Below are 230686 nucleotides of genomic sequence, written 5' to 3' on the forward strand. Positions count from 1 at the left end.
AACCGCGACCCGCGCGGCAAGGCGCTTGGGCGGCGTGGCGCAGCATAGACCAAGGCGCCGCGCCGCCCAAGCGCCTTGCCGTGTGGGGTCGCGGCTGAGCGAAGGGTTAGGCCGCACGCCGGACGCTGCGAAGGTGGCGACCCGTGACCTTTGCTGAACCCTCAGCGCGGCGCAACTGCGAAGCCTGAGGGCTTCTTCGCCGCCGCTGACGGAGTTCGTGGGCTGCACAGCTCCGTTCCCGGCGGCGAGACGACGGACTGGCTGACGCGAGAACGAGGCCAGGAGATGGCGGATCCCGCACAGCGCTGACATGAACGGTGGACTTCTTGGGCGCTCGCCGCGGAGCGCCTAGCTACGTTGGCGTGCGCAGGTTTTGTGCGCTGACCTCTGACCGGAGCACGCTTAACCCGGCGCTTGGATTTGAACGCGGCGGGCATCTCGGAACGTCGAGGTGGTTCGACCGCCGATGCCCGCTGTGTGCGGCCTAACGTTCGAGCTAACCCCGACCGCGGAGGCAGGTGTTGTAAGCCCGGTGCGTGACGATGCTACCGCTGGCACGGACCGGGCTTACAACGCCTGCCGTAGCGGGTCGGGGGCTGAGCGAGGGGTTAGGCGTCACTTCGACGGCTTCCGGGGCGAACTTTTCTGAGTGCTCGTGCTTGGCCCTGGAACTCCGCGACGAAGGCCGGGACTTCAGCCAGTGTTCTCGGGTACGGGACAGCTACCTTACCGCCTGATTCTGTGGCTCGGTAGACGGAGTCAAAGGTAAAGCCATGCTCGACCAAGACTTGAACCTTTTTCCATTGCGCTCGGTCCGCTGACTTTGGAGTATGGAACTTCCGACCAAGTATGGTCATAGGCGTTGCGCACTCAGGGCAGACTCGGCCCGTTTCGCTGTACGGTTTGCGAAAGACTTTGCGGCAACCGAAGCAGGCGTGTGGAAACAGATAGCGCTGCAGCTGCTTCGCATTCGTATGTGCGGTCCGGTTCTTGGGCATGCTGGAGCCGAGCAAAGAGTGGTTTGTGACGCCTAACGTTCGAGCTAACCCCGACCGCGGAGGCAGGCGTTGTAAGCCCGGTTCGCGATGATGCTACCGCTGGCGCGGACCGGGCTTACAACGCCTGCCGTAGCGGGTCGGGGGCTGAGCGAGGGGTTAGGCTTCACTGGAGACGCCACACGTATTCGGCATCGAAAGTAGAGGGAATACGGTCTCCAGTCGGTGAGGTTGCAGACCGAAACTGGCACTGACTGAGCATGTACAGGGCTGTAGCATCAAGTCGACCGAAACCACTGGAAGATCTAATCTCGGCGCGGGAGATTGTGTCATCCGCTGTTAGGTAGAACCTGATGAGGGTGGTTCCTTGCTCGCCATTCTTGGCTGATGCCTCTGGGTAGTGCTGGGCCGTAGGCGCGCAGTTCGCTACGTTCAACATCGCGGGGCGACGGTTCGGTTCACGCGCAGAGTTGGTTCGAATTGGGATGGCGACGAGACCCTGAAGGTTTGACTTAGGGTCTGAGTTGGCGCGCCCGAGGAATCGGCAGGCCTTGAGGCGAGCTTCCACCTCTGCATCAAACTTCGGATCGCCAGAAGAAACTACAACCTGTGTTGACTGAAGTCCGCTCTCAGCCGACGCTACGTAGGACAAGAGAAGGAGGCCGGGCGACGGCGCGACGTTAAGCGCTCGTTCGCTGTTTAGCTGGCAGGATTGATGCTCGATGGATATGTTTGGCGGGCGCAGATTCACCTGCGATAAGGCGGGTGCGACAGTCATTGACGCTATTGAGGCAACCAGTGCCCGGAGCAAGGTATCTGAAGACTTCGATGCCATAAGGTTCCTGTTGGTGAAGCCTAACGTTCGAGCTAACCCCGACCGCGGAGGCAGGACGGCTTGCCCGTGCGGTGCAGCATAAACCAGCGCGCCGCACGGGCAAGCTGGCCTGCCGTAGCGGGTCGGGGGCTGAGCGAGGGGTTAGGCCGCGCGCGTACTTGCAGCAACAAAGTGGTTCCTCGCGAGAGCCGGCTCATAGCCTTGCAGAGAGAAGCCGCACTTCTGCAGCACTCGCGCTGAGGCCGTGTTCTCCGGCTTTGCAAAGGCGTGGACTTCGTGGACACCGAGGTTCCCGAATGCAAAGCCCAGCGATGCGTGAACGAGCTCGGTCGCATACCCGAGACCCCACGAGCTCGGTGCAAAGGCGTAGATGACCTCCAGGCCCCACTCTGGTTCCAGCGGATCGATGCTGAGACCGCCCCAACCGATGACCTGACCGTCTTGCGCCGTGCGGACCACCCATGGTGCGAAGCCAAGCATGTCGCGTGTTGCTTCATACGATTGCAGACGTCCAAGGCAGTGCTGGTAGGACGGCGCGACATAGGTGTGTTGCATAGCTGCTGCGTCAGCCATGAAGCCGAAGAGATGCATTGCGTCCGTACGCTCAAACGGCTCCAGCACTAAGCGCTTGGTCTTCACTGAAGCGGCGAGTGCTGACATGTTTGCTTGCGCGGCCTAACGTTCGAGCTAACCCCGACCGCGGAGGCAGGTGGCGTAAGCCCGGTGACCGATGATGCTAAGAGCGGCGGGCGCCGGGCTTACGACGCATGCCGTAGCGGGTCGGGGGCTGAGCGAGGGGTTAGGCGTCACTTCGACAGCTTCCGGGGCGAACTTGTCTGACTGCTCGTGCTTGGCCCTGGAACTCCGCGACGAAGGCCGGGACTTCAGCCAGTGTTCTCGGGTACGGGACAGCTACCTTACCGCCTGATTCTGTGGCTCGGTAGACGGAGTCAAAGGTAAAGCCATGCTCGACCAAGACTTGAACCTTTTTCCATTGCGCTCGGTCCGCTGACTTTGGAGTATGGAACTTCCGACCAAGTATGGTCATAGGCGTTGCGCACTCAGGGCAGACTCGGCCCGTTTCGCTGTACGGTTTGCGAAAGACTTTGCGGCAACCGAAGCAGGCGTGTGGAAACAGATAGCGCTGCAGCTGCTTCGCATTCGTATGTGCGGTCCGGTTCTTGGGCATGCTGGAGCCGAGCAAAGAGTGGTTTGTGACGCCTAACGTGTTTTCTACCGCAGGGGTGGCTACCGGTAGCTACCGATTGTCGTCGTGACGCCGGTCGACGGCGACAAAGACTCAGGGAAAGCGATAAGGTGCCTCAAGTGCTGCAAACCGGCTGTTTGGGCGAGGGAGCGCATAGGTAGTTTTGGTGAGGCCTAACGTGTTTTCTGCCGCAGGGGTGGCTACCGGTAGCTACCGATTGTCGTCGGGACGCCGGTCGCCGACGACAAAGACTCAGGGTAAGCGATAGGGTGCCTCATGTGCTGCGAATCCGCTGTTTTGACGGGGGCGCATAGGTAGTCTTGTTGAGATCTACGGAAAGTCTGCAAAACCGCGGGCCGGTCCGTCTGGATTGAGGCCCCCGGTGGGTTGACGAGGACAATCATGAAGCAGCTCGGACTCGGCCCGAACCTGTCGACTGTGAGGACGCGCAAGCGCGAGTCCCTTGATGAGATGAAGCGCGTGGTGCCGTGGACGGCACTCATGTGGGTGGTGGAGCCGGTCTACTACAGGGCCAAGCCGAGACAACTGCCGTTCGGCATCGAGACAATGCTGCGCATCCACTGCCTGCAGCAGTGGTTCGCGCTGTCGTAGCCAGCGATGGATGCGATGGCATCTACCCAAAGCGCTAGCTGAATCCTCAGCATGGCCGCGCTTCTTGGTCGGGAACTTCGGATGACCGCGGAGTGATGGCGACGTCCAGGCGGGACACCCGACGGCCAGCGACTTCCATGCAGGGACGTGTCCGGCATCGCCGGCGGTCCAATCTCTGTAAGCTTCCACATCATGATTACGCACATAATCATGATGCGTCGAAAAATCCAGCTTCTGGGCGATTCTGGACTGACAGGGTTTCCAGGTGGCAGTTTTTGTCCGGCTGTCGGGATCGAGGAGGGGGCTCCATGAACTCAGCTGTAAAAGGCCGGGCTGCCTACATCGCAGGCCCAGCTGTATGCGGGTCGACACCGGCTGCATCGACGGCAATCCGTGTCCGGTGGGAGAACCGCCATAGACGCCGCTACTACGAGGCCGTCGTCCAACGCGACCTGTTCGGTGGCTGGGAGCTCTGGAAGGTCTGGGGTGCTTTGGAAAGCGCCCGTGGCGGCCAGCAAGTTCTGCCTGCGCGAGACAAGCAATCTGGGCTTGCCGCTCTGGCCCAGCTGTGCCGCCACCGCGAACGCCGCGGCTATATGCAGGTTGCTGGCGTGGGCGCGATCTCAAACGGCGCAGCGGCCAGATGACCATCCACCCCATCAGAGTGCCTGTTGCCAGCACCCCTCGGGGCGCACCCGCTCGTGCGAGGCACCTCAGCCGAGACCACTTCGCATTCTTCCGAGGCCTGATCGAAGGCCTTGACGCCGAGCCCCTCTGGGACAGGTACATGACGGTCGAAGGCCAGCGCTCGGACCTTCGCCTGGTGCCCGCCACCGTCGCGTGGATCCGCGCCGAGCTCGCCGCCGCGGCCAAGCGGGAAGAGCGCCCTGGAACCGCCAGGCTGCTGCGCCTGGATGTCCAGCGTCTGGTGCAATCAACCCCCAGTCTGCCCAGCCTGGCACAGTTCGCCGAAGAAGCAGGGCTGGAGGACGAGCGTGAGTCTGATCAGGTGGCGGCCTTCGAGGGCCGTTATGGCCGAGCCTCTGCACGACTGAGGCGAAAGGCCAAACTGCTTCAGCGGCAGCTGGCTGCCCTGCGATGGCTGGAAGAGGTGGCGGCCCGAGAGCCGGCGCCCGGCGACGCGATCGCGTCTTGGCTACGGCCGGAGCTGGCCAGTTTCCTGAACGCCGTGGATCTCTTTACGCTGGCCCAGCTCGCCGAGCGCATCAATGGAATCGGCAAGAACTGGGCACGAAGCATCCGCGGCATCGGTCCACTGAAGTCCCAGAGGATCGCGGCTTGGGTTGCCGCCCATGCAAACACCATCGGCGTCAGCTTCGGCGTTCACGCCATCGCCGCCCGCCGCGACGTTGCCTCAGCAGCGCTGGCCTGCGTTGTCTCACCCGCCACCGACATCCGCCCGCTGGAAAAGCTCATCGTCCCCGCTGAGCTTGATGGACAGCAGGGCAGGTTCCGCCGGCCGCGCGACCACTGTCTCATGCAGGCCGACACCGATCTCGATGCCGTGCTGGTGTGGCTGCAGGCCAAGGGTAGATCGGCGTCAGCACCCCAAGGTCAGCGCCAGGGCGGTCAGGGCGGCCCGGTCATGTCTTCCGCGCTCTCCCACACTCAACGCGCCTACCGCAAGGAGGCAGAGCGCTTCTTGCTTTGGGCAATCGTGCAGCGCGCCAAGCCCTTGTCGTCGATGACGTCGGAAGACTGCATCGAATACGCAGCGTTCCTGGTTGACCCTCAGCCGCGTGCGCGCTGGTGCGGCCCTAGGGCGCGGGAGAGGTGGTCGCCGCTGTGGCGCCCGTTTGAGGGGGCGCTCTCGGCTGCGGCGCAGCGCCAGGCTATCTCGATCCTGAAGAATCTGTACGGCTTCCTTGTTGATCAGAACTACCTGATGGGCAACCCGTGGTCTGCGGTGCCCGTTCCTCGTGCCGCGCGGCCTGGCCTTGACGCGTCACGCAGCCTCACTGCCGCCCAGTGGGCCTTCGTGCGCGAGCGGGCTGCGCAGGCAGGGCCGCACTCGGCCGCGATCCGGCTGCGTCTCGCTCTGGACCTGCTGTACTTCACCGGCCTTCGGACGGCCGAGCTCGTCAGTGCGCGTGTCGGTGACTTGCAGCAGGTTGAATACTTCGACGCCGATGCGCAGCAGCACGTGCGGGGCTGGATGCTCACCGTGTTGGGCAAGGGGCAGCGCCTGCGCGAGGTGCCGGTGCCAGACGGATTGGTGAATCAGATTCAGGCCTACCTGCAGCACCGCGGCCTGTCAGGTGATATGTCTCTGCCGGCGGTGCGCGGCGCCTACCTCTTGGCCGGTGCGGTCGACATCGCTGAACGCGCACCGGCGCTGGCTCAGAGCAACGCCTCGGGAGTTGATGGCGGCATCGGCGAGTCAACGCTCTACAAGCAGCTCAAGGCGCATTTCGCGGCCTGCGCGTCGGCGAAAAAGGCCGCCGGCGAGCATGCTGCCGCAGAGCGATTGGCCCGTGCCAGCACCCACTGGTTACGACACACGCACGCCAGCCATGCACTTGCCAGTGGGGTCAGCGTACAGGAGGCCCAGCAAAACCTCGGTCACGCATCGCTGGCTACCACCACGGTCTATGTCACCACCGAGGCCGCGCGCCGCTTGAAGAGCATGCAGCGCTTCTGGGACGTCCGAGCTTCGTAGCTCTGGGGCAGGGGAGTTTTTCCGTTGGTCGGCGTTGGTCGTGGCCGACCGCCACTTCGGTGAGACTCTGCCAGTCCGCAGCCCAGCCCCGCCGCCAAATGCCCGCTCAGTTCCGAAACATCGATGCCGACACTTGCAGCTTCAGCTTCCCCGACGAACTCTTCGACGGCCTCGTGGCCGAACTGGACGGCCTGCTCGACCCAAAAGAGCAGGGCGCGCTGACCTCGGCCGGCTATACCAAGTCGCTGCAGAAGCTTATCGCCGAAGAACCCGACTTCACAGACGCGCACGCCCACCTGGCCTACGCCTGGATTGAGCAGGGCAAGCCCAAGAAGGCGCTCGACGCCAGCTTGGCTGGCCTCGCGGCCGCCAACAGGCTGATTCCAGAGGGCTTCGCCGGCCAGTTGCCCTGGGGCCTCCTTGAAAACAGACCCTACCTGCGTACCCTGCACGGCGCGCTGCTGGCTTCGGTGCGGCTGGGGCGCCACAAAGATGCCGCGGCGTTCGCCGAGCGCATGCTGAGCTTGAACCCCGCCGACAACCAAGGCGTGCGCTACCTGTATGGCTCAGAGCTTCTGCGGGCCGGCCGGATAGAAGCCGCGCAAGTCGCCATGGAGCCTGAGGCGGCCAACTACCCGCCTTATCAGTACGAGCTGGGTCTGCTCCATCTCATGAACCGGCAATGGGTAAGCGCTGCCACCGCCCTGCGGCGGGCCTTCTTGGCCAACCCGTACATCGCCGAGGCACTGTGCGGCACCATCGAACCGCAACCCCTGGCCATCTGGCACAGCAGCAACTTTGAGGAACCAGCCACCGCCCATAGCTACGTGAACGCCTACGGCGCTCTGTGGGAACAGCGAATCAGTTTCCTGGCGTTTCTGCGCTGGCTGTTCAACAGTTCGCAGGTACTGCAGGAGCGCGCTGCCGTGCTGGCCTGCAGAGAGGCCCTGCAGTGGGAACGCGAGTTTCGTGAGCGCAGTATCTTGGTTGACCGGATGCACGCGCTGGAAGCTGCCGTCGACGACACGATCTCCACCGCGCTGGTGGTGCGCAAGCTCGATCGCCAGGGCCGCGAGGTCTGGCCCTGGATGCCTGAGCAGCCGGATATCGGCTGACGTCTATAGTTTTCTATAATCGTCTATAAGTAGCCAAAGCCTGGAGGCCGGCATGGAGGTGTTTCACCGAGAGGCGCTCGCTGCAGACCTCGCGAGCAAGGTGCTTTTCCTGGCGCCCACCTCGGCCTCGGGTTCGGGTCTCTTTCTGGCGGCGCCCCGGCGCACGGGCAAGTCGACCTTCCTGCGCGAAGACCTTCGCCCCCAGCTCGAAAAGCGCGGTGCGCTCGTGGTCTACGTCGACCTCTGGGAAGACCGCAGGGCCGACCCTGGCGATGTCATCGTGAACTCGGTACGAGCCGAGCTCTCGCGCCACGACGGCGTGCTCAAGCGCCTGGCACGGTCTGCCGGCATGGAGAAGGTGTCGGTAGGCGACATGGCCTTCTCACTGGACAAGGTGGGTCTGGGCGACGGCATCTCGCTGTCGGCCGCCCTAGCCGCGCTGTCTGATGAAACCGGGCAAGTCATCGTGCTGATCGTCGACGAAGCTCAGCACGCCATCACCAGCGAGCGCGGCAACGACGCGCTCTTTGCCCTGAAGGCGGCCCGAGACGAGCTCAACAGCAGCCGACACAAAGGCCTGCGCGTTGTAGCGACGGGCTCCAACCGCGACAAGCTGGCCATGCTGCGCAACAGCCGAGACCAGGCCTTCTACGGCGCGCCGCTGGTGAGTTTTCCGCCCCTCGGGCGCGACTACGTGGCCTGGTTTTGCGAGCGCGTTGCCTTGGCGGCGTCCCTTGACGTTGACAGCGTCGCGGCCTTGTTCGATCGCGCCGCGCACCGACCAGAGCTGTTGGGCTCCGCAGCCGATGCTCTGCGTTTCGAGTTCGGCCTGGCGCCGGCAGAAGTGCCTGAGCGCTTCGCCGGCGCAGTTGAAGTGCAAATCAAGGCCAGCAACGACGAACTTTTGCGCGTGGTCCACAGCCTCACTCCGCTTCAGTCGGCGGTCTTGAAGGTCCTGGCCAAGCGGGGCGGGGACTACGCGCCCTTTGAGGCGGCCACCCTCCGCGACTACCAAGCTGTGTTGCAAGCAGCCAGCCCAGAGGGCGAGGGCAGGGCAGACGTGCCCGCCGTGCAGCAGGCCTTGATTGCTCTGCAAGACAAAGCGCTGGTGTGGCGAGCCGCCCGGGGGGTGTACGCCTTGGAAGAGGCATCACTCGCCGAATTGATGCGGCAGCACGGCTTGCTGGATACCGTGCCCTGACGGGGTATGGCTTCCGCGTCGGCCTAGGTAGATACCCTGGCCACTGTTGAAGCAAACCCAGGTGGTAAGGCGTCCATGAAGTCGCCAACCTGAGACCAACGAACGTCAAGCCTGCTTCGCCGGCTCCACGACACGACCCGCCCGCATGAACCAACAAGCACTCTCCTCCCTCATCTGGTCCGTCGCCGACCTCCTGCGCGGCGACTTCAAGCAAAGCGAGTACGGCCGAGTGATCCTGCCGTTCACCGTGCTCCGCCGCCTGGACTGCGTGCTTGCGCCCACCAAGGCTGAGGTGCTCAAGGAGTACGCCGCAAAGCAGGCCGCGGGCATCGCCTTCGAGCCCTTCGTCAAGCGCAAGGCGGGCCTGGACTTCTACAACGTCTCGTCGCTGGACATGGGCAAGCTCATGGGCGACCAGGACAACGTCCGCGCCAACCTGGACAGCTACATCCAGGGTTTCGCGCCCGACGTGCGTTCGATCTTCGAGCACTTCGACTTCGCGGCAACGGTCGAGCGGCTGCACAAGGCCAAGCTGCTGTACCTGGTGACCGAGAAGTTCGCCGGCTTCAACCTGCACCCCAGCTCAGTGGACAACATGCAGATGGGCCTGGTCTTCGAGGAGCTGATCCGCAAGTTCGCCGAGATCTCCAACGAGACCGCCGGCGAACACTTCACCCCGCGCGAGGTGATCCGCCTGATGGTGAACCTGCTGTTCATCGAGGACAGCGACGCCCTGACCAAGCCGGGCGTGGTGCGCACGATGTACGACCCGACTGCCGGCACCGGCGGCATGTTGTCGGTGGCGGGCGAGTACCTGGCCGAGCTGAACCCAAAGGCCCGGCTGACGCTCTTCGGCCAGGAGCTGAACCCCGAGTCGCACGCGATCTGCAAGGCCGACATGCTGATCCGCGGCCAGGACATCAGCAACATCATCCTCGGCAACACGCTCAGTGACGATGGCCTGCTGGGCAAGCTGTTCGACTACATGCTGTCCAACCCTCCCTTCGGCGTGGAGTGGAAAAAGATCGAGAAGGCCATCCGCGACGAGTACGAGAAGCAGGGCTACACCGGCCGCTTCGGGCCCGGCCTGCCCCGCGTGTCGGACGGCTCGCTGCTGTTCCTGCTGCACCTTCTCAGCAAGATGCGCCCGGCCGTGCAAGGCGGCAGCCGTGTCGGCATCGTGCTCAACGGCTCACCGCTGTTTACCGGCGGAGCCGGTTCGGGCGAGTCCGAGATCAGGCGCTACGTCCTGGAAAACGACCTGGTCGAGGCCATCGTCGCGCTGCCCACGGACATGTTCTACAACACCGGCATCAGCACCTACATCTGGATCCTGAGCAACCGCAAGCCCGAGGACCGCAAGGGCTACGTGCAGCTCATCGACGCCTCAAGCTTCTGGCAGAAGATGCGCAAGACCCTGGGCTCGAAGCGCAAGGAGATGAGTGACGAGCACATCGCCCAGGTGACCAAGATGTTCGGCGACTTCGTCGAAGCCAGCCTGGTGACGGTGGTGGGCGCAGACGGCAAGGAAGTCGGCCGCCAGGTGCTGATGGACGGCGAGACGCTGCCCGGCGCACCCGCCGGCGGCAAGGTGAGGGGGGTGCCGGTCTCGCGCATCTTCCGCAACGAGGACTTCGGCTACCGGACGATCACGGTGGAGCGGCCCCTGCGCGACGAAGCCGGCAAGCTCATCCTGGGTGAGAAAGGCAAGCTCAAGGGCAAGCCTCAGCCTGACAGCAGCCTGCGCGACGCCGAGAACGTGCCGCTGTCAGAAGACGTAGATAGGTTTTTCAAGCGCGAGGTGCTCCCTCATGCACCGGACGCCTGGATCGACCACGAGAAGACCAAGGTCGGTTACGAAATTCCGTTCAACCGGCACTTCTACGTCTTTGAGCCGCCGCGCGAGCTGGCCGAGATCGACACCGACCTGAAGAAGGTCACCGACCGCATCAAGGCCATGATCGAGGGGCTGTCGGCATGAGCTTTCCTCCATATCCGGCCTACAAGCATTCGCGCATCGAGCAACTGGGCGATGTCCCGGAACACTGGGAGATCGTCCCCGTGAAGCGCTGCTTGAAATCGGTCATTCAAGGCTGGAGCCCGCAGTGCGAGAACTATCCGGCCGATGCCGGACAGTGGGGTGTCCTCAAGGTGGGTTGCGTGAATGGCGGATCGTTCGATCCGTCTGAGAACAAGGCACTCCCATCGACTCTCGAACCGCTACCCGATCTTTCGATTCGCCGAGGGGACGTGCTTGTATCGAGAGCCAACACCCGGGAGTTGGTCGGCAGCGTGGCCGTGGCCGAACGCGACTATGAATGGCTCATGCTCTGCGACAAGCTCTATCGGCTCAGGGTCGATGAGCAGAGGTGTGATGCAGCGTTCCTTGCCAGTTCCCTGTCGACACCTGCAGCACGAGGGGTGATAGAAGCGACGGCTTCCGGAGCAAGCAGCTCCATGTTGAACATTGGCCAAGCAGCGATCACTGGCATGTTCATCGCGGTCCCTCCGCTCAAAGAGCAGCAGGCCCTAGTCGCCTTCGTTCAGAACGAAGCGGCCAAGATCGATGCTTTGGTCGAAGAGCAGCAGCGCCTGATCAACCTGCTGAAAGAGAAGCGCCATGCGGTGATCTCGCAGGCCATCACCAAGGGGCTGAATGCGGACGTGCCAATGCGGGATTCAGGGGTGGCGTGGTTGGGGAAGGTGCCGGCGCATTGGCGTGTTCTGCGCCTCAAGCTCATTACAGACAGCATCAAGGCAGGCCCGTTTGGTTCAGCGCTTACTAAGGATCAGTACGTCGACTCCGGGTATCGCGTGTACGGACAGGAGCAAGTTATTCCCGGCGACTTCTCAGTTGGCGACTACTACATCACTGCTGACAAGTTCGCGGAGCTAAGGCAGTACGAGACACGCCCTGGCGACATCTTGATCAGTTGCGTTGGTACCTTTGGAAAGATTGCACTGGTTCCGTCGGGCATCGAGGCTGGAATCATCAATCCGCGCCTGCTAAGGAGAGTCTGCAAAACCCCGCGCAGAACGCGCGGTGGGGTTGGCTTTGTGGCTGGCATGCCGTGATGCGGAATCTGTCGAGGTGCTGAGCGCGAGGCGCTTCGCGCAGCTCGTGATTTCGAGCCCTTCGGCTGCCTTGCGCTGGATCGCAGACGCACTCATCCCCGCGCTCCGAGGACTTGCCGCCGAGCCATCCACAGATTGCTCAGCGCGAACAGCATCGTCAGCCGCGCGGTGTTCTTGGCCAGGCCGCGGTAGCGCACCTTGGTATGGCCGAACTGCTGCTTGACGACGCGGAACGGGTGCTCGACCTTGGCCCTCACGCTGGCCTTGATCTGTTCAGCTTTCTCCAGCAACCGCGCCCACTTCTTGGTCGTGTCCAACGCCTTGCGCTTGCCCGGCTGCATGGCCACGAACCAGGTCGGCCCCTGGGCCTCCGGTCGCTTGTCCACTCCACGGTAGCCGGCGTCACCAAACGCTGCAGTCTCTTGCCCGTGCAAGAGCGCGCCGGCCTGCGTCACGTCGTTGACGTTGGCCGCAGTGCCAATGACCGTGTGCACCAGCCTCGACTCGGCATCCACCCCGATGTGCGCCTTCATGCCGAAGTGCCATTGCTTGCCCTTCTTGGTCTGGTGCATCTCGGGATCGCGCTCGCCGCTCTTGTTCTTGGTCGAACTCGGCGCGGCGATGATGGTGGCGTCTACCACGGTGCCGGTCTTGAGCATCAGGCCATGCTTGGCCAAGCCCGCGTTGATGGTGCCCAGCACCTGAGGCGCGAGTTCGTGCTTCTCCAGCAGGTGCCGGAACCGCAGGATGGTGGTCTCGTCGGGCATACGCGCGGCGCCTTCGAGGCCGGCGAAACGGCGGTACAGCGGTCGCTCGTGCAACTCCTCTTCCATTGCCGGATCGCTGAGGTTCCACCAGAGCTGCAAGCAGTGGATGCGCAGCATGGTCTCGATGGGGAACGGAGGTCGACCGCCCAGCGCCTGGTGCGCACCTCGGGCATGGGACCGGATCAGCTCAACCAACGCGGCCCAGGGCACGACCTGGTTCATCTCGTCGAGGAAGACCTCCTTGCGGGTCTTCTTGGGCAGTGGGTCCAGTCCAAACGTCATCTGATCCATGCCTTGCATCGTCCAACGCCGTCAAGCCGTGCGCCAGTCGGAATGACGAGAGGTTTTGCAGACTGTCCCTAAGGCTCCGCGTCGGCCCACTAGCAAGCCCTGAATATCTCTGCACGGTGCTTCGTAGCAATGTCACGTTCGAGCAATTCGCGCTCGCGAGCAGGGGCGGCACGATGGATGTCATCAATATTGGAACGCTTGCAGACATCCATATCGCCGTTCCTCCCCTCGATGAGCAACTCCGGATCGTCGCTGAAGTGGCGGACAAATCCAACAGGTTCGAGTTGCTAGCGAAAGAAGCGGAGACGGCCATAGCCCTTCTCCAGGAACGCCGCGCCGCCCTGATATCCGCCGCTGTTACCGGCAAGATCGACGTCTGTAGCCTGTCGCTGCACGCAGAGGAAGTAGCCGCATGAGCATCCACAAGGAAATCCACCTCGAAGATGAGATCTGCGCCGACCTGAAGGCGGCGGGCTGGCTCTACGACGCCGCCGATGCTGGCCGCTACGACCGCCCGCAGGCGCTGTTCGTTGATGACGCCGTGGCCTGGATCCAGGCCAGCCAGCCCAAAGCCTGGGAAGCGATACATAAGAGCCACGGTGCCGCCGCAGCCAAGGTGGTCGCCGAGCGCCTGCGCAAGGCGCTGGATAGCCAGGGCGCGCTGGCGGTGCTGCGCCAGGGCTTCGAGATGATCGGCCTCAAACACGCGGTGGCCATGTGCCAGTTCAAGCCCGCTCTTGCCATGAACGCCGACCTGCAGGCCAGGTACGCCGCCAACCGGCTGCGCGTGGTGCGTCAGGTGCACTACTCCGTCCACCATGAAAACAGCATCGACCTGGTGCTGTTCGTCAACGGCATCCCGGTGGCCACGGCCGAGCTGAAGAGCCACTACACGCAGGGCGTGCAGGACGCGGTCTACCAGTACAAGACCGACCGTGAACCGTTCTTCAAGCCCAAGAACGTGGCCGAGCCGCTGCTGGCCTTCCCTGGCGGGGCGCTAGTGCACTTCGCCGTGAGCAACGCGGCGGCCGAGATGACGACCCGGCTGGCCGGCCTGGACACCACCTTCCTGCCGTTCAATCAGGGCAACGCCGGCGGGGCGGGCAACCCGCCGAACCCGGCCGGCATCGCCACCGACTACCTGTGGAAGGAGATCTGGCAGCGCGACAGCTTCCTGCAGATCCTTGGGCGCTACCTAGTTCCGGTGAAGAACGCCAAGAAGCAGCTGGTGGGCTGGATCTTCCCGCGGTACCACCAGCTCACTGTCACGCGCAAGCTGGTGGCGGCTGTGACCGCAGAAGGCCCGGGGGGCAAGTACCTAATCCAGCATTCAGCCGGCTCAGGCAAGACGAACTCGATCGCCTGGACCGCCCACTGTCTGGCTGACCTGCACGACGCTGCAGACCAGAAGGTCTTCGACACGGTCATCGTGGTGTCGGACCGCACGGTGCTGGACGACCAACTCAGCGAAGCCATCATGTCCTTCGAGCGTACGGCGGGCGTGGTGGCGGTGATCAAGGGCGAGGGTGCCAGCAAGAGCAAAGAACTGGCCGAGGCGCTTTCGGGCGGCAAGAAGATCGTGGTGTGCACGCTGCAGACCTTCCCCTTCGCGCTGGAGGAGGTGCGCAAGCTGGCCGCCACCAAGAAGAAGCGCTTCGCGGTCATCGCCGACGAGGCGCATTCGTCGCAGTCGAACGAAACCGCCGCGAAGCTGAAGCTGGTGCTCAGCGCAGCCGAGATGGCCGAGCTGATCGACGGCGGCACCGTCAGCGCCGAAGAGGTGCTGGCTGCGCAGATGGCGGCCAAGGCTGGCGACGACGAGAACGCGGGCATCACCTTCGTGGCGTTCACGGCCACGCCCAAAGACAAGACGCTGCAGCTGTTCGGCACACGGCCTGACCCCAGTCGCAAGCCGGCACCCGACAACATCCCGGCACCCTTCCACGTTTACTCGATGCGGCAGGCCATCGAGGAGAAGTTCATCTTGGACGTGCTGGAGACCTACACCTCCTACAAGATTGCCTTCTCACTGGCCCACAACGGCAAGCTGATCGAGTCTGCCGAGGTGGACAAGTCGGAAGCCATGAAGGGCATCATGGGTTGGGTGCGGCTGCACGAGTACAACATCGCGCAGCGCGTGCAGGTGGTGGTCGAGCACTTCCGCAAGCATGTGGCCGGCCTCCTGGGTGGCAAAGCCAAGGCCATGGTGGTGACCGGCAGCCGCAAGGAGGCCGTGCGCTGGCAAAGGGCCACGCGCAAGTACATCGCCGACCACGGCTACAAGATCGACACGCTGGTTGCCTTCTCGGGCGAGGTCATCGACCCGGAGAGTGGGCATGACCCCTTCACCGAGAACAGCCACGAGCTGAACCCCAGGCTGAACGGCCAGGACATCCGCAACGCCTTCAAGGGCGAGGACTACCAGTTGCTGCTGGTGGCCAACAAGTTCCAGACCGGCTTCGACCAGCCCCTGCTGTGCGCCATGTACGTGGACAAGAAGCTGGGCGGCATCCAGGCCGTGCAGACCCTGTCGCGGCTGAATCGCTGCTACCCGGGCAAGGACCAGACCTACGTCGTCGACTTCGTCAACGACGCGGCCGACATCCTGGCCGCGTTCAAGCCGTACTACGAGACGGCGGAACTGTCAGGCGTGACCGACCCCGACAACGTGCTGACCTTGAAGGCGAAGCTAGACGGCCAGGCGCTGTATGAACCTTTCGAGGTGGACCGCGTTGTCAACGTGGCGCTGAAGGGCAAGAAGGCCAAGCAGTCTGAGCTGGACGCCGCCACTACACCGGTGGCTAGCCGGCTGCTGCTGTCCTACGCTGAAGCAAAGAAGGCCTTCGAGGCGGCCACGCCAGGCAATCAGCAGGCCCAGGCCGCCAAAGACAAGATGGATTCGTTGATCCTGTTCAAGAGCGACATCGCCGCCTACGTACGCATGTACGGCTTCCTGTCGCAGATCTTTGACTACGGCAACACCGACGTGGAGAAGCGGTCGATCTTTTTCCGCCTCCTGCACCCGCTCCTGACCTTCGGCCGCGAGCGTGAGGGGGTGGACCTTTCTGCGTTGAAGCTGGCGGCGTACACCATCAAGAACATCGGCGACCCGAACCTGAGCCTGGCGACAGGAGACGCAGTCAAGATCGACCCGACGAGTGAGATCGGATCAGGGGCGGTGCAAGACAAGACCAAGATCGCACTGGCCGAACTCATCGCCAAGGTGAACGATCTGTTCGAGGGCGACCTGACACCCGGCGACAAGCTGGTCTACGTCAACGACGTGATCAAGGGCAAGCTGATGGAGTCGGAAAAGCTGGCCGAGCAGGCCGTGAACAACACCAAAGAGCGTTTCGACGGCTCGCCTGACATCGACCGCGAGCTCGAAAATGCCATCGTTGAAGCAATGGACGCACACAGCTTGATGAGCAGGCAAGCGCTGGAGTCACCGTCGGTCAGGGCGGAACTGAAGGCAACGCTGCTCGGCGCGGCCGGGCTGTGGCAGGCGTTGAGGCAGCGGAGAGGGGATGCGGCATCGCCGTTGAGCTGACGGTTTGCGGCCGTCGGCGTTGCAGCGGTTGCGGCCGGTCGCCGCCAGCCCTCGAACTCACGGTCTCGGACACCTTGCAGTCGTTCGAGCTCGCACCGGGTGGCGCCTCCTCCGGCCGCTTACAGGGGTACTGCTGACATTGCCGGCGACCGCGGTGGCGGCCGGAGGCGCAGACCCTTCAACCCACGTCAAACCTCGTCACGGCCAGGTCGAACGACTGCTCCTACTAGGCTCGACGGGTCACTGCCGACCCTGAACAGCCATTCGTTGTCTGGATCGCGCCGCCCTGAAGCTGCCGGTCGGATAACCCCTCAGTTACTGGTGTAGTGTCCCGAAGCGAAGTGCACACGCCGCCGGGCGTAAACCTCAGGCCCCACCACCTTCGGCGCGTCACTCGGCGGCGCTTACCCGAGCGTTGAACTCTTCGACGTCGAAGGCACGGGTGTAACAGGGCTGACCGGTTCCAGACCGTCAGAGGAGCCTGACCCCGGATGACTGGGATTGCCCAGCACTTTCATGAACTCCGGACACCCATCATCGCCACCCAAACCATAAGGCGGGCAAGCGTTCTCGCCCTCGATGCACCGGGCGACTTCCAGCGAAGCTTCAAGCCAGACGATCTCGTCGATCTCGACGGTTTGCCACCAGCTGTCGACGACGCTGTAGAGACGTTGGCACGGGTTACCCCGCGCTGGCGGCGCGCCTCTACCACCACGCCGGCTCTCGATTGCTTGATTGCCGCGGTGGGGCCGACCCCTGCGCGAGGGGATCTTGCCAGACGCGACATGGCTGGGCTCCTTCGGACCCTTGCCGGCGCGGTTGTGCTCTGACCGTAGCTGCCGCGATCGCCATCCGTCAGCGCGCCGCTGTCCCCTCAGTGGTTGTCACACGGATCCAGTCAAACGTGCCCGGCGAGTAGGCCTGCGAAGCCGTGCCGATGCTCAGAAAGAAGCTGCGTCCTGCGACGCTTCGCCCCAGCGTCGCGCTGACCGACTGTGTGATGTTCTGCAAGGTTGGCCCGCGCTCGGCGGTGAAGCGATCGCCGTCGATGGTCCAGCGGTACTCCATAAATGCGGGTGTCGAGCCGCCAGTGTGTGGAACAGGAATGTCCGCGCCGCAGGTACCGTTCGGTCCCGACATGCGATAGACGCCGCGCGACTGGATGTACATGCCCCAGCCGCAGTAGTTGGTGTCCCCCGACATGATGAGGTTGTCGATGTTTCCGGGCTCCGCGAGGATGAACGACGTGTCGCGGCCGCCACCGGTGCCCGCCATGCGCGCCTCGATCACGATCTTCCTGCCGGAGAACACCACCTTCCCGAACGTGCTGATGCGGCCCCAGGCACCGAACTGCGCCAGCCCATCGGTGTCGATCACGACAGGCCCAACGATGTTGGCGCCGAACGGAATCTGCCCATCGATCGTCCAGCGTTGCAGGTTCAGCGGCGGTGCGAACTCCTCGATGAAGCCTGTCGGAGCTGGCGCCGCGCCTACACGGACGGCGAATGCCGCCAGCGCGGAGGTGAACGGCGAGCCGTTGGACCCCACCGGTCCGATGCCGCCCGCCTTGTCGCCGGCCGTGACGCTGCCGGCGAAAGTGCATCGGAAGCGGCGATCGAAGGCGCTGCCCGCGTTGGTGACTTCGACGACGCCAGTGCAGTCGTCCAACATGAACGACAAGCCCGCAGGCAGCCTCGCGCCGACCACCGAGAACTCGACGGTCTGCCCCGCCACCGCTTCGGCAGGCGTCACTGCGTTCACGGTTGGACCTTGCCCGACCTGCACCTCGAAGTCCTGTCTTCCGAGCGTCTGGCCGGCAGCGCCGCGGAACTCCGCGCCGACGCTGACCCAACCGGTCTCCCGCAGCACGAGCTGCACCGACTGCGACACGCCATTCACCACCTGTGCGACGAACGTGCCTATCGCTTGCGCCACATGCCACACGACCTGAGTGGCTTGCTCGAGCAGCGCGCCGATCGACCAACTGGTCAACTCGCCGGCCCGCAGCGGCTCGGGTCCAATGCTGGCGATCGACAGTTCGATCGGCGTGTCGCCGTGCAGGCTGACGCCGGTGGCGTCGTTCGTGTTCAGGTAGGCGCGTACCGACAGCGCAAGCCTCCCAGCCTGCACCGCTGCGGCCGACGGCTGGCATCGGATGGTGGCTCGCTCTGCGGGAAACTGGCTGTCCCGCACGATGATCGGCGGGTCAACGCAGTTGCCAGTGACCTTCAATGTGCCGAAGTCCAAGCCAGTGCCGCGCACGATGATGTCGTTGACTTGCCCGGCGCGCAGCGGCACTGGCACCACTTCGATCGTCGGTGTGCGCACCACCAGTGGGTTGCAGGCGCCGCCCGGTCCGAGGCACTCATTGAACGCAGTCCTGTCGAGCGCTGGGCGACCGCCCGCACCGGGCTCGAGCCAATCGGCGATGGGGTAGCGCACGAACGGGAATACGCGGCTGTTGACATTGACTGCGCCGTCGATCAACAACCCGCTGAAAACCAGCGCCTGATGCGCGCTGGAGAGGTCCAGCGGTTGCACTTGCGACCGGCGGTACCGTCCGGGAAGCGAACTGCCGGCCGGTTCCGTCGCGTTAATCGGCCCGAGCACGTCAAGAAAGTAGTAGCCGCGCGCTGGCTTCATGGCATGCGAGCCGTGCGCGACGTAGGCGATTGGCGCCTCACCCCAGCGCGACGCGCGGTCCCACGGCACCGCAAGGCGCCCGCCATTCCACAGAACTGACTGGCTGCCTTCGGCATTGCACGCCAGCGGCTCGTCGCAACCCTTGAACGTAGTCGGCTGGTCGGGCAAGTGGCCGGCGTAGATCACGAAGCGGGGCTGCCACTGACCGGCCTGCTTGTGAAACTCAACAGTGACCGACTCACGGTCGACGGTGTGATTGCCACCGGCTCCCGTCGGTCCGCTATAAAGCTTCTCGTCGTACGCAAACAGATAGAAGTAGGTGATCCACGCCCGATGGTCGGCCTCGTTGGCCGCGGTGTCTCGGATCTGTGAGAGCCAATAGGCCGGAACCGTCGTCCCAAGCGGCGCGTTTGTCGACGCAACCGCATCCGGCCGCAGATAGAACCGCAAGTCGTGGTAGCCATTGGCCGCCATGAACTGCGCGGCAGTGCCCGCCGTGCCGATCGTGATGCTACCCCCCAGGTTCTGCACGTCGGCCGGGCCGACTGCCCAACCGGTGAAGTTAGTCACCGGCTGCGCGAACAACCGCTCCACCGTGATCGGAAAGTACCCCTCTGCCACGTGGAAGGACAGCACCGGCGCATGCCGGTTGGCCAACGTCGCCAACTCAGCATGCGCCATCGTTGGAGGAGCCAGGTACTGCAGCCATAACACCTCGAACGCGGCCGGCTTCCAGGCCATTGGCGCGCCGACGAACTCGACTCGGTGAAGACCGAAGAGACGCGGCAGCCTCAGCCGGCCGTCGGCCGGAACGGCCGGCATCGATCCGGCTACCGGCGTGCACTCATCGGTCTCGCTACACGACAACAGCCGGATCTGGGTGACCTCGGTACGCCAGTTGGCCTGAGAGAAGTCGACGATGGTCTCGCTGCCTTCGTAGGCAATCCGCACGTTGATCGACATCGTTTGCGACCAGGCCGCGGCACCCGTCAACGCCAACAGCGCCGCGAAGGCCCAGCGAAGCAGGAACGGCACCATCTCCATGCCGGCCCTCATGGCTTCTGCACGGCGTACAGCCGGTCCGCATTGATTGGGAATGCGATGTCCTGGGCGTTCAGCCGGTAGGCGGCGTGAACCCTTCGACACTCGGTGAGTTCGAGATCGCACTCATGCACCCGCTGCGCTGCGCTCGGGCTGCGGAACACGCCCACCGCCTGGGTCGTGCTGATGTTGTGGAACCGAACGACGGCCGCGCCGACCAGCTTCTCTGCGGCGACCTCCGGCGGTGTCGTGACTTCGATCGACAGCGTCTGGGGACTGCCCGCTGCCGACTCCAATCCGATGATCGTCGCGCCTGCGGACTGCACCGCCACGCCGCTGCGGTCCGGGATTCCGGTGTTGTCTGGCGTCACCGGCACTTGCGCCACAGGCGCGCCGCTGAAGGTCCACCGCAGCACTGCGGGGTTGAAGGGGACGGCTCGTTCGTTGCGGACACTCAGCGTCTGCACGGTCTCGACGGTCGATTGCAGCGGCAGGAAAGGTACCTCGACCCGATCACCGGCCGGGCGCGTGCTTCGGGCGGCGCTCTGGACGGTCAGCGCACCGTTGGCCCACGGCGCGCTGCTGGCGTTCCTGACCTTGACCCGCAAAACGATCTCTTCATGCGTGGTGCTGATTGGCGTCTGCGAGACGATGATGAGCCCGGTGACGGTGACTTCGGCAGCATTCGCATTGGCCGTCGCTCGGCTGCCGACCGCCAAAGCCCTGGCCACGCCGTCGGCGTCAACGGCAGCGGCAGCGGCCTGTGCACGACTGTCACCGCCCCGCTGCCCACCACCACATGCGGTGAGACACGCCAGTAGCGCCACACCAACGACCGCGCGCGCCGCGGTTCGATGTCTGCTCTGGAATTTGTTCCATCTCGGCTGGGGCATGGTGAAGTCGCTCCTCGTGTAGCGTGCCCCGGACTCACGGCGCGAGTCCGATACCGCTACCTTGGGATGCTACCGGGCGAACTGTGCATTTCGTTGGACGATGCCTGCGCCGCACGGCCGTCCTCCTCTGTCCGTGGGGTAGGTCGTCTATGGTTAACCCCGAGGGGGGCTCTCATGTTGGCAGCGACAGCACGGACTGCCGCACCGGCACATGGGGGATCACATGGTCCAGCGAGTGCGGCGCGGTCTGCGACATCCGCCGCGCCCCGCGCCGCGGGTAGCGGCCGCGCCGCTTGCAACGGAAGGCCACCGCGAAGTGGCTGCCGCTGTCGCCACAGCGCAGTTGCGGGAAGCCATGTGCCGGGATGTCGAACTGGAGGAAGGCGTCGACCTCGTCCTTGGTGTGTTGCGGCATACCGGCGCGGGCAACGTCATAGGGCTGGGCCAAGAATGTCGCGGCGTGCTGCTGCACCCGACGGTACAGCGCGGTTTGCTCAGGGCAGTGGCGCTCGCAGTGAACATGTGCGCCATCCAGCGCCCACTTGGGCGACCGGCCGATGGCTTGCGCGCGAAGCTACCGAATCGGCGAGCCCTTACGGTGTCAAGCCGTGCCCCGCGCCTCAATCGATCAAAGTGCAGCCTGCATTTGGGTCCGTACTTGCGCGGAGCCGCGTTCTGATGACCAGCTTGCGATTGCTCCGGCGCAGCCATGAAGAGACGAGCTGCCAGCAAGCTGACCTTCGCCAGCGTCAGCTGATGGCCGGTCTGGGCCAATCGCGGCCCATCCAGTAAGCGGTCGCAGGGATTCGAGGCGTCAGGACGTCAAAGACCGCTGTGGAGCGCAAGCGCAGCCGACTCAGTTCGGCCACAACCTGACGGTCACGACTGGCCGGTCTCGGGTACTGCGGGGCCAGCCGATATCGGCTCAATAGGCGCTGCCCTGAACCGATAGTTCGCAGGAGGGCACTTAGCGGTTGAGACTGTTGCAGCACGAGGCGACCGGCAGGATCTGGCCGGCGGCGCGACTGACGCTCCGTCTGACGTCGCTTGATTGCGGCCTGCGCTCAAGCGGCCGGGCTGCGGGCCGAAAAACCTCCATCGAACCCAGGCGCCAGGAGCCACCCGTGTCGCATCCAACCCCAGCCGGCCTCGCTCTGACGGCTGCACGACAGTCATTCGATGAGCCGATGATCCTGTTTAAGGGTCATGGCCTGATGTCACCGGGCATCCGGCTCTTCAGGCGCATCGGCTTTCCGGCGAAATCGGCATGGGTCTCGCTGGCGTTCTTGCTACCCATCCTCTTGCTGGCCGCCTCGCTGTGGATCACGGCCTCGCAGGCCATCGACTTCTCGGCCAAGGAGCGGCTGGGTGTGCAGTACGCGCGTGTGCTGATGCCATTGCTGGATGCCGCCCAGAACCGACGTCGGGCTGCCGTGGCCAACGCGCCAGACTTGGCCGACGCTCAGCAGCGCGTGGCGCAGACGCTAGAGGCGGTTGCCAAGGTGGAGCAGAGGCTCGGTGCCGATCTCGGCACGAGTGAGTTCTGGGACAAGCTGCGCGCCATGGAGGCAGAACTGTCTGCGCAGCCCGTGCGAGGCGACATCAGCGCCACGTTTGGGGCGCACACGGCCTTCGTAGACCAGGCGCTGGTCCTGCTGAACGAGGTGGCCGACCGGTCGAACCTGACGCTGGATCCCGACGTCAACACCTACTACCTGATGGACGCGGCGATCTTCAAGAAGCCGCTGCTGATCGAACAAGTGGGCAGGCTGCGCGGCCTGGGGAACGCGGTGTTGCGCAGCGGCCAGAAGACGCCGGACCAGCACGATGCACTGACGGAGGCCAACGCCTTCGCGATGGCGCACACGGCGGGGGCAGAGCAGGCCTTGAAGCGCGCCATCGGCGCCGACGAGACGATCGGTGATGAGCTCGACGAAGCGGCCAGTACGGCAAGCAGTGCCGCCTTCCTGCAGATGGTCAAGCAGCAAGTGCTGGTCGCCGCTCCTCAGGGTGACGCTGCAGCCTACGTCTCGGCGGCGAATCAGGCCATCGCGCTGCAGTACGAGAGTGTCAACAAGGCCTTCGATGCGCTGGACAAGCGCCTGGCAGCGCGCGTGGACAAGCTGCAGCATGCGCTGTGGCTGCAGGTCGGCCTGTCTCTGCTAGGCGTCGCGGCTGCCGTCTATCTACTGGTGGCCTTCTACCGCGTCACCCAGGGTGGCATCAGCGAAGTGGCACGTCAGCTGGAGCAGATCGCCAACGGCAACCTGACACTGCGCCCCAAACCCTGGGGTCGCGACGAGGTGGCGCAGTTGATGAACACCCTTGCGGCCACGCTGGATGCATTGCGGCGCATCGTCGCCGAAGTTCGCTCGGGCGCTGGCGAGATCGAAACGGCCAGCCAGGAAGTGGCCTCTGCATCCGTCGACCTGTCCCGGCGCACCGAGGAGACGGCGGCCCATCTGCAACGCACGTCGGCGGCCATGGCGCAGATCGGAAGCACCGTGCAGCACACCACCCAAACCGCTGCCGGCGCGGCCACCCTGGTGGCAGGCAACGCAGACGTGGCGACTCAGGGCGGACAGGAAGTGGGTCGCGTCGTGGACACCATGGGCGAGATCCGTCAGTCGTCGGCTCGCATTGCGGAGATCATCGGCACCATCGACGGCATCGCATTCCAGACCAACATCCTGGCGCTGAACGCCGCTGTCGAGGCCGCACGGGCAGGTGAAGCCGGTCGGGGATTCGCAGTGGTGGCCAGCGAAGTCCGGGCCCTGGCGCAGCGCTCCGCTGGTGCTGCCAAGGAGATCAAATCGCTCATCGGCACGAGCGTCGAGCAGGTGGAGAGTGGCTCCCGCGTGGTCGGGCAGGCGGGCTCGACCATGCAGCAGATCGTGGACAACGCCTCGCGGGTGAAGTCGCTCATTGGCGAAATCAGCCACGCAACCCAGGAGCAGATGGCAGGCATCGGCGAGGTGTCTCAGTCGGTGGAGCAGTTAGACGCGATGACCCAGCAAAACGCCGCCCTGGTGGAGCAGACCGCAGCGGCGGCGTCCTCGCTCGAAGACAGCGCACGCCGGCTGAACACGGCGATGGCGTACTTCAAGGTCGCCTGAGGCGCCTGAGGCGCCTGAGACTTGAGCCCTTCTGTGCTCCCTGTCAATATGTGCTCTCGCGCCCGGGCGCACACCGGATGCGATTCCGATGCTTCCAACCGAGGCCTCTGCACGGAATACGCGGGAAGCGTTCTGTTGCCCTCGTCCTGAATCTTCCACGGACGGTTCTTGCCGCCCCAGCCAGGGACCTTAGAAATGAACAGTTCCGCCTTTACCCCGTCGGAAACTACGACCCTGCAGGTCCTTGACATCCCGCTCGAGCGCGACGTCTTCCTGCGTAACCTGGTGCGTGAACTGGCTGGCACGTTGCAGGATGTGGTGGGTTTGGAGGAAGCCTCGGGCTTCATCAGTGTTGTAGGCCAGCGCATTGGCGAGCAGATCAATGACGACTACAAGGCCGCACTGGGTGTATCTGAGCTCAGTCCAGCGCAGGTGGCCGAGGTACTGGTCGACCTGAAACGCCGCATCCAGGGCCGCTTCAGCATCGTCGAGGCCACCGACGAACGCATCGTCTTTACCAACGGTGCCTGCCCTTTTGGCGACAAGGTCGCGGGGCGGCCCTCGATGTGCATGATGACCAGCAACGTCTTCGGCGTCATCACGGCCGAGAACCTGGGCCGGGCCAAGGTGGTGCTGGAGCAGACCATCGCGCGCGGCGACGCCGCGTGCCGTGTAGTCGTTTACCTGAAGCCCAGCGCGCAGGCTCTCGCTGCCGACGGCCGCGAATACTTCAGATCCTGAATCGCACGCCCGGCGCATGGACCAGCCTGATGTCCTGGAACAGTATGAAGGGGGCCGCCCTGCTTCTTGACGTCTTGCCCGAGGCAATGCTGCTGCTGGATGACGGTGGCATGGTGACTTACGCCAATCGCGCGGCGGCCGCGCTGCTGGGGGCTGAACCGGAAGATCTGCGCGGTCAGCCGCTGCAGGCACTGTGTGCAGACAGCCCGGACCACCTGACATCGCTGTTGCGCCAGGGCCGGCGTAGCAGCCGCTTCACGCCCGGCAGTCTGATGCTGCAGGGCCGCGGTGCGGGCGCCGAACCTCAAAGATTACGCTGCGAACTGGCCGCCGTGGCCGACGTGCAGGGCCCCGGAACGGGCGCCGCACTGCTGCTTCGTTTGGTGCCGCAGGCTAAAGCCACCAGCCACTTCACCGCGCTGAACGAACGCATTGAGGCGCTATCGCGCGAAATGGAGCGCCGGCGCGAGGCTGAGACGCTGCTGTGGCAAAAGAGCGAGTGGCTGGAGGTGGTACTGCGCAGCATAGGCGACGCTGTCATCGCCACCGACACCGACGGCCGCGTGGTCTTCATGAACCCCACAGCCGAAACGCTGACCGGTTGGCCGGCGGTGGATGCCACCAAGCGGGCCCTGACCGAGGTTTTCCGCACCGTCGATGCCGAGTCGCGGGCGCTGGCCGAGGACCCTGTCCAGCGCGTTATGACGACCGGCGCCATCGTTGGTTTGGCCAACCACACCGCGCTGCTGGCCCGCGACGGTCCGGAGTACCAGATTGCGGAGAGCGCAGCGCCGATCCGGGATAGCGGCGGCTTGATCGTAGGCGTCGTGATCGTCTTCAGGGACGTCACAGAAACCTACCGCGCGCGCAAGGCAATGGCCGCCATGACGGAGATGCACGAGCGCACCAGCGCCATGGCCAAGGTCGGAGGCTGGGAGCTCGACGTCAAGACCATGCGACCCTATTGGTCCCCCGAGACTTGTCGGATCCATGAAGTTGATCCCCCGGTCACCCCGCCGCTGGACAGGGCGATCGACTTCTACGCGCCCGAGAGCTTGCCCACCATCCAAGCGGCCATACGAGCCGCCATCGACCACGGCACGCCATTCGACCTGGAGTTACCCCTCATCACAGCCAAAGGCCGGCGGATCTGGGTCCGCACCCAGGGCTCTTGTGTGACCGAGGGCGGCAAGGTGGTCCGTCTGCTTGGCGCCTTCCACGACATCACCGAGCGCAAGCAGGCAGAGGCAGCGCTGAGTGGCAGCGAACAGCGCTATCGCGAGTTGTTTGACAGCAACCCGCAACCGATGTGGGTGTTCGACGTCGAGACATATGCCTTCCTGGCGGTCAATCTTGCTGCGATCCGACAATATGGTTATAGCCGCGACGAGTTTCTCGCGATGACCATCCTCGACATCCGACCGCCCGAGGAGGCCGTACGCCTGCGCCGGTATCTGGCCGGGGAGGGTAGCAGCCGGCAGGACGAGATGCGCTGGGTCCACAGACGCAAGGGTGGCAGTCTGATGCAGGTCGAGATCAAGTCCAGCAGTTTGGACTACGGCAACCGGCCTTCTCGTCTGGTGCTGGCCACGGACGTGACGGCGCGGGAACTGGCGAAGGCGGAGAGGATCCGCCTGAACGCCGAACTCGAACGCCATCGGCACCATCTGGAAGAACTGGTCGTCAGCCGCACCGCAGAACTGACCGCAGCACGGCAGCAGGCCGAGGAAGCCAACCGGGCAAAGAGCGCCTTCCTGGCCAACATGAGCCACGAGATCCGCACGCCTCTGAATGCGATCGTTGGCCTGAACCATCTGATTCGGCGCGAATCCCTCACGCCGACGCAGGCCGCTCGCTTAGAAAAGATCGACGCCGCGGGCCAACACCTGCTGTCGATCATCAACGATGTACTGGACCTGTCGAAGATCGAAGCCGGGCGGGTGCAGATCGAGAGCACCAATTTCCACCTGTCGGCCGTGCTCGACAATGTGCAGTCCCTTATCGCCGACGCCGCGCGTGCCAAGGGCCTGAGCGTCGAGGTCGACGGCAATGCCGTACCGATCTGGCTGCGGGGCGACCCGACGCGGCTGCGACAGGCCCTGTTGAACTTGGCGAGCAATGCGGTGAAGTTCACCGAGCAGGGCTCAATCGCTCTGAGGGCGAAGCTGCTGCAGACAGACGGCGATGAACTGCTGGTCCGTTTCGAGATCGAGGACACCGGCATCGGTATCGCGCCGGAACAACTGTCCCGACTCTTCCAGGCCTTCGAGCAGGCCGATGTATCCATCACACGCAAGTTCGGCGGCACCGGGCTGGGCCTGGCAATCAGCCAGCGGCTGGCAAGACTGATGGGTGGCGATTGCGGGGTCGAGAGCGAGCCGGGCGTGGGCAGCAAATTCTGGTTCACCGTCCGACTGCTGCGTGGCCATGGCGTACTTCCGGCCGAGCCATTGGTCGACCTGGCGGACGCCGAAATGCGACTGCGCCACCGCCACCGCGGGGCGCGCATCCTCCTGGTCGAGGACAACGAAGTCAATCTCGAGGTCACACTGGCGATGCTGCATGGCGTCGGCATGGATGTGGCGACTGCGATGGATGGCCGCGAGGCTGTGCGTCTGGCCGCCGCCGGCGTCTACGACCTCGTCTTGATGGACATGCAGATGCCCGAGATGGGCGGCCTCGAGGCGACGCGCGCGATTCGGGGCCTGAAGGGTTGGCAAACGCCACCCATCCTGGCGCTGACGGCCAATGCGTTCGATGAGGATCGGCAGGCCTGCGCCGCGGCTGGCATGGACGATTTCATCACCAAGCCCATGGAGGTCGGCCGGCTCTATGAAGCCTTGCTTCGCTGGCTGGACACCAGAAAGAGCGGCTTTGCTGATGCATCCGGGGTGGGAGCCCGGACCGGTTCGCAGGATCGACAGTGAGTAAAGGTCAAGTTTCTCGGGCGGATTGGTTCTTTGCCGCACGTTGGGCCGCGGGAAGTATTGAGTCGAACTCCGACCTTGATTGCCGCCTTCATAGCTAGTGACCTCGCCAGCAGATCGCGAACATGAGCCCCCGTTTCGGCCGACCTCGCACTGCTTTTTTAAGGCTCGTGGGATGCCTGCCGTTCGGTCATGGCTGTGCAATGCTCGGTAGTGGGCGCCGGCCAGTTATCCCACAAGCCTTAACAGACGCGTCGTTTTGCTTCGCGTAGGAAGACGGCTGTCTGGGCAACATGCTGCCATCGGCTCGCGCAGCAGGTTCGCAGAGTTGAGAACAAATTCCGGGCCTTTTCTTGATGCTCTCGAGGTCCCAGCCCCAGAGAATCTGGCACAAACGTGAAACTCTGGGCAGCACCTGTCTGGTGCATCGTTTGGCCGAGAGGGAGACTGATAACCGTGCTGGCACCTGCAGGCCGAGGCAACCTGGGACGTTTCGTACCCCTGGCCGTCGCGTTGCTTGGCAGCTGTCTGGCCGCCGCTGCGAGCCTGTGGTTGCAGCACCAGAACGACGCGCAGATCCATGCCGACTTCGAGCGCAGCGCCACACGCGTGGCCCAGATCATCGAGGTGCGGATGCAGCAACCGATTTTCGGACTGCGCGGTGCGGGCGGGGTCTACGCGGCGAGCAAACAGGTGCGCCGGAGCGAGTTCCGGGCCTACGTCGAGTCACGCGATCTGGCGCAGGAGTTCCCGGGCGTCCGCGGCTTCGGGTTCATCCAACGCCTAGAGCGCAGCGCCTTGCCTGCTTTCGTGGCCGCCGAGCAGGCCGACGAAGCGCCGCAATTCGCGGTGCGTGAACTGTGGGCGCTGGGCGAGGAAGACCTCTACGTCATCAAGTACATCGAGCCCGCCGTTTCAAACGCGGCGGCTCTGGGTCTGGACATCGGCTCCGAACCCATCCGGCGCGAGGCCGCCGAACGTGCTGTGGCCACGGGCCTGCCCACGCTCACAGCTGCCATCACGCTCGTGCAGGACACGAGGCGCAGCGCCGGTTTCCTCCTCTTTGTGCCGGTCTTCCGTAATGGCACCGACCCCACCACCCCGGCGCAGCGCCGTCAGGCCCTCGTCGGGCTGCTGTTTGCCCCGATGGTGGTCGGCGAGATACTCGCTGCCGTTCCGGATGTTGCGGCGGGGCTGGCCCACTTCCAACTCATTGACGCGACTATCGGCAACACCGTCTTCGACAGCGGCGATGACACGAGCAGCGGCTTGAGGGGTACCGATGTGGCGCCCCGGCTGGGCCGATTCCAGGAAGATCGCAAGCTATCGCTGCCTGGCCGCGACATGCTGCTGCGCGTGCGTAGCACGCCGCAGTTCGATGCCGCGCACAGCAATGCCGCGCCCTGGCTGCTGCTCGCAGGCGGCCTACTGACCAGCGTGCTGCTGGCCGGCCTGCTGCGCCAACAGATCAACGGGCGCGGTCGCGCCGAGGCACTGGCGCGGGCCATGACGGTCGACCTGCAACGGCTGGCTGCGGTCGCTCGTCGCACCAGCAACGCAGTCGTTATCACCGACGCCAGGCGCCGCATCACCTGGGTCAACGAAGGCTTCGAACGCATCAGTGGCTACAGCGCCGCCGAGGCGCTCGGCCAATCGCCAGGAGCCCTGCTGCAGGACGCCGGGACCGACGCCGCCACCGTAGCGGCGCTGCGCACGGCGCTGAATGCCTGCGAGTCTTTCCAGGGCGAGATCCTGAACCGCGCCAAGGATGGCCGCCGTTACTGGCTGGCGCTGGACATCCAGCCGCTGTACGACGACGACGGCTCGCACCAGGGTTTCATGGCGGTTGAATCCGACATCACCGAACGCAGGGCCGCGGATGCTGCGCTGCGCGCCAGCCAGGCGCTGTTGGACAAGACCGGGCGCATCGCGGGTGTCGGCGGCTGGGCTGTCGAACTCGAGTCGCAGGTCATCCGCTGGAGCGACCAGACCTGCCGCATCCACGACCGCGAACCCGGCCACCAGCCGGGCATGGAAGAAGCCATCAACTACTACGCGCCCGAGGCGCGTGCCGAGGTTGCGCAGGCGGTGCAGCGCTGCATAGAACGTGGCGAAAGCTTTGACATCGAGTTGCCGATGGTCACCGCCCAGGGCCGATCGATCTGGGTGCGTTCGGTGGGCGAACTGGAATCCGCCGACGGTCGGCCTCTGCGCTTGGTGGGCACCTTCCAGGACGTGACGGAACGCCATCAGCTCGAGGACGAGGTGCGGCGCAAGAGCGAACTGCTCACCAGCGTGATCGAGAACCTGCCCTGCGGGCTGAGCGTGTTCGACGGTGAGTTGCAGCTGGTGGCATCGAACACTGAGTTCCGACGCCTGCTGGACTTTCCCGACGCGCTGTTTGCTGGCGCCAGCACGCATTTCGAGGAGGTCATTCGCTTCAACGCCGGGCGCGGCGAGTACGGCCCAGGTGATGTCGAAGCCACGGTGCAGGCCATCGTCGCCCGCGCCAGACAGAGCACCGAGCCGCACCAGTTCGAGCGCGTCCGCCCCGACGGCACGCAGCTTGAGATCCGCGGCGGCCCGATGCCGGGCGGCGGCTTTGTCACGACCTACACCGACATCAGCGCACGCAAGCGCGCCGAGGCCGAGGTGCAGCGCGCCAGCGCCCTGCTGCGTGGCTCCATCGACGCCCTGGAAGATGCCTACGCGCTGTTTGATGCGGACGGGATCCTGGTGCTGTGCAACCAGCCCTACCGCGACCTGTACCCGCTGTGCGCGGAGCTGATGGTGCCGGGTGCGCGCTTCGAAGACATAGTCCGCGCCGGGGCCGAACGCGGCCAGTACGCCGACGCCATCGGCCGCGTTGATGCCTGGGTGGCCGAGCGCGTGGCCACCCATCGCCAGCCGTCGTCGAAGGTGACGCGGCGTCTGGGCGACGGCCGCATCCTGCGGATCGGCGAGCGCCGCATGGCCGACGGTCACATCGTGGGCTTCCACGTCGACATTACCGAGTTCGTACGCGCCACCGAGGCCGCGCAAGAGGCATCACGCTCGAAGAGCCAGTTCCTGGCCAACATGAGCCACGAAATCCGCACGCCCATGAACGCCATCCTGGGCATGCTGGCGCTGCTGAAAAAGACCGAACTCACCGCGCGCCAGGCCGACTACACCGGCAAGACCGAGGGCGCTGCACGTTCGCTGCTGGGACTGCTGAACGACATCCTCGACTTCAGCAAGGTCGAGGCCGGCAAGATGACACTTGACCTGCACCCTTTCCGGCCCGACCAGTTATTGCGCGACCTGGCCGTGATCCTGGCGTCCAACACTGCGGGCAAGCAAATCGAGGTGCTGTTCGACATCGACCCGCAGCTGCCTCCAGTGCTGGTGGGCGACGCGATGCGCCTGCAGCAGGTGCTGATCAACCTGGGTGGGAACGCGATCAAGTTCACCGCTCACGGCGAGGTGGTAGTTTCGGTGGCGGTGGTGGCGCGCGGCAGCGACTCGGTAACGCTGGAGGTGGCGGTGCGCGACTCCGGCATCGGCATTGCGCCCGAAAACCAGCAGCACATCTTCAGCGGCTTCTCGCAGGCCGAGGCCTCGACCACGCGCCGTTTCGGCGGCACCGGTCTGGGCCTGGCGATCTGCCAGCGCCTGGTAGGCCTGATGGGGGGTGAACTGCAACTGGATAGCGCGGTGGGCCGCGGCAGCCGCTTCTACTTCCGCGCTGAACTGGCCGTCGGCTCCGACGCGGCCGGTGCCGAGCTTGCGCCGCTGCGCCTGCGCCAGCCCGTCGCGCTGCGCGTGCTGGTGGTCGACGACAACCCGCTGGCCCGTGAACTGATGGGGCGCTTGGCTGAATCGCTGGGCTGGCAGGTGACGCTGGCCGACAGCGGAGAGGCGGCGCTGGCCTGCCTGGAAGACGCCGCCGCCGCCTTCGATGCCGCCTTCATCGACTGGCAGATGCCGGGACTGGACGGCTGGCAGACCTGCCAACAGATCCGCGGCCGCTGTAAGGCGGGTGCGAAACCGCTGCTCATCATGGTCACGGCCCACGGCCGCGACATGCTGTCGCAGCGCAGCCAAGAAGAGCAGGCGCTGGTGCACGGCTTCCTGGTCAAGCCTGTCACGGCCTCGATGTTGTACGACGCCGTCGTCGATGCGCGTTCAGATCCCGAAGCGCTGCAGGCCTCCCGCAGCGCATCATCGCCTGCGGTGCAGCGCTTGCCCGGCCTGCGCCTGCTGGTGGTGGAAGACAACGCCAACAACCAGCAGGTGGCGCGCGAACTGCTCGAGGACGAGGGCGCCCTGGTGCAGATTGCCGACAACGGCCTGCTCGCGGTCGAGGCGGTGGCAGCGGCGGACCCTCCGTTCGACGTCGTGCTGATGGACCTGCAGATGCCGGTGATGGACGGCTACACCGCCACCACCCGCATTCGCCAGGACTTACAAAAACTGACGCTGCCCATCGTCGCCATGACCGCCAACGCCATGGCCACCGACCGCGAGGCCTGCCTGGCGGCGGGCATGAACGACCACGTCGGCAAACCTTTCGACCTGGACCACCTGGTGGCCGTTCTGCTGCGGCTGGCAGGTCGTGCTGCAGTCGCCATCGCTGCACGACCTGACCAGGCCGCGGTCCCAACGCTGCCGGCCGAGGTGCTGGACGCGGCGGGCTCCGCCGGGGTTGACATCGAACGGGCACTGGCCCGGCTGGGCGGCAAGCTCAAGGTTTTCGGCCGCACCCTGCGCAGCTTCACGGCCGATCTGCAAGGCCTGCCCGAAAAACTAGACCGTCTTTCGCAGTGCGGCGAGCGCGACGAGGTGCGCCGCGAACTGCACACGCTCAAGGGTGTGGCCGCCACCGTCGGCGTCACGGCGCTGGCCAAGCTGGCCGGCGAGGCTGAGGCCCAATTCACCAGCCTGTCACTGCCAGCCGAGGATGCTGCCTGCATATCGCGTGTCGGCGTAGCCATCCAAACGGCCGAGTCGTCGTTGGCATTGCTGTACGTAACGCTGGACGGCATCCCGCAGACAGCAAAGGACGTTAGCTCGTCCGCTCCAGCTGCCGCGCTGACTCCCTCAGACACGGCCCTGCTAGCCGAGCTGCTGAAGACCGTGCAGAGCTTGCTGCAGGCGTCGGACCTCGACGCGGCCAACGCCTTGCAGACCCTGCGCATCCGCTTGCCTGCGGTGGCCGGGGTACGGTTCGACGCCCTGGAAGCCGCCGTCGAATCGCTCGAATTCGAATCCGCCCTGTCGCTTTGCGGCGAGTGGATGCTGGAGTGTGAAAAATGAACTCTGCTGAACCCGGCGTCGCCAGCCTGCTGTCACAGAGCGCTGTACAGACCGCGGCAGCCGCTGACGAGCGGCCGCGGCTGCTGGTCGTCGACGATCAGCGCGCCAACATCCAGGCCCTGTTCCAGGTGTTCCAGGCCGACTACAAGGTGTCGATGGCCACCAGCGGCGAGCAGGCGCTGGCGTTGTGCCGCAGCCAACCTCCCGACCTGGTCCTTCTGGACGTGGTGATGCCGGGCATGGACGGCTTCGAGGTCTGCCGGCAGTTGAAGGCCGACGACGCCACCAAGGACATCCCGGTGATCTTTGTCACCGGGCACAACGACGAGGAGGCCGAGACACGCGGGCTGGACGTCGGCGGCGCCGACTTCATCTCGAAGCCCATCAACCCGCGCATCGTGCGCGCCCGCGTCAAGACCCAGTTGACGATGAAGCGCCAGTCGGACCTGCTGCGACAGTGGGTCTACATCGACGGCTTGACGCGGGTCTGCAACCGCCGCTGCTTCGACGAGCACCTGGCCAGCGAATGGGACCGCGCCGCCCGCCTGGGAGCGCCGCTGAGCGTGGGGCTGGTCGACGTCGACCTCTTCAAGCGCTACAACGACCACTACGGCCACCCGGCTGGCGATGAGTGTCTGCGGCGCGTGGCGGCGGTGATGACAGCGAGCCTGAAACGTCCGACCGACATGGTCGCCCGCTACGGCGGCGAAGAGTTTGGCCTGCTGTTGCCGGACACCGACGCCGCCGGTGCGCTGCACTTGGCAGGCCAGATTCGCGAAGGCCTGCGGCTGGCGCAGATCGACCACGTCGAGTCAAGCGTCGGGCCATTGCTCACCATCAGCGTCGGCCTGTGCACTTGGACGCCCAGTGTCGCTGGAAGCGCCGAGGCGCTGCTGGCGGCTGCAGACGCGCAGCTGTACCTGGCTAAGTCACGTGGCCGCGATCAGGCCTGTGGAGCGCTGCTAGCCGGGAGCAGCTGACACTGGGCCATCGACGAAGCTGAAAACAGGTTCGGCGGCATCGCGACCTTCATCGGACCAGACCGCAAGTGGTCACTCAGCAGGTAGCGATCACTGATGGCATGACGCAGTAGGCCAATTGGGCAACAAGGCGGCCACCCGCCGTGCCAAACTGTCGGTTACATCTGCGTTTGCCCCAAACTCGGAGCGTTCATTGCGTTTTCGTCCCGCCTGGACCGTACCCCGCCTGCTGTATCTGCTCGCCGCCGGCGTGATTGCGCCGATGGCGCTGCTAGTCAGCTACAACGTCTGGCAGCAATACCAGAGCGGCAAGGCGCTGGCCCAGGCCGAGGCGCTGCGCCTGGCGCAGCTCACGGCAGACACGGCAGAGACCTTCATCAAGGACGCCCGCGGCGTGCTCACCACGCTGGCGCAGCGGCGGCAGATGCTGGCCAAGATCACAGATCCGGGGCAGCCCTGCGACGAGATCTTCCCCACCTTCAAAGAGTTCTACCCCCAGCTGTCGAACATGAGCTTGTCGACGCCAGCGGGCTTCCTGGTTTGCTCGTCGTTGCCCCAGCCTGACAACCAGCCCTTGCCGGTGGCCCACATGGCCTGGTTTCAGCAGGTCTACCAGCGCAAGGACTTCGTGGTCGGGCCCATCGTCTACGGCCCTATTAACAAGAACTGGATCACGGTGCTGGCCGAACCGGTGCGTGATGGCAGCGGCAAGATGGTTGGCGCCTTGCAGACCCCGATCGACCTGCTGAAGTTCAGGCTGGTGCCAGCAGCCGAGCGGCTGCCTTCGAAAATCTTTATCGCCATTGTCGACATTCGCGGCAACGTTGTCGCCCGTTCACGCGAAGCCGAGCGTTTTGTCGGCAGCAACCTGCTCGACAAGTCGGAGATCCTGCGCATTGCCGTCAAGCAGCGTCAGGGGACGGCGGAGTCCGTCGGTGCCGAGCGCATCCCGCGCTTCTATGGTTTCACGCCCGTGGCAGGCACCGACTGGATTGCCATGGCGGGCATCGATGCCGACTACGCACTGGCCAGCGTCACGCGCAGCGCGCAGGCCAGTGCAATGGCGGCGGCGGGCATCGTCGTACTGGTGATGCTGCTGGCGGTGCTGCTCAGTCGCCGTATTGCCCGGCCCATTCACGCACTCAGCGTGGCGGCACGGCGTGCCGGTGGTGGCGGCCTAGACGTGCGCGTGCCCACGGACGGCCCGATCGAACTGGCCGAAGTAGGGCGCGAGTTCAACCTCATGCTCGACGCCATCGGCGACACGCAGGCACGGCTGCAGCACAGCCAAGCCCGGCTCAAGCTGGCGCTCGAAGGCTCGCGCATGGCGATCTGGGATCTGGAGATTCACAGCGGGTCGGTGTACCTGTCAGAGACCTGGTCCGAATTGCTGGGTGGGCCTCACGTGACCACCCAGTTGTCGCTACGTGGGCTGTTGCGCCTGATCCCAGATGCCGACAGGACGCTGGTGACGGCCGCTTTCAGAAAAGTGCTGCGGCAGGGCGAGGACGACTTGCTGGCAGAGCACCGCTTCAAAACCCGCACCGGCCAGACGCTCTGGGTGGCCACCCAGGGCCGCGTCTCCGAGCGCGACGCGGAACGCCGTGCCAGCCGGATGCTGGGGGTCATCGTCGACATTTCAGAACGCCGCCATCGCGATGATGAAATCCACCGCCTTGCCTTCTTCGACACGCTGACATCGCTGCCCAACCGGCGTATGTTGACCCAGGAGGTGACGAAGGCGCTGGCCCGGGCGCGTCGGGCGCGTCTGTTCGGCGCACTGATGTTTATCGACCTCGACCGTTTCAAGAGCATCAACGACGCCCGTGGCCACGCCACCGGCGACGCCTTGCTCAAGACCGTGGCCGCGCGTCTTCAGGCGCTGACGCGCGAGGGCGACACCGTCGCCCGCATGGGCGGCGACGAGTTCGTCGTGCTGGCCACCGGCCTGGCCGACAACGCCGCCGACGCCGCGCGCTCGGCCCACCTCCTGGCGGAAAAGATGCGTGCGGCGCTCGAAGTACCCTACGAGATCGATCAGCAGTTCTTTACCTCCAGTGCCAGCATCGGCGTGGCCCTGCTGGTGATGGACGACCAGACTGTCGACAACCTGCTGCGCGAGGCCGACATCGCCATGTACCGCGCGAAGAGCGCCGGGCGCAACCAGATTGCGTTCTTCCAGGCCAGCATGCAGGCCGAAGTCGAACAGCGCCTGACCGTTGAAAATGATCTTGCGCAAGCCATCGAGCGCCAGCAGATGAGCCTGCACGCCCAATCGCAGATGGATGCCAAGGGCCGGCTGATTGGTGCCGAGTTGCTGCTGCGTTGGCGTCACCCCGAGCAGGGCATGATCCCGCCGCTGCATTTCATCGAGGTGGCCGAAGAGACCGGCTTGATCGTGCGCATCGGCGATTGGGTCTTGAACCAGGCCTGCCTGCTGGTAAAGGAGCTGCGCGCGACCGGACACGACATCCCCCTGTCGGTGAACATCAGCCCGCGGCAGTTCCGCTTCCCCGGCTTCACCGAGCGCGTTCAGGAAGTGCTGCAGGCCCACGACGTGCCGGGCAGCAGCCTGATCTTCGAAGTTACCGAAAGCCTGTTGGTCGGCCCAGTGGACGCCACCATCCTCCGCATGAACGAGCTGCGCGCGGTGGGCATCCGTTTCTCGATCGACGATTTCGGCACCGGCTATTCCAGCCTGGCCTACCTGAAGCGCCTGCCGCTGTACGAGCTGAAGATCGACAAGAGTTTTGTCGACGGCATACCGGACGACCACAACGACACCGAGATCGTGCAGATGGTCATCTCACTGGCCAAATTGCTAAAGCTGCGCGTGGTGGCCGAAGGCGTCGAGACGCTCGAGCAAGCGAACTTCCTGACGAACCGAGGCTGCGAGTCGATGCAGGGCTACTTCTTCAGGCGGCCCGTGCCCACCAGCGAGTGGCTCGTCGATCTTCGTTCGGGCAGCCTGGTCAGGCTGCCTGCACCTTGAGCCCGCCGTATTGCACGACCCTATCGAACCTGCCTTTGGATTCGGGCCGAAGTCTGTAGACACCGCAAATGTCGGCTTTACCGACGCCATTTCAAACCTTCCACTGGCAGTTGTGGGTCGAACTGAGCCAGTCGCTGCAGGCAAGAGCGGTCGGTCGCGTCATGCCTCAACCGTGGCAGCGGATGGGCGACCTCAATCGGGAGTGAAGCAGTCAGTCGAGGCCGCCGAGCGTCAGTGACCGGTGCTGGAGCAAGCGGTCATTCAGGGCCCTGGCTGCGCCTGACTCAGATCAGTCTGGAGCCGTCCTTCAAGGTGTGGAGGTCTTCTCGGCGGCGGTTGCTGCCGGTGGCCTCGCTCAACCTCGCGAGTGCGTTGCCTTCGTCGGGGCGGTCAAGCCGACGCGATAGAGAAGGGGCCAACCCGCCCGTCAATATGGGGCGGCCAGACGCTCACGTGCGATGGACCCGGCACAGGTGTCCAAACTTTGCTACTGACAGTGCTGAACCAGAAGCTGACACTTCTCTGCATGCGCAGGAATTGGCCAGCGCAGATAACCTAATCGAACAGGAGTTTGGAATGAGCAAGTCCGGTGTTGGTGGAAATTCGGGTGGTCAGCGCCAGGGGGGCGGTACGCCGGCTAACGGCCCGAGCAAGACGGGCAACCCATCTGGTGGCGGTCGAGGTAACAATCCGCCAAAGCGTTGATCACGGTCACCAGGTTCGGTGTCGCGTGAAGTTAGGTTCCGCTCGCGACCTCGTCCCTCTCCTGCCAGTGCGCTATCCATAACGGGTAGCGCCGACGACACCACGTCTCCGGTGTGGTGTCGTTCATCAGCTGCATCCAGCGAATCCGCTCATCCGCCGAGCGATCGATTGCATGCAAACGCCTCGCAATTTGCAATACCTTATGCAACCGCCGAGCTGCCCAGTAGTGCGCACCGATCACAGTAAGCTCCGCTTGAACCACACCCCCAACGTCATACCGCGACTTCAGGACGGATAGGACAAGCTGGCCCAATTTTGTACCCGATGGAAAGACGGCGTCGCTGCTCCACCGCTTCAATGTGGACTCGTCAATGACGGCTGGAGCTTGGCCCTTCGCGTTCAGCGCAAGCAGACCTTCTAGTGTGACCACACCGAATCGAGTTTGAATCCAGCGTATGAGATTGCCCCCAGGCGTGCATCGTTTCCCATCATCCGTGCCGACAAGATAGGAAAAGCTCTGGCTCCCCTTCTCTCCTCTACGTAGCTGCATTGCTACATCGACGCGTGCCACTTGAGACAGAAGAAACTCACAGAGGCAAGCCACTCGAGCAGGCAGCGCCGTAACTTCAGATGTCGCGCTGGTCAGGCAACCTAGGGCCGTGTCGGTCGCGTAAGGCCGCAGTCGTTGGTCGAAGGCGATTGCTGCTGCTACGCGGTCAAATGATTTGTCACGCAAATCGGCCAAGATTGCAAGGCAAGCCTGCTCGACTTCGATTGCATGATCCATAGCTATGCGCTGATGGAACGGGACGCGCTCTCCGAGCCCCGCCTTCCAGCACTGCCAGAGACCCACGCTCTCTGCTTCAGAGATTGCGACCGGATCGCCATAGATTGCGCGTCGGATCAGATCAAGCAGCGGGGGAACTTCGCGGCCTTTTGGATAAAGTGCGTCGAGCTGAACAATCAGCTGCCGCTGCGACTGTCCTGGCTGGCAACGCATAACGCGTTCAAAGATCTTGAACAGGTACTCTCGTCCATCAGCCTTGAGGGCTGCTCGTAGTGAGATGCCATCTAGTTTCGCGTCAGCTTCTGGCGTCAGGAGAAAGACACTGCACAGGGCAAGTGGCTTTGGCCGGCCTGAAGAAGGCCGCCGGACTGGTCGTGAGGCTGGTTGGGTCGGCACGATGAGCTGTCAGCGAAGAGAAAGAGTATCAGCGCTTCTTACACGTCTCGGCGCCACGACCGCCTCGTTTGCAGGGTACAGCTTTGCAGCGGTTGCGGTCGGTGGTCGACGCGACCTCAATGCACGGTCACGGCCACGCAGCAGTCATCGGCCCGGCGCTGATCGCGCATGCTCTATGACCGCTGATGGAAGTGCAGCCGACATCCCAAGCGCCGAGGCCCACCGGGGTCGCTTGAACGACCGCTGTCCCCGTAGGCGAACTGGAACTCCCGACCCAAAGCCGCCCGTCAGTCTTTCCGGAAGCCGTCGGACGCTCGGACCGGCCTCCTACGGATTGGGCGGCCACAAAGCCGCTGGTCGTGGCCATCGGGACCCGGCCACAAGCGGTCGTAGCCGGCGGGCTCGCAATTCCTGGCGCGACCTACCGGCGAAGGGCCGCTTTTCGGCGCCCTACCTGGACGGCACTACTTCCCAACCCGGCCATGAGCCGTCTTTGGGGAAAGGCGGCTTCCGGGCTCCCGCGCCAGCGGACGGCCGGCTCTCCAGCGTGAGATCGGCGTACCCTTCACGCAAGCCGGACGCCGCACCTGTTGTCGGCCTCGCTTTTCAATCGGCCCCGGAGCAAACCGATCACGTCCTCCCCCAGCCGAAAAATGTTCGCGGCACCGATCTCCTTCAACTGGCCGCTCCGCTGCAGCATGTCCAGCGCATCCTGTTTCGGATTGAAGAGATAGAGACCTCCTCCGATCGCCCGCCGCCTTTGCGCCTCCCGTGCCAGGAGGTTGGCACCGGCGAGGTCGATGAAGTTGATACCTGAGGCCACCAGCAGAACGTGCCGGTGCTCCGGGTTGCGCTCGTCGATGGCCTGAAGCAACTCCTCCAGGTGACTGACCGCGCCAAAGTACAGGGACCCGTTCAGCCGCACGATCTTGAGCCCGGGATCGACAGGCCCGTTGGATGCCTGCGGCGCGAACACTGGCGGAAGCATCCCGGGCACCGGGAACACCTCCTCCAGTCTCGGCTGCGAGGTGCGTCGAAGGTAGAGCATCAACGACAGCAGCACCCCCAGGTAGACCGCGTACTCGAGGTGCAGCGTCAGGGTGGCGGCAAAGGTCACGGCGAGAACGGCTGTCTCCTGCCGACTGGCACGCACGATCTCCCTGATGTGAGCGAAGTCGATAAGCCCCCAGGCCACGACGAACAGGATGCCCGCCATGACCGGCGCCGTGAGGTAGCGCGCGAACGGCGCCAGGAAGATCAGCATGGCCAGCAGAAAGAAGGCCGAGAACACCGCCGAAAGCGGCGTGCGGGCGCCGGCAGCGTAGTTCAGCCCCGAGCGGTTGAACGACCCACTCGATGCATACCCCGAAAAGAAGGCGCCCGCCACATTCGCGAGGCCCTGTCCGATGACCTCCTGATTGCCGTCGATCCGCTGCCCGCTCTTCAGTGCAATGGCCCGCGCAATGGCCACGGCTTCGGTGAGGGAGAGCATCGCGACCGTGATGGCAATAGGCAACAACTGCTCGATCGTGGCGAGTGACAGATCCGGCATCGACACTGGCGGCCATCCCACCTGCAGCGCGCCGATGCTCTCGATGCCGGTGCGTCTCGCACCGAGTGTGGCATCGAGTGCAACGCCCAGCAGACTGCCAGCCAGCATGGCCACGATGAGGTGCGGGACCTGCTGCAGCCAGCGACGGGCCGCGACACTGGCAATCACCGTGCCGGCTGCGACCGCCGTAACGAACGGATTGATCTGGGACAACCGGGTCAGCAGTTCCCTTGCCACGTCGAAGGGGCTACTGCCACGAGGAATATCCACCCCGAAGAAGTGTCCGGCCTGGCTCGCCACGATCAGGACTGCTGCACCGGCCGTGAATCCGACGACCACGGTGTGCGACACGAAGTTCACCAGCGTGCCCAGGCGCAGCAACCCCAGCAGCAGCTGGAACATACCCACGATGAGGGTGAGCGCGAGCACGAGCCGAACGTACTCATCCGTGCCAGCCGGTGCCAGCGGGCTGATCGTGGCGAAGATGACGAGCGAGATCGCGGTGGTCGGCCCCGACACCAGGTGCCATGACGAGCCCCAGAGTGCAGCGACGATGGCTGGGACCATCGCGGTGTAAAGGCCGTATTCGGGCGGCATGCCCGCCACGGTGGCGAAGGCCACGCCCTGGGGCACAAGGATGATGCCCCCGGTCAACCCGGCCACGGCGTCGAACCTCAACGTGTGGCGATCGACGCGTCGCCACCAGCGCAGGAACGGGAACCACTGGTGCCAGCCCATCAGCGGCGTCCCGGCCGGCGTGTCGTGCGACGGTGTGTTCGCCCGGGCCTCAGTCCAACTGCAGGTCGGCGGTCTTCACCACCTTTGTCCACTTCGTGGACTCGGCGTTGACGAAGGCCGCGAAGTCCTTCGGGGTGCTGTAGGACACCTCGTCACCCTGCGCCTCGAGAGCAGTGCGGACGGCGGGGTCCTTGAGGGCTGCGGCCAGGGCCTCGTTGAGCGCCTGCACGATCTCGGGCGACGTTCCCGCGGGCGCGAACAGCCCCCACCAGGCGTTGGCCTCGAAACCTTTCATGCCGGCCTCGTCAAGCGTCGGCAGGTTGGGAAATGCCACAGACCGCTTGCGGCCTGTCGTGGCGAGCGCGCGCAGCTTCCCGGACTTGACCATGCCCTGCACTACCGGGATGTGGTTGATCGAGTACGCGATGTCGCCCGCGATGAGGGCCGTGAGCGCACCGGGGCCACCGCTGTAGGGGATGTGCGCAGACGGCAGCTGGTTCGCCTGCTTGAACAGCTCGGCGGCCAGTTGCGGGAAGGTGCCGTTGCCATTGCTGCCGTAGAAGGCGCGGACCCCTTGCGCCTTCAGGTACTGCGTCAGCTGCGGAACATCCGTGGCCGGCACTTTCGACCCAGTGACCAGCACCAGCGGGCCCGAGCTGATCTGGCCGACGGGCGTGAAGTCCTTCTTCGCGTCGTATTGCAGCTTCTTGTAAAGGGCCGGGCCGAACACCTGGGTCGCCGATCCTCCGAGCAGCAGCGTGTAGCCGTCCGGCTTGGCCTTCGACACAAAGGCGGCGCCGATGGTCCCGCCGGCGCCGGCCTTGTTCTCGACGACGACCGGAGCGCCCAGGGCAGCGGCCATCTTCGGGCCGACGGTGCGCGCCACCAGGTCGACCACACCGCCGGCCGGGAACGGGACCACGATGCTCACGGGGCGGTTGGGGTATTTGTCCTGCGCTGTGGCGGGCACGGCACCGGTCGCAGCGGCGATGGCCAGGAGAATGTCGCGGCGGTTCATGTTCATGGGGGGCGTCCTGGAGTGGTTCAAATCAGCATCGGCTGCTGGGGCTTCGGGGTGACCTGCTGGCGACTGGCGATCGCGCCACGGAGCTGCCACACCAGCACTTCGTGCACGAGCGAGTCCCGCAAATCGCGGTGGTCCGGCGATGTCCAGAGATTGCGCAGCTCGCCCGGGTCCGACTCCAGGTCGTAGAGCTCGCCCTGGTCTTCGCCGAGGTAGTAGACGACTTTCCACTTCGTGTCGCGGCGCATCACCATGTACTCAGCGCCGGTCTGGATGTGGTCGCGGGCGAGCTCCGACCACACTTCCTGCCGGATGTCGGTCACATCCCCGTTGAGGATCGGCCACAGCGACTTCGCCTCGAACGCCTTCGGTGGTGTCAGGCCTGCGGCCTCCAGGATCGTCGGCGCGACGTCCATCAACTGCACCAGCGCCGGGCTGCTGCGCGGCACCACACCGTTCTTCGACCAGAGGATGAGCGGCACCTTCACCGAGCTGTCGTACATCGTCCACTTCTGGATGTGGCCGTGGTCGCCCAGCGCGTCGCCATGGTCGGACGTGAAGATGACCAGGGCGTTGTCGAGGTAGCCCTTTTCGTCCAGCGTCTTCAGGATCTCGCCGACCTTGTCGTCGATCATCGTCACGTTGGCTGCGTAGTGGCGGCGGATGCGCAGCAGGTCTTCGCGGCTCGGCTGGTCCGTCCAGGAGACCGAGTCGTAGTTGTTGCGGATCATGTTGTTGCGCAGCTGTCCCTGGGATCGCGGTTGCGCGGCGAGTTCCTCCGCGGTGACCTCCGGCACCGGGATGTCGACGTCCTGGTACATCTCCAGATAGCGCGGCAGCGGGTCGTAGGGCGGGTGCGGCCCCGGGAATCCGATCTGCAGGAACAGCGGGGCCTCGGACCTGCGCTCCTTGAGCCACCACACCGCGTGGTCGCCGATGAACATGTCCGAGTGCATGTCTTCGTCGAGGTGCCATGGGAAGGCACCGAGGGCTCGCTGGTAGCCCTCGGGGTCGGCCGCGTGACGCGTGTAGCGGCTCGGCTTCTCGAGCTTGCGCGCATGCAACGCCTTGTCCCACTCGTCATACAGCGCCCGAGGGTGCTCGTCCAGGAACAGTGGCCGGTCCTTGTTTTCGACGAAGAAGCGCTGGTGGAAACCGCCCTTCGCGTCGTAGGGGTTGATGTGCATCTTGCCGATGTTCACGCAGTGGTAACCGGCATCGGCCAGCGACTTCACCCAGGTCGGCTCCCAAGGATGGAAGTTCGTGAACACGCCCGTGGCGTGCGGGTACTGGCCCATGAACAGGCTGGCACGCGAGCCCACGCACACGGGCGACGTCACGTAGCAGTTGGTGAAGGCGGCGCCCTCGCGCGCCAGCTTGTCGAGCACGGGCGTCTTCATCCAAGGTGCGCCCAGCGCATTGATGGTGTCGACGCGCTGTTGGTCGGTGATGATGAGGATGATGTTGGGCTTGCCAGTCACTTCGATGGACCTCCTGAGATCGGCTTGCTGTCCACGATGCGCTCCAGGGTGAGGTAAGGCGCGACGGCCGACAAGTCGGGCGTCGCGCCGAGCCCTGCAAGTTCGGGCAGCGTCACCGCGCCGCCGCGAACGGGTGGCAGTCCGCCGACCAGCAGCTCACGCAGCGGATTGGGGTTGGCATCGACTTCGGCAAACCCTTCGCCGCCGAGGGCGGCCTTCAGGTGCAGCGTCGCGAGCAGACCGATGCCGCCGCCCAGCCAGTGCGGGCACAGCCATGCCGAGGCCCTTGACGCCCCTTCGCCAAGAGGCAGGCAACCGGTGAATCCGCCCCACTTGGCCACGTCGGGCTGCAGCACCTTGAGGCATCGGGCGTCGAGGAAGCGCGCGAAGTCGCAGGCACGCAGGTTCTCGCCGGCTGCCAGTGGGATGGGCGAGCGCTGCGCGAGCCGCTGCCACTGTTCAATGGACGCATCTGCCGCGATCGGCTCTTCCAGCCACAGCGGCGCGAATGCGGCAAGGCGCTCGGCCATCTGCTGAGCCTCTTCGACACCCCAAGCCTGGTTGGCATCCACCATGAGCCGGGCCGAATCCCCCAGTGCCGACCGCAGAGTCGACAGGTTGGCGACATCGCGCTCGGCGCCGAAGCCCACCTTCAGCTTGAAGGCCGTGAACCCCTCGGCGGCCTTGGCGGCGGCCAGACGCTCGGGCTGTGTCGGGTTCAAGCCCGACGCGTAGACCTTCACGACACCGCTGCGGCCACCGAGCATCCGCCACAGCGGCACTGCCTCGCGGCGCGCCGCAAGGTCCCACAACGCGATGTCGACACCGGCGATCACCTGCGCCAGCGGGCCGGGCTCGCCAGACTGGATCGCAAGGATGTGCGTCGCCGCCGTCAGCGCTTTGAAACACTCCGAGGGGGACGACCACGCGCGCGCCAGGGCCAGCGGGGCGACCGTTTCGGCAAGCAGCTTGGCGCGATGCTCCGCGCCCACGGTGGGGAAGTTGCACCAGATCTCGCCCCAGCCTTCGCAGCCGTCTTCGTCGATGGCGCGCACGACGACTGCCGCGCGGTCGCGCAGCACGCCAAACGATGTCTGGACCGGCGTCTCGACAGGCACCCGGTAGACCGAGGCGCGGATGGACCGCAACCGGATCGACGCCATCACGTGCCCAGGTAGACCGAGTGTTCCGTCGTGTAGAACGCCGCTGCGCTCGGCCCGACGGAATAGGCACCAACCCCTGAAGCCTTGATGCCGCCGAAAGGCATGTGGCTGTCCGGCACCGTGCCGTGGTTGACGTGCAGCATGCCGGTCTGGCACTCGTCGACGAAGCGCGCGATCGCCTTCGCATCGTTGGAGAAGAAGGCCGCGGTCAGGCCATAGTCGACGCTGTTGAGGATGTCGATGGCCTCGTCCAGCGTGTCGTATTCGATGAGGCTGATGACGGGGCCGAAGATCTCTTCCCTGGCGGCGGCGCTGTCTGCGCGCACGCGGTCGAGCACCGTCGGCGCGTAGAAGTAGCCGCCCTCGCAGCCGTCGATGGCGACTTCGGTGCCGCCGGCCAAGACCTCTGCACCATCCTCACGGGCCTGTCGCACGGCCGCCTTGACCTGTTCCAGCTGCGCGCGATGGGTCATCGGGCCGAGTTGCGTCGCAGCCTCCGCGCCTCCGCCCAGCCGTATCACCGATGCGCGTCGTGCAAGCCCCGCGGCGACATCGGCGTGCAAGCCTCGCTGAACCAGCACGCGGCTGACCGCGGTGCATCGCTGCCCCGAACACATGAGTGCGGCGTTGCTCACCTGGTCCAGGCACGCGTCGAGGTCGGGCGCGTCGTGGATCACTGCGGCGTTCTTGCCACCCAGTTCGAGCGAGACCGCCGCTAGGTTGGCCGCGGTCGCGGCCACGATGCGCCGGCCCGTCGCGACGGAGCCTGTGAACGTCACGCCGTGCACACCGCCATGCGAGACCAACGCGCTGCCCACATCGGCACCGCCGTGGATGACCTGCAGCAGGCCATCGGCCAGCAAGCCCGACGCCAGTTCACCGAGCAGGCAGACCGCTGCTGGCGTGAACTCCGAAGCCTTCACGATCACCGCGTTGCCGAAGCCCAGGGCGGGCGCGATCTTGCGCATCGGTGTCATCACCGGGAAGTTCCACGGCGTGATCGCGACGATCACCCCGCGCGGCCTGCGCATCACCAGGTTGCGCACGCCTGCGCGCAGCGACGGCACATGGCGCGAGCCATCGCCTGCCATGACGTGCTGGAGCATGAAGCGGGACTCCGCGCAGGCCTTGGTCACCTCGCCGCGGCTTTCCACAAGGGTCTTGCCCTGCTCGGCGGTGATCGCCCGCGCCAGGTCCTCCTTGTGCGCTTCGATGCGGTCGATGTAGCGCGCCAGCACCTCGCAACGCTGCGCCGCGGGCAACCGAGCCCAGGGCTGCTGCACCTGCTTGGCCGCCGCGACCGCTTCAGCGACCAGCGACGCGTCGGCCAGCGAGTAGCGCCCGACGACTTGCGCCGGTCGCGCCGGGTTGAACGTGTCGAACCGAGAGGGTGTGTCGCGCCACGCGCCGCCGATGAGGTTGCCGTAGGTGTAGGTCATGCGAGTGCCTCGGACCGAGCCGCTCGAGCAACGGATCGCTCGTTGATGACGAGAGCGGAGCCCTTTTCGCCGATCATGATGGTCGGTGCATTGATGTTGGCCGATGTCATCCGCGGCATGACGGATGCGTCGATGACCCGCAGCCGCGAAACGCCATTGACCTTCAGTTCGGGATTCACCACGGCGCGGTCGTCGCTGCCCATTCGGCAGGTGCCGCTGGGATGGAAGACCGTGCTGCCCTGGTCGCATGCGAACTGAAGGAGGGCATGCTCGGACCAATCACTCGCCTGCGGCAGCACATGCGCGTCGATCAAGTCGCTGAACGCAGGCTGCCTGTAGATGTCGCGCAGCATGCGGATGCCGTCGGCGAGTGTCTTGCGATCGATGTCAGTGGTCAAATAGTTCGCCTGGATGCGGGGCGCCTGGAACGGGTCCGTCGACAAGATGGTGACCGTACCGCGCGACTCGGGCCGGCACTGGCATGCTGTGGCCGTGAAGCCGGCGAAGCGGTGCAGGGGTTCACCCGGTTTGTCCACGGACAGGGGCATGACCGCGAACTGCACGTCAGCGCGCTCGTCGCGCGCGTGGCGTGTGCGGGCGAAGCCGCCCACCTGCCCCGCGCCGACGGTGAGCGGCCCCCTGTTGAACAGCAGCCACTCCAGTCCCATGGCCGCGAGCTTGAGCGGATTGCGAACATCGTTGTTCATCGAGTGCGGCTTGCGCAGCTTCACGATCGTCCGGGCCTGGTAATGGTCCTGCAGGTTCGAACCGACTTCGGGCGCGTCGACGACGACGGGTACACCCGCCCGTTTCAGGACTGGGGCGGGACCGACGCCCGAGAGCTGGAGCAACTGGGGCGACTGGATGGCGCCGGCGGAGACAATCACTTCCGCATCGGCGTATGCGGACTCGGCCTTGCCGTTGCGCACCCACTCGACACCCACCGCACGCGTGCCTTCGAAGCACACGCGCGAGACCTGCGCGCCCGTCACGACGGTGAGGTTCGCGCGCTGCAGCGCCGGCCGCAGGAAGGCCACTGAAGCGCTGGAGCGCCATCCGCCGGCGATGGTGAGCTGGAACCGGCCGACGCCGTAATCCGTCTCGCCGTTGAAGTCGTCGTTGGCCGGCAGGCCGAACTGCTGCGCGGCGCCGAGCCAGTGACCGCAGTAAGGATGGTCGTTGCGCAACTCGGACACGCCGAGTTCACCGGATGTCCCGTGGTAACTCGACTCGGGGCCGCTGAAGGCCTCGGACCTCTTGAAGAAGGGCAGAACGGACCCGTAGTCCCAGCCGGTCGCACCCTCGGCGGCCCAGTGGTCGAAGTCCTGGCGCTGCCCGCGAAGGTAAAGAAGCCCGTTGATCGAGCTGGAACCGCCCAGGATGCGACCGCGTGGCCACGCAATGGAGCGCCCCCCGACCCCGCCACCGCCTTCAGCCTGGAAGACGCGCGAAAACTTCTCGTTGTAGATGGTCTTGAAGTAGCCGACCGGCAGGCGCAGCCAAAAGTGGCGATCGGCACCGCCAGCTTCGAGCAGCAACACCCGCGCCGTCGGGTCTGCGGACAATCGGTTAGCCAGCACGCAGCCAGCCGATCCCGCGCCTACGATGATGAAGTCGTATCCGGTTCGACCGGACCGACCGTCGGTGAGCTGCCCCGTGAGCATCTGAAGGACTTAACATCTAAAAGAATGGTTAATAGTACGTTTAAGACTCGGGACGCGTCAAGCCCGTTGGCCAGCAGCCCGATTCCCCTTTACCTGCAGATCGCCGACATCCTGCGCGGCCGCATCAACAGGCGAGAGTGGCTGGCCGGCGCCCTGATCCCCACTCTGGAAGCGCTGGCCAGTGAGTTCAAGGTGGCACGCGTGACGGCACGCCAAGCGGTGCAGTTGCTCGCGAGCGAGGGCCTGCTGGCGTCGCGGCGGGGTTACGGCACGGTCGTGACCAAGGCCGATGACGCGCCCAACATCGTCGTCATGAAGACCTCCCTCGAGTCGCTGGCCGCGATGTACGAGACGACGAGCGCCAAGATCCTCACGTTCGACGAGTCTCATGCGATGCCGAGCGTCGCTGCCGATGCCGGGAAGCTCGGCAGCAACTACGTGCACATGCGGCGCCTGCACTTCACCAAGGGCAAGCCCTATGCCGTCATTTCGCTCTACCTCTTGCAGGAGGTGTTTCAGCGTTCACCGGAAGAGTTCCGATTGCGCGCCGTGATTCCGCTGCTCCTGCGCATGAAGCGGGCCGTCCGGATCGAGCGAGCGCATCAGACGATGTCGATCGGTGCCGCCGATCCCGAAACAGCGCGTCTGCTCGAGATCAGCGTCGGCACACCCGTGGCCCATGTCACGCGAGTGTTCCTCGACCGCCAGGACCGGATCCTGTACTACGCCGAAGTGCTCTACAGGGGTGACTGGGTTAAGTGGGAGATCGAACTGCAGACGTGACCTTCCGATAGTAGGCACAGTTGCCTCTCTAGCCTGGGTAACGATCGGACCGGCCGCTTCGGGGCGCCCAGTTCAGGGCCGCGGATGTCGGCTTGGGGTCGATTGCACTCGGTGGCTACCGGCCGCTTTCGGCAATCGGTGCGTGAAGGTCAGCTTCTCGGGGACGAACCTCTGACGGCGGCGGGCGTGTCCCGATTTACAGCGGTCACCCAAGCCCAAACCACCTCTAACTGGCTTACAGCGTGTCAGGGTCGTCGCTGTCGCCCGCCGGCGGGCTCTCAGAAGCCAGTGCTGCCGTCCGAGTACAGCAGAAGAGCGCGCCAGGCAGTGCTGTGTGCCGGCGTAGGCACGCCCAGCTGCTGGCCCAACGCATGAACCCGGCCCGACAGCCACTGCAGTTCCAGCGCCTTGCCGCGGGCCAAGTCTTCCGACATGGATGAGCGAAAACTTGCTGGCATATTGGCCAGCTTCGCCATCACTTCGTCAACCAGGCCAGCGCGCTGGGGCACGCCGGCTGCCCCGGCCACGGCCACAGCTTCCTCGATCAGCTGGCGCTGCAGCGCGCGGGTCTCGGGGTGGCCAAGGATGGCGCCCATAGGCGCACGCAACAGCGAGGTGGTGGCCGAGAGCGAGCTCAGCGCGATGAACTTCTCCCACAACACCGAGCGGATGTCGTCCGTCGGCTTGGCCTGCAGCGCCGTTGCACGGCCACAGGCAGCGAAGAAGACCGCCATCGTGGGGTCGCCGCCGGCAGCGTCGGCCACGATGACGTGCAAGCCGCCTGGGCTGCGTATCACGCCCGGCCGGTCGATCACGGCCGAGACGTAAATGACGCCACCGCGCACCGCCGTCGTGCCGACATGGGCCTGGATCAGCTCGACGCTGTCGATGCCGTTCTGCAGCGTCAGGATGCGCGTCTGCGGGCCGAGCACCGGGCCGAGCGCGCTCGCTGCGGACTCGGTGTCGCCGAGCTTGACGGCGAAGACGACCAGATCGGCCGGGCCGCGGCGGGCCAGCTCAGCCGCATCGGCGCTCACCTGCACCTGGGGCAGGTGCAGTGGGTGCTGCGGGTGCTCTAGGCGCAGGCCCTCGGTCTGCAGGGCCTTCAGGTGGGCGCCGCGGGCGATGAAGGCCACGTCTTCGCCGGTCGCCTGAAGCCGCGCGCCCACGTAGGCGCCCACGCCGCCGCTGCCCATGATCACGATACGCATGAGATGTCTCCGTAGTCCAGTGCACCCTGCCACGGGCCGCCCCGCCCCGCCGGGCCAGACCAGTGGCGACTATGGCAGGGATTCATGCGTGTGCCGGTGAGGCTGACGCGAGCTTCCCGGAGGTTGCCGACCCAGGGATGTCTGGTCCTGGGCGGTTATCTAAGGCCGAAAACGACCGCTGTGGGGATGCACAACGTGATCCGACCGGGCTCAGCAGTCGGGCAGCTTCAGAGCGAGCCATCGGACCGCTATGGGTCGGGCTGCGACGGCCGCCCCTTGGACTCATCGCCGGAAAGCTGACGTCAGAGGTTCGATGCCCGGAAGCTGCCGCTCGCCGACGCGTCGTTTCGACCCATGGCAGCCGGCGGTCCAGCAGAAGACCGGTCATTCCGCTGGCCAAAAGCGAGCCCAGCGGCTCCGGCGTCCTTGAGACCCGGGCGCATGCGCGCCTGCTGACGCGAAGCCGTCGGCAGCAGCGAACTACGGCCTCTCGGTGGTGACGCTAGGAGTGGCATTGCCCACGGCGCAAAGGGCCAACCTTTGCAGGGTCTTCACCATGGATGCCAATGGCGCCGTGCCCAGCCCAAACACTGTGCCTACGCCCGGCACGGGCAGCAGGCAGGGTCGGCAACAGCAGCAGCCTGCCGTGTGCCTCGGACCCGTGGGCCTGCGCGATGGCCCGCATCGACACCCGCTCGTCGCGCAGCCGCTGCACGATCGGGGGCGTCACGCGGCCTCGCCGTTTGCGGCCTGCCGGCGCGTCTTCCACAGCGACACCAGCACACCGCCGGCGATCAGCCCAAAGGTCACGCTGAGCGAGATGACGGCCGGGATCTTGCCGATGATGCCCACGAGGAAGATCTTGCTGCCGATGAACACCAGCACCAGGGCCAGGGCGTACTTCAGGTACTTGAAGCGGTGGATCATCGCGGCAAGCGCGAAGTACAGCGCCCGCAGGCCCAGGATGGCAAAGATGTTGCTCGTGTAGACGATGAAGGGGTCGGTGGTGATCGCGAAGATCGCGGGCACCGAGTCGACCGCGAAGATCAGGTCGACGAACTCCACCAGCACCAGAGCCAGAAACAGCGGGGTCGCGAAGCGCTCCAGCTTCCCGGTTTTGGGGTCGGGTTCACGCACCCAGAAGGCGTTGCCGCGCAGGCCCTCGGTCACGCGCATGTGCCGCTTCAGGAACTTCAGCAGCGGGTTGTTCGCAATATCGGGCATGTGGTCGGCGATGACCCACATCTTGATGCCGGTGAAGATCAGGAACGCGCCGAACACGTAGAGCACCCAGCTGAACTGGCTGACCAGCGTGGCGCCGAGCGCGATCATGATGGCGCGCAGCACGATCACGCCCAGGATGCCCCAGAACAGCACCCGGTGCTGGTACTGCCGCGGAATGGCGAAGAAGCTGAAGATCAGCGCGATGACGAAGACGTTGTCCATCGACAGCGACTTCTCGATCATGAAGCCGGTGTAGTAGTCCATGCCGCTCTGCGCGCCCAGGTACCACCAGACCCAGGCGCCAAAGAGCAGCGCCACGCTGATGTAGCCGGCCGACAGCAGCAGGCTCTCGCGCACGCCGATCTCCTTGTCGTCCTTGTGCAGGACGCCCAGATCGAAGGCCAGCAGTGCCACGACGATACCGACGAAGGTCAGCCAGACCCACGCCGGCTTGCCCATGAAGTCGGAGGTGAGGAAGGGAAGCAGGAAGTCCATGTCTTGTTCTTCAGAGGATGGCAGTGACCGCACTGCCCACGCCGCACAGCCCGCTGAACACGCCCAGCAGCGCGACATCGCGCTTCTCGTTGCCCAGACGCCAGGCGTGGAAGGCGACGCCGGCCAGGGTGATGGCGAGGATCGTTAACAGCAAGGTGCTGGTGTCCATGGTGATTCTGTGGATCGGTTCGAGTTGATGTTGGATAGGTGATCGTGGTGCCTGCGCGATCAGCGCGTCGCCAGCGAAGGACCGGCGCTTGAACCGGAGCCACCGCCGCCGCGGCGACGCCACAGCGCGATCAGCAGGTGCAGCGCAGCACCCAGCACCAAGAGGAGTACGCCGCCGATGGCCCAGACCACCCACGCCACGACCGTCAACCCGCCGGCCAGGAAGGGAACAGCCTGCAGCAGGCTGTCGACCAGCGGCCCGAGCCCCGCCGCCATCTGGGTCACGCCCTGCACCAGTTCGGTCGGCACCCAAGGTGCCAGCCAATCCGGCAAGGCGATGCTGCCGACGCCCTCGGCAGCGCCAGAGAGCGCCCCCACGTTGGAGACAGACCAGACCGCAACGGCATGCAAGGCCCAGGTGGCCAGGGACCACAGTGCAAGCAACGAAGCGATGGCAAACCAGCTGAGAACGTAGAACATGGTGCGAGGAGGGTGATGTGATCGGATGGTCAGAGTGTGGGGACGGAGAGCCATCGGACAAACCAGAGTGAAGCGCACCTATAGTTCGGTTTTACCGAATCGGAGCGCACATGCTGAACTATCGCCATCTGCACTACTTCTGGGTCGTCACCAAGGAAGGTGGCTTTGCCCGGGCCGCCGAGCGGCTGGACATGGCCGTGCAGACGATCAGCGCGCAGGTGCGCGAACTGGAGAAAGCGCTCGGCCATCAGCTGCTAAAACCTTCGGGACGCGGCGTGGCGCTCACCGAGGCGGGCCAGGCTGCCTTCGCACGAGCCGAGGAGATCTTCCAGCTCGGCCAGGGCATCCCCGACGAGGTGCGCGAAGCGGCGAGCGGCAAGGTGGCCCGCCTCGCGGTCGGGTTCTCCGATGGCATCTCCAAGCTGGCGGCGCATGCGCTGCTGGAGCCGGTGCTGAGCACTCCGCATCTGCGTCTGGTGTGCCATGAAGGCGAGTTCGAGCAGCTGCTGGGCGAGCTGGCTCTGCATCACCTGGACCTGGTTCTTGCAGGACAGGCTGCGCCACGCAATCCGAACCTGCGCCTCACCAGCGAGCGGCTCGTCGACTCGCCGGTCGAGTGGTACGGACCGGCACGGATGGTTGGCAAGACCGAGCGCGACCGGTTTCCGCAGAGCCTGAACGAACTTCCCGTTCTGCTGCCCACCGGACACTCCGCGCTCCGCGCGACTCTGGACCGATGGTTCGAGGTCCAGGGGCTGCGGCCTCGCGTCGTCGGCGAGTTCGAGGACAGCGCGCTTCTGGCTGTCTTCGCTGCCCGCGGCCTGGGGGTGTTCCCGGTCAGCCGGCTGGGAGCAGACGACGTCGGCCTGATGCGGGGGCTGCGCCTGCTAGGCAGCAGCGACGGCGTGAAGGAGGAGATCCACGCCATCCGCTCGCGCCGCGGACAACACCACCCCTTGGTGATGCGGGTGGTGGCCGCGGCGATGCCGTGATGGCGGTGGTGGCGCTGGTCAGGCGTCGAGACGGGGGCCGGCCTTCTTGGTGTTCAACGGCTCCTCGCCATCGACCAATTGCCAGTGGCGCCGCGCGGCGTCCACGACCAGGGTTTCGCCATCGGCCAGGTGCCCGTCGGCCCGCGCCGCGGCCAGCGACAGACGCAACACCTTCCTCCGCAGCACCGGATCCGAGATTTCGGCCATCAGGGACGCCAGGGTGCTGTCGTCGACGTTGCTCATGAGAGACCCCGTCTCGTACCCGCTGGCCATCAGTTCTTCGCAAAGCGTGTGAACGACATGCGGCAGCAGCTGCGGCTCCAGGCCGAGTTCACGCTCGGCGCCCAGCCGCTTGAGGATGTCGAACTCCGAGCTGCAGACATGCCCGTCGGAGATGAGCACGAGCGAGACGATTCGTGCCGCGGCTTCAGGGCTGTTCAGGGGATAGCTGCGCATGGTGGACTTGCCTTTTCACTGGGTTGATGACCGTGTTGGACTGCACTCGGACTATTGCTGGAGAGGCGGCGACGTTGCCGTGCCGCTTGAGCTGCCTGCCAAACCGACTGGATGCATCGGCCTTCGCGCGGCTCAGTAGCGGCGACGGGATGGCCGATCGGTCACATCGCTCGTGCGACGGTCGACTCGGATCGGGATCGGCACCAGCCGCGGCGGGCGCATCGATGCACTGAGCAACGCGTGCACCGGCCGCAAGGCCCGGTCGAGGCGCGCGACCGCCAGGGTGGAAAGGCTTGCGATGAGCTTCATGGCGGGTCGGTCGAGGAGTAGTGAAGAGCTTGAATGTGCACCCGTCTGGACTTCGAAGGAAGCGCAGCATCTAGAACTCCAGTTCAGGAAAAACCGAACTGCCTCGGTCCTATAGTCCGACTGGTGAAGATCCCGTCCGTCCGCCTTGCTTCCGTCGAGTCCGCTTCCTCGCGGTCCGACCTGCGCACGCCTGCGGGCGCTCCAGCGGGAACTCGCACCGCCGTGCAGGCGATGCTCGTCACACTGCTGGCCTGGACAGCACTGCTCTGCGCCGGACTCGGCGGCACGGTCGGCGTGGTCTCGCAGACGCTGGCTGGGAAGCTGGCTGCCAGCGTGCAGCACCTGCAGCGTCATGGCGGACCGTCGCTGTCCTCCCGCGCGATGCGCCGCGAGTTGCCGGGCGTCGCGGCCGAGCTGAAGGTTGCCGATGCCTCAGCCGCCGTCGTCGAGGTGCACACCGACGGCGCAGTTCCGCCGGGCCGCATCGCGCTGCCGACGGTCGAGTGGCGATCGGCTGCACAAGCGCCTGCAGCGACCGAGCCGCGTCCGGCAGCGCGGCATCGCATGCCCCCGAGCCGGGCACCTCCTCTCCTGGCCTGACGCTTCGCGCGTACCTGCTGCGCGCATCTCGCTTTCCCGAAGCCCGCGTGCGCACGCCTGATGGTTGCGTACGCCTGTCAAGGTCATTCCATGAAGAGCTCACCTTACCTGGTGGCCATGTACCTGGCCATCATCGTCGCGGGTCTGCTGTTCGCGTTGCCGAACGTGCTCCCCGCCTCCGTTCTCGAGCGCTGGCCCAGCGCATTGCCCGACAAACCCGTCGCCCTTGGCCTCGATCTGCGCGGAGGATCGCACCTCGTGCTGGAAGTCGACGGCAGCGAGCTGCGCCGCGAGCGCGTGCGCACCCTGGCGGAGGACGCCCGGCGCCTGCTGCGCGAAGACGACATCCCTTGGCGCAGCGTCGAGACCGGCGAGCGCGGCCTCACGATCACCCTGCGCTCGGCCGAGCAGCAGGACGTTGCGATCGACCAGCTCAGGACCTTGTCCAACCCAGTTGGCACAGCCCGGCAGGACCTGGCGGTCACACGTAGAGGCACTGACGGCATCGAACTTTCACTCACCGAGGATGGCCAGCTCCAGTCCATGGGCCGCGCCGTCGAACAGAGCCTGGAGGTGATCCGCCAGCGCGTGGACCAGGTGGGCGTGTCCGAGCCGACGATCCAGCGCGTCGGGGCGGACCGCATCCTGGTGCAACTGCCCGGCCTTCAGGATCCGGCGCAGCTGCGCGCCTTGCTGGGCTCGACCGCCAAGATGAGCTTCCACCTACTGGGCGATTCGTCCAGCCCTGATGGCATCCGCACGCTGCAGGACAGCCAGGGCGACAGCTACCCGGTGCGCAACAGCGTGGCCTTGAGCGGCGACCGCTTGTCGGACGCCAGCGCCGGATTCGACCCGCAGACGCGCGAGCCGGTTGTCAACTTCCGCTTCGACCGCACGGGAGCCCGTGAGTTCGCCGCCATCACCGAGGCCAACGTCGGCCGGCCGTTTGCCATCGTGCTCGACGGCAAGGTGCTGAGTGCGCCAGTGATCCGCGAACCGATCACCGGTGGCTCCGGCCAGATATCAGGCAGCTTCACGGTGCAGGAGGCCGGCACCCTGTCGGCGCTGCTGCGGGCTGGGGCGCTGCCCGCCAAGCTGACCGTCATCGAGGAGCGCAGTGTCGGTGCCGACCTGGGCAGCGATGTGATCCAGAAGGGTGTCTACGCCGGCATCGCGGCCTTCGTGCTGGTGTTTCTCTTCATGTTCGTGCTCTACGGCGGCTGGGGCCTGGTGGCCAACGTCGCCCTCGCACTCAATGTGATCCTCACCATCGCGGGCATGAGCATGCTGGGGGCCACCCTCACGCTGCCGGGTATCGCCGGCATCGTGCTGGGGATCGGGCTGGCGGTAGATGCGAACGTGCTGATCAACGAGCGCATTCGTGAGGAGGCGCTCAAGGGCAAATCCGCGCTGCTGGCCATCGAGGCTGGCTTCCGGCGCGCTTACGCTACCGTGATGGACAGCAACCTTACCGCGCTGATCGCCACGTTGCTGCTGTTCTGGTTCGGCTCGGGGCCGGTGCGCGGCTTCGCCATCACCATGGCACTCGGCATCGTGATCTCGATGTTCACCGCAGTGTCGGTGGTCAAGGTCATGATGCTGTCGATCGCGCGGCGCCGCAGGCTCAAGACCATCCAGATCAAGCCCCTTTTCGGCTTCAGGCCCGTGCCCGACGGCACGCAGTTCAAGTTCATGAGGGCGCGCCTGGCCGGGCTGGGTCTGACGGCGCTGCTGGTGATCGGCAGCGTGGCACTGCTGTTCAAGCCGGGCCTGAACTTCGGCATCGACTTCCGCGGCGGCATCCAGATGGAGGTGGCCACGAGCGCGCCCGAGGACCTGTCGCACCTGCCCCGGTATCGGGCGCAGCTCGACGGACTGGGCCTCGGAGAGGTGTCCCTGCAGACCATGGGCGACGAAGGTCGCCTGCTCGTGCGGGTGGAGCGGCAGCCGGGCGGCGAGGTGCAGCAGACGGCCGCCGTCGAGAAGCTCAAGGCGGCCATGCTGGCCGTCGATCCGAAGGCCAGCTTCGAGCGCACGGAGGTGGTCGGCCCGAAGGTGAGTGGCGAGCTGGCCCAGGCGGGGGTGATCGCAGTCATCCTGGCGACGCTCGCGATGTTGGTCTACATCTGGGTGCGTTTCGAATGGCCGTTCGCGGTGGGCGCCATCCTGACGCTGGCGCTCGATGTTGTGCTCACACTGGGCGTCTTCGCGGTCACCGGCCTGGACTTCAGCCTGACGGCCATCGCCGCGCTGCTGACGCTGGTGGGCTACTCGGTGAACGACAAGGTGGTGGTCTACGACCGCATGCGCGAGAACTTGCGCAGCCTGCGCAAGCGGCCGCTGCGCGAAGTGATCGACCTGTCAATCAACCAGACGCTGACGCGCAGCCTCTACACGTCGGTCACGGCCTTCCTGGCAGTGCTGCCGTTGGCGGTGTGGGGCGGCCCGGCGTTGGCCAGCTTCGCGGTGCCGATGGCCTTTGGCATCGCCATCGCGGCGGCTTCGTCGGTCTTCATTGCGGCGCCCATCCTGCTGTTCCTTGGCGACTGGCGGGGGAGACGCGGCCACGCGATGTTCGCTCCGGATCCTGCGGAGGCCGCGGATCCGGCCGTGGCGCGGCCGGTTGGCGAAGGACGTGGATCGGTCAGCCCATAGCGATACAGCGGGGGCATCTCGGTCGGGGCGCGCGGGTTTGGTCACATCACAGCCAGCCTGCGCGCCTGAACCGCCAGAAGAGCACGCCGGCAGCACCCGCAATGGCAGCCAGAGCCATCACGTAGCCGTACTTCCACTTCAACTCGGGCATGTTCTCGAAGTTCATGCCCCAGATCCCCGCCAGTGCCGTCGACACCGCGAAGATGGCGGCATAGGCCGCCAGCCTCTTCGTGGTCTCGGACTCCTCGATCGTCACCATCGACAGGTTGACCTGGATCGCGGTGGCAATCGTGTCCCGGATGCCGTCAATGGCGCCGTTGATGCGCGCCAGGTGGTCGTGCACGTCTCGGAAGTATTCTTGGCTGCGCGAGCACACTGCCGGCACACGCCCGCCGTGCAGCTTGCCGGCCACCTCCAGCAGGGGCGCGACCACGTGGCGCAGCACGGTGGCCCGGCGCTTCAGGTCGTACAGCCGCTGGATGTTCCACTTGGCCGCGCCGCGATCGAAGATCTGGCTCTCGATCTTCTCAAGGTCGGTTTCCAGCGAGTCCAGGATCGGGAAGTAGCGGTCGACCACGGCGTCCATCAGGGCGTAGAGCACGAAGCCGGCGCCTTGCTTCAGGTGGTCGGGCTCGCGCTCGCAGCGCTCGCGTACGCCCAGGAAGCCCTGCTGGCTGTTGTTGCGCACCGAGAGTACGAAGTTCTGGCCGACGAAGATGGCCACCTCACCGCTGTCCAACTCGCCGTCGCGCATCTCCGGCAGCTTCATCACGACAAACAGCGTGTCCCCGTACTCCTCGATCTTGGGCCGCTGGTGACCATGGCGGGCGTCCTCGACCGCCAGTTCGTGCAGATCGAACTCCTGCTGCATCTGGCGCAGTTCGTCGTCGGTCGCATCGCGCAAGGCCACCCAGACGAAGCAGTTCGGCTTGCGCAGCCATCCGTCGATGTCCTCGACAGGAATGTCGGCGAGCTTGCGGCCGTCCTGGTAGGCCACGCAGTTGATCAGCATCGGAACGTCCTCCTCGTGTTCATCGAAGAATCTTCCCATGCCGCCGCGGATGCCAACGCCCGCCAACACTGGCGCACGACGACGCAGGCGATGTGCATGCCATCTTCAACCCGCACGCGGGATGCCCCAACAGCGCCAGGCTTCGAGTTCCGAGTACGCTGCGGGCGCTCAGCCTTGGATGCCTACCCTTGCGGGCCTAACCTCGCTCACCGTGTTGCGGACGAATGATCCGGCGCCGGCGGCAAAGTCCCATTGCTCGATCTGGCAGAGGCCGAGTGTCGAGTCCTGTCCCCAGCGCAGCAGGTTCACCGAGTTGGGAACGCCTGGGCGGACGCGGGTCGAGACGGCCGTGCCGGCCTGCACCGCCCACATCGGCCGCGCCAGGTCCTTCAGTCCCAAGACGTACGGCAGGTGGATATGGCCGCCCATGACCAGGTCGGCGCCGGCCCCGGCCCAGCGATGCAGCGCAGCGTCATGGCCGTGCAGACGGTTGGGCAGGTCGTCATCGCGCGTCACGGCAATCGGCTGGTGAACCACCACGACGCGAAGCTGAGTCGCCGTGGCGCCTTCGAGAAGCGCGGCCACGCGCTCGATCTGCGGCGGGGAGATCTCTCCATCCTTGTGGCGCCGGGCACGCGTGGTGTTCACGCCCACCACCAGCAGGTCCTGAGAACGGCGCACCGGTTCGAGGTCGGTGCCGAAGGCGGCCGCATAGCGGGCGTAGGGGCTGCGCAGGCGCGTCCACAGATCGAAGAGCGGGATGTCGTGATTGCCTGGCACCGCCAGCACGGGCACGCCCAGTCGGTCGGTGAAGGCACGGGCGGCGCGGAACTGCGCGGGTCGGGCCCGCTGCGTGATGTCGCCGGACAGCACGACCAGATCGGGCCGCTGCTGACGTGCCAATTCCGCCAGCGCGTGGACGACGGTCGGCCGCTCGGTGCCGAAGTGCGGGTCGGAGACTTGCAGCAGGACGGTCATCCCCCGGTCTCCCCGCGCCGCGGCGCCAGCAGATACAGCGGCTGGGCGAGCACGCGGAAGTCCAGCGGTGCGCGCAGCGTCGCCACCTCGCCGTCAAAGGCCACCTTCACCCCGCGGCGCCCTTGCGTCAGCGTCGGGTTGACCACCATGTGCTGGAACTCGAAGCGTTCCACCCCGGCCGCCTCGCCGAGACGGCCCATCGCCCCGTGCAGCATCAGCCCGATCATCGGCAGCGTGCCGATGGGCCGCAGCATCAGGGCAGCCATGCTGCCGTCGCCAGGCGTGCCGGCCACCGTGTCCTCCGGCTCGGCACCGAGCTGCTGCAGTTGCAGCCGGTTGTTGCCGACGAAGAGCGTCAAGGTTTGCACGTCGCGCACCGTGCCACCCATCTCGATGTGGACGCGCAACTTGCGTTGCGAGCGCAACAGCGTCGCGCAGGCGGCCACGAACGCCACCCAGCGGCTGCGCCCGAAGCGGGCCTTGTAGGCCTCGCGGTCTTCCAGCAGATCCGGGTACAGCCCGAGGCTGGCGTTGACGAGGAACAGGTGGTCATTGATGCCGGCCACCTGCACCGGAACGGGCGTCGAGCGAAGCAGCTGGCTGACCGCCTCGGTCGGGTCGACCGGAATGCCGTGGGTGCGGGCAAAGTAGTTGAAGGTGCCCTGGGGCACCACGCCCATGGCGCAGCCCGTAGCGTGTGCGGCCTGTGCCACTGTGTTCAGCGTACCGTCACCGCCGACCGCCACCACGGCGGTGTGGGCGGACAAGGCCCGTTGCGCCTTCTCGTGTGCCACCCGCGCCAGCTCTTGCGGCGCGCAGAAGTGCAGGTCGCCGCGGCGACCCTCGGCCTGCAGCGCCGCCTCGATGCTTTCGCGCTTCGTGTCCGCATCGCTGCTGCCGGAGGCCGCGTTGATGACGAACTGCAGCGGTGCCGAAGGATCGATGCTGTGAGCACCCCACATGGCAGGGACAGACAATTCGCGAAGACGGCGGTCAGTCGCGGCGCAGCAGGTCACCGAACACGGCGTGTTCGCCGTCCCGGCGCTCGGGACCCGGTGCGTCATACAGGACTAGCCAGCTCGTCTTGCCGCCCGACAGCGCCGGCGGCAACTGGCAGATGGCCTCGGCCCGGTTGACGCCGCGACCATGCGGCAGGGGCACCGACTCGGTCAAGGCCTCCTCGAAGCGCACCGGTTCGCGGTTGGCGGCGAGCGCTGGCCGGGCCCCATGCCACTTGAAGACGCGGATGTCACCGTTCAGCACCATCGTCGGGCCGGCCAGGATGAACAGGTCGTCGCCAGAGAAGTGCAGATCCCGGATGCCCAGGCCGTCGAGCTGTAGGAAGTGCTTGCGGATCAGCGTGCCGCTGTCGTCCAGCGGCACCAGGCGCAAGTCGTCGGCGCGGGCCTCAATCTGGATCTCGAGCAGCGCCGACCAGCCCCGCAGCACCGGGCCGCGAAGGCCCAGCAGCAGCCGGCGGCCGTCCACGGCCAGTCCCTCGATGTCGAAGCCGTTGTCCTTGCCAGGAATGGCCATGTAGGGGCCGAAGTGGGGGTCGTCGGCCAGGGCGCGGGTGAGCAGGTTGGACTGGGCGTCCCCCTTCAGGCGCAGCGCCTTGCGGCCGTCCTGGGCACGGCGCACCAGGCAAGGGGCGCCCTGGGCGTCAGGCTCGATCGGCAGGCAGGCCAGCAGGCGCCGGTTGCCGTCCAGCGCCACCTTGGCCAGCCGCCTGGCGTTGTCGGCGTGGCTGCGCTCGGGCTTGGCGTTCTTGCGCTTCAGGCCATGCGATCCCACCACCCAGAGAAAGCCGTCGGCAACGGCCATGCCTTCCAGATCGGCCTCTTCGTCGGCCGCGCCTGGCAGATCCAGCAGGTCGGCGAGCGGAAAGTCACGCACCTCACCGAAGCGCAAAACCTCGCGTCCCACGGGGTCGAGACGGCGCAGGCGGTCCAGACCGCAGGCTTCGTCGCCGGCAACCCAGAGCCACTCGCCGCTGAAGGCAGCTCCCGAGAGGTTGGACCGGACCAGCGATTCGGCGGCGAACTCCAGGCGGACGGCGTTCGCGGTTCGTGCATTGGGCATGGCGTTTCTCCGCATGAGACATGGCAGGACGGGGTGCGCGTTGCGACGCGCTGCGCGCCACGGTCGCCAAACCCAGCAGTCTGGGGCAGAACCGATGCGCTGCGTTCAGGCTTTTCCGATGTTGATGTTCTCCCAGTTCTGCTTTTACAGAACCGACCCCAGCCCCAGATTCGATGTGTCCAGCAACCGATGGAGATCCGTGATGCAAGTGCTCTTCAAGTCCCGACACCCCCAGGCCACCGAACTGCGTGACCTGACCGAGCGCCGCGTTCGCTTCGCGCTGCGGCGACTGGGTTGGCTGGTGCCGCGCGCCGAAGTGCAGATGACTGACGTGAACGGCCCGCGTGGTGGCATCGACAAGCGTTGCCAAGTGGAACTCCGGACGGACGGATCCGGATCGGTGGTCGTCGCCTCCGTGGCCGGTGACTGGCGGACCGCGCTGGACAACGCGCTGGCCCGCGCAGCACGGTTCCTCATGCGTCTGTGGCGGCGCGGGAGCGACTCGCGTCGCATGCGCCAGCGCCTCATCGGCGTCGAGCGCTGAAGAGCAGGGACAGCAGGCCTGGTCACCGTCCGTCTGCATGTCTCTGTCCTCAAACCGTTCACCGGCGTGACCAGCCTGTTCGGCTTCTGCCGTTCCGAAGATTGACACTCACCAGGAATTCACCATGAAGTGCCCGACCTGCACCGACACCGCGCTCGTGATGAGCGACCGCCAGGGCGTCGAGATCGACTACTGCCCGCAATGCCGCGGCGTGTGGCTGGACCGGGGCGAACTCGACAAGCTGATCGAGCGCTCGGCAACGATGGCCCCGGCCACGACTTCGGCGGACAGCGCGGCCACCCGCTCTCAGCCCGGGTTCGTGGACTCAGACTACGAGCATGGTCGAGGTGCGCACGGCCACCGCAAGAAGTCCTGGCTGGGCAACTTCTTTGACTGAACCCGGAACGAGCCACTCACGGAGCACCCATCATGCGCAGCTATCCCACCAACAGCCCGCAGGCAGCCGCCCGCATCCTCGCATTGACCGTGGTCGCCGATGGCGACATCGGTGACGCCGAGCTGCAGTGGCTCGACCGGCTGGCCGTACACGAGCGGTTGGGCCTGGCTCGGCATGAGCTGCTTGCCCTGCTGGACACCTTCTGCGAAGACCTCTTGTCGAGCGGCCAGTTGAAGTGGGCCGACGCCTGCCCGGTCGACGAGCGCACGCTGGCAGACCTGATGGGCGAGATCCAGGACCCCGCGCTGCGGCTGAAGTTGCTGCGGCTGTGTGTCGAACTCGCCGAAGTCGATACCCGAGTCGACGACGGCGAATCATTCGTGCTCGTTGCTGCGGTCGAGCACTGGGGACTTCACCATGAGATGCTTCGGTCGAGCCACCAAGACTGATCAACTCTCATTGCAGAGGCACTCCATGGCGCGGATAGGTCTGGGCGTCTTCTGTACCAAGCAGATCTGATTGCCCCGGGACTAGTCTGGACCAGAGGGCAAGAGTGCATTGAACATCCGCTGTGGGGACATGATTGCCATGTTCGCTCTTGGCCGAGTCGGGCCGGCGAGCGGTCCAGCCTCATCGCCGCAAAGCAGTCATCTGAGGCCTTGTCTCGTCCGAAACTGAGAGCGCTGGGCGACCGGCCGCTTGTGGCCGACTGCGTGAGTCTGGCTGCACACCAGATAGCAGCCACTCGCAGCTGGCCACGTCCGCGTTGCGCGGGTGGCCAGCGGTCTGCTGGATCAGATCTCTGTTTGCTCAGAGATCTCGAGCGCGTCATCAACCTCGATCCCGAGGTATCGGACTGTCGACTCCAGCTTGGAATGGCCCAGCAGCAGCTGCACGGCGCGCAGGTTCTTGGTGCGTCGGTAGATCAGCGTCGCCTTCGTCCTGCGCATCGAGTGCGTCCCGTAGTCGGCGCGGTCCAGGCCCAGTTCGTCGACCCAGTGCCCGAGGATCCGGGCGTACTGGCGTGTGCCGAGGTGCGGTGAGTCGTGGAGCCGGCTGGGGAAGATGAAGTCATCCGACTTCAAGCCAGCCTGCTTGATCCACTCTTGTAAGGCATCCCGGGTGGCCGGCGTGATCTCGAACTGGACCGGGCGCTGGGTCTTGTGCTGCAGGACGATGGCGCGCGTGGCAACCTGATCCCCATGACAAACATCTCGGACCTTCAAGGCGACAAGATCACACCCACGCAGCTTGCTGTCGATGCCCAGGTTGAACAGCGCGAGCTCCCGCACCCGGTGCTCCATCTGAAAGCGAACGCGCAGCGCCCAGATGTCTTTGAGCTTGAACGGGGCCTTCTGCCCGATGATCTTGCCCTTGTTCCACGGCTCGCGAATAGCGTTGATGCCTGTGTTGCCCATGATGGTCTCCCATCGAGTTGAGGGCCACACAAGATGCGCCGACTCTCCATCGGGTCCCTTGCCCTGGGTCAACCCTAACCCCATCGTGGACCGGGCCGATGGACCGCTTACTGGCTCAGGCAGCTACTCACACTCCCGGCCACGAGCCGACTATCGGGTTGCCGCTCGATAGCAGCCCGTCGGTTGGCATCGGCCTGCCGGCTGGCAGCCGCAGTCAGGCTCTGGCCAAGCCAGACCAGGCTGAAACGAGCGCTGCCACGGCGCGGTCGATGTCATCGACCCGGGTCGTGCGTCCCACCGACAAGCGCACCGCACCGAGGGCGCGCGCGGTGTCGATGCCCATGGCGGCCAGCACGCCGCTGACCGCGTCATGCTCGGAGTGGCAAGCCGAGCCGACCGATGCCGCCAACGTGGCTGCGGCATCGGCCAGCAGGGCGCGGCCGCTGACGCCGGGGAAGGAGACGTGCAAGGTGTTCGGCAGCCGGTGCTGTGGATGGCCATTGAGCTGCAGGCCGGGTACGCCGGCACCGAGCCTCGCATGCAACCGGTCACGCAGGGCGAGCAACTTCGGGGTCAGATCGGGCAGCGACGCCGAGGCGAGCGCAGCAGCAGCGCCCAGCGCGACGATCAAGGCCACGTTTTCGGTGCCCGGTCGCAGGCCATGCTCCTGGTCGGCCCCGTGCATGACGGCGCGGATCGGCGTGCCGGCGCGCGCGTACAAGGCGCCGACGCCCTTGGGGGCGTTGAACTTGTGCCCGGCCAGGGTGAGCAGATCGACGCCAAGTTCATCGACGTCGACGCGCAGCTTGCCGGCCGACTGTGCGGCGTCGGTGTGCAACAGGATGCCGCGCGGGCGTGTCAGCGCCGCAATCGCGGCCACAGGCTGGAGCGTGCCCACCTCGTTGTTCGCGTGCATCACCGACACCAGGGCCGTGTCGGGCCTCAGCGCGCGGCCGACGTCATCGACCGACACGCGTCCGAAGGCGTCGACAGGCAGCACGGTGACGTCCCACCCTAGGCTGCGAAGGTGCATGGCCGGCGCCATGACCGCCGGGTGTTCGACCGCGCTGACCACCAGGTGGCGCTTCTCGACACCGAGTGCGCGTGCCACGCCCAGCAGCGCCAGGTTGTTGGCCTCGGTGGCGCAGCCGGTGAAGACGATTTCCTGCGCGGCTGCGCCTATGAGTCCGGCCACCTGGCCCCGAGCCGCGGCCATTGCTTGCGCGGCGCGCTGGCCGTAGGGGTGGGCGCTGGACGGATTGCCGTACTCACCACGCAACCACGGCAGCATCGCATCGAGCACTTCCGGCGCCACCGGCGTGGTGGCGTTGTGGTCGAGGTAGATCGGATCACTCATGGTTGGGGCTTGTTGGCCGTCGCGCGTGCCTGCAGCGAAGCCATGTAGTCGCGGATGCGCTTGGCGTTCACACCCCGGTCGATGCGACCGAGCCGTGACCGGGAACGCACGTCCACCAGCGCACCCCCGTCTGCGGTCTTCACCCTCACGATCACCTCGTCGATGAAACCATATAGCAGGCTGCTGCTGGTCGCTTCGATGCGGCCCTCGGCTGGCACGCTGGCGACGACGGTCCAGCCCTTCTCCTGGGCGACCGACAAGGCCTGCGCAAAGGCCTGCTCTGGCGTCAGACCGAGCTTCAACGGGACCACGTCGGGATAGGCTGCACGCTGTAAAGCGGCCGACTTCCCGCCAGGGTAGTCGGTCGGGTTGGGCATGTCCCAGAACACCGGAGCATCCGCCGTGTCGGTGCTGATGTCGTTGATGGGCGGCGTGGTGCGGCTGGCATATTCCCACTGCAGCGCCATTCCCAGCGGCAACAGCGCCACCAGCAGCCCGAGGACGGCAATGGCCCGTCCGCGCCGTACCGCACGCGGACGGGCCTGGATCAGGCCGATCCCGGACAGGACGAGCGCGACGCCGGCACCATAGGTCGCCCACTCGGAGACCTGCAGGCCGCGCGTGAAGGGCCACCAGCCGAGCCGATAGCCGATGCCGGATGCCACGATGGTGGTGATCGCTGCGAGGCCGAGGATCAAGCCCCACGATGCGGGCCTGGACAAGGGTTTGGTCGATTTCGGCATCGCTTCGGCTTTCATCGCACTGTGCATTTCAGGCGTTCACGACGGCCCATCCATGGGCGCGCCAGGCAGTCATCCCGCCCCGGATGACCTGGGCGTCGCTGAAGCCGGCTTCGGCGAGCAAACGCGCTGCCTGTGCCGAACGCCGATCGGTGCGGCAGATCAAGCGGACAGGTCGTTGCTTTCGGCTCTCGAACTCCACTAAGCACTCGGGCAGTTCCTCCAGCGTCAAGTTGCGGGCTTGCGCGATATGCCCCAAGTCGCCCGTGAACTCGGCTACTGTGCGCACGTCCAGGAGGAGCACACCCTCACCCGCCTCGAGTTCGCACTTCAAGTCGAGCACGTCCAGCATCGGCTTTGCCCGGAGCTGGCGCACCAGCCTCGGCAACAAGGCCACGGCAGCCAGCAGTGATACGGCGATGGTGACGTTGCGCACCAAACCATCGCCACCCGACAGCGCCTCACGCCCGGCATGACCGAGCCAGGTGTAGGCGAACGCGCCGGGCAGCATGAAGACCCAGGTGGACAGCAGGTACGTGACGAACGAAATGCGGGTCAGACCCAGCGCGTAGTTCAGCAGGTTGAAGGGAAACAGGGGTACCAAGCGCACGAAGGCGACGAAGCGCCAGCCTTCGGATGCCACACCCTCGTTCAGCCGTTGCAGGCGCGGGCCGGCGCGACGCGCCACCCAGTCCGCGCCGAGGTGGCGAGCGATGAGGAAGGCCAATGCGGCGCCCAAGGTCGCCCCGGTCAGGTTCCACAGCGTTCCCCAGAGCGGCCCGAACAAGGTACCGCCGGCCAGCGTGAGGACGGCTCCCGGGAGGAACAGCACCGTGGCCACGGCGTAGAGGCCGATGAACACGACCGGCCCCGCCGCCCCGGCACCTTCGACCCAGGCCTGCAGCGCTGCCGCATCGAAGCGATCACGCCAGGCCAGCGCGAAGGCGATGGCCAGCACCAGTGCCAGGCCCAGCACCCAGCGCATGACCGACTTGTTCGTCACGAGGCGCCTTCGCCCGACGTTTCGTCCGACCAATGGCGACGGTTGATGGCGTAGCCGTCGACCTTGCCCTTGAACGGCATCAGCAGCATGCCGTCCAGGCGCGCCACTTCGCGCGGGTCGGTGTGGCCATGGATGCCGATGACGATGGCGTCATGCCCGGCGCGCGGTTGGGCGCGGTAGGTGCCGAACAGCCGGTCCCACCACGGCAGGTTGAATCCGAAGTTCGAGTTGGTCTCGTCGTCCTCGACCGAGTGGTGCACGCGGTGCATGTCCGGCGTGACGACGAACCACCTCAGCACGCGGTCCACCCCGGCCGGCAGGCGGATATTGCCGTGGTTGAACATCGCCGTGGCGTTGAGCAGCACCTCGAAGATCACCACGGCCAGCACCGGCGGGCCGAGCACGGTGACGGTGGCGAACTTGATCAGCATCGACAGTGCGATCTCGATCGGGTGGAAGCGTGCACCGGTGGTCAGGTCATAGTCCAGGTCGGCGTGGTGCACCTGGTGCAGCCGCCACAGCGCCGGCACGGCGTGCACCATCACATGCTGGAGCCAGATGACGAAGTCCATCGCAATCACCGCCAGCGGCACGGCCAGCCAGAAAGGCACCTCGAAGTGGTTGAGCAGGCCCCAGCCGTTGGCTAGGCCGAACGCGGCCACGCCAACCGCCGCCAGCGGGAATATGAGCCGCAGCAGCACGGTGTTGAGCACCACCAAGCCGAGATTGCTGCCCCAGCGCAAGGCCTTGGACACCGTCAGCGCGCGGCGCGGTGCGGCCAACTCCCACAGCGCCACGATCGCGAAGACACCCACGAAGAAGCCCAGCCGGATGGCTGGTTCATGGGCAAGGACGAATTGTTCGAGATCCATGGCTGTCTCCAGGAGGCCGGGGCTGAAGTGGCAGACAGGCTTTACCTTTCATACCAACGACCGTTAGAATGTACATTATGAACAACCGAACGCTCAAGGACCTTCTGTACGAACAGGTCGCCCGCGTGGGCAAGGCTCTGGCCAGCCCGAAGCGGCTGGAGATGCTGGAGATGCTGGCCCAGGGCGAGAAGGCGGTGGAGTCCGTGGCCGCTGAGGTCGGCATCGACGTCAAGCTCGCCAGTGCGCACCTGAAGGCGCTGAAGGAAGCCCGGCTCGTGCAAAGCCGGCGCGAGGGCAAGCGCATGGTCTACCGGCTGAGCGGCAAGGACGTGGCGCACCTCGGCGTGACGCTGCGCCAGGTGGCCGAAGAGCACCTGCTGGAACTGCGCCTGGCGCTGCAGCAGATGATGGCCGAGCCCGATCGGCTGGCCAGCGTCGGTCGCAAGGAGCTGCTGGCACAGGCCAAGCGCGGCGAGGTGCTCGTGCTCGACGTGCGGCCGCAGGAGGAATTCGACACGGCGCACCTGCCCTACGCGCGATCGATGCCGCTGCCTGAGTTGGCGCAGCGTCTGGCCGAACTGCCGCGTGACGTCGAGATCGTCGCCTATTGCCGCGGCCCGTTCTGCCTGATGTCCGACGAAGCGGTGAAGCTGCTGCAGGCACGCGGCTACCGCGCCCGCAAGACCTTCGATGGCGTCAGCGAATGGCAGGCGGCGGGCCTGCCGGTCCAAGGCGCCTGACGCAAACCTCTGAACAACCAGGGAACCACCATGGCCTCCACCCTGTTCATCCTCAATGACGCGCCCTATGGGAGCGAGCGGGCCTACAACGCCCTGCGCCTGGCAGCCGCAGTGGCAGGCAAGGACGACCAGCAGGTCAGGCTGTTCCTGATGGCCGACGCCGTGGCCTGCGCCAAGGGTGGCCAGAAGGTGCCCGAGGGCTACTACAACGTGCAGCTCATGCTCGGCAAGGTGCTGCGCAAAGGCGAAGTGGCGCTGTGCGGCACCTGCATGGATGCGCGCGGCCTGCGCGAGGACGAGGTCATCGAAGGCGCCCGGCGCAGCACCCTGGCGCAGCTGGCCGACTGGACCATCGAAGCCGACAAGGTGCTGGTCTTCTAGACCATGAAGGCCGGGCACATGCTTCCAGAGCTGGGTGTCATCGAGGGCTACTTCGGCAGGCCGTGGGCCCACGAAGATCGCAAGCGCGTGCTGACACAGCTGCGCGAACTGGGCTACGCATGGTTCCACCACGCGCCGAAGGCGGATGCCTTCCTGCGCCGACGCTGGCGCGAACCGCATCCGCCGGCCGCCTTCGCGCAGCAGGCCGACCTCTCGGCGCATTGCCGCAGCCTGGGCATGCGCTTCGGCATCGGGCTCAGCCCTTACGAGCTGTACCGCGACTACACCGGTGCCGCGAAGGCGGACTTCGCCGCCAAGCTCCGGGCACTCGATGAGATCGGCATCGATGATCTCGCGATCCTCTTCGACGACACACGGGGCGACGTGCCTGACCTGGCCGCGCGCGAAGCCGAGATCGTGCACGCCGCGATGGCCACCACCCGCGCCAGCCGGGTCCTGATGTGCCCGACCTACTACAGCGACGACAGGATGCTGGATGTCGTCTTCGGCGAGCGCCCTGCGGGTTATCTGGATGAGCTCGGGCGCCGGCTCGATCCGCGCGTCGGCGTCTACTGGACGGGCGAAGAGATCTGCGCCCGCGAATTCGGCGCCGGCCACCTGACACGCGTGGCCGAATCGCTGCGGCGCAAGCCGACGCTGTGGGACAACTACCCGGTCAACGACGGACCGCAGATGTCGCGCTTCCTGCACCTGCGCGGTTTCACGGGGCGCTCGAGTGCGATCAGGTCGCACATCGCGGCGCATGCCATCAACCCGGCGCTGCAGCCGCATCTGAGCCTGATTCCCGCTGCCACGCTGGCGGCCAGCTACCGTGACGGTCCGGCCTACGCCTACATGCACGCCTTCCGCGACGCCGCGCGCACCCTGGCAGGCGCCGACCTCGCGGCCATGCTCGAGGAAGACCTGCATGCCCTGCAGGACCGGGGCATCGACAAGTTGGGCGACGACCGCCTGCGACTGCGCCAGCGCTATCTCGCCTTGAGCCATCCCGTGGCGGCCGAGGTGGTGCGCTGGCTCGATCGGGCCGACACGGTGGACGGCTGGGTCGAGGAGGCCTGACCGCCAGCCGTCACCGTCACAGACCAAAGAGCTGCAAACCCTGGAAACCCCCATGTCCCGACTTCGAATCGCACTGACCCTGGCGCTGGCTTGTGCCGCCTGCCTGCCCATGGCAGCCCAGGCCCAGGCCGACAAGGCCACCCTCAACTCGCTGGAGGGCTACTTCGACTTCGTGGACGCCAACGCCGGCACCATCCTGCCCGAGCAGATCCCGGCCGAGGACTACAAGAAGTTCTACGTGCTCGACGTGCGCGATGCGGCCCAGTTCACGAAGGAGCACGTGCCTGGCGCCGCGAACATCGAATGGTGGCAGGTCTTTGCGCAGCGCACCAAGCTGCCCAAGGACAAGACGATCCTCGTCTACTGCAACACCAGTTCGTTCGCGGCCCAGGTGGCGATGGCGCTGCGCATGGACGGATTCGAGAACGTCCGCCTGCTGTACGGCGGCTTCAACGAATGGAAGGCACGCGGCGGCGTGGAAGCTTATTCGCGTGCGGGCAAGAAGAGCTGACGGGTGGGCCTTCTTCTGCAGCCCTCGCGTTTTCTGGCTCCCGGGTTGGCCCAGATCGCACTGCACCGGCACGATCCCCAGTAGGGCCAGGAGCGACCTTGGCCCTGCGCACTCCTGCCGTGCCCTACGCCGGCGTCAGGTCCGTCGTCGGCCTGACCACTTCGCTGGCCCTACACGCGGTGGTTTTCATGCTGGCCTCCACGCACCTTGGTGCGCTCAAGGACAGGCCTGACCTGCCGCCACGCGAGCGGACGATCACGTTGCTGGTCCTCCAGCCGCCCGAGCCCGAGAAGTCAGCGCCGGAACCCGACCATACGACCGTCGTGGCAGATGCGCCCGCCTTTCCACCTGCCCCCATCCCGGTGCCAGAAGTCGGCTCGCCAGTAGGGCCCGCCGCACCCAGCGAACCTGCATCCATGGCTGCGCCGCCAGCGCCGACGGCAGAAGAATGGGCCTTCGCCTCCACGTACAAGCTGAAGAACAGCAAGGGCTACCGCTACGCCTGGGGGCAGCAGGTCCGCAGCATGATGGGTACGGTGGTCGAGGGGCCCGACCAAGGCATGGTCAGGTTCCGGGTGGAAATCGCGCCCGATGGCAGCCTGGCCAGGCTCGACACGCTGTGGTCGACATCGGCTGCCGCCGAGCGACTCGCCCGCCAGGCGGTCGGCAGCATGCCGCGATGGCCCCCCACACCGACCGGCCGGCCCTTGATCTTCGAGAAGACCATCTCGTTCTCGCCGTTTGCCTCGGACGGCCCGCCGCTCTACAAGGACGACTGTCTGCCCGACCCGCCGGTGTTCACCAATCCGTTCGCCTGGGATGGCAAATCAGCACGCGTGCAGGTCCAGGCCGATCCGCCCGAGAAGCCCGATCCCCAGACGCTGGAGGATTGCCTCAAGCAACTGCCGCGCGATTCGATCGAGGCGGAAAGCGCACGTGACCAGCGCCTGATGGACCAATGGGGCTGGGGCTCCAGCAAACTTGGGCGATGAGCGTTCGACGTGACTTCACGCCGTGGCCGTCTAGCCTGACGGGTCCATGACCGCAGCCTGACCGCATCACCGTGCGCGAAGGGTCAGCGCCGATGTCGATGAAGAAGCACCCCTACTGAATGCGATAAGCCGCGTGACAGGCCACGCAGGTCTGCGTCACCCTGGCCAGCGCGGCGAGGCTGCCCTTGAGATCTCCGGTCACCGACGCATCCTTGGCCACGATGGCGAACTGGCTGGCGCTGCGGTGCATGGCCGTACCGGCAGCCTGCATGCCCTGCGGCATGAACTTCGCCACGTCGTGCGCGCCGTGCAGACTGAGCGACGACATGCCCAGTCGCTGTTCGGCGATGTCGCTCGCCTTGTCAAAGGCGCCGCGAGCCAGGTGGTCCTGGATCTCGGCCAACGCCAGCAGGTGGTCACGCATGTTGGCCAGGGTATGCGTGCGCATCATCTCGGGGAACCGGACCATGACACGCGGATCGTCAGACGGTGCAACTGCTGCGTGGTCTGCAACGGCCGGGCCCGGCTGGTGGACGTGTGCCGCCGGGTCGCCCGAAGGCGCGGCACAGCCGGCCAGGATGGCCGCCATGGCGGCAGCGAAGAACTTCATGCGCGTCAAAGGCGCGGGATGCTGACGATTCATGGCTGCATGTTGCCGGGGTGGCACCCACGCTGCATATGATTCAAGTCATACGACGGGAATCACCGTCCTTCGCCAGGCGCAGCCACGAGCCGTCACGGTCGATGACCCCGTCTTTCTGCATCCGGGCCAGGGTCCGGTACAGCGATTCGTGCGTCAGGCCCAGCCTGCGCGCCAGGTCCTTGAGCGAGCCCATGATCTCCAGCTCGCACTGCGCTCCGCGGCCCTCGGAGAGCAGCAGGTGCCGGATGCGTTCCTCGGCGCTGCGCAGCGAGAGCCGCTCAATGCGGGCTCTCGCCGTGCGAAGTTGCGCGGCCAGCAACGCCATCCAGAGGTGCGCGAAGTCCGCGTCGTCCACCAGCAGCCGCTGGAAGTCGGCCTTCGCGGCGCGCAGGACCACACTGGGCTGCGACGCGACCGCGTCGCAGTGGTAGCGCGCGCTGTCGAGCGAGGCTTCGGCCAGGAACTCGCCGGGGCGGGCGTCGTGCAGCACCACCTCCTCGCCCTGGCGGCCGTGCCGGACCAGGCGTACGGCGCCTTCCTCGACGAAGTGGATGTACCGCGGCGGCGTGCCTGCCCGGAAGACGGGCTGCGCCGGCTGCAGGTCGAGACGAGAAACGCAAGGCAGCAGGGCACTCGGAAAGCTGGGGTGTCGGGACGCGGTCATGCCGTCGAGCCCGTGCGGTTTCTCGCTGCCACGGTCGGTGCCCGCCAGCGCGGGCGTAACGATGACGATGTTCTTGCGCTTCACGAGCCGAGGTTAGCTCGCCGGCAGCTTCAGTGGCTGTGCCGATGGTGCGCGTCAGGAAAGTGCTCGTGCGTGTGGGTCAAGGGCTCGTGGCGATGCGGGTGCGAATGGCGGCCAGCCACGGGGCCTTCTGCATGCTCATGTTGGTGGTGCACATCGTGTTCGTGCTCATGGTCGTGCTCCTCGGCCTGGTGGGCGTGCGCGTGGGCATGCCGCTCGGTCAGATGAAGCCACACGCCTGCGGCCATCAAAGCGCCCGCCACCAGCAGAGCCGGCGTGACCGGCTCGCCGAGCCAGGCCACCGCGAGCGCTGCGCCGAAGAAGGGCGCCACCGAGAAGTACGCTCCCGTGCGCGCTGTGCCGAGGTGCCGCAGCGCCACGACGAACAAGGTCAGGCTGACGCCATAGGCCCCGAGTCCGAGGAGCAATGCGCCGGCCAGCCAGGGGGCTGGCGGCAGGGATGCTCCGATGGCCAGTCCCAGTGCCAGGTTCACGCTGCCCGCGACCAGCCCTTTGATCGACGCAACCCACGTCGCGTCGGCGAGCGCCACCTTGCGGGTCAGGTTGTTGTCGACCGCCCAGGCCGCACAGGCCCCCAGCACGGCCAGTGCGGGCCAGGCCTCACCGATGCGCGCCTCGCCGGGCCAGCTCAACACCAGCGCGCCGGCGACGATGGCCACCATGCCGAGTGCAATGCGCCGGTCGAAGTTCTCCTTGAAGACAAACCACGCCAGCAAGGCCGTGAACACGCCCTCCGCATTCAGCAGCAGGGATGCCCCCGACGCTGGCATGCGGGACAAGCCAAACATCAGCAGCAGCGGGCCCAGGACCCCGCCCGCGAACACCGCGCCGGCGAGCCAGACCCGTTGATCGGCCGGCAACTTCACAGGTTCAGCGCGGGTGAGAAGGCGCCACAGCGCCAGGCCGATGCCGGAGCCCAGGTACAACAGTCCCGCGAGCAGCCAGGGATCCACGGTGCCCAGCAGCTGCTTGGCCATCGGCGTGCCGGCGCCAAACAGGGCCGCCGCCGCCAGCGCGGCGGCGACCCCGGGATGGACCAAGGAGCTTCGGATCGTCGGGGTCACGTTGGCGTCAGGTGTCGGGATGCGATTCGCGTTATCGCCGAAGGTCGAGATCGGCCACGAGCTTCGAGGCTTGCGCTCGTGATTTGACCTCATCGGCCTGAACGGCCTCCCAACTGAAGCTCGTTCCCCAGGCCCAACCGGAACCCACGAGTTCGACGACGCGCAGGTCACCGGCTCGTCCCTGGACATTGATGTCCACGGTCCGAGCCTCCCACTGTGCCGACAGGCGGTGTTCGCCCGGCTTCAGGCGCAGGCGCGCCAAAGACTCTGGAATGGTTGCCATGCTGCCCGCGCCGTCCACCGTCACGGGCACGACCATGCTGGCATCCGCCCAGCGGCGGCGCAGCACGTACACGGTCAGTGACGCCGGGTCGGCCTCGAAGCGTTTGACAGCGGCTTCGACGGCATCGGTCGGAACCGCCGTCGGTGTGCAGGTCAGTTTGGGGCGGTAGCTCTTGCCGATGCGATAGCAGTAGGTGCCGTCAGCGTTGACCGGGCGAAGGGGCTTCGTCATGCAGCCGGCCAAGGGCACGAGGCCGACGGCGGCCAAGCCGATCAGCAGGGTCCTGCGCTGGGGGAGTTGAGCTTTGCTCATGGTCGAGCTCGCCCTACTTCAGCGCAAACCGCACGGTTCCGGACGGCTTGCCGGCGATCGTGACGATGGCGACCGCCTTGGTGCCAGGGCCCACCTTGAAGGTGCCCTTGGCCTCCAGCTTGTCACCGGCTGGCTTGAGTTCGACCTCCTGCTTCTCGGTTCCGCTGAGCAACGTCAGCTTGGCGCTGGCCTTGGACACGTCGGCCGACTTGCCATGGTCGCGCAGGTGCAGCTGGATGACGGTTGGCTTGGCGACCAATTCGTAGTCCATGTCCTTGGACTCGGTGACCACGCCGCCATGCTTGGGGCTGTGGTCGTGCGCGCCTCCGGCGTGGGCAGTGCTGGCCAGGACAAGGGCGATCGCGGCGGCAGCGTAGAACTTGGCTTTCATGGGTTTCCTTTCAGTGGAGTGGGAACGGGGAATGATTGAGATCGCGCTCACAACGCCTCGATGTCCTTGGCATCCATGAGCTTGCCTGCCGGCTTGCGGCCGAACAGCCAGAACATGGCGGGCGTGAGGAAGGTGTCGAGCAGGGTCGAGCTGATGAGCCCGGAGAAGATCACCACGGCCACCGGGTGCAGCACCTCGGTGCCGGGACGTTCGGCCTCGAACAGCAGCGGTGCCAGCGCAAAGGCCGTGACCAGCGCCGTCATCAGCACCGGGCTCAGCCGCTCCAGCGAGCCGCGCATGATCATCTTCTGGTCGAAGTTCTCGCCCTCGAAGCGCATCAGGTTGATGTAGTGGCTGACCTTCAGGATGCCGTTGCGCACTGAGATGCCGGCCAGCGTGACGAAGCCGACCATGGCCGCGACGCTGAGCGGCTGGCCCGACAACCACAGCCCGATCACCGCGCCCACCAGGGCCAACGGGATGTTCACCATGATCAGCGCCGACAGCACGGCGCTCTGGTAGCGCGTGTAGAGCACCACGAACATCAGCGTCAGCGACACGATGGACAGCAGCCCGATCAGGCGCGAGGCTTCTTCCTGCGCCTGGAACTGGCCGCCCAGCGTGATGAACATGCCCTCGGGCAGCTTGGTCTCGGCGGCCACCTTGCGGATGTCGGCCACGATCTCCGACAGCGGCCGGCCTGACGCGTTGGCCGACAGCACGATGCGCCGCTTGCCATCGTCGCGGCTGATCTGGTTGGGGCCGTCACTGTCCTCGATGCTGGCCACCTTCGACAGCGGGATCCGCCCGCTGGGGGTCTCGATGAGGATCTGGCTCAAACCCTCGATCGAACGCGCCGACTCCGGCAGCCGCACCACCAGCGCAAAGCGGCGGTTGCCCTCGATGATCTGCGCCACGCGCTCACCTTCCACCAGGCCCTGCAGCGTGGCCAGGATCTGCGGCGCCGGCACGCCGTACTGTGCCGCCGCCGCATAGTCCACGCGCACCTTGATCTGCGGCGCGAGCACCTGCTTCTCGATCTGCAGGTCAGCGATCCCCGGAATGGTGGCCAGCTTCGCACGCAGTGCATCGGCCTGGCCGCGCAGGGCGTCCAGGTCTTCGCCGTAGATCTTGATCGCGATCTGCGAGCGCACACCCGAGAGCATGTGGTCGATGCGGTGCGAGATCGGTTGGCCGACCTCGATGGCCGCGGGCAGGTTGACCAGCCGACTGCGGATGTCGGCCCGTACCTCGTCCATGGTGCGCGCCAGCTGCTCGGCTGGAACGATGCCGACATCGAGCTCGCTGACGTGTACGCCCTCGGCGTGTTCGTCGAGTTCGGCCCGGCCGCTGCGCCGGCCGACGTGTGTGACCTCCGGTACCTGCGAGATCAGCACCTCGGCCTGCCGCGCCAATGCCGAACTCTCGGTGAGCGTGACCCCAGGATTCAGGCGAATGCCCACCAGCAAAGTGCCTTCGTTGAAGGGCGGCAGGAAGGTGGTGGGGAAGAAGGGCACGGCAGCGCCCGCCGCCAGCACCGCCAGGCCAGCGGCTGCCAGGGCAGCCTTGGGGCGGTTCAGCACCGCCTGCAGGCCGCCACGGTAGTGCCGCTTCAGCCAGGCCAGGGCTCGTGTGTCGCCGTGGTCCAGCGTCTTCAGGCGGGGCAGCAGGTAGTAGCTGAGCACCGGCGTCACCGTCACCGACACCAGCAGCGAAGCCAGCGTCGAGGCGATGAAGGCCACGCCCAGCGGCACGAACAGCCGCCCCTCGATGCCCGGTAGCGCAAACAGCGGCAGGAACACCAGGACGATGATCACCGTGGCGTACAGGATGCCCGAACGCACCTCCATCGAGGCCTTGGCCACCAGCTGAAGGGGGTGCAGGCGGTGCTGTGGGTGGCGCGCCCGGTCCTCTTTCAGCCGGCGCAGGATGTTCTCCACATCCACCACGGCGTCGTCCACCAGGCCGCCGATGGCGATTGCCAGGCCACCCAGCGTCATCGTGTTGATCGACAGGCCGAAGTAGCGGAAGACCAGCGCGGTGATGAAGATCGACACCGGGATCGCCGTCAGCGCGATCACGGTGGGCCGGACCGTGCCGAGGAAGAAGAACAGGATCACCGCGACGAAGATCGACGCGCCAATCAGCTTGCCTTGCAGCGTGGTGATCGAGGCCTCGATGAAGCTGGCCTGCCGGAACGTCACCCGCGGTGCTTCCATGCCCGCGGGCAGTGAGGCCTTCAGCCCCGTGAGCGCGTCTTCGATGGTGCGCGTGAGCGCGATGGTGTCGGCGGTGGGCTGCTTCTGGATGCCCAGGATGACCGCCGGCTTGCCTTCGAAGCCGCCCTCGCCGCGCTTGATGGCCGCGGCGAATGTCACCTCGGCGATCTGCCGCAGCAGGATGGGTTGCCCACGGTTGCTGCCCACGGCCAGGTTGCTAAGGTCCTCCAGCCGCGAGGTGCGGCCCAGGTGGCGGATGAGGTACTCGCGCCCGTTGAGCTCAAGAAAGCCGCCGGAGGTGTTGGCCGAGAAGCCGCGCAGCGCCGCCTCCAGCTGGTCGTGCGTGATGCCGAGTTCGGCCATGCGGGCCGTGTTCGGCTGCACCTGGAACTGCCGCACCTCACCACCGATCGGGATGACCTGCGCGACGCCGGGCACCGCCAGCAGCCGGGGCCGCAGCACCCAGTCGGCGTACTCGCGCACGGCCATCGGGCTGATCTTCTTCTCGTCGACGGGAATCGCGATCTGCATGATCTCGCCCATGATCGAGCTAATGGGTCCCATCCGTGGCACCAAGCCTTCGGGCAGACCTTCTTCCATGGCCGACAAGCGCTCGGCAACAAGCTGCCGCGCCCGATAAATGTCCACGCTCCAGTCGAAGGTGACGTACAGGAACGACAGGCCGGCCGACGAGGTGGAGCGCACGCTCTCCACGCCCGGCAGGCCGTTCATCGTCGTCTCCAGCGGGAAGGTGATCAGCTGCTCCACCTCTTCGGCGGCCATGCCGCCCGCCTCGGTCATGATCGTGACCGTGGGCTTGTTGAGATCGGGGAACACGTCCACCGGCGTGCGCGTCAGCGTGAACGCGCCATAGACCATCAGCACGACGGCCGCGATCAGTACCAGCAGCCTGTTGGCCAGGCTGCTTTCGAGTAGCCACTTGAACATGTCAGCGCACCTGGTTGATCAAGGTGGCGCCTTGTGTCGCGACGCGGTCACCGGGTTCGAGCCCGGAGGTGACTGCGGCGTTGACACCGTCCAGCGGCTCGGTGGTGACGGTTCGGGGTTCGAAGCGTTCCGGCGCCGTCTTCACCCAGACCACCGTCTGGTTGGCTGGGTTTTTCATCAGCGAGGCTACTGGCACCGGGATGCCCTTGACCTTGTCTTTCGTCTGCACGAACACGCGCACCGGCTGGCCCACGGCCAGCTGATTGAGTGCGGCACCCTGGGCGCGGAAGGCCAGCGGCAGCGCCTGCTCACGCAGGCTGCGCGAGGCGCCGATGAAGGTCAGCGGCACTCGCTGATTGCCCAGGGCCATCGTCGCGGTACCTATGCTGGAAGCGATGGCGGCATCGAAGGCCAATGCCTCGATGCGCAGGCGTGAGGGGTCGACGATCTCGAAGATGAGTTCGCGTGCATCCACCACCTGGCCGGCCACGACGTTGGCCGAGGCGATCACGCCCGACACGGGCGCCACAAGCGCCTCGCGCGTGGACAGACCACCACCTACCGCGGCGATACGCGCCGACAGGCTGGCGGCTTCGCTCTCGGCTGCTTCGATCTCTTTGCGCGGCACGGTGTCGGCCAGTTCCTGCAGGCGCGAAATGCGCTTGTCGGCCAGGGCCTTGGCGGCGCGCAGCTCCGCGAGCTGGGCCGCCTGGTTGGAGCGCTCGATGGGCGCCGCCGAAGGCACGACGTAGGCCAGCACCTCGCCCTTGCGCACCATCTGCCCGGGGTTGGGCAGGCCACGCGGCCCGGGTTCGATGCGGCCTGCGTTCAGCGGCTGCACCTTGCCACCGGCATTCGGGTCCATCTGCACCTTGGCGTTCAGTTCCACGGTGCGGGGCAGTTCTGCCGCTTCGGTGACGACAGTGCGCACACTCAGCTGCCGCTGTGCGGGCTTGGGCAGGAAGACGCTGCCATCGGGCTGTCGCTGCGGTCCGTTGGCGCTGGGCGCGGCAGGGGCGTCACCATGGTCGTGGCCCGGGCCGGCGTAGGCAGGGCGCAGTCCTGTCAGGGCGATCAGCAGCCCCAGGCTGGAGGCGATCAGGGTGCGCTTCATGCTGCAGCTCCCGTACGAACGCTGCGCGCATGGATCACACGGCGTCCGCCCCAACCGAGAAGACCTAGTGCGGCGATGCCGGCTACCGCCCACCCCGCGTACTCTGTCCAGGAATGCGTGTGCGCGGCCTCGTCGACGTGAGATTCCTCGTGGATGTCGAGTTCACCGGCCAGCAGGTCGGCTTCATTGCCGGCGGTCACCGTAGCGGTCACCGGCAAAACGCCGACCTTGGGTGCCTCGGGCAGCACGACCTCGTATTCATCGACGCCAAGCTTCTCAGCCTTGAACTTGGCCCCGCCGATCTCGAGCTCGATCTGCGCGCCGCGCACGGGGCTGTTGTCGGCGAAGCGATCCAGGTACAGCGTGATCTGCTTGCCGCTGAGCACGCCGACGAGTTCGAAGGTCTCGGACACGGCCGAGAAGCGCGGCAGCGCCTGGCCGACGGCTGCGGGCGCCGCGTCACCGTGGTCGTGGCCTGGGCCGGCCCAGGCGGGGGATGCAACAAGGATGGCCGCAGCAAACAGCGCGGCCGGGAGAATCGGAAAGTTCATGGGGGATGTCCTGGAAGATTCGTGGAGTGGCGTCACGGGCGTGTCACTGGGGCAGAAGTCCCAGGGCCTGGCGCCATGCAGAGATCGCTGCAGCGAGCTCGATGCGGGTGCGTGCGGCCTGGCGTTCGGCCTCGGCCGCTTCGGCCTCAATGCGCAGGCGTGTCGGCAGATCGGTTTCACCCAGCCGGAAAGACTTGTCGAAGAAGCCTCGCGACTCGCGGGCCAGCTGCGCGCGCCTTTCGACAGCGACCAGCTGCGTGCGCGAGGCTTCGACCCGCATGCGCGCCGCTTCCCGTTCTGCAGTGAGGCGCTCACGTTCCAGAGCCAGCTGGGCCTGGATCTCCATGGCTTCAGCGCGTGCGTTGGCGCTGCGGGCGTCGGATCGCGGGCCGGCGCCGAAGGGGATGCGAATGCCCAGCGTGATGGTTTGCTGGGACGCCTCGCCGCGCGCCCCGCGGTCGCGCGTGGTGGCCAGCATCAGCTCAGGGTTGGCGCGGGACTGGGTGGCAATGAGTTCGACGGAACGCTGCGCCACGGCGGCACGGTCCTTAAGCTCTTGAAGCGCAGCATGCGCTTCGATCTCGGTGGCTGAGGCGCCGGGATCCGGCTCTGCCAGGCTGTCGTCAGCGCCGGACAAGGCGGGTGCGGCGCCGGCCAGTGCACGCAGATGCTGTCGAGCCAGCGCGAGGCCGGCCTCAGCCTGCGCAACAGCGGCTTCCCCGCCGGCTACCGCGCCGTCGGCCTGATGCTGATCGGCGCGGGCCAGATCGCCAGCCTTCGCACGCCGCGCAACGTCGGCGGCGATGAGGCGGGTGCTTGCGAGCTGCTCGCGGGCGGTCACCAACTCGATGCGCGCACGCTGCCACTGCCACCACGCATCGCGAACAGCGGCAGCGACGCGCAGTTGCGCTGCGTTGGCCCGGCTTTCGATGGCCGCGCCCTCGGCGTCGGCCATGGCTGCACTGCGACCACGCTCACCGGGCAGCCAGAGCGGCACAGCGATGCCAACTTCGACTTCACGCGCGCCCTGGTTGTTGCCCAGGCGGTCGGTCCTGTTCGAGACTTCCAGTGCTGCCGGCTGAGGCGTCCAGGCCTTGGCGGCACTCTGCTGAGCACGTGCGGCGTCGCGCCGCGCCTGCAGCGCCAGGGCTTCAGGCTGGCGGGACCAGGCAGCGTCGAAGACCTGTCGCAGATTCAACGGGCTTGCAGCGGCTTCCGTGCTGCCTGCTGCGGGCGCCACTGCGGCATTTGCAGCATCCGCGGCTGTCTGCGCCGCCACGGCCGCGCCGCACAGGGTCGCAGCGCCCGCCACACTCGCGCGCAACAGCCAGACCTTCGTTCGAGTTCGATATCTCATCCAATGCTCCAGTGTTGAAAACAACCCACGGGAGATCGGCAAGCGGCGACCAACAGGTCGCGTCGTGCCCGACGGCGCCGCACGCTGCGGCGCGCACTCAGGCGCGAACGGGCTTCAGAAGGGGAAGAGACCCGCCTCGCCGATCAGGCAAGGGGCAGCCACTGAGGGCGTTCGGGTCGGGTCGGTGCGTGTGCACCACCCGTTTCGTCGAGGGTGGCGCTGGGCAGCGCGGTCGAGAGCGCACCAGGCAGGCCTATCGGCAATGTCAGCATCGCGCTGCAGGTGCCGTGGCAATGACCGCAGTCCAGGTCCATGGCGCCAGGCAACTTGTCGCCCCTGACGCCACCAGCCTCGTCTGGAGACGAAGTCAGATCTGCACCCGCATCTGCAGCAGGCCCGGCATCGCTGCCGGCGTGGACGTGGTGCTCATGGTCATGGTGACCAAAATGTCCGGTACTAGCCTGAGCCTCATGCGCGCAATAAGACGCGACCACTGCCCAGCTGAACTGGAGCGGAAGCATGGCGAGCAGAAAAATGGCGAGGATCCGACGCACGATCGAGAGTCTAGCTGCTACAGGGTTTGTTCAGGCGCATGCAGGGCGAGCAAGTCGTGGGGTTTCACCACTTCGAGGCGCGGACGCGCGCAACGTTGCGATTCATCCCGTGGCGGATGACGCGCTCATACAGCCAGCGCCTGATGCCTGACAGGTTGGAGCCGTGGCGCGTGTAGAACGCGTCTGGGCTGTCGAAGACACCGAAATCGTCGGCGATGCCTTCCTTCTGGATGTAGGTGTCCTCGCCAAGCCACTCGACCCCGGGCGCCGACAGGTCGAGCGTGGCGGCGCCATAGCCGCAGAAGCGCCGTGCCTGCGGGAAGCGCCGCTGCAGGCTGGCCAGGTACGGTGCGTCGAGGATGAAGCCTTCCAGCGCGATCCAGCGGCCTTCCAAACTCACTTCGACCCAGCTGTGGATGATGCGCTGCGGCGCCAGCCAGTAGGCCAGGCCGGTGATTGCGCCTTTCTGTAGCGGCTTGTCGATCGTGAAGCCGTGGAAGCGGCAGGGAACGCCCACCGCGCGCAGCAAGGCCATCAGCAGCGTGCTCTTGGTGTTGCATTGGCCGATGCCGTCGGCCAGCACACTGGATGCCGGCAGCTCGTCGCCCTCGTTGTAGCCAAAGGCGATTTCGTTGCGGACGAAGTCGTACACGGCGCCAATTCGGTCGTAGGGGGGCAGGGTTCGCCATTCACGGCGAGCCACCAGCGCTTCGATGTCGGGGTGGTTGACATCCAGCAGCGGGGTCGCGGCAAGTAGGGTGTGCATTGCGTCGGACATGGTGTGGCTCCTGTCAGGCGTGCGCCGGCAACGGGCGAAGCTCAGCCCGTGCCTGCTGAATGACCGAGCGCGCGGCGGTCAGCGCCAGCACGCCCATGACTGAGGCGACCGCGAGGTCCGGCCAGCCGCTTCCGGTACCGAAGACGCCCAGCGCGGCAGCCATCACCGCCACGTTGCCGATCGCGTCGTTGCGGCTGCACAGCCACACCGAGCGCATGTTGGCGTCGCCCTCGCGCCAGGCGTAGAGCATCGCGGCGACCGACACGTTGGCCAGTAGCGCCAGGGCGCCGATGGCGCCCATCGTCATCGGTTCGGGCACGGTGCCGGAAGCGGCCGACCAGGCGGCGCGTCCGAGGACGAAGATGCCGAAGGCGCCCATGCTCAGGCCCTTGAAGAGGGCAGCCCGCGCGCGCCACGTCAGCGCCATGCCCAGCACGAGCAGCGAGATGCCGTAGTTGGCCGCATCGCCGAAGAAGTCCACGGCGTCGGCCAACAGCGACACCGATCCCGAGCTCAGGCCGCCGGCCAGTTCGACCCCGAACATGGCCAGGTTGATGATCAGCGCCGCCCACAGCACGCGCCGGTAGCGCGGGCTCTGGCTGGCCGCAGGAGTGGCGCAGCCGTGGCTGCCGCAGGAGTCGCTCATGAGTGGCTTTCGGGTGTCGATGCCGGCATTTGAAACCCTGTAGCGGCTCCAGAGTCAAGCGACTATGCTGCAGAGTGTTAGGCGCCCCTTCATGCACGCCGAGAGCCTCGATCCATGTTCGACTTCCTTCGCGTCACAGGACTGTTCTTCGTCACCGCTGTTGCCGAGATCGTCGGGTGCTACCTGCCGTGGCTCGTGCTCACGCAAGGTCGGCCGGTCTGGTGGCTGCTGCCGGCGGCCGTATCGCTGGCGGCGTTCGCTTGGTTGTTGACTCTGCATCCCAGCGCGGCAGGTCGTACCTACGCGGCCTACGGCGGTGTGTATGTCGTCGTCGCCCTGATCTGGCTGTGGCGCGTCGACGGTGTGGTCCCGACGCGATGGGACCTTTTCGGTGGAGGCATCTGCCTTGTCGGCATGGCGATCATTGCCCTGCAGCCCAGGGCGGCAAGTTGAGGAAGGGACTCGGGCATGAAGATCGGTGAACTGGCGCTGGCGGCGCAGACCCAGGTCGAGACCATCCGCTACTACGAACGTGAGGGCCTGTTGCCACTGGCGCCTCGCAGCGAGGGCAACTACCGCATCTATGGGCCTGAGCATGTCGAGCGGCTGGCCTTCGTGCGCCACTGCCGGTCGCTGGACATGACGCTGGACGAGATCCGTGTGCTGCTGCGTTTCAAGGACGAGCCGCAAGCCGAATGCGGCGAGGTCAACGCGCTGCTGGATGAGCATATCGGCCACGTCGCTACGCGCATTCGGGAGTTGCGCCAGTTGGAGAAGCAACTCAAGGCGCTACGCCAGCAATGCGCCGGTGTCCGCGATGCAGAGCACTGCGGCATCCTGAACAAGCTGGTCCAGGCGTCGTCAGCGACGAGCATCAGGTCGGCAAGCCCGCATGTGTCAGGGGCCCATGGCAACCGCGGGCGTCGCGCTAACAACTCGACGACTGAATGACCGCTCTCCTACAGCACCAACGACTCCTGAGGGTCGAGAGGACCAGTTCGCGGCCAGCGGGACCGGTCATTGACCGTACATTGCCGCCGCGTGGCTAACGCTGCTGCGAGCTCCGCGGCCACCGAAGGCCCGGTTTCGAAGTTGACCTGACAGCCGCCCGGAAGGCCGGGCAAGGTCAGGTATCGGTGTCCGCCGACATTCGCCGGCCGAATCCGAACGGCTGCACCCAGTCTGAACCAGTCTTGTCCAGTCCAGGGGACCGAAAAGTGCGGGCCGAGCAGCAAAGCTGCTGGCCCACCCAAACCGGCTTCTGCCAGAGCCCTTCTACCCAACCGCCATCAACCCCGTGGCGGGTTGCTTTGGGACACTTCGCACCCCGTCTCCAGGCCAACCAGAGGCCTTCAGAGCCTGAGCGATCCGCCTCCCGATCGCCTTGACCGGTCTCACGTCCACCGACTGGCCACACACCTGGTGCGCCGTCGTCTCCGGCACGCCGTCCACCAGTTCGGGGCTGATCCCCTTGATCCTGGCGTGCTCCGCGGCCGTAAGCAGCCTCGACCTCTCAGGGTCGGTGGGATGCAGTAGCCGCGGGTCGGTGGACCCGCCCTTGTGATACCCCTTGCGCAACACTGGCACCAGCGTGGATGCCGGCGTCAGTAGCTGCATGCTGAAGTGCTTGCCGTTTTCGGCATCGCGCTCCTGCTTGTCCTTCAGGTAGTCCACGCGGCGGTACCGCTCGTCGTCGGGGTCCATCGGTTCCAGAAGATCGCCCAGGCAATGCCTGGCGGTGTCCTCTGGCTCCATGTCCTTCAAGTCCAGCTGCAGCTCTGGTGGGTAAGCCACCAGGAACCAACGAACCCTGGCCTCCAGGCTTCCGAAGTCCATGGCGTTGAGCACCGTCTCGGCGACCGCGTACCCCGCGTCACGCAGCCAAGCCCGAAGGATGGAAGCGCTGGCAGTGTTGCGGTACGTCTCGACGTTCTCCACCACGAGGATGGCCGGCTGCAGCGCAGCGATCACCTGCAGGGCGGCCCCGATCAGATGGCCCACGTGCGGATGGTCTTCCATCCGCGTGAGCCCCCGTTTGGCTGCCCCCGCGCGGGATGCACCCGAGCAGGGGATTCCTGCCTCAAGGATTTCCACTGTTTGGGTGCGCTTGAGCAGCCACTCGTCTTGCGCGAGCTCCTGCATCGGCATGGCGGCCGTCGTGGTGGTTGTGGCCACCACCGGGTTCGACTGCCTGCCGATGTCCAGGTACTCCTCGCAGATCTCGTTGGCCAAGGCCAACTCGGATGACACGCCGCCGGCGGCTAGGCCTGCGTGGATTGCTCCCGAAGCGATGCCGGCACCAAAGGCGATGCCGGCCGTTCGCAAGGGCTGGCCAAGTGCGAGCTTTGCTGCCAGCCTGGCGGACCTGGCCAGCGCCTTGCGCACGCTGGCGGGCATCAGGACATGAACGGCGCCGGGCTCGATCACCACCCGCACCAGGCCGGCTGCCGCGAACGGCTGCAGATCCTGCTGGCTGTTGATGTCGATCACGGGCACCTCCTGCCTGCCGCGCTGCTTGCGAGAAACCTTGCGCTTTCCGGCGTTGGCCACGCGGATAGTGAGTCGGGCCTCGTCGGCGGCGCCGGAGCTGATGTCTATGGACACGCCAGGCGTGAAGCCGGCCGTAGCCAGGGCGGTGGTGTCGAGGTACAGGCGCGGTGCGCCGCGGTGTTCGCCAAGATGGCGGAGTAGGACGTGCATTGCAGGGGACTCCTTGCTGATGCCCCCCGTCGGGGCCTCCCCCAAGCGGGGCGGCCCGCTCGGGGGAGGTTGTGGATGAAGAAGCTCAGGCGCTCTTGAAGGGGAGCGGATCGATCAAGACGCTCACGTCCAGTCCGATGACGTGGACGAACTTGTGCTCTGTCAGGGTGAGAGCGAAGTGCTCCAGGTCGACGTGGTGGCCTTCTTCGACCCACGCACGTGCCTTTTCCAAGGCCGCCTCATGCGCGTCGTCCAGGTCCAGGTAAGCGCCAACGGTCCACGGGCCTGTAGGTCCGTCGCCGTGCAGCAGCCAGCCGTCCACGCTGTCGTCGATCTCAACTGCGTCGGCATCGTCAGTGCGTTCGCGCAGAGCCTTGACGCAAAGGTCCAGCTCGCGCACGGCCGCGGCCAGATCGCCGCGCTCCCACCGTTCAACAACGGTCTCGGCCGCATCGAGCAGCTCGTCGGTGCGCTGTACCAGGTCGGCCAGGGCTGCGGCCGCGGCCTCGCCTTGGCTGTCGCAGGGTTGCAGCTTCGGCTCGTATTCGCCAAGCTCCCAGGTCCAGCCATCGGACGGATCGCCGAAGACCCTGTAGCCCAGCGTTGCGAGATGTTCTTCCACGGCCTGGCAGAGCTCGTGGCCGGTCATGAATGACATGTTGGTTCCTTCGTCAAAAGAGGCGGGCCCCACATGGGGGCCCGCAAGGTGGTGAAGACAAGCCGGTCAGCGCCGGCATGGATGGCTTAAGAGGGCGGCAGACCCCAGACCTGACCGAGGCGGCCCGGCTGGATGCTTCCGTCGAAGAGGAACGGGTCCACAGCACGGAAGAACGCACCCCAATCAGGCTCAGCCTGGATCGGCGGGTAGACGTGAACCAGCTCCTCGCCGAAGCGCTTCTCTGGAACAGTGGTCATGCCGAAGTGCGCGGCACGGCTGATCAGAGGGTGAGCACGAGCACACCACCGGGGTGCAGGAGGCTGAAGGTGCGACGGCAGAAGACCTTCTCGTGCCGCTCGCGGCCTTGCTTGCGATCGCCGGTGTCGGCCTTGTCGCCGACCAGGTCGCCATAGGGTGGGTTCAGGAACAGCAGGCCCATACTGCGGTCGGTGATGCGCACGTCGTGCACATCGGCGTGGGCCACGGTGCCGAGCACGGTCTTGGCGTGCCAGGCGCGCTCTTCGTCGACGTCGACGCCGAAGCTGCTGACCTCTGCGCCGCACGACTGCAGGTGCTCGCACACGTGCAGCAGCGCTGCGCCTTCGCCGCAGCAGGGGTCCGCTACGCGTACCGCGCTGCCGCCGATGTCGAGTGCCGAGCAGATGCGATCCAGCGTGGGCACGTCGGTGGGGAAGTAACCGTTCTTGATGAAGTTCTGCGCGATGCGCGGAAAGATCAGGGCCATGGGGATGGACTCCAGGAAGGCTTCGCGTTGAAGCCCGAGGTGATGAGAGGGGAGAGGGGCCCACCAGAACGGTGGGCCTCAGGTTGCAATGACGCGCCGGCAGCGCAGTCAGGCTGCGCGTTGCAGCGTGCGCGGCAGAGGCTGCCAGCCGGCGGCGTACAGCTCGGCGAGCAGGCTGCCAGGCAGGTGACTGGCCGTGGCCGGGTCGTGGATGGCGTCGCTGATGGCGACCACCAAGGGGCGCACGTGGTGCGCGTGCTGGGCGAGCACTCGGTCGAGCTGCTCGGCCTCATCGTCGGTGGCGGTGCTCAGCCAGTCGAGGTAGGCCTTCCAGAAGACCTTGCGGTCACTGCTCGGCTTCAGGACGGCTGCAGGCGGAACCTGTAGCGCTGCGATGGCGACCGTAGGGACGATGCTCGCGGCAACCAGGCTCAGGTGATGTGGCTTCATGCGTGGACTCCTTGAGAGAAGGGCACAGCGAAGCCACGGCCGCAGCGGCTTGTGGTTCCGCTGCGGGGTTGAGAAGAGGGGCGATCAGATGGGGGGGGGGCTGAGCCTGGGATGCACGAGGCATCCCAGGGGATCGGCAGGACCGGTGCTTACCGGCTGGACCAGCGTGAGCCGGCGTCAGCGGAAGTACCAGAGCAGCCCGAAGGCCACTGCGATGAGCACGGTGGGCTCGGACTTGGCGGTGCTGTACACGGCGCCGATGAAGGCCTTGGCGGACTTCAGGGCGCTGCGGGCACTGCGCGATTGCTCGCGTGCTTTTTCCATGGCCGCCTGCGCTTGCGCGTAGGCGATGGCCTGGCGCTTGAGCGTGAGCTTGGCGCGCACGTACAAGCCGTGGAAGTCGTTCTCTTGACTTTCCAGCATGCGGGGGTTCGCGTCGAAGTGATCGACGATGGTCTTCGCGGTGGCGAAGTCGTCGATGTTCAGCGCGAAGTACTCCCAGACTTCGACGGTCTCGCCCGAGTTGCCGATGGCAACGGACTGACCAGAGGCTTCGATGTCGGCAGCCTGACCAGCAGGAATGACGTTGGCGTTCATGGGATGTGTCCTCGTTGAGAAAACGGGGACGCACCATCCCCAGCGGGGATGTGTGACATCCCCATAGGGTTGATGAAGGAAAGAACTCCAGTGGGTCCGGATCAAGCGATCCAGCCCCACCACCGCTGTTGCAGGAGCCTGGCGGTGTTGGGCGTGCCGTGCGTGGCACATACGGACCGAAGCTGTCGGTCGGGCAGTAGGAACGGCGGTTCGCTCAGTCGCAGCTCAGAAGCTGCGGGCGCTGCAACTGGTGTGTCGCGGCGCAGGCTTGGGGCGAGTTCTGCAAGCGCTCGGGCACCGGGGCCGGTGCGAAGCGCTTGGAGAACCCGTCAGGACCTGGCGTGGCCAGGTCCTGCACAGGGCGGGGCTTGCATGGCCGGGCGGTCACCCGCCGGCCTGCGCGATCTGCAGGCGCACCTGCATGATTCGTTCGATGTCCCAGTCGGAGGCGCGACTCAGGCGCCGACCGACGAGGTGATACCAGCGCGCAAGTGCGAAGGGCACGCCTGCGGCGGCCATGCGCTCGGGAGAGGCATCGTCTTGGGTATGGGGGGGGTGCTGCGTGGCAGCCATGGCTTGCTCCTGACTGGACGGGCGATATTGCCCCCACAGCGCGCGCAACGATCAACGCGCTCTGGGGGCAATGCCACTCGGACCAGGAGAACCACACTCCACAGCGCCGGACCGGAAGTCCGTGCTGCACCGATTCACAGGAGCCTGTCGGTGTCAGGGCGTGCCGTGCGTGGCACTGACGGGCCGAAGCTGACGGCCGGGCAGAAAACGACTCAATTCTGAGCTGCGCCGTTCACACGCGCAAGGGGTCGACCACGCCGGCATGAAGCATGCAAGGGGTTCCCTGCGCGGGCGGCACGGACGGGGCCGGGCGCCAGCCGCGGTGAGCCACTATGCAAGTTGCCAGTGGCATGGGGGCAGCGCCTTTGCTCGAATACGCCCATCGATCAACAACTTGCTCAGGTGTCCACATGCTTGAATTTCTGCTGAGTGTTTTCGGAAGAATCCCCAACGGCGGCGGTTGGAGCTCAGCCGGTTGATTCCACTGCCTCAGTGAATCCTCACTGAGAACCCGCCCAGTCAGGTTGTCAAGAAACTAGCCTCAACAGCGAGTATTTCGCTGTTGAGGCTAATTGCACTTACCAATCGATATTTGGCGTAGGTGATTCAGCAGAGGGTTTGACAGACGGGCAGTCGCTTCAAAGCAGACCAAGTTGGATTGCCTTGGCCACTGCCGCGTGTTTGCCTGACACGCCCAACTTCTTCGACGCGGATTGAAGATGGAAATTGATGGTGCCTCGGTTCAGGCCAAGGATGTTGCCGATCACCTCTGCCGACTTGCCCCCTGAGGTCCACCTCAGGATTTCCAACTCGCGAGCCGTGAGGACCGGAAGCTCGACCTCCGGCGCAGCCAGCGGCGTCAGCAGGCGAACCGCCGTCTCTTGCGCAAAGGCGCCCAGAAGCTGCAGGTCTGCCATGAGGCCGATCAGCTCACGATCGTCATCGGGGAGCGCCTCGTCTCGGTCGAAGCCGAGCAGAAAGTGGCGTCCGTTGCTCATGTGCATGGCCATGGCCACGCCGGTCTTGTAGCCGTACTGCGCCTGGTGCTCCCACAGGTGGCCTGCGCCGTCCTTGACGTACAGCGACTGGTCGTAGGTGAAGGGGTGCGCCAGGTGCTTCAGGCGCGTCAGCACAGGTGATTTGCGCGACAGCTCTGGGTCGTTGTAGCTCGCCTTGTAGGCATCGGGCACATTGCCGATGCTGATGAACTGAGCAGGAGCAGCGGGCCGGTCGAGCACCAGGATCGCCGAAACAAGCGGGAAACCCTTGCGAGCTGCGAAGTCCACCAGACGCTTCTCGAAGGTCAACTTGTCGCTCGATGTGACGACATCCAGGTAGGCCTGCTGACTGTTCACCTGCCTCGCCTCCTCGCTTGGCTTTGCACAGCGCTATTCAACTTGCAAGTTGCCCTTAAGGGGCTGCGGTGCAATCGTGAGGCCCTGTCTTTCCAACAAGGGAGTAACGCTATGAGCTTGCAGCCGTGGAGTGCTGTCGATGAGCGGGCCATTGAGTGGTGCGTGCCGCAGGACGAATCTGGAATGCCGGACTTGGGCCACTTCAGCACCACCGTCGTTCGGTTGGGCAACGCAGGTTGCGCCAGCGGAATCGCGTACTGGGCCAACGTGTTCAAGGGCCAAACCTTATACATCGCATTTGACTGGGTCGAGGTTCGCCAGGGCGTCCCGATTCTGACAGACCCCAATGCAATCGTGACGAACCTGAAGCTGGTTGATGAGGCTGGAGTCGAGATTTCGGAACTGGCACACGTCGCCCAAATCACTCGGATGGTTCACGACCTGAACTGGCAGCAATATGCTGCCGAAGCGGCCAAGCAGTATCGGCTTGATACCGTGGCCTGCAGGCTGACGTTGACGCGGCAAGCTGCCCCCCCGTACGGGCATGAGCGGGAACGCCAGGCCCGGGAATTGCGAAAGGCTGCCTGAGCCTGCGTAGCACTGAGATGACAAGAAGAAAAGCGCCATGACGGCCTGTCTCTCGGACGGGGCGTCATGGCGTTGTGGCTCCTTGTGGCCATCGGCGCGTAGGCGCCTGGCGAAGGTCAGCCTGACGCTGCGAGCGTTCGCCGCAAGCGTTCGGCCGCGCGAGGGTGTGCCTTGAGCGCTGCGCGCAATTGCTCATCGTCGTAGCCTTCGATCTGCGACAAGGCGGCCGATGCGTTCATGAGGTCGAGCAGCTCGTAGCTCTTGAACATCCGCTCCAAGCGGTCGCCGCCGCCCTCGAAGTAGTGGTGGATCTCCAACTCGGGAGCGTGGTCCATGGCCAGGACGTTGAGCGCGTCCTGGTGGAACTGGCCACCGAGCAGGCGCAGCTCGGTGAGGTCCATCCGGAATCGCCCCCCGTTGTAGATCGAAGCCAGGAAGGCTGCGATCACGCGGCTGCTGCCGGTGCGGTTCTTCTCGGCGAAGTCGAACAGTCGCTTGAGGGATGCCACGCCTTGCTCCTGCTTTGAAGCGCGAGCGCGCTGCGCATCCGCTGCGGCCGCGTCCCAGCGCGTGTCGCCGGCCTTGAACTCTTCGATCATGGCGTTGAAGGCGTTGAGCCTGTCACCAGGGAACTCCACCGTCGCTGAGACAGTGGTTGCGGTCTTGATGGGAAGTCGGTCCATGGGAGTAACTCCTTAAGTGTGTGGCGCACGCCGTGCGGCGGGCGCTGCATATGAGAAGGGGAAGACCGGCCGGCAGCCGCCGGCACGGTCCTCAGCTCGTCAAGTCATCAGGGCGCCAGCGCGCTGAGCCAGTCCTTGAGGGCCAGAGCCCTGTCCGACTGCCTCGATCGCTGACCCAGGGTCTGCACTCGTTCAGCGAAGCGCTCGGGATCAGTGGCCACGGCTTTAGCCAGGCGCTTGGCCGCAGCCGTGGTGAGCTGACGCGGATCACGCAGCAGGGCAACGGCTTCTTTGGGCAGTTGGGCCAGGCCGCAGGCGTTGGCCACGTCAAACAGGTCTCGACCCAGGCGTTCCGCCAGGCGGCGCCGCGATGGGTACAGGCCAGCCTGCAGCGCGGCCTCGTACAGGCAGCCTCGCTCGTACAGGGATGCCCGCTCAATGCCGTTGGAGGCATCGAGCTCCTCCAACGCGCGAAGCGCGTCCACAGGCTCGATGGCTGTGAGCACGGGCAAGCCAAGCTCCAGACAGGCCTGCAGGCGCAAGGAGCCAAACACGAGCTCAAAGCGCCCTGGCAGGCCGGGCCGAACCTTGATCGGCTGCACGTTCCCGCCCGTTGTGGTGATGGAGGCCTTCAGCGCAGCGAAGGCCTGGTCAGTGGTGGACTGTGGCGCGCGGAAGCGCAACCATGCCGGCGTGTGAATCACCAGCGGGTCCAGCCTGGCCAGCGAGGCCGCGGAGGCTGCGAAGTCTGCTGCCTTGGCCATCGAGGCGAGGTGCGCCTTGGCCATGCGCGCACCCGTCGACGAACCATCTTCGACTGCGGCCAGCAGTATCGGCAGCACTTCCTGCCAGCTCTCGGGGCCAGTGGGAACTGTCAGCACGTCAGGTGCAGCCACCGACGTGCTCTGTGGTGTGGATTCCATGAGGTGTCTTTCAGATGGAACGAAGGCGGGCGCCGCCTCGGTAGAGGGGCGCCCGCCGACGAATGGTGTGGACTGCGCAGCCAGGTCTCGACCCGGCTGCAGGTGCTTTCTCAGGGCTCGGAGCGCTGGGTCCACATGCCAGCGGCCAGGGCCAGGTCGGCAGCCTCCTGGCGGGGCCAGTACTGCACGGACTCGCGGCTGCAGGGACCGTCTTCGCTCGCAGTGCCGATGTAGAACCCGCGTGCCGACTGCAGGACAGTCAGTGGCAGGTGCTTGTTGCAGTAAGCCTTGGCCAGCAGCCCGAAGGGCCTGCCGTTCAGTGCGCTGGTGGCTGTGACAGTGGATGCTGTTGAGTTCATGGTGCTTTCCTTCGGTTGAGATGGGATGGAAGGGAAGCGCCCAGCGGGGCGAACTTCCCCGGTGGGTTGATGAAAACGAAGCAGCTCCCAGCCCCTTGTGGAGCCCCTGAACCCCTGCAGGAGCCAGTTCAGGTGAGGCGGCCATGCACGTGTGTGCACGGCCTAGGCGCACCTTGACGCGGTGCCTTCGGATCGACGCGAGGTCGATCAACGGGGAAATCGGTGTGCTCTGGTGAACCTGGTTGTTCAAGACCTCGAACGCGGCCGCGCTGGCCAGCGTGGATGGGCTGAGGGCTTGAAGAACCCGGCCCGGATGGACCGTGTTCAGGATCGACAGCGTCTGCGCTACCGGGCGTATGAAACCCATGCCTTGGCTTCTGACCGGCGTGTCCTCTTCTTGCAGACTGACGGACACCACTACGACGCTCTTGACCGCTTCACCGCGAAACGGCACCACACATGGGGCTGTGGCCTCCCTGAAGAGACGATTCCGCGCGAGCGAGAGCTTTTTCCAGGAGAGCCGAGCTCCCCTCGAAAAAGCCCGCTGACGCGAGCTGTGAGCAGTGCAAGCACGCTGCCGGTGGGCGACGTGGCTTGCATGCATGGCCGATGTGCGCCGACCGTCAGGCCGGCACGGCTTCCTTGGCAGGTTGGGTGGACGTGGACCACGACTGCGACTTGGGGTCGAAGGCGTAGCCCAGGGTGCGAAGACGATCGCGCTGCTTGCGGAACATTTCGCGGTCGACCGAGGGGTCGAGCTTGATGAGTTCCTTGCGCTTGAGCAGCGCGTAGATCTCGTCACCGAACAGCTGCTCGTCGGCAGCGACGTCGCTCGCAGGCTTGGCAGCAGCGGGTGCGGCGGCCACAGGGTTGGCGTTGCCCTCGCGTGGGCTGCTGCGAGGCTGACGCGGCGTGGGCGCGGCCGACTCAGGGGAGGGTGCCATGCTTGCGGCCGAAGTCGCAGTCGAAGCCTGAGCATGTGCCTGCTGGTGGCTCTGCGATTCGATGGGATCGGGCTCGGGGGGCGAGCTCGGTGCCGGCGCGGTCTCGTCGGCCTCGTCGATCAGGATCTCTTCGAGCGTGGCGCGGTTCTTCACGAATACGCGGCCACGCCACGAGAAGCTGTCCGGCGCGATCCACTTGATGAGGAAATCGCCCGTGTACTTGCCCGGCTCGAACTCCTCGATGAGGGAATCCTTGACCTCGAACTCGCCGATCTCGGTGTTGAGGTCGCCGATGTTGAAGGCGCCCCGTGCGCTGTTCTTGCGCTGAATGGTGATGGTCCCGCGGACTCGGATAGACATGCCTGCTCCTTTGGTTGAGGCTGGTGGGGAAGAAAAGCCTCCAGGACATGCCCATCCCTGGCGGGATTGGGTAGTCCCGCAAGGCGTTGGGGTGAGAGGTGTGCAGCGACCAGCCAGCCTGAGAAGACAGGGGCCGGATCAGCAGGTGCTGAGCGAGCGGCTCAGCGAGGTGTGAGGACGATGGAGAGGAAGAGGGCGAGGCTGTGCCTCGCCGTTCCAGCAACAACGTCGTGAGCGGGGTTCAGCCGGTCACGTCTGGGCGGGTACTGTGGCACGCCAGAAGTTGTGGGGTTCGGGTGCACAGGGAGCTCCGCCGGTCATTCATGGCCCGCGAAGTCGGGCCGTGCATCGATCGCACTCCAGTGCCTTGCGACCCGGGGGTCGAAGACAGCACCGTCATTGCAGGAGCCGAACGGTGTCAGGGATCACGTTTTAGGAACATGCAAACCGGGCGCGGCTTGAGTTACCGGGAAGCCGCCAACACGGGAACGAACTTGGGCACTTGGCTTTCTTCATCGGCCTGTTGTGCTGGCCGCTGAAGAAAGCCCCCTCATGGAGGGCTTGGGGCGTGAAGGTGCGGGGCGATCACTCGCTCCGGGATCTGCGCTCCTTCTCGGCGTGCTTGCGATCCGTCCAGTGGACGAACCAGGCAGAGCCGAGGGACAGGGCAATCAGTACCCATCCGATCAAGACGGAAGCAATCTGCTGCTCAGTCGACATCCTTGACCTCCTTTGGCTGCGGTGCCTCTTGGCTCCGAAGCACCCACAAGGCTCCTGCTTCGATGACCGCGAACGCGACGAGCGCGTGCACGAACATCAACCAGTCACCTTTGGTGTAGGAAGTGTAGCCAACCACCGCGAAGTACGCGATGGCGGCCTTGTCGATCACCGAAGTCAGATGCTTGCGCTGGTCGTAGTTCAGCCGCATTGCGTTCAGGCGTGAGCCGGGACGCGCTGTGGGCTGCTGTCATCACCGCACGCACTGCCGGGGCTGCCTTCGTCGTCGTCACCTCGCGGTGCGTCGGACTCGGGAGCAGCGTTGCGCGGCACGAGCGGGATGTCGATCTTCTGGCCGTTGACCTTGGCGAAGGTCACCTGCAGAAGGCGCGCCTTGAGGCCTTGGCCTTGTTTCATTTCGCCGGATTCGCGATCGGGGTACTCGTAGAAGTCGGGCTTCGGGTCACCGGCGCGGAAGCCGACGATGACCTTGTGCTTGGCGTCGACGTCGTCCTTGAGCTGGTCGATCGCCAGCTTGGCGATCTGGCCCACGACGATGCAGTCGATGCTGACGTACTCGACCGAGTCCGCCCTGCCCATCATGGCGTTGATGGTGCAGGCCAGGTACTTCGGACCCTTCTTCGGCGTGACGAGACGGACGCGGTTCAGATAGCCGACGCCTTCGATGATGAGGTCGAAGGACTGGGCTTGTTGCGATTGAGCTTGGTTCATGGTGAATCTCCGTTGAAGAAAAAACGGGGACGCACCATCCCCAGCGGGGATGTGTGACATCCCAATGGGGTTGATGAAGAGAGAAGAACTCCAGTGGGTCTGGATCAAGCGATCCAGCCCCACCACCGCTGTTACAGGAGCCTGGCGGTGTTGGGCGTGCCGTGCGTGGCACATACGGACCGAAGCTGTCGGTCGAGCAGTGTCTGGGATTCTGCGCGCGGCAGGCGAGGCCTGCAAGGGCGACATTGACATGCACAGGAAGCGAGCTGCTGCGCGACTGCGCATGGTCGGAAAGGTGCTGTTCACCCCTCGGAGCACTGCTATAGCTCTGGTAACGGCAGCTCAGGCCACAGCCGGGCCCAGTGGCCCTTGTGCAGCGGTTGCAGCCGGTGGCCGCCGGCGGGCGTACTCACGCTGACCGACACCAAGCGGTCGCTGGGCCCGGCAACCGCCGGCGGCGTGAAGGTCAGCTGTACGGGGTACAGCGGCCGCAGGCCTCGCGCGAGCTGATCAGCTCCACGCCACTGACTGCTTCGGTGGGCCGCGACGGCTCACTGCCGACCCCGAGCAGCTGTTGAACTTTGTCGATGGACATCCGATGAGCGGTCGCTCAACCCTCGAGCCGCGCTGCCGCAGCGGATCTGCTTGACGGGTTAAGCCAGGCTCGGCGGCGCTCAAGCAGCGAGTTCATGTTCCCGACGGAAGTTTGCGAACCTCGACTGTTTCGCTCGCTTTAGCCCCAGCAAGGACAAGAGAATACGACCCTGTGCTCAGAAAGCCAGGCCGCTCAGTTGGAGTCAATCAAGCGCCGAAGGTAAGGCTGTGGAAATTCCGTCGCCCCGCGTTGGGGCACTTTAACGCCTTTCAGCGACGTGGCCACCAAGATCATGAAATCCATGCAATCATTTTCACCCAGCGTGTAGATACCTTTAAACGTGAGGCTCTCAAGGACGGGAATGTCGGTCAGCGGGAAGGCAAAGGACCATGCGCGGTCGAACGCCGACTTGTCCACCTGCGCGACGAGACACTTTTCCTTCACGCTGCTGTAGTTTTCTTCCTTGAGGTAGCCATCGGCGTCCACCCCCAACCAGCCTTTGTAGCTCAGCGCAGCCTTGGCTGCACCTGATGATGTGGTGAAGCCCAGTGACAAAATCCGAGGCCGCGCGTTTTGTTTCGGCCGGTGGGCATACGTGACAAACGCATGCCCTGGGATGTTGCCGCTGGGCGATGGCCGAGAGCACAACGAAATCTCATAGCCTCCCGCGGGGTCTGACATGGTGCGCAGATCCAGCACCTTGTGGGGCGCAGCCCACGCCATAGAAACCGCACAAATCCCCGCCATGCCAGCAGCCATTTGCCAGGCAAAGGGCCCAACCCATTGTTCGGACTCAAAATACATCCGTGGCACTCTCAGTTTCTGTCGCACGATATTCCTTTGCACGGAGGGAAGGTCCGTTCAGGTTTTTTCTTTTCCACTACTACGGTCGTCGGCACAATCACCTGTGCGGGCGCCGCAACTGTCGATCCTGCGAACCGCCGGGGTGGTGTGAACTGGGGCACCGCGCTACGAGCAACTTGCACCGCCTGATCCACCGTTTCGCACAGTGGGTGATCTGGGTCGATTGAGCAAGCTGCCGAGATCGTTCTTGCGAACCGCGTATTCAATACCCACTGTCGCACCCCCTCGGACATGGCCAGTTTCGCTTCAGCGGAAGCATTGGCCAAATCGGACTGGCATAGATCAGCTCGGTCTGAGAACAAGACGCAAACCGCCTTCGCGTCTGCTATGTCACCAGTTTCCACGCCGTTCGACTTGACGGTTTGCAAAGGCAACCGCGCCAGTTTTTCTAGATACAGCGTCGTGACCGCATGCCTGTCCATGGCTACAGTTTTTTGGTCAACCTCGCTTTTGGTCCCAGCTTCCCTTGAGGTGCCCGACAGAGCGGACACCAATCTTCCGACAAAGCCTTCTTTCTCAACCTTGCTCAGGGGCCGTTCACCGGTTGCTGGCTCCGCCTCGTTCACGCGCGTCAACAAAGCATCAGACCGAAGGCAGGTAGAGGCTTCGTGGTCCGTGGGAATGGACTCCATATTGCACACTACATTGGTACGGCACCAGGCCACCACTTTTCGTATGCACTGGGCGATTCCAGCGCTCAGCCGAGCCTCTGCCGCGAGCTCGGCCACCAAGCATACCTCGTCATTTTTGTCGCCGTCCGTTTGTGCCTTACACACATCGGACTGCTTGTCGATCTTCTGAAACGGGAACTGGTATCGCGGCCTATTGAACACCGTTTGGCGGTAGTTAGCGGCGAGGTCATCGAACTTTTCCGCCAGTTCCGCCATGTAGGTGATAAGCGGCGGTGAAGTACGCAGCGCTATCAGCTCTTCAGGGAAGTCAGGTAGCGATTCAAAAGGCATGAGGATCACGCCGACCGGCGCCGCGTTTTCAGCGTTGACCCCTGCGGCAAAGCCTTGCAAACCAGCGATCGCTTCGCTGTCTTTGACCGGAAGTTTCGGCGGGCCTCCCACCTGCGACAGGTGGATGGCGGACTCGTTTTTCGACAGCTTCTCAACCAGATCGCGGCCGACCGAAAGCGATGCCTTGAACCGACCCACGCCGCCAGAGGCGTTGGCGCTGATCTGCTTCTTCCGCTCTTCGTCACTCAACGCCAATGTAAACTGCAAATGGCTTTCTGCGCCGCGCTCAATAGCCACCACAAAAGAGTCGCCACAGGCGCTGAAGAACTCGGCCAATGCCTTACGCCGTTTTCGCAGGTCACCTGATCTGGCTGCTTCGGACAGCGTTTTCGCCCAATCAGGCCTGATTTCGATCCTGTTGTTGTCCGAGGGCATGAGGTAGGTGCCGAATTTCTTAAAGGACACCTGGGCCAACACGGTGCGGCTACTACGGTCCGCTTCGAAGCTCTCTGCGAACCCGGCGGAAGCGCGGGCTACGCCATAGCGAGCAGCAGCATTGATCCGCAAAGCCTTATAGATTTGATCGCGGCTGAAAACTTCTGTGAACTTATAGTTCAGGCTCGAGTGCTCCAGCTTGCCTTCGACCTTACTGCCAATCACACAGCGGCTTGCGGTAGGCACTCCCATCGTCCGGTACCACCCGCGCCCTAGCTCCACGCCTTCGGGCGGGAAGTTCTCAGAAAACGACGCATAAGGGTTGTATTGCGCATGCGCTGCGCTTGTCAGCAATGAGCACAAAGCCGCAGCGGTTGTGATGATGGTTCGCTTTGCCAGCCCAGCCAGAGTGCCCCGGCCCATGGCACAGGACGTACGGTCCAAAAACCTTTTAACTAGCATCTGGTCCTGCTCCCTCTTCCAAGTGTGGTGGTGACTGACCTTGCCCTGGAATCCGTATCCCATAGGGGGACCAGGCGCTGGCTTGCCGATGTTGGCCAGCAAGCCAGTCTTCTTCGAGTTGAATCGCGCCGGAATAGGCCAGCGTCGAGTGCATCCTAGTTCAGTTGTACCAGAGCACGCACTTGAACCGTTGCATGTGCAGCCGTCACACCAACTCGATGCCCATGGACTCGGGGTCAACCCTGACACCTGGACACAGCGAGCTACAAGCAAACCCTAAGGAGCAGGCGGAATCGCACAAGCCGGTGTCGCAGCCGTGAGTTCCAAGCCATCCACGCCAGGATCAGCCCCCCCCCCATGCGTCAGTGGAGCTTTTTCAGCGACCGTTTGAAACTCCCGTGCTGCAAGCCACCGCTCGTGCTCTGAGCCGTCGCTCGCGGACGGCGGCTGCTGGCCGAACCCGGCCGACCATGCAGGCCACCTGTCAACGGTCATCCGACTTGGCGGCGTTGCCCTGAGCGGCCGGTCTGCATGAACGTAGCCAGTGGCCGGGTTCGGCCACAAGGCGTCTTTCCCGGCCGGCTCGGAAATCTCGCCTCGGCGAAGCTCTGAAGGTCAGGTTTCCGGCGACGAGTCTGGACCGCTGGTTGGCTCAAGCCGGCCACAAGCTGCCGTTGGCGGAAGAGCGCTTACGACTGGGCCCCCGCAAGGCTGACAACTTGTACAGGTTTTTGGTGCATCGAAGCAGAGTTCTCGAATTGGCTCGGTATCCCAGCCTGACTGATAGGTTTACTAACCTGTATTGGCCCCAACGACATTCGGCGTACACCTCCCGATCGTGCGGCCTGCCGAACTGCGCTCGCACCGCTCGACTCACGCGGCGAGAAGATCGACGTGACGGTAGCGCCGCCAATGACTCTAAGTCGATACAGCCCGCGCTGACCCTGGCCAGCAAAGGCGGTGGCCCGGACCCCGGCCGCCAAGAACTTGCTCGTCCCAGGCCTCGGCCCTAGAGTGGCGGGGGGAGGCACCAATGACGGACGAGAATCAGCACAGGGTAGTCGCGGACAACTTCGCCCGGCGCTTCGCACCTCCGGAGCTCTATGACCCCAGGAAGCGTCGCGAGTGGAAGCTGGGGCGGACGGATGACGATCGCGGACCCTATGTCATTGAGCTGAACCTGCAGCACATCGAAGGCCTGCCGGGCGCGATTACCGCACTAGATGGTCTGCTGAACGAGCTCGACAGCAACGGCCGCGGGCCATCGAAGGCCGACTACATCTCGAAGACATACGCCCGTGTCCTGTTGACCCTGGCCGAGTGGCAGGAGCTGTTGGTGCAAGACGGGCGCCAGGCGGAGCAACTTGCCACTGAGTCGACAGAGAGGATGGTGGCTGAGGGTAGCCGCGCGGCCGGCGGACCTGGGCTGGATCCAATGCGCTATCGCGCGATCTACAAGCTCTGGCCCGACTTTCCCGTATACAGCCAGATCTACCGCTCGGTCGCCACCATCAAGTCGGATGCGGCCGTTAAGTCGTATGGCGCTGGCGGAGTGGGCATCGTGTGGGCGGTCATCGATTCCGGAATCGATCGTTCGCATCCACACTTTCATACGTCCGGGGGGCACACACTTGATTCGCCGGAGGTGCACGATCTGCATCGCTGTTTTGTCGACGGAACGGGCCGCGTCCCTGGTCTCGACATTCCGTTTCTGGCACCGGCGCCCCTCGACCCGGACGATCAGGAGGTGCTACCGCGTCCGCCCGCTAACGCATCGAAAGAGGAGCACCAGGCGTACAGCCGGAAACGGAGGGCGCTGATCGACGCACATCGGGAGCGGGCGCTGGTCGACGACTTTGGCCATGGCACGCATGTCGCCGGGATCATCGCAGGCGGGGCGAAGGATGGCACCCCGGTGCGACTGCTGGAGCTCGCCGAGCGTGTCGGTGCAGACGGCAATCTCGAGCGTCGGCAGTTTGAACTCAGTGAGACCATGCCCGCGCAGCGCGTCCGGGGAATGGCACCCGACTGCCGATTGATCAGCCTGCGGGTGCTCGATAGCAACGGCGAGGGCCGCTCCAGCGATGTGATCCGGGCACTTGCCTACGTACGCGAGCGGTTGAACGACAACCCGAAGCTCCTGCGCGTGCACGGCGTGAATCTGAGCGTCGGCTACGAGTTTGATGCCGAGATGTTCGCCTGTGGACAGAGCCCGATATGCGCGGAGGCCAACCGCCTGGTCCAGTCTGGTGTTGTTGTTGTAGCTGCGGCAGGGAACACGGGCTTCGGCACTGTAGCGGCCGCGGTGCGTCCGACCAAGGTTGGACTTTCTAACACAATCAACGATCCGGGCAACGCCGAACTGGCAATCACCGTCGGCGCCACCCACCGCGACTCGCCATACACCTTCGGCGTCTCCTATTTCTCGTCTAAAGGGCCTACGGGTGACGGGCGGCTAAAGCCGGATCTGGTGGCACCCGGCGAGCGCATCACGTCTTGCGGCGCAGGGCGCCGCCTGGCGAACGCCCGTCTCGGCGCCGGGTCTGGCGGGGCCGACGGGACGGCGTACTACATGGAAGACAGCGGCACGAGCATGGCGGCGCCACACGTTTCGGGCGCGGTTGCTGCCTTCCTGTCCATTCGCAGGGAGTTCATCGGCAAGCCGCTCGACGTGAAGCGTATCTTTCTGGCTACCGCGAGCCCGCTCGGCCGCGAACGCTATTTCGAGGGGCACGGACTCATCGACCTAATCCGTGCCATTCAATCGATCTAAAGCGGAGGACACAGCAATGGCTATAGCGACCTTCGATGTGGAGTTCACCAAGGACGGTAGCGTGTTTGACGGCGCGCAATTGACTGCGCTGACCGCCGGCCTGGGACCGTTCAGCGACCTTCTGGTGCTGTCGCACGGGTGGAACAACGATATGGCGGAGGCGACATGCTTGTATGACGACCTCCTGGGCAACGCCGACAGACTGCTCCGTCTTCGTGAGCAAGACGTCGTCCCGGAGACGCTTTGTGCGTTCACCGACCGGCTGCGCGGACGCACCTTTGCCGCATTGCGAATCTACTGGCCGAGCAAGAAGTTCGCCGACGCGGATCTTATCCCCGGCGGCGGCGCAGCGACCGCAAAGGCCGAGAAGGACAACTTCGACGCCGTTCGAAGGGTCTTGGACGAACTCAAGGTGGATCCGCAGCGGCTCGGAGACCGCGCGGTCGATCCCATCCGGCATGCTGCGATGGAGCAGGCGAAGGCACTGCTACCGAATCTGGCGACCGCGGCCGCGCAGAGGGAGTTTGTCGATCTACTGCGAAGGATGCTAGATCCCGCGGCAGCCGAACAGGACGATGCTTCGGAGGACTTCCTGTCGGCTGCCCCGGAGACGCTCTTCGCCAACGCGGCGATGCCCGTCACCGCGCCCGGCGGTGGCGTGAACGGCGGCAATGCCGGGATTTCGGATGGCACGGCGACAGGCCTGCTGGGTGATCTGCTTAGCGGCGTACAGGCAGCGGCACGCCGCATCGCCAACTACGCGACCTACTATGAGATGAAGGCGCGCGCCGGCGCCGTTGGAGGCACGGGCGTGGCGGACGTGCTGCGGCAGGTCCGGCAGCACAAGCCCTCGCTGAGACTCCACCTCGTCGGCCATAGCTTCGGCGGGCGCCTCGTGACCGCCGCCGCTAACGCACTGCCTTCCAACACGGCCGCAGTGTCCATGAGTCTGCTTCAGGCGGCGTTTTCGCACAACGGACTATCTGGAGGATTCGGGGACCCGCCACGCAAGAAGGGCTTCTTCCGCGCGATAGTCGATGAGCAGCGGATCAGCGGCCCGATCATCATTACGCACACAAAGAACGACAAGGCCGTCGGAGTTGCCTACCCCCTAGCGTCGCGCATCGCTGGCCAGAATGCCGCGGCACTAGGCGACCAGAACGACCCCTATGGCGGCATGGGCCGGAACGGCGCTCAACACACTGATGAGGCTGATAACGTCGCGACGCTAGGCTTGCCGGGCACCAGCTATGCTTTCAAGCCTGGGCGCATCCACAACATCTCGTCCGACGTGATCACCGGGCACAGCGACGTCACCCGAATCGAGGTCGCTTACGCGCTCCTGAGTGCCGCGGGCGCGGTGACATGAGCGACAGCCATGCAAGGTACGCGCCGCCCGGCTCAATGGCCGAGTTCGGATTTTCCGAGCGTGCGTTCCCGCCGGAAGGGGGCGCGCCCCTGTACGACATCGGTAATGCGAAGGACCGGCCGGTACTTGTAATGCATGAGCTTCCGGGACTCAACGAGGCCTGCGCACGCTTCGCGAGGCGCCTGTCCGAGCGGAACTTCCATGTCCACGTGCCGCTGCTTTTCGGCAGGTCGCTCGACCCGACCCCGGAGTTCGTGCGTACAGTACGCAACTACCGCGCGCTGTGCGTCTCCGAGGAGTTCGCGAACCTCGAGGCAGGCAAGACCGCGCCGATCGCGGCGCGGCTTCGCGTGCTGGCCGCGCACATTTCCAAGGCGCACGGCGGCGCCAAGGTCGGTGTCATCGGCATGTGTCTCACTGGCAGTTTCGTGATTCCGCTGATCATCGAGCCGGGCGTGGCCGCTGCGGTGGCTTCGCAGCCGGCGATCCCGCTGCACCTTGCGCACGTGCTGACAGGTCTGGGGCACGGCCCTTGGAAGGAGCAGATCAATGTCGACGACGAGGTGCTTAAAGAGGCGGTGGACGTGGCGAAGCGCTTTTGCAAGCCCATTCTGATCCAGCGCTTCAAGAGCGACCGTATCTGTCCCGGCGAGCGTAACAGGCGCCTGGCGGCGGCGTTCGGATCACTAGCGACAACGGTCGAGTACGAAGGAGGGTCACTTGTGCGTCGACTGTTCAATCCGCCGCACGCTGTCCTGACCAGTGAGTTCAAGGCAAATGGTGGTGGCCACCTGGGGCAGCAGACGCGCGACGCGTTCGATACCGTTGTTGCCTTCCTCGACCAGCATCTTGACTGAGCCCCCCCCCCCCCCCCCCCCCCCGCACGAGGGGCCGCCTCCTCAAAGGCGTGGAACAGGCGCCGACTCCCGCTCCCCTCGCGCGCCGGTCTCCGATACCATGTTTTGCCTCCGGACTTCCCGTCGGACAAACGCGGGTCATGGATCAGTCTCCCTCGCACCCTTTGTCGGCGCACCCTCTACGCCGGAACACCGCCTACGCGTGGTGGAGCCTTGCTGCTAACCAAGTAGTATCAAACTAGCTCTGGTCAAGTACCTCCAAGTATGCGCCTCTACGACGAACTTGTTGCGCACGTGAAGGGCAATCGAACGCTCTTTGTCGTCGGCACGGGCGTGTCGATTGGCGCGACCGGAAGAGCTTCAACCGCGAGCTGGGCTGGGCTGGTCGCCGATGGCGTTCAGTATTGTGCGGAACTGGATCCAAACTTGGCGGACTGGGCTAAGCAGTGCACAGGCTTGCTCAACGATGCTCGCGGCGATGTGGACGCTCTGATCGCCGTCGCCACCATGCTGGAGAAGAAGCTTGGCGGCAACGACCGCCAACGCGGGGATTGGGGCGCGTGGCTTCGTAAGTCCATCGGGGATCTGGAAGTGTCTGACAGGTCGACAGTTGCTCAGCTTCACGCCCTCGGCCGAGGGAGGCTAGCAACGTGCAACTATGACGACGTCCTGAGCGCTGACAATTACCCCCCCGTACCATGGACCAAGACAGCTGAGGTCATACGCGTCCTAACTGGCGAGGATCGAGGCGTCGTTCACTTCCACGGACATTGGAAGACTCCTGAATCGGTAGCGCTCGGTTACGCGTCGTATGCCGCGCTCCTGCAGAACGATTCCGCCCAGCACCTTCAACGTGCCATGGCATCCCTTTCTTCCTTTGTCTTTGTGGGCTTCGGCGCCGGTTTGGAGGACCCGAACTTCGGTGCATTGCTCGAGTGGCTTGGCAAGACCTTTGCTGCACGCGAGTCCCACCACTTCTGGCTTGTCGCAGACGGCGACATAGACCGTGCAAGCAAGGTGGTGCCTAAGGACTCCAGAGTCGTAGTGCTGGGATACGGCTCGCACCATTCCGATCTTCCACGCTTTCTCGGTAAACTTGTCGCCAAGGCAAAGCCCGAAGGAGAACCCTGCGAGCAAGACATGTTCGTTGGGCGCCGCAAGGAGATCGACGAATTCAGCAAACGTCTCTCGCGCTGGCTCGCGGCACCTCCTGAGCCTGCTTGCGTCGCGATCGACGGCCTCGGAGGAGCTGGAAAGACTTCGCTGGCTGAAGTGCTACTCAAGGAGGCCGAGAAGTCAGAAGTACTTGTTGCGAGTCTGCTGGCGCCAAGAATAAAGACTGTCAGTGATTCGCGCGAGGTTTTGGCGCTGCAGCGTGAGATTGGCGAGGTTGTGTCGGCGGTTACGCACTCCGCGTTTACTAATTTTGCGGCTGCTGTCAGAGCAGGACTGTCCTCTCGTGAGCGCTCGGGCGCATGGCATGAAGACCTTCGAAATGCGGTTAAGGCATATGGAGGCAAGCGGCTTGCGATTCTGCTGGATGACTACGAGCGGATCTCGCGCTATCCGCGCAGTCGGTCTGATGGGGGCGAAGTTGGCCTGGGGCGATTCTGTCACCCCTGGGTGCGTGACGCGATTGTCCGAAGTGCGCCACTCGGGGTTCTTTGGATCCTTGCTGGGCGAGGCTCGAGTCGGCTGGATCTACCCGACAACGCGCTGGTGTTCCGATTGGGAGGGCTGGAGCGCAGTGCCGTCTTCAAGCTAATCAAGGCAAGCGGCAGCACGGACTTGCTAGACGACCTTGACCGATTGATGGAAGTAACCGGTGGTCATGCCCTCGCAGTCCGAGTTGCTTTACGTGGAAAGGGGTTCCCTGACGACGAGGACGGCCACGAGGCGCTGTCAGAGGCCGACGGAGAAGTCGTTGTCCGAACTCTTCGGTATCTCTGGCTTGAGCAGGAAGCAGGCAGCAACGGTCCTGTCGAGCGCGATGCTGTCGTCGGACTCGTCCTCGCCGGAGGTCTTCCCAGGGGAGTTGCCGACAAGGTACTAGCCACAGCCAATCCAGAAGGCGGCCATGACATTGCCTCTCGTCTTTGGCGCACATTCCCGGAACTGTTTAACTCGCCTGGGAAGCTAGACGCCCAAGTTGCTTCCGCGCTGATGCGAACGTTGGAAACACGCACTTGGCCAAATGTGGACCCCAACCGAATCGCGACTCAGATTCTCGGCGCGTTGGGTTCGCTCGAGCGTGATTCCCTCGGTGAGACGGACCGGCTCGAAGTCGATGCGGCAGTCGTTTCGTTGACGGCTTGGCTGCAGCCACAAGAAGCCAGTGCGGCATTGGCAAGGTTCCTGTTGGGGGCACACGTCTCGTCGTCCGGGTTGCGACGCGCCATTGTCGAGCTCGATGGGCGACCAACGGTTCGCAAGATCGCGGGCTGGAAGGAAGCTTCTCAGCCGATTCCAGCCGAACGGACTCTTGGTATTCTCTCCCGCAATGCTAAGCAGCCCGCCTTGAAACGCCAACTTGAGATGGCCTGCGATGCATTGCGTTTCGAGCAGCCGAGCGGCAAACTTGACTTTGGGCAAATACCAACAGCGACAGCCGAACGATCGCTGGCTGCGCACGATCCTCTGGACCGAGAGGTTGCTGCCTACTGGCTAAGCGGGCTAGCGACGCTTGCTTTCAATGAAGGTGAGCTTGAACGCTCCAAGAGCCTGTGGTTGATTCTGGAACGCGGGGCGCCAACAGACGCTTCGCGGGATCGTGCGCGCATCTATCTGGCCATGTGTGCAGCCCACCTGGGTCATCCAACTGAGGCAGAAAGATACCTGAGCTACGGCTACGTCTCCGTTGGCGTACGAAAGCGAGTATCTTCCGCGGCTGAGTTGGCCAAGGAACGCAACCTTAAACTCGCACGAAGGCTTATAGAGTCGCGTGATCCGCAAGGCGCACATCAGATTGTGCTGCGAATGTCGGACGAGTTCCCCGGCGACCCTGCGGTGGTCGAGCGGCTCGTACACACGAGTCGCCGTACAGGTGCGGACGGGCCAAGAGTGCCAAGCGATCCAACCCGACTGACCAGCGTTCGCTTCATCATCTATGTGGGCGAACTAGCGCTCAGCAAAGGCGATGTGAGTACGGCAGAAAAGTTCTTCCTTGTCTCAGAGCGAAAAGCACGCGCGATGTGCAGCCGCGATGGCACGCGCGAGAACCGCAAGCTCTTGGCGAATGCCACAAGTCGGCTCGCTGAAGTTGCATTGTTCCAAGGCCAGCTCGAAGAGGCCGTACGATACCTTGATGGGCGGATTGTGCAAGGAGAACAGCTCGCCGAGGGCACTGATCTTGAGTTTGCCGACCATGTTCGAGGCCAAACGAAGCACGCTCGAACTCGAGCAGGCTTCGTCAGACTCTTGCTCGGAGATCAAGCGGGTGCTACTGCAAGATTTGACGAAGCGATCTCTCTGGATCCCGACTACTTTCACGCTCATCTAGGCCGGGCACTATGCGGCGTCGACGCTGAACAGTCCCTGTCCGCTGCTGGCAAAGCTGCACGCCTCATGCAGGGCCACGAACTGGAAACCATCATGCCACTAGACATGGCACTTCTTGCAACTCTCAATGGCGAGGATTCAAGTAGGTTGCCAGAGAAACCTCATGATGCCGGAAAGCTCCTGCTGTTTGCGCTGCGCTTGGAAGCAGTCGGGCGCTCGCATCTGGCAACCGACGCGACGATCAGTCTTCGGGCCAAAGTGAGCGACTGGTTGGCATTGCGCCCACCTTGGCTTACCACGTGAAGGTGAAGTCATAAGCATTGTCCTACCATTCACTGCGGGGCATTTCTAAGGTGCCCCTAATTGAGGTCCGACCGGCAGCTTTGGGTCGGGAGTGCCAGGTCGCGGCCGGTCACACCGGTCGTTCGGCAGCCGCAGAGACAGCGGCGTCGTCCGGCTGACCGATCGCGAGGCCGGAGCAGTCATCGGAGGAGCCAATCCGCGCAAGACTGCTTCCGGCCAGAGCAGCCGCTCAAGCGCCGGGCCTGAGCGGCTGCAACCAGTCTCGAGCGGCCGGTTGACTCGTGTGTGCGGGGCAAGTTGCTAAGCACAGAATGAACCGGCGACTGAGCACATGAGTGCCAATGAGGTTTGACGGAGTGAACCCCCGCCAAGGTGTCAGGCGGAGCGTGCCGATTGGCTGGCGTTCAGCGCTGCCCTGCGGCCATTCCGCCGGGAGTGAATGACAGCGACCCGCCCGCGTCTGGCTCGCGCGCGCCGGATTACGCAACGGCTAAATTTCGGCATCGCCGACGCCGGCCGTTGACCAATGCCAAAGCCATGAACGCACCACTTCCCCGCGCCGCCGCTGTAGTCGGAGCCATCACCCTCTTGCTGTTGCTCGTGCCTGCCATGGCCATGCAGTTCAGCGGCGATTTCAACTGGGGGCCGGGTGACTTCGCAGCCGCCGGAGGGCTCTTGTTCGGTGCCGGCATGGCCTACGTCATCACCAGCCGCAGGGTGCGCACTGCCAAGCATCGCGTGCTTGTGGCGATGGGCGTCCTGCTGGTTCTGTGCGTTGTATGGGCCGAGCTTGCCGTCGGGCTGTTCGACTGAGCGCCTACTACGGCGCCCAAGCCACTGACTGCGGCCGCATCTGGCGCTGCCGCGTAGCGTCTGCCGGCGTCCATGGCGTCGAGCCGCTGTAGTCCGGGTGCACCGGCTCATCGTCGGCGCCGACCTCGCGCTCCCAGCAGACGCAGCCTGTGGCTGGGCCAGACCTGACGCGCACGCACTCGCGGTTGTTACATAGGGCCGCAGTGCCTTGGGCAGTCATGCCGCCGAACGAGGTGCAATGCCAGCAGGGGCGGGCGGAGAGCTTCTGCGAGTAGTGCATGGGCGGCATCGTGGCCGCCTGGAGGCTCAGGGCGCGAGCTAGGGCCGCTGCAGTAGTCCCGGCAAGCTTGTCCAACCGGGATCGCCCGGCTTCCCGCCGAGCCTTGCCTGTACCTCGCGGTGTGTGGCGTGGTCGTTGACGTTGAGGACTCGGATTTCGAGCTGCGCCTTCGGCAAGCCGGCGGCCGTGCCTGGTCGCTGATAAGCGATAAGCGCATGTGCGGATTTGCGGTCTCTCAAGACCACCAAGTCGAACTGCCCCAAGTCCAGCGGCGGCAGGCGCCGCAGGTCTTCGACTGCATACGTCAACTTCGCGCTCCTCAGAAGAGGGCGTCGATTGTGCCGTGAGCGGCTCTAGGCTTGATGGGCAGCCTTGACCAAGAGCTCTGCTGCTTGAGGGTCGCAACCCAGAAGCACGAGGCACAAGGCAAAGGGCCTTGCCTCGGTTGTGTCCTTAAAGACCTTGAGGCCGACCGCAGGGGGATCGCCGAGCAGAACCAGTCCGGGCGGAGGCGGAGGGGAGGCAATTGCCTTGGCGACGTGGTGTCGCCCTAGGTCATCCACCAGCGCAACGATGGCGCTTTGCGGGTTGACGGCAAGAACTGTGTATCGCTGCATCGAGGGCTCCATTTGAGGCAGCGAGGTTCATACGGCGCCAAGGAATGCTCTGTCCGGTGGCGCACATAGCTACTCGCGGAGCGAACAAGTGCGCAATTGTTCCGGCAGCCTGACTCGGTCGAAGCGCGGCGGCTCGAGGTTCGGCTCGTTCGCCGTGTCGAAGCCCCAGGAGATGTAGCAGGGGTACAGGTAGCCCACGTCGGGCAGCAGGGCCAGCGCTTTCGGTCAGCCGGTGCCGTCGCCCAGGTCGGCGGACTCCTCCATGCCGCGCAGCAGCATCACTGGCGGGCGCTTGCCCGTCTGCTTGGCAGGGTGCCAGAGGGATGGCATGCCGCCATCGTAGAACGACCCAGGCGGTGTGCCAACTGCTGGCGAACAGGAGGGCGAGGCAGAGGGTACCCCTGCGAATCGCTAGACCTGGCGCGCCCCTTGACAGACTCTATCTCTGCCACGAGAAAGTGTGTTCCGCCGCGCCGATCGCTCTGCAGCGGTTGCGGCCGGTGAGCCATCCGACTACGAACTCACGCTGACGGACACCAAACGGTCGCTCATATCGAAGAACTTGTTCTGGCTCGCCGCTACTCGAGACTCACATTCCTGGGAAGAAGGACAGTTGGCCGTACCTCGGGCGGACATGCCGCGGGGATCACGTATGAGGCGGTGGCTCGGCCAACCGTTTGCTGCGGGAAAGCTCGGATCGTTGCAGTCAGCGTGGTAAGGTGCGACGAACAGGTGCATGCCCGCGACGTCTAGCCGCTTGCCGCAGACTCCCTGACGGGTTCGATGCGGCAGCCCATGATCACCGAGTGAAGCGATGGCTGGCCCATGTCGGAGCTGCTGGTATTTTCGCCGTCGACGAACCACACCGCGGCTTCGTCGATGACCATTGCGACCAGGAGGGACAGCCCGAAGAAGATCTTGGGGCCGAAGGGCAGCAGGATGGGACGCGCCACGTTTCTCATGCCGCGCACCAGCGACAACAGCGCGTGGTAGGCGTCAACCGGCGACAGCACCTCGTAGCCCAGTTGCTTCGTCTGCCGTTCAAGCAGCAACTCCTTGTTCTGGGCTTGGACTTCCCGGAGGTACTTGTCCTCGGGTGACGTAGGCACGAAGAGCCAGGTGTCGCCGGGCTCCAGATACTCCGCCGCGCCAATAGCCTTGCCCTTCTCGTAGCCCAGCGCAATGACCAGTTCGATCGGGTTGTCGGGTGCGGCCGTCCAGCCTGCGAACTCGCTGTTCACCGGGGCGATGCGGCGGATGGCCGTTGACCACTGTACCGGCGGCTTCACGAACCGTGCCAGGCTGTACGCGATCTGCAAGTCGACGGGGCCCTCCTGGGCCAAGTCCTTGACGGCGGCGAAGAGCCCGCCGATGTGCTGTCGCCCCAGGCAGGACAGGTCGATGAGGATCGATGCAACACCATCCTCATCGCGCCCGAGGGTGCGAACAGCCTCACCGGCCTTGGCGCACGCCAGCTGCTCGACTTGTTGGCGGCGCAGGGGCCTTGTGTCGGTTGTCGCTGGGTCGTCGCAAACTGCGATGACCCGCGAGCCGCCAGAGGCGATCTCATCCTGCAGCAGATTGAGCAAGTGGCCGCGGCGCGAGCCAGAGCCTGCGGCAAGGACCACCAGGGATGGCGCCCTAACCAGGCTAGTTGTCGGCCCTTTGCCCTCGATTCGCTTCTGCCTGAGGTTGCGGACGGCTAGTTCGCCCATAGGCCTCCCTGGGTCCATTCGCCGGCTGGATTGGTGGGCGGCTCTTCCTGACTGGCCGCTGCCTCCGGTTTGGGCTCCAGGATGGCAGACAGCGACACCGACTTCGATTTGCGCATCGGCAACTTGAAGACTGGTGCTAGCAAGTAGGTCAGCCTGAACCGTCGGCCGCGCAGGGTGCGAAACCCGCCGACGTCGGCGGCGGCCTCGAAGCAGACGATGGCTCCATGGTTAACGGCGATGCGCAGGGCGTGTTCCACATCATCGCTGACGCGCTCATCGACGATGAACGACATAGGCGGGTCTTCGACGAAGGTTGTGGTGACCAGCCGGTTGTGGAAGTACGTGCCGATCTTAGATAGCACGTCGTAGATGGGCGTCGAGGTCTTGATCGAGCCGAACTGCTCGTTGGCGACGGACTGCAGCATTTCGGCGTAGCGCTGGCAGTTCCACTGCACGGCTGCCGTCTGTTGAGGCGTCGGCACCGGGAATTGGACCTGGTCGCTGTTGGACATGATGCGGGTGATGAGACCGATCAACCACCGCGGGTTACCCTCGCTGATCGCCGCGATGGACTCCCAGCCCGAGTAGGCGGTGTTGAACGGCTTCACGCCGCGCTTGCGCCCGACGCCCTTACCCTTATATGCGTTGCGAAAGGCCACCAGCGGCGCGATCTTTCGCAGCGTGTTGCCGTGCGTGTCGCTGGGCTGCATGCCCAGTTCCTGCGACAGGTCGATCTGCTTCCGGCGCAGGAACTCAAGAAAGGTCGGGTCTTTCTCTGCCAGCGACTGGAATTGCTCCTTCACGTGCTTCTTGTTGCGGCCCGCCTGGGTGAAGAGGCCGATCTGCTCGGCCTCGTCGCTGTCGTCAACCACAGCATAGGCCGAGGTACCGAAGACCTCGCTCGGCGTCTTGCCGGCGAGTGCAGGATAGGAGTTGGCGCGCGACAAGAACACCTGCTGGCAGAACTCAATGGCCTCGGCCTTGTCCGCGTACCAGAGCTCCACCTGCTGCACGTCGTTGATCTGGCTGGGTGGGGCGCTGGACAGCTGCTCGTAGAGCAGATCCGGCCCGCAGGGGGCAAGCGCGACCTTCAAGAGGAGCTTTTGCGCCCCACTTGCGCGCATCGCGGCCAGCACGGTCTTTTGCAGGTGCATGGGTGCCACCTCGAACTCGTCAAGCAGCAGGCACCAGCGGTGGTCCGGGCGGCGATAGGCCGCGTCAAAGGCCTGCAATGCCTGCGAGGCGGATTCCAGCATGTCCATGCCCAGGTACTTCTCGGTCGGCATGCCACCTTCCTTGAGCTTCGCCCGCAGGCGGGCGTCGCGCTTAATTTCGAGCAGCCGTTCCCTCAGCGCGTCGACAAGGCTAGCAGGAGACAACGACACCGGGTGGACCTTCCACAGCGTCGCGATCGTCGCGATCACCCGCTCTAGGTCCGCCTGCGTCGGCGCGCCAGTCGCCGCTTCAGTGGCGGCCTCGGCGCGCTGCACAGGATTCAGCGTCACATGCCGGTCTATACCGGCGGCCACGCCAAGCAGGACATGCGTAACGAAGGCAGCCTCGGAGAACAGGATGCCTACGTTCTCGTCTTGCCCCGCCTCCATCAGCGACTCCAGCATCGTGCCCCAGGCGATGTCCGAAGGAACGTAGATGCCGGTATATGCCATTGTCTTCTTGTACGGCTCCGATGCGGGCTTGGTCCAGGCCTCCTGGCCCTCCGCGCTGAGCATCTTGAACAGCGTCGTTTTGCCGCCGCCCCGCGGGCCTACCAGCACCGAATGCCAAGCACCGGCCAGAAGGATGAACTTCGTGGACGGCACAAATGTCCTCGCCACCTCGGCGTAGGACATCGCCTTGGCGTTGAAGGGTTCTAGAAAGGTCTGGCGACTCATGGCGCTGCCTTTTCAAGCTTGGTCCACTGGCCGTCCTTGCTGTCAGCGTGGATGTGTAGGCCGTACCGCGCGCGCAGGCGTTGGCGGACCTGATTGCGGGCCTCGGGCGGCAGCAGATCAGCGTCGGGCACCTGGCGAATGACTTCGCTCCAGTCCATGGGCAAGGGCGTAAGCGCCGCGATGTCGGTGATCACACGACCCGCGTCGCGCGCGCCAAAGGCCGCGCCATCGTAGATGCCGTCGCCGTCTGGCCTGGCCGGCTCCCAGCCACGCCCCGTGGACCAATCCCAGGTCTGGAACCGGCCCGTCAGGCCGCGAGGTTCCTGGCGGACCTTGAGCAGGTAGAACTGGTTTCTCACGGTGCCCTTGACCGCCTCGATGTGGATCGCCAAGCTTGCGGCGCCGAAGACGATGGGCTGCAAACCGCTACCGGATGCCTGCCCCAGCCGCGCCTCGTGCTTATGACCATGAACGACCAGCCAGTCGCCGCCCTGGTTGGTCAGGAGCTTCAGCAGTTCTTGCCCGTTGTCCACGAAGTCGTGGGCACCGGCGCCGTCCTGGGTATGCGACTCCGGCGGGTGATGCATGACGGCCACGCTGATCTTCTTGGGGTCGCACTGCTTCAGCGCCGACTTGAGTTCCTCGACGGCCGAGGGCGGGAACGATCCGCGCTCATGTTCGAACTCGTCGTGGCCGTGTTCGCTGCAGCTGTTCACGATCAGCACTTGGTAGTTAGTAGCCGTTACAACCACTAGGCCGGCGCCGAAGTAGCGCACACGTTGGTCACGCCCCTGCGCGTGGCCGGTGTCGCCGCGTGTCACCGACGGATAGGGTGGGTGCAGGCACTTGAGTTGCTCGAACGGACCATAGCCGGCCTTGAGGTTGCGGATCACCGCCGTCTTCAGCGTTTCGGCTTGGCTGCGGGACGTCACGTCGTGGTTGCCGGTTGCGCAGATCACGTGCTCGCAGTTCATGCGCTCGCCCAGGTCGACCAAGTGCTTCCAGCCGGCGGACAGCGTGATGGCACTATTCTGGAAGGCGATGTCGCCAGGGCACAGGATCGCGTCGGCTTTAAGGCCCTGAGAAGCGACGAGCTCATAAAGCCCCGCCCAAGGATTGGTCGTTGGGACGGCGCTGGCCAGTTCGCCGCTCTTCTTGATCTTGAGGTGGGACCCGTGCTCTTCGGTGAAGTGCGGATCGCCCAAGATCGCGAAAACGGCTTCGACGGGACGTTCCTCTTGCTCGGTAGCGTCCTCCACGACGCGCTCCCTTTGCTATTTGTTTGTCGAAATACTACCCGTGCGGCCAGTCGTAGTTCGAGAGCAGGACCTCACACGCTGTTCTGCGCGCCGACGTGAATCCAGCGACATTGCGCGCGACGGTTAAGTCGTGACGCCGCCACTTCCTAAGGCCTTGCAGCACGGTCGCGGCCGGGGAATACGACAGCAGGATCTTGGCGCCGCGGCGGTCAGCGGTCCGCAGCGAGGCGATCAGGCGGCGCTCGTCCTTCTCTCGGAAGGCATCGCAGCCGTACTCGCCGCGGTCGCGCTTGTCGCCCAGGGCATAGGGAGGGTCGAGGTAGACAAAGTCGCCGCTGCCAGCCTCGGCCAAGATCTCTTCGAAGTCGCTGCAGCGCAACTGGGCCGCCCTCAGCCGACCCGCGAACGCCTTGAACGCGGCGAGGTCGGGCATGAAGAGATGCCCCTTGCCGCGCGCCACGTTGAACTGGCCCGAACGGTTGGTGCGGTACACGCCGTTGAAGCAGTACCGATTGAGGTAGACGAACTGCGCTGCGCGCTCGAAGGCGTTCAGGCGCTCGCGCGGAATCGCTCGGATGGCGTAGTAGTCGTCAGGGGTGGCGCCCAGAATGGAGGCCCGCTCCCATACCGCACGCGGGTAGCGCTGCACGATACGGTAGGTCTCGATCAGCGACTCGTTGAGGTCGCCAAGGATCGCGTTGCCAGCACCCAGGCGCAGGAACAGGACGGCTGACCCCGCGAAAGGCTCGATATAGCGCTGCGTGTCATCGGGGGCGGCCGCGAGCAAAACGGGGAGCAGCTTCTTCTTGCTACCGGCCCAGCGGAGCAACGGCTCGACTGCACTGGCGGCATTCGAACTTTGCACGATGGACTGGGCTTGCATGGGCCAGGATTATGAATATGTTTACACAAGTGGACCGACTTCGTTCCTGAGCGTGATCGCCCGGTGCATCAGCTGTCAATCGACCGTTGAGCTGAGCGGGAAGCAATCGGGTGACTGCGCACCTCGGGCCATCGTTATCGCTCCCTGCAGTGGAATAGCCGGTCGGCGCCGCGGTCCTTGAATGACCGCTGATCGCCGACGCTGCCGTCCAGAAGGTCTGGCACGAGTGACCGCAACCAGTCTTGAGCCGCCAGTCGGCTCGCCGTTGCTAGGCAGGCCGCTGCGCACCGGCTGCGTCGGTGACAGGGTACATAAGCGCCGCTGAGGGTTGACGGAATGGACCTCCGCCGAACCGCGGCGGCTGGAAAGCTTCGCCCAGAGCCGCTTACCTCGGCCTGCTGCCAGTCCGCCAATGGCCGTACAGTCAACAGCATGTGCACGCGGTACATCAGCCCCGAGGCAGGCGACATAGAGCGGGCCTGGCACGTCGGCGGGCGGACGCCCATGCGCTGGGCGCGCGAGGTCTTCCCCAACTACACCGGCGTGTTCATCCGGGCCGCCAAGGACTCGGCGACTTTCGAGCGCGAACTGGTGTTGGGCCAATGGGCGCTGATCCCCTGGTTTGCCAAGGAGCGCAAGCTCAAGTTCCCGACCTGCAACGCGCGGAGCGAAGAACTGGCCGCGAAGGCCACCTACAAGCTGCCCTGGGAGCGTGGACAGCGCTGCGTCATTCCGGCCGAGAGCTTCTTCGAGCCCTGTTGGGAGACTGGCAAGCATGTGCCCTGGCGCTTCAGACAGCCCAGCGGCGAGCCCTGGGGCCTTGCAGGCTTGTGGAATACATGGACCGACAAGCGGACTGGCGAGATCGTCGAGAGCTACACCATGCTGACGATCAATGCCGATGCGCACCCGCTAATGAGTCGCATGCACCGGCCAGACCCGAAGCGGCCGCCCCATATGCAGGACAAGCGCAGCGTGATCCCCATCGCGTTGGAAGACGTTGATGCCTGGCTGGCCGGCCCTGCCGAGCAGGTGGCGCCGCTGACGCGTCTGGCGCCGGCTGATGCATTTGAAGGTGCGCCCGCCGCCGCGTGACGGGCGAGGTTGCGTGCGAGTGGCGCGACGGTGGGATTTACCGTGCCCAGGCAACGAGCTGCGGCCGCATCATTCACTGGCGCGTCGCATCGGCGAGCGTTCACGGCATCGATCCGCTGCACTCCGGGTGCCACTGCTCATCGTCAGCGCCGACCTGGCGCTCCCAGTAGACGCAGCCACTCTCCGGGCCGGACCGCACGCGTACGCACTGACGGTTGTTGCAAAGGCCCGCGGAACCCTGGGCCGTCATCCCGCCGAAGGCGATGCAGTGCCAGCCGGGGCGGGCGGGAATCATGGGCGAATAGTGCATGGGTGGCATCGTGGCCGCTGATGGGTTCATGACGTGAGCCAGCCACGCGCCGTTGCCTTCAAGCCATCTGCAGCCCGAAGCGCTTAGCCAGCGACGGCAGCACTTCGGTACGCCAGACGATCGTCAGGCCCTCGCGCATTTTGATGTCGGCCGGCGGCTCAGTCCACACCGCCCAGTCCTCTGGAGGCATCACCGGGTCGAAGGCTGCGGCGATGAGCTGGCCTAGCGGGCTGGCCGGGCGGAGCCAGTCGGCCGCAGGGTCAATGGTCGCTCCGGTGTGCGCCTGCAAGACCAACTCCAGCACATCAACCGGCGGCGCGTGCGGGTGGCTACGCGCCAGGGCTGCAGCTGTCTGGGCGACGGAAGCGGGGAGAAGACCGGCAATAGCGGCATGGTAGAGCGGTGTAGGGTGCATGCCAACAGCTGGCTGACAGGATGGCGAACCAGAGGGCAAACCCTGTGAATCGCTGGACTTGGCGAGTCCGTTCGCAGACTCATTTCCTGATCATGAGCAGGCGCCGGTGGCAGCTGTAGTCGACGTGACGCAACTCCACTGTGCCCCTTGTCCAGCGTGACTGCTAATTTGCGCGAAGCGGCATGGCTGTTTCCTGAGGCTGCAACAGAGCCGGCTCGGTGACATGGCTCGGGACCTAAGGAGAGTCTGCAAAACCCCGCGCAGAACGCGCGGTGGGGTTGGCTTTGTGGCTGGCATGCCGTGATGCGGAATCTGTCGAGGTGCTGAGCGCGAGGCGCTTCGCGCAGCTCGTGATTTCGAGCCCTTCGGCTGCCTTGCGCTGGATCGCAGACGCACTCATCCCCGCGCTCCGAGGACTTGCCGCCGAGCCATCCACAGATTGCTCAGCGCGAACAGCATCGTCAGCCGCGCGGTGTTCTTGGCCAGGCCGCGGTAGCGCACCTTGGTATGGCCGAACTGCTGCTTGACGACGCGGAACGGGTGCTCGACCTTGGCCCTCACGCTGGCCTTGATCTGTTCAGCTTTCTCCAGCAACCGCGCCCACTTCTTGGTCGTGTCCAACGCCTTGCGCTTGCCCGGCTGCATGGCCACGAACCAGGTCGGCCCCTGGGCCTCCGGTCGCTTGTCCACTCCACGGTAGCCGGCGTCACCAAACGCTGCAGTCTCTTGCCCGTGCAAGAGCGCGCCGGCCTGCGTCACGTCGTTGACGTTGGCCGCAGTGCCAATGACCGTGTGCACCAGCCTCGACTCGGCATCCACCCCGATGTGCGCCTTCATGCCGAAGTGCCATTGCTTGCCCTTCTTGGTCTGGTGCATCTCGGGATCGCGCTCGCCGCTCTTGTTCTTGGTCGAACTCGGCGCGGCGATGATGGTGGCGTCTACCACGGTGCCGGTCTTGAGCATCAGGCCATGCTTGGCCAAGCCCGCGTTGATGGTGCCCAGCACCTGAGGCGCGAGTTCGTGCTTCTCCAGCAGGTGCCGGAACCGCAGGATGGTGGTCTCGTCGGGCATACGCGCGGCGCCTTCGAGGCCGGCGAAACGGCGGTACAGCGGTCGCTCGTGCAACTCCTCTTCCATTGCCGGATCGCTGAGGTTCCACCAGAGCTGCAAGCAGTGGATGCGCAGCATGGTCTCGATGGGGAACGGAGGTCGACCGCCCAGCGCCTGGTGCGCACCTCGGGCATGGGACCGGATCAGCTCAACCAACGCGGCCCAGGGCACGACCTGGTTCATCTCGTCGAGGAAGACCTCCTTGCGGGTCTTCTTGGGCAGTGGGTCCAGTCCAAACGTCATCTGATCCATGCCTTGCATCGTCCAACGCCGTCAAGCCGTGCGCCAGTCGGAATGACGAGAGGTTTTGCAGACTGTCCCTAAGCCTTTGACTCGCGTGCGCGTAGGTGCGTGCCCGTGGAATCAACTCCGCAACTCAATCGGCTGTGTCCCTCGGCATTCAGGGTACGCTGAGCAGCCCCAGAAAGCGGACCCCGCGTTCGAGCCTTGGCGCGCCATCCTCCGGACCATGTGCTTGCCACAACGCGGACAAGGGGGCACCTTTTCCGCGGCGGGTCGGCCGCTGGCGTCGGCTGTAGCCAGCGGAGGAGCTGGCTGTGCTGCCGTCGAGGCCGGTTGCAGCGTGTTCACGATGTCCCTGTCCATGTTCGGCGCTAAAGGCCGGCCAGCCTGGCCGCTGCGAAGGAACTTGGCCAGGCGATCGCCATCGATCAGCGTGATGTTCTTGCCCGCGGCGAAGGCTTGGGCTTCCTTGGTCAAACGCCCCGAGGTTACGAGGAAGCCGCCGGCCGCGCGCTGGGCCGTCATCACGCCGAAGAGCTCGCGAACAACGCTCACTCCCACCTTGAAGGCTTGCCACTGCTTGCACTGCACGAGGTAGCGAGAACCGTTCTTCGTGAGCACCAGGTCCACCCCGCCATCGGGGCCTGCGCCACCCAGCTCGGCCACGCCGTAGCCCTGGCTGCGGAAAGCCTCGCCGACCAGCAGCTCGAACTGTTGCCAAGTCATTCGCGACACCTCCAATGAAGTGTCACCGTCAGTGGCTGTGGCCAGCAGCTTGGTGCGCTCGGCACGCCTGTAGGCAGACATACCGGCGCCGGCCAGGCAAAGCAGAGGAACGACGTACTTCAGGAGCTGAGAGACCGTCGAAATCAAGGTGCCGGCGACGGCCGCGCCCATCTGCGATGGCGTCATGGCCGGCGCACCCCGGGCCGCCAGGCTCGCGAACAGCAGGTAGCTCAGAACGGCCAGACCCACTCCAGCCCACCACGGCAGCATTGCCACGATGTCCATGAAGTCCTCTGCGGTCGAGGTGCGCTTGCGTCTTCCCATCGTGTTCGTCGTGCCCCGTTTCGTCGTGATCTGCCAGCGCCTACCTGACAGGCAGCCAATGCTAGCCGCGGCGAGAGCAGGGGCCGCCGGGCCCAAGCCCGGGCGCAATCACGCACCAACCGCAGTGCGGTTGGACTCCACGATGGCCACCTCGATCTCTCGCTTGCTGTCCAGCAGGGCGAAGATCTGCTCGTCGATCGTGCCGGCCACGATCGGCACGATGACGAACACGTCCCTTGTCTGACCGCTGCGGTAGGCGCGGTCCTCGGCCTGGCGCTTGAGCGCAGCTGTCCATGGCAATGATGCGAAGAACACGTAGTTCGCAGCCGTGAGCGTGATGCCCACGCCGGCTGCCATGGTGGTGCCGATGAAGACCTTGACCTCCGGCTTCTGCTGGAACGCGTCGACGGCCGCCATGCGCTTCTTCGGCGCATCCGATCCCACCAGGCTGACACAGCCGATGCCGCTGGCGGACAACGCGTGTTTCAGCGTTTCCACCGTCTCCATGTACTCGCAGAAGATCAGAACCTTGGCATCGGGGGGCAGGCTCTCGATCGACTCGATCAGGAACTCGACCTTCAAGGCCTCCAAGCGCTGACGCAGCTTGGTGATCTTGGGCATCGCCTGCAGCGAGCTGTCGCTGTAGATCGCCCTGTAAGCCGCCAGCCCGTCCGGCGGCTGCACGTAGCGCACCTGTTGGGTCTTGTCGCCCAGGTCTTTGAGCACGTCCTTGCCGCGACGAAGCATCCACTCCGACAAACGGCCAGCGAGCTCGTCACGCCGTGTGGCATCGCCCGCATAGGCCTTACGGAAGTCTGCCAGGGGCATGCGGCCGATCGGGTGGCCAGACAGGCGCAAGAGCGTGTGCACCTCGACCTCGCGGTTGAGCACGGGCGTGCCCGTGAGCAGGAACACGCGGGGGATGCGCTCGGCCAGCAGGAAGGCGTTACGTGTGCGCCCGGCCTGGTGCTCCTTCAGGTAGTGCGCCTCGTCGACCAACATGCAGACCAGATCGAGCGTGGCGTCACGAACCAGGCCGCCCAGGCGCTCGTAATTGGCGATGATCCAGTCGGCCGCGCTCAGCGCGCTGGTGTCGGCCTGGCCGATGGTCGCGATCAGGGCCTTGGGGTACACAGCGCGAATCTCGCGCTCCCAGTTGATGCCCAGGCTGGCAGGGCACACCACCAGCACCTTGGACTGGCCAGCCGCCATGCGACCGGCCACCACAGCTTGGCGGCTCTTGCCCAGGCCCATGTCGTCGGCGAGAAGCCCACCAGAAAGCCCGAGGAGGTGCCTGACGCCCCCCACCTGGTACTCGCGTAGCCCGCAAGCCTTCGCCGTGGCTGCCAAGGCCTCCTCATCGACCGGCAGCCGCTCCAAGGGCGTACCGAAGGAAGACAGGAAGCCGGCACCCATCTCCTCGCCATCACCACCACCGATTCCGCGAGGCGGCGAAGCCCCGGGCACAGAGATCGGCAACTCGCTCTTGGGTGCTGACACCAGGTCTTCGAGCACGACCTGGCCGTCGTGCACGAACACGAAGGTCTCTGCCACGCCTGCCTCTTCCTGCAGAACCTGCAGGATCTCCTGCCGCGGCCTGCGCACCTCCCACGCAGATGCGTGTCGATGGAACCGCCCACCGAGTCCCTTCAGGGCCCGCACGACCAGGAGGTCGTAGGCCGATGTCACCGCAAAACCGCCGCTTTGGAGCGGCAGCAGCTGCAGATCCAGCATGCAGGCGAAGTAGTCGGCGTCAGGCGCACGCCAGGCCAGCGCAGCGAGCTCGCGGACATCAACCAGGGCGTAGCTCGGCAACTTGGGCGCGTGCGCCTTGAGGCCTGTCATCAAGCGTGCCGCCTGCTCGCCAAGGCACAGCCACATGCGCCGCGGCGGGAACCAGGCGCAGCCCAGCTCGCGCATGAGCTCGCCGATGCCTTCTCCGTAGGGGACAGCCAGACCGAGGCGGCGGCCGTCGAAGACGGCGCGCATCAGGAAGGTCTTCTTGGCCGGTGCGACGGGCACAAAGACCGGCGCTGATGCCGGCATCGACGTCGGCGCCTTCCGAGTGACACCTTGCGCCGTTCGTGGATGGCCGGGTCCGGCATGTCGATGAAGAAGCCCATCGGCATGTCATCCCACCACCGCAAGGTGTCCTGCAGGCCGCAGAAGTGCAGAAGCTGCTCGACGGCCGCGTGCAGGGCTTTGACGGGAGCCAAAGAAACCGAAAAAGATCAAAGGCTTGCACGCAAGTGCAAGCCTTTTTTCTTTGCTGGTCGCTTTTTCTGGTTCCGCAAGCGGTGACAGGCGCAGTGCACCGTGGACGCTGTGCGCTGATCCCAAATCTTGGCTGGTTCAGCCCCGCGTGCGCTGGCGGATGCACTCCCGCCCGAGACACACGATGCGTCCGCACGGCGTTGGCCGTCGATGGCCTGTGCTGCAAGCCGCTTGGCTACAGCCTCAGCCCTTGCGCGTCGAAAGCGTGCAGCTGTTCCGGATGGACACCCAGGCGCACGGTGTGCCCGGGGCTGAGAGCGCCGGGTTCGCGCAACTCGGCGCACATCCGTTGCCCGGCGCATTGGCCATGTGCATAGGCGGTGGCCCCCAGTCGCTCGACGGCTTCGACCTTCAACAAAAACGGGCCATTTGCGTCGATACGCAAGTGCTCCGGTCGAACACCCAACTGGGCTGGCGCACCCAAGCCGGTGGCGTCCAGTACAGGCAGGGGCACCCGGCTGCCATCCGGCAGCACGGCTTGCGCACCCTCGGCGCGCACCGGCATCAGATTCATCGCAGGTGAGCCGATGAAGCTGGCCACGAAGGTGTTGGCGGGCCGTTCGTACAGCGTCAACGGGGTGCCCACCTGCTCGATGCGACCGACACGCAGCACGACGATGCGCTGAGCCAGCGTCATCGCTTCGACCTGGTCATGGGTCACGTAGATCATCGTCGTGCCCACCGTGCGGTGCAGCGCGGCGATCTCCAGCCGCATGCGCTGCCGAAGCTCGGCGTCCAGGTTCGACAGGGGCTCATCGAAGAGGAACAGCGACGGCTCCTGCACCAGCGCGCGACCGATCGCCACACGCTGCGCCTGGCCGCCCGACAGCTCTGCCGGCCGCCGAGCCAGGTAGGGCTGCAACTGGAGGATCTCCACCGCCCGCCCGAGTTTCGCGGCGATGGTTTGCGGCGGCACGCCTCGCATGCGCATGCCGAAGCTCAGGTTCTGCGCCACCGTCATGTGCGGATAGAGGGCATAGCTCTGAAAGACCATGGCCACACGCCGCTCACTGGGCGTGGCGTGTGTGAGGTCGCGCCCGCCCAGCAGCAGGCGGCCCGCGCTGATGCTCTCCAGCCCGGCGATCAGCCGCAGCAGCGTCGACTTGCCGCAGCCCGAGGGCCCGACGAAGACGACGAACTCGCCAGCCGCGATCTCCAGGTCGATGCCGTGCAAGGTCTGCACGGCGCCAAAACGCTTGTGAACGCCCTGCAGGCTGAGTGTGGTCATGGCATGGAGGGCTCGGCGTGGTGACCGACGATCGCCGCAGCGCGCGCGGCCTCTTCGTCGGTCCAGCGGATGGGAACACCAGCGGCCACCAGCGCCGTCTGAAGGCTGCGCAGCTCTGCGGCGCTGGCGTGCAGTTGCGCCAGCGCGAACTGGCGCGTGTCGGCCTCGTGGGCCAGCAGTGCGGCCACCTCGCCGGCCAGCCATTCGGCCGGGTGTACGCGCGTGCAGGCGCTGACCAGGTGCGTGACCGACAGGTTCTTGCACGCCGGCAGCAGGTTGTCGCAGTCGGCGGCGATGAAGCTGCCCAAGGGCAGCGTGAAGGGCCGCACCCGTGCGTTGGCGCCTCGGCCCGAGACGCACGTGGGGTGGATGTCCATGGGGTACCAGACCGTGCCGACACTGTCGCTGCGGTTCAGCGGCAGCGAGTCGGCGCCTGCCGCAATGATGTCGCACTGGGTGAGCGTGCTCAGGCCGACGATCCGGCGCGATTCGCGCACATAGACCTGCTGGGCGAGTCCGTCGGGGGTGCCGAGCATGTCGCTGGCCGGCACCAACTCGGGATGGCCACGCCCACCATCGGCGCGCGGGGCCTCGGTGCGCAGCCAGTGAAGCAGGCACAGCGACAGACGCCGCGCCGCCGCCGCGACCTCGTGCTCGGGCAGCGGACCGTCCAGCAGCGGGTGCTGGGCAAAGTCGTTCTGGGCCCAGTTGACCAGGCTCACCTCGTGGCGCGGCACGCGCCACTGGCTGCGCGCCACGATGCGGCGGTAGCGCCACCAGTCCAGCGTTTGGCCTGTGCCGAACAGCGGCAGCGAGGCCACCTGGCCGGGGCCCGCTCCGGGCATCTGCAGGCTGAAAAGGGCGTGGCCATAGCCTGGCAAGTGCGCCTGGCGCCAATGCGCATAGTCTTCGGGTGGCCGGGCAGGTTGTTGCACCGCCGTGGCCCTTGGCATCAGCCGCAGGGCCATCACGGCCGTGACGGGTTGCTGGTCCAGCGGGTTGGCCAGGGGCGGGGCATCCGCCTCGCCGAAGCTGTCGGCCGCCTCCTTGCCCAGTCGGTAGCGCAGGCCGGCATGGCGCAGCAGTTCGCCGGTGTCGGTGGCGTCGAAAAACCAGCGCCCATGCACTTCTTCGTCCTGACCATGGCGGTTGCGCAGCGTCAGGCTGAGGATGCGACGACCTTCGCGGCGTGCCTGTACAGGCACCACCCCGCGGGCGATGCGCAGGCGCCCTGCCTGCACGTGCGGTGCCAGCCAGGCCTCCAGCAACTCAGCGGCCACGCGGGGCTCCACGCACAACCGGCTGACCCAGCCGTCGCCGGGGTTGCAGCCCTCGGTGAGTTCGGCGCGGTCGATGAAGGCGGGGTCGGCGCGGTAGTGGTCGCGCAGGGCTTCGCGGAAGCGGCGGTAGCTGGCGGTGGCGCCGCCCAGTTCGATGAGGGCATGCTCGTCGGGCGGCACGGCTTGCGCCGTGAGCTGGCCGCCCAGCCAATCGTGCTCGGCCGCCAGCAACACGCGGCGGCCGCTCTCGCACAGGCGCCACGCCGCCGCCACGCCGCCCAGGCTGGCACCGCAAACGACGAACAGGGGCTGCGAGGCGATCGAGCTCATGCGGACGAAGGCTCCCCTTCTGGCGACACCGTCGGCGCCATGCGCAAGCCGATCTCGAAGCTGCGGTCCCAGGGCAGGCTGACCTCGCACACCCGCCAGCCCAGGCCATGCTGCTGCAACCATGCGTTCGCTGGCCCGGTGAACAGCGCTGCCACCAGGGCGCGCAGGCTTTGCGGGGTATGGCCGCCGTCACGCACCACGGCTTCGTGTCCGATGCGCAGCACCTGGCGCCACACCGCCTGGTACAGCAGGTCTTCTGCCAGGCGCAAGGCCAGGTTTCGCTGGTGGGCCGGCGTTGCCAGCGCCCCTTGCGCCAACACCGCTTGTGCGAGGGCGCTGCCCAAGGTGTTGCTGGCCGTGTTCCAGCCGGCATAGGCGGCCAGAGACGGCAGCGGCAGCGTCGCTGCCAGGGCCTCCAAAAGGAGCGGGTCGCCACCGTTGGCGTAGGCCAGATCGGCCACTGCCAGCGCACCGCCGCCGCGCTGCCACGCGGCCAGTTCTTCGAGCCAAGGCTCCCCGGGCCCCCGGCTCGCGAGCGGCAGCGGGATCTGCATCGCCCAGTCACCCTGCACAGCGCCTTGCGTGTGCACGGCCAGCAGCAGGTCGGCTTCGCGGCGGTCTTCGACCAGCCGCCCGCCCACGGCGGCCACCTGCGCGGCCACCGACTGCAGCACCGGCCGGTCTTCATAACGCGCCTGCATTTGCGCCAGGCCCGCGGGGTCTGAGGCCGTGATCGCCACGCGCAAGGCCGGGCGCTGCTCCAGACGCGCCACCAGGTGGGCGCACAGCGTGTGCAGCACCTCGTCGGCCCCGGGGTAGATCAGCACACGGTCAGACAGCCCGCGGGCCGCCACGCGCTGCTGCAACGCGCGCCGTTCGGCGATGTTGAAACCATGGGCTGCCGTGTCGTCCTGCGGCAGCACCAGACGGTCGATGACGCCTTGGTCCACCAGTTCCAGCGCCTGCAGCGTGAGCGCGTGGTTGCGCGCGCGCGTGGCCCGGTAATCGGCCCGCACCGCTTCGGGGATGGCCGCCTCGGCCTCGGCGGCCGCCCGCAAGGCCTCGGGGTCACCGGTGCAGGCGTGGCGGTCGAGTTCGTGCGACCACAGCCAAAGCTGGCGGCCGTGTGCGGCCCAGTACGGCTTCTCTTCCTCGGCCACGTCGTTGTTGGAGATGCGCATCGTGGCCGCGAAGGCGAACAGCGGCGTGCCGGGGTGGCGGCGCTTGAGCTCCACCAGCGTCTCCAGCCGAGCCGCCAAGGCAGCCGGGCTGTCGTCGATGAAGCGCGAGGGCACCAGGCCGCCGTAAAGCAGCATGTCCAGCGAGAGCACGAGGCCTGCGGCGGCCGGGGCCTCATCCAGCAGCCACAGGCGCAAGGCGTCGCGGTCAGCAGGGCGTCGCAGGTGGCCCAGTGCCGCCACCTCGGGCAGGCGCAGTTGCCAGCCAGCCACCTGCACCAGCGCCTGCACTTGCTCGCGCACGACAGGGCGGCCGTCCACCGGCAGGCCCAGCAGGGTGCGCGGAGCGACAGGACTCGCAGTCACAGGGGCCCCGCGCTGCGTTGGCGCAGGCTCAGCAGGCCGTGCGGAGCCACGGCCCAGGTGGAGGTGGCGGCGTCAGGGCAGGGCATGCCGTCGGCCCGCACAGCCTGCCAGTCCGCCACGGTGAGCGCCAGGGCTTGCGCCGTATCGGTGGGGTTCCACAAACGCAGTTCCAGGGGCGCGCCTGGCCGCGCGGGCAGGCGCCGCACGGCGCTGATCTGCACACGGGCATTGCCGATCTCGACGCCCTCGCGCCAGGTGCCGCCCTGGCCACGCAGCGCAAGCAGGGGCCGCAGCAGGCGGCGGGCCTGGTCCAGCGCAAAGTCGCGTCGTGCGCCGTCGGCGTCGGCGCCCAGCCCCGGGTGCAGGCCGAAGTGGAATTCGAAGACTTCGCTCCCCAGGCTTTGGGCCTCGGGCGTGGCGATGTCCGGGCCGGCCCCGACGCCGCGGCTGCGCAGGTCGCGGCGCGACAGCCAGCCGACGCTGCGCACCAGCGTCACGGCCAGCTGAGCCTGCCCGCCTTCGTGCTGGATCTCGAACTCGTGCATCGCCCGGTGGGCCAGCCACCAGGGGCCGGCGGCCAGGGCCGACAGCGAAGGGTTCACCGCCACCGGAGCTTCGGCCCGCGTGGGGGTGGCAGGCACGTCGGCCAGCGTCACCGGCCGTTGCAGCCAGGCGAAAGCCGTGTCGGCGGCCGTGTGTCGCAACGCAGCCGCATCGCCGCAGGGCCACAGCAGGCGGGTGCGCTGATCGCAGGCCCGGTTGATCCAAACCAGGCGCGCGCGGACGGCGGGCTCGTCGCCCAGCAGGCGCAGGCACAACTCGCCTTCGTTCACCACCGTTTGCGTGCGGCCACGCTGCCGGGTTTCGTCGAGCGCCGCGCTCACCGCCATGGTCAGGGCCAGCCGCATCTCGCGCACCTCACCTTGCACGCTCACGCCCAGCAGTTGCCAGCGGGCTTGCACCTGGCGCTGTGGTGCCACGGCGCCATGGGGCGGGCTGAAGTTGTAGCTGTCGCCGGCGTCGAACTCGTGCTGCACGGCCAGCACACCGCGCTGCACCAGCCCGCTGGCCTTGTGGGTGATGACGAGCCGCCCTTCGGTGTCCAGCGCCAGCGCGAGCACGGCGTTGTCGATGCCGGTGGGGCCCGCCGTTGCCCCAGCCGGTGGCGCTGCAGTTCCGGTGATGGGCGCCACCTCCAGCGGCAGTGCCGTCAGGCCTGGCACCGACACCCGCACGGCCACCTCGCAGCGCAGCGAGGGCAGGCGGTCTGGGAAGTCGTCCAGTGGCGAGCGGAAGATCGCGTCGGGCGTGGCCGAAAGCAACACGGCAGGCAGCGTCACGCCTTGCGTTGACGCACGCACCGTCACGCCGGCCAGCGTATCGGCACGCAACTGCAACTGCAGCACCTGCCAGCCGTCGAAGGCCTGCGGCAGCGGGTTGAACAGGCTCAGTCGCGCGTCATCGGCGAACACCTTGGCGCGGCCGCCCGCATCGGCGGCTTCGTGCTGCAGCAGCGATTGCAGGCCACCGGCGGCAGCGGCACGGTCGCGCAGCGCATCCAGGCGCTGCGCCAGTTGCGTGAAGCGCGTGGCCATCTCGCGGTGCACCGCGTCGGTGCTGCAGCCGCAGATCGAATCGTGCGCCTGCTGCTGGATCAGCAAGCGCCAGCAGGTGTCGAGGTAGCGCGTCGGCCAGTCTGGCAGCGGCATCAGTTGCGCCAGCAGCGGCTCGGTCTCGCCCAGCAGGCGCTCTTCGGCGATGCGGTGCTGGTGCTTCAGCCCGCGGCGGGTGGACAGCACGTCGGGCAGCACGAAGGCCTGCCGGTTGTGGCGCAGTTCGCCGTGCAGCGTGGCGCGGCGGCCCTCGCTGCCCATCAGTGCGGCAGCCACGTGTGCCGCCAGCGTCGCCTGCTGCAGGTGGTAGGCGGGCTGCGCTGCATTGAAGGCGGCCATGCGCTGGGGCAAATCCGCAGCCGGCAACAGGTGGTCGCCGCCCTGGGTGAGCAGCAGCCGGGGCGAGAGCGCGCGCGCCGCGATGCGGTCCAGGTAGCCCAGCAAGGCGTTGTGACCGGTGCCGCCCTGGCCGTGGCCGGGCAGGTTCAGCGCATGCTGGTAATAGCCCTCGGTGAGGAAGACCGTGCCCACCACCGAGCCGTCTGGCGCCGCCCAGTCGAACTCGGAATGCGGCGCATCGGCCCCGCGCCACAACACGGCCCGCCCGATGCCGAACTGCCGCAGCAGCATCGGCATCTGCGCGATGTGGCCAAAGGTGTCGGGCAGGTAGCCCACCGTCGTGTCGGCTTCGACGCTGCGGCCGGTCGCGGCGGCGACGTCGGCCAGGCCGACCTCCAGGTTGCGCAGCAGCGATTCGCCGCTGACGAGGAACTCGTCGGCCATCACGTACCAGGGCCCCAGCAACAGGCGGCCCTGCGCAGCCAGCGCGCGCGCACGCGCCGCCATGGCGGGCTCGGCGTGGGCCAGCAGGTCTTCAAAGGCGGCGGTCTGGCCGTCGAAGAGAAAGCTGTCCAGGCGGCCGTCTTCCAGCATGGGCAGCACGCGCGCCATCACCTCGAGCAAGCGCGCCACCGAAGTCTGGTGCGGCAGGTACCACTCGCGGTCCCAGTGCGTCTGCACCACCACGTCCACCGGCCGCGCCGGGCTTGCCGTGCTCATCCTTTCACCGCTCCCTTCATCGCCCCTTCGATGAACCAGCGCTGGCTGAACACGAACACCGCCAGGATGGGCAGCAGCGAGAACACCGCGCCCGCGGCCACCAGGCGCCAGTCCATCGAGAAGGTGCTGGCCAGCCGGTTGACGCCCAGCGGCAGCGTGAAGAGGCGCGGGTCGTCGATGAGGATCAGCGGCCAGAGGAAATCGCCCCACACCGCGATGAAACTGAAGATGCCCAGCGTGGCCAGCGCCGGTTTCACCAGCGGCAGCATCACGAAGGCCCAGATGCGCAGGCGGCTCACGCCTTCCATCAGCGCCGCTTCTTCCAGCGCCGCGGGGATGCCGGCAAAGGCCTGCCTCATGAAGAACACGCCGAAGGCCGTGCAGGCGTGCGGCAGCACCAGGCCCAGACGGCTGTTGTGCAGGCCCAGGGCCAGCGCCAGCTCGTACACCGGGATCATCAGCAACTGGAAGGGCAGCATCATCGACGCCAGCAGCACGCCGAAGAGCACCGTGCGCCCGCGAAAGGGCAGCCGCGCCAAGGCATACCCCGCCAGCGACGACAGCAGCAGGTTGCAGCCCACCGCCAGCGCGGCCACCAGGCTGCTGTTCAGCAGGTACAGGCCGAAGGGCTGGGTCTCGAAGACGCGGGTGTAGTTGGCCAGCGTGGGTGCTGCGGGCAACAACTGCGGCGGGCTGGCGTAGATGTTCTCCGTGGCCGGTTTCAGCGAGGTGGACAGCAGCCACAGGAACGGCCCGATGGTCAGCGCCACCAGCGCCAGCAGCGCGGCGTAGCGCAGCGCCAGCAGGGCGGTTCTTCTTGCGCTGCCGGGCTTCATCGCTTCTGGCGCAGCAGGCGCAGGTTGATGAGCGAGAACACGCCGGTCAGCGCGAAGAGCACCACGCCGATGGCCGAGGCGTAGCCCATCTCGAACTCGACGAAAGCCGACTCGTACAGCAGGAAGACGAGCGTCTTGGTGGCGTCCATCGGCCCGCCGCGCGTCATGACGTAGACCTCCTCGAAGACCTTCATCGCGCCGATGGACGACATCACCGCCACCACCGCGATGGAGGGCCGCAGCAGCGGGATCGTGATGTGCAAGGTCTGCTGCCAGGCGCTGACGCCTTCCACCTCGGCCACCTCGTACAGGTGGCGCGGGATGGCCTGCAGCCCGGCCAGGTAGATGACCATGTAGTAGCCCATGCCGCTCCACACCGTGACGGCCATCACCGAGAACAGCGCGCAGGCCGGGTCGGTGAGGAAGCCCACGGGGTCGTCGGTCAGGCCGCTGGCCAGCAGGAAGTGGTTGAGCAGGCCCTTCTCCTCGTAGACCCACTTCCACACCAGCGCGCTGATGACCAGCGAGGTCACCACCGGCAGGTAGATGGCGGCGCGGAAGAAGCGGATGCCCGGGATGCTGCGGTTGACCAGCAGCGCCAGGAAGATGGGCAGCACCACCAGCACCGGCACCACCACCACGAGGTAGAGCAGGGTGTTCTTCAGTGCACCGAGGAAGAAGGGGTCGGACCACAGCGCGATGTAGTTGCGCCAGCCCACCCACTGCGCCGGGTTGATGAGGTTGAAGTCGGTGAAGCTGATGGCGATGGCCTTCAGCGCCGGGTACAGCACCATCGCGCCGATGACGATGCAGCCCGGCAGCAGGAAGGCCAGCGCGACCAGCGGGTGGGTCTTCATGCGGCCGCGCCCTCCGACGCGCCGCCACCGAAGGCCTGCCACGCCAGCGCGGCCGCGCCCAGCATGCCGGCGTCGTTGCCCAGCGTGGCGGCGCGCAGTGGCAAGGGGGCGCCCAGTGCCTGCAGGCGCTGCTGCAGCGCGGGCCACCAGGCGGCTTGCGAACCGATGACACCGCCGCCCAGCAGCACCAGCGCCGGGTCGAGCGACCAGTGGTCGTTGTGCAGTTGCACGGCCAGCAGGTCCACCCACTCGGCCAGGGCGGCGCCGGCTGCGCCATCGCCGCGTTGCGCGAGTTCGACCACGGCCGTGCCCGCAGCCAGGGCCCCGGGCTGCGTGCCGCCGTGATGGCGGTAGAGGTTGCGCAGGCCCGTGCCCGAGACCAGGCTTTCCAGCGGCACCAGGCGGCCCTGGACGGGGTGCCACACCAGGCGCCAGCCCCAGTGCCCGGTGTGCTGGTGAGCCCCCGTCACGATCCGGCCATCGTGCGCCAGGGCCGCGCCCAGGCCCGTGCCCAGCGCCAGCATCAAGGTCAGGCCCGGACGGGGGCCGTGGCCGCCCAGCCAGAGCTCGCCGCGCAGGGCGCAGTTGACGTCGTTGTCGGCGCGCACGGGCAGCCCATGCCGGGCCTGCAATTCGGTGGCCAGCGCGGTGCCGGCCCAGCCGGGCATGGTGTCGCCGGCGCGCAGCACGCAGCCCGTCTCCGTGTCGATGACGCCGGCTGCCGAGACGCCGATGCCCAGCAGGCGGCAACCCTGCGCCGATGCCGCGGCCCGCAGCTCGTCACAACAGGCTTGCACCGCCGCCATCACCCGGGCGGCACCGGCCGTGGCGTGGCTGGCGTGCGTCTGCGCCACCAGCACGCGGCCATCGGCCGCCACGAGGCCAGCGCGCAGCTTGGTGCCGCCGATGTCCAGGGCCAGGCAGGCGCCGTCTGCTGGCGCGTTCATGGTGCGTGCCCTGCCATCACGCCGCCGCCCTGCGCGCGCAGCCGATGACGGCACGCCACTCGCGGTCGATGCGGCTGAGGGCTTCATCGGCCGTCTGCCGGCCCAGCATCGCGCCCTGCAGGTTGCGCACGAAGCTAATCTGCAGCTTGCCGTAGCGGGGCACGGGCGGCACCAGCACCGCGCCGCTGAACACCTGGCGCACCGAGAGGGCACGCGCGCGGTCGAGCAGCGGGTCGGCGCTGGGCGTGGTGAACAGCGCGTCGCTGTAGCTCGCCACGGTGGAGGGCAGCACCGGCACCCGGCGCGCAAGCTCGAGCTGGTTCTCGCTGCTGGTGACGTGCAACGCGAGCGCAAAGGCCAGGGCCTTGTCGGGCGCGCTGGCAGGCACGGCCAGGTTCATCACCGACAGGTTGGCGCGTGAAGACGCCACCGGCGGCGCCACCTCTACCTGCGCGTAGACCTCGGGGCTGGCGGTCTTCACCTGCTGCAGGAACTGCATGCCCGTGGAGATCATCGCCACCTGGCCGGAAAGGAAGGCCGTCACCGCCGTGCGGTGGCCTTCGGTCAGCACGTTGCGCGGCACCAGGCCTTGCTGAAAGAGCTGCCGGTAGCTGTCGATCACCTGCGCACCCGCGCCATCGGCAAAGCCCGGGCCGCAGCCGTCGGCCGAGAGAAAACGACCTTGCGCCGCCACCATGGCTTCCAGCGGCGCGCTGCCGTCCAGCGCCGGGAAATAGGCGTAGGCCCCCGTGGCCTCGCGGATGCGGCGGGCCGCCTGCAGCAATTCAGGCAGCGTGCGTGGCACCTCGACACCGGCGCGCGCCAGCAGGCCGCGGTGGGCGAGCGTGAGGTTGGTGGTGACGTACCACGGCAGCGCGAAGCTGCGCGCGCCGGGCGCCGAGCCCAGGCGGTTGGCCGCCCAGGCGGCGGGCAGGTAGGCCGCCACCTGCTGCGGGCTGAGGTGGGCCTCGGGCTCTGCCAACGCGCCCAACTCGGCCAGCTTGGCCGAAAACTGCGGGTTCAGGTTCACCACGTCGGGCGGGGCACCGGCCGCGATGGCCGTGAGCGTCTTGCGCTCCATCTCGGCCCAGGGCACGTCCACCCAGTGCACCGTCACACCCGGGTGGGCACGCTCGAAGCTGCGGATCAGCCCTTGCACGTAGGCGTTGTGAAAGGGCGCCAGCTGCATCGTCCACAGCGTGAGCCGGCGCGGCGCGGGCTCGGCCGTGAGGGTCGGGCCCGTTGCGCCCAGCGCCCATGCCGCCCCGACGGCCATGGTCAGATTGCGCAGCAGGCAACGGCGGCGGTGGTGGCGCGCAGGCATCGGAAAAATGTATCACGGCCGGGCAAGAAGTAGACCAATGGTTTACGTTCAGGCATCGGCTGGCTAGCATCGCAACATGGCTGCGCATTCCCCCTGGCGTTGTTTGCTCGCATTGGGCCTGTGCCGGCGCCCGTACCGTGGCCGTTGGGTGGCTGCGCTGGCCAGTGCCTGCGTGGCCAGCGTCAGCGCCAGCGAAGGGCCACCTTGGCCCGCTGGCTTCGTCGACGCCGCCCAGGCGGTGCCCGGGCTGGTGGTGGAAGCCCGATATGCCGGCGCCGACAACTTCATCGGCCGCCCGATCGCCGGTTACGGTGCCGCGCGCTGCGTGCTCACCGTGCAGGCGGCGAGCGCACTCGCGGCGGTGCAGCAGGAATTGCAGGCTTTCGGGCTGGGGCTGAAGGTCTTCGACTGCTACCGGCCCCAGCGCGCGGTAGACGACTTCGTGCGCTGGGCGCAAGACCTGCAGGACCAGCAGCGCAAGGCCGAGCACTACCCCCGCGTGGACAAGCAAGACCTGTTCAAGGAGGGCTACATCGCCCGGCGCTCGGGCCACTCGCGCGGTTCGACCGTCGACTTGACGCTGGTCGCCCGTGAGAACGGCGCTGAAGGCGGCCGCGAACTCGACATGGGCGGCCGCTTCGATCTCTTCGACAGCAGCTCGGCGGGTGCCTCGCCGCAGCCCACGCCGGCGCAGCGTGCGAACCGGCTGCTGCTGCGCGCGCTCATGAAGGCTCACGGCTTCCGGCCCTACGCCGCGGAGTGGTGGCATTTCACGCTGGTGGGCGAGCCGCACCCCGAGACCTGGTTCGACTTCGAGGTGCGCTGAATGCGGCCTTGTGCAGCCGCGCTGCGCTTGGGTCTCTGTTTGGGATTTAGAAGTAGACCATTGGTTTACCTTGGGCTTGGCCGCTGCTAGCATCGCCCCGTGCCTGTCCCGACCCCAACGTCCCTGAACCGCGCGCAGCAGCGCGACCGCCTGCGCCGTCAGTTGCTGACGCTGGCGCGTGAAGCGGGCGACGGCAGCCTGCTGCCCTCCGAGCGCGACCTGTCGGAGCGGTTCCAGGTCGCCCGGGGCACGGTGCGCCGGGCGCTGCAGGCGCTGCATGATGACGGCTTGCTGCAGCGGCGGCAAGGCAGCGGCACCTTCGCGGCCGGGCCGCAGTGGGTCAAGCCTTTCGTGCTGCGTTCGTTCTCGGAAGACATGGCCGCGCGCGGCCTCGTGCCCAGCAGCCGCCTGCTCGGCGCCCGCCAGCTGGCCGCCGGTGCCAAGCTGGCGCAGCGGCTGAAGGTGAGCCCGGGCGCGGCCGTGCACGAAGTGCGCCGCCTGCGCCTGGCCAACCAGGAGCCGATGGCCTTGGAAACCACCTTCCTGGCAGCCGAGCGCCTGCCGGGCTTCGACCCTCTGCAGCTGGCCCAAGGTTCGCTGTACGCGATGCTCGAACGGCGATACGGCATCGTCCTGCGTTCGGCCGCGCAGCAGATCGCCGCCACCGTGCTCAGTGAAGAAGAAGCGCGGCTGCTGGAGGTGCCGGCCTTCTCGCCGGCCTTGCTGGTCGAGCGCCAGGTGATCTCGACGGCCGGCGAGGTCGTCGAGTACGGCAAGAGCCTGTACCGCGCCGACCGCTACCGCTTCGAAGTCAACGTCGCGCGCGGGCCTGCGGGCGCTCTGCAGGACGGCGCATGACGCAGCCCGCTGCCCTCGCTGCCCGCTGGCGCAGCCTGCCGGCGCTGCACGCCGCGCTGGACGGGCGCCTCGTGGTCTCTTGCCAGCCGGTGGACCAGGGGCCGCTGGACGATGACGAGATCGTCGCGCGGCTGGCCCTGGCCGCGCTGGCGGGGGGCGCCGCCGGCCTGCGCATCGAAGGCGCTGCGCGGGTGGCCCGGGTGCGCGCCCGCACCGCCGCGCCCTTGATCGCCATCGTCAAGCGCGACCTGCCAGGTTGGCCCGTGCGCATCACGCCGCTGCTCGAGGACGTGCAGGCCCTGCTGGCGGCCGGCGCCGATGTCATCGCCCTCGACGCCACCCAGCGTGCGCGCCCCTGTGCGCTGGCCGCGCTGCTGGCGGCGGTGCATGCGGGTGGCGCGCTGGCGATGGCCGACGCGTCCTGCCTGGAAGACGGCCTTGCGGCACGTGATCTGGGGTTCGACATCATCGGCAGCACGCTCTCGGGCTACACGGGCGGGCCGGTGCCCCACGAACCCGACCTGGCCCTGGTGGCCCAGCTGGCCCAGGCCGGCTGCCGCGTGATGGCCGAAGGCCGCCTGCACACCCCGGCGCTGGCACGCGCCGCGCGCGAAGCCGGGGCCTGGGCCGTGACGGTGGGTTCGGCCATCACGCGGACCGAGCTGCTCTCGGGCTGGTTCGCGCAGGCCTTGGCGGGCTCGGACGCGGCTTCGTGAGACTGCAAGCCTTGGGGGCTGCAGGTCGCGCGGCCTTGCGGCTTGCGCTGGCCGCGCTGGCCCTTCTTTCGGGCCTGGGCCTGTGTGCAGCGCAAACCCAGCCAGCGCCGGCGCCAGCGCCGGCCCCCGCCATCCCTGCACGCGCCAGCGTCGCCGAAGTGCGCGGCACCTGGCTCACCACCACCGCCAACGACGCGCTGGCCAGCCCCGCGCAGACCGCGCGCACCATGCGGCGGCTGCGCGAGATCGGCCTCAACACCGTCTACATCGAGGCCTGGAAAAACGGCTACACGCAGTTCCCTTCGCAGGTGCTGCGCCGCGCCATCGGCCACGAGATGCGGCCGGTGGGCGGTGCGGCCGATCCGTCGGACACCGCCGCGCAGCGCAGCGCCCCGGCGCGCGACCTGCTGCTGGAAGCCACCACCGAGGCGCACCGCAACGGCCTGATCGCCATCGCCTGGTTCGAGTACGGCTTCATGGCCGCGCACAAGGGCACGATGAACCACCTGCGCCGTGCCAAGCCCGAGTGGCTCAGCCGCGACCGCGCGGGCAGCGAGGTGGCGCCCAACGGCTTCGTCTGGATGAACCCTCTGCACCCCGAGGCGCGCGCTTTCCTGCTCGACCTGGTGCTGGAGGCGGTGGACCGCTACGACCTGGACGGCGTGCAGATCGACGACCGCATCGTCTGGCCGCACGTGACCATGGGCTACGACGCCTACACGCGCGAGGTCTACGCCCGTGAGCACGCCGGCGCGAGCCCGCCCGACGACTTCCGCGACCCGGCCTGGATGCGTTGGCGCGCCGCCAAGGTGGACGAGTACGCCCGCTGGTTCGTGCAGGAACTGCATGCGCGCCGGCCTGGCCTGGTGGTGTCGTTGAGCCCGGCCGTCTACCCCTGGAGCTGGGACAACTACCTGCTGAACTGGCCGCGCTGGACGGCCTGGACCGATGCCGACCGCCTGCGCGGCGAGCCGGTGCGCAGCGCACTGGCCCGTTCCCGCGTGCCGAAGTGGGACGAGTACATCCCGCAGGCCTACCGCCTCGACTACCCGGCCTTCGAGGCCACCTGGCTGCAGCAGACCGAAGCCGTGAAGGCCGCGGGCGCCTACCGGCCGGGGCGCTTGCTGGCGGGCATCCGCATCGTGGGCGACGGCCGCGATTCGAGCTGGGCGCAGCTGCGCGACTCCATCGCGCTGACACGGCGGCTGCAGCAGGGCGGGCACGTGCTGTGGTTCAGCGTCGGCGTGCTCGATCGCTATCCGGCCGAACTGCAGGCGCTGTATGCCGAGCAGGGGCCGGCGCACTCACCGCGCTTCCCGCCGCAGTGGCGCCCGGCGCCCGTGCCGCTGGCCTGGTCGGCCGACCGTGCGCGTTGGCTGGCCGGGCAGGTGAGGGCGGGGCGCTACCGCGTGATGGGCCTGGACGGCACGGCCTGGCGCGAACTGGCGAATTGGCAGCAGGCGCGGGACGGGCCGGTGGCCTTCGAGGCGCCTGCCACGCTGAAAGCCGTGGAACTGCTGCTCGACCGGCGGCCCGACATGGCCACCGAGCCCGCCTGCCGCGCCGAGGACCGCTGTTGATCCCGGGCCGCGAGGCCTGGCCGGAGGCCGCGGCGCTGCGCGCGCACATGCAGCGCATCGGCGCCTTCTACGCCCGCCACGCCATCGACCCCGCAGGCGGCTACTTCCAGTACTTCCTTGAAGATGGCCAGGCTGTCGAGCGCGGCACGCGGCACCTGGTGGGCAGCGCGCGCATGACGGTCAACTGGGCACGTGCGGCCGTGGTCTTCGGCAGCGACGCCGACCGCCACCGTGCCGCGCACGGCCTGGCCTTCCTGTCGCAGGCCCACCGCATCGGCGAGGCCGGCGCCTATGCCTGGCGGCTGTGCGACGGCCAGGTGGCCGACGACAGCCAGCACGCCTACGGCCATGCCTTCGTGCTGCTGGCCCATGCGCACGCGGTGCTGGCCGGCGTGCCCGGCGCGCAGACCGGCCTGGCGCGTGTGTTCGATGAACAGACGCTGTGTTACTGGGATCCGCAGCAAGGCCTGCTGACCGACCGCTGGGACGCTGGCTTCCGGTCCTGCTTTGCCTACCGCGGCCAGAACAGCAACATGCACGCCTGCGAGGCCTTGCTGGCGGCCTGGCAGGCCAGCGGCGAACGCGCTTGCCTGGAGCGCGCGGCCACCATCGCCGAGCGCGTGACCGGCGACCTGGCGGCGCAAGGCGGCGGTGCGATCTGGGAACACTACGACGCCCATTGGCGCATCGACTGGGACCACCACCGCGACCGCCCGGCCGACCGCTACCAGCCCTGGGGCTTCCAGCCCGGGCACCAGGCCGAGTGGGCCAGGCTGCTGCTGTGCCTGCACCGCGAGCGGCCCGACCCGCGCTGGCCGCAGCGCGCGGCACGCCTCTTCGACTGGGCCGTGGCGCACGGCTGGGATGCCGAGGAGGGCGGCATCGTCTACAGCGTGGCGCCCGACGGCCGCGTCCACAACGCCGACAAGGTGGCCTGGGTGCAGGCCGAGGCCCTGGCGGCGGCCGTGCTGCTGGCCGAGCACACCGGGCAGGCCGCGCACGCCACCTGGGCCACGTGCCTGTGGCAGCACATCACCACGCACTTCGTGCACCCGCTGCACGGCACCTGGCGGCGCTGGCTGGATGCGCAACACCGGTGGCCGACGAATGCGCCCGCGGCCGACAACCCGACCGATTACCACGCGCTGGCGGCCTGCCACGAATGGCTGGGCGTGCTCGGCCGCACGGCTGCAGCCGGCCAGCGCTGAAGAACGCCGGCCCGCCGTTGGCTGGTACAGGTAGCAGGCCAATTGGTCTATATTGATGGGCCATGATGAAGCCCCACGCGAGCCCGAGGCCTGAAGCTCCGGCCGTGGCCCAGCCCCGCAAGCGCGAAGAGCGCCGCGACCAACTGCGCCGCGGGCTCGAGGCCATCCTCCAGCAGGCCGGCAGCGGCACGCGCCTGCGGCCCGAGCGCGAGCTGGCCGAGCAGCTGGGCGTGGCCCGCGAGACGCTGCGCCGCGCGCTCGACGAACTGCAGGCCCGCGGCCTGCTCGAGCGGCGCCAGGGCGCTGGCACCTTTGTCAGCGGTCAGAGCTGGCTCAAGCCGCTGCTGCTGCGCAGCTTCACGGAAGACATGCGCGAGCGCGGCCTGGTGGCCAGCAGCGAACTGCTCTCGCACGGCGTGAGCCGGGCCGATGCGAAGGTGGCCTTGCGGCTGAAGGCCGTGCCCGGCAGCGAGGTCTTCGAGGTGCAGCGCCTGCGCCTGGCCAGCGGCGAGCCCATGGCCATCGAGCACACCTTCCTGCCCTGCGCGCGCTTGCCGGGCTTCGACCCGGCGCGCCTGGTCAGCGCTTCCTTGTACGAGGTGCTGCAGCGCGAATACGGCCTGGTGGTGCGCAATGCCGCGCAGGAGATCCAGGCCACCGTGCTCACCGAAGACGAGGCCCGGCTGCTCGACGTGGCGCCCTTCAGCCCGGCCCTGCTGGTGGAGCGGCTGGTCTTCGCCACCGACGGCGAGCCGGTCGAGTACGGCAAGAGCCTGTACCGCGCCGACCGCTACCGCTTCGAGGTGAACGTCGGCCGTGCGCTGACGTCGCCCGAAACCGACGCAGCGGCCGAGGGCAGCGCGAACGCGCCCTGAGCCCGGCGCCGCACGGCGCCCCTGACCCGCACGGAACCCTGCAGCGTACGCCGCGGCAGCGCGTGCCGTGGTGCCGGCACGGCAGCCAGGCTCCGGACTAACCCGGAAAGCGCCAATCAGTGGCCCACATTCGCGCCACTTCAAGCCACAATGTTTTAGGCCTAAGGTCTAGTTTCAAGCATCGGGCTTGCGTGCCGGCCCAGACCCCAACGAGGAGAGCGCTTCATGACCCCCACCCTCAAGCCCACCGCCGCTGCGGCCCTGCTGCTGATGCTGGCGGCCTCTGCGCAAGCCCAGGCACAGGCACAGGCGCAGGCCCAGCCGCAGCCGGCCGCGCAGGCCAAGCCGCCCACGCAGACCATCGAGGTGACGGGCATCCGGGCGTCCATCCTGCAGAGCATCACCAGCAAACGCGACGCGCTGACCAGCGTGGAGGTCATCACCGCCGAAGACGTGGGCAAGATGCCCGACAAGAACATCGCCGATGCCCTGTCGCGCCTGCCCGGCCTGAACGTGCAGTTCGGCGGCGCGCTGGCCATGGACGAGGCCGAGCGCATCGCCATCCGCGGCACCAGCCCCAACCTGAACCTGGTGACGATCAACGGCCACGCCCTCTCTTCGGGTGACTGGCACGTGGGCGACCAGGGCTCCAGCGGCCGCAGCGTCGGCTTCGGCCTCATGCCCAGCCAGTTGATCGGGCGGGCCATCGTCTACAAGACCGGCCAGGCCAACATCACCGAAGGCGGGATCGCCGGCACCGTGGACATCCAGACGCGCAAGCCGCTGGACTTCCGCAACACCTTCACCGGCGAGGCTGCCGTCGGCGCGGTGTACGCCGACCTGCCGCGCAAGACCGACCCGCAGCTCTCGGGCCTGTTCGCGTGGCGCAACGAGGCCAAGACCTTCGGCGTGCTGCTGCAGGCCTTCAGCGAGAAGCGCCACCTGCGCCGCGACGGCCAGGAGACCTTCAGCTTCGGCACCATCACCGCGGCGCAGGCCACCGCTTCGGGCAACCCGGAACTGGCGAACAAGCGCATGCCCGGCAGCCTGAACTCGGCGCTGTTCGAAGGCGTGCGCGAGCGTGTCGGCGGCTACCTGGGGGTGCAGTTCAAGCCCACCTCGGACATCGACCTGCACTTCAGCGCCTTCCGCGTCACGCTGGATGCGGACAACTACAACTCCAGCGCCTTCGCCTTGCCGACGGCGCTGGTCAACAACGGCTGGCTGATACGCGACGCACGCATCGAAGGCGACGTCATCACCAGCGCCCGCCTCGAGCGCCCGGCGCCCACCACCGCCAACGCCAACCAGCGCGTGATCGGCTTCCAGTTCGACCACAACCAGCGCCGGGGCGCGTCCTCGCTGTCCTCGTTCTACGACTTCGACTTCAAGTGGAAGGCCAGCGAGAAGCTCAGCTTCGACGGCCGCGTGGGCTACACCGAGGGCGAGGGCGTCACCAACTCCCAGCCGAGCCTGACTTTCGGGTTGATCAACCCGAACATGAGCTACACCATCAACACCACCCGGCCCACCGACTACCGCATGACGAATGCGATCAGCGGCCAGGCCATCGACCTCTCACGCACCAGCAGCTACGTGCAGATGAGCAACACCGGCGCCTCCGTGAAGAGCGCCGACGACGAGAGCTACCTGCACCTGAACGGCACCCTCGACCTGGGCGGCGACCTCTTCAACAAGCTGCGCTTCGGGGCACGCACGGCCAAGCACGTGCGCACCTACGACGTGCTGGGCGCCCGCTGGAACGCGCAAGACCAGGCCAACGGGCAACCCGTGACCCCCAGCCCCTTCCTCAGCGTGACGGGCGGTCTGCTGGTGAACTTCCAGAACCTGCCGGTCTACCCGGGCACCACGCTGCCGACGCTGCAGCCCATCGTGCCCAACGGCCAGGTCCCGGCGCCGGCCACCGCCTACCCGGGCAACTGGGGCAGCGGCCTGGACGCCAACTTCCCGCGCGAGCTGTTCCGCTACACGCCCGACCAGATCAGCGCCTTCGCTTCGCAGTACGTGAACTGGGACCCGGTGCGCGCCAAGATCTGGACCAGTGGCTACCGCGTGGAGGAATCGAACAACGCCATCTACGCGATGACCGAGTTCGACAAGGACGAGCTCTCGGGCAACGCGGGTCTGCGCGTGGCGCAGACCAAGGTGTACTCGCTGTCGTACCAGGCGCTGCCGACCAGCGGCACCGGCTCGTGCGTGGCACTGGCGCCGTGCAGTGTGCCGAACGCCATCGTCGGCTCGGCCTTCGCCACCTACATCCCGCAGGTCACGGAAACCAGCCACACGGCGCTGCTGCCCAGCCTGAACCTGCGCTACCAGGTGGCCCGCGGGCTGATTGGCCGCTTCTCGATCAGCCGCACCCTGGGCCGGCCGAACTACAACGAACTGGCCGGCGCGGTGAGCCTGAACAACACGCTGCTCACCGGCAGCAGCGGCAACCCCAACCTCAAGCCCATCACCAGCACCAACGTCGACACCTCGCTGGCTTACTACTTCGCGCCGCAGTCGTACTGGCAGATCGCGCTGTTCGCGCAGAACCTGCAGAACTATGTCAAGGCCGGCACCTCGCAGGTGGAGTTCTTCAACACCGCCACCGGCCAGAACGCGGTCTACACGGTGACCTCGCGCATCGGCAAGCGGGCCAGCCTGTCGGGCCTGGAACTGGTGCTGGAGATGCCCATCGGCGGCGGCTTCGGCGTCAACCTCAACGGCACGTTGGTGGACGGCTCCGACGAAGACGGGGCTGAGCTGCTGGGCACCTCGCGCGCCACCTACAACGCGCAGCTCTGGTACGAAAACCAGCAGTTCAGCGGGCGCCTGGCCTGGAATCACCGCTCCGACTACGCCATCGGCTTTGTCGGCAACGGCACCAACACGCCGGGCAACGGTGTGCACAAGTACAAGGGCTCAGGCAGCCTGTCGATGTCGCTGCAGTACCGCATCACGCGCAACATGAGCATCACGCTGGACGGCAACAACCTGCTCAACCCGGTGCGCAGCACCTACTTCATCACCGGCAACGCGCCGGGCTATTGGCACGAGAGCGGCCGCCAGTTCTTCCTGAACCTGCGCGCGCGCATCTGAGGCTGCGCCTCGCCCTGCTGCGGTCGGCAACGCCGCCTGCAGCAGGGCGGCCACGCCGCTTCAGAAGTTCAGCGCCACCGAGGCGCTGAGCGTGCGCGGCGCCAGCGGGTAAAGGTAGGCGTGCCCGTACTGGAAGGGCGCTTCTTTCCAGGCGCGTTCGTTCACCAGGTTGTCGATGCCGGCGCGCCACAGCAGCGACGCGCCCGCCTGCAGGCGCTGCGTGTAGCGCACGGCCAGGTCCAGCCGGGTCCATCCGTCGGTCTGGATGCTGTTGTCAGGCAGCACGCTGCGCGCGCCCTCGTGCGTGACGAAGCCCAGCACCGCCAGACCCGGCACGGCCGCCACGTTCCAGGCCGCCTGCAGCTTGGCGCTGCGGGCCGGCACGTTGGTGGGGCGCTTGCCGTTCTCGGCCGCCGTCACCGAGCCCTGGCGGCGGGCCTGCAAGGCCAGCACGCTGCCGCGCAGGCTGAAGGCACCGGCGCGCCACTCGGCTTCGGCCTCCAGGCCGCGATGGCGTGCGCTGCCGTCGGCGGTGCGCGTGCAACTGCCAGCCACGTCGCAGGCGCCGAGGTCGCGCCACTCGGGGCGGTCGATGTCGAAGGCGGCCACGCGCCAATCGAGCACGCGGCTGCTGTGCTTGTAGCCCAGCTCGATCTGGCGGCTCTTCAGCGCGGGCAGGGCGCGCCCGGCGTTGGTGTAGCGCGAGCGGTTCGGGGCCACTTCGGTCTCCACACCCTGGCCCCAGCTCGCGTAGGCCGTGCCGGCTTCACCCACGGCCTGGCTGATGGCCAGCCACGGGGTGGTGAAGGACTGGCTGTAGTCGGCGGGGCGTGAGCCGTCGGTGCGCACGCTGGCGCGCTGCAGGCGGCTGTGGCGCAGCCCGGCCCAGGCGCGCAGGCCCTGGCCGAAATCGACGGCGTCCTGCGCGAAGACTTCGGTGCTGCGCTCGTCGCGCTGCGTGTTCTCGTCGGTGAGGGCCGGGTCGGCCGGCACCACGGCCGTGCCATCGATGCGGCCGCTGCCCACGTAGTTGTAGGCCTGGCGGCCGAAGCGCGCCGTGTAGCGCGTGCCCAGCACGCCCAGCTTGAACTGGTGCCGCAGCGCGCCGGTGGTGGCCTGGCCTTGCAGGGCCAGGCTCAGGGCGTCGCTGTTGCGGCGCTCGCCCTCGCTGCGGAAATCGTAGTAATCGAAGCTGCCGTCGCTGCAGTAGCGGTCGTAGTTGTTTTCGGCGCTGCAGCCGAAGGGGAAGGCGATGCGGTCGTCGGTGCGCAGGCGCTGCACCATCCCGTGCGCCACGAAATCCAGCCGTTCGCTCAGCGTCTGCGTGTAGCGCAGCGACGCCGTGCGCCCCTGCATCACCACCGGCAGGCTCCAGGGCTGGTTGTTGAGGTTGGTGCGGGGGTCGATGGCCTCGGCATCCGGCAGGCGGTTGCCCAGCAGGCTGAAGCCCGGCGTGCTGCGCTGGCTCTGGCGGCCGAGCTCGAACTCGGCTTCGAGCAGCGAACCTTCAGCGGGCTGCAGCTCGAACGCTCCGGCCAGCAGGCTGCGGCTGCCGCGCGCGTTGCGCATCGGCGGGTCGAGGCGTTCGGCGCTGGCGTTCACGCGCCAGCCCGGACGCAGGCCCTCGTCGCTGCGGTCGCCCACGTCGACGGCCGCGGCCACGCTGCCGTCGGCCTCCCAGCCCAGCCGGGCCTGGCGCACGTCGCGCTGGGGGCGTTTGACCACCAGGTTGACCAGGCCGCCCGGCGCGCTGGTGCCGGCCTGCAGGCCGCTGGTGCCCTTGAGGATCTCCAGCGCCTGCTTGTTGGCCTGGCCGATCACGGTTTCGGCGTTGATGGGCAGGCCGTCACGGCGGTAGTTGAAGCGGTTGTCCAGCGTGTAGCCGCGCACGGCGAGCTGGCTCCAGTAGCCCGGCGGGTTGTAGGCGTCGGTGATGCCGGCGTCCAGCCGCGTGATGTCGGCCAGGCTGGCGATGCCGGCGTCTTGCAACTGCGCGGTGGTGATGACGCTGGCCGAGATCGGCAGCCGAGACAGCGGCACGTCGCCGAAGCCGGCCACGCTGGCCCGGTTGCTGCTGCTCGCGCCGGTGACCGTGATCACCTGCGCGGGGCCGCTCTGGGCCAGCGCGCCGCTGGCCGCCAGGCACAGCAAGGAGAGGGAGAAGGAAGCGGGAAAGGAAGAACGGAATGCCATCGTGTTGCCTAGTGAGCGATGGCAGGTGGGCAAACTGGAAACCGCGCACGGAGAACCCGTGCGGCATTCAGGCTGCTTCCCTGCGCGAGGATTACCTCAATCAGGTTCAAAGGGACTTTCTCAGTCGGGCCCTGTCGAGCCCAACACCCCTAGCGGTGTGCTGCACGGCCCAGAAGTCGCGCAGCGGCGGCGATTATGTCTCGGCTGGCGCCGGCTTGTCAGGCAGCACGCCCAGGCGCTGCTGCAGCAACGGGCTGGTGGTGGTGTACTGCAGCAGCACGCGGCCCTCGGGTGACAGGCGTGCAGCGGCGGCGTAGGCCGCCAGGGTGGCTTCATGGAAGCCGCTGACGATGAGCTTGCGCTTGCCCGGGTAGGTGTTGATGTCGCCCACGGCGTAGACGCCGGGCAAGGCGGTCTCGAACTTCTCGGTGTCCACGCGCAGTTGCTTGCGTTCCAGCGCCAGCCCCCAGTCGGCGATGGGCCCGAGCTTGGGGCTCAGGCCCAGCAGCACCAGCATCAGTCGGGCGGGCAGGGCGGTGGTGCTGCCGTCAGGCAACGCCACCTGCACGGCCGAGAGCCGGCCCTCGGCGTCACCTTCCAAACCTACCGGCTGCCCTGCGACAAAGCGCATCGCGCCTTGCTCGCAAAGCGCGCGCATCTGCGCCACGGTCTCCGGTGCGGCACGGAAGGCTTCGCGGCGGTGCATCAGCGTCACGCTGCCGGCGCGTTGCGGGCCTGCCGCCGCGCAGGCGATGGCGGCTTCCAGCGCGGCATCGTCGTCGCCCATCACCAACACATCGCGCCCGGCCCAGGCGGTGGCGTCGGGCCGGCGGTAATGCAGGCCCCGGCCTTCGAAGGCCGCTGCGCCTTCCAGCGTGAGATGGCGGGGCTGGAAACTGCCCACGCCCGCGGCGATGAAAACCGTGCGGGCGCTGAAGTGCAGGCCGGCGTCGGTGTGCACGCTGTAGGCCGGTGTGCCGTCGGGCTGCACCACGGCCTCCAGCTGCGTCACCTGCTGGCCGGTGTGGAAGCGCGGCTGGAAAGGCGCCGCCTGCTGCAGCAGGCGTTCGGCCAGTTCACGGCCGGTGCACAGCGGCAGGGCCGGGATGTCGTAGATGGGTTTGTCGGGGTAGAGCTCGGTGCACTGGCCGCCGGGGCCGGGCAGGCTGTCGACGACCTCGGCGTGCAGGCCCAGCAAGCCGAGCTGGAACACCTGGAACAGCCCCACCGGGCCTGCGCCGATGACCAGCGCGTCGGTGCGCAGGGGCGTGCCGCTGTCCGGGTTCAAGGCGCCGGGCGCTCAGCGCGCCAGCTGGTCGAGCTTGCCGGTGCGGTCTTTCCACTCTTCGGCGTCGGGCAGCGGGGCCTTGCGCTTGGTGATGCTGGGCCAGTTGCGCGCCAGGTCGGCGTTGAGCTTGATGAAGGCCAGCTGGTCGCTGGGCACGTCTTCCTCGGGGAGGATGGCGTTGACCGGGCACTCCGGGATGCACACGGCGCAGTCGATGCACTCGTCGGGGTCGATGACGAGCATGTTCGGGCCTTCACGGAAGCAGTCGACGGGGCAGACGTCGACGCAATCGGTGTACTTGCAGCGGATGCAGGAATCGAGAACAACGTGGGTCATGGGGCTCTCTGTGGAGTGTCGTGGGGCGTGGGGCCATGCCGCAGCCCGCAACAAAACCCGATTTTAAGGGGCAGCCTTCGCGCGGCCGGCGCGCTTCGGCACAAGGCCTGTTGGCGCGATGGCGGCGTTGGCCGCAGAGGTGCCGGACTTTGGCGCCACCGTCACCGCGCGCGCGCCCGTGCCGACGGTCACCACCGTCGGGCGGCTGGCGTGCAGCAGCGCGGCCTCGGCCAGCCCGGCGAGCGCGTGGTCGCTGCTCAAGGCGTCAGGCCAGCCGGCACGCGAAACCACGCAAACCGGCGTGTCAGCCGCCCAGCCCGCCTGCAGCAGCTGCCGGCCCAGCGCGCCCAGCTGGCGCCCTGCCATGTAGAAGACCTCGGTGTCGGCGTGGTGGCCGGCCTGCAGCTGGCTGTCGGCCGTCATCGCGGTGGTGAGGCTCACGCTGCGGCCGGTGCCGCGGCGCGTGAGCGGCCTTTGCGTGTGCGCCGCCGCGGCGATGGCCGCGGTGATGCCCGGCACCACCTCGCTCTCGATGCCGGCCGAGGCCAGGGCCTGCAGCTCTTCTTCCAGCCGGCCGAAGACGCTGGCGTCGCCGCCCTTGAGCCGCACCACCAGGGCGTGTTCACGCGCCTGGCGCACGAGCAGCGCATCGATGCTGGCCTGCGGCGTGCTCTTGCAGAAGCCACGCTTGCCGACATCGAGCCAACGCGCCTGGGGCGCGAATTCGCGCAGCGCGGGGTCGGTCAGTGCATCGAAGAGCACCACGTCGGCCTGCGCCAGCCAGCGCGCGCCGCGCAGGGTGATGAGGTCGGCCGCGCCCGGCCCGGCCCCGATGAAGACCACGCGACCCATCGCGCCGCCCTCAGGCCGCCGCGCGCACGAGCAGCGCGCCGCTGGTGCGGTGGGTGGCGGGGTCCACGACGATCAACGCCCCGCCCACGCGCTGCTGCGCATAGGGCGCCAGCGGCAGCGGCTGCTGCAGCTCGAACACCACCTCGCCGATCTCGTTGACGGCCAGGGTCTGGGCCGGTGCGGGCTGCAGCGTGTGGATGTCCAGGCGCCGGGCCACCTCCACCAGCCGCGCCTGCACCCAGCGGTGGCCGTGGCGCACCCAGTACTTGCGGCCGGGCGTGGCGGGCTCCCCGTCCAGCCAGGCCAGCGTGGCGCTGAAGCGCTGCACGGGGGCCAAGGCCGAGGGCGTGCCCAGCCAGTCGCCGCGTGAGATGTCGAGCTGGCGGTCCAGCACCACGCCGGCCGACCAGCCGGCCTGCACCTCGGCCACCGTGGCCCCCGCGCGGCGCAGCCCGGCCACCACGGCCTGCTCGCCGCTCGGGAAGACCTGCACCGTGTCGCCCACCTGCACCGCGCCCTGGGCCACGCGGCCCCAGAACACGCGCGGGTTGTCGCCGGTGCCGTCACCTTCGCGGGCCACGTACTGCACGGGCAGGCTGAAGGCCTCGGCAGCAGTGGCTTGCGCCTGTGCGCCGTCGGCTTCGGCCGTGCTCGGCAGGCCTTCCAGCAGCTCCAGCAGCGTGGGGCCGCCGTACCAAGCGGCGTCCATCGGCACGGCCACGTTGTCGCCGCGCAGCGCCGACACCGGCACGATGCCAGCGTGCCGCACGCCGGCTTCATCGGCAAAGGCCTGCAGCGCCTGGGCCACGGCCTCGAAGGCCGGGCCGTGGTCGGCGATGGCGTCGAGCTTGTTCACCGCGAACACGATGCTCGGCACGCGCAGCAGCTGCGCCAGCAAAGTGTGGCGGCGCGTCTGCGGCAGCAGGCGCACGGGGTGCTGGCTGAGGTCGAGCTTGGTGATGTCCACCAGCACCACGGCGGCGTCGCTGCCCGCGGCGGCCGTGACCATGTTGCGCGTGTACTGCTCGTGGCCGGGCGCGTCGGCGATGATGAACTTGCGCGCCGGCGTGGCGAAGTAGCGGTAGGCCACATCGATGGTGATGCCCTGCTCGCGTTCGGCCTCCAGGCCGTCGGTGAGCAGGCTCAGGTCGATGGGTTCACCGGCAGCGCGCCGCTGCAGGGTGTCCAGCTGGTCGGCCAGGATGGCGCGGCTGTCGAAGAGCAGGCGGCCGATCAGCGTGCTCTTGCCGTCGTCCACGCTGCCGGCGGTGAGGAAACGCAACGCCGGGCGCGCCGGGCTGCTGTCGGCCGCGTGCGCGGGCCGCGCGCTGGCGGCGGTTTGCAAGGCCGTCATCAGAAATACCCTTCTTTCTTGCGCCGCTCCATCGAGGCGTCGGAGGTGCGGTCGTCCATGCGCGTGGCGCCGCGTTCGCTGACGGTCACCGTCAGCGTTTCGGCCACCACCTCCACGGCGTTGGCGGCCTGGCTTTCCACGGGGCAGGTGCAGGTCATGTCGCCCACGGTGCGGAAGCGCACTGGCAGGCTCTCCACCACCTCGCCCGCGGCCGGCGGCGTGACCTCGGTCACCGGCACCAGCAGGCCCTTGCGGCGCACCACGGGCCGCTCGTGCCGGTAGTACAGGCCGGGCAGCGGGATGTTCTCGCGGGCGATGTAAAGCCACACGTCGAGCTCGGTCCAGTTGCTGATGGGGAAGGCGCGGAAGTGCTCGCCCGGCTTGATGCGCGTGTTGAACAGCGTCCAGAGTTCGGGCCGCTGTTCCTTGGGCTGCCATTGGCCGAAGCTGTCGCGGTGGCTGAAGATGCGCTCCTTGGCGCGGGCCTTTTCTTCGTCACGCCGTGCGCCGCCGATCAGGCAATCGAAGCGGTGCTCTTCGATGGCCTCCAGCAGCGCCACGGTCTGGTGGCCGTTGCGGCTTTCCAGCGGGTGCGCCAGGCGCACGGTGCCGCGGCGCATGCTCTCTTCGACGCTGCCCACCACTAGGCGCTCACCCAACTCGGCCACGCGCTGGTCGCGGAACTCGATCACTTCGGGGAAGTTGTGGCCGGTGTCCACGTGCAGCAGCGGGAAGGGCAGGCGGCCGTTGAACTGGTTTCCGGACACACGCTGCTTGAAGGCCTTCTCCGCCAGGCGCAAAACCACGCAGCTGTCCTTGCCGCCGCTGAAGAGCAGGGCGGGGCGCTCGAAACTGGCCGCCACCTCGCGCAGGATGAAGATGGCTTCCTCTTCCAGCCCGTCCAGGTGCTGGTGGTCCAGGGCCGGCAGCAGTTGCTCCAGGCTGGAGGGCGCGTTCATGCGGTTTCCTTGTTGAAGGCGGCGGGTGCGGCACTGACCGTGCTGACATGCAGCCCGCATTCCTTGGCGTCTTCCTGTTCCCACCACCAGCGGCCGGCGCGGATGTCCTCGCCCAGGGCCACGGCGCGCGTGCAGGGCTCGCAGCCGATGCTGGGATAGAACGCGTCATGCAGCGGGTTGTAGGGCACGCCGTGGTGGGCGATGAAGTGCCACACATCGGTCTGGCTCCACGCGGCCAGCGGGTTGAGCTTCTCGCGGCCGTGTTCGTCCACGCTGCTCACGGGCAGTTCAGCGCGCGCGTCGCTCTGCTCGCGGCGCAGGCCCGTCACCCAGGCCGTGCGGCCCGCCAGCGCGCGCGACAAGGGCTCCACCTTGCGCAGGCCGCAGCAGGCCTTGCGCAGCTCGATGCTCTGGCGCATGGGCAGCTCGCCATGCTGGCGGGTGAAGCTGATCACCGCCTCGGCGGCGGGCTCCCAGCGCTCGATCGCCAGGCCGTATTGCGCCTCGGTCTGGTCCATCAGCGCCAGCGTCTGCGCATGCAGGCGGCCGGTCTGCAAAGTGGCCAGCGCGATGGGCAGGCGGTGCTGCGCGATCAGCGCGGTGAGCACCATGTCTTCAGCGCCCAGGCTGGTGGTGAAGACGATGCGGCCGGCGTGGCGATCGGCAGCGCTGCGCAGCAAGGCTGCGGTCTCGGCAACGCGTTCCTCATGGCCCGGCGTGGCGCGGGCGTAGAGCTCGATGGCGCGGCTCATGCGGCGGCGCTCCGCTCGGGTGGCACCGTCTGGTAGTGCGCCGGGAAAAAGCCCAGCGCGCGCTGCGCGGCGGCCAACGACTGGTCGGCACGCAGCTGCACGGCGCTGAAGCCGCAGCGTTGCAGCAGCGGCAGCATGTCCACGAGCACCTCGCCGGTGGCGATCAGCGGGCCGGTATGCCGCAGCCGGCTGCGCAGCAGCACGGCCTGCGAATAGGCGCGGCCGTCCGTCCACTTCGGAAAGCGCAGCTGCACCGGGCGGCCGGGCGCCCAGCCTTCGGCCAGGGCCAGCACGTCGGCGGTGTTGTCCAGGGCCAGCGTCTCGGGCGGCAGCGGAGCTTGGGGGTCGATGAAGTCCATGGGGTGCGATCGGTGGTTCAGGCCGTGGCGTCGGCAGCCGCTGGGGCGGCCGTGCTGCGGCGCACGGCGTCGGCTGCCTGGCGGAAGGGCAGGGCACCCAGGCGCCGCGCGGTGTCGACGAAATGCTCGCCGCTCTGGCGCTGCTGCAGGTAGACGCCGATCACGGCCTCGATGACATCGGGCACCTCGTCCGCCGCGAAGCTGGGGCCGATCACCTTGCCGGCCACGGCCGCGCCGCTGAGCGTGCTGCCGTCGGCACCGGCCACCGTCACCTGGTACCACTCGCTGCCGTCCTTGTCGACGCCGAGGATGCCGATGTGCCCGCTGTGGTGGTGGCCGCAGCTGTTGATGCAGCCGCTGATGTGCAGGTCGATGTCGCCGATGTCGTGCAGTTCGTCCAGGTCGCTGAAGCGCTCGGTGAGCGCCGCCGCCACGGGGATGCTGCGGGCGTTGGCCAGCGCGCAGAGGTCGCCGCCGGGGCAGGCGATCATGTCCGTCAGCAGGCCGATGTTGGGTGTGGCCAGGCCTAAAGCGCGGGCGGCCACCCACAGGCCGTGCAGGTCGTTCTGGTGCACCCAGGGCAGCAGCAGGTTCTGGTCGTGCGTGACGCGCAGCTCGCCCTGGCTGTAGTGCTCGGCCAGTTCGGCGGCGGCGTCCATCTGGTCGGCGGTGACGTCGCCCGGCGGCAGGCCGGCGCGCTTGAGAGAGAGCGTCACCGCGCGGTAGCCCGGCAGCCGGTGCGCGTGCACGTTGCGCTGCAGCCAGCGGGTGTAGGCCGGCTCGCGCAGCGGTTCGGCGGCGGTGTCGATCACGGTCTCGGCCGTGGCGTGCACCGGGCTGACGAAGCCGGCCGCCACGCGTTCCAGTTCGGCCTGTGGGATGAAGCTGGTGGCGGGGTCGGCCACCAGGGCTTCGAACTCGCGCTGCACGGCATCGACGAACTTCTGCCCCTCGGCCTTCACCAGGATCTTGATGCGCGCCTTGTACATGTTGTCGCGGCGCCCGTAGAGGTTGTAGACGCGAACGATGGCCTCGATGTAGACGAGGATCTGCTGCCAGGGCACGAAGGCGCTGAAGGGCGTCGCGATCACCGGCGTGCGGCCCATGCCACCGCCCACAGCCACGCTGAAGCCCACCTCGCCGGCGGCGTTCTTCACCAGCGTCAGGCCGATGTCGTGCCAGGCGGTGGCGGCGCGGTCTTCACGCGCGCCCGTCACGGCGATCTTGAACTTGCGCGGCAGGAAGGCGAACTCCGGGTGCAGGGTGCTCCACTGGCGCAGGATCTCGCAATAGGGCCGCGGGTCCACCACCTCGTCGGGGGCGATGCCGGCCAGCGCGTCGGTGGTGATGTTGCGGATGCAGTTGCCGCTGGTCTGGATGCCGTGCATGTCCACCTCGGCCAGCAGGTCCATCACGTCGGCGCTGCGCGCCAGCGGGATCCAGTTGAACTGCAGGTTCTGGCGCGTGGTGAAGTGGCCGAAGCCGCCGCGCTCGGTGGGCAGGCCGGTGTCTTGCAAGTCGAACTCACGCGCGATGCGCGCCAGCTGGCGCAGCTGGCGGCTGCTGAGTTCGCCGTAGGGCACGGCCACGCGCAGCATGGGCGCGTGGCGCTGCACGTACCAGCCGTTCTGCAGGCGCAGCGGGCGGAACTCGTCGTCGGGCAGTTCGCCGGCCAGGTGGCGCTGCAGCTGGTCGCGATACTGGGCGGCACGGGCGCGCACGAAGTAGCGGTCGAAATCGGTGTAGCGGTACATGGGGTCTCAGGTCGGGCTGTCAGTCCGGTGCGGCCGCGGCGCGATCCCGATCTCGGGGGCGGCGCGAAAGGCGGCGATGATGGCGGGGAAAAGCACGGGGCGCCGGCCGTTCGGTCTGGAGCGGAAGGGTGGACTGTAGGAAACCCGGATATATCTGTGAACTACAAACAAGTGCGTTCTATATAACTTTTGGGTCTTTTCAAGCGATGCTGGACTTGAGTTCCTTGTGCCTTGTCGCCCGGCGTGCGCTGGCGGCGGCCAGCTTGTTGGCGCTGGCGGGCTGCCAGAGCCTGCCGCCGGTCGTGCCGCCAGTGACGGCTGCCGGTGCACCCGCCGTGTCTGCTGCGCCTGCTCCGCCACTTGCCACGCCCCCCGCCGCGCCGCCGGTCGTGCCTGCGCCCGTGACCGCAACCGAAGCGTCGGCGCCCAGCCCCGTGCCGGCGCCGCCAGCGGCTGCCGGCCCCCCCGCGGCGGCGGCCCCGGCACCGCGCCCGCCGCGCATCGGCTTGGCCTTGGGCGGGGGCGCCGCACGCGGCTTCGCGCACATCGGCGTCATCCAGGTGCTGGAAGAGAACGGCATCCGCCCCGCGCTGGTGGTGGGCACCTCCGCGGGCAGCCTGGTGGCGGCGCTCTACGCCTCGGGCAAAAACGGCATGCAGATGGGCACGCTGGCGCAGACCATGGACGAGGGCGCCATCACCGACTGGGCCTTCCCGGGCCGCGGGCTCATCCGCGGCGAGGCGCTGGCGCGCTACGTGCGCGAACAGACCGCCGGCCTGGCCATCGAGCAGATGAAGCTGCCGCTGGGCATCGTGGCCACCGACCTGGACACCGGCGCGGGCGTGCTCTTCCAGCGCGGAGACACGGGCGTGGCGGTGCGGGCCAGCAGCGCGGTGCCGGCCGTCTTCCAGCCGGTGAAGATCGGCAACCGCGAGTACGTGGACGGCGGCCTGGTTTCGCCCGTGCCCGTGCGCTACGCGCGCCAGATGGGCGCCGACCTGGTGCTGGCCGTCGACATCTCCAGCCCGCCCGAGGGCCAGGCCACGGGCGACGCGATGAAGATGCTGCTGCAGACCTTCGCCATCATGAGCAAGAGCATCAACAGCTTCGAGCTGCGCGAGGCCGATCTCGTGCTGCGCCCGGCCTTGGCCGGTGTGGGCAGTGCCGACTTCACGGCCCGGCGCCGCGCCATCATCGCCGGGCGCGAGGCAGCGCTGAAGGCCTTGCCGGCGCTGCGGGCCCGCATAGCCGCGTTCACGGCCCGCGGGGGCCGGCCCGACTGACGCGCCAGGAAAAGAAAAGGCCCGGTGTCACCACCGGGCCCAAGACAACCTTCCACACGAGAGACCCGGGGTTGGAAGTCCCCCAGGCCGGGTGTAGAGCCGGGCGGCGCGCGAAAAGTTCCGCGCCGCCGCCGGGCCCTGTGGTTCAGGCAGCCTTCTTCGACTTCGTCGCGGTCTGCGTGGCCTTCACGGCGCTGTTGGTCAGCGTGGTGAAGTTGGCTTCGGCCACTTCGGTGGCCTGCTTGGCGGCCTTCTGCACTGACTCGAAGGCGTTGTTGGCGGCCGACACGGCCGACTTCAGCACGGCGACGGCGCTTTCCGAGCCGGCCGGGGCATTCTTGACGGCGGTGTCCACCAGGGCCAGGACCTTCTTCTGGCTGTCGGCGATTTGGGCTTCGGCCACCTTGGTGGCTTCGGCGTTGGCGCCGGCGACGATCTCGTAGACGTGGCGGCTGTAGCTGGCGGCCTTCTCGGCGGCCGGTTGCAGCAGGCTGGCCTGCAGGTTCAGCAGTTCCTGCACGTCCTTGACGGACAAGGCGGCGCTGGTGGTCTCGGCGGCTTCGGCCAGCGTGGTCTTGGCGACCTGCAGGTTCAGCTCGACAAGCTTCTCGACGCCTTCGAAAGCCTTGTGGGTCAGGCCGAACAGGGTTTCGAGGGTGGCCTTCTGGGCAGCGACGAACTGGTCGGGGGTGAAAGTCGTGGTCATGGTGACGCTCCTGGGAGTGGGTTTAGGAAACCTTGCCGCGCTTGGGAACCGATTTGCTGCGCTGCAACATGAACAGAAGTATAGGGGTCGTCCCGGGGTTTGCAAGCGCTTTTTGTTGCGGTGCAGCAATCTAGGGGTCGCTTCCTAGAATCGCAGGCCGTGCTCGCCTTCCACTCCGACCAGTTCGTTCTGCCCTTGCCCGAGGGTCACAGCTTCCCGATGCCGAAGTACCGCCTGCTGCGCGATGCGGTGCAGGCCACGTTGCCGGGGGTGCGGCTGAACGAGGCCGAGCCCGCCACCGATGGCGAGCTGGCGCTGGCGCACGAGCCCGCGTGGATCGCGGCGGTGGCCGAGGGCACGACGACGGCGGCGCAGCAGCGCGAGATCGGCTTTCCGTGGTCGGAGCGCATGGTGGCGCGCGCGCGGCGCTCGGTGGGCGCCACCATCCAGGCCGCCCGCGCGGCCTTGTTCGGCACCGACGGCCGGGGTGGCGAGGGCGTGGCGGCCAACCTCGCCGGCGGCACGCACCACGCTTACGCGCACAAGGGCTCGGGCTACTGCGTCTTCAACGATGTGGCGGTGGCCGCGCGGCTGATGCAGGCCGAGTGGCACCGCCGGCCCGCGCAGGGCGCCCGGCGTCTGCTGCGCGTGATGGTCATCGACCTCGACGTGCACCAGGGCAACGGCACTGCCAGCATCTTCCGTGACGACGAGAGCGTCTTCACCCTCAGCCTGCACGGCGCGCGCAACTTCCCCTTCCGCAAGGAAGCCAGCGACCTGGACGTCGAACTTCTCGACGGCTGCCGCGATGACGAGTACCTGGCGGCGCTGGACAGCGCGCTCGCTCAGGCCTTCTCGCAGCACGGCAGCAACCCGCCCGGCCTGGCCTTCTACCTGGCCGGCGCCGACCCGCACGAGAACGACCGCCTGGGCCGCCTGAAGATCACGGCCGAGGGCCTGGCCGAGCGCGACCGGCGTGTGCTGGCCGCGCTGCGCGAGCGCGGCATCCCGGTGGCGCTGAGCATGGCCGGCGGTTATGGGCGCGACATCCTCACCACCGTCGAGATCCAGCGCCGCACGCTGGAACTGGCCTGGCACACCTGGCAAGGCTGGCCGGGGCGCGTGGGCGACAGGCCGCCAGTGGCCGCGGTGGAAGAATCGGCCGCACGATGAGCACGACCCCGCCCCGCCCGCAGGCCCCGCCGCGTTCGCACTTCCCGCTGTTCCAGCCTATCACCACGCGCTGGATGGACAACGATGTTTACGGCCACCTCAACAACGTCGTTTACTACAGCTGCTTCGACACCGCGGTGAACCGCACGCTGATCGAAGCCGGCGCGCTGGACATCCACGGTGGCGAGGTCATCGGCCTCGTCGTGCACACGCAGTGCCATTACTTCGAGAGCGTCGGCTTCCCGCAGGCCGTGCAGGTGGGCCTGCGCGTGGCGCGGCTGGGCGGCAGCAGCGTGAGCTACGAACTCGGCCTGTTCGCCGACGACGCGCCGCTGTGTGCGGCGCTGGGCAGTTTTGTTCATGTCTACGTCGACCGCGCCACGCGCCGCCCGGTGCCGCTGCCCGAAAAGCTGCGCGCCGTGCTCGCGCCGCTGTGCCTTCCCACCCCTGCTGCTGAAAGCCCCGCATGAGCCTGCCCACCGTTGCCGACGCATTGGCCGCGCCTGTCACACCCGCCACCACCGCCGCGGTGGACGCTGCGCTGCTGTCGCGCCGCTCCATCCGCGCTTTCCTGCCCACGCCGGTGCCGCGTGCCGTGATCGAAGACATCCTCGCGCTGGCCTCGCGCGCGCCCTCGGGCACCAACACCCAGCCCTGGCAGGTGCACGTGCTGACAGGCGAGAAGCTCGCGGCGCTGTCGCGCGACATCCTGGCCGTGCACGACAACCCGGAAGAGCGCGCCACGCACAGCGAGGAGTACGCCTACTACCCCACCGAATGGGTCAGCCCCTACATCGACCGCCGCCGCAAGGTGGGCTGGGACCTCTATTCGCTGCTGGGCATCGGCAAGGCCGACAAGGCGCGCATGCATGCCCAGCACGGCCGCAACTACGCCTTCTTCGGTGCGCCCGTGGGCCTGATGTTCACCATCGACCGTGTCATGCGCCAGGGCAGCTGGCTCGACTACGGCATGTTCCTGCAGAACGTGATGGTGGCCGCGCGTGCGCGGGGCCTGGACACCTGCCCGCAGGCCGCCTTCACGCAGTTCCACCGCGTCATCGCGCGCCACCTGGCGCTGCCCGAATCGCAGATGCTGGTCTGCGGCATGTCGCTGGGCCACGCCGACCCGGCGGCGGTGGAGAACACGCTGATCACCGAGCGCGAGCCGGTGGCTGGCTTCACGCACTTCCATGAGTGATTCACTTTCGAAAGCCCTGCCCATGAGCGCCCCACGCCCCGCCATCCTGATCGCCCGCGCGGTCTTCCCTGAGATCGTCGAGCAGCTGCGCGAGCACTTCGAGGTCGAGCACAACCCCGACGATGTCATCTACAGCAAGGCCGAGCTCACGCAGCGCCTGCAAGGCAAGGCAGGCGCCTTCACCACCGGCGGCGACCGCGTCGACGGCGAGGTGCTGGCCGCCAACCCGCAGCTGCGCATCGTGGCCAACATGGCCGTGGGCTACAACAACTTCGACATCGCGGCCTTCAACGCCGCCGGCGTGTGGGCCACCAACACGCCCGATGTGCTGACCGAAAGCACGGCCGATTTCGGCTTCGCGCTGATGATGGCCGCGGCGCGCCGCATGGCCGAGAGCGAACATTTCCTGCGCCGCGGCGAGTGGAAGAAGTGGGCCTACGACATGTTCGCCGGCGGTGATGTGCATGGCAGCACGCTGGGGATCCTGGGCATGGGCCGCATCGGCCAGGCGATTGCCAAGCGCGGCCACCACGGCTTCGGCATGAAGGTGGTCTATCACAACCGCAGCCGGCTGCCGGCCGAGACCGAGGCCGCGGTGGGCGCCACCTGGGTGGACAAGGCCACGCTGCTGGCGCAGGCCGACCACCTGGTGCTGGTGCTGCCCTACACGCCCGAGAACCACCACTGCATCGCCGCGGCCGAGATCGCGCAGATGAAGCCGACGGCCACGCTCACCAACATCGCGCGCGGCGGTATCGTCGACGACGCGGCTTTGGCCGAGGCGCTGCGCGCCGGGCGCATCGCCGCGGCGGGGCTGGATGTCTTCGAAGGCGAGCCGGCGCTGAACCCCGCGCTGCTGACGGTGCCCAACGTCGTGCTCACGCCCCACATCGCCAGTGCCACCGTCGCCACGCGCCGGGCGATGGCGCAGCTGGCGGCCGACAACCTGATCGCCGTGCTGGGCCGCGGCGCCGCGCCGCTCACGCCCATCAACGCCGGGCCCTTCACGCCGCGCGCCTGATGCCGTCCTGGCTGGCCTATGCCGCGCTGGCGATGCTGGCGCTGAACCTGGTGTTCGTCGTGGCCTTGCTGCTGCGCCGCACCGAAGACCGCAGCGCCAGCCACGCTGAACGTCTGGAACGCGAACTGCGCGACGAACTCGCCCGCCAGGGCCAGGCCACGCGGGCCGACTTGGCGCGCTTCCAGCAGCTGGTGCTGGCGCAGGCCGGTGAAACCGCGCGCACGCAGATCGAGACCCTGGCCGAACAGCTGCGCGCCCTGGGCGCCGCCAACGACCGCCGCCTGGCCGAGGTGCGCGGCACGGTGGAGCAGCGCCTGGCCGCGCTGCAGGAAGGCAACGAGAAGAAGCTCGAGCAAATGCGCGCCACGGTCGACGAGAAGCTGCACGCCACGCTGGAACAGCGCCTGGGCGAAAGCTTCAAGCAGGTGGCCGAGCGCCTGGAGCAGGTGCACCTGGGCCTGGGCGAGATGCAGGGCCTGGCGCGCGACGTGGGCTCGCTGCACCGCGTGCTGAACAACGTGAAGACGCGCGGCATCTTCGGTGAGCTGCAGCTGGCCGGCCTGCTGGAACAGGTGTTCACGCCCGAGCAGTACGCGGCCAACGTGGCCACGGTGCCCGGCAGCAACGAGCGCGTGGAGTTCGCGCTGCGCCTGCCGGGGCAGCGTGCCGACGGCGCGCCGCTGTGGCTGCCCATCGACGCGAAGTTCCCGCGTGAAGACCACGAGCGCCTGCTCGACGCGCAGGACCGCGCCGACCCCGCCGCCGTGGAAGCCGCGGCCAAGGGCATCGAAACCCGGCTCCGGCTGGAGGCGCGCAGCATCCGCGAGAAGTACCTCGCGCCCCCGCACACCACCGACTTCGCCATCCTCTTCCTGCCTTCCGAAGGCCTGTATGCCGAAGCGCTTCGCCGCCCCGGCCTGGCCGAGGCGCTGCAGCGCGAGCACAAGGTCATGCTGGCCGGCCCCACCACGTTGCTGGCGCTGCTGAACAGCCTGCAGATGGGCTTTCGCACGCTGGCACTCGAAAAACGCTCGGCCGAGGTCTGGGAGGTGCTGGGTGCGGTGAAGACCGAGTTCGGCAAGTTCGGCGACGTGCTCGACAAGATGAAGAAGAAGCTCGGCGAAGCCACCGACACGCTGGACGCCGCCGCCGTGCGCACGCGCGCCATGGCGCGCCAGCTCAAGAACGTGGAAGCGCTGCCCGACAACCAGGTGACCCGCCTGCTGCCCGCGCTGGGCGCGCCGCCTTCTGCCGACCCCGCCGCCGACCCCGATGCCTGAACCCCACGCCCAACGCAGCGCCGGCAGCGCGCCGGTGCTGGCCGCGCTGATCGCCGGTCAGCTGGGGATGCACTCGGCCATGGCCGGTTTGCGCCTGGCCGCTCCGCTGCAGACGCTGAGCCAGGGCTACAGCGCCTGGAGCGTGGGCCTGCTGCTGGCCTTGTTTGCCGCAGCGGCGGTGTTCACCGCTTTGCACGCCGGCCGCCTGGCCGACCGCCACGGCTACCACCGCCCCGTGGCCTGGGCCGTGGGGCTGACCTTGCTGGGTTGCCTGCTGGCGCTGCTGAGCACCTGGGTCAGCGGGCCGCTGCAGTTCGCGCTGCTGTGCGGCGGCGCGCTGTTCACGGGCGGCGGCACCAATGTCGGCATGCTGACCATCCAGCGCACCGGCGGCGTGGCCGCGCGAGACAACGTCGAGCGGGTGCGCGTCTTCAGCTGGCTGGGCATCGCGCCGAGCTTCTCCAACGTGCTGGGCCCGGTGCTCACCGGCTTCGTCATCGATGCCTGGGGCTACCGCGCGGCCTATGCGGTGCTGCTGCTGATGCCGCTGGTGAGCATCGCCTCGGCCCGCCTGGTGCCGCGCCTGGCCCCCGCGGGCACCGCCGCCGCGGTGGCCGGCCGCCGCGCCTGGGACATCCTGAAAGCCCCGGGCATGAAGCGCCTGCTGGTGGTGAACTGGTTGCTGGCCACCTGCTGGGACGTGCACACCTTCGCCGTGCCCGTGCTGGGCCACGAGCGCGGCTTCAGCGCCAGCACCATCGGTCTGATCCTGGGCACCTTCACGCTGGCCGTCACCGGCATCCGCCTGCTCATCCCCTTCATGGCGCACCGGCTGAGCGAACGCACGGTGCTGCGCTCGGCCATGGTGGCGGCGGGCTTTGTCTTCGTGCTCTACCCGTTTGCGCCCAACCCGCTGGTGATGGGTGCCCTGGCGGTGCTGCTGGGCATCAGCCTGGGCAGCGTGCAGCCCATGGTGATGTCGATGCTGCACCACATCACGCCCGACAACCGCCACGGCGAGGCGCTGGCCTTCCGCTCGATGGCGATCAACGCCAGCAGCACGCTGATGCCGCTGGCCTTCGGCGCGGCCGGTGCGCTGGTGGGCGCGGGCGCGCTGTTCTGGGTGGTGGGCGGCGCGGTGGGCGCCGGTTCATGGCTCACGCGGCGCATGGCGCCTGTGCCGGGCTGAACCGGGCTGAACGCAGCCCGGGCCGCGGGCTTCAGAAGCGCGGCGCGTTGGCCGGCGGCGGCTCGGGGCTGCGGATCTCGGGCTGGGCGGGGGCGCGTGCCGGCGCCGGCGTGGCGGCTGCGGCGCGTTCCACCAGCGGCGTGGCCGTGGGTGTGGGCCAGTTGCGCGGCAGCTTGGATTCCTTGGGGTAGCCGGCGGCATCCAGGAAGCCAGACCAGTCGCTGTCATTGAAACCTCGCAGCGGCTGCGCGCCGATGGTCAGCGAGGGCACCGTGCGGCCGCCCACCAGGCGCTCCAGCGCCTGAGCATCTTCATCGCTGGTGACACGCCGTTCGCTGTAGGGGATGCCGCGCTGTTGCAGCAGCTTGCGGCCGCTGTCGCAGGGCGGGCAATCGGCTGCGGTGTAGAGCGTGACGGGGTAACGGGCGGCAGCCTGGCGCAATTCCAGCGGCAGGCTGGGGTCGCCCCCGCTGGCCGAGGGCGGTGCGTTGCGGCCGATGGCCGTGACGCTGACGTTCGCGGCCGCGGGCGGCGGCCGGTCGGTGTAGGTGACGCTGCCATCGGGCGCCACCACCTTGTACTGCGCCAGTGCGGGTGCGGTGGCCAGGGCCAGCACGGCAAACAGTGAAAGCTTCATGGCATGTGCGCGGGGCGCCCTTTGGGGAAGTGCCTGAATCTAGCCGACGCCCCGGCCGATCTCAAGCCAGGCCCTGGTGCCGCAGCAGTGCATCGAGACGCGGTTCACGGCCGCGGAAGGCGCGAAAGCTCTCCAGCGCCGGGCGGCTGCCACCGACCTCGAGGATCTGCTCCCGGAAGCGCCGCCCGGTGGCAGGGTCGAACACACCGGCCTCTTCAAAGGCGCCGTAGGCGTCGGCCGAGAGCACCTCGGCCCAGGCGTAACCGTAGTAACCGGCGGCGTAGCCGCCGTCGAAGAGGTGGCCGAAGGTGCACGGGTAGCGGGCGAAGTCGGGCGCGCGCTCCGGCTGCACCTCGGCGTTGACCTCCTCGCAGACCGCCATCGCGCGTGTGGCGCTGCCGGACTCGGTGTGCACGCGCATGTCGAAGAGCGCGTATTCGCACTGGCGCAGCAGCTGCAGGCCCTTCTGGAAGTTGCGTGCCGCACGCATGCGTTCGAAAAGGGCACGCGGCAGCGGCTCGCCAGTGTCCACATGGGCGGTCAGACGCTGCAGCACTTCCCATTCCCAGCAGAAGTTCTCCATGAACTGGCTGGGCAGTTCGACCGCGTCGCCTTCCACACCGGAGATGCCGGCCACCGAGAGCTCGTCCACCTGCGTCAGCATGTGGTGCAGGCCGTGGCCGAACTCGTGGAACAGGGTCACCACGTCCTGGTGCGTCAGCCGCGCGGGCTGCTCACCCACCGGCGCGGCGTAGTTGCACACCAGATGCGCCACCGGCAGTTGCAGGCCGCCTTCGGGGCGGCGCCAGCGGCTGCGGCTGTCGTCCATCCACGCGCCCGACTGTTTGCCGGCGCGCGCGTACGGGTCCAGATAAAACGCCGCCACCGGCTTGCTGCCCCGCCAGACGCGGAAGAAGCGCACCGACTCGTGCCACACCGGCGCGTCGTCGGGGCGGATGGCCACCTCGAACAGCGTCTCGATCAGGCCGAACAGGCCCTTCAGCACGGTGGGTTCGGTGAAGTACTGCTTCACCTCCTGGCTGCTGAAGGCGTAGCGCGCTTGCTTCAGCTTCTCGGCCACGAAGTAGCGGTCCCAGGCCTGCAGGTCGGCGATGCCGAGCTCGGCGGCGGCGAACTCGCGCATCTCGGCCAGTTCACGCTCGGCGCTGGGCCGCGCGCGCGCCGCCAGCTGGCGCACGAAGGCCAGCACCTCGTCGGGTGTGCGCGCCATCTTCGGCACCAGCGCCATCTCGGCATAGCTGGCATGGCCCAGCAGCGCGGCCTCTTCGGCACGCAAGGCCAGCATCTCGGCCATCACGCCGGTGTTGTCGAACTCGGCCGGGCCCAGTTCGCTGGCACGCGTGTTGTAGGCCCGGAAGAGCTGCTCGCGCAGCGCGCGGTCTTGTGCGAACTGCAGCACCGGCAGGTAGCAGGGGATCTGCAACGTCAGCAGGCAGCCCTGCTGACCGGCCTCGGCCGCAGCCGTGCTCGCAGCCTCGATCACATCGGCCGGCACGCCGGCCAGACGCTCTTCGGGCACCACCAGGCGGAAGGCGTCGGTGGCATCGAGCGAGCGGTCGCCGAAGGTCTTGCCCAGGGCGGCCATGCGGTCCTGGATGGCGGCATGGCGCTCACGTGCCGCGCCCTGGAGTTCGGCGCCGCCAAGCACGAAGTCGCGAAGGGTGTCGGCCAGCGCCTTGCGCTGTACCGGGCTCAGGCGCTCGGCCGCCGGGCTGGCGGCGATGGCCTTGTACTTGGCATACAGGCGGTGGTCGGCGCCAAGGCGCGTTGTGAAGTCGACGATGTGCGGCAGCGCCTGCGCATGCGCCTCGCGCAGCGCCGCGCTGTCGGCCACGGCTTGCAGGTGGTTCACGTGCGCCCAGGCGCGACGCAGGCGCTCCACGGGCACGTCGAGCAGCAGCGCCAAGGTGTCGTGGTCGGCCGGCACGTCGGGGCCGACGGCGCGCTCCAGCGCAGCTTCGGCGTCGGCCAGCAGTGTGTCCACCGCGGGGCCCACATGCTCGGGGCGGATGCGGTCGAAGGCCGGCAGTTCGGCGCTGTCCAACAGCGGATTCAGGACGTCATTCATGGTCATGCCTCGGCGGCCTGCAGGGTGTTCACGAGCAGCATGGTGATGGTCATCGGCCCCACGCCACCGGGCACCGGGGTGATGAAGCCTTGCGGACCCAGCGCTTCTCGCACGGCGGCGAAGTCCACGTCGCCACAGAGCTTGCCTTCGTCATTGCGGTTCATGCCCACGTCGACGATGACGGCACCGGGCTTGACCATGTCGGCCGTCAGCGTGTTGCGCCGGCCCACCGCCACCACCACCACGTCGGCCTCACGCGTGTGGCGTGCCAGGTCTGGGGTGCCGCTGTGGCACACGGTGACGGTGGCGTTGGCCTGCAGCAGCAGCAGCGCCATGGGCTTGCCCACCGTGTTGCTGCGCCCGATGACGACGGCGTGTTTGCCCTTGAGCGCGATGCCGCTGCGCTCGATCAGCTTCATGCAGCCGTAGGGCGTGGCCGGGCGCAGGCCGGGCAGGCCCGTCATCAGCGTGCCGGCGCTGTGCACGGAAAAGCCGTCGACATCCTTTGCGGTGGCAATGGCCTCGATGACCTTGTGCGGGTCGATGTGCTTGGGCAGCGGCATCTGCACCAGGATGCCGTGGATGGCCGGGTCAGCGTTCAGCGCCGCGATGCGCGCGAGCAGCGCTTCCTCGCTCAGCGTGGCCTCGTACTTCTCCAGCACCGAGTGCAGTCCGTGGTCGGCGCAGGCCTTGACCTTGTTGCGCACGTAGACCGCGCTGGCCGGGTCGTCGCCCACCAGGATGACGGCCAGCCCGGGCTGGCGGCCACGCGCGGTGAGGGCGGCGGCGCGCGTGGCGACCTCGGCGCGCAGGGTTTGCGAAAGGGCGGTGCCGTCGAGGATCTGGGCGGTCATGGCGTTCGTTCCTTGGGAACTGAGCGGGTCAACAAAAAAGGCCGCTGTTGCAGCGGCCTTGTCGAACGGAGAAAGGGCTCAGGCCTTCTGCTGGGCCCCGAGGGCGATCTTCAGCAGGTCGGCCACGGTGTTGGCGTTGAGCTTTTCCATGATGTTGGCGCGGTGCGCCTCCACCGTCTTGATGCTGATGCCCAGGTCGTCGGCGATCTGCTTGTTCAGGCGGCCGGCGACGATGCGCTCCAGCACCTGCGCCTCGCGCGTGGTCAGGCGCGAGAGCAGGGCGTCGCGGCTGGCCTGTTCCTGGTGCTGGCTGAAGGCACTGCGCGCCTGGTCGAGCATGCGCTCCACCAGGCCCAGCAGTTCTTCTTCCTTGAAGGGCTTCTCGATGAAGTCCATCGCGCCCTTCTTCATGGTCGTTACGGCCATGGGCACGTCGCCGTGGCCGGTGATGAAGACCACCGGCAGCGGGCTCTTGCGTTCGAGCAGGCGGTCTTGCAGTTCCAGGCCGCTCATGCCGTCCATGCGGATGTCGGCGATCAGGCAGGCCACCTCGCGCGGGTCGAAGCGCGAGAGGAAGCTCTCTGCCGAATCGAAGCACTTGACGCGGTAGTCCTTGCCTTCCAGCAACCACTGCAGGGAATCGCGCACGGCCTCGTCGTCATCGACGACGTAGACAGTGCCCTTCTTGGGGATCAGGCTCATGGAGTCGGCGGCAGCGTTGTAACGCGCTTGAAGAAGGGTGGGGAGGGTGCAGGGCTCAGGCGGAGGGCGTCGTTTCACCTTCGGCCGGTGTGGCGGTGGCATCGATGCGCACCGTGGTTTCCACAGGCAGGGTGAAGGCAAAACGGCACCCCACGGCCTGCTGGCCATTGTAGAGGTTCTGTGCCCGCATCCGGCCGCGGTGGCTCTCGATGATGCTGCGGCACAGGCTCAGGCCGATGCCCAGGCCTTCGGCCTTGGTGCTGAAGAAGGCTTCGTAAAGTCGGCCGATGACCTCGTCCTTGATGCCCGGGCCCATGTCGGTGACGCTGAACTCGATGACACCGCCTTCTTCGGGGGTGTGGCGCGGCACCACGCGCAGCTCGATGTGGCGGCGCTGCGTGGGCAGTTGCGCGCTGTCGATGGCCTCGGCCGCGTTCTTCAGCAGGTTCAGCAGCACCTGCTCGATGAGGATGGGGTCGGCCATGATGATGGGCAGGCGCTGCGCCACGTAGGTGTGGATGGCGACATTGCGCCGCCGCAGTTCGATGCCCGCGAGTTCCACCGCGTCTTCGACGATCTGCCGCGCCTCGGCCGGCTGGCGCTGCGGCTCGCTGCGTTTCACGAAGTTGCGGATGCGGTGGATGATCTGCCCGGCCCGCTCGGCCTGGCGCGCCGTCTTCTGCAGTGCGGCGATGAGGTCGTCCTGCGCGATGGACTCGGCCTTCACGCGGCTGACCATGCCGTTGCAGTAGTTGGTGATGGCGGTCAAGGGCTGGTTCAGCTCGTGGGCCACCGAGCTGGCCATCTCGCCCATGGTGACGAGGCGGCTGGTCACCTGCGCCTTTTCGGCCTGGGCCGCGGCCTGCTCTTCCGCGCGCAGGCGGGCGGTGATGTCGGTGGCGATCAGCATCTGCGCCAGGCGCCCGTCGGTCCACTGCAGGTAGCGCGCGCGCACGTCGAACCACTTCTGCAGGCTTTCCACGAACACCTCGCGCGGGTTCGCGCCGGTCTCGGTGAGTTCCTGCGTCGGCAGCCCGGAGAGCGGGTCGTTGTCATCCTCGGCGTCGGCCACGAAGGGCGTGGTGCCGGCCGCGCCGCCGGCCAGCTGCTGGTGGCCCACCGCATCGCCGCCGAACCACAGCCGGTAGCTGCGGTTCACGAACAGCAGCTCACCCTGCTGCACCGAGAGCACGCTGACGCTGGCGTCCAGGCCCTCCAGCACGGTGGTGAAACGCTCGTGGCTGGCACTGAGCTGGTCGCGGATGCGCTTGGCCTCGGTGATGTTGGTGATGCTGGTCATCCAGCCGGTCTGCTGGCCCTTGGGGTCGATCAGCGGGCTGATGTACATGCGCGCGTCGAAGACGCTGCCGTCCTTGCGCATCAGGCGCACCTCGATGCCGCCGCTGGGGCTGCGGCCCTGCAGCTCCTGCTGCAGCAGGCGGTGGTTCTCGTCGATGCGGTCGGGTGGCCAGTAGGGGTAGGGCGGCAGGCGGCCCACGAGCTCGGCGTTGGAGAAGCCCGTCATCTGGCAGAAGGCGGCGTTGACGTAGGTGACGCGGCCTTCCATGTCCATCGCGCGCATGCCTGTGGGCATGCTGTTTTCCATCGCGCGGCGGAAGTTGGTCTCCTGCACCAGCGCGCCCTGGATCTGGCTGCGGCGGCGCACGTGGCGCCAGGTGCCCAGCAGCATCCACACCGTCAAGACCGACAGCGCCACCACCATCCAGAACAGCGTGTTGTTGACGAGGCCGATGCTGGTGCGCCAGCCCTGCCCTCGGAGCAGCAGGCCGTTGAGGGCCGGCGTGAGCGGGGCGTCGCTCACGATCAGTGCCCGCCGGCTCGATTGCCCCGGCGTCGTGGTGACGGTGGCGGCGAGCACCTTCTCCTGCTCGTCCAGCACCGACATCAGGTGGCGCTGCGCGACATCGGCCGGCACGAAATGGCGCACCAGCGCGTCGATGGAGTACTCGACGATGAGCACGCCGTTGAAGGCATTGCGCTGCACCAGTGGCACCTGCAGCTGGAAGACCGGTGCGCCCGTGGTGTCGACGAAGCTGCGTGAGTAGACCGGCGAGCGGCTGTCGCGCGCAGCGCGGAAGGTGGTCTCGGGCTCGTTGACGCGGCTTTCCACCGGCAGCAGGGGCTCGGCCTGAGCGCCGCTGGGGGTGGGGTGGTACAGCATCGCCCAGTGGCTGGCGCGCACGCGGCGGCGCGCGTCCACCCAGCTCAGGTGCGTGAGTTCGGGCCGCTCGCGCGCGAATGCCACGGCCTGGGCGACGAATTCCTCGGGGTCGGCATCGCGCTCGACCATGTCGCGCGCCATGCGGATCAGCGCCTCCTGGTTCTGGATGAGGCGCAGGCCGACCTGCTGCTGCGTGAGTTCGGTGTCGCGCTTGACGGACTCGATCTCGCGCTCGATTTCCTCATTGCGCAGGTACCAGAAGGCCGAAATGATGGCCGCCAGGAAGAGCAGCACCGACAGCAGCGGCCCCAGGGTGGCAAAGCGGTCCTGCCGCGCCGGCGACTGGCTTCGCCACCAGCGGCCGAACAAGCGCTTGGCGGCCGGCAGCGGGACGGACATCTGGGGTCCGCCGTCGGTGGGCGGCACTGGCGGCATGACGGGTGGTTGCGGCATCGCCGCGGATTATCGGGCGCAGGCGTCCCGCGCTCATCGAATTCCACATTACGGAACGAATATCCACTGTTTGAAATTCCGGCGAGCTGTGACAAACTCGCGCCCGATCGCAAAAACACCCCCCTAGGAGACAAGCATGTCCGCTCTGCCGGAGTCCTTCCTCGGCCACGCCGCCGCGAACAGCGCCCACGACACCGACCCCCAGGAAACGCGCGAGTGGCTGGATGCCATGACGGCGGTGATCGGCGCGGAAGGGGCCGAGCGCGCGCACTTCCTGCTGGAGCAGTTGCTCGAGCATTCGCGCCAGAGCGGCATCGACATGCCGTTCTCTGCCAACACGGGCTACGTCAACACCATCGAGCCCGAAGAAGAAGAGCGCAGCCCGGGCAACCTGGAACTGGAAGGCCGCCTGCGCGCCTACATGCGCTGGAACGCCATGGCCCTGGTGGTGAAGGCCAACCGCCTGCACCCGGCCGATGGCGGCGACCTCGGCGGCCACATCAGCAGCTTTGCCAGCCTGGCGCACATGTTCGCGGCCGGCTTCAACCACTTCTGGCATGCCGAGAGCGAAGGCCATGGCGGCGACCTGCTCTACATCCAGGGCCATTGCAGCCCCGGCATCTACGCCCGCGCCTTCCTGGAAGGCCGGCTGACCGAAGAGCAGATGCTCAACTTCCGCCAAGAGGTGGACGGCAAGGGCCTGAGCAGCTACCCGCACCCCAAGCTGATGCCCGAGTTCTGGCAGTTCCCAACCGTCAGCATGGGCCTGGGGCCCTTGATGGCCATCTACCAGGCGCGCTTCCTGAAGTACCTGCACGCCCGCGGTATTGCCGACACCAGCAACCGAAAGGTCTGGGTGTTCTGCGGTGACGGCGAGATGGACGAGCCCGAGAGCCTGGGCGCCATCGGCCTGGCCGCGCGCGAGAAGCTCGACAACCTGGTCTTCGTCGTGAACTGCAACCTGCAGCGCCTGGACGGCCCGGTGCGCGGCAACGGCAAGATCATTCAAGAGCTGGAAGGCGAGTTCCGCGGCGCCGGCTGGGACGTCATCAAGCTGATCTGGGGCAAGGAGTGGGACGCCCTGCTGGCGCGCGACAAGGACGGCGCCCTGCGCAAGATCATGATGGACACGCTGGACGGCGACTACCAGGCCTTCAAGGCCAACGACGGTGCCTTCGTCCGCAAGAACTTCTTCGGCCGCGACCCGCGCACGCTGGAGATGGTGGCCAAGATGTCCGACCAGGACATCTGGAACCTGCGTCGCGGCGGGCACGACGCGCAGAAGGTCTACGCCGCCTTCCACAAGGCCAACAACGCCAAGGGCGTGCCCACCGTGCTGCTGGTGAAAACCGTCAAGGGCTGGGGCATGGGCAATGCCGGCGAGGGCAAGAACACCGCGCACCAGGCCAAGAAGCTGACGGACGACGACGTGCGCTTCATGCGCGACCGCTTCAACATCCCCATCAGCGACGCCGACCTGCCGAAGATCCCCTTCTACAAGCCGGCCGACGACACGCCGGAGATGAAGTACCTGCACGAGCGCCGCAAGGCTCTGGGCGGCTACCTGCCCAAGCGCCGCGTGAAGAGCGACGAGAGCTTCACGGTGCCGGCACTCGAGACCTTCAAGAGCGTGCTGGAGCCCACCGCCGAAGGCCGCGAGATCAGCACCACGCAGGCCTACGTGCGCTTCCTGACGCAGTTGCTGCGTGACCAAGCCCTGGGCCCGCGTGTGGTGCCCATCCTGGTGGACGAGGCGCGCACCTTCGGCATGGAAGGCCTGTTCCGCCAGATCGGCATCTACAACCCGGAAGGCCAGAAGTACACGCCGGTCGATAAAGACCAGGTGATGTACTACAAGGAGACGGTCAACGGCCAGATCCTGCAGGAAGGCATCAACGAAGCCGGCGGCATGAGCAGTTGGATCGCGGCCGCGACGTCGTACTCGACGAACAACCGCATCATGGTGCCGTTCTACATCTACTACTCGATGTTCGGCTTCCAGCGCATCGGCGACCTGGCCTGGGCGGCGGGCGACATGCAGGCGCGTGGCTTCCTGCTCGGCGGCACCAGCGGCCGCACCACGCTGAACGGCGAAGGCCTGCAGCACGAAGACGGCCACAGCCACATCCTGGCCGGCACCATCCCGAACTGCATCAGCTACGACCCGACCTTCGCGCACGAGGTGGCGGTGATCATCCACCACGGCCTGAAGCGCATGGTGGAGAAGCAGGACAACGTCTTCTACTACCTGACGCTGCTCAACGAGAACTACCCGATGCCAGGCCTGAAGGCCGGCACGGAAGAGCAGATCATCAAGGGCATGTACCTGCTGGAAGAAGGCGCGAAGAAAACCCCGCGCGTCAACCTGCTGGGCAGCGGCACCATCCTGCGCGAAAGCATGGCCGCCAAGCAGCTGCTCGAAGCCGACTGGGGCGTGGCCGCCAACCTCTGGAGCTGCCCGAGCTTCAACGAGCTCACGCGTGACGGGCAGGACTGCGACCGCTGGAACCTGCTGCACCCGCTGGAGACGCCGCGCGTGCCTTTCGTGACGCAGCAGCTCACGCCGCACGCCGGGCCGGTGGTGGCTTCCACCGACTACATGAAGGCCTACGCCGAGCAGATCCGCCCCTTCATCCCCAAGGGCCGCGCCTACCGCGTGCTGGGCACCGACGGCTTCGGCCGCAGCGATTTCCGCAGCAAGCTGCGTGAGCACTTCGAGGTCAACCGCCACTACATCGTGGTGGCGGCGCTGCGCGCGCTGGCCGACGAAGGCACCGTGCCGCTGGCCAAGGTGGCCGAGGCCATCGCCAAGTACGGCATCGACGCCGACAAGCTCAACCCGCTCTACGCGTAAGCTCAACAAGACAGGAGACAGACCATGGCTGTGGTCGAAGTGAAGGTGCCCGACATCGGCGACTTCAAGGATGTGGAAGTCATCGAGGTGATGGTCAAGCCGGGCGACACGATCGCGATCGACCAGAGCCTGCTGACGGTGGAAAGCGACAAGGCCTCGATGGAGATCCCGTCCACGCACGCCGGCGTGGTGACGGAGATCGTGGCCAAGCTGGGTGACAAGGTCAGCCAGGGTTCGCTGGTGCTGCGCGTGGAAGCGGTGGGGGCTGCGGCCCCTGCGCCGGCGCCTGCCGCTGCGCCAGCGGCATCGGCACCGGCCCCTGTTGCCGCTGCCCCGGCATCCGCACCCGCTGCAGCGCCCGCTGCCGCCGGCGGCACCGTGCAGGTGGTGGTGCCCGACATCGGCGATTTCGAATCGGTCACCGTGATCGAGGTCTTCGTGAAGCCCGGCGACGCCGTGAAGGTGGAGCAGAGCCTCATCACGGTGGAGAGCGACAAGGCCTCGATGGAGATCCCGTCGTCGCATGCCGGCACCGTGCAGAGCCTGCTGGTGAAGGTGGGTGACAAGGTCGCCAAGGGCACGGCGCTGGCCGTGCTGCAGGCCGCCGGCGCTGCGCCCGCGCCTGCCGCTGCACCTGTTGCAGCAGCTGTGGCCGCACCCGTGGCCGCGCCTGCCGCTGCCGCCGCAGCACCTGCACCCGCCGCCGCGGCCGTGCCCGCGCACCAACCCACCACGCCCAGTCCCACGCTGCCGCACGCCTCGCCCACCATCCGCCGCCTGGCGCGTGAACTGGGCGTGCCGCTGGCCGAGGTGAAGGGCAGCGGTCCCAAGGGCCGTATCACGCAAGGCGACGTGCAGGGCTTCGTCAAGGGCGTGATGGCCGGCGAGGTGCAGACCACCGCGCAGAAGGCCAAGGCCCCGGCGGCATCGGCTGCCACTGGCGGTGGCGAGGCCTTCCCGGGCCTGCTGCCCTGGCCCAAGGTCGACTTCGCGAAGTTCGGCCCGGTCGAGCGCAAGGACCTCAGCCGCATCAAGAAGATCAGCGGCGCCAACCTGCACCGCAACTGGGTGCTGATCCCGCACGTCACCAACCACGACGATGCCGACATCACCGAACTCGAAGCCTTCCGCGTCCAGCTGAACAAGGAAAACGAGAAGAGCGGCGTGAAGGTCACGATGCTGGCCTTCCTCATCAAGGCCTGCGTCTCGGCGCTGAAGAAGTTCCCCGAGTTCAACGCCAGCCTGGACGGCGAGCAGATCGTCCTGAAGAACTACTTCCACATCGGCTTTGCCGCCGACACGCCCAACGGCCTGGTGGTGCCGGTGATCAAGGACGCCGACAAGAAGGGCGTGCTGCAGATCAGCAAGGAAATGAGCGAACTCGCGGCCAAGGCGCGCGAGGGCAAGCTCGGGCCGGCCGACATGAGCGGCGGCTGCTTCAGCATCAGCAGCCTGGGCGGCATCGGCGGGCGCTACTTCACGCCCATCATCAACGCGCCGGAAGTCGCCATCCTGGGCGTGTGCAAGAGCAGCACGGAGCCGGTGTGGGACGGCAAGCAGTTCGTGCCGCGCCTGATGCTGCCGCTGAGCCTGAGCTGGGACCACCGCGTCATCGACGGCGCGGCCGCGGCGCGCTTCAACGCCTACCTGGGCGCCATCCTGGCGGACTTCCGCCGCGTGCTGCTGTAAGGAGCCGACGATGCCCATCATCGACATCGCCGTGCCCGACATCGGCGACTTCAAGGACGTGGCCGTCATCGAGGTGCTGGTCAAGCCGGGCGACACCGTGAAGGCCGAACAGAGCCTGCTGACGGTGGAGAGCGACAAGGCCTCGATGGAGATCCCGTCGTCGCATGCCGGCGTGGTGCAGGCGCTGAAAGTGGCCGTGGGTGACAAGGTCAACCAGGGCAGCGTGATCCTCACGCTGGACGTGGCGGGCGCTGCTGCGCCGGCACCTGCGCCTGCAACTCCCGCCCCGGCGCCGGTTGCTGCGCCGGCGCCCGCGCCTGCGGCGGCTGCTCCGGCCGCCGCCAGCCATGCCGGCGGCGCCGACCTCGAGTGCGACTTGCTCGTGCTCGGCGCCGGCCCCGGCGGCTACTCGGCCGCCTTCCGCGGCGCCGACCTCGGCCTGAAGACCGTGATCGTCGAACGCTTCCCGGTGCTGGGCGGCGTGTGCCTGAACGTGGGCTGCATCCCCAGCAAGGCGCTGCTGCACGTGGCCGCGGTGATGGACGAGGTGAACCACTTCGCCGACCTCGGCGTGAGCTTCGGCAAGCCCGAGGTCGATCTCGGCAAGCTGCTGGCGCACAAGAACAAGGTGGTGGGCAAGCTCACCGGCGGCCTGGCCGCGATGGCCAAGATGCGCAAGGTCACGGTGGTACATGGCGTGGCCGAGTTCGCCGACCCGCACCACCTGCGCGTGGCGATGGCCGATGGCAAGACGCAGGTCATCAAGTTCGCCAAGGCCATCATCGCCGCGGGCTCCGAGGCCGTGAAGCTGCCCTTCCTGCCCAAGGACGACCCCCGCATCGTCACCAGCACTGGCGCGCTGGAACTGCGCCAAAAGCCCGAGCGCATGCTCGTCATCGGCGGCGGCATCATCGGCCTGGAGATGGGCACGGTCTACAGCACGCTGGGCGCCCGCCTGGACGTGGTGGAGATGATGGACGGCCTGATGCAGGGCGCCGACCGCGACCTGGTGAAGGTGTGGCAGAAGATGAACGCCCACCGCTTCGACAAGCTGATGCTGAAGACCAAGACCGTGGGCGCCGAAGCCACGGCCGAGGGCGTGCGCGTGATGTTCGAGGGCCTGGACGGCACCAAGAGCGAAGGCCTCTACGACCTGGTGCTGCAGGCCGTGGGCCGCACGCCCAATGGCAAGAAGATAGGCGCCGAGAAGGCCGGTGTCATCGTGGGTGAGCGCGGCTTCATCCCGGTGGACCAACAGATGCGCACGAACGTGCCGCACATCTTTGCCATCGGCGACATCGTCGGCCAGCCCATGCTGGCGCACAAGGCGGTGCACGAGGGTCACGTCGCTGCCGAGGTGGCCGCAGGCGACGAGAAGGCGCTCTTCGATGCGCGCGTCATCCCCAGCGTGGCCTACACCGATCCGGAAGTCGCCTGGGTGGGCCTGACCGAAGACGAGGCCAAGGCCAAGGGCATCAAGGTCAAGAAGGGCCTGTTCCCGTGGACGGCCAGCGGCCGCGCCATCGCCAACGGCCGCGACGAGGGCTTCACCAAGCTGCTGTTCGACGATTCGCCCGAGGCCCACGGCCACGGCCGCATCCTGGGCGGTGGCATCGTCGGCACGCATGCCGGCGACATGATCGGCGAGGTGGCCCTGGCCATCGAGATGGGCGCCGACGCGGTGGACATCGGCAAGACCATCCACCCGCACCCGACGCTGGGCGAAAGCATCGGCATGGCCGCGGAAGTGGCACATGGCAGCTGCACCGACCTGCCGCCCGCGCGGCGCTGAGTGAGCTGAAGCACAGGCCCGGCGGCTGTGCCGCCGGGCTCGTCAGATCAGCGGCACCTCAGCGGCCGTACAGCCGCCCCAATTCCGCCAGGCGCCCGGCATGCCAGGGCTGCACCTGGTTCCACTGGAAGCGCCAGCCCCACCAGCCGCTTTCCTGGCCCGGGTAGTTCATGCGGCACTCGGTGGGCAGGGCCAGCACGTCCTGCATGGGGTGCACGGCGGTGTCGGCCACGCTGGCCATCGCGGCGCGGATCAGCGTCCAGGCCATGTCGTGCCCATCGGTGTTGAGGTAGCCGCGCGCGAAGTGCCGCTCTTTCTCGGTGGCGGTGTGCCACCAGCCGGCCACGGTGTCGTTGTCGTGCGTGCCGGTGTAGACCACGGTGTCGGGCTCGTGGTTGTGCGGCAGGAAGCGGTCGGTGGCGTCGCCGCCAAAGGCGAACTGCAGGATGCGCATGCCCGGCAGGCTGAACTTCTTGCGCAGCGCATCGACGTCGGGCGTGATCACGCCCAGGTCTTCCGCGATGATGGGCACCGGCCCCAGCGCCTGGCTGATGGCCTTGAACAGCGCTTCGCCCGGGCCCGGCTTCCATGCGCCCTTGACGGCCGTGGGTTCGCTGGCCGGGATCTCCCAGTAACCAGCGAAGCCGCGGAAGTGGTCGATGCGCACGATGTCCACCAGCTCGAAGGTGCGGCGGATGCGCTCCACCCACCAGGCGTAGCCGTCTTTCGCGTGTTCACTCCAGCGGTACAGCGGGTTGCCCCAGCGTTGGCCGGTGGCGCTGAAGAAGTCCGGCGGCACGCCGGCCACCACCGTGGCGCGGCCCTGGGCGTCCAGCTCGAACAGGTGCTGGTTGGCCCAGACCTCGGCGCTGAGGTAGGCGATGAAGATCGGCGTGTCGCCGATGATCTGCACGCCCTTGCCGTTGGCGTAGGCCTTCAGCTTCGCCCATTGGCGGAAGAAGCGCCATTGCGCGAACTCCCAGAAATGCACGCGCTCGGCGTGCTGCGCGCGGGCGGCGGCCAGGGCGGCCGGCTCGCGCTTCACCAGCGCCGGCTCCCAGGTGCACCAGTCGGCCCAGTGCAGGTGTTCGCACAGGCTCATGAAGAGCGAGAAATCGGGCAGCCAGTTCGCGTTCGCAGCACGGAAGGCCGCGAAGTCTTCGCTCTGGGCTGCGGTGCCGGCCGCCGCGAAACGCAGTGCGGCCTTGTGCAGGCGTTCCATGCGGAAGGGGTGGACGTGGGCGTAGTCCACGGCCTCGGCGCTCAGGCCGGGCGTGGGCGCCAGTTCTTCAGCCTCCAGCCAGCCTTGCTGGTGCAACTCGGCCAGGTCGATGAGCAGCACGTTGCCGGCGAAGGCCGAATTGCTCATGTAGGGCGAGTTGCCCGGGCCGATGCCGGCCAGCGGCAGTACCTGCCACAGCTTCTGGCCACCGGCCACCAGCCAGTCGACGAAGTGGTAGGCCTCGGGGCCGAGGTCGCCCGAGCCGTGGGGGCCGGGCAGGGAAGTGGGGTGCAGCAGCACGCCGCTGGCGCGTGGGAAGCGCATGGTGGTGAGGTCCTTGCTCATGGTCGGGCGGGAGGGGTGCCAGCGGCAGCCTGTGGGGCTGCCGCGTGGTCGCGCAGCAGCATCACGCTGCGCGCCCCCAGCATCAAAGAAGCGGCGCCGTTACGGCGCCAGGGGCTGCGGCCATCGGCCGCGGTGGTGTCGAGCTCGGCCACCCAGTCGCCTGGGGGCAGCTGGAAGCTGGCGTCCATGGCGCGGCCGTTGACCAGCAGCAGCAGTGGCGCACCGCCGCGGCCGGGCTGACCGATCCACGCGCCGAGGATGCGCGACATGCGGTTGTCCCAGTGCTCGGGCGCCATCGGCTCGCCCGTGCGGCGCTGCCAGGCCAGGTCGGCGAGGCCTTGCGCATCGGGCAGGCCGCTGTACCACTGCGCGCCCAGCGGCAGCAGCCGGCGGCGCAGGGCCAGCAGGTGGGCGGTGAAGTCGATCAGGTCTTGATCGGCGGCGGCCCAGTCGATCCAGGTGGTGGCGTTGTCCTGGCAATAGGGGTTGTTGTTGCCGCCCTGGCTGTGGCCGAGTTCGTCGCCGGCGGCCAGCATGGGCGTGCCCTGGGCCAGCAGCACGGTGGCCAGCAGCGCGCGCTTCAGGCGGGCGCGCAGCTGCAGCACCGCGGGGTCGGTGGTGGGGCCTTCCCAGCCGCAGTTCCAGCTCAGGTTGTGGCCGTGGCCGTCGCGGTTGTTCTCGCCGTTGGCCTCGTTGTGGCGCAGGTCGTAGCTCACCAGGTCGTGCAGCGTGAAGCCGTCGTGGCTGACGACGTAGTTCACGCTCTCCAGCGGGCTGCGGCGGCGCGCCTGGAAGAGGTCGCTGCTGCCGGCCAGGCGCAGCGCGAACTCGCCGCGTGTGCAGTCGCCGCCCAGCCAGAAGGCGCGTGCGGTGTCGCGGAAGCGGTCGTTCCATTCCAGCCAGCCGCGCGGGAACTGACCCAGCTGGTAGCCGCCGGGGCCCAGGTCCCAGGGCTCCGCAATCAGCTTGATGCCCTGCAGCACCGGGTCTTGCAGCACGGCCTTGAAGAAGGGGCCGTCGCGTTCGAAGAAGGGGCTGCCGCGGCCGAGCACGGGCGCGAGGTCGAAGCGGAAGCCGTCGACGTGGAAGTCCTGCACCCAGTGGCGCAGGCTGTCCATCACCAGCTGCAGCACGCGCGGGTGGCGAACGTCGAGCGTGTTGCCGCAGCCGCTCCAGTTTTCGTAGTGCTGGCGCTGATCGGGCAGGCGGTAGTAGCTGGCGTTGTCCAGGCCGCGCCAGCTCAGCGTGGGGCCGCGTTCGTCGCCTTCGGGCGTGTGGTTGAACACCACGTCCAGCAGCACCTCGATGCCCGCGGCGTGCAGCTTGCGCACCATCTCGCGGAACTCTTGCCGCGGGTGCGCGGTGGCGGCGTAGCGCGGGTCGGGGCAGAAGAAGCCCAGCGTGTTGTAGCCCCAGTAGTTCACCAGGCCCATCTCGCGCAGGCGCGGCTCGTCCAGGATTTGCAGCACCGGCAGCAGGCTCACGGCCGTGATGCCCAGCCGCTTGAAGTGCGCGATGGCGGCCTCGCTGGCCAGCCCGGCGTAGGTGCCGCGCTCGGCCTCAGGTACGCCGGGCAGGCGCTTGCTGAAGCCGCGCACGTGCACCTCGTAGACCACGCTGTCCAGCAGGGGCGTGGCGGGGGGGCGGTCGCCTTGCCAATCGGGCGTGTCGTGCACCACCCGGGCCTTGTGCGCGAGCGGGCCGTTGTCGGTGGCGTCGGGGTGCTGCGGGTGTTCGCGGTCGGCACCCAAGTGCGGGCCGGCGGGGTCGAAGCCGCCGGGCGGCGTGACGATGGCGCGCGCCCAGGGGTCGAGCAGCAGCTTCTTCGGGTTGAAGCGGTGGCCGCGGTCGGGCCGCCAGGGCCCGTGGGCGCGCAGGCCGTAGACCAAACCGGGCATCGCGCCGGGCAGGCGGCCGTGCCAGACGTCGCCGGTCTGCACGGGCAGGGCCAGGCGCTGCAGTTCGTGCTCGCCGTTCTCGTCGAAGAGGCAGAGCTCCAGCTTCGTGGCGTGCGCCGAGAACACGGCAAAATTGACGCCGCTGCCGTCGAAGTGCGCGCCCATGGGCCAAGGCCGGCCCGGTTCCAGCACGGTGCCGTGCGCTGCCGCGCCTGCGGCGGTTGTCGGGAGGGCAGGGCGCGTCAGCCGGTCCATGCCAGGAAGACGGTGGCCAGCGGCGGCACGGTGATGGCGATGCTCTGCGCGCGGCCGTCCCAGGCCACGGGCTCGGCCGTGGCCGCGCCGAAAGCGGTTCCGGCGTTGCTGCCGCCGTAGTGCTGCGAATCGGTGTTCAGCAGTTCGCGCCAGGTGCCGCCCGCGGGCACGCCGATGCGAAAGCCGTGGTGCACGGTGGGCGTGAAGTTGCACACCACCAGCACCGGCGCCGCGCCCGGGGCCTTGCGGATGAAGCTGAGCACGCCGCGCTCGGCGTCGTCATGCCGTACCCACTCGAAGCCCTCGCCGCTGAAGTCTTGCCGGTGCAGCGCGGGCTGTGCCTTGTAGAGCGCGTTGAGGTCGCGCACCAGGGCCTGCACGCCGGCGTGGGCCGGCTCGCCCAGCAGGTGCCAGTCGAGGCTGCGGTCGTGGTTCCACTCGGCCTGCTGCGCGAACTCGCAGCCCATGAACAAGAGCTTCTTTCCAGGATGTCCCCACATGAAGCCGTAGTAGGCGCGCAGGTTCGCGAACTGCTGCCAGCGGTCGCCCGGCATCTTGGCCAGCAGGCTGCCCTTGCCGTGCACCACCTCGTCGTGGCTGAGCGGCAGCACGAAGTTCTCGGTGTAGGCGTAGACCAGGCCGAAAGTCATCTCGCCGTGGTGGTAGCGGCGGTGGATGGGGTCGCGCGCCATGTACTGCAGCGTGTCGTGCATCCAGCCCATGTTCCACTTGAAGTGGAAGCCCAGGCCGCCGGCGTAGGTGGGGCGGCTCACGCTGGGAAAGGCCGTGCTTTCTTCGGCCAGCGTGATGGCCTGCGGGCGTTCACCGCCGATCACCTCGTTCGTGCGCTTCAGCAGCGCGATGGCTTCCAGGTTCTCGCGCCCGCCGTGCACGTTGGGGATCCACTCGCCCGCTTTGCGGCTGTAGTCGCGGTAGAGCATGGAGGCCACGGCGTCCACGCGCAGGCCGTCGATGTCGTAGCGCTCCAGCCAGTACAGCGCGCTGCCCACCAGAAAGTTGCGCACTTCGGTGCGGCCGAAGTTGTAGATGAGGGTGTTCCAGTCGTTGTGGAAACCCTCGCGGCGGTCGGCGTACTCGTAGAGGTGCGTGCCGTCGAACTGCGCCAGGCCGTGTGCATCGGTCGGGAAGTGCGCGGGCACCCAATCGAGCAGCACGCCCAGGCCCGCGGCGTGCGCGCGCTGGATGAAGCGCTGCAGCCCGGCCGGCTCGCCGAAGCGCGCGGTGGGGGCGTAGAGACCCAGCGTCTGGTAGCCCCAGCTGCCGTCGAAGGGGTGTTCGGTGACGGGCAGCAGCTCCAGGTGCGTGAAGCCCATCTCGGCGGCGTAGGGCACCAGCGTGTCGGCCAGCTCGTCCCAGTTCAGCCAGCGGTCGCCGTCTTCGGGCCTGCGGCGCCACGAACCCAGGTGCACCTCGTAGATGCTCATCGGCGCGTCCAGCGCGTTGGCGCGCTGGCGCTCGGGCGAGGGCGGGGCCACGGGCGGCATCTCGGCCACCACGCTGGCGGTGGCCGGGCGCAGTTCGGCCTGGCGGGCGCAGGGGTCGGCTTTCTGCGGCAGCAGGTGGCCTTCGCGGCTGATCAGCTCGAACTTGTAGCGCGTGCCCACGCCCACGCCGGGCAGGAAGAGCTCCCACACGCCGCATTCGCGGCGCAGGCGCATGGGGTGGCAGCGGCCGTCCCAGAAGTTGAAGTCGCCCACCACGCTCACGCGCTGCGCGTTCGGCGCCCACACGGCGAAGCTGGTGCCGGCCACGCCGTCCATCACGCGCGGCGTGGCGCCCAGCATCTCGTAGGGGCGCAGGTGCGAGCCTTCGCCCAGCAGCCACACGTCCATCTCGCCCAGCACGGTGCCGAAGCGGTAGGGGTCTTCCTGCAGGCGCTCTTGGCCGTCAGCCCATCGCACGCGCAGTTGGTAGTGGGCGCCGGCGGGCAGGGCGGTGGGGCCGCCGAAGACGCCGTCGCCATGCAGCCGCGCCAACGGCCAGGCGCGCGCGCCGGCCACGGCCAGCACCGCCGTGGCGCCGGGCAGGAAGGCGCGCACCTCCACGGTGCCATCGGCGCCGAGATGCGGCCCCAGCACGGCAAACGGGTCGCCGTGGCGGCCCAGGCGCAGGGCGTCTATCTCGTCGGGATGCAGCATGGGGCGGGAAACAACCTCGTTCAATGCTTGGGCGCGATGCCCCAGACCTGGCGCGCGTACTCGCCGATGGTGCGGTCCGACGAGAAGAAGCCCATGCCGGCCACGTTGGCGATGGCCTTCTTGGCCCAGGCCTGGCGGTCGCGGTAGAGCGCGTCCACCTTCGACTGGGTTTCGAGGTAGCTGTCGAAATCGGCCAGCAGCATGTAGTGGTCGCCGCCCCAGAGCAGCGAATCGACCAACGGCCGGTAGCGGCCCGGCTCGTCGGGGCTGAACTGGCCGCCGGCGATGGCGTCCAGCACGGCCTTGATCTGAACGTGGCTCTCGTAGATGCGCAGCGGCTGGTAGCCGGCCTGCTTGGCGGCGGCGACCTCGGGCGTCTTCAGGCCGAAGATGAAGATGTTGTCGTCGCCCACCTGCTCGCGGATCTCGATGTTGGCGCCGTCGTCGGTGCCGATGGTCAGCGCGCCGTTGAGCGCCAGCTTCATGTTGCCGGTGCCGCTGGCCTCGGTGCCGGCGGTGCTGATCTGCTCGCTCAGGTCGGCGCCGGGCATGATGACCTCGGCCACGCTGACGCCGTAGTTCGGGATGAACACCAGCTTGAGCTTGCCGCCCAGGCGCGCGTCGTTGTTGATGACCTGGCCGATGTCGTGGATCAGGCGGATGACGTTTTTCGCCGCTACGTAGCTGCTGGCGGCCTTGCCCGCAAAGATGACGGTGCGCGGCACCCAATCCGCCTGCGGTGCGGCCAGCATGGCCTGGTAGCGCGCCACCACCTGCAGCACGTTGAGCAGCTGGCGCTTGTACTCGTGGATGCGCTTGACCTGCACGTCGAAGAGGCTGGCCGGGTCGACCTTCACGCCCGTGGTGGCCTCGATGTGGGCCGCCAGCCGCGCCTTGTTGGCGTGCTTCACGGCCAGGAAGGCGTTGCGGAAGTCTTCGCGCTCGGCGTGCGGCTTCAGGCGCGAGAGCTGCGTCAGGTCGAGCCGCCAGCCGCTGCCGATGGTGCTGTCGATCAGCGAGCTCAGGCTCGGGTTGGCCTGCGCCAGCCAGCGGCGCGGGGTCACGCCGTTGGTCATGTTGGTGAAACGATCGGGCCAGAGGCTGGCGAAGTCGGCGAAGATGGTCTGCACCAGCAGATCAGAGTGCAGCGCCGAGACGCCGTTGACCTTGTGGCTGCCCACGATGGACAGGTGGGCCATGCGCACGCGGCGCTCGCCGGTTTCGTCGATCAGGCTCAGGCGGCGCAGGAAGTCGTTGTCACCCGGGCGGTGCGCGGCGGCCTCGGCCAGGAACTCGGCGTTGATGCGGAAGATGATCTCCAGGTGCCGCGGCAGCACGTGCTGCATCAGGCTGACCGGCCAGGTTTCCAGCGCCTCGGGCATCAGCGTGTGGTTGGTGTAGCTGAACACCTTCTTCGTCACCGCCCAGGCCGACATCCAGCCGAAGCCGTGTTCGTCCACCAGCAGGCGCATCAGCTCGGCCACGCCGATGGCCGGGTGGGTGTCGTTCAGGTGGATGGCCACCTTGTCGGCCAGGTTCGCCAGGTTGCCGTGCTCGGCCAGGTGCCGCGCCAGGATGTCCTGGATGCTGGCGCTGGTGAAGAAGTACTCCTGGCGCAGGCGCAGTTCACGGCCGGCCGGGGTGCTGTCGTTCGGGTAGAGCACCCAGCTGATGTTCTCGTACTGGTTCTTGAACTCGGCCGCGCGCGAGTAGTCGCCGGTGTTGAAGGCGTGCAGGTCGATCTGCGCCGGCGCCACCGCCTTCCACAGCCGCAGCGTGCTCACGCGCTGGGTGCCGTGGCCGGGGATGACCATGTCGTAGGCCTTGGCGTTGACCTCGCCCGCGTGGCGCCAGGTGGGCACGCGCGAGGGGTCGGTGGCCGGCTCCACCCAGCCGCCGAAGCGCACCGGGTAGTGCACGTTGAAGCGCGGAAACTCCCAGGGCGTGCCGTCTTCCAGCCAGGCGTCGGGGCCCTCGACCTGGCGGCCGTCTTGGATGGCCTGCTTGAACATGCCGAACTCGTAGCGGATGCCGTAGCCGAAGCTGGGCAGTTCCTGCGTGGCCATGCTGTCCAGGAAACACGCGGCCAGCCGGCCCAGGCCGCCGTTGCCCAGGGCCGCATCGGGCTCGGTGGCGGCCAGGTCTTCCAGCGTGCTGGCGTGGGCGGCGGCGGCCTTGCCCATCTCGCCTTTCAGGTCCAGCGCGGCCAGCGCGTTGCTGAGCGTGCGGCCGATCAGGAATTCCATCGACAGGTAGTACACGCGGCGTGCCTTGGCCGCGCGGTCGGCGCTGTCGCCGGCCACCCAGCGCTGGGACAAGTGCTCTCTGGCCACCTGGGCCACAGCGTGCATGATCTCGGTGGGCGTGGCCTGCCCGGGCGCGGCGGCCACGGTGTGCAGCAGGTGGCGTTCGATGGCGGCGTCGGCGGTGCTCGCGGGGGCCGCGGCGGCGGTGCGGGTGGACGATTCAGGCATGAGGCTTGCTCGCTCGCAGCCCAGGTGCAAGCACCCGAGCAGGGGTTGGACTGCGGTGAGTGTCTGCGATGGACGCGGCAGCGTCAAATGTTCTGGCGCTTCTGGCGCTGTAGTTTGCCTACATCCGCATTGGAGATCAGGTGATTCCCTCGGGGCTGGTCCTCAAGGCCTGCGATTGACAAATACAACGGAGACAAAGATTTATGCGCCATTTATCAAGCAGTTTATAGCTTTTGAACGCTGAGCTTGGCCGTTCTGGCAGGCTCCGCTGTGCGTGATAGATCTGTAATTTTCTTGCGTCAACACCCCGAGGAACGCTCATGAAACCCATCGATGTGGCCCAGAGCCTGGACCTGCCGCGCCGTGCCGTGGCCCTGGTGCTGGCCGGGGGCCGCGGCAGCCGCCTGAAGAACCTGACCGACAGCCGCGCCAAGCCGGCGGTCTATTTCGGGGGCAAGTTCCGCATCGTCGACTTCGCGCTCAGCAACTGCCTGAACAGCGGCATTCGCCGCATCGGCGTCATCACGCAGTACAAGAGCCACAGCCTGTTGCGCCACCTGCAGCGCGGCTGGGCCTTCCTGAAGAGCGAGATGAACGAGTTCGTCGACCTGCTGCCCGCGCAGCAGCGTGTGGACGAAGAGAGCTGGTACCGCGGCACGGCCGACGCCGTCTACCAGAACCAGGACATCCTGGCCGCCTACCGCGCCGATTACGTGGTGGTGCTGGCCGGCGACCACATCTACAAGCAGAACTACGCCTTGATGCTGGCCGACCACGTGGCCCAGGGGCGCGAGTGCACGGTGGGCTGCATCGAGGTCGACCGCGAGGAGGCCAAGGCCTTCGGCGTGATGGCCATCGACGACGAGCGCCGCATCGTCGATTTCGTCGAGAAGCCGCCCGAGCCGCCCGAGATCCCCGGCAAGCCCGGCCGGAGCCTGGCCAGCATGGGCATCTACATCTTCAATGCGCGCTATCTCTACCGCGAGCTCGAGCGCGACATGAACGACCCGAACTCCAGCCACGACTTCGGCAAGGACATCATTCCCAAGATGGTGAAGGCTGGCGTGGCTGTGGCCCACCCCTTCGAGCTCAGCTGCGTGGGCGGCAAACCCGGCCACCCGCCGTATTGGCGCGACGTGGGCACCATCGATGCCTACTGGGACGCCAACATCGACCTCACGGCCACCGACCCGCTGCTGAACCTGTACGACAACAACTGGCCCATCTGGACCTACCAGCCGCAACTGCCGCCGGCGAAGTTCGTGCACAACGAGCCCGACCGCCGCGGCATGGCCATCGAGAGCCTGGTCTCGGGCGGCTGCATCGTCAGCGGCTCGGTCTTCCGCACGGTGCTGTTCTCGCTGGTGCGGGTGCACTCGCACGCGCAGGTGAACTGGAGCGTGCTGCTGCCCGGCGTGCAGGTGGGGCGCGGCGCGCGGCTGACGCGGGTGGTGGTGGACCGCGACTGCTACATCCCCGACAACCTCGTCATCGGTGAAGATGCGGCGCTGGACGCCGAACGCTTTTACCGCACCGACAGCGGCATCACGCTGGTCACGCGCGACATGCTTCGGCGGCTTTGACGCGCCCGCCGCACCCGGCGAACGCCACCGGGGACGACAGCGAAGGAAGAAGAAAAAGATGAGAGTTCTGCATGTGGCCGCGGAAGTCTTTCCGCTGGTGAAGACCGGGGGCCTCGCCGACGTGGTGGCGGCGCTGCCGCTGGCCCAGGCCCAGCAAGGCGCTGACGTGCGCCTGCTGCTGCCGGGCTACCCGGCGGTGCTGGAGGCGGTGCAGGGCGCGCGCAGCGTCATCGACATCGGTGCCTGCTTCGGCGCCTTGCGCGTGCGCCTGCTGCTGGCACGCATGCCCGGCAGCAAGCTCCCGGTGTACGTGGTCGACGCGCCCTACCTCTACCGCCGTGGCGGCAGCCCTTACCAGGACAGCCAGGGTCAGGAGTGGGCCGACAACCTGCAGCGCTTTGCATTGCTGGGCTGGGTGGCCGCCCACCTGGCCGGCGACGACGCCGACCCGCAGTGGGTGCCCCAGGTGGTGCACGCGCACGATTGGCACGCCGCCATGGCCTGCGCCTACATCCGCGAGCACGGCGCCACCCCAGCCGCCACGGTCTACACCGTGCACAACCTGGCCTTCCAGGGGCTCTTCCCGATGCACGACTGGGCCATGCTGGGCCTGGGTTCGCACCTGATGTCGCCGGCAGGCCTGGAGTTCCACGGCCAGCTCAGCTTCATGAAGGCGGGCCTGAAGTGCGCCGACCGCATCACCACCGTGAGCCCCACCTACGCACAGGAGATCGCCACGCCCGAGTTCGGCTGCGGGCTGGACGGCGTCGTGCGGGGTCGGGGCGCCCATGTGCTCGGCATCCTCAACGGCATCGACCCGGCGCTGTGGAACCCGGCCACCGACCCGGCCATCGCCACGCGGTACGACGCCGAGCGCCCGGCCGGCAAGGCCGATTGCCGCCGAGCGCTGCAGCAAGAGCTCGGCCTGCGGCCCGACGACGGCGCACTGCTGCTGACCGTGGTGAGCCGTTTGACCGCGCAGAAGGGCCTGGACCTGGTGCTCGCGGCCCTGCCCGAGCTGGTGCAGGCGGGTGTGCAGTTCGCAGTGCAGGGCACCGGCGAGCCGGCGCTGGAGGCGGCCTTCCGCATGGCGCAGCAGGCCCACCCGGGGCGGGTGCATGTGCACATCGGCTACGACGAGGCGCGCGCGCACCGCCTGATCGCCGGGGCCGATGTCATCGCGGTGCCTTCGCGCTTCGAGCCTTGCGGCCTGACCCAGATGTACGGCCTGCGCTACGGCACCGTGCCGGTGGTCCGGCGCGTGGGCGGGCTGGCCGACACGGTGAGCGACGGCGTCACCGGCTTCACCTTCGACGCCGCCACGCCAGGCGCCTTCGAGCGCTGCGTGCTGCGCGCCCGCGCCGCGCGGGCCGCACCTGCCGAATGGCAAGGGCTGATGACGCGGGGCATGGCGCAAGAGCTGTCCTGGGCGGGCCCGGCGCGCAGCTACGACGCCCTGTACCGCGAAGCGCTGGCGGCAGGCCGCGCTTCGCCCGCAACGCCTGCCTAGGCCGCGCTCAGGCCAGGCGGGGCTGGAGTTCTCCGCGTGCTTCGGCCCAGGCCAGCAGCTCGGGCAGCGGCACGGGCCGGCAGACCCCGAAACCCTGGGCCATGTCGCAACCCAGCGTGCCCAGCAAGGCCAGCGTGAAGTTGTCTTCCACGCCTTCGGCGATCACGCTCAAGCCCAGGCCATGGGCCAGGCCGACGGTAGAGCGCACGATGTGCACGTCCTGCGCGTTGGCCGTCAGCTCCCTGACGAAGGCACGGTCGATCTTCAGCGAGCGCAGCGGCAGCCGCCGCAGGTAAGCCAGCGACGAGTAGCCGGTGCCGAAGTCGTCGATGTCCAGCGCCAGGCCCTGGCGGGCGAGGTCACCGATGACGGCGGCGGCGCGTTCAGGGTCGTTCATCAGCACGGTTTCGGTGATTTCCAGCGTCAGCGCCTCTGGGGGCAGCCCCGATTGCGCCAGCAGGGCGCGCACCGTTTCGGGAAAGGCCGCGTCCACCATGTTGTGCCCGGAGACATTGACCGCCACGCTGGTGAACAGACCCGCCGCGCGCATCTCGTGCAGCAGCGCCAGCGCCTGCCTGAGCACCTCGTGCGTGAGCAGGCTCATCAGTTCGCCCTTCTCGGCCACGCCGATGAACACCGAAGGCGGTACGCGGCCGTAGCGCGGGTGCTCCCAGCGCAACAAGGCTTCGCAGCCGGCCAGCCGGCCGTCCGCGACCCTCACCTTGGGCTGGAAGTGCAGGCTGAGCTGCTCGGTGCCCAAGGCCTTGCGCAGCTCGGAGATCATCTCCAGGCGGCGGGGCCCGCTGTTGTCGCGCCCGCGGTCGTAGGCACACACGCCAGACGGCTCGGCGTCTGCCCAGCCGAGGGCCACGTCCGCCGCCCGCAGCAACTCTGGCCCCGTGCAGTCGTCGCTGGGCATCGTGGCCGTGCCGATGCGCAGGCGCAGGATCAGCGTCAGCCCCGACACCGTGAAGGGCTGCGCCAGCAGCGCCTGCAGCGCGAGAGCCCGGGCCTGCAGTTCGGCCGCCGGCACCCGCTGCGGCAGGAGCAGCGCGAATTCGCTGGAGGTCAGCCGGTAGGCCTGGCCACCGGCAACCGCCGGTGCGCCCTGCAGGCGGCCGGCCACGGCCTGCAGCAGTTGGTCGCCGCTGCCGCGCCCGAGCGTGTCGTTGATCTGGCGGAAGTCACGCACGTCCAGCAACAGCAGCGTCAGGGCCTGCACCTCGGCCGTGGGTGCGCACAGGTGCTCGATGTCCTGCTGCAGCTTGTCGCGGTTCGGCAGCCCCGTCAGCGCGTCGTGCAGGGCGCGGTGGCGCAGGGTTTCCACATTGCGCGCATTGGCCATGGCCACGGCCAGGGGCGAAGAGGCGAGCTCGAAGGATGCGAGATCGTCATCGGTGAACACGTAGTGCAGGCGCAGCGCCATCACCATCACGCCGACCAGGCTCTGCTCGTGGATCAGCGGTATGCCCAGCAGCGTCTTCAGGCCCGCCGAGCGCGACTCGTGCCACAGGTGCATGTGCTTCGCGGAAGGCCCCCCCACGGCCACCATGCGGCGCTCGCGCAAAGCCAGCCCCACCACCGTGTTCTCGAGCGGCAGGCGGTGCAGTTTTGCCTTGAAGCCTGGGGGCGCGCCGGGCGCGTAAAGGGCCAGCAGCTCGGCGTGCTGCTCGTCGGCTCCGGTCTGGTAGAAGGCCGTCCACGCGCCGGGAAACACATGCGCCAGCTTGGCCACTGCCAGCGCCGCGAACTCCTGTGGCGTGTGGTTCTGGCGCAATTCGGGGGCCATGCTCAGCAGCAGGCCCTGCAGCTGGTCGCGGCGGCGCAGTTCCGTCAGCACCATCAGCTGGGCCGCCAGGTCGGCCAGTCCCACGGCCAGTTCGGTCTGTGCCTCGTCCCAGCCGGTCTGGGCCTCACGGTGCTCGCAACACAGCACGCCCGCCACGCGGCCCGCACGGCGGATGGTGGCGTCGAGCAAGGCCGCGAAACCAGCCGGCACCAGGTAGCTGTCGCGCAGCTCTGCCGTGCGAGGGTCGGCGAGGGCGTCGGCGGCGGCCAGCACACGTTCGTTGGCCAGCGCGTCGAAGTAACGCGGGAAGGTGGATGCGGCCAGCACGTCGCCCGAGGGTTGAGGCCCCTTGCCGCGCTCGCGCCGAGCCAGGCAGACGAGTTGCTGGCCGCGGTCGGTGAACTGCCAGATCGACACCACGTCAGCACCGATGCCACGCTCGGCCACTTCGAGCAGGCGGCTCAAGGCGGCGGCGAAGTGGCCGGTCCACAGGCTTTCGTCCTTTCCCAGGGCCAACAATTGCTGGCGCACGTCGCTCATGCGACGCTCCATGGCCCCGTGGGCCGAAGTCTCTGGGTGAGCGCTCATTCGGACTGCAGACGCGATGAGATCAGAAACGCCTTGATTCTGGCTGTTTCGGCCTCCGTCTGTCACTTCTCATCGCCATGAGGGCGATGGCCGCGAGGCACCGCCTCGGCACTGGCGGTCAAGCCCGAGGGCGCATGGGGCGAAGTGCTGCAGATGGCGGACAGGGCGGGATTCGAACCCGCGGGGGGCTGTTAACCCCCACACGCTTTCCAGGCGTGCGACTTAAACCGCTCATCCACCTGTCCGCTGCAAAGCGCGCATTCTAGCTTTCGGGCGCGGGGCTCACGGCGTGCGCGCGCAACCACTCCATCACGACGAAGTCGAGCGCGCGGGCGTGGGTGCACTCCAGCACCACGGGCGGTGCGCAGCCGTGTTCGTAGGCCTCACGCCACCGCAGTGCGCAGACGCACCAGCGGTCGCCGGGCTTCAGGCCGCGGAAACGGTGCTCGGGCCGCGGCGTGATGAGGTCGTTGCCGCGCTCCATCTGGAAGTTCAGGAACTCCACCGTGACCTTCGCACAGATGACGTGGCTGCCGTGGTCGTTGGCATCCGTGTGGCAGCAGCCGTCGCGGAACCAGCCGGTCAGCGGGTCGTAGCTGCAGGGCACCAGCGCGGTGCCGAGCACGTTCAAGGCGTGGGCGCGGTCCATGCGGGGCTCAGGTCTTGCCGCCCTTGCCGAGCAGGCCCATGGCCGTGCCGATGAGCGCCGAGACCTCGCTCATGTTGCCCGGCACGATCATGGTGTTGTTGGTCTTGGCCAGCTGGCCATAGGCCTCCACCGCCTTCTCGGCCACCTTCAGCTGCACGGCCTGCTCGCCACCCGGCTGCTGGATGGCCGCGGCGATCTTGCGGATGGCATCGGCCGTGGCATCGGCCACCGCCGTGATGGCCGCGGCCTCGCCCAGGGCGTTGTTGATCTCGGCCTGCTTCTCGCCCTCGCTGCGCGCGATGAAGGCTTCGCGTTCGCCGGTGGCGATGTTGATCTGCTCCTGGCGGCGGCCCTCGGAGGCCGCGATCAGCGCGCGCTTCTCGCGCTCGGCCGTGATCTGCGCCTGCATGCTGCGCAGGATCTCGGCCGGCGGCGTGAGGTCCTTGATCTCGTAGCGCAGCACCTTCACGCCCCAGGTCATGGCGGCTTCGTCCAGCGCGTTCACGACGCTGGCGTTGATCAGGTCGCGCTCTTCGAAGGTGCGGTCGAGTTCCATCTTGCCCACCACGCTGCGCAGCGTGGTCTGGGCCAGTTGCGTGATGGCCATCAGGTAGTCGCTGCTGCCGTAGCTGGCGCGCATGGGGTCGGTCACCTGGAAGTACAGGATGCCGTCGACCTGCAACTGCGTGTTGTCCTTGGTGATGCAGACCTGGCTGGGCACGTCCAGCGGCACCTCCTTCAGCGAATGCTTGTAGGCCACGCGGTCGACGAAGGGCACGAGCAGGCTGAGCCCGGGCGTGAGGGTGCGGTCGTACTTGCCCAGGCGCTCGACGACCCAGGCGTTCTGCTGCGGCACGATCTTCAGCGAGCGGATGATGAAGATGACCGCGATGACGGCCACGACGACGGCGATTTCGATTTCCATGGGCGGGGTGCGGCTCGGTGAACGCGGTGGAGAGGGCAGGTGAAAGGAGCAGGTGAAGGGGGCAGGGGGTGGCCGGCGTGTGCCGTTCAGCGCGTGGCGGGTTCCACGCGCAGCTCGTTGCCGTCCAGCGCCACGATGATGTGCTCGCCGGGGGCCGGGCTGCCGCTGCCGGCATGCCGCACCGCCCAGTGGGCGCCCCGGTAGGTGACGCGCGCCGTGCCGCCTTCGTCCCAGGCCGGCACCTGCACGCGCTGGCCGATGTCGATGTTGACATCGGCATTGCTCGGCGCCGGCTGCGCGCGCGGCCGCAGTTTGCGCACGAAGTACCACAGCACCACCGCGCCGCCGCCCACGGCCGAGGCCGTGATGAGCTGCGCCCGGAAGTCCAGGCCGGCCGAAGCCGCCATGGCACCGGCCACTGCGCCCAGGGCCAGCATGAGCAGGTAGAAAGTGCCGGTGGCGAGCTCGGCGGCCACCAGGGCACCGATCGTCAGCACCCACAGCGAGGTCGGGTCTGTGTCCAAGGCGCTTCTCCATCTCCAGGGGTCTTGTGCAGGGCAGTGTAGCCACGCCACACCGTGTCACGGCACGCCCCTACACTTCGCGCTCTCTTGTTCGACCCGAACGACCCCGCCTTCCCTTTTTCCAAGGCCGCGCCATGCTCCGCTTCCGTTTTCCCATCGTCATCATCGACGAAGACTTCCGTTCGGAGAACACCTCCGGCTTCGGCATCCGCGCGCTGGCCGAGGCCATCGAGAAGGAAGGTTTCGAGGTCCTGGGCGCCACGAGCTACGGCGACCTGAGCCAGTTCGCGCAGCAGCAAAGCCGCGCCAGCGCCTTCATCCTGAGCATCGACGACGAAGAGTTCACACCCGGGCCCGAGCTCGATCCGGCGGTGCTGAACCTGCGCAAGTTCATCCAGGAGATCCGCTTCAAGAACGCGGACATCCCGATCTACATCTACGGCGAGACGCGCACCAGCCAGCACATCCCGAACGACGTGCTGCGCGAGCTGCACGGCTTCATCCACATGTTCGAGGACACGCCGGAATTCGTGGCGCGCCACATCATCCGCGAGGCGCGCAGCTACCTCGACGGCCTGGCGCCCCCGTTCTTCAAGGCGCTGATGGACTACGCGCAGGACGGCAGCTACAGCTGGCACTGCCCGGGCCACAGCGGCGGCGTGGCGTTTCTGAAGAGCCCGGTGGGGCAGATGTTCCACCAGTTCTTCGGCGAGAACATGCTGCGCGCCGACGTGTGCAACAGCGTGGAAGAACTCGGCCAGCTGCTCGACCACACCGGCCCGGTGCTGCAGAGCGAGCGCAACGCCGCGCGCATCTTCAACGCCGACCACTGCTTCTTCGTCACCAACGGCACCAGCACCAGCAACAAGATGGTGTGGCACCACACGGTGGCGCCGGGCGACGTGGTGGTGGTCGACCGCAACTGCCACAAGAGCATCCTGCACAGCATCATCATGACGGGGGCGGTGCCGGTCTTCCTGCCGCCCACGCGCAACCACTACGGGATCATCGGCCCCATCCCCGAGAGCGAGTTCTCGCCCGAGGCCATCCGCGCCAAGATCGCCGCCAACCCGCTGCTGGCCGGGGTGGACCCGGCCACCGTGAAGCCGCGCATCCTGACGCTGACGCAGAGCACCTACGACGGCGTGCTCTACAACACCGAGACCATCAAGCACGCGCTGGACGGCTACATCGACACGCTGCACTTCGACGAGGCCTGGCTGCCGCACGCGGCCTTCCACACCTTCTACGGCCCGTACCACGCGATGGGCAAGAAGCGCCCGCGTCCGAAGGATCAGCTCGTCTTCGCGACGCAGAGCACGCACAAGCTGCTGGCCGGCATCAGCCAGGCCAGCCAGGTGCTGGTGCAAGACGCGCAAGAGCGCAAGCTAGACCGCCACCTCTTCAACGAGGCCTACCTGATGCACACCAGCACCAGCCCGCAGTACGCCATCATCGCCAGCTGCGACGTGGCCGCGGCGATGATGGAAGCGCCTGGCGGCCCGGCCCTGGTGGAAGAGAGCATCCAGGAGAGCCTGGACTTCCGCCGCGCGATGCGCAAGGTGGATGCCGACTTCGGCGACCAGGACTGGTGGTTCACCGTCTGGGGCCCGGAGACGCTGGCGGCCGAAGGCATCGGCCACAGCCGCGACTGGGTGCTCAAGGCCAACGAGCCCTGGCACGGCTTCGGCGACCTGGCCGACGGCTTCAACCTGCTCGACCCCATCAAGTGCACGCTGATCACCCCGGGCCTGGGCGTGAACGGCCAGTTCGCCGAGACCGGCATCCCGGCCAGCATCGTCACCAAGTTCCTGGCCGAGCACGGCGTGGTGGTGGAGAAGACGGGCCTGTACTCCTTCTTCATCATGTTCACCATCGGCATCACCAAGGGCCGCTGGAACACGCTGCTCACCGCGCTGCAACAGTTCAAGGACGACCACGACCGCAACGCGCCGCTGTGGCGCATCCTGCCGGAGTTCTGCGCCGCCCATCCGCGCTATGAGCGCATGGGCTTGCGCGACCTCTGCCAGGCCATCCACCAGACCTATGCCAAGGGCGACATCGCGCGGCTGACGACCGAGATGTACCTGTCAGACATCGTGCCGGCCATGAAGCCCAGCGACGCCTACGCGCACATCGCGCACCGCAAGACCGAGCGAGTGCCGATTGACCAGTTGGAAGGCCGCATCACCACCAGCCTGCTGACGCCTTACCCGCCGGGCATCCCGCTGCTGATCCCGGGTGAGCGCTTCAACAAGAAGATCTGCGACTACCTCCGCTTCACGCGCGAGTTCAATGCCGCCTTCCCGGGCTTCGACACCGACGTGCACGGCCTCGTGGAAGAAGAAGTGCCGGGCGAGGGCCGGCGCTACTACGTCGACTGCATCCAGGCCTGAGGCCTGCACAGCGAGGGCGGGGCTGCGGCCCCGGGCCCTCGATCCACCTCACTCGGTCGGAGCCATCATGCCCTGGCTGAAACCGCCGTCGACATAGGTGATCTCGGCCGTCACGCCGCCGGCCAGGTCGGACAGCAGGAAGGCGGCGACGTTGCCCACGTCCTCGATGGTGACGTTGCGGCCCAGCGGCGAGGCGCTGGCCACCATGCCCAGCAGCTTGCCGAAATCCTTGATGCCGCTGGCCGCCAGCGTCTTGATGGGGCCGGCCGAGATGCCGTTCACACGGATGCCGCGTTTGCCCATGCTGGCCGCCAGGTAGCGCACGCTGGCCTCCAGGCTGGCCTTGGCCAGGCCCATGGTGTTGTAGTTCGGCACCGCGCGCAGCGCGCCCAGGTAGCTGAGCGTCAGCAGCGCGCCGCCCGTGCGCAGGTAGGGCAGCGCGGCTTTGGCCATGGCCGGGAAGCTGTAGGCCGAGATTTCGTGCGTGATGCGGAAGTTCTCGCGCGTCAGGCCGTCGAGAAAGTCGCCGGCGATGGCTTCGCGCGGGGCGAAGCCGATGCTGTGCACGAAACCATCGAACTGGCCCCAGGCGGCGCCCAGGCCTTCGAACATGGCCTGGATCTGCTCGTCGCTGCTGACGTCGCAATCGAAGATCAGTTCGGTGCCCAGTTCCTTGGCGAACTCGACGGTGCGGTCTTTGAAGCGCTCGCCCACGTAGCTGAGCGCCACCTCGGCGCCTTGCGCACGGCAGGCCTTGGCGATGCCGAAGGCGATCGAACGGTTGGACAGCACCCCAGTGATGAGGAAGCGCTTGCCGGCGAGGAATCCCATGCGTGTCTCCAGATGGCGGGCGCCGCGCGGTGCACGGCCCCGGTTTTGAGCGGGCGCGATTCTGTCACGCAGGAGGGGCGCCACTTCGGGGCGGTGCAGCGTGGTGTGCGCACCACGTTCAGGCGCTGCGGCTCCAGAAGGGCGGGTGCCGGCACGGTTGCTGCCTGTCACGTTCGCCGGTTATACTTCTGGTTTTCCGGGTAATGCTGCGTGGGCGGAATCTTCCAGCCCATTTTTTTTGCTTGATCGACGCTGATGAAGCGCCCCTGCCCCCTGCAGAGGCCGTGCACCGCACGGTGCCTGCCAGGGCCGGCGCTTCAGATGACCGGTCTTGGCGGCGCGCCCGGCGACAGGGGCGGCTGGCAAGAAGCCCGTTGGTTCACAGCGGGCCCAGAGAGCGTATCGGTCGGATCAGGCAAAAAGCGGACAAGCAGCGTTTGAACAGCAAAAACCTCAAGGCCGGCGGCAAGGTTGCCGGCTTATCCACAGCGCAAGATACACGCAAGGGCGGCGGCAAAAGCCGCGTGGCTGGCGTGGGCGGCGCTGCGCGTGATGGTTTTCGCACGCCGCGCCCTCCGCGTGAGCCCCGCCCGGTGCCGGAAGGCGAGCGCGTGGGTTGGCGTGAAGCCATCAACGCCACGGTGGCGGGTCTGGGTTTCGACGTGGTGGATGTGGAGCGTGCGCCGCGCGGCCTGCTGCGCATCACCATCGACCGCCAGCCGGGCCGCGCTTACCCGATCCCCAGCGAATTCGTGCTGGTCGAGGACTGCGAGCAGGTCACGCGCCAGCTGCAGTACGCGCTGGAAGTGGAAGGGCTCGATTACAGCCGGCTCGAGGTGTCCTCGCCGGGTCTGGACCGGCCGCTGAAGACCGAGGCCGATTACGAGCGTTTCAGTGGCGAGGCCGTGAACATCGTGTTGAAGACGCCTTTCCAGGGCCGCAAGAACTGGCAGGGCGTGCTGCAGCGCGCGGTGCCCGAAGCCGTGCTGGCCGAGCCGGCAGAAGCCGGCGCGGCTGCGCCCGTGAGCGGCTGGCAACTGGTCTTCAAGCAAGGCAAGGCCGAGCAGGTGCTCGGTTTCAATTTCGACGAAGTGCGCGAGGCTCGCCTCGTGCCTGTGGTGGATTTCAAGGGCCGCAAGCCCCGCGGTGACGCGGCGGCGGGCGAGCCGGCTGGTGAGGCGCCCGACGCGGCGGCCGCGCCGGGCACAGATGGAGGCTAGGGACTGATGAATCGCGAAATGCTGATGCTGGTGGACGCCATCTCGCGCGAGAAGACGGTGGACCGCGAGGTCGTCTTCGGCGCCGTCGAGGCCGCGCTCGCCTCGGCGACGAAGAAGCTCAACGGCGGCGAGGTCGACATTCGCGTCGCCGTCGACCGCGAGACCGGCGAGTACGAGACCTTCCGCCGCTGGCTCGTCGTGCCCGACAGCGCCGGCCTGCAGAACCCCGATGCCGAGGAACTGCTCTCCGACGCGCTGGAGCGCATTCCCGACATCGAGGAAGGCGACTACATCGAAGAGGCCATCGAGTCGCTGACCATCGGCCGCATCGGTGCGCAGGCGGCCAAGCAGGTCATCCTGCAGAAGATCCGCGATGCCGAGCGCGAGCAGCTGCTCAACGACTTCCTCGCCCGCGGCGAGAAGATCTTTGTCGGCACCGTCAAGCGCCTGGACAAGGGCGACATCATCGTCGAGAGCGGCCGCGTCGAAGGGCGCCTGAAGCGCAGCGAGATGATCCCCAAGGAAAACCTGCGCAGTGGCGACCGCGTGCGCGCTTTCCTGATGGGCATCGACCCCACGCAGCGCGGCCCGCAGATCATGCTCAGCCGCAGCGCCCCGGGTTTCATGATCGAGCTGTTTGCCCAGGAAGTGCCCGAGATCGAGCAGGGCCTGCTGGAGATCAAGAGCTGCGCCCGCGACCCGGGCAGCCGCGCCAAGATCGCCGTCATCAGCCACGACCGCCGCGTCGACCCCATCGGCACCTGCGTCGGTGTGCGCGGCTCGCGGGTCAACGCCGTCACCAACGAGATCGCGGGTGAGCGCGTGGACATCGTGCTGTGGTCGGAAGACCCGGCGCAGTTCGTCATCGGCGCGCTGGCCCCGGCCAACGTGGTGAGCATCGTCGTCGACGAAGAGCGCCATGCCATGGACGTGGTGGTCGACGAAGAGAACCTCGCCATCGCCATCGGCCGCGGCGGTCAGAACGTGCGTCTTGCAAGCGAACTGACCGGCTGGCGCATCAACATCATGACGGCCGAGGAGAGCCAGGCCAAGCAGGCCACCGAAAGTGAATCGGTGCGCCAGCTCTTCGTCGACAAGCTCGACGTCGACGCCGAAGTGGCCGACATCCTGATCGCCGAAGGTTTCAGCAGCCTGGAAGAGGTGGCCTACGTGCCGCTGCAGGAAATGCTGGAGATCGAAAGCTTCGACGAGGACACCGTGCACGAACTGCGCACCCGTGCCAAGGACGCGCTGCTGACGATGGAGATCGAGAAGGAAGAGAAGGTCGAGGAGGTGTCGCAGGACCTGCGCGACCTCGAAGGTCTCAACCCCGAGCTGATCGCCAAGCTGGCCGGGGGTGGCATCCACACCCGCGACGACCTGGCCGACCTGGCCGTCGACGAGCTCACCGACATGACCGGCATTGATGACGAGGCTGCCAAGGCTTTGATCATGAAGGCCCGCGAGCACTGGTTCAACGTCTGAACGCCAGACTGAACTGCTGTAACGCCCGCACCGAACACCCGAGGAAAACGCACCCATGGCCGTGACCACTGTCGCCCAATTCGCAGCCCAGCTTGGCCGCCCCACCACGGCCCTGATCGAGCAGCTGCAATCGGCCGGCGTGACCAAGCAGTCACCGGACGACGCGCTGACCGAATCGGACAAGGAGCGTCTGCTCGACTACCTGCGCAACGCCCACGGCACCAGTGCCGGCGCCGAGCGCAAGAAGATCACGCTGACGAAGAAGACCTCCACCGAGATCAAGCAGGCCGACGCCAGCGGGCGTGCCCGCACCATCCAGGTGGAAGTGCGCAAGAAGCGGGTGTTCGTCAAGCGCGACGATGCGTCGCCAGCCACCGAGGAAACCGGCCCGAGCGCGGAAGACCTTGACCTGCAGCGCCGCGAGGAAGAAGCGCGCGCCCAGGCCGAAGCCATCCGCAAGCAGGAAGAAGAGCTGGCCGAAGCGCGCCGCGTGCGTGAAGAGCAGGAGCGCGCCGCGCGCGAAGCCGCTGAAGCGGCTGCTGCCGCCGCCGCAGCCCTGGCCCGCGCTGCCGCGCTGGAGACGCCCAAGCCCGTGCGCAAGGGGGCGAAGGTCGACGCCGAGAAGGCCGCCACCGAGAAGGCCGCGGAAAAGGCCTCGGAAGCTGCTGCCGAGGCGAAGGCCGCCGAGGCCGCTGCAGCCGCCGAGCCGCCCAAGCCCGTGGAGCCGGCCAAGCCGCTGCTGCGCGTGGTGAAGGCCGCCGACAAGGCCGCCGAAGACACCGCCAAGGCCGAAGACCTGGCCCGCCGCCGCAAGGCCGCCGAGGCCGAAGCCGCCGCCATCCGCGCGATGATGAACGCGCCGAAGAAGGTGCTGGTGGCCAAGAAGCCGGAAGAGCCCAAGCCGGCCGAAGCCGCGAAGGAAGCCATCAAGGGCACCATCCACAAGCCCACGGCCAAGCCAGGCGCGCCGGGTGCGACCACTGCGGTGGCCAAGCCGGGCGACAAGAAGCAGGTCAAGAGCGAGAAGCTCAGCAGCAGCTGGGCCGACGACGCCGCCAAGAAGCGCGCCGCGCTCAAGACGCGGGGCGACAGTGGTGCCGGCCGGCCGGGCTGGCGCGCGCCGCGCGGCGGTGCACGCCGCGGCGGCACCGAGGGCGGGCCGAGCTTCACGCCGGCGCCCGAGGCGCAGGTGCAAGAGGTGCACGTGCCCGAGACCATCTCGGTGGCCGACCTCGCGCACAAGATGAGCGTGAAGGCCTCCGAGGTCATCAAGCAGCTGATGAAGCTGGGCCAGATGGTCACCATCAACCAGCAGCTCGACCAGGAGACGGCGATGATCGTCGTCGAGGAAATGGGCCACAAGGCGCTGGCCGCCAAGCTGGACGACCCGGAAGCCTTCACCGAAGAAGAAACCGCGCTGCACGACGCCGCCGACCAGCTGCCGCGTGCACCGGTCGTCACGGTGATGGGCCACGTCGACCACGGCAAGACCAGCCTGCTGGACTACATCCGCCGCGCCCGTGTGGCCGCGGGTGAGGCCGGCGGCATCACGCAGCACATCGGCGCCTACCACGTGGAAACGCCGCGCGGCATGATCACCTTCCTCGACACCCCGGGCCACGCCGCGTTCACCGCGATGCGCGCCCGCGGTGCCAAGGCCACCGACATCGTCATCCTGGTGGTGGCGGCCGACGACGGCGTGATGCCGCAGACCAAGGAAGCCATCGCCCACGCGAAGGCCGCCGGCGTGCCCATCGTCGTGGCGATGAACAAGATCGACAAACCCGATTCCAACCTCGAGCGCGTGAAGAGCGAACTCGTGGCCGAGGGCGTGATCCCCGAAGATTTCGGTGGCGATTCGCCTTTCGTGGGCGTCTCGGCCAAGGTCGGCACGGGCATCGACACGCTGCTGGAGCAGGTGCTGCTGCAGGCCGAAGTGCTGGAACTGGTGGCGCCGAAAGACGCCCCGGCCAAGGGCCTGGTCATCGAAGCCAAGCTCGACAAGGGGCGCGGCCCGGTGGCCACGGTGCTGGTGCAGAGCGGCACGCTCAAGAAGGGCGATGTCGTGCTGGCCGGCAGCAGCTATGGCCGCGTGCGTGCCATGCTGGACGAAGACGGCCACGCCACCGAGAGCGCCGGCCCGTCGATGCCGGTGGAGATCCAGGGCCTGACCGAAGTGCCGCAGGCCGGTGACGAGTTCATGGTGCTGGGCGACGAGCGCCGTGCGCGCGAAATCGCCACCTTCCGCCAGGGCAAGTACCGCGAAGTGACGCTGAACAAGCGCCAGGCCGCCAAGCTGGAAGGCATGTTCGAGAACATGGGCGAAGGCGCCGCGCAGACGCTGAGCCTGATCGTCAAGGCCGACGTGCAGGGTTCGCAGGAAGCGCTGGCCCAGAGCCTGCTCAAGCTGAGCACGGCCGAGGTGAAGGTGCAGATCGTGCACGCCGCCGTGGGTGGCATCACCGAGAGCGACATCAACCTGGCCATCGCCAGCAAGGCGGTTGTCATCGGCTTCAACACGCGGGCCGATGCCGGTGCGCGCAAGCTGGCCGAAGGCAACGGCGTCGACATCAAGTACTACAACATCATTTACGACGCGGTCGACGAGATCAAGGCGGCGATGGGCGGCATGCTGGCCCCTGAGCAGCGTGAAGAGGTCATCGGCACCGCCGAGATCCGCACGGTGTTCGTGGCCAGCAAGATCGGCACCGTGGCCGGCAGCTACATCACCGCCGGCCAGGTGGTGCGCAACGCCAAGTTCCGCCTGCTGCGCGACAACGTGGTGATCTACACCGGCGAGATCGAATCGGTGAAGCGCCTGAAGGACGACGTGCGCGAGGTCAAGGAAGGCTTCGAGTGCGGCATCAAGCTGAAGAACTACAACGACATCAAGGAAGGCGATCAGCTCGAGTTCTTCGAGGTGAAGGAAGTGGCACGGACGCTGTAAGGCGGATTTGCCCTCACCTGCAAACCCCGCCTGCTGCAAAGTAGGCGGGGTTTGTACTTAAAGGTCTGCACCCATGCGACACAAGAAGTCAGTCCCCAATCGCAGCTACCGCGTCGCCGACCAGATCCAGCGCGACGTGGCCGAACTCATCCGCGATCTGAAGGATCCGCGGCTGGGCATGGTCACGATCAACAGCGTGGAAGTCACGCCCGACTACGCACACGCGCAGGTCTACTTCTCGGTGCTGGTGGGCACGCCCGAGGACAGCGCCGCGGCGCTGAACGAGGCTGCGGGTTTCATCCGCAACGGGCTCTTCAAGCGCCTGGCCATCCACACCGTGCCGACGCTGCACTTCCATTACGACAAGACCACCGAACGCGCCGCCGACCTCTCGGCCTTGATCGCCAAGGCCAACAGCGTGCGCGCCAAAGAAGACTGAGCGATGAACGCCCCGGCGCCGCGTGTGCGCACCCCCCGCAAGCCGCTGCATGGTGTGCTCTTGCTCGACAAGCCCCTGGGCTGGACGAGCAACGACGCCCTGCAGAAGGCCAAGGGTATGCTGCGCGCGGAGAAGGGGGGCCACACCGGCACGCTGGACCCGCTGGCCACGGGGCTGCTGCCGCTGTGTTTCGGCGCGGCCACCAAGTTCAGCCAGGTCAGCCTGGACGCCGACAAGCGCTACACCGCCACGTTGCGCCTGGGCCAGCGCACCACCACGGGCGACCGTGAGGGCGAAGTCATCGCCGAGGGCCCGCTGCCCACCGAGCGTGCCGCCATCGAGGCCGCCTGCCACCGCCACACCGGCGACATCCTGCAGACACCGCCCATGCACTCGGCGTTGAAGCACGAGGGCAAGGCGCTGTACGAGTACGCACGGGCCGGCGTGGAGGTCGAACGCCCGGCGCGCGCCGTGACGATTCACGCCATCGACATCCTCGAGTGGCATGCTGAGTGCTTGGTACTGGACGTGAGCTGCAGCAAAGGCACCTACATCCGCACGCTGGCCGAAGACATCGGCCAGGCGCTGGGCTGCGGCGCGCACCTGAGTGCCCTGCGCCGCACCGGCAGCGGGCCCCTGCGCGTGGAAGACGCCATCACCCTGGAAGCCCTGCAGGCCCTGAGCGAAACCGCACGTGAAGCCCGGCTGCGCCCGGCCGACAGCCTGCTGGCCGCGTGGCCGGCGGTGCACCTGCCCGACGACGAAGCGGGCCGTTTCCTGAACGGGCTGCGCCGGCGCGTGGGCCTGGCCGATACACCGGCCGTGCGCGTGTACCGGCGCCCGCCGGAACCCCCCGACGCCCCGGTGGCCTTTCTAGGCACCGCCCACATCAGCGCAGGCGAATTGATCGCAGACCGCCTGCTGAGCCCCATCGAAGTCCAGGAAACACCGTCATGAGCACCCGAGCCATCCGCAACGTCGCCATCATCGCCCACGTCGACCACGGCAAGACCACCATGGTCGACCAACTGCTGCGCCAGAGCGGCACCTTCGCCGAACACGAGAAGGTCGTCGACACCGTGATGGACAGCAACGCCATCGAACGCGAGCGCGGCATCACCATCCTGGCCAAGAATTGCGCCGTCAGCTGGGAAGGCACGCACATCAACATCGTCGACACCCCGGGCCACGCCGACTTCGGCGGCGAGGTGGAGCGTGCGCTGAGCATGGTCGACGGCGTGGTGCTGCTGATCGACGCGCAGGAAGGCCCGATGCCGCAGACCCGCTTCGTCACGAAGAAGGCGCTGGCGCTGGGCCTGAAGCCCATCGTCGTGGTGAACAAGGTCGACAAGCCGGGCGCCAAGCCCGACGCCGTGGTCAACGCCGCCTTCGACCTCTTCGACAAGCTCGGTGCCAACGACGAACAGCTCGACTTCCCCGTCGTCTACGCCTCGGGCATCAACGGCTGGACCTCGCTGGAAGAAGGCGAGCCCGGCGCGCAGTGGGGCCCCGACATGTCGGCCCTGTTCAACACCATCCTCAAGCACGTGCCCTCGCACCAGGGCGACCCGGCGGCACCCCTGCAACTGCAGATCTCGGCGCTGGACTACAGCACCTTCGTCGGCCGCATTGGCGTGGGGCGCATCAACGCCGGCACCATCAAGCCCGGCATGGACGTGGTGGTGATGGAAGGCCCCGAAGGCAAGGCCACCAAGGGTCGCGTCAACCAGGTGCTGACCTTCCAGGGCCTGGACCGCGTGCAGGTGACGTCGGCCGGCCCGGGCGACATCGTGCTGATCAACGGCATCGACGAGATCGGCATCGGCGTGACCGTCACCGACCCCGTCACGCCGGCCCCGCTGCCGATGCTGAAGGTCGACGAGCCGACGCTGACCATGAACTTCTGCGTCAACACCAGCCCGCTGGCCGGCCGTGAAGGCAAGTACGTCACCAGCCGCCAGATCTGGGACCGCCTGCAGAAAGAGCTGCAGAGCAACGTGGCGCTGCGCGTGAAGGAAACCGACGAAGACGGCGTCTTCGAGGTGATGGGCCGCGGCGAACTGCACCTGACCATCCTGCTGGAAAACATGCGCCGCGAAGGCTACGAGCTGGCCGTGAGCAAGCCGCGCGTGGTGTTCCAGACCATCAATGGCGAGAAGTGCGAGCCCATCGAGCTGGTGACGGCCGACGTGGAAGAGCAGCACCAGGGCGGCGTGATGCAGGCCCTGGGCGAGCGCAAGGGCGAGCTGGTGAACATGGAACCCGATGGCCACGGCCGCGTGCGCCTGGAGTACCGCATTCCGGCGCGCGGCCTCATCGGCTTCTCCAACGAGTTCATGAACCTCACGCGCGGTTCGGGCCTGATCAGCAACATCTTCGACGGCTACGAGCCGCACCGGGGCGAGATCGCCAGCCGCAAGAACGGCGTGCTGATCAGCATGGACGCCGGTGAGATCTTCACCTACGCGCTGGGCAAGCTCGACGACCGCGGCCGCATGTTCGTGAAGCCGAACGACCCGGTGTACGAGGGCATGATCGTCGGCATCCACAACCGCGACAACGACCTCGTCGTCAACGCCACGCGCACCAAGCAGCTGACCAACTTCCGCGTCAGCGGCAAGGAAGACGCGATCAAGATCACGCCCCCGATCGACCTGACGCTGGAGTACGGTGTGGAGTTCATCGAGGACGACGAACTGGTGGAGATCACGCCCAAGAGCATCCGCGTGCGCAAGCGCCACCTGAGCGAGCACGAGCGCAAGCGCGCCAGCCGCGAGGCGGCCTGAAGCCCCGGTGGCCGGTGGCATGACCCACCGCCAGGCGGTGCGCAAGCCGTGACACACCGCCAGGCGGTGTGGTGCATGGTGCTGGCCACGCTGATGTGGAGCATCGCGGGCGTGGTCTCGCGATTCCTCGAATCGGCCAGCGGCTTTGAAGTCACCTTCTGGCGCAGCGCCTTCAACGCGCTGGCTCTGGTGCTGCTGCTGGGCGTGATGAAGGGCCCCGGCCCCTTGTGGGCCACGCTGCGCCGGGGTGGCCGCGCGCTGTGGCTCAGCGGGGCCTGCTGGGCCGTGATGTACACGGCCTTCATGATGGCGCTCACGCTCACCAGCGTGGCCAATGTGCTGGTCACCATGGCCATCGGCCCGCTGTTCACTGCGCTGTTGTCGCGTGCCGTGCTGGGCCACCGGCTGGCACCGCGCACCTGGGCCGCCATTGCGCTCGCCGGCGTGGGCATCGCCTGGATGTACGGCCAGGAGGTGCAGGCCAGCGACCCGCGCGCGCTGCTGGGCATGGGGGTGGCCCTGGCCGTGCCCATCGCCGCCGCGGTGAACTGGACGCTGCTGCAGCACCTGAAAACGCGCCAGCACCTCGGCGACACACCGCCTGACATGCTGAGTGCGGTGCTCGTCGGTGCGCTGCTGTCGGCCGCAGTGACGCTGCCGCTGGCCTGGCCGCTGTCCGCCTCGCCGCACGACCTGGGCCTGCTCGCCTTGTTGGGCACGGTGCAACTGGCCATCCCCTGCCTGATGGCGGTGGCCGTGGCACGGGTGCTGAGCGGGCCGGAGGTGTCGCTGCTGGGCCTGCTGGAGGTGCTGTTCGGCGTGTTGTGGGCCTGGCTCGGCGCCGGTGAAGCACCTTCGCTCGCGGTGCTGGGCGGGGGCGGGCTGGTGCTGCTGGCCTTGGTGGGCAACGAAGCGCTGGCCCTGCGAAAGCGTGTCCAGGAAGCCGGCTGAACACGGCTTGAACCTTTCCGGGTGCACACCCTCCGAGTGCGGGGGGACCCAGGGTCCCCTGTCAGAGCTTGCAGGTCCCAGCCTCCAGCCCGGCGCTTATCGTGCGGCGCAGACCGCCCGGCAGCGCATGCCCACGGCGGCAGTGCTCAGGGTGGCACGGTGCCGTGCAGGTGCCGGCCGGGGGAACGGGCTGCCCGCTGCGGCGGGCGGCCCGATTTTCCTGCCGGGGCCGGGCTAGCCCTCAGGCCGGGCGCGCGTGCGTCGGCCTAGCATGCCAACCGCCGCAGGCTTGCGGTTTGCACGGGGCCCTTGCATGCAACAACTCTCCGGCCTGGACGCCACCTTCCTCTACCTCGAAACGGCCGAGATGCCCATGCACGTGGGCGCGCTGCACCTCTTCGAGCTGCCGGCCGGCAGCAAGGGCAAGTTCGTCACCGCGCTGCGCAAGCACATCGAGAGCCGGCTGCCCATCACGCCGGTGCTGCGCCGCCGGCTGTGGTGGATGCCGCTGAACCTGGCCAACCCGGCCTGGGTGGATGCCGTGCCCGATCTCAAGCAGCACATCGTGGAGGTGAAGCTGCCCAAGGTGAACGGCCAGGCGCCCGGCCTGCCCGAGCTGGAAGCCGCGGTCTCGGCCTTGCACCCCGTGCTGCTCGACCGCAGCAAGCCGCTGTGGAAATTCCATGTCTTCGAAGGCCTGGCCCCGGGCCCCAGCGGCGCGCGCCGCGTGGCGCTGTACACGCAGTTGCACCACGCCGCGGTGGACGGCCAGGCCGCGGTGGCGCTGGCCAACGCCATCCTCGACGTGACCCCCACGCCACGCGCCATCGAGGTGAAACCTTCGCGCCGCACCCGCACCTTCAAGCTGGAGATGACGGAGATGCTGCGCGGCGTGATCGGTGGCCAGGCGCAGAAGGTGGCCGAGATCGTGCGCAACCTGCCCGCCACCGTGGGCACGCTGAAGAACGCGGCGACTTCAGTGGTTTCGGCCTCGTCGCTGCTCACGGGCAAGGCCGGCCCCAGCAACCTCACGCTGGCGCCGCGCACGCCGCTGAACGTCTCGGTGAGCAGCGGCCGCGCCTTCGCCACCGTGACGCTGCCGCTGGGCGAGATCAAGGCCATCGGCCGCGCCTTCGAGGCCACCATCAACGACATGGTGCTGATGCTGTGCAGCACCGCGCTGCGCCGGCACTACGCCAAGCAGCGTGTGCTGCCGCGCAAGAGCCTGGTGGCCGCGGTGCCGATCTCGCTGCGCGAGAAGGGTAACACCGACGCCGACAACCAGGCCAGCATGAGCTTCATCAGCCTGGGCACGAACATCGCAGACACGAAGAAGCGCCTGGCCCACGTGAAGGCGGCGACAGCCTCGATGAAGAGCACGATGGGGCAGTTGAAGAGCATCCTGCCGACGGACTTCCCGTCGCTGGGTGTGCCCTGGCTGATCGAGGCCGCCACGGCGCTGTACGGCAAGGCCAAGGTGGCCGACCGCATCCCGCAGGTGGCCAACGTCGTCATCAGCAACGTGCCCGGCCCACCGGTGCCGCTGTACATGGCCGGTGCGCGCATGGTGACGAACTACCCGGCCTCCATCGTCGTGCACGGCATGGCGCTGAATATCACCGTGCAGAGCTACGACCAGAGCCTGGATTTCGGCCTCATGGCGGATGCCGCAGCCATGCCCGACGTGCGCGAGTTCGCCGAGGCCCTGCGCATCGCCTTCGACGACCTGCGTGCGCTGCCGCGGCCCGGCGAAGACGACCCCGACGCACCGCCGCCCCTGGGCCTGGTGCGCCAGACCACCGAGCGCCTGGGCAGCAGCCTGGGCAAGGCGGCCAGAGGGGTGGTGGGGGGCATGGTCGGCAGTGTCGTCAGCGGCGTTACTCGCGGCGTCACCCGCGGTGTGATGGGCGGCGTGGTCGACGCGGCTGTCTCGCAAGTGACAAGGCGCCCCCGGGCAAGCGATAAGCCTGCTGAGGTGGCGCCCCCAAAAAAGAAGCGCCGTGCCGGCTAGCATGCCCGCATGAGTGTTCCGATGCGCCGGCGCAAGCCGGTGGTTGAAGCGGCCGACGCGCCGCGCCCGCAGACCGATCCCTTCGCGCCGCTGGACGCGCGCGAGCTCGTCGAGGCCCCGGGCCCGCTGCTGCTGATGCTGGAGGCGCGTGCCCCCTGGGAGTACGCCGCCATGGTGGCCGCCGCGCCCTGGCTGAAGCGACTGCCGGTCGGCGACGGCCACCCGGTGCTGGTCTACCCGGGCCTGGGCGCGGCCGACATCACCACGCTGCCCTTGCGCAACTTCCTGCGCGAACGCGGCTATACGCCGTATGCGTGGAAGCAGGGCTTCAACTTCGGCCCCAAGCACGGCGTGCTGGATCGTTGCCGTGAACAGCTGCAGCAGGTGGCCGCGCGCCACGGCCAGCCGGCCAGCCTGATCGGCTGGAGCCTGGGCGGCGTCTACGCGCGCGAGCTGGCCAAGGAGCAGCCGCAGAACGTGCGCTGCGTCATCACGCTGGGCACGCCCTTCAACGGGCACCCGCGCGCCACCAACGCCTGGCGCTTCTACGAAATGGTCAGCGGCCAGAGCACGCACGACCCGGCGCTGATCGAGCAGATCCGCGGCCTGCCGCCTTGCCCCACCACCTCGATCTACAGCAAGACCGACGGCGTCGTGGCCTGGCAGTGCAGCCTGAACCCCGAGCACCCGCAGGCCGAGAACATCGAGGTGCATGCCAGCCACATCGGCATGGGCATGAACCCGCTGGCGCTCTACGCCATCGCCGACCGCCTGCGGCAAGACCCGCAGCAATGGCAGCGTTTCGACGTGCAGGGCGCGCGGCGCTGGTTCTACAAGGTCACGCACCACGCGCCGCTGCGGTCAGCCGGGCTGTAGGGCCGTGCGCATCGTCGCCAACGGCATCGGCATCGAGATCGACGACCAGGGTCCGCCGGGCGGCGAGCCGGTGTTGTTGATCATGGGCCTGGGCATGCAGCTCGTGGCCTGGCCCGAAGAGATGGTGCAGGCCCTGGTGGCGCACGGCTTCCGCGTCATCCGCCTGGACAACCGCGATATCGGCCTCAGCCAGCACTTCGACCACCTCGGCGTGCCCAGCATCGCCGCCGGCGCCGTGCGCCACACGCTGGGCCTGGCCGTGGCCTCGCCCTACAGCCTGGCCGACATGGCGCAGGACGCCGTGGGCGTGCTCGATGCGCTGGGCATCGCGCAGGCCCATGTGTGCGGCGCCAGCATGGGCGGCATGATCGCGCAGCACTTGGCCGCGAAACACCCGCAGCGCGTGAAGAGCCTGGTTCTGATGATGACCACCAGCGGCGCACGCCACCTGCCGCAGCCGAACTGGCGCGTGCGCGGGGTCTTGCTCTCGCGCCCGGCCAGCGCCGCGCCGATGGCCGTGGTGCAGCACCTGGAAGCGCTGCTGCGCGTGATCGGCAGCCCCGGCTACCCGCCCGACCCCGAACGCCAGCGCGCCCGCCTGCTGGCCACGGTACAGCGCTCATGGCACCCCACGGGCACCGCGCGGCAGCTGCTGGCCGTGGTGGCCGATGGCGACCGCAGCGCGCTGCTGCCGCAGATCAGCGCGCCCACGCGCGTGATCCACGGTCTGGCCGACCCGCTGGTGCGCGTGGAAGCCGGGCGCGATCTGGTGCAGCGCATCCGTGGCGCGCAGGGCGATTTCGTCCCCGGCATGGGTCACGACCTGCCGCTGGCCTTGCTGCCGCGCTTTGTCGACGGCATCGCCGAGAACGCGGCGCGCTGAACCAGCCGCGGCGGTTGCAGGCTGACGCCGCCTCAGCTGCGGAAGTTCAAGGCTGGCGCCGCCTCAGCGGCGGCGCGTGCCCAGCCAGATCACCGTGCCCACCACCAGCAGCGCGCCGACCACCTGCACCGGCGCGATGGCCTGCCCCAGCAGCGCCCAGGCCAGCACCAGCGCGAAGACGGGCTCCACGTTCATGATGGCCGAATTGCCCACCACGCCTAGGCGCGGCAGCACGGTGAACATCACCGTGAAGGCAGTGCCGTAGAGCAGGCTCAGCGCCGCCAGCCCCCACCAGCCCGGCGCCGCCGTGGGCCACCGCGGGCCGCCTTGCGTGGCCAGCACGGCGCCGGCCAGCAGCGCCACCAGGGCCATGGTGGTGAAGGTGCGCACACGCCCGTCTAGCCCGCCGGCCTCGTGCTGCGTGAGCACCAGCGCCAGGCCGAAGGTGGCTGCGGCCGCCAATGCGAAGGCCACGCCGGCGCCGATCTGCGCCCACTGGCCGGCCGCGCCCAGGCCTGAGGCGGCGCCCGTCACGTCCAGCGCCAGGCCCAGCCCCAGCAGCAGCACCGGCATGGCGCGCAGCGCGCGCGGTTCGGTGCGCTGGCGGTAGAGCAGCCGCGACCACAGCGAGATCCACAGCGGAAAGCAGTTGAAGGCCAGCAGCGCCAGCGCCACCGGCAGGCGCGCCACGGCGGCGTACAGGCACAGGCTCTGCACGCCGATGAGCAGGCCGATGAGCGGCAGCACGCGGGCGTGGTGCGGCTGCAGCTTCAGCGGCACGCGCCACAGCAGCAGCACTGCGGCCAGCACCAGCACCGTGGCGCTGCTGCGGCAGGCCACTGCGGTGGCGACGCTGGCGCCGTGGTTGAAGGCCACCCGCGCCGCCACGTGGTTGGCGCCCATCATCAGCGCAATGAGCAGCAGCGTGCCGAAGGCCGCGGCGCCCAGTGCGCGGGGCGAGGCCGCTGCGGTGCCGGCTGAGGAGCTCAAGGCGCCCAGGGCCGCGCCAGCGGTTCGCCGACGAAGAGGCCTTCGCCGGGCCACTGCACCGATTTCCAGTAGGCCTCGATCAAGGTGTCGCCCTGCGCGTAGCGGTTCACCAGCACGCTGGCGCGCGGGAACTTCTGCTCGTAGGCGCAGGGCTCCACCACGGTGCCGTAGCTGGCGGTGGCGCCCGCGCGCAGCCACTCGGTGACGGGCATCTGGCCGTTGCCATCGGGCAGAAAGCCGCCGAAGCTGGTGAGGTGATCGGCCGCGGCGCCGGGCAGCCAGGTGTTGCTGACGGCGTTGTTCACGCGCACGGTGCCGGTCAGGTAGAACAACAGGTTGCTGCGGCCGGTGACGTCGTTGCTGCCTGTGCCGGCGGCGTTGTCCACCAGCTGGAACTGCAGCCCGCTGACGCTGCTGGCCGCCGTGTTCACGAAGTCGTTCCAGCGCACGCTGCGCGCCGCGTCGTCGGTGCGCACGAGGAAGGCGTTGGCGCTGGCCCCGGCGCTGCGCATGCTGCGGTCGGCGGCGACACCGCGGTTGATGAGCACCTGGGCCTCGGCCAGCGTGGCGGCGCCCAGCATCATCGAGGGGCGGATGCGCAGCGCCGTCCAAGGCTGTGCACTGCCGCTGTTGTAGTAGGCGGTCGAGGCGGTGGCGGTGCAGCCGCCGCAGTAGCGGGTGTCGTAGCCCAGCGCCATCGCCGCGGTCAGGCCCATGGTGCAGGCGCCGGCCACGCGCGAAGGCGTGGTCCAGGTCAGCAGCGTGGCCTGCACGCCGGCCGGCAGCCGCGCGTCGAGCGCGGTCTTCATTGCGTTGAAGTCGGTGCTGCTCATCACATCGGCCCGCGTGGGCAGGGTGACGGCCAGCACGTTGGCCTCGGGGATGCCGCGCGCCTGCTGGTAAGCGCGGGCGATGGATTCGCTGGTGGCATCGCCGGCCGCGTAGAGCACCGCGAGATCGGCGGGGCGCAAGGCGGTGGGGGCCGGCTCCGAAGGGCTTGCCGTGCCGCTGTTGCCGCCCCCGCCGCCGCAGGCTGCAAGCAGCAGGGCGGCCCCCACACCCAGCGACACCTGGGCGAGGCGGCGGCGTGTCGGGGCCAGGCGGGGCAGGGGGGCGGGGGGCTGTGCGTGAACGGTCATGCCGGTGTGAACGCCGGGCCGCCGAAAGGTTCAAGTCGGCGCTGCGGCGCCCAGGGGCGCAGTGGCCTGCAATGTAGCGCCTGCGCCTGCGGGCGCCGCGCTCAGGCCAGCACGGCCGGTGTCGCCAGCGCTGGCCGTGCCTGGCGCTGGGCCAGGTGCTGCGCCCAGTCGAGGATCTCCAGCCGCCCGTCGGCGTGTTCCACCAGCGCGGTGAGGCTCTCGACCCAGTCGCCGTCGTTGCAGTACAGGATGCCGCCGATGTCTCGCATCTCGGCGTGGTGGATGTGCCCGCACACCACGCCGTGCACCCCGCGTTCACGCGCCTCGCGCGCCACGGCGGCTTCAAAGTCGCCCACGTAGCTGACCGCGCGCTTGACCTTGAGCTTGAGGTACTTCGAGAGGCTCCAGTACGGCAGCCCCAGGCGCGCCCGCAGCGAGTTGAAGTGCCGGTTGATGCGCAGCGTGAGCTCGTAGGCCCAGTCGCCCACGTAGGCCAGCCACTTGGCGCACTGGATCACGCCGTCGAAGAGGTCGCCGTGCGTCACCCAGAGCTGGCGCCCGTCGGCGGTGGTGTGGATGTGTTCCTCCACCACGTCGATGCCGCCGAAGTTGTGGCCGAGGTAGCGGCGCGCGAACTCGTCGTGGTTGCCGGGCACGAAGATCACGCGCGTGCCCTTGCGCGCCTTGCGCAGCAGCTTCTGCACCACGTCGTTGTGGGCCTGCGGCCAGTACCAGTGCCGGCGCAGCTGCCAGCCATCGATGATGTCGCCCACGAGAAAGAGCGTTTCGCACTCCACGTGGCGCAGGAAGGCCAGCAGGGCCGCGGCCTGGCAGCCGGGGGTGCCCAGGTGCAGGTCGGAGATCCACACCGTGCGCAGGCGCAGCGTGCCCTCGGGCACGTTGTCCTCGTCGGTGGGCAGCAGGGGCAGGGCGTCTCGGCGCATGGGGCCTCCTCAGGCCGTCGACGCCAGCGGCGCCGGGGTTTGCGGGGCCGCCTCGCGCACGATGCGGGCCAGGATCTGCGGCAGCTCGAAGACCGCGCGGTTGTGCATCGCGCGCACCCGCGCCTGGTAGGCCGGCAGGGCGGCGCAGAGTTCGGCCACGCCGGTGGCCACCTCGCGAAAACTCCGCTGCACCACGCCCACGCCGTGGGCCTGCACCCACTCGGTGTTCCAGCGTTCCTGGGGCATGGTCCAGGCGTTGCGCGTCACCAGCACCGGCAGGCCCATCTGCACGGCCTCGCTCAGGCTGCCGGGTCCGGGCTTGCCGATGAAGAAGTCGGCACAGCGCATCCAGCCGGCCACGTCGGCCGTGTGGCCGACGACGCAACGCGGGGCCAGCGAGGGCAGCGCGCGCAGCTCGTCGGCCAGCTTGGTGTTGTGCCCGCACAGCAGGATCAGCGGCGTGCGCGGCAGGTCCTGCGCGATCTGCCGCATCACGCGCGAACCCGCACCGCCGAACATCACCAGGCCCGTGGGTGTGTGCGCGTCCAGCCCCAAAGCCGCGCGCGCCTGTTCACGCGGCACGGCCGGCGGTGCATAGAAAGCGGGCCGCAGGATCATGCCGCTGGCGCGGTGCACACGCCGCGGTGCGAAGCCGGCGGCCAGCGCCTGCTGCACCGCGCGCTCGGTGCCGCACACCAGGTGCTGCTGCGTGCCGGGCTCCATCCAGAAGGCCGGCGGATGGTCGGCCATGTCGGTGAGCACGGTGACGAAGGGCACGCCGGGGCAGGCCAGGGCCAGCGCGTCGTGCATGGCGCGGTTGAAGTTGGGGATGAGGCTGACCACCAGATCGGGTGGCGCCGCCGCCCAGTGGCGCGCCAGGCGCTGCACCAGGCTGCTGTGCCCCAGGCGGATCAGGGCCTGCAGCAGCTTGAGTTCCTGCGCCAGGCCGAGCGTGAAGCCGCTGGCCAGGCGCTTGTTGTAGAGGTCTTCGGGCTCCAGGCCCGTGAGGCGCTGGAAGAGGCCCTGCGGGTCCAGCACCTCGGTCAGGTGCAGCAGGCGCGGCTGCCAGGGCGAGCCGCCCTCGCCCGGGCTGTCGCCCATCGTGGGCTGCACCGCCTGCTGCATCACTTGCTGCAGCGCCTGCGCCGCGGCGCGGTGGCCGCCGCCGGCCTTGAACCAGACGAGGTCCACGCGTGTCATGGCCGGCTCTCCGGCAGCCGCATCAGGGCCTGCCCCATGCGCACCGTCTGGCCGTGCTGCACACCGGGCGCGAGTGTCGCGCCCGGCGGCGCAAAGACGATGATGGTCGAGCCGTGTTCGAACCAGCCCAGCTCTTCGCCCTTGGCCACCGCGTGGTCGCAGGGCATCTCGTTGGGGCCGGGCCAGCGCAGGTGCAGCCGCACGTTGAGGAAATGCAGCCGGATGCTCGCCACCAGAATGGCGGCCACCGGCACCAGCGCGAAACGCTGGCCCTGCGGGCCGTCGAAGTCGATGCAGGCGCGCTCGTTGCGGCAGAAAAGTTCGCGCACACGCTTCAGCGCGATGGGGTTGACGTTCCAGGTGTCGCCGCTGATGTACGAAACATGCCGCACGCGGCCCGCGCAGGGCGCGTGGAAGCGGTGGTACATGCTGGAGGTGAGCCGCAGCGTGAGGTAGCTGCCGCCTTCGAAACGCTGCGCACGCTCGGCGCTGCCGAAGAGATCGGCCACACGGTAGGGCATGCCCTTGGCTTGCAGCACGCTGCCGGCCTGCACCGTGCCGAAGGCACCGACGATGCCGTCGCTGGGGCTGCAGAACACCTGCGGGTCGGGGTCGATGCGGCGCGCGCCGGGTTTCAGCTCGCGGGTGAAGCAGTCGTGCAGGCTGGCGAACTCGGCGTGCTTCGCGTCGCTCAGGTCGAGATCGGTGAACAGCCGCCACACCGCGATGGACGCGCGGCACACCCAGGGGTGGCGGATCTGGCTGAACCAGCCCATGAAGCGTGTGAGCGCGATGCGCGGCACGCGGTTGGTGAGCAGGAAGTTCAGGTCTTCCTGCAGCAGCAGGCGCTCTCTCAAGCCGGCAAGCCAGCCGACACGTTTCGGAGCCTGGGGGAGGGGGGCCGTGGGCATGGACCCGCATCGTGGTGGCCGGGCATGACGCCGGCGTGACCCTTCGCGGTCAGGGCGGTGACGCATGCCCTTGCGCGACCGTGGCGCCACGCCGCCTTCATCAGCCTGTCAACACGCGCCTCTACAAGCCGGGTTTTCATTCCGCATGGAAGGCCCGCATGAACGAACCCCTGGTCCTGGGCGCGCTGGCGCTTGCCAGCGCCGCGGTGCTGCTGCCGATGGCGCGGCAGCGGCTCGAGCTTTCGATGGCCAAGCACCGCTCGCTCACCGGCCATGCGCGCATGGCCAAACGCGTGGCGCGGTTGCTGCCGGGTTATGCCTACGACGAGGCGCGCTTCTTCAGCAGCGACGGCGCACCTGCCGAGGTGCAGGCGCAGCGCCGCAGCGGCTTCATGCAACTGGCGCACACGTTGCGCACGCGCCACCCCAAGAGCCTGGCCCTCACGCGGCAGGCGCGAGAAGGCCTGTCGGACCTGCAGTTCACCGGCGCTTACCGCGTGCCCTACCAGTACGGCCCCTACCTGCGCGAGCACATCGCCGTGGGCGCCTTCGTGCAGCGCACCGATGGCGTGACCGTGACCGATCTCGACGAGCAGGTCTTCCTGGACCTCACCGGCAGCTACGGCGTCAACGTCTTCGGGCACGACTTCTACAAGGCCTGCATCGAAGAAGGCAGCGCCCGCGCGCAGGCGCTTGGCCCCATCCTCGGCAGCTACCACGCGGCCGTCGCCTGGAACGTGGAGCAACTGCGCCGCATCTCCGGCCTGGACGAGGTGAGCTTCCACATGAGCGGCACCGAGGCCGTGATGCAGGCCGTGCGCCTGGCGCGTTACCACACCAAGCGGCCCTACCTCGTGCGCTTCAGCGGGGCCTACCACGGCTGGTGGGAAGACGTTCAGCCCGGCCCCGGCAACCCGCTGCCCCCGGGCAAGACCTACACGCTCAAGGAGATGGACGCCGACACGCTGCGCGTGCTGCGCAAGCGCAAGGACATCGCCTGCGTGCTGGTGAACCCGCTGCAAGCCCTGCACCCGAACAAGGCCGCGCCGGCCGACAACACGCTGCTGGACGGCAGCCGCCGCGCGCACTTCGACCGCGCCGCCTACACCGCCTGGCTGCAGCAGTTGCGCCAGGTGTGCACCGAGCGCGGCATCGTGCTGATCTTCGACGAAGTCTTCATGGGCTTCCGCCTGGCCCCCGGCGGCGCGCAGGAGTACTTCGGCGTGAAGGCCGACATGGTGACCTACGGCAAGACGCTCGGCGGCGGCCTGCCGGTGGGCGTGGTCTGCGGCCGGGCGGCGCTGATGAAGCGCTACCGCGAAGAGCGGCCGGCCGACATCTGCTTCGCGCGCGGCACCTTCAATTCGCACCCCTACGTGATGACCGCGATGCAGGTGTTCCTGGAGCGCCTGCACAGCGAGCCGGTGCGCGCGATGTACCGTGAGGCCGACGCCACCTGGAACGCGCGCGCCGCGCAGCTGAACCAGCGGCTGCAGGCCGCGGGGCTGCCGGTGCAGGTGGCCAACCTCGGCAGCGTGTGGACGGTGTTCTACACGCAGCCCGGCCGCTACCACTGGATGCTGCAGTTCTACCTGCGCGCCCAGGGCCTGCTGCTCAGCTGGGTGGGCACGGGGCGCATGGTCTTCAGCCTGAACTATGGCGAGGCCGAGTTCGAGGCCGTGTGCCAGCGCTTCATCGCCGCGGCGAAGGCCATGCAGGCCGATGGCTGGTGGTGGCACGCACCTTCGCTGACGCACACCGCCATCCGCCGCGGGCTGCTGCGCGAGATGCTGCGCGCCAGGGTCTGAGCGGCAGCGCGTTCGGCCGCGCTGCAAACAAAACGGCCCCGCAGTGCGGGGCCGTTTCGCCGTTGCGGCGTTGTTTCAGTGGCCGCGCGGGCCGCGCTGCGCATGCAGCATCGGGTCGATGAGCTCGCCGCGCAGCAGGGCCAGCGGCGCGCGCCAGTAGAGCATCACGTCGTGGAAGGGGTCGGTGAGGATCTTGGTCGCCCACACCAAGCCGGTGCGCAGGTCTTGCAGGAAGAAGAGGTGCACGGTGCGGAACACCAGCCCCGCCACGCCCAGCGCCAGCCAGGCCATGCCCACGTCGTGCAACCAGCCGCGCAGGCCCTGGGCGGGTTCGATCAAGCCGCCCAGCGATGGCGCAAACCACAGCACCAGCGGCACCGCGGCCCACAGCGCCATCAGCACGACCTTGCGGCGCAGGTTGTAGCCGACCTTGATGTCTTCCTTGTGCTCGTGCGTGGCACGGTTGACGTGGTCGTAGCCCTTGGGCTCGAAGAAGAAGTGGCCGGCCTGCCGCGTGGTCATGCTCACGCACCAGGCCAGCAGCGCGGCGCTGGCGGGGTCGACGAAGAGCAGGCCGTAGGCGACGATGAAGCTCAGCGCGCTGACCAGGTGCAGGCTCTGGTTGATGCGGCTGTGGTGGTAGTAGCGGTGGTCGTCCCAGCGCTGGGTGGCGAGTTCGTCGAGAAAGCTGCGCATGCAAGGCTCCTGGCAAGGATGAAGGCAGCCGCATGCTGGCCACCGGCCATGAAGTCGGCATGACCCGACCGTGTCGACGCGATGACAGTGCAAGCCGGTGCGGCTGTCACACCGCTGTTGCCAAGTGCGCGCAGCATCGCTCGCGTTTTCACCCCCGATGGAGCACTGCGCCTTGCACAACGCCCCCAGCCCCGCGCGTGCGCGCCTGCACATCGCCCTGGTGACCGAAACCTATCCGCCCGAGGTCAACGGCGTGGCGGCCAGCTTTGCGCGTGTGGTGCAGGGCCTGCGCGAGGCGGGGCACGGGCTGCATCTCACCCGCCCCCGCCAGGGCCCGCAAGACCGCCCCTTGCAGGAAGCCGGCTACCAAGAGACGCTGGTGCCCGGTCTCGGCCTGCCGCGCTACCCCGGCTTGCGCATGGGCCTGCCGGCGGCCGGCCTGCTGCGCCGGCTGTGGCAAGGGCAGCGGCCTGATGTGGTGCACATCGTCACCGAGGGGCCGCTGGGCTGGTCGGCGCTGCGGGCGGCACGCCAGCTGGGGCTGCCGGTGGTGAGCGAGTTCCGCACCAACTTCCACGCCTACAGCCACCACTATGGCGTGGGCTGGCTCAGCGGGCCGGTGATGGCCTACTTGCGTCACTTCCACAACCGCACGGCCACCACCATGGTGCCCACCGACGCGCTGCGCAGCGAGCTTGCCGAGGCCGGATTCGAGCGCGTGCAGGTGGTGGCCCGGGGCGTGGACACGCAGCGCTTCACGCCGCAGCTTCGCTGCGACCGGCTGCGTGCGCAGTGGGGCGCCACGCCGCAAACGCTGGTGGCCCTGTGCGTGGGGCGCCTGGCCGCGGAGAAGAACCTCGGCCTCTTGCTGGAGGCCGCCGAAGCGATGCGCGAGCACGAACCCCGGCTGCGCCTGGTGCTGGTGGGCGACGGCCCCGAGCGCGAGCGCCTGCAGTTGCAAAGCCCCGAGGCCGTCTTCAGCGGCATCCGCCGCGGCGAAGACCTCGCTCGGCATTACGCCTCGGCCGATGTCTTCCTCTTTCCCAGCCTGACCGAGACCTTCGGCAACGTGGTGCCCGAGGCCATGGCCAGCGGCCTGCCGGTGGTGGCCTTCGACCACGCGGCCGCGGGCCAGCTGCTGCGCCACGGTGACAACGGCCTGCTCGCGCGGCCGGGCGAGGCCAGCGAGTTCTGCCGCGTGGCCCGCCGCGCCGCGGCCGACCGCAGCCAGCTGCGCGCTTTGGGCCAACGTGCACGCGACACCGCACTGACGCTGGACTGGGCCCGCATCGTCGAGGCCGTGGAAGGCAGCTACCACGAGGCGCGCGCGGCAGCCATGCCGATGGGTGCCGCCCGCTGGCGCAAGGGCGTGCTGCCCACGGCCTGAAGCCGCGAGCCGCTCGCGCGCCTCAACCCAGCAGCAGCCCGGCCTTCACCAGCGCCGCGCGACGCCGGCGCCAGGTGGCCGGGGGCAGGGCGCTTGCGGCTGCGAAGGCGTCGTCGCCGGCATGTGCCCGTTGCTGCAGTTGCAGCAGCAGCACCTGCAAGCCGGTACTGCGCGCGGTGGCGCCCAGGGCGTCGGGGTGGTGGCGGTGCGCACGCGCCAAGCCTTGCAGGGCGCGGGCTTGCGCCTGCCAGCCTGCGACCTCGGGCGATCGATCGTCCTGCAGGCAGCGCAGCAACGCGCCCAGGCGCGAGAGGTCTGCGCCCAGGGCCGCGGCCACGGCGTCGAAGCCGGGCACGGTCGGCGCACCCGCGGTGGCCGGTGCCCTGCCGGCCAGTTCGCTGCTGTGGGCCAGCAGCGGCGTCAGCACGGCCTGGAGGCAGGCGCGCAGCACCGCCGCGGGGGGCGCAGCCGCGGCCGCCTGCGCCGGGCGGTGCGGGGCCGCGCGCAGCCCGGTCTGGCCCAGGTGCAGGCGCAGCCCGCGTTCGGCCTTGGTGAGCGTGCTCTGCCACAGGCCCCCGTGCCGCACGCAGGCGATGGCCAGTTCGAACAAGCCGGCCAGCGGGCCGCCCTTGTGTTCCAGCTCCAGCTCCTGCAGCGCGTCTTGCCGGCCGGCGGCGTGGGCGTGGCCGGTGTCGAGCGCGGCTTCGATCTGCGTGCCCTCGGCGTCTTGCAGCTGCAACTGCAGGCGCAGCACCTCGGTGGCGTGCAACTCGGTCAGCGCAGGGTCGGCGGCGTCGGCCAGCGCCGCAGCCAGGCCCGCGGCGGCCGGGCTGCCAGCGTGGCGGGCCGGGTCCAGCGCCGGGCGTTCACTGGGGCGGCCGGGCACACGCACTTCGTGCTCGAGGCGGTGCACGGCGCCGGCCCCGGCGGCCTTGAGCGTCTGCACCCAGTGCCGCCCTTCCAGCCGCAGGCGCAGCGCGGCGCGGTGGCGGGCCAGGGCCATGTCGGCGGTGTCGAAGTAGTGCGCGCGCATGCGCACTGCCAACGCGCCGCGGCCCAGCAGGTCTTGCCGCAACGAGTCCAGGCAGGCCGCCGGCACGATGAACTTGAGTTCGAGTTCGGTCATGCGCCGATGATGCCGCGGCTGCTCGCCATGCCCGTTCCCGGGCTTCGGCCGCGGCGATGGCGTTCCAGCGGCGGTCGGTCTCGGCCCGGTCTTCGGTGGCGATCCGGAAGGAGAAGGCCTCGGCAGGGGAGGCTGATCACGGTGTACTCGACGGTCAGCTGATCGCCGGCCGGGCGCGCTGTCACTAACATCGACGGCCCAGCGGCCCGCCCTTCGGCAAGCCGGCAGCCTGAGATTTCGCAGCTCCCGACCGACGGCAGAGTCGCTTTGCCGACCCAGAACCCAGGCATGTGCACACGCTACATCTCGCCCGAAGCCGGTGACATCGAACGCCAGTGGCACGTGGGCGGTCGCAACCCCTGGCGGGGCGGCGAGGTCTTCCCCAACTATGCCGGCGCCTTCATCCGCGCCGCGCGCGACGTGGTGGCGCCCGAGCGCGAACTGGTGGTGGGGCAGTGGGCCTTGATCCCCTGGTTCGCGAAGGAACGCAAGCTCAAGTTCCCCACCTGCAACGCCCGTTCCGAAGAGTTGATGGGCAAGGCCTCCTACAAGCAGCCCTGGGCGCGCGGGCAGCGCTGCATCATCCCGGCGCTGGCCTTCTTCGAACCCAACTGGGAGAGCGGTCGGCACGTGCCCTGGATGTTCCGCCGCCGTGACGGCCAGCCCTGGGGACTGGCGGGGCTGTGGAACGTGTGGACCGACCCCCAGACCGGGGAACTTGTCGAGAGCTACACCATGCTCACGCAGAACGCCGACGCGCACCCGCTGATGCAGCGCATGCACCGCCCGGACCCGAAACGCCCGCCCGAGCTGCAGGACAAGCGCGCGGTGGTACCCATCGAACAGGCCGACGTGGACCTGTGGCTGCACGGCACGGTGGCGCAGGCCGGGTCGCTGCTGCGGCTGCCCGATGCCGAGCTGTTCGACGCCGGGCCGGCGCCAGGTGCCATTTCGCTGCGGTAGTGCCCCATCGCTGACAGCTGGGCGGCCGACACGACTTCGCGGCTACCGGCAACACGGCGCCGGTGCCTGCTGCGTCCACCGTGCGCCTGGCAACTTCAGGGCTGCAACTCTGCTGTGCCAGGGGAGGACCATGGTGGTTGCGCGGGGCCCTGTTGTTTCCAGATAGCCCTGCGAACGAAGGGCCAAGTAAATCAATAACTTAGCGACGGCAGTTTTGCCCTGTGCAAGACGCCGGATGCAACGGCGGCCAGGTTCCCAAGCTAATTTCTGCAAGCTCGCAAGTTGTTGATTTAGCGACGAAATTTTTGGGGCTCGGCCGTAGGGGTCGTCCTGTCCATCATCTGATGTGGGCTTGACGCAGTGCGAAGGTCTCGGTTCACTGCAGCTTCCGCAGGAGGGAACATGCCGAGCCTAAAGGTCTGCACCTACAACATCGAGTGGATGACCGCGCTTTTCGGAGCCCGGAGGGATGCGGACTGGCTGGCAGACCCCACGATTCCGGCGTCGTTCCCCGGAAAGACCGCGGGCGGCATCCGACTCAGCCCGATTGCTGACGTGCCTGACCTCTGCCAACGCATCGCGGCCGGCATCAAGACCATCAACCCGGACGTCCTGTTTATCCAAGAGGGCCCTCCGCTCCAGGAGCAGATGGAACTGTTCGTCGAGACTTTCCTGGACGATGCGTACGCCGTGCATCGTTCCAACCGAGCAGACCAAGCCATCTATGCCCTGGTCCGCCGCGACGCCAGTAACGGCTTCACGCCCTGGCTACCGGAGGGCGATGCGCCTGCGACGCTGTGGCGGAAGGTGCCGTACTACCCGTGGGGAATGATTGCTGCGGAGGACCGAAAGTCGCACAACTTGGCGCGGCACCCACTGCTGATTCGCGCGCAACTCGCACCTGGGCAGGACCTCATCCTGGGGGGCGTTCACACCAAGTCGAAGTTTTCCAAGCTGAAGACAAAGAGCCAGTGGGTCAACCGGGGCACGAATCCCGAGCCGGTTCTCGACGCGCTCAGCAGCCGCCAAAAGCTGTCCGCCGAGGTAGCGCGCCTGCGAGCGGTCTTGACAGCCAACGTTGCCAAAGGGCCGCAGCAAGCCAGTGTGGTGGTGGTCGGAGACTTCAACGACGGTCCCTTTCGGGACCTGATGGAGGAAGAGTTCCTGGTCAAGAGCATCCTCGATGAGCTGGTCGGGTCGTTTCTGGACCCCAACACCTATTTCAAGCACGCGATGTCGCCTGAAGTCCTGGCCGCGGCCTCGACCGCGGAGTTCTCCGACCCACTGCAAGACGGCGCCATCGTGAAAGAACTCATCGACCACGTCCTGGTGTCGCCGGCCATCTGGAGTGGGGTTGGCGCCTATGGGCTGAAGAAAGGAAGCTGCGTGGTGGAGGAAGATGCATGGGCTTTGGGCGTGGTCGGGAACCCCGAGGCTGCTCGCAGTAACCGCCCCAGTGACCACAAGCCCGTTTCGGTGGTTATCGAGTGGTAATGAAGCGAACGCCCGGTACCACTGGCCCGTTCGACCGCCGTTGACCGCTCCTTCAGTCCGTACTCATTCGTGCCAACTCACACAACCGGGCAGCGTCCACCACCAGGTCACGAATCCTGTGCGGCGGTGGCCACGCGTGGGCTGACAGGCTTCCCCCGATGGCTTGAGCGACGGCCCAGGCAATCGTTTTGGTGTCCATGCCGAGTTGACGACCGTGATGTAAGGGCACTGTGGAGGTCACCGCTCTGCGGGACGGCGCAACCGCAGACTGAAGCCTCGACACCAGCCCCGCGACCGACCCCACGTCCACACCCAGAAGCCGGCCGTCGGCGGCCCTCAGCCCTTCAAGCAGGTTCAACTCGACCAGTGCGTCCGTGAGGCCAAGCCAACCGAACGCCTCGTCCAGGCCGGCCGGCGCTTGGAGCGAATCCAGCCAGCGCCTGACCGCGAGCACTTCGTCCAAGTCATACCCGTGCCCGACCTCTGCCTTCGGGAAACGCCCAAGCTTGCGGAGTTGCTTGTGCATCGCGTGGTCGACGCCAAGAAAATCGGTGACCTCCCGAGCCCCACCCAGCTGAGGAGGTCGTCCTTGAAACAGTTGTGCGGCAGTCGGTGCTCCACCGCTGACATTGCCGTAGCACAACAGGCGCGTGACTTCGGCGTCTAGCTCAACCTCCAGGGCCACCTCCTTCAACAACGGAGCGACGGCGTTGTCGGGGAACCGGTCGATGCCGGGCCAGCGCTGAAGAATGACCGAGCGCAGCCGTGCGCTATCGATGCGACGCTCGACCATCGCCTCACCAAGACGCTCCAGCGCCAGGACTCGGTCCGCGACAGACAAGGCACTCAGGTCCTCGGTCAACCCGTAGGTCGATGCCCGACCCGGCCCTGGCAGCACGCACAGACGCAGCAATCGCGACAGGTCCGTCTCGTCGACTGGCGCCGTCGAGCTGGCGTTGCCCATCGGAACCATCGCCGGCTGCTGAACCAACCTCGCGGCAACCACTGCGGCCGCGGACACTTCCTTTGCCGGAGACTGCCGCAGGTCAGTGCCGCAATCGGCGCAGTAGCGAAGCTGCGTACGGCTATGGCGCAGGGGCTTCGAGCATGCAGGGCAGCACTCGACGAGCGCCAGTCGATGCACGAGGCACACCGGCGCTTGAACGAACTCCCACCCCGTGCGAGCAAAGCCGCCATCGAGTAAGCAACTCGGGCACACGGTTTGACGGGGGGAGAACCGAGCCGCCTTGGGCCAAAAGTGGTGACCTGACCGGACGTGGGTGTCCTGCACGCGCGCCAGAAAGCGTGAGTCCAGTGCGCCCTGGTCGAGGCCGGTTAGCCATTCCACCGCGTGAAGGGCTCCGCGACTATGGACGACCGTGCGAACGTCGCTGAGTGACTCCCCCGAGATGCGCTCCAACAGGCGCAGCAGGTCGAGCATCCGTACGGCTCGATTGGCCTCTGCGTGTCGCTGCAGGAAACTGACGACCGACTCGTCATCGCCCAGAGGCAGACGCCCCAGGAGCCGCGGGACGCCGTGATTGGCGGCACGGCTCATGATGTCGGCTGCGGCCGCGTGCGCCGGCTCTGCATCTGCTTGACCAAGCTCTTGGCTGTGTCGATGGGCAGGAGGAACGGGTTGTCCTCGGGTTTGCGCTTGTTCTTGGGAGCCACCTCGCAATACGCCGAGCAGAAGTTCTCCAGCGTCACTTGGAGCTGCCTGCTCATCGCGCCGAAAGCGCAGGCGCTGCGCACCAAGTTGATAACGCTGCCGAAGCGGCACTCGGCAGCCATCCTACGCTGAGGCAAAAGCTCTGGACCAACGTACCCAGTCCGTGGCGCGCTTGTCACGCGCATGTTCGTAGTTGGAGCGGCGCAGCCTTCCACGTCGGACTGCAGGGGCTTGAGGCGACGGCTGCTGTTGGCAGGATTAGCTTGTAGCCGTTGGCAGGGTTAGCTTGCGCTGTTGGCAGCGGAAGCTTGTTCCAACAGGCCCTCGGTGCGCCAGTGCAGCGGCTTCGCAGTAGTTAACATAATATACAAACAATGGGTTTCAGCAGATTCCCAGTTTGAGTATCTACAGGCATTGCGCCTGCATCGGTCGAAACTCCGGACATACTCGCGGACATAATGACCGCCGCTGCAGTGCCGGTCATTTTCCCAAGCCAAGTGTTCCAGGTCTTCACCTGGTCCATCTTGCCAGCGCGTTCTGCGCGTTCGGCTTCCACCTGCGCGATCACTTGGCCTGGCTCAACGCCTGCAAGGGCGGCCAGCTTCACGCACAGGACCGGCTCGGGGAAGCTGCGCCCGGCGCGCCAGTTGCTGACCGCTGAAGGCGATACGTGCAGTTCCTTCGCTAGTCGGTAATCTGACCAGGCATGCACCATGCACACCAGGTCGATGATCTGAACTGTTTTCATTGGGCCGCCTCGGTTAGAAAACAGGGGCAGTGTGGACCTGTGCTGCAAGGGCTGCAAGCATCAAGCCCTTGAAGCATTCAAGCCCTTGAAGTAGTCTCGCGCGGTCCGTTCGGCCTTGAAACGCCGGCCGGGCCGCCATCCCTCTCAAGCCTTCGGGCCGGGCGGACACCTTTGCGGGATGCGTTGGCCTGGTGGGCTTGAGGAACATGGCATGTTCGAAACCACCCCCACCGCGGCGCAAAGCGCGCCTGCGGCGGCCGTTGCATCTGAGCAGCGGCCCACCCAGCACCAGACCGCCCACCACGGCGCGGAACCGGCCTTCAAGGGCAGCGCCGAGCACCCCAACCAACTGCGGCCCAAGCCCTGGGCCATCAATGCAGACGCGGAAGCCTATGTGGCCCTGGTCATCATCCGCGGCAGCGGCGAAGTGACCATCAGCGCGAACGTGCCAGACGGCAGCGTGCGCATGCGCATGCCGTGAGCAGCGCCGGCCAGGTCATCGCGGCGGCCAACGCTGCGCGCCGAACGCTGCGCATCTGCAACCTCGGCCCGGATCCTGTCGCCATCGGCGCGGCCGGCCTCACGTGGGCACAACGCTGCATCGTGCTGCTGGCCGGCGATGTGTGGGTGGAAGACCGCGGCGGCAATCTGGCCTGGTCTGGCATCTGCGAGGCCGGCAAGAACGCGTCCGTCACCTGGCAGGGCGTCAACGCATGAGCCAGCTGATATCAGCGGCCGTGGCGCGCCTGCGCGCCGAGCTTGCCAGCGCAGCAGCTGGGCAAGGCGATGCACTCATCACCGTGCAGCGCAGCGCCGCGGGCGCCGCGCCCACCAGCGCGCACACCTGGAACGACCGCCAGGAGTTCAACCTGGCCTCAGACTTCGGCATGACCGCGGCCAACACGCGCGCCGAGGTGAAGGCCGCGCTTCAAGCGGCCATCACGGCCGCGGCCAGCATGGGCGGCGGCGTGGTCAAGGTGCCGGGCTGGCTTGACTACGGCTACAAGGACACCGACCTTTCGACGCACCCCGACTTCACCGGAATCACCGTTCCGGTGGCCGTCATCGACTACAGCAAGGGCGCCAGCTACGCGGGTTTTCCGGCCGTCTATGACGGCATGCAAGAACGCGTGTTCACGCACACCCCGCAGACCACCAGCCCCGGTCAGCACAACGGCAACACGAAGTGGCTTCGGGCCTACTGGGCCCCGGCTTACACCATCTCGAACGATTCCAACCTCGCGCCACCGGGGCACCCCTCGCGGACCGCGATGGACAACCGCCGGGCCTTCTATGCCACGGCCGTGGATGGCTCCGTGGTGTGGCAGTGGGGGCAGGGAACCCAGATCGGGACCAGCCTCACCGATGCCGAAATGTCGGCCATGGCGATTGACTGCTACGGGGCCAACGTGGGCGGCGCGCGGGGCACGTTCACCTGGGTGGTGGCGCAGGTGGACACCGGACACACCAGCTTCGGCGGCGAAACGAACAACCCCCCGGCGGCCTGGCACTTCAAGGAACTCTCACCGGCCGGCCTGGCGCACATGGTGGAGGGCCTCGGAACGACCGTGTTCTGCAGCATCCGCAACTCTGTCGGCGCTGCAGAGGATGTGCACGTGAAAAACGCGCTCGGCAGTCTGCAGCTGGCCGTCACGGCCGGCGTGGCCCTGACGGTGGACAAGACCACGCGCGCCGTGGCACTCGAAAGGCCGCTGCGCCTGCCGGTGTTCAGTCGCGCCGCGCTGCCCGACCCGGCAACCTTCGCGGAACACTTCATCAACGTGAATGACGCCATCGGAGGCCGCACCATCGCGGTGTCCAACGGTGCCGCGTGGGTGTCGATCCTCACCGGGGCCAACGTGTGAACAACGAAGCTGCAGCGGCCCTCACCGTCACGGCCGCGGCCGTGCTGCTGCTGGTGTCCGGCGTGCTGGTGTGGCGCCGCGACCGTGGCCCCTCATACGTCACGCAAGACCCCGAGGCCGCGCCCACGTGGGCCGATTCTTTCGGCCTGGCCATGGCGAATCTCGGCCAGGCCGTCACCGGCTCTGCAGTCGCAAGCCTGCAGCCCTCGGCCCAGCTGCTGGCGATGCTGAAAGAGGGCGAGGCCCTGCGCCTGCAGCGTTACCGCCTGGGTGATGGCGGATGGACCATCGGCTTTGGCCGCTACTACAGGGACGGCGGCGAAGAGCCCCCAGAGTGGATTTCCCGCGAGCAGGCCGAGGCGTGGTTTCTGGAAGACGTGGAAGCCCGCGCCGCGCGCTGGGTGCGCGCCTACGTCGAAACCCCGCTGCAGCAGCATCAATTCGATGCGCTGGTGCACATGGCCTACAACCTGAGCCCGCGCAGCTTCCGCACCATCGCGCAGGCCGTCAACGAAGGCCAAGACCCCGAGGCCGCGGCGCTGCAGTTCGTGCGCGCTGGGACCCATCTCGAAAGGGGCCTGCGCAACCGCCGGGCCCGCGAAATCGCGCTCTACCGAACCGGGAACTACGCATGAAGATCGGCACCCCTCAACTGATGACCGGCGCGGCCGTGGCCCTGGGCCTGTTCGCTGTCTGGTTCGTCTTCCGCGGCCCCGGCAAAGCCAGCATGACGCCCACCGCCACCGAGCGCCGGCAGGTGGAGGCCAACACGTGGTTCAAGGGACTGACCGCGCAACAGACGGCCATCTACAACCAAGCGATCGGGGAAACCGAACGCGAACTGCGAGCACTGGGGATCCTGTGAAATTCAACATCACCACCGCCATTGTGGGCGTCGGCATCGTGGCGCTGCTGCTGGCCGCGCACCGCAAGCAAACCAAGGCCGCGCCCACCACGCACAACAGCGAAACCGCCACCAGCCCCGGCCAGTGGTGGAGCTACGCGGGCGCATGGAGTGGCCGCACGTGAACATCACGCCCACCGTGGCAGTGGCGGCCGTGGCCGTGGCCGGCCTCGGCCTGGCCGCCTGGTGGGTGTCGCGCCGTGGTGGCGTGGCCGAGGCGGCCTCGGCCATCGGCGCCGGTGCAGTCAATGCCGCAGTGGACGCGGCCGGCGGCCTGGTGTCCGGTGGCGTGGGTGCCATCGGCCAGACCGTGGGACTCCCCACGCCGGCGCAGACCACCACAGACGCGGCCGTCGCGCGCTGGATCATCGACCAGCACGGCTATTTCGAGGCCAGCAAGTGGGCCAGCGCGCCCGCTCTGGCGCGGGCCGTGTTCATGGACTCGGGCAGCGGCACGCCACCGCCTGCAGGCAGCGCCGCGGCCCTGGGCCTGCCGCTGCGCGCGAGCTATGACGAAACCGAACGCCTGCGCCGTCGCTACCCCGCGCCGAGCGTGGCGGAGATCCTCACCTACGAACTGCCCACCAGCCAGGTGGCCCCGTACTTCGCACCCTGAGAGCAACCGCATGCAAACCCTTGCCCTGTTCTTCGCCTCGCGCCTGAAAGAGCCCAGCACCTGGGCCGGTGTGGCCGCTGTCATCGGCAGCGCCGCGCATGCCGCGGCCACCAAAGACCCGGCCGCCATCGGCGCCACCATCGCGGGCGTGGTGGCCATGCTGCAGCCGGAGAAGGGCGCCAAGTGACAGGCGCCGACCTGGTGAAAGCCGGCGGCGGTGCCCTGGTGGGCGTGCTGCTGGGCTGGACTGGCCACGCGCTGACGCTGCAAGGCCGCGTGGCGGCCCTGGAGCAGGGGCAAACCGCCATCGTGGTGCGCCTGGATGCGCTGCTAGCGGCCAAGGGCGTGCAAGCCCCTGAAGGCCCGCGGCCGTGAAGGTGGCCGCCATCGTGCCCAAGCCCGCAGAAATCGGGCGCGAGGCCCTCATCGTCATCGGCGGCGCGCTGCTGGCCGCCCTCGTCATCGGCCAGCTGCCGGCCGTCAAGGCCTGGATCAAGCGGCAGTGGGAGTAAACCTGTGACCAAGCAGCAAGACGTTTTCGGCAACTTCGACAAGGCCACCGGCCGCCTGGTGAGCCTGCGACAACACGGCGCCGGCCTGGACGCACTGCCGCTGCAGCCGCTGCACGACCTTGCAGGCAGCACGCCCAGTGTGGAGAAACTCAAGCGGGCGATTCAACGCAAGGACGCGGGCCGCCTGGCTATCTCGCCCGTGTCGGCCTCGCTCACGGTCACCCGCGGCACGCAAAACGGCCCGATGCTGTCTGCCGGCGGCGTGCAGCTGCTGAACGGCCCATGGACCGGGCCAAACGCCAGCATGAAGGCCGCAGCGCTGGCCGGCCGCGGCGTGTGGATGCATGCCCCCTCGGCCGTGTTCACGCAGTACGGGCCGCCCCCCTGGTGCGCCTATGCCACCACGGCTGAGCGAATCATCGGTTCGCCCCCCGTCAGCTTCACGCTAGACGGCCGCGCGTTTGAGGTGCAGATGAGCAGCTACGCGCCCAGCTTCGCTGTGCTGGTTGATGGCGCATGGAGCTGGTCCGGTGGCGCGATTCGCAACCAGCTTGCCAACGGCGTGGCTGGCGCTTCGCTCGATAGCGGCCTGCAAAACTGCTGGGTGAAATTCGATTTCGGCTCCCGCGCTGTGCGCCAGGTGGTGGTGCACAACTTTTCAGGCGGTGCCATTCAAAACGTGGGACGCGAATCAGCGCGCGATGTAATGCTGCCGCTGGATCGAAGCCACGAACCCGTGGCCGTGGCCATCACTGACAGCTACGGCCAAGAGCCCCCGGTTTTTCCAGTGGCGGGCGGCGTGTATGGTGAAGCCTTCGCTGAAATCGGCATCGGAACGCCCATCATCGACGCCATCGGCGGCACCGGCTTTGCGCGCACGGCCACGCAACCCCAGGCCGTCAACACCGGCGCCCAGCGCGCTGCAGGCTTGCCGGCCGCATTGGCACCTGACTTGGTGTTGTTCGGCATGGGCCTCAACGACAACGCGAACGCGGCCGATGCGGGCCTGGGCTTGGCCACAGGCGCGGCGGCGCTGCAGGCTTTCACCGATGCTGTGCGCCTGGCCGTGCGCAACGCGCGCGCCTTCGCGCCTTCGGCCGTCATCGCCATGGTGGGCGTGTGGACCCCGAGCCAATCAAACGCGAACTACGGCAACACCGGCCGCGCCAACCACGACAAGACCCGCTTGATGCGCCAGCTGCTGGCCGAGACGGACGCAGGCCCCTGGGTGTTTGTGGACCCCGAGATGGGTGAGATTGCGAACAGCCGCGGCCTGCAGCTGGGCCCCCACGGCACGTACAACCCCGCGTTGCTCAGTGACCCCAACCCAACGGGCGTTTGCTGGATGACGGGCACCGGCCGCACCGGCGCGCCGGCGAACAACGGAAACGCGGACCTCTACCAAGACGATGGCGTGCACCCGAACCGCACGGGGACGCGCGCCTATGGCCTCATGCTGGCCGAGGCGTTGCGCGTGGGCCTGCTGGCGTTGTAACGCCCTTGAACGGCCTGTCGTGGCTACACTGCCCGCATGAAATTCGACGATCTCACCATTCGGCGCCCGGCGGCTGAGTCGCGCGTCAAGCTGAAGCCAGTAGACGGCATTGCATTTGCCGATCCGGGCCCAATCAGCAAGCCGTCGCCCGATGCCATGGCGCGTTACGAGGCGCACTGGAAAGCGCACCCGCACCGCGCGTTGCGCAAGGGCCAGAAGGGCGCGGCGCAGCTGGTGAGCGAAGCGCGGGCCAGTGGCTATCGTCGTTGATGCCAGCGTAGCGCTGGCGTGGGTGTTGGACGACACCGACGACAACCACCGATACAGCTACGAAGTGGCCCGCCTGGCGCATGAAGGGCGCCAGCTGCTGCTGGCTCCATCGGTGTTTCTGTGCGAGGTTACCTACACCTTGCTTCGGCGTGGCCGCGCTGGCCGCTGGGGTCACGCGCTCATTGAAGAGCGCGCAGAGCTGATCGATGTGTTTCGCGTGCGGCTGATCGAAAGCACCGCATCAGTGCCAGCGATGGCGCGCTTTGCACTGCGCCACAACGTGCAGGGGTTCGACGCGTTCTACCTGGCGCTTGCCCTTTCTGCCGGTGCGCAGCTGGCCACGCTGGATGGGGGGCTACGCAGTGCAGCGCGGCGCGCTGGCGTCGAGCTCTTCACGCCAGCTTAGCCCGACGAAACGGCAGCACCGTAGCCATCGGCAGCACCCGCCAGCTGGCGGAGTTCGCGGCGCCGGTGTCGGCCAGGGCCAGCACGCGGGCCAGATCGGCCTGCAGGGCGTCGTTGTCGGCCCGCAGGGCGCGGGCCAGGGCGGCGTAGGTGGTGGCCTGGTTGTGCGCGTCGGCGTCAACCACGCTTTGCCCCCAGCGCGTCACCCAGAACAACGCCAGCATGGCCGGCCGTGGGGCGTGGCCTGCTGCAACCCAGCGCCGTGCGGTGCGCTCCGTCACGCCAAGGGCGCGGCCGAGCTGGGCAGTGGTGGGCTGGCCGAGATCTTCGAGCATCACGGCCAGGGGCGGCATCTGGTGCGGTAGGCGGTTGAGCATGATGGCCGCGTTGTCGGCTCACGCGCCGGCCAGGTGCATCGGCCCGGGGGTGGATACAGCGGCGGCCGACCTGGCCGAAGCGGCGCGCGTGGCGCGCAAGCCACGCTGAAACGCGCGGCGTAGTTGACATAATATACATCGTACACAATTCAGTGTGATGGGGAGAAAGGTGTCGGAAGGATTGACACGCCCTCCCGGGCGCCCACTCAGACGATGGCTTCACGCATGACGCACCGTGATAAATTCGCGCCGGCATTTTTCTTGCAACACGCCGACAGTCCCGTTCCCCGCCATCCCCCGTGAAGCCGATTCCTGCACTTTTCCGTCCCAACCCTGCACTGATCGTGTGCGCAGGGCTTTTGCTCGCTCAGGGGCCGGTGAGCGCGGCGCCGACCACGGAAGTGCCCACCACCAACGCCTCAGCGCCAGCGGCGCCGACGTCGGTGCTGGAAGGCGGTGTGCGCAAGCACAGTGGCCGCGGCGAGACCAGCACCATCGACATGCTGGTGGAAATGCAGCAGCCCAGTGCCGGGCTGCAGTTCAACGAGCGTCAGCGTCCCGGTGACGGGCGCGTGCGGCCGACGCCGCCGGCGGGCGGCCTGACGCAAGGGCTGCCTGCGCCGGGTAACAGCCTGGGCAACACGCCTGCGCGTGCAGAGCCCCCACCGGTGTCGGCGGCAGGCTTGTTCGGGGCTGGGGCGACGCCGCAGGTTCAACAGCAGCAGATGGCGCGGCCCGCGGCCCCGGTGGCCGGGTTGGCTGCCGAATCAGGGGGGCCTTCGCCTCGCTCGGCGCCCAGCGAGGCGCACGCCAACCCTGCGCTCGCGCGCTGGTTGGCCCTGCCGCGCGAGGTGATCCAGTACGTGCGCGAAAACCGCGGCCTCGTGATCGGGTCGGCGGTGGCCCTGCTGCTGTCCGCCTGGATGGGGTCGGTGCTGGTGGCCCGCCTGCGCGGCTGAGTTTCAGCGGGCGATCGTGCCCTCGGCGCCGTCTTCGGCGCTGTCATCGTCGCCGTCCACCTGAGTCTGGCCCGCCGGTGCGGCGCGGTCGAGTGGCCGGCACAGGTGTCGGTTCAGGGCGCCCAAGCGCTCTGAGCTCTGCATTGCGGCGATCACGACCTCGGGGTTGATCATCAACATGAACGGGTTGCGTTCGGTAGCCTGGTGCGCCATAGGTGCCTCCAAACACTGCGGGATGGCAGTGAGGCCACTCTAGGCCGTCGCGATGGCCCTGCCGAGTGGGTGCAGCGCCAAAGCGCGTGTCAGACGACTTCTGACACGGTCAATCTGCACAACTCAGGCCTCAACGCGCCGCCTGCTCCAGACGGCGCGCGAGCGGCTCGCGTGCTGCGAGTTTGGCAAAGTCAGCCGCGCCGAGCCCCGCATCGTTGCGGGCCTGCAGGCTGGCGCCCTTCGCCAGCAACTGGTCGACCGACTCCTCGGGGCCATAGCGCGCGGCCATCATCAGCGGCGTCGAGCGGTTGGGCGAAGGGGCGTCCACCACCGCACCGCGGGCCAGCAACAGCGCCACCATGCGCGGCTCGGGGCCGCTGGCGGCGTAGTGCAGCGGGGTCCACCCCGCGCGGTTGACGGCCGCGCCGCGCGCCAGCAGTTGCTCGGCAAGCGGCAGGTGGCCGCGCAGCGCCGCCATCATCAGCGGCGTTTCGTTGCTGGCATTGGTCTGGTCGATGCGGATCTGTGGGTGGGCCATCAGCAGCGCCGCGACCTTGGGGGCCTCGTCTCGCATCGCCACGAACAAGCCGCATTGGCCCTTCTCGTTCACGCTGTTGGGGTCGAAGCCTTGGGCCAGCAACTTGCTGACACCGCGCTCGTCATCCAGGTGCACGGCCCTGAAGAAATCCACCAGGGCATCAGCGCGTGCGGAAGAAAACGCAATGGCGATCAATAGATAGACAAGTATCTTCAGGTGGTTTCTCATGATCAGGCGGGCTCCGTCAGGCGGCCGGGCAGGCCGAAAAGCTGCTCGGTGTTGGCCGTGGTGACACTCGCCACGGTCTCCAGGCTCTCGCCCTTCAGCGCCGCCAGCTGCGCGGCCACGTGCGCCACGTAGGCCGGTTGGTTGGTCTTGCCGCGGTGTGGCATGGGCGCGAGGTAAGGGCTGTCGGTCTCGATCAGGCAGCGCTCCAGCGGCACTGCACGCGCCACTTCGCGCAGCGCTTCGGCATTGCGGAAGGTGAGGATGCCGGAGAAGGAGATGTGGAAACCGAGTTCCAGCGCGGCCATCGCCACTTCCATGGTCTCGGTGAAGCAGTGGAAGACGCCGCGCACGGCGCCCTGCCCCAGCTCGCGCCCGCGGGCGGCTTCTTCGCGCAGCACGGCCAGCGTGTCTTCGCTCGCGCTGCGGGTGTGGATGACCAGCGGCAGCCCGGTGGCCAGCGCGGCGCGGATGTGCACGCGGAAGCGCTCGCGCTGCCAGGCCATGTCGGCCACGCTGCGGCCGTTCAGCCGGTAGTAGTCAAGGCCGGTTTCGCCGATAGCCACCACGCGCGGCAGCGCGGCGCGCTCCAGCAGGTCGGCCAGCGTGGGCTCCTGCACGCCTTCGTTGTCGGGGTGCACACCCACGCTGCACCAGAAGTTGTCGTGCGCCAGGGCCAGGGCGTGCACCTGCGGGAACTCTTCCAGCGTGGTGCAGATGCACAGCGCGCGGTCGACCTGCGCCTCGGCCATCGCGGCGCGCAATTCGGGCAGCTTCGCCTGCAGTTCAGGAAAGCTCAGGTGGCAGTGGGAATCGATGAACATGGCCCGGGGGCTGTAGGCTGCACGCTGGATTTGCGCCGGCCGCTCATGGCGGCCGGCTGCGTCACAGCGTCTGCGTGGGCTTGGAAGAAGAGATGCTGGTGCCCAGCACTTCCTCGATCTTGATCTTGAGCTGGCGCGACTTGTCGTCGTTGGGGAAACGCACGCCCACGCCTTGTGTGCGGCCGCCCGAGGCATTGGCCGGCGTGATCCAGGCCACCTTGCCGGCCACCGGGAAACGCTGCGGGTCGTCAGGCAGCGAGAGCAGCAGGTAGATGTCGTCGCCGAGCTTGTACTCGCGCGTGGTGGGCACGAAGAGGCCGCCGTCGGTGAGTGCGGGGATGTAGGCCGCGTACAGCGCGCCCTTTTCGCGGAACACGAGCTGGATGACGCTGGGCCGGCTGGCCGCGGCACCGGCTGCACCCGCAGGCCCCACAGGGGGCCCCAGGCCGCCGGCTCGTGTGGGGACGCTGTCGTTCATGGGCTGAGTGTATCCAAGCCCTGCCCCGCCCCGTGGGCCGCGGGCCGCGTGCTGCTGCGCGGTGCGCCCGGGCCTGCAGCTGCCGTGACGGGCGCCGCCAAGGCCTGGGATGCAGACCCCACCAGAGCCTCGATCAACAAGGCCTCGCTCCACGGGTGTTCATCGTGGCGCGCCACGCGCCGCAACTCGGCCGCCCAGGCCTGCAGCGCCGGCAGGGCCGCACGCGCCGGCACGCCGGCCGTCGGGAAGTAGACCGCCGGGCCGCCGGCGGCGCGTGCCATCGCGTCGTGGCAGAGCTTCTGCAGCGCATCCACGGCGCGCGGGATCGGCCAACCCGCCAGCGCCCCGGCATGGCCGGCGGCCACCGCGGCGGGCAGTGCGGCCCAGGCGCGGGCGTCGATGCCGGCCTGCTGCAGCGCCAGGGCGTCGAGCGGACGGCCGCCGCTGGCGGCCAGCAGCACCTGCGCGGCATCGGCGTCGGCCACGCCTTGCGCCAGCAGCCACTGCACGGCCAACGCGGGTGCCGGCGCCGGCAGGCGCAGCAGCTGGCAGCGACTGCGCACGGTGGGCAAGA

At 67.3% G+C, this 230686-nt stretch carries 195 protein-coding genes, 1 tRNA gene, 2 pseudogenes and 1 riboswitch (1 of these 199 cut by a window edge); of the genes and pseudogenes, 85 read left to right on the forward strand and 113 right to left on the reverse strand.

From position 1 onward, the window contains the following. Positions 1-1161: 1161 nt before the first annotated feature. A complete protein-coding gene (locus EOE66_RS22465) occupies positions 1162-1830 on the reverse strand; it encodes an energy transducer TonB (protein ID WP_128228312.1) in 669 nt (222 codons plus the stop codon). A gap of 141 nt (positions 1831-1971) precedes the next feature. Continuing rightward, on the reverse strand, positions 1972-2490 hold the full coding sequence (locus EOE66_RS08660) for a GNAT family N-acetyltransferase (RefSeq protein ID WP_128228313.1): 519 nt from the start codon (positions 2488-2490) through the stop codon (positions 1972-1974). Between the two features lie 949 nt (positions 2491-3439). Between EOE66_RS08660 and EOE66_RS08665 the strand changes: the two are divergent. The 7 genes and pseudogenes from EOE66_RS08665 to EOE66_RS08690 all read left to right on the forward strand — a co-directional run. Further along, positions 3440-3646, forward strand: a pseudogene (locus EOE66_RS08665) (transposase); the annotation flags it as partial. 311 nt (positions 3647-3957) lie between these two features. Continuing rightward, positions 3958-4296 carry a WGR domain-containing protein gene (locus EOE66_RS22470; protein WP_375137468.1) on the forward strand — a complete coding sequence of 113 codons (339 nt, stop codon included), beginning with the start codon at positions 3958-3960 and terminating at the stop codon, positions 4294-4296. Between the two features lie 140 nt (positions 4297-4436). Then, positions 4437-6329 carry a site-specific integrase gene (locus EOE66_RS08670; protein WP_205702668.1) on the forward strand — a complete coding sequence of 631 codons (1893 nt, stop codon included), beginning with the start codon at positions 4437-4439 and terminating at the stop codon, positions 6327-6329. Between the two features lie 98 nt (positions 6330-6427). Beyond that, the gene (locus EOE66_RS08675; RefSeq protein WP_128228315.1) at positions 6428-7444 is read left to right on the forward strand and encodes a tetratricopeptide repeat protein; all 1017 of its coding nucleotides are present in this window, start codon (positions 6428-6430) and stop codon (positions 7442-7444) included. A gap of 52 nt (positions 7445-7496) precedes the next feature. After that, positions 7497-8645, forward strand: coding sequence for an ATP-binding protein (locus EOE66_RS08680; RefSeq protein WP_128228316.1), 1149 nt, complete (start codon positions 7497-7499; stop codon positions 8643-8645). A 145-nt stretch (positions 8646-8790) separates the two neighbouring features. Continuing rightward, positions 8791-10626, forward strand: coding sequence for a type I restriction-modification system subunit M (locus EOE66_RS08685; RefSeq protein ID WP_128228317.1), 1836 nt, complete (start codon positions 8791-8793; stop codon positions 10624-10626). After that, positions 10623-11720, forward strand: a complete 1098-nt coding sequence (locus EOE66_RS08690; protein ID WP_128228318.1) for a restriction endonuclease subunit S — start codon at positions 10623-10625, stop codon at positions 11718-11720. The genes EOE66_RS08685 and EOE66_RS08690 overlap by 4 nt, the downstream gene beginning before the upstream one ends. Before the next feature lie 92 nt (positions 11721-11812). Here the strand turns inward: EOE66_RS08690 and EOE66_RS08695 are convergent, their stop codons facing one another. Then, a complete protein-coding gene (locus EOE66_RS08695) occupies positions 11813-12778 on the reverse strand; it encodes an IS5 family transposase (protein WP_128228319.1) in 966 nt (321 codons plus the stop codon). A 173-nt stretch (positions 12779-12951) separates the two neighbouring features. On the opposite strand from EOE66_RS08695, the gene EOE66_RS08700 reads away from it, so the two are divergent. Both EOE66_RS08700 and EOE66_RS08705 read left to right on the forward strand, forming a co-directional pair. Next, positions 12952-13194, forward strand: a complete 243-nt coding sequence (locus EOE66_RS08700) for a restriction endonuclease subunit S domain-containing protein (protein ID WP_128228320.1) — start codon at positions 12952-12954, stop codon at positions 13192-13194. After that, positions 13191-16328, forward strand: a complete 3138-nt coding sequence (locus EOE66_RS08705; protein WP_128228321.1) for a type I restriction endonuclease subunit R — start codon at positions 13191-13193, stop codon at positions 16326-16328. Before EOE66_RS08700 ends, EOE66_RS08705 begins: the two co-directional genes overlap by 4 nt. Positions 16329-16732: 404 nt before the next feature. Here the strand turns inward: EOE66_RS08705 and EOE66_RS22475 are convergent, their stop codons facing one another. The 4 genes from EOE66_RS22475 to EOE66_RS08725 all read right to left on the reverse strand — a co-directional run bounded on the left by EOE66_RS22475 (position 16733) and on the right by EOE66_RS08725 (position 21377). Then, complete coding sequence (locus EOE66_RS22475; RefSeq protein WP_128228959.1) at positions 16733-17206, reverse strand: IS1096 element passenger TnpR family protein; 474 nt, start codon at positions 17204-17206, stop codon at positions 16733-16735. Then, positions 17184-20015, reverse strand: a complete 2832-nt coding sequence (locus EOE66_RS08715; protein WP_128228322.1) for a hypothetical protein — start codon at positions 20013-20015, stop codon at positions 17184-17186. Before EOE66_RS08715 ends, EOE66_RS22475 begins: the two co-directional genes overlap by 23 nt. Positions 20016-20023: 8 nt before the next feature. Beyond that, positions 20024-20905, reverse strand: coding sequence for a hypothetical protein (locus tag EOE66_RS08720; RefSeq protein WP_128228323.1), 882 nt, complete (start codon positions 20903-20905; stop codon positions 20024-20026). 172 nt (positions 20906-21077) lie between these two features. Next, positions 21078-21377, reverse strand: coding sequence for a transposase zinc-binding domain-containing protein (locus EOE66_RS08725; protein WP_259376393.1), 300 nt, complete (start codon positions 21375-21377; stop codon positions 21078-21080). 715 nt (positions 21378-22092) lie between these two features. Here EOE66_RS08725 and EOE66_RS08730 point away from each other — a divergent pair. The 6 genes from EOE66_RS08730 to EOE66_RS08755 all read left to right on the forward strand — a co-directional run bounded on the left by EOE66_RS08730 (position 22093) and on the right by EOE66_RS08755 (position 36959). Continuing rightward, positions 22093-24021 carry a methyl-accepting chemotaxis protein gene (locus EOE66_RS08730; protein ID WP_128228325.1) on the forward strand — a complete coding sequence of 643 codons (1929 nt, stop codon included), beginning with the start codon at positions 22093-22095 and terminating at the stop codon, positions 24019-24021. 195 nt (positions 24022-24216) lie between these two features. Next, positions 24217-24762, forward strand: coding sequence for a methanogen output domain 1-containing protein (locus EOE66_RS08735; RefSeq protein WP_128228326.1), 546 nt, complete (start codon positions 24217-24219; stop codon positions 24760-24762). Positions 24763-24791: 29 nt separating this feature from the next. Next, entirely contained in the window at positions 24792-27689 is a 2898-nt protein-coding gene (locus EOE66_RS08740) for a PAS domain S-box protein (RefSeq protein WP_128228327.1), read from the forward strand. Positions 27690-28145: 456 nt separating this feature from the next. Then, positions 28146-32987 carry a PAS-domain containing protein gene (locus EOE66_RS08745; RefSeq protein WP_128228328.1) on the forward strand — a complete coding sequence of 1614 codons (4842 nt, stop codon included), beginning with the start codon at positions 28146-28148 and terminating at the stop codon, positions 32985-32987. After that, positions 32984-33967: a diguanylate cyclase domain-containing protein gene (locus tag EOE66_RS08750; protein ID WP_128228329.1), complete on the forward strand. Its 984-nt coding sequence runs from the start codon at positions 32984-32986 to the stop codon at positions 33965-33967. Before EOE66_RS08745 ends, EOE66_RS08750 begins: the two co-directional genes overlap by 4 nt. Positions 33968-34160: 193 nt before the next feature. Further along, positions 34161-36959, forward strand: a complete 2799-nt coding sequence (locus EOE66_RS08755) for a bifunctional diguanylate cyclase/phosphodiesterase (protein ID WP_128228330.1) — start codon at positions 34161-34163, stop codon at positions 36957-36959. A gap of 736 nt (positions 36960-37695) precedes the next feature. On the opposite strand, the gene EOE66_RS08760 is transcribed toward EOE66_RS08755, so the two are convergent. The 7 genes from EOE66_RS08760 to EOE66_RS08790 all read right to left on the reverse strand — a co-directional run bounded on the left by EOE66_RS08760 (position 37696) and on the right by EOE66_RS08790 (position 47908). After that, positions 37696-38847, reverse strand: a complete 1152-nt coding sequence (locus EOE66_RS08760) for a hypothetical protein (protein WP_128228331.1) — start codon at positions 38845-38847, stop codon at positions 37696-37698. A gap of 565 nt (positions 38848-39412) precedes the next feature. After that, positions 39413-41137: a SulP family inorganic anion transporter gene (locus tag EOE66_RS08765; RefSeq protein WP_128228332.1), complete on the reverse strand. Its 1725-nt coding sequence runs from the start codon at positions 41135-41137 to the stop codon at positions 39413-39415. A gap of 49 nt (positions 41138-41186) precedes the next feature. After that, a complete protein-coding gene (locus EOE66_RS08770) occupies positions 41187-42161 on the reverse strand; it encodes a Bug family tripartite tricarboxylate transporter substrate binding protein (protein WP_128228333.1) in 975 nt (324 codons plus the stop codon). Positions 42162-42181: 20 nt separating this feature from the next. Beyond that, the gene (locus EOE66_RS08775; protein WP_128228334.1) at positions 42182-43642 is read right to left on the reverse strand and encodes a sulfatase family protein; all 1461 of its coding nucleotides are present in this window, start codon (positions 43640-43642) and stop codon (positions 42182-42184) included. Continuing rightward, positions 43639-44805, reverse strand: a complete 1167-nt coding sequence (locus EOE66_RS08780; RefSeq protein ID WP_128228335.1) for a mandelate racemase/muconate lactonizing enzyme family protein — start codon at positions 44803-44805, stop codon at positions 43639-43641. Before EOE66_RS08780 ends, EOE66_RS08775 begins: the two co-directional genes overlap by 4 nt. Beyond that, complete coding sequence (locus tag EOE66_RS08785) at positions 44805-46244, reverse strand: aldehyde dehydrogenase family protein (protein WP_128228336.1); 1440 nt, start codon at positions 46242-46244, stop codon at positions 44805-44807. Before EOE66_RS08785 ends, EOE66_RS08780 begins: the two co-directional genes overlap by 1 nt. Continuing rightward, positions 46241-47908 carry a GMC family oxidoreductase gene (locus EOE66_RS08790; protein ID WP_128228337.1) on the reverse strand — a complete coding sequence of 556 codons (1668 nt, stop codon included), beginning with the start codon at positions 47906-47908 and terminating at the stop codon, positions 46241-46243. The genes EOE66_RS08785 and EOE66_RS08790 overlap by 4 nt, the downstream gene beginning before the upstream one ends. A 66-nt stretch (positions 47909-47974) precedes the next feature. Here EOE66_RS08790 and EOE66_RS08795 point away from each other — a divergent pair, with 66 nt between their 5' ends. After that, positions 47975-48691, forward strand: a complete 717-nt coding sequence (locus EOE66_RS08795) for a GntR family transcriptional regulator (RefSeq protein ID WP_245478969.1) — start codon at positions 47975-47977, stop codon at positions 48689-48691. A gap of 278 nt (positions 48692-48969) precedes the next feature. Here EOE66_RS08795 and EOE66_RS08800 read toward each other — a convergent pair whose 3' ends face one another. The 4 genes from EOE66_RS08800 to EOE66_RS08810 all read right to left on the reverse strand — a co-directional run bounded on the left by EOE66_RS08800 (position 48970) and on the right by EOE66_RS08810 (position 52269). After that, a complete protein-coding gene (locus tag EOE66_RS08800) occupies positions 48970-49902 on the reverse strand; it encodes a ketopantoate reductase family protein (protein ID WP_128228339.1) in 933 nt (310 codons plus the stop codon). A gap of 726 nt (positions 49903-50628) precedes the next feature. Then, positions 50629-51621, reverse strand: coding sequence for a TerC family protein (locus tag EOE66_RS08805; protein WP_128228340.1), 993 nt, complete (start codon positions 51619-51621; stop codon positions 50629-50631). A 10-nt stretch (positions 51622-51631) separates the two neighbouring features. Then, positions 51632-51790: a hypothetical protein gene (locus tag EOE66_RS21735; protein WP_164885047.1), complete on the reverse strand. Its 159-nt coding sequence runs from the start codon at positions 51788-51790 to the stop codon at positions 51632-51634. Between the two features lie 59 nt (positions 51791-51849). After that, a complete protein-coding gene (locus EOE66_RS08810) occupies positions 51850-52269 on the reverse strand; it encodes a hypothetical protein (protein WP_128228341.1) in 420 nt (139 codons plus the stop codon). A gap of 110 nt (positions 52270-52379) precedes the next feature. Between EOE66_RS08810 and EOE66_RS08815 the strand changes: the two genes are divergently transcribed. Further along, positions 52380-53261, forward strand: a complete 882-nt coding sequence (locus EOE66_RS08815) for a LysR family transcriptional regulator (RefSeq protein ID WP_128228342.1) — start codon at positions 52380-52382, stop codon at positions 53259-53261. Between the two features lie 18 nt (positions 53262-53279). Here EOE66_RS08815 and EOE66_RS08820 read toward each other — a convergent pair whose 3' ends face one another. Together EOE66_RS08820 and EOE66_RS21740 are read right to left on the reverse strand one after the other, a co-directional pair. Next, entirely contained in the window at positions 53280-53717 is a 438-nt protein-coding gene (locus EOE66_RS08820; protein WP_128228343.1) for a tellurite resistance TerB family protein, read from the reverse strand. Positions 53718-53849: 132 nt separating this feature from the next. Further along, entirely contained in the window at positions 53850-54026 is a 177-nt protein-coding gene (locus EOE66_RS21740) for a hypothetical protein (protein ID WP_164885048.1), read from the reverse strand. Positions 54027-54149: 123 nt separating this feature from the next. Between EOE66_RS21740 and EOE66_RS08825 the strand changes: the two genes are divergently transcribed. Beyond that, positions 54150-54626, forward strand: coding sequence for a hypothetical protein (locus tag EOE66_RS08825; RefSeq protein WP_128228344.1), 477 nt, complete (start codon positions 54150-54152; stop codon positions 54624-54626). A gap of 90 nt (positions 54627-54716) precedes the next feature. Next, positions 54717-57281, forward strand: a complete 2565-nt coding sequence (gene secD, locus EOE66_RS08830) for a protein translocase subunit SecD (RefSeq protein WP_128228345.1) — start codon at positions 54717-54719, stop codon at positions 57279-57281. A 46-nt stretch (positions 57282-57327) separates the two neighbouring features. Here secD and corA read toward each other — a convergent pair whose 3' ends face one another. The 4 genes from corA to EOE66_RS08850 all read right to left on the reverse strand — a co-directional run bounded on the left by corA (position 57328) and on the right by EOE66_RS08850 (position 61353). Continuing rightward, positions 57328-58293 carry a magnesium/cobalt transporter CorA gene (corA, locus tag EOE66_RS08835; protein ID WP_128228346.1) on the reverse strand — a complete coding sequence of 322 codons (966 nt, stop codon included), beginning with the start codon at positions 58291-58293 and terminating at the stop codon, positions 57328-57330. Positions 58294-58461: 168 nt separating this feature from the next. After that, complete coding sequence (locus tag EOE66_RS08840; RefSeq protein WP_128228347.1) at positions 58462-59271, reverse strand: metallophosphoesterase family protein; 810 nt, start codon at positions 59269-59271, stop codon at positions 58462-58464. Beyond that, a complete protein-coding gene (locus EOE66_RS08845) occupies positions 59268-60248 on the reverse strand; it encodes a diacylglycerol/lipid kinase family protein (RefSeq protein WP_245478970.1) in 981 nt (326 codons plus the stop codon). The genes EOE66_RS08840 and EOE66_RS08845 overlap by 4 nt, the downstream gene beginning before the upstream one ends. Before the next feature lie 16 nt (positions 60249-60264). Beyond that, positions 60265-61353, reverse strand: a complete 1089-nt coding sequence (locus tag EOE66_RS08850; RefSeq protein ID WP_128228349.1) for a DUF3616 domain-containing protein — start codon at positions 61351-61353, stop codon at positions 60265-60267. A gap of 202 nt (positions 61354-61555) precedes the next feature. Between EOE66_RS08850 and EOE66_RS08855 the strand changes: the two genes are divergently transcribed. From EOE66_RS08855 to EOE66_RS08865, 3 genes are all read left to right on the forward strand, one after another. Continuing rightward, positions 61556-61897 (forward strand): HPF/RaiA family ribosome-associated protein, encoded by a 342-nt coding sequence (locus tag EOE66_RS08855; RefSeq protein WP_128228350.1) that lies wholly within the window; start codon positions 61556-61558, stop codon positions 61895-61897. 124 nt (positions 61898-62021) lie between these two features. After that, a complete protein-coding gene (locus EOE66_RS08860) occupies positions 62022-62294 on the forward strand; it encodes a TFIIB-type zinc ribbon-containing protein (protein ID WP_128228351.1) in 273 nt (90 codons plus the stop codon). A 32-nt stretch (positions 62295-62326) separates the two neighbouring features. Further along, positions 62327-62743: a tellurite resistance TerB family protein gene (locus tag EOE66_RS08865; RefSeq protein ID WP_128228352.1), complete on the forward strand. Its 417-nt coding sequence runs from the start codon at positions 62327-62329 to the stop codon at positions 62741-62743. Positions 62744-63088: 345 nt separating this feature from the next. On the opposite strand, the gene EOE66_RS08870 is transcribed toward EOE66_RS08865, so the two are convergent. From EOE66_RS08870 to EOE66_RS08890, 5 genes are all read right to left on the reverse strand, one after another. Further along, positions 63089-63712 carry a tyrosine-type recombinase/integrase gene (locus tag EOE66_RS08870; RefSeq protein ID WP_128228353.1) on the reverse strand — a complete coding sequence of 208 codons (624 nt, stop codon included), beginning with the start codon at positions 63710-63712 and terminating at the stop codon, positions 63089-63091. A gap of 214 nt (positions 63713-63926) precedes the next feature. Continuing rightward, on the reverse strand, positions 63927-65069 hold the full coding sequence (locus EOE66_RS08875) for a cysteine desulfurase family protein (protein ID WP_128228354.1): 1143 nt from the start codon (positions 65067-65069) through the stop codon (positions 63927-63929). After that, a complete protein-coding gene (locus EOE66_RS08880; RefSeq protein WP_164885049.1) occupies positions 65066-65827 on the reverse strand; it encodes a DUF1499 domain-containing protein in 762 nt (253 codons plus the stop codon). Before EOE66_RS08880 ends, EOE66_RS08875 begins: the two co-directional genes overlap by 4 nt. A 13-nt stretch (positions 65828-65840) precedes the next feature. Next, complete coding sequence (locus EOE66_RS08885) at positions 65841-66812, reverse strand: VTT domain-containing protein (RefSeq protein ID WP_205702669.1); 972 nt, start codon at positions 66810-66812, stop codon at positions 65841-65843. Then, entirely contained in the window at positions 66809-67684 is an 876-nt protein-coding gene (locus tag EOE66_RS08890) for a sterol desaturase family protein (protein WP_128228356.1), read from the reverse strand. The genes EOE66_RS08885 and EOE66_RS08890 overlap by 4 nt, the downstream gene beginning before the upstream one ends. 77 nt (positions 67685-67761) lie before the next feature. On the opposite strand from EOE66_RS08890, the gene EOE66_RS08895 reads away from it, so the two are divergent. The 5 genes from EOE66_RS08895 to EOE66_RS08915 all read left to right on the forward strand — a co-directional run bounded on the left by EOE66_RS08895 (position 67762) and on the right by EOE66_RS08915 (position 71388). Further along, the gene (locus EOE66_RS08895; RefSeq protein WP_128228357.1) at positions 67762-68424 is read left to right on the forward strand and encodes an ArsR/SmtB family transcription factor; all 663 of its coding nucleotides are present in this window, start codon (positions 67762-67764) and stop codon (positions 68422-68424) included. Positions 68425-68454: 30 nt separating this feature from the next. Beyond that, the gene (locus EOE66_RS08900; protein WP_128228358.1) at positions 68455-68805 is read left to right on the forward strand and encodes a DsrE/DsrF/TusD sulfur relay family protein; all 351 of its coding nucleotides are present in this window, start codon (positions 68455-68457) and stop codon (positions 68803-68805) included. An 18-nt stretch (positions 68806-68823) separates the two neighbouring features. After that, positions 68824-69885, forward strand: a complete 1062-nt coding sequence (locus EOE66_RS08905) for a beta-N-acetylglucosaminidase domain-containing protein (RefSeq protein WP_128228359.1) — start codon at positions 68824-68826, stop codon at positions 69883-69885. 52 nt (positions 69886-69937) lie between these two features. After that, positions 69938-70396 (forward strand): rhodanese-like domain-containing protein, encoded by a 459-nt coding sequence (locus tag EOE66_RS08910; protein WP_128228360.1) that lies wholly within the window; start codon positions 69938-69940, stop codon positions 70394-70396. Between the two features lie 98 nt (positions 70397-70494). Further along, the gene (locus EOE66_RS08915) at positions 70495-71388 is read left to right on the forward strand and encodes an energy transducer TonB (protein WP_245478971.1); all 894 of its coding nucleotides are present in this window, start codon (positions 70495-70497) and stop codon (positions 71386-71388) included. Positions 71389-71500: 112 nt separating this feature from the next. Here the strand turns inward: EOE66_RS08915 and EOE66_RS08920 are convergent, their stop codons facing one another. The 11 genes from EOE66_RS08920 to EOE66_RS08975 form a co-directional block, all read right to left on the reverse strand. Next, entirely contained in the window at positions 71501-71998 is a 498-nt protein-coding gene (locus EOE66_RS08920; protein ID WP_245478972.1) for a hypothetical protein, read from the reverse strand. A gap of 73 nt (positions 71999-72071) precedes the next feature. Then, positions 72072-72779 (reverse strand): Crp/Fnr family transcriptional regulator, encoded by a 708-nt coding sequence (locus EOE66_RS08925; RefSeq protein WP_128228362.1) that lies wholly within the window; start codon positions 72777-72779, stop codon positions 72072-72074. Positions 72780-72805: 26 nt separating this feature from the next. Further along, the gene (locus tag EOE66_RS08930) at positions 72806-73861 is read right to left on the reverse strand and encodes a DMT family transporter (RefSeq protein WP_310733102.1); all 1056 of its coding nucleotides are present in this window, start codon (positions 73859-73861) and stop codon (positions 72806-72808) included. A 31-nt stretch (positions 73862-73892) separates the two neighbouring features. After that, positions 73893-74456 carry a hypothetical protein gene (locus EOE66_RS08935; RefSeq protein ID WP_128228364.1) on the reverse strand — a complete coding sequence of 188 codons (564 nt, stop codon included), beginning with the start codon at positions 74454-74456 and terminating at the stop codon, positions 73893-73895. A 13-nt stretch (positions 74457-74469) separates the two neighbouring features. Further along, a complete protein-coding gene (locus EOE66_RS08940; RefSeq protein ID WP_128228365.1) occupies positions 74470-74847 on the reverse strand; it encodes a hypothetical protein in 378 nt (125 codons plus the stop codon). Positions 74848-74894: 47 nt separating this feature from the next. Further along, complete coding sequence (locus tag EOE66_RS08945; protein WP_128228366.1) at positions 74895-78014, reverse strand: efflux RND transporter permease subunit; 3120 nt, start codon at positions 78012-78014, stop codon at positions 74895-74897. A 1-nt stretch (position 78015) separates the two neighbouring features. After that, positions 78016-79128 carry an efflux RND transporter periplasmic adaptor subunit gene (locus EOE66_RS08950; protein WP_128228367.1) on the reverse strand — a complete coding sequence of 371 codons (1113 nt, stop codon included), beginning with the start codon at positions 79126-79128 and terminating at the stop codon, positions 78016-78018. After that, positions 79125-79679: a hypothetical protein gene (locus EOE66_RS08955; RefSeq protein WP_128228368.1), complete on the reverse strand. Its 555-nt coding sequence runs from the start codon at positions 79677-79679 to the stop codon at positions 79125-79127. The genes EOE66_RS08950 and EOE66_RS08955 overlap by 4 nt, the downstream gene beginning before the upstream one ends. Before the next feature lie 43 nt (positions 79680-79722). Then, entirely contained in the window at positions 79723-81036 is a 1314-nt protein-coding gene (locus EOE66_RS08960) for a TolC family protein (protein ID WP_128228962.1), read from the reverse strand. 618 nt (positions 81037-81654) lie between these two features. Then, on the reverse strand, positions 81655-82368 hold the full coding sequence (locus EOE66_RS08970; protein ID WP_128228370.1) for a transglutaminase-like domain-containing protein: 714 nt from the start codon (positions 82366-82368) through the stop codon (positions 81655-81657). A 13-nt stretch (positions 82369-82381) separates the two neighbouring features. After that, positions 82382-83014: a cation efflux transmembrane domain-containing protein gene (locus tag EOE66_RS08975; RefSeq protein WP_128228371.1), complete on the reverse strand. Its 633-nt coding sequence runs from the start codon at positions 83012-83014 to the stop codon at positions 82382-82384. A gap of 114 nt (positions 83015-83128) precedes the next feature. On the opposite strand from EOE66_RS08975, the gene EOE66_RS08980 reads away from it, so the two are divergent. After that, positions 83129-83467 (forward strand): YnfA family protein, encoded by a 339-nt coding sequence (locus tag EOE66_RS08980; RefSeq protein ID WP_128228372.1) that lies wholly within the window; start codon positions 83129-83131, stop codon positions 83465-83467. A gap of 15 nt (positions 83468-83482) precedes the next feature. Next, complete coding sequence (cadR, locus tag EOE66_RS08985; RefSeq protein ID WP_128228373.1) at positions 83483-83965, forward strand: Cd(II)/Pb(II)-responsive transcriptional regulator; 483 nt, start codon at positions 83483-83485, stop codon at positions 83963-83965. Positions 83966-84289: 324 nt separating this feature from the next. Here the strand turns inward: cadR and EOE66_RS08990 are convergent, their stop codons facing one another. The 7 genes from EOE66_RS08990 to EOE66_RS09020 form a co-directional block, all read right to left on the reverse strand. Next, entirely contained in the window at positions 84290-85714 is a 1425-nt protein-coding gene (locus EOE66_RS08990; RefSeq protein WP_128228374.1) for a DNA cytosine methyltransferase, read from the reverse strand. Positions 85715-85799: 85 nt separating this feature from the next. After that, positions 85800-86372, reverse strand: coding sequence for a hypothetical protein (locus EOE66_RS08995; RefSeq protein ID WP_128228375.1), 573 nt, complete (start codon positions 86370-86372; stop codon positions 85800-85802). Between the two features lie 280 nt (positions 86373-86652). Then, positions 86653-87117: a DUF6094 domain-containing protein gene (locus EOE66_RS09000; RefSeq protein WP_128228376.1), complete on the reverse strand. Its 465-nt coding sequence runs from the start codon at positions 87115-87117 to the stop codon at positions 86653-86655. 108 nt (positions 87118-87225) lie between these two features. Then, the gene (locus tag EOE66_RS09005) at positions 87226-87567 is read right to left on the reverse strand and encodes a hypothetical protein (RefSeq protein WP_128228377.1); all 342 of its coding nucleotides are present in this window, start codon (positions 87565-87567) and stop codon (positions 87226-87228) included. A gap of 177 nt (positions 87568-87744) precedes the next feature. Next, on the reverse strand, positions 87745-88164 hold the full coding sequence (locus tag EOE66_RS09010) for a hypothetical protein (RefSeq protein WP_128228378.1): 420 nt from the start codon (positions 88162-88164) through the stop codon (positions 87745-87747). A gap of 384 nt (positions 88165-88548) precedes the next feature. After that, entirely contained in the window at positions 88549-88737 is a 189-nt protein-coding gene (locus EOE66_RS09015) for a hypothetical protein (protein WP_128228379.1), read from the reverse strand. A 638-nt stretch (positions 88738-89375) separates the two neighbouring features. Further along, on the reverse strand, positions 89376-90092 hold the full coding sequence (locus EOE66_RS09020; RefSeq protein WP_128228380.1) for a helix-turn-helix transcriptional regulator: 717 nt from the start codon (positions 90090-90092) through the stop codon (positions 89376-89378). Positions 90093-90203: 111 nt separating this feature from the next. Here EOE66_RS09020 and EOE66_RS09025 point away from each other — a divergent pair, with 111 nt between their 5' ends. Continuing rightward, complete coding sequence (locus EOE66_RS09025; protein WP_128228381.1) at positions 90204-90680, forward strand: DUF4902 domain-containing protein; 477 nt, start codon at positions 90204-90206, stop codon at positions 90678-90680. A 116-nt stretch (positions 90681-90796) separates the two neighbouring features. Here EOE66_RS09025 and EOE66_RS21945 read toward each other — a convergent pair whose 3' ends face one another. From EOE66_RS21945 to EOE66_RS09065, 8 genes are all read right to left on the reverse strand, one after another. Further along, positions 90797-91363, reverse strand: coding sequence for a DUF7673 family protein (locus tag EOE66_RS21945; RefSeq protein ID WP_205702670.1), 567 nt, complete (start codon positions 91361-91363; stop codon positions 90797-90799). Positions 91364-91470: 107 nt separating this feature from the next. Continuing rightward, positions 91471-92286 carry a ParB/RepB/Spo0J family partition protein gene (locus tag EOE66_RS09035; RefSeq protein WP_245478973.1) on the reverse strand — a complete coding sequence of 272 codons (816 nt, stop codon included), beginning with the start codon at positions 92284-92286 and terminating at the stop codon, positions 91471-91473. A gap of 110 nt (positions 92287-92396) precedes the next feature. Further along, complete coding sequence (locus tag EOE66_RS09040) at positions 92397-92645, reverse strand: hypothetical protein (RefSeq protein ID WP_128228382.1); 249 nt, start codon at positions 92643-92645, stop codon at positions 92397-92399. Between the two features lie 623 nt (positions 92646-93268). Beyond that, positions 93269-93949: a DUF3275 family protein gene (locus EOE66_RS09045; RefSeq protein ID WP_128228383.1), complete on the reverse strand. Its 681-nt coding sequence runs from the start codon at positions 93947-93949 to the stop codon at positions 93269-93271. A gap of 709 nt (positions 93950-94658) precedes the next feature. Then, a complete protein-coding gene (locus EOE66_RS09050) occupies positions 94659-94877 on the reverse strand; it encodes a hypothetical protein (RefSeq protein ID WP_128228384.1) in 219 nt (72 codons plus the stop codon). Between the two features lie 5 nt (positions 94878-94882). Continuing rightward, the gene (locus tag EOE66_RS21745; protein ID WP_164885050.1) at positions 94883-95398 is read right to left on the reverse strand and encodes a DUF3577 domain-containing protein; all 516 of its coding nucleotides are present in this window, start codon (positions 95396-95398) and stop codon (positions 94883-94885) included. 787 nt (positions 95399-96185) lie between these two features. Then, positions 96186-96797, reverse strand: a complete 612-nt coding sequence (locus tag EOE66_RS09060; RefSeq protein WP_128228386.1) for a hypothetical protein — start codon at positions 96795-96797, stop codon at positions 96186-96188. A gap of 11 nt (positions 96798-96808) precedes the next feature. Further along, on the reverse strand, positions 96809-98818 hold the full coding sequence (locus EOE66_RS09065; protein WP_128228387.1) for a hypothetical protein: 2010 nt from the start codon (positions 98816-98818) through the stop codon (positions 96809-96811). Positions 98819-99749: 931 nt separating this feature from the next. Between EOE66_RS09065 and EOE66_RS09070 the strand changes: the two genes are divergently transcribed. The 5 genes from EOE66_RS09070 (at position 99750) to EOE66_RS09090 (ending at position 108329) form a co-directional block, all read left to right on the forward strand. Further along, positions 99750-101489 (forward strand): S8 family peptidase, encoded by a 1740-nt coding sequence (locus EOE66_RS09070; RefSeq protein WP_164885051.1) that lies wholly within the window; start codon positions 99750-99752, stop codon positions 101487-101489. Positions 101490-101505: 16 nt separating this feature from the next. Further along, the gene (locus EOE66_RS09075) at positions 101506-102858 is read left to right on the forward strand and encodes an alpha/beta hydrolase family protein (RefSeq protein WP_128228388.1); all 1353 of its coding nucleotides are present in this window, start codon (positions 101506-101508) and stop codon (positions 102856-102858) included. Beyond that, on the forward strand, positions 102855-103715 hold the full coding sequence (locus EOE66_RS09080) for a dienelactone hydrolase family protein (protein WP_128228389.1): 861 nt from the start codon (positions 102855-102857) through the stop codon (positions 103713-103715). Before EOE66_RS09075 ends, EOE66_RS09080 begins: the two co-directional genes overlap by 4 nt. 264 nt (positions 103716-103979) lie before the next feature. After that, positions 103980-107516 carry an SIR2 family protein gene (locus tag EOE66_RS09085; RefSeq protein ID WP_128228390.1) on the forward strand — a complete coding sequence of 1179 codons (3537 nt, stop codon included), beginning with the start codon at positions 103980-103982 and terminating at the stop codon, positions 107514-107516. A 537-nt stretch (positions 107517-108053) separates the two neighbouring features. Then, positions 108054-108329: a hypothetical protein gene (locus tag EOE66_RS09090; RefSeq protein ID WP_128228964.1), complete on the forward strand. Its 276-nt coding sequence runs from the start codon at positions 108054-108056 to the stop codon at positions 108327-108329. Between the two features lie 1646 nt (positions 108330-109975). On the opposite strand, the gene EOE66_RS09095 is transcribed toward EOE66_RS09090, so the two are convergent. The 4 genes from EOE66_RS09095 to EOE66_RS09110 all read right to left on the reverse strand — a co-directional run bounded on the left by EOE66_RS09095 (position 109976) and on the right by EOE66_RS09110 (position 114975). Beyond that, entirely contained in the window at positions 109976-110815 is an 840-nt protein-coding gene (locus tag EOE66_RS09095; protein ID WP_128228391.1) for a hypothetical protein, read from the reverse strand. A gap of 113 nt (positions 110816-110928) precedes the next feature. Further along, a complete protein-coding gene (locus EOE66_RS09100; RefSeq protein WP_128228392.1) occupies positions 110929-112833 on the reverse strand; it encodes an ORC-CDC6 family AAA ATPase in 1905 nt (634 codons plus the stop codon). Continuing rightward, a complete protein-coding gene (locus EOE66_RS09105) occupies positions 112830-114092 on the reverse strand; it encodes a metallophosphoesterase family protein (protein ID WP_128228393.1) in 1263 nt (420 codons plus the stop codon). Before EOE66_RS09105 ends, EOE66_RS09100 begins: the two co-directional genes overlap by 4 nt. Before the next feature lie 34 nt (positions 114093-114126). After that, positions 114127-114975: a DNA adenine methylase gene (locus tag EOE66_RS09110; protein WP_128228394.1), complete on the reverse strand. Its 849-nt coding sequence runs from the start codon at positions 114973-114975 to the stop codon at positions 114127-114129. 432 nt (positions 114976-115407) lie between these two features. On the opposite strand from EOE66_RS09110, the gene EOE66_RS09115 reads away from it, so the two are divergent. After that, a complete protein-coding gene (locus EOE66_RS09115; RefSeq protein WP_128228965.1) occupies positions 115408-116070 on the forward strand; it encodes an SOS response-associated peptidase in 663 nt (220 codons plus the stop codon). A 368-nt stretch (positions 116071-116438) separates the two neighbouring features. Here EOE66_RS09115 and EOE66_RS21750 read toward each other — a convergent pair whose 3' ends face one another. The 4 genes from EOE66_RS21750 to EOE66_RS09135 all read right to left on the reverse strand — a co-directional run bounded on the left by EOE66_RS21750 (position 116439) and on the right by EOE66_RS09135 (position 121187). Further along, positions 116439-116669 (reverse strand): hypothetical protein, encoded by a 231-nt coding sequence (locus tag EOE66_RS21750; protein ID WP_164885052.1) that lies wholly within the window; start codon positions 116667-116669, stop codon positions 116439-116441. 522 nt (positions 116670-117191) lie between these two features. Next, positions 117192-118157, reverse strand: coding sequence for an IS5 family transposase (locus EOE66_RS09125; protein ID WP_128228319.1), 966 nt, complete (start codon positions 118155-118157; stop codon positions 117192-117194). Positions 118158-118268: 111 nt separating this feature from the next. After that, positions 118269-119198: a restriction endonuclease gene (locus EOE66_RS09130; protein ID WP_128228396.1), complete on the reverse strand. Its 930-nt coding sequence runs from the start codon at positions 119196-119198 to the stop codon at positions 118269-118271. Positions 119199-119306: 108 nt separating this feature from the next. Next, a complete protein-coding gene (locus tag EOE66_RS09135) occupies positions 119307-121187 on the reverse strand; it encodes a DEAD/DEAH box helicase (protein WP_205702671.1) in 1881 nt (626 codons plus the stop codon). Positions 121188-121271: 84 nt separating this feature from the next. On the opposite strand from EOE66_RS09135, the gene EOE66_RS21755 reads away from it, so the two are divergent. Then, on the forward strand, positions 121272-121499 hold the full coding sequence (locus tag EOE66_RS21755) for a hypothetical protein (protein ID WP_164885053.1): 228 nt from the start codon (positions 121272-121274) through the stop codon (positions 121497-121499). 148 nt (positions 121500-121647) lie between these two features. Here the strand turns inward: EOE66_RS21755 and EOE66_RS09140 are convergent, their stop codons facing one another. From EOE66_RS09140 to EOE66_RS09175, 8 genes are read right to left on the reverse strand one after another with little or no spacing between them, the layout of a single operon-like run. After that, positions 121648-122700, reverse strand: coding sequence for an ABC transporter ATP-binding protein (locus EOE66_RS09140; RefSeq protein ID WP_128228398.1), 1053 nt, complete (start codon positions 122698-122700; stop codon positions 121648-121650). After that, the gene (locus EOE66_RS09145; RefSeq protein WP_164885054.1) at positions 122697-124310 is read right to left on the reverse strand and encodes an FAD-dependent oxidoreductase; all 1614 of its coding nucleotides are present in this window, start codon (positions 124308-124310) and stop codon (positions 122697-122699) included. The genes EOE66_RS09140 and EOE66_RS09145 overlap by 4 nt, the downstream gene beginning before the upstream one ends. Beyond that, a complete protein-coding gene (locus EOE66_RS09150; RefSeq protein ID WP_164885055.1) occupies positions 124307-125854 on the reverse strand; it encodes a DUF4127 family protein in 1548 nt (515 codons plus the stop codon). Before EOE66_RS09150 ends, EOE66_RS09145 begins: the two co-directional genes overlap by 4 nt. After that, the gene (locus tag EOE66_RS09155; protein ID WP_128228401.1) at positions 125851-128526 is read right to left on the reverse strand and encodes a glycoside hydrolase family 38 N-terminal domain-containing protein; all 2676 of its coding nucleotides are present in this window, start codon (positions 128524-128526) and stop codon (positions 125851-125853) included. Before EOE66_RS09155 ends, EOE66_RS09150 begins: the two co-directional genes overlap by 4 nt. Then, positions 128523-129362, reverse strand: coding sequence for a carbohydrate ABC transporter permease (locus EOE66_RS09160; protein WP_128228402.1), 840 nt, complete (start codon positions 129360-129362; stop codon positions 128523-128525). Before EOE66_RS09160 ends, EOE66_RS09155 begins: the two co-directional genes overlap by 4 nt. After that, on the reverse strand, positions 129359-130219 hold the full coding sequence (locus EOE66_RS09165; protein WP_128228403.1) for a carbohydrate ABC transporter permease: 861 nt from the start codon (positions 130217-130219) through the stop codon (positions 129359-129361). The genes EOE66_RS09160 and EOE66_RS09165 overlap by 4 nt, the downstream gene beginning before the upstream one ends. Continuing rightward, positions 130216-131166 carry an ROK family protein gene (locus tag EOE66_RS09170; protein WP_164885056.1) on the reverse strand — a complete coding sequence of 317 codons (951 nt, stop codon included), beginning with the start codon at positions 131164-131166 and terminating at the stop codon, positions 130216-130218. Before EOE66_RS09170 ends, EOE66_RS09165 begins: the two co-directional genes overlap by 4 nt. Positions 131167-131182: 16 nt before the next feature. Continuing rightward, positions 131183-132490 carry an extracellular solute-binding protein gene (locus tag EOE66_RS09175; RefSeq protein ID WP_128228405.1) on the reverse strand — a complete coding sequence of 436 codons (1308 nt, stop codon included), beginning with the start codon at positions 132488-132490 and terminating at the stop codon, positions 131183-131185. A gap of 148 nt (positions 132491-132638) precedes the next feature. Here EOE66_RS09175 and EOE66_RS09180 point away from each other — a divergent pair, with 148 nt between their 5' ends. From EOE66_RS09180 to EOE66_RS09210, 7 genes are all read left to right on the forward strand, one after another. Next, positions 132639-133316 (forward strand): M15 family metallopeptidase, encoded by a 678-nt coding sequence (locus EOE66_RS09180; protein WP_205702672.1) that lies wholly within the window; start codon positions 132639-132641, stop codon positions 133314-133316. 99 nt (positions 133317-133415) lie between these two features. Beyond that, positions 133416-134174, forward strand: a complete 759-nt coding sequence (locus tag EOE66_RS09185; protein WP_128228407.1) for a GntR family transcriptional regulator — start codon at positions 133416-133418, stop codon at positions 134172-134174. Continuing rightward, complete coding sequence (locus EOE66_RS09190) at positions 134171-134890, forward strand: putative N-acetylmannosamine-6-phosphate 2-epimerase (protein ID WP_128228408.1); 720 nt, start codon at positions 134171-134173, stop codon at positions 134888-134890. Before EOE66_RS09185 ends, EOE66_RS09190 begins: the two co-directional genes overlap by 4 nt. After that, positions 134887-136470: a glycoside hydrolase family 10-like protein gene (locus EOE66_RS09195; RefSeq protein ID WP_128228409.1), complete on the forward strand. Its 1584-nt coding sequence runs from the start codon at positions 134887-134889 to the stop codon at positions 136468-136470. Before EOE66_RS09190 ends, EOE66_RS09195 begins: the two co-directional genes overlap by 4 nt. Next, the gene (locus EOE66_RS09200; RefSeq protein WP_128228410.1) at positions 136467-137678 is read left to right on the forward strand and encodes an AGE family epimerase/isomerase; all 1212 of its coding nucleotides are present in this window, start codon (positions 136467-136469) and stop codon (positions 137676-137678) included. The genes EOE66_RS09195 and EOE66_RS09200 overlap by 4 nt, the downstream gene beginning before the upstream one ends. A 104-nt stretch (positions 137679-137782) precedes the next feature. Further along, entirely contained in the window at positions 137783-138553 is a 771-nt protein-coding gene (locus tag EOE66_RS09205; protein WP_164885057.1) for a GntR family transcriptional regulator, read from the forward strand. Between the two features lie 225 nt (positions 138554-138778). Beyond that, the gene (locus tag EOE66_RS09210; RefSeq protein ID WP_128228412.1) at positions 138779-141658 is read left to right on the forward strand and encodes a TonB-dependent receptor; all 2880 of its coding nucleotides are present in this window, start codon (positions 138779-138781) and stop codon (positions 141656-141658) included. 60 nt (positions 141659-141718) lie between these two features. On the opposite strand, the gene EOE66_RS09215 is transcribed toward EOE66_RS09210, so the two are convergent. The 9 genes from EOE66_RS09215 to EOE66_RS09255 all read right to left on the reverse strand — a co-directional run bounded on the left by EOE66_RS09215 (position 141719) and on the right by EOE66_RS09255 (position 151505). After that, the gene (locus EOE66_RS09215; RefSeq protein WP_128228413.1) at positions 141719-143851 is read right to left on the reverse strand and encodes a TonB-dependent siderophore receptor; all 2133 of its coding nucleotides are present in this window, start codon (positions 143849-143851) and stop codon (positions 141719-141721) included. Positions 143852-143911: 60 nt separating this feature from the next. After that, positions 143912-144012, reverse strand: a riboswitch (TPP riboswitch). Positions 144013-144044: 32 nt separating this feature from the next. Continuing rightward, positions 144045-145139 carry an NAD(P)/FAD-dependent oxidoreductase gene (locus EOE66_RS09220; RefSeq protein WP_128228414.1) on the reverse strand — a complete coding sequence of 365 codons (1095 nt, stop codon included), beginning with the start codon at positions 145137-145139 and terminating at the stop codon, positions 144045-144047. A 12-nt stretch (positions 145140-145151) separates the two neighbouring features. After that, entirely contained in the window at positions 145152-145475 is a 324-nt protein-coding gene (gene fdxA, locus EOE66_RS09225; protein ID WP_054137646.1) for a ferredoxin FdxA, read from the reverse strand. 63 nt (positions 145476-145538) lie between these two features. After that, positions 145539-146327: a uroporphyrinogen-III C-methyltransferase gene (gene cobA, locus EOE66_RS09230; protein ID WP_128228415.1), complete on the reverse strand. Its 789-nt coding sequence runs from the start codon at positions 146325-146327 to the stop codon at positions 145539-145541. Between the two features lie 10 nt (positions 146328-146337). Then, positions 146338-147681, reverse strand: a complete 1344-nt coding sequence (locus tag EOE66_RS09235) for a sulfate adenylyltransferase subunit 1 (protein WP_128228416.1) — start codon at positions 147679-147681, stop codon at positions 146338-146340. Continuing rightward, positions 147681-148640, reverse strand: a complete 960-nt coding sequence (gene cysD / locus EOE66_RS09240) for a sulfate adenylyltransferase subunit CysD (RefSeq protein ID WP_128228417.1) — start codon at positions 148638-148640, stop codon at positions 147681-147683. Before cysD ends, EOE66_RS09235 begins: the two co-directional genes overlap by 1 nt. Further along, positions 148637-149392 (reverse strand): phosphoadenylyl-sulfate reductase, encoded by a 756-nt coding sequence (locus EOE66_RS09245; RefSeq protein ID WP_128228418.1) that lies wholly within the window; start codon positions 149390-149392, stop codon positions 148637-148639. The genes cysD and EOE66_RS09245 overlap by 4 nt, the downstream gene beginning before the upstream one ends. After that, positions 149389-149751 carry a DUF934 domain-containing protein gene (locus EOE66_RS09250; protein WP_128228419.1) on the reverse strand — a complete coding sequence of 121 codons (363 nt, stop codon included), beginning with the start codon at positions 149749-149751 and terminating at the stop codon, positions 149389-149391. The genes EOE66_RS09245 and EOE66_RS09250 overlap by 4 nt, the downstream gene beginning before the upstream one ends. A gap of 17 nt (positions 149752-149768) precedes the next feature. Beyond that, positions 149769-151505: a nitrite/sulfite reductase gene (locus EOE66_RS09255; RefSeq protein WP_128228420.1), complete on the reverse strand. Its 1737-nt coding sequence runs from the start codon at positions 151503-151505 to the stop codon at positions 149769-149771. A gap of 401 nt (positions 151506-151906) precedes the next feature. Here EOE66_RS09255 and EOE66_RS09260 point away from each other — a divergent pair, with 401 nt between their 5' ends. Further along, positions 151907-152788: a patatin-like phospholipase family protein gene (locus tag EOE66_RS09260; protein WP_128228421.1), complete on the forward strand. Its 882-nt coding sequence runs from the start codon at positions 151907-151909 to the stop codon at positions 152786-152788. A gap of 145 nt (positions 152789-152933) precedes the next feature. On the opposite strand, the gene EOE66_RS09265 is transcribed toward EOE66_RS09260, so the two are convergent. After that, complete coding sequence (locus EOE66_RS09265) at positions 152934-153494, reverse strand: phasin family protein (RefSeq protein WP_128228422.1); 561 nt, start codon at positions 153492-153494, stop codon at positions 152934-152936. 159 nt (positions 153495-153653) lie between these two features. On the opposite strand from EOE66_RS09265, the gene EOE66_RS09270 reads away from it, so the two are divergent. The 6 genes from EOE66_RS09270 to EOE66_RS09295 are packed head-to-tail and all read left to right on the forward strand — an operon-like array spanning position 153654 to position 159355. Next, positions 153654-154667 (forward strand): histone deacetylase family protein, encoded by a 1014-nt coding sequence (locus EOE66_RS09270; RefSeq protein WP_128228423.1) that lies wholly within the window; start codon positions 153654-153656, stop codon positions 154665-154667. Then, a complete protein-coding gene (locus EOE66_RS09275) occupies positions 154664-155137 on the forward strand; it encodes an acyl-CoA thioesterase (RefSeq protein WP_128228424.1) in 474 nt (157 codons plus the stop codon). Before EOE66_RS09270 ends, EOE66_RS09275 begins: the two co-directional genes overlap by 4 nt. After that, entirely contained in the window at positions 155134-155865 is a 732-nt protein-coding gene (locus EOE66_RS09280; protein WP_128228425.1) for a nitroreductase, read from the forward strand. The genes EOE66_RS09275 and EOE66_RS09280 overlap by 4 nt, the downstream gene beginning before the upstream one ends. Further along, positions 155840-156886, forward strand: coding sequence for a 2-hydroxyacid dehydrogenase (locus tag EOE66_RS09285; RefSeq protein WP_375137474.1), 1047 nt, complete (start codon positions 155840-155842; stop codon positions 156884-156886). Before EOE66_RS09280 ends, EOE66_RS09285 begins: the two co-directional genes overlap by 26 nt. After that, entirely contained in the window at positions 156886-158166 is a 1281-nt protein-coding gene (locus EOE66_RS09290; RefSeq protein WP_128228427.1) for a DNA recombination protein RmuC, read from the forward strand. The genes EOE66_RS09285 and EOE66_RS09290 overlap by 1 nt, the downstream gene beginning before the upstream one ends. Next, on the forward strand, positions 158159-159355 hold the full coding sequence (locus EOE66_RS09295; protein WP_128228428.1) for an MFS transporter: 1197 nt from the start codon (positions 158159-158161) through the stop codon (positions 159353-159355). The genes EOE66_RS09290 and EOE66_RS09295 overlap by 8 nt, the downstream gene beginning before the upstream one ends. A gap of 31 nt (positions 159356-159386) precedes the next feature. Here EOE66_RS09295 and EOE66_RS09300 read toward each other — a convergent pair whose 3' ends face one another. The 5 genes from EOE66_RS09300 to EOE66_RS09320 all read right to left on the reverse strand — a co-directional run bounded on the left by EOE66_RS09300 (position 159387) and on the right by EOE66_RS09320 (position 166218). After that, the gene (locus tag EOE66_RS09300; protein WP_128228429.1) at positions 159387-159992 is read right to left on the reverse strand and encodes a glutaredoxin family protein; all 606 of its coding nucleotides are present in this window, start codon (positions 159990-159992) and stop codon (positions 159387-159389) included. Between the two features lie 61 nt (positions 159993-160053). Then, positions 160054-162081, reverse strand: coding sequence for a M3 family metallopeptidase (locus tag EOE66_RS09305; RefSeq protein WP_375137469.1), 2028 nt, complete (start codon positions 162079-162081; stop codon positions 160054-160056). Positions 162082-162083: 2 nt separating this feature from the next. Further along, positions 162084-162935, reverse strand: a complete 852-nt coding sequence (gene folD / locus EOE66_RS09310; RefSeq protein ID WP_128228431.1) for a bifunctional methylenetetrahydrofolate dehydrogenase/methenyltetrahydrofolate cyclohydrolase FolD — start codon at positions 162933-162935, stop codon at positions 162084-162086. Between the two features lie 78 nt (positions 162936-163013). Further along, on the reverse strand, positions 163014-163637 hold the full coding sequence (locus tag EOE66_RS09315; RefSeq protein ID WP_054137630.1) for a response regulator transcription factor: 624 nt from the start codon (positions 163635-163637) through the stop codon (positions 163014-163016). A gap of 55 nt (positions 163638-163692) precedes the next feature. Then, positions 163693-166218 carry a PAS domain S-box protein gene (locus EOE66_RS09320; RefSeq protein ID WP_128228432.1) on the reverse strand — a complete coding sequence of 842 codons (2526 nt, stop codon included), beginning with the start codon at positions 166216-166218 and terminating at the stop codon, positions 163693-163695. Between the two features lie 190 nt (positions 166219-166408). On the opposite strand from EOE66_RS09320, the gene aceE reads away from it, so the two are divergent. The 3 genes from aceE to lpdA are packed head-to-tail and all read left to right on the forward strand — an operon-like array spanning position 166409 to position 172607. After that, positions 166409-169126, forward strand: coding sequence for a pyruvate dehydrogenase (acetyl-transferring), homodimeric type (gene aceE, locus EOE66_RS09325; protein ID WP_128228433.1), 2718 nt, complete (start codon positions 166409-166411; stop codon positions 169124-169126). A gap of 24 nt (positions 169127-169150) precedes the next feature. Next, positions 169151-170815, forward strand: a complete 1665-nt coding sequence (gene aceF / locus EOE66_RS09330; protein WP_128228434.1) for a dihydrolipoyllysine-residue acetyltransferase — start codon at positions 169151-169153, stop codon at positions 170813-170815. A 10-nt stretch (positions 170816-170825) separates the two neighbouring features. Then, positions 170826-172607: a dihydrolipoyl dehydrogenase gene (lpdA, locus tag EOE66_RS09335; RefSeq protein ID WP_128228435.1), complete on the forward strand. Its 1782-nt coding sequence runs from the start codon at positions 170826-170828 to the stop codon at positions 172605-172607. 58 nt (positions 172608-172665) lie between these two features. Here lpdA and malQ read toward each other — a convergent pair whose 3' ends face one another. Genes malQ through EOE66_RS09355 form a run of 4 tightly spaced genes read right to left on the reverse strand, consistent with a single transcriptional unit; the run spans position 172666 to position 180960 of the window. Beyond that, positions 172666-174153 (reverse strand): 4-alpha-glucanotransferase, encoded by a 1488-nt coding sequence (gene malQ / locus EOE66_RS09340; protein WP_128228966.1) that lies wholly within the window; start codon positions 174151-174153, stop codon positions 172666-172668. Positions 174154-174170: 17 nt separating this feature from the next. Then, positions 174171-176327 carry a glycogen debranching protein GlgX gene (glgX, locus tag EOE66_RS09345; RefSeq protein ID WP_128228436.1) on the reverse strand — a complete coding sequence of 719 codons (2157 nt, stop codon included), beginning with the start codon at positions 176325-176327 and terminating at the stop codon, positions 174171-174173. Beyond that, the gene (gene glgB / locus EOE66_RS09350) at positions 176315-178486 is read right to left on the reverse strand and encodes a 1,4-alpha-glucan branching protein GlgB (RefSeq protein WP_128228437.1); all 2172 of its coding nucleotides are present in this window, start codon (positions 178484-178486) and stop codon (positions 176315-176317) included. The genes glgX and glgB overlap by 13 nt, the downstream gene beginning before the upstream one ends. 20 nt (positions 178487-178506) lie before the next feature. Continuing rightward, positions 178507-180960, reverse strand: a complete 2454-nt coding sequence (locus EOE66_RS09355) for a glycogen/starch/alpha-glucan phosphorylase (RefSeq protein WP_128228438.1) — start codon at positions 180958-180960, stop codon at positions 178507-178509. Between the two features lie 320 nt (positions 180961-181280). On the opposite strand from EOE66_RS09355, the gene glgC reads away from it, so the two are divergent. Beyond that, the gene (gene glgC, locus EOE66_RS09360; RefSeq protein ID WP_128228439.1) at positions 181281-182543 is read left to right on the forward strand and encodes a glucose-1-phosphate adenylyltransferase; all 1263 of its coding nucleotides are present in this window, start codon (positions 181281-181283) and stop codon (positions 182541-182543) included. Positions 182544-182601: 58 nt separating this feature from the next. Further along, entirely contained in the window at positions 182602-184053 is a 1452-nt protein-coding gene (glgA, locus tag EOE66_RS09365; RefSeq protein ID WP_128228440.1) for a glycogen synthase GlgA, read from the forward strand. A gap of 7 nt (positions 184054-184060) precedes the next feature. Here the strand turns inward: glgA and EOE66_RS09370 are convergent, their stop codons facing one another. The 5 genes from EOE66_RS09370 to EOE66_RS09390 all read right to left on the reverse strand — a co-directional run bounded on the left by EOE66_RS09370 (position 184061) and on the right by EOE66_RS09390 (position 188528). Continuing rightward, complete coding sequence (locus tag EOE66_RS09370) at positions 184061-186382, reverse strand: putative bifunctional diguanylate cyclase/phosphodiesterase (protein ID WP_164885058.1); 2322 nt, start codon at positions 186380-186382, stop codon at positions 184061-184063. A 202-nt stretch (positions 186383-186584) separates the two neighbouring features. Then, positions 186585-186675: transfer RNA gene (locus EOE66_RS09375), tRNA-Ser, on the reverse strand. A 17-nt stretch (positions 186676-186692) separates the two neighbouring features. Then, a complete protein-coding gene (locus EOE66_RS09380) occupies positions 186693-187079 on the reverse strand; it encodes a DUF2237 family protein (protein ID WP_128228442.1) in 387 nt (128 codons plus the stop codon). A gap of 7 nt (positions 187080-187086) precedes the next feature. Further along, on the reverse strand, positions 187087-187998 hold the full coding sequence (locus EOE66_RS09385) for an SPFH domain-containing protein (protein WP_128228967.1): 912 nt from the start codon (positions 187996-187998) through the stop codon (positions 187087-187089). A gap of 92 nt (positions 187999-188090) precedes the next feature. After that, positions 188091-188528: an NfeD family protein gene (locus tag EOE66_RS09390; RefSeq protein WP_245478975.1), complete on the reverse strand. Its 438-nt coding sequence runs from the start codon at positions 188526-188528 to the stop codon at positions 188091-188093. 134 nt (positions 188529-188662) lie between these two features. Here EOE66_RS09390 and EOE66_RS09395 point away from each other — a divergent pair, with 134 nt between their 5' ends. Further along, positions 188663-190924 (forward strand): arginine/lysine/ornithine decarboxylase, encoded by a 2262-nt coding sequence (locus EOE66_RS09395; protein WP_128228443.1) that lies wholly within the window; start codon positions 188663-188665, stop codon positions 190922-190924. Between the two features lie 48 nt (positions 190925-190972). Here EOE66_RS09395 and fabI read toward each other — a convergent pair whose 3' ends face one another. Continuing rightward, on the reverse strand, positions 190973-191755 hold the full coding sequence (gene fabI, locus EOE66_RS09400) for an enoyl-ACP reductase FabI (protein ID WP_128228444.1): 783 nt from the start codon (positions 191753-191755) through the stop codon (positions 190973-190975). Positions 191756-191997: 242 nt separating this feature from the next. Between fabI and rimP the strand changes: the two genes are divergently transcribed. The 10 genes from rimP (at position 191998) to EOE66_RS09450 (ending at position 205353) form a co-directional block, all read left to right on the forward strand. Then, on the forward strand, positions 191998-192975 hold the full coding sequence (gene rimP, locus EOE66_RS22360; RefSeq protein ID WP_310733103.1) for a ribosome maturation factor RimP: 978 nt from the start codon (positions 191998-192000) through the stop codon (positions 192973-192975). Between the two features lie 6 nt (positions 192976-192981). Further along, the gene (nusA, locus tag EOE66_RS09410) at positions 192982-194460 is read left to right on the forward strand and encodes a transcription termination factor NusA (protein ID WP_128228445.1); all 1479 of its coding nucleotides are present in this window, start codon (positions 192982-192984) and stop codon (positions 194458-194460) included. Positions 194461-194515: 55 nt separating this feature from the next. Continuing rightward, complete coding sequence (gene infB / locus EOE66_RS09415) at positions 194516-197407, forward strand: translation initiation factor IF-2 (RefSeq protein WP_128228446.1); 2892 nt, start codon at positions 194516-194518, stop codon at positions 197405-197407. A 73-nt stretch (positions 197408-197480) separates the two neighbouring features. After that, positions 197481-197846, forward strand: a complete 366-nt coding sequence (gene rbfA / locus EOE66_RS09420) for a 30S ribosome-binding factor RbfA (protein WP_054139705.1) — start codon at positions 197481-197483, stop codon at positions 197844-197846. Positions 197847-197849: 3 nt separating this feature from the next. Continuing rightward, complete coding sequence (truB, locus tag EOE66_RS09425) at positions 197850-198803, forward strand: tRNA pseudouridine(55) synthase TruB (RefSeq protein WP_128228447.1); 954 nt, start codon at positions 197850-197852, stop codon at positions 198801-198803. Then, entirely contained in the window at positions 198800-200632 is a 1833-nt protein-coding gene (gene typA / locus EOE66_RS09430; RefSeq protein ID WP_128228448.1) for a translational GTPase TypA, read from the forward strand. The genes truB and typA overlap by 4 nt, the downstream gene beginning before the upstream one ends. Positions 200633-200680: 48 nt before the next feature. Continuing rightward, positions 200681-201583 carry a DMT family transporter gene (locus EOE66_RS09435; RefSeq protein ID WP_245478976.1) on the forward strand — a complete coding sequence of 301 codons (903 nt, stop codon included), beginning with the start codon at positions 200681-200683 and terminating at the stop codon, positions 201581-201583. Between the two features lie 313 nt (positions 201584-201896). Continuing rightward, a complete protein-coding gene (locus EOE66_RS09440) occupies positions 201897-203594 on the forward strand; it encodes a wax ester/triacylglycerol synthase family O-acyltransferase (protein ID WP_164885059.1) in 1698 nt (565 codons plus the stop codon). Positions 203595-203603: 9 nt separating this feature from the next. Beyond that, positions 203604-204470, forward strand: coding sequence for an alpha/beta fold hydrolase (locus EOE66_RS09445; RefSeq protein WP_128228450.1), 867 nt, complete (start codon positions 203604-203606; stop codon positions 204468-204470). Between the two features lie 4 nt (positions 204471-204474). Then, positions 204475-205353, forward strand: coding sequence for an alpha/beta fold hydrolase (locus EOE66_RS09450; RefSeq protein ID WP_128228451.1), 879 nt, complete (start codon positions 204475-204477; stop codon positions 205351-205353). Between the two features lie 63 nt (positions 205354-205416). Here the strand turns inward: EOE66_RS09450 and EOE66_RS09455 are convergent, their stop codons facing one another. The 5 genes from EOE66_RS09455 to asd all read right to left on the reverse strand — a co-directional run bounded on the left by EOE66_RS09455 (position 205417) and on the right by asd (position 210537). Continuing rightward, positions 205417-206343, reverse strand: coding sequence for a DMT family transporter (locus EOE66_RS09455; RefSeq protein ID WP_375137470.1), 927 nt, complete (start codon positions 206341-206343; stop codon positions 205417-205419). Beyond that, positions 206340-207482, reverse strand: a complete 1143-nt coding sequence (locus EOE66_RS09460; RefSeq protein ID WP_128228452.1) for a TIGR03790 family protein — start codon at positions 207480-207482, stop codon at positions 206340-206342. The genes EOE66_RS09455 and EOE66_RS09460 overlap by 4 nt, the downstream gene beginning before the upstream one ends. 101 nt (positions 207483-207583) lie before the next feature. Continuing rightward, complete coding sequence (locus EOE66_RS09465; protein ID WP_128228453.1) at positions 207584-208426, reverse strand: UDP-2,3-diacylglucosamine diphosphatase; 843 nt, start codon at positions 208424-208426, stop codon at positions 207584-207586. Positions 208427-208435: 9 nt separating this feature from the next. Beyond that, positions 208436-209626, reverse strand: a complete 1191-nt coding sequence (locus EOE66_RS09470; protein ID WP_128228454.1) for a glycosyltransferase family protein — start codon at positions 209624-209626, stop codon at positions 208436-208438. Next, a complete protein-coding gene (gene asd / locus EOE66_RS09475) occupies positions 209623-210537 on the reverse strand; it encodes an archaetidylserine decarboxylase (RefSeq protein WP_128228455.1) in 915 nt (304 codons plus the stop codon). Before asd ends, EOE66_RS09470 begins: the two co-directional genes overlap by 4 nt. Before the next feature lie 158 nt (positions 210538-210695). Between asd and EOE66_RS09480 the strand changes: the two genes are divergently transcribed. Further along, a complete protein-coding gene (locus EOE66_RS09480; protein WP_128228456.1) occupies positions 210696-212345 on the forward strand; it encodes an aminotransferase class III-fold pyridoxal phosphate-dependent enzyme in 1650 nt (549 codons plus the stop codon). Positions 212346-212420: 75 nt separating this feature from the next. On the opposite strand, the gene EOE66_RS09485 is transcribed toward EOE66_RS09480, so the two are convergent. Beyond that, complete coding sequence (locus tag EOE66_RS09485; protein WP_128228457.1) at positions 212421-213041, reverse strand: hypothetical protein; 621 nt, start codon at positions 213039-213041, stop codon at positions 212421-212423. Between the two features lie 172 nt (positions 213042-213213). Between EOE66_RS09485 and EOE66_RS09490 the strand changes: the two genes are divergently transcribed. Next, positions 213214-214428: a glycosyltransferase family 4 protein gene (locus EOE66_RS09490; protein WP_245478977.1), complete on the forward strand. Its 1215-nt coding sequence runs from the start codon at positions 213214-213216 to the stop codon at positions 214426-214428. 22 nt (positions 214429-214450) lie between these two features. Here EOE66_RS09490 and EOE66_RS09495 read toward each other — a convergent pair whose 3' ends face one another. Both EOE66_RS09495 and EOE66_RS22140 read right to left on the reverse strand, forming a co-directional pair. Beyond that, the gene (locus EOE66_RS09495) at positions 214451-215554 is read right to left on the reverse strand and encodes a CYTH domain-containing protein (RefSeq protein WP_128228459.1); all 1104 of its coding nucleotides are present in this window, start codon (positions 215552-215554) and stop codon (positions 214451-214453) included. Between the two features lie 28 nt (positions 215555-215582). Then, positions 215583-215721: pseudogene (locus EOE66_RS22140) on the reverse strand (VOC family protein); the annotation flags it as partial. Positions 215722-215842: 121 nt separating this feature from the next. Here EOE66_RS22140 and EOE66_RS09505 point away from each other — a divergent pair. Both EOE66_RS09505 and EOE66_RS09510 read left to right on the forward strand, forming a co-directional pair. Further along, on the forward strand, positions 215843-216517 hold the full coding sequence (locus EOE66_RS09505) for an SOS response-associated peptidase (RefSeq protein WP_128228460.1): 675 nt from the start codon (positions 215843-215845) through the stop codon (positions 216515-216517). 402 nt (positions 216518-216919) lie between these two features. Beyond that, positions 216920-218011, forward strand: coding sequence for an exonuclease/endonuclease/phosphatase family protein (locus EOE66_RS09510; protein WP_128228461.1), 1092 nt, complete (start codon positions 216920-216922; stop codon positions 218009-218011). A 52-nt stretch (positions 218012-218063) separates the two neighbouring features. On the opposite strand, the gene EOE66_RS09515 is transcribed toward EOE66_RS09510, so the two are convergent. From EOE66_RS09515 to EOE66_RS09525, 3 genes are all read right to left on the reverse strand, one after another. Further along, positions 218064-219569 (reverse strand): TniQ family protein, encoded by a 1506-nt coding sequence (locus EOE66_RS09515; protein WP_128228462.1) that lies wholly within the window; start codon positions 219567-219569, stop codon positions 218064-218066. After that, on the reverse strand, positions 219566-219805 hold the full coding sequence (locus tag EOE66_RS09520) for a hypothetical protein (protein WP_128228463.1): 240 nt from the start codon (positions 219803-219805) through the stop codon (positions 219566-219568). The genes EOE66_RS09515 and EOE66_RS09520 overlap by 4 nt, the downstream gene beginning before the upstream one ends. Positions 219806-220038: 233 nt before the next feature. Next, positions 220039-220431, reverse strand: a complete 393-nt coding sequence (locus EOE66_RS09525) for a helix-turn-helix domain-containing protein (protein WP_128228464.1) — start codon at positions 220429-220431, stop codon at positions 220039-220041. A 211-nt stretch (positions 220432-220642) separates the two neighbouring features. Between EOE66_RS09525 and EOE66_RS09530 the strand changes: the two genes are divergently transcribed. The 13 genes from EOE66_RS09530 (at position 220643) to EOE66_RS09575 (ending at position 226499) form a co-directional block, all read left to right on the forward strand. Beyond that, positions 220643-220912 (forward strand): hypothetical protein, encoded by a 270-nt coding sequence (locus EOE66_RS09530; RefSeq protein WP_128228465.1) that lies wholly within the window; start codon positions 220643-220645, stop codon positions 220910-220912. After that, positions 220909-221148, forward strand: a complete 240-nt coding sequence (locus EOE66_RS09535; RefSeq protein WP_128228466.1) for a hypothetical protein — start codon at positions 220909-220911, stop codon at positions 221146-221148. The genes EOE66_RS09530 and EOE66_RS09535 overlap by 4 nt, the downstream gene beginning before the upstream one ends. Then, a complete protein-coding gene (locus EOE66_RS09540; RefSeq protein ID WP_128228467.1) occupies positions 221145-222296 on the forward strand; it encodes a hypothetical protein in 1152 nt (383 codons plus the stop codon). The genes EOE66_RS09535 and EOE66_RS09540 overlap by 4 nt, the downstream gene beginning before the upstream one ends. After that, the gene (locus tag EOE66_RS09545; RefSeq protein WP_128228468.1) at positions 222293-222931 is read left to right on the forward strand and encodes a lysozyme; all 639 of its coding nucleotides are present in this window, start codon (positions 222293-222295) and stop codon (positions 222929-222931) included. The genes EOE66_RS09540 and EOE66_RS09545 overlap by 4 nt, the downstream gene beginning before the upstream one ends. After that, positions 222928-223161 carry a hypothetical protein gene (locus tag EOE66_RS09550; RefSeq protein ID WP_128228469.1) on the forward strand — a complete coding sequence of 78 codons (234 nt, stop codon included), beginning with the start codon at positions 222928-222930 and terminating at the stop codon, positions 223159-223161. The genes EOE66_RS09545 and EOE66_RS09550 overlap by 4 nt, the downstream gene beginning before the upstream one ends. Then, positions 223158-223325 carry a hypothetical protein gene (locus EOE66_RS21760; RefSeq protein WP_164885060.1) on the forward strand — a complete coding sequence of 56 codons (168 nt, stop codon included), beginning with the start codon at positions 223158-223160 and terminating at the stop codon, positions 223323-223325. Before EOE66_RS09550 ends, EOE66_RS21760 begins: the two co-directional genes overlap by 4 nt. Then, entirely contained in the window at positions 223307-223816 is a 510-nt protein-coding gene (locus EOE66_RS09555) for a hypothetical protein (protein WP_128228470.1), read from the forward strand. Before EOE66_RS21760 ends, EOE66_RS09555 begins: the two co-directional genes overlap by 19 nt. 10 nt (positions 223817-223826) lie before the next feature. Beyond that, positions 223827-224003 carry a hypothetical protein gene (locus tag EOE66_RS21765; RefSeq protein ID WP_164885061.1) on the forward strand — a complete coding sequence of 59 codons (177 nt, stop codon included), beginning with the start codon at positions 223827-223829 and terminating at the stop codon, positions 224001-224003. Further along, entirely contained in the window at positions 224000-224191 is a 192-nt protein-coding gene (locus EOE66_RS09560) for a hypothetical protein (RefSeq protein WP_128228471.1), read from the forward strand. Before EOE66_RS21765 ends, EOE66_RS09560 begins: the two co-directional genes overlap by 4 nt. Continuing rightward, positions 224188-224328, forward strand: a complete 141-nt coding sequence (locus tag EOE66_RS21770; protein ID WP_164885043.1) for a hypothetical protein — start codon at positions 224188-224190, stop codon at positions 224326-224328. Before EOE66_RS09560 ends, EOE66_RS21770 begins: the two co-directional genes overlap by 4 nt. Before the next feature lie 358 nt (positions 224329-224686). Beyond that, a complete protein-coding gene (locus EOE66_RS09565) occupies positions 224687-225823 on the forward strand; it encodes an SGNH/GDSL hydrolase family protein (protein WP_128228472.1) in 1137 nt (378 codons plus the stop codon). A gap of 36 nt (positions 225824-225859) precedes the next feature. Next, a complete protein-coding gene (locus EOE66_RS09570; protein ID WP_128228473.1) occupies positions 225860-226093 on the forward strand; it encodes a hypothetical protein in 234 nt (77 codons plus the stop codon). A 25-nt stretch (positions 226094-226118) separates the two neighbouring features. Further along, a complete protein-coding gene (locus tag EOE66_RS09575; protein ID WP_164885062.1) occupies positions 226119-226499 on the forward strand; it encodes a type II toxin-antitoxin system VapC family toxin in 381 nt (126 codons plus the stop codon). Here the strand turns inward: EOE66_RS09575 and EOE66_RS09580 are convergent. After that, positions 226486-226875: a hypothetical protein gene (locus EOE66_RS09580; RefSeq protein WP_128228475.1), complete on the reverse strand. Its 390-nt coding sequence runs from the start codon at positions 226873-226875 to the stop codon at positions 226486-226488. The genes EOE66_RS09575 and EOE66_RS09580 overlap by 14 nt on opposite strands. 377 nt (positions 226876-227252) lie before the next feature. Here EOE66_RS09580 and EOE66_RS09585 point away from each other — a divergent pair, with 377 nt between their 5' ends. After that, on the forward strand, positions 227253-227834 hold the full coding sequence (locus EOE66_RS09585) for a hypothetical protein (RefSeq protein ID WP_128228476.1): 582 nt from the start codon (positions 227253-227255) through the stop codon (positions 227832-227834). Between the two features lie 3 nt (positions 227835-227837). On the opposite strand, the gene EOE66_RS21775 is transcribed toward EOE66_RS09585, so the two are convergent. From EOE66_RS21775 to EOE66_RS09605, 5 genes are all read right to left on the reverse strand, one after another. Next, complete coding sequence (locus EOE66_RS21775) at positions 227838-228014, reverse strand: hypothetical protein (protein WP_164885044.1); 177 nt, start codon at positions 228012-228014, stop codon at positions 227838-227840. A 163-nt stretch (positions 228015-228177) separates the two neighbouring features. Beyond that, entirely contained in the window at positions 228178-228813 is a 636-nt protein-coding gene (locus EOE66_RS09590; RefSeq protein ID WP_128228477.1) for an ankyrin repeat domain-containing protein, read from the reverse strand. A gap of 2 nt (positions 228814-228815) precedes the next feature. Next, a complete protein-coding gene (locus EOE66_RS09595; protein ID WP_128228478.1) occupies positions 228816-229634 on the reverse strand; it encodes a TatD family hydrolase in 819 nt (272 codons plus the stop codon). Between the two features lie 61 nt (positions 229635-229695). Beyond that, on the reverse strand, positions 229696-230112 hold the full coding sequence (locus EOE66_RS09600) for a PilZ domain-containing protein (protein ID WP_128228479.1): 417 nt from the start codon (positions 230110-230112) through the stop codon (positions 229696-229698). Then, a protein-coding gene (locus EOE66_RS09605) for a DNA polymerase III delta subunit-related protein (protein WP_128228480.1) crosses the window boundary here: on the reverse strand, positions 230109-230686 show its 3' portion. Its footprint extends 550 nt past the window's final position; only the last 578 of its 1128 coding nucleotides appear in the window; the start codon falls outside the window, past its right edge; the stop codon is at positions 230109-230111. Before EOE66_RS09605 ends, EOE66_RS09600 begins: the two co-directional genes overlap by 4 nt.

Origin of the sequence: Rubrivivax rivuli (genome assembly GCF_004016505.1) — a bacterium.
GTDB lineage: Bacteria > Pseudomonadota > Gammaproteobacteria > Burkholderiales > Burkholderiaceae_C > Rubrivivax > Rubrivivax rivuli.

Excerpts from the sequence above, each read along its gene's own strand:
- EOE66_RS22465 (WP_128228312.1), bottom strand. The coding sequence starts at position 1,830 with ATGGCATCGAAGTCTTCAGATACCTTGCTCCGGGCACTGGTTGCCTCA.
- EOE66_RS08660 (WP_128228313.1), bottom strand. The coding sequence starts at position 2,490 with ATGTCAGCACTCGCCGCTTCAGTGAAGACCAAGCGCTTAGTGCTGGAG.
- EOE66_RS22470 (WP_375137468.1), top strand. The coding sequence starts at position 3,958 with ATGAACTCAGCTGTAAAAGGCCGGGCTGCCTACATCGCAGGCCCAGCT.
- EOE66_RS08670 (WP_205702668.1), top strand. The coding sequence starts at position 4,437 with ATGACGGTCGAAGGCCAGCGCTCGGACCTTCGCCTGGTGCCCGCCACC.
- EOE66_RS08675 (WP_128228315.1), top strand. The coding sequence starts at position 6,428 with ATGCCCGCTCAGTTCCGAAACATCGATGCCGACACTTGCAGCTTCAGC.
- EOE66_RS08680 (WP_128228316.1), top strand. The coding sequence starts at position 7,497 with ATGGAGGTGTTTCACCGAGAGGCGCTCGCTGCAGACCTCGCGAGCAAG.
- EOE66_RS08685 (WP_128228317.1), top strand. The coding sequence starts at position 8,791 with ATGAACCAACAAGCACTCTCCTCCCTCATCTGGTCCGTCGCCGACCTC.
- EOE66_RS08690 (WP_128228318.1), top strand. The coding sequence starts at position 10,623 with ATGAGCTTTCCTCCATATCCGGCCTACAAGCATTCGCGCATCGAGCAA.
- EOE66_RS08695 (WP_128228319.1), bottom strand. The coding sequence starts at position 12,778 with ATGGATCAGATGACGTTTGGACTGGACCCACTGCCCAAGAAGACCCGC.
- EOE66_RS08700 (WP_128228320.1), top strand. The coding sequence starts at position 12,952 with ATGGATGTCATCAATATTGGAACGCTTGCAGACATCCATATCGCCGTT.
- EOE66_RS08705 (WP_128228321.1), top strand. The coding sequence starts at position 13,191 with ATGAGCATCCACAAGGAAATCCACCTCGAAGATGAGATCTGCGCCGAC.
- EOE66_RS08715 (WP_128228322.1), bottom strand. The coding sequence starts at position 20,015 with ATGGAGATGGTGCCGTTCCTGCTTCGCTGGGCCTTCGCGGCGCTGTTG.
- EOE66_RS08720 (WP_128228323.1), bottom strand. The coding sequence starts at position 20,905 with ATGCCCCAGCCGAGATGGAACAAATTCCAGAGCAGACATCGAACCGCG.
- EOE66_RS08730 (WP_128228325.1), top strand. The coding sequence starts at position 22,093 with ATGATCCTGTTTAAGGGTCATGGCCTGATGTCACCGGGCATCCGGCTC.
- EOE66_RS08735 (WP_128228326.1), top strand. The coding sequence starts at position 24,217 with ATGAACAGTTCCGCCTTTACCCCGTCGGAAACTACGACCCTGCAGGTC.
- EOE66_RS08740 (WP_128228327.1), top strand. The coding sequence starts at position 24,792 with ATGTCCTGGAACAGTATGAAGGGGGCCGCCCTGCTTCTTGACGTCTTG.
- EOE66_RS08750 (WP_128228329.1), top strand. The coding sequence starts at position 32,984 with ATGAACTCTGCTGAACCCGGCGTCGCCAGCCTGCTGTCACAGAGCGCT.
- EOE66_RS08765 (WP_128228332.1), bottom strand. The coding sequence starts at position 41,137 with ATGGGCTGGCACCAGTGGTTCCCGTTCCTGCGCTGGTGGCGACGCGTC.
- EOE66_RS08770 (WP_128228333.1), bottom strand. The coding sequence starts at position 42,161 with ATGAACATGAACCGCCGCGACATTCTCCTGGCCATCGCCGCTGCGACC.
- EOE66_RS08780 (WP_128228335.1), bottom strand. The coding sequence starts at position 44,805 with ATGGCGTCGATCCGGTTGCGGTCCATCCGCGCCTCGGTCTACCGGGTG.
- EOE66_RS08785 (WP_128228336.1), bottom strand. The coding sequence starts at position 46,244 with ATGACCTACACCTACGGCAACCTCATCGGCGGCGCGTGGCGCGACACA.
- EOE66_RS08790 (WP_128228337.1), bottom strand. The coding sequence starts at position 47,908 with ATGCTCACGGGGCAGCTCACCGACGGTCGGTCCGGTCGAACCGGATAC.
- EOE66_RS08800 (WP_128228339.1), bottom strand. The coding sequence starts at position 49,902 with ATGCGTATCGTGATCATGGGCAGCGGCGGCGTGGGCGCCTACGTGGGC.
- EOE66_RS08805 (WP_128228340.1), bottom strand. The coding sequence starts at position 51,621 with ATGGACTTCCTGCTTCCCTTCCTCACCTCCGACTTCATGGGCAAGCCG.
- EOE66_RS21735 (WP_164885047.1), bottom strand. The coding sequence starts at position 51,790 with ATGGACACCAGCACCTTGCTGTTAACGATCCTCGCCATCACCCTGGCC.
- EOE66_RS08810 (WP_128228341.1), bottom strand. The coding sequence starts at position 52,269 with ATGTTCTACGTTCTCAGCTGGTTTGCCATCGCTTCGTTGCTTGCACTG.
- EOE66_RS08815 (WP_128228342.1), top strand. The coding sequence starts at position 52,380 with ATGCTGAACTATCGCCATCTGCACTACTTCTGGGTCGTCACCAAGGAA.
- EOE66_RS08820 (WP_128228343.1), bottom strand. The coding sequence starts at position 53,717 with ATGCGCAGCTATCCCCTGAACAGCCCTGAAGCCGCGGCACGAATCGTC.
- EOE66_RS21740 (WP_164885048.1), bottom strand. The coding sequence starts at position 54,026 with ATGAAGCTCATCGCAAGCCTTTCCACCCTGGCGGTCGCGCGCCTCGAC.
- secD (WP_128228345.1), top strand. The coding sequence starts at position 54,717 with ATGAAGAGCTCACCTTACCTGGTGGCCATGTACCTGGCCATCATCGTC.
- corA (WP_128228346.1), bottom strand. The coding sequence starts at position 58,293 with ATGCTGATCAACTGCGTGGCCTACCAGGACGGCCGCAAGCTCGCCGAC.
- EOE66_RS08840 (WP_128228347.1), bottom strand. The coding sequence starts at position 59,271 with ATGACCGTCCTGCTGCAAGTCTCCGACCCGCACTTCGGCACCGAGCGG.
- EOE66_RS08850 (WP_128228349.1), bottom strand. The coding sequence starts at position 61,353 with ATGCCCAATGCACGAACCGCGAACGCCGTCCGCCTGGAGTTCGCCGCC.
- EOE66_RS08855 (WP_128228350.1), top strand. The coding sequence starts at position 61,556 with ATGCAAGTGCTCTTCAAGTCCCGACACCCCCAGGCCACCGAACTGCGT.
- EOE66_RS08860 (WP_128228351.1), top strand. The coding sequence starts at position 62,022 with ATGAAGTGCCCGACCTGCACCGACACCGCGCTCGTGATGAGCGACCGC.
- EOE66_RS08865 (WP_128228352.1), top strand. The coding sequence starts at position 62,327 with ATGCGCAGCTATCCCACCAACAGCCCGCAGGCAGCCGCCCGCATCCTC.
- EOE66_RS08870 (WP_128228353.1), bottom strand. The coding sequence starts at position 63,712 with ATGGGCAACACAGGCATCAACGCTATTCGCGAGCCGTGGAACAAGGGC.
- EOE66_RS08875 (WP_128228354.1), bottom strand. The coding sequence starts at position 65,069 with ATGAGTGATCCGATCTACCTCGACCACAACGCCACCACGCCGGTGGCG.
- EOE66_RS08880 (WP_164885049.1), bottom strand. The coding sequence starts at position 65,827 with ATGAAAGCCGAAGCGATGCCGAAATCGACCAAACCCTTGTCCAGGCCC.
- EOE66_RS08890 (WP_128228356.1), bottom strand. The coding sequence starts at position 67,684 with ATGGATCTCGAACAATTCGTCCTTGCCCATGAACCAGCCATCCGGCTG.
- EOE66_RS08895 (WP_128228357.1), top strand. The coding sequence starts at position 67,762 with ATGAACAACCGAACGCTCAAGGACCTTCTGTACGAACAGGTCGCCCGC.
- EOE66_RS08900 (WP_128228358.1), top strand. The coding sequence starts at position 68,455 with ATGGCCTCCACCCTGTTCATCCTCAATGACGCGCCCTATGGGAGCGAG.
- EOE66_RS08905 (WP_128228359.1), top strand. The coding sequence starts at position 68,824 with ATGCTTCCAGAGCTGGGTGTCATCGAGGGCTACTTCGGCAGGCCGTGG.
- EOE66_RS08910 (WP_128228360.1), top strand. The coding sequence starts at position 69,938 with ATGTCCCGACTTCGAATCGCACTGACCCTGGCGCTGGCTTGTGCCGCC.
- EOE66_RS08920 (WP_245478972.1), bottom strand. The coding sequence starts at position 71,998 with ATGAAGTTCTTCGCTGCCGCCATGGCGGCCATCCTGGCCGGCTGTGCC.
- EOE66_RS08935 (WP_128228364.1), bottom strand. The coding sequence starts at position 74,456 with ATGAGCAAAGCTCAACTCCCCCAGCGCAGGACCCTGCTGATCGGCTTG.
- EOE66_RS08940 (WP_128228365.1), bottom strand. The coding sequence starts at position 74,847 with ATGAAAGCCAAGTTCTACGCTGCCGCCGCGATCGCCCTTGTCCTGGCC.
- EOE66_RS08945 (WP_128228366.1), bottom strand. The coding sequence starts at position 78,014 with ATGTTCAAGTGGCTACTCGAAAGCAGCCTGGCCAACAGGCTGCTGGTA.
- EOE66_RS08950 (WP_128228367.1), bottom strand. The coding sequence starts at position 79,128 with ATGAAGCGCACCCTGATCGCCTCCAGCCTGGGGCTGCTGATCGCCCTG.
- EOE66_RS08955 (WP_128228368.1), bottom strand. The coding sequence starts at position 79,679 with ATGAACTTTCCGATTCTCCCGGCCGCGCTGTTTGCTGCGGCCATCCTT.
- EOE66_RS08960 (WP_128228962.1), bottom strand. The coding sequence starts at position 81,036 with ATGAGATATCGAACTCGAACGAAGGTCTGGCTGTTGCGCGCGAGTGTG.
- EOE66_RS08970 (WP_128228370.1), bottom strand. The coding sequence starts at position 82,368 with ATGTCCGACGCAATGCACACCCTACTTGCCGCGACCCCGCTGCTGGAT.
- EOE66_RS08975 (WP_128228371.1), bottom strand. The coding sequence starts at position 83,014 with ATGAGCGACTCCTGCGGCAGCCACGGCTGCGCCACTCCTGCGGCCAGC.
- EOE66_RS08980 (WP_128228372.1), top strand. The coding sequence starts at position 83,129 with ATGTTCGACTTCCTTCGCGTCACAGGACTGTTCTTCGTCACCGCTGTT.
- cadR (WP_128228373.1), top strand. The coding sequence starts at position 83,483 with ATGAAGATCGGTGAACTGGCGCTGGCGGCGCAGACCCAGGTCGAGACC.
- EOE66_RS08990 (WP_128228374.1), bottom strand. The coding sequence starts at position 85,714 with ATGCACGTCCTACTCCGCCATCTTGGCGAACACCGCGGCGCACCGCGC.
- EOE66_RS08995 (WP_128228375.1), bottom strand. The coding sequence starts at position 86,372 with ATGTCATTCATGACCGGCCACGAGCTCTGCCAGGCCGTGGAAGAACAT.
- EOE66_RS09000 (WP_128228376.1), bottom strand. The coding sequence starts at position 87,117 with ATGGCCCTGATCTTTCCGCGCATCGCGCAGAACTTCATCAAGAACGGT.
- EOE66_RS09005 (WP_128228377.1), bottom strand. The coding sequence starts at position 87,567 with ATGAAGCCACATCACCTGAGCCTGGTTGCCGCGAGCATCGTCCCTACG.
- EOE66_RS09010 (WP_128228378.1), bottom strand. The coding sequence starts at position 88,164 with ATGAACGCCAACGTCATTCCTGCTGGTCAGGCTGCCGACATCGAAGCC.
- EOE66_RS09015 (WP_128228379.1), bottom strand. The coding sequence starts at position 88,737 with ATGGCTGCCACGCAGCACCCCCCCCATACCCAAGACGATGCCTCTCCC.
- EOE66_RS09025 (WP_128228381.1), top strand. The coding sequence starts at position 90,204 with ATGAGCTTGCAGCCGTGGAGTGCTGTCGATGAGCGGGCCATTGAGTGG.
- EOE66_RS21945 (WP_205702670.1), bottom strand. The coding sequence starts at position 91,363 with ATGGACCGACTTCCCATCAAGACCGCAACCACTGTCTCAGCGACGGTG.
- EOE66_RS09035 (WP_245478973.1), bottom strand. The coding sequence starts at position 92,286 with ATGGAATCCACACCACAGAGCACGTCGGTGGCTGCACCTGACGTGCTG.
- EOE66_RS09040 (WP_128228382.1), bottom strand. The coding sequence starts at position 92,645 with ATGAACTCAACAGCATCCACTGTCACAGCCACCAGCGCACTGAACGGC.
- EOE66_RS09045 (WP_128228383.1), bottom strand. The coding sequence starts at position 93,949 with ATGTCTATCCGAGTCCGCGGGACCATCACCATTCAGCGCAAGAACAGC.
- EOE66_RS09050 (WP_128228384.1), bottom strand. The coding sequence starts at position 94,877 with ATGCGGCTGAACTACGACCAGCGCAAGCATCTGACTTCGGTGATCGAC.
- EOE66_RS21745 (WP_164885050.1), bottom strand. The coding sequence starts at position 95,398 with ATGAACCAAGCTCAATCGCAACAAGCCCAGTCCTTCGACCTCATCATC.
- EOE66_RS09060 (WP_128228386.1), bottom strand. The coding sequence starts at position 96,797 with ATGTATTTTGAGTCCGAACAATGGGTTGGGCCCTTTGCCTGGCAAATG.
- EOE66_RS09070 (WP_164885051.1), top strand. The coding sequence starts at position 99,750 with ATGACGGACGAGAATCAGCACAGGGTAGTCGCGGACAACTTCGCCCGG.
- EOE66_RS09075 (WP_128228388.1), top strand. The coding sequence starts at position 101,506 with ATGGCTATAGCGACCTTCGATGTGGAGTTCACCAAGGACGGTAGCGTG.
- EOE66_RS09080 (WP_128228389.1), top strand. The coding sequence starts at position 102,855 with ATGAGCGACAGCCATGCAAGGTACGCGCCGCCCGGCTCAATGGCCGAG.
- EOE66_RS09085 (WP_128228390.1), top strand. The coding sequence starts at position 103,980 with ATGCGCCTCTACGACGAACTTGTTGCGCACGTGAAGGGCAATCGAACG.
- EOE66_RS09090 (WP_128228964.1), top strand. The coding sequence starts at position 108,054 with ATGAACGCACCACTTCCCCGCGCCGCCGCTGTAGTCGGAGCCATCACC.
- EOE66_RS09100 (WP_128228392.1), bottom strand. The coding sequence starts at position 112,833 with ATGAGTCGCCAGACCTTTCTAGAACCCTTCAACGCCAAGGCGATGTCC.
- EOE66_RS09110 (WP_128228394.1), bottom strand. The coding sequence starts at position 114,975 with ATGCAAGCCCAGTCCATCGTGCAAAGTTCGAATGCCGCCAGTGCAGTC.
- EOE66_RS09115 (WP_128228965.1), top strand. The coding sequence starts at position 115,408 with ATGTGCACGCGGTACATCAGCCCCGAGGCAGGCGACATAGAGCGGGCC.
- EOE66_RS09125 (WP_128228319.1), bottom strand. The coding sequence starts at position 118,157 with ATGGATCAGATGACGTTTGGACTGGACCCACTGCCCAAGAAGACCCGC.
- EOE66_RS09130 (WP_128228396.1), bottom strand. The coding sequence starts at position 119,198 with ATGGGAAGACGCAAGCGCACCTCGACCGCAGAGGACTTCATGGACATC.
- EOE66_RS09135 (WP_205702671.1), bottom strand. The coding sequence starts at position 121,187 with ATGCGCGCCGTCTTCGACGGCCGCCGCCTCGGTCTGGCTGTCCCCTAC.
- EOE66_RS09140 (WP_128228398.1), bottom strand. The coding sequence starts at position 122,700 with ATGACCACACTCAGCCTGCAGGGCGTTCACAAGCGTTTTGGCGCCGTG.
- EOE66_RS09145 (WP_164885054.1), bottom strand. The coding sequence starts at position 124,310 with ATGAGCTCGATCGCCTCGCAGCCCCTGTTCGTCGTTTGCGGTGCCAGC.
- EOE66_RS09155 (WP_128228401.1), bottom strand. The coding sequence starts at position 128,526 with ATGAGCACGGCAAGCCCGGCGCGGCCGGTGGACGTGGTGGTGCAGACG.
- EOE66_RS09160 (WP_128228402.1), bottom strand. The coding sequence starts at position 129,362 with ATGAAGCCCGGCAGCGCAAGAAGAACCGCCCTGCTGGCGCTGCGCTAC.
- EOE66_RS09165 (WP_128228403.1), bottom strand. The coding sequence starts at position 130,219 with ATGAAGACCCACCCGCTGGTCGCGCTGGCCTTCCTGCTGCCGGGCTGC.
- EOE66_RS09170 (WP_164885056.1), bottom strand. The coding sequence starts at position 131,166 with ATGAACGCGCCAGCAGACGGCGCCTGCCTGGCCCTGGACATCGGCGGC.
- EOE66_RS09175 (WP_128228405.1), bottom strand. The coding sequence starts at position 132,490 with ATGCCTGCGCGCCACCACCGCCGCCGTTGCCTGCTGCGCAATCTGACC.
- EOE66_RS09190 (WP_128228408.1), top strand. The coding sequence starts at position 134,171 with ATGACGCAGCCCGCTGCCCTCGCTGCCCGCTGGCGCAGCCTGCCGGCG.
- EOE66_RS09210 (WP_128228412.1), top strand. The coding sequence starts at position 138,779 with ATGACCCCCACCCTCAAGCCCACCGCCGCTGCGGCCCTGCTGCTGATG.
- EOE66_RS09215 (WP_128228413.1), bottom strand. The coding sequence starts at position 143,851 with ATGGCATTCCGTTCTTCCTTTCCCGCTTCCTTCTCCCTCTCCTTGCTG.
- fdxA (WP_054137646.1), bottom strand. The coding sequence starts at position 145,475 with ATGACCCACGTTGTTCTCGATTCCTGCATCCGCTGCAAGTACACCGAT.
- cobA (WP_128228415.1), bottom strand. The coding sequence starts at position 146,327 with ATGGGTCGCGTGGTCTTCATCGGGGCCGGGCCGGGCGCGGCCGACCTC.
- EOE66_RS09235 (WP_128228416.1), bottom strand. The coding sequence starts at position 147,681 with ATGACGGCCTTGCAAACCGCCGCCAGCGCGCGGCCCGCGCACGCGGCC.
- cysD (WP_128228417.1), bottom strand. The coding sequence starts at position 148,640 with ATGAACGCGCCCTCCAGCCTGGAGCAACTGCTGCCGGCCCTGGACCAC.
- EOE66_RS09245 (WP_128228418.1), bottom strand. The coding sequence starts at position 149,392 with ATGAGCCGCGCCATCGAGCTCTACGCCCGCGCCACGCCGGGCCATGAG.
- EOE66_RS09250 (WP_128228419.1), bottom strand. The coding sequence starts at position 149,751 with ATGGACTTCATCGACCCCCAAGCTCCGCTGCCGCCCGAGACGCTGGCC.
- EOE66_RS09255 (WP_128228420.1), bottom strand. The coding sequence starts at position 151,505 with ATGTACCGCTACACCGATTTCGACCGCTACTTCGTGCGCGCCCGTGCC.
- EOE66_RS09265 (WP_128228422.1), bottom strand. The coding sequence starts at position 153,494 with ATGACCACGACTTTCACCCCCGACCAGTTCGTCGCTGCCCAGAAGGCC.
- EOE66_RS09275 (WP_128228424.1), top strand. The coding sequence starts at position 154,664 with ATGAGCACGACCCCGCCCCGCCCGCAGGCCCCGCCGCGTTCGCACTTC.
- EOE66_RS09280 (WP_128228425.1), top strand. The coding sequence starts at position 155,134 with ATGAGCCTGCCCACCGTTGCCGACGCATTGGCCGCGCCTGTCACACCC.
- EOE66_RS09290 (WP_128228427.1), top strand. The coding sequence starts at position 156,886 with ATGCCGTCCTGGCTGGCCTATGCCGCGCTGGCGATGCTGGCGCTGAAC.
- EOE66_RS09295 (WP_128228428.1), top strand. The coding sequence starts at position 158,159 with ATGCCTGAACCCCACGCCCAACGCAGCGCCGGCAGCGCGCCGGTGCTG.
- EOE66_RS09300 (WP_128228429.1), bottom strand. The coding sequence starts at position 159,992 with ATGAAGCTTTCACTGTTTGCCGTGCTGGCCCTGGCCACCGCACCCGCA.
- EOE66_RS09305 (WP_375137469.1), bottom strand. The coding sequence starts at position 162,081 with ATGAATGACGTCCTGAATCCGCTGTTGGACAGCGCCGAACTGCCGGCC.
- folD (WP_128228431.1), bottom strand. The coding sequence starts at position 162,935 with ATGACCGCCCAGATCCTCGACGGCACCGCCCTTTCGCAAACCCTGCGC.
- EOE66_RS09315 (WP_054137630.1), bottom strand. The coding sequence starts at position 163,637 with ATGAGCCTGATCCCCAAGAAGGGCACTGTCTACGTCGTCGATGACGAC.
- EOE66_RS09320 (WP_128228432.1), bottom strand. The coding sequence starts at position 166,218 with ATGTCCGTCCCGCTGCCGGCCGCCAAGCGCTTGTTCGGCCGCTGGTGG.
- aceE (WP_128228433.1), top strand. The coding sequence starts at position 166,409 with ATGTCCGCTCTGCCGGAGTCCTTCCTCGGCCACGCCGCCGCGAACAGC.
- aceF (WP_128228434.1), top strand. The coding sequence starts at position 169,151 with ATGGCTGTGGTCGAAGTGAAGGTGCCCGACATCGGCGACTTCAAGGAT.
- lpdA (WP_128228435.1), top strand. The coding sequence starts at position 170,826 with ATGCCCATCATCGACATCGCCGTGCCCGACATCGGCGACTTCAAGGAC.
- malQ (WP_128228966.1), bottom strand. The coding sequence starts at position 174,153 with ATGCGCTTCCCACGCGCCAGCGGCGTGCTGCTGCACCCCACTTCCCTG.
- glgX (WP_128228436.1), bottom strand. The coding sequence starts at position 176,327 with ATGGACCGGCTGACGCGCCCTGCCCTCCCGACAACCGCCGCAGGCGCG.
- glgB (WP_128228437.1), bottom strand. The coding sequence starts at position 178,486 with ATGCTGCATCCCGACGAGATAGACGCCCTGCGCCTGGGCCGCCACGGC.
- EOE66_RS09355 (WP_128228438.1), bottom strand. The coding sequence starts at position 180,960 with ATGCCTGAATCGTCCACCCGCACCGCCGCCGCGGCCCCCGCGAGCACC.
- glgC (WP_128228439.1), top strand. The coding sequence starts at position 181,281 with ATGAAACCCATCGATGTGGCCCAGAGCCTGGACCTGCCGCGCCGTGCC.
- glgA (WP_128228440.1), top strand. The coding sequence starts at position 182,602 with ATGAGAGTTCTGCATGTGGCCGCGGAAGTCTTTCCGCTGGTGAAGACC.
- EOE66_RS09370 (WP_164885058.1), bottom strand. The coding sequence starts at position 186,382 with ATGAGCGACGTGCGCCAGCAATTGTTGGCCCTGGGAAAGGACGAAAGC.
- EOE66_RS09380 (WP_128228442.1), bottom strand. The coding sequence starts at position 187,079 with ATGGACCGCGCCCACGCCTTGAACGTGCTCGGCACCGCGCTGGTGCCC.
- EOE66_RS09395 (WP_128228443.1), top strand. The coding sequence starts at position 188,663 with ATGCTCCGCTTCCGTTTTCCCATCGTCATCATCGACGAAGACTTCCGT.
- fabI (WP_128228444.1), bottom strand. The coding sequence starts at position 191,755 with ATGGGATTCCTCGCCGGCAAGCGCTTCCTCATCACTGGGGTGCTGTCC.
- nusA (WP_128228445.1), top strand. The coding sequence starts at position 192,982 with ATGAATCGCGAAATGCTGATGCTGGTGGACGCCATCTCGCGCGAGAAG.
- infB (WP_128228446.1), top strand. The coding sequence starts at position 194,516 with ATGGCCGTGACCACTGTCGCCCAATTCGCAGCCCAGCTTGGCCGCCCC.
- rbfA (WP_054139705.1), top strand. The coding sequence starts at position 197,481 with ATGCGACACAAGAAGTCAGTCCCCAATCGCAGCTACCGCGTCGCCGAC.
- truB (WP_128228447.1), top strand. The coding sequence starts at position 197,850 with ATGAACGCCCCGGCGCCGCGTGTGCGCACCCCCCGCAAGCCGCTGCAT.
- typA (WP_128228448.1), top strand. The coding sequence starts at position 198,800 with ATGAGCACCCGAGCCATCCGCAACGTCGCCATCATCGCCCACGTCGAC.
- EOE66_RS09440 (WP_164885059.1), top strand. The coding sequence starts at position 201,897 with ATGCAACAACTCTCCGGCCTGGACGCCACCTTCCTCTACCTCGAAACG.
- EOE66_RS09445 (WP_128228450.1), top strand. The coding sequence starts at position 203,604 with ATGAGTGTTCCGATGCGCCGGCGCAAGCCGGTGGTTGAAGCGGCCGAC.
- EOE66_RS09460 (WP_128228452.1), bottom strand. The coding sequence starts at position 207,482 with ATGACCGTTCACGCACAGCCCCCCGCCCCCCTGCCCCGCCTGGCCCCG.
- EOE66_RS09465 (WP_128228453.1), bottom strand. The coding sequence starts at position 208,426 with ATGCGCCGAGACGCCCTGCCCCTGCTGCCCACCGACGAGGACAACGTG.
- EOE66_RS09470 (WP_128228454.1), bottom strand. The coding sequence starts at position 209,626 with ATGACACGCGTGGACCTCGTCTGGTTCAAGGCCGGCGGCGGCCACCGC.
- asd (WP_128228455.1), bottom strand. The coding sequence starts at position 210,537 with ATGCCCACGGCCCCCCTCCCCCAGGCTCCGAAACGTGTCGGCTGGCTT.
- EOE66_RS09480 (WP_128228456.1), top strand. The coding sequence starts at position 210,696 with ATGAACGAACCCCTGGTCCTGGGCGCGCTGGCGCTTGCCAGCGCCGCG.
- EOE66_RS09485 (WP_128228457.1), bottom strand. The coding sequence starts at position 213,041 with ATGCGCAGCTTTCTCGACGAACTCGCCACCCAGCGCTGGGACGACCAC.
- EOE66_RS09495 (WP_128228459.1), bottom strand. The coding sequence starts at position 215,554 with ATGACCGAACTCGAACTCAAGTTCATCGTGCCGGCGGCCTGCCTGGAC.
- EOE66_RS09505 (WP_128228460.1), top strand. The coding sequence starts at position 215,843 with ATGTGCACACGCTACATCTCGCCCGAAGCCGGTGACATCGAACGCCAG.
- EOE66_RS09510 (WP_128228461.1), top strand. The coding sequence starts at position 216,920 with ATGCCGAGCCTAAAGGTCTGCACCTACAACATCGAGTGGATGACCGCG.
- EOE66_RS09515 (WP_128228462.1), bottom strand. The coding sequence starts at position 219,569 with ATGAGCCGTGCCGCCAATCACGGCGTCCCGCGGCTCCTGGGGCGTCTG.
- EOE66_RS09520 (WP_128228463.1), bottom strand. The coding sequence starts at position 219,805 with ATGGCTGCCGAGTGCCGCTTCGGCAGCGTTATCAACTTGGTGCGCAGC.
- EOE66_RS09525 (WP_128228464.1), bottom strand. The coding sequence starts at position 220,431 with ATGAAAACAGTTCAGATCATCGACCTGGTGTGCATGGTGCATGCCTGG.
- EOE66_RS09530 (WP_128228465.1), top strand. The coding sequence starts at position 220,643 with ATGTTCGAAACCACCCCCACCGCGGCGCAAAGCGCGCCTGCGGCGGCC.
- EOE66_RS09540 (WP_128228467.1), top strand. The coding sequence starts at position 221,145 with ATGAGCCAGCTGATATCAGCGGCCGTGGCGCGCCTGCGCGCCGAGCTT.
- EOE66_RS09550 (WP_128228469.1), top strand. The coding sequence starts at position 222,928 with ATGAAGATCGGCACCCCTCAACTGATGACCGGCGCGGCCGTGGCCCTG.
- EOE66_RS09555 (WP_128228470.1), top strand. The coding sequence starts at position 223,307 with ATGGAGTGGCCGCACGTGAACATCACGCCCACCGTGGCAGTGGCGGCC.
- EOE66_RS21765 (WP_164885061.1), top strand. The coding sequence starts at position 223,827 with ATGCAAACCCTTGCCCTGTTCTTCGCCTCGCGCCTGAAAGAGCCCAGC.
- EOE66_RS09570 (WP_128228473.1), top strand. The coding sequence starts at position 225,860 with ATGAAATTCGACGATCTCACCATTCGGCGCCCGGCGGCTGAGTCGCGC.
- EOE66_RS09580 (WP_128228475.1), bottom strand. The coding sequence starts at position 226,875 with ATGCTCAACCGCCTACCGCACCAGATGCCGCCCCTGGCCGTGATGCTC.
- EOE66_RS21775 (WP_164885044.1), bottom strand. The coding sequence starts at position 228,014 with ATGTTGATGATCAACCCCGAGGTCGTGATCGCCGCAATGCAGAGCTCA.
- EOE66_RS09590 (WP_128228477.1), bottom strand. The coding sequence starts at position 228,813 with ATGAGAAACCACCTGAAGATACTTGTCTATCTATTGATCGCCATTGCG.
- EOE66_RS09595 (WP_128228478.1), bottom strand. The coding sequence starts at position 229,634 with ATGTTCATCGATTCCCACTGCCACCTGAGCTTTCCTGAACTGCAGGCG.
- EOE66_RS09600 (WP_128228479.1), bottom strand. The coding sequence starts at position 230,112 with ATGAACGACAGCGTCCCCACACGAGCCGGCGGCCTGGGGCCCCCTGTG.